Consider the following 181603-nt stretch of genomic DNA (forward strand, 5'->3'; position numbering starts at 1 on the left):
AATGCCTTGCTGAATGGCGATCCGCTCCAGGATTACCGACATCTCATCCACAGGACGCGAGTTAGGGTCAACCGCGTACAGAACATCCACCGACGAAGCGGCTACCGCAACGATCGCCGCAATCACTGTCACTACGGCTGTTGTAGCGGACCCGAACCTATGCCACCAACTCTCACCCTTGTCGTTCTCCTTGGAGATACTCCTGACAGCAGATGCTTCCGCCGCATCGACCATCTCTAGCCACCCGTCTCGACACAAGCGTCCTGTGTGGCTGAACGAGCCGCTGAGGCAAAAGGTTTCAAGCACGTCTTCTGCGACAATTGTTGCCATGCCGGAGGTGCATGAGGCATGACATGCATGCCCAAATGAGAAATTTCGGCCGTGTGTCACCTCGCAGTAGGCTCGCCTGCCATTGGCGCGGGCGGTGAGCACGGGGAGAACTCCTGTGGCCCTCGCCGTTGCTGGTGTAGAGGATCACGGGCCTGGGGTCCGTATAGACGCCGACCAAGCCGGTGATCTCGCACAGCACGCCGGTATCTTCGCGGGTTTCTCTCACCGCGGCTTGCGGAGGGACTCGTCAAGGTCGACCGCGCCACCGGGGACGGCCAAGGTGCCGTTGTCGCTACGGCGCGTCATGAGATCGGTCTCGTGGGTCACGACGACGTTTAGAAGTCGATCCGTCGCGCCATGGTCACGACACTACTGATGCAGGCGCCACCCGACCGCTCATGCTGTCCACGTAGACGCTGGTCGCGTCCCCGCTGGCTCATCCGTAAGCCTGGCGCATACTCTCGGCGGAACAGCCCGCGACCTGCGGAAACGCCGCCAAGATCATTGCGCGTATATTGCGCGACCCGCGACAGACGGCCGCTCAGGATGGCGTATGGCTGCACAGGCGGGAAAGCAGAAGAGGCCCCGGAGGGCCTCTGAGCTGGGAAAATCCCTGGTGGCAGGTGCAAGGTTCGAACTTGCGTAGGCTGAGCCGACGGTTTTACAGACCGCTCCCTTTGGCCACTCGGGCAACCTGCCGTGTCTTCCGCTTACCGCGGCGACAGGTAGAAGAATAGCGGACTTCCACGGTGTCTGTGACACCGGTTTGTCCTGGGACGGCTACGCGGCCGGGAGGCCGTCTCCCTCGGCTGTCGGACCTACAGGTCATAGTGGAACGGTGATCCGATGGGCCGAGGCCGACGACCTGACGGCGCTGGCGAAGATCGAGCTGGCGGCTGACGAGATGTTCGCTCCACTGGGCATCGTCTTTCCTCCGGGCACGACCATGATCGAGGAGTGCGGCGATCCCACACGGGTGATCGTCGCGGGCCGGCCACCGGTGGGGTTCGCTCTGCTTGGGTTCGTCGACGGGGAGGTGCATCTCGAGCAGCTCGCCGTACATCCCGATCACGGCGGCCGGGGCATCGGGACCGGGCTGCTCAACGCCGTGTGCGATACGGCGGCCGCGCAAGCGAAGGCGGTCACGCTGACGACGTTTCGCCACGTCCCCTGGAACGCCCCCTGGTATGCGCGCCGCGGCTTCGCCGTACTGCCTCCTGAGGAGCGGGGGCCGGAACTGGCCGCGCTGGCGGAACATGAGCGGGCTCTCGGCATCGAGTTGGCACCCCGTGTTGTCATGCGCAAAGACCCCTGATCACGCGCGGGCCACTAATCTCGGAGTCAACAAGGAGAGGACACGGACACCGATGGCCGACAGCAGTTTTGACGTGGTCAGCAAGATCGACCGGCAGGAGGTCGACAACGCCCTGAATCAGACGGTCAAAGAGGTCGGGCACCGCTTCGACTTCAAGGGCACCGGGGCGGCGATCTCCTGGTCGGGCCAGAACGACATCGAGATCAAGGCGAACAGCGAGGAGCGGACGGAAGCCGTCCTCGACGTTTTCAAGGAGAAGCTGGTCAGGCGCGGCCTCTCGCTGAAGGTCCTCGACGCGAGTGAGCCGAAGCTGTCCGGCAAGGAATATCGGCTGATGATCTCCCTCAAGGAGGGCATCGACCAGGACAACGCGAAGAAGATCTCCAAGCTCATCCGCGACGAGGGGCCGAAGGGCGTCAAGGCGCAGATCCAGGGCGACGAGCTCAGGGTCAGCTCCAAGAAGAAGGACGACCTCCAGGAGGTCATCTCCCTGCTGAAGGGGAAGGACCTCGACATCGCCCTTCAGTTCACGAACTACCGATAACGGGCGGCCCCACCTGCCGTATGGGGCACGCCTGAGGCGCATCCGGGGCACACGGCCGAGGGCGCCCGCCCTGTGCGCCGGTGCCTCGGGGCCACTTTTTGCCCCCATGCGGCATCTGCCCCGCAGTCAGGGGCATGCGCCCCAGGCCACAGCCCGCACACCGCCATGGCTGAGCCCGCCATAACCGCCCGAAATGGGCGCGGCTCCGGGACAAGACGCGATGTGACCGATATGTCCGCTGTGTTCCCTGTTTCATGCGAGACATACGACCGACAAAGATCTTTACTCGCGGAAACAAAAGTCTCTCAATGTGGCTCTAAACTCGCGTACCAAGACGTACGGCTAGGCACCACATTGAGGAGGCCCGCGTGGCTCCCTGGTCCACTTATCGGCAAGCAGCCGCCATCGGCGCGACGGCGCTTGCCACGGCGCTCATGGTCTCGGCCTGCGGTGGGGGGTCCACCGGCACGACGTCGGCCGCCCCGAACGCGGCCGGCGGAGTCCAGCTCGTCAACGCGGGCAAGCTCACGACCTGCACCAACATCCCTTACGAGCCCTTCCAGTTCAACAAGGACGGCAAGGTCGTCGGCTTCGACGTGGACATCGTCGATCTCGTCGCCAAGAAGCTGGGCGTGACGCAGGACATCGTCGATATCGACTTCGCGGCCATCAAGAGCGGCGCGGCGCTCAACGCCCGCAAGTGCGACGTCGCAGCGGCCGGCATGACGATCACCGACGAGCGCAAGCAGCACATCGACTTCTCCGAGCCCTACTTCAACGCCACCCAGGCGCTCATGACAAAGAAGGGCAGCGGGGTCACCTCGCTCGACGACGTCAAGGCCAAGAACCTCAAGCTGGGCGCCCAGGCGTCCACGACCGGTCTCGACTACGTCAAGAGCAAGGGCCTGAGCCCCGTCGAGTTCGCCGACTCGCCGAAGGAGCTGCTCGGCCTCCAGACCGGCCAGGTGGACGTGATCGTGCAGGACCTTCCGGTCGTGCTGACCTGGCTGAAGAAGCCGGAGATCGGCGCGAAGTTCGAGGAGGCGGCCAGCCTGGAGACCGGTGAGCAGTACGGAATCGGCATGAAGAAGGGCAACACCGCGCTGGCCAAGGTGATCAATGAGGTGATCACGGCCGCGAAGTCGGATGGCGCCTACAACGCCATCTACAAGAAGTGGTTCGGCGTGGAGCCGAGCCCGGCCTCGTGACCTCCGTGTCGGACCAGCAGACCGCCCTCCCCAGCCGGGGAGGGCTCAGCCCTCGCAAGAGGCAGCGGATCAGTCGCGGCATTCAGTACGGCCTGCTGCTCGTCATCGTGGTCGTGCTGGCCTCGCTGGCCGACTGGGGAGCGATCCGCGAGTCGTTCCTCAACGCCACTGTGGCGGGCAAGAGCCTGCCCACGCTGTTCACCGTGGCGCTGAGGAACACGGTGATCTACACGCTCACCGGATATGTCCTCGGCTTCGCCGTCGGCATGCTGCTGGCGCTGATGCGGCAGTCGTCCGTGGCTCCCTACAGGTGGATCGCCGCCGGCTATGTCGAGGTGTTCCGCGGGCTTCCCGCGCTGGTCATCTTCCTCATGATCGGAAGCCTGCCGCTGGCGTTCCCGGGGCTCCAAGTTCCCGGTCAGGTGTACGGCCAGGCGGCGCTGGGGCTCGGCCTCGTCTCGGCCGCGTACATGGCCGAGACCTTCCGGGCGGGTCTGCAGGCCGTTCCCAAGGGTCAGATGGAGGCGGCACGATCGCTGGGCATGCCGTACATGCGGGCGATGGTGTCGATCGTCATCCCGCAGGCCGTCCGCATCGTCATCCCGCCGCTCACGAACGAGCTCGTGCTCCTTTTCAAGGACTCGTCGCTGGTGCTGTTCCTCGGCGTCACCGCAGAGCAGGTTGAGCTGGCGAAATTCGGCAACGACCAGTCGTCGACCTTCGCCAACCCCACCCCCATCCTCGTGTCCGGCCTGACCTACCTGCTCATCACGATCCCGCTGGGATACGCGGCGCGGCGGCTGGAAGCCCGTCAGGGAGCGGCCAGATGAGCACTGTCGAGATCAGGAAGCTGCACAAGTCGTTCGGGAAGCTCGAAGTGCTCAAGGGCATCGACTTCACCGTGGAGAGCGGCCAGGTCGTCTGCGTGATCGGGCCGTCCGGGTCCGGCAAGTCGACGCTCCTGCGGTGCGTGAACCTCCTGGAGCAGCCGACCTCGGGACAGGTCATCGTCGACGGAACCGAGCTCACCGACCCCGACGTGGACATCGACGCCGCGAGGCGACGGCTCGGCATGGTGTTCCAGCAGTTCAACCTGTTCCCGCATCTCACCGTGCTGCGCAACGTCACGATCGCGCAGGAGCGGGTGCTGAAGCGGGGCCGGGCGGAAGCCGTACGGGTCGCCCGGGAGAACCTGGAAAGGGTCGGCCTCATCGAGAAGGCGGACTCCTACCCGGCGCAGCTTTCCGGCGGCCAGCAGCAGCGCGTGGCGATCGCCCGCGCCCTGGCCATGAACCCGTCGCTGATGCTCTTCGACGAGCCGACTTCGGCGCTGGACCCGGAGCTCGTCGGAGACGTGCTGTCCGTCATGCGGCAGCTCGCCGAGGACGGCATGACCATGCTGGTCGTCACTCACGAGATGAGCTTCGCCCGCGAGGTGGCGGACCGGGTGGTGTTCATGGACAAGGGCGTCATCGTGGAGGACGGCCCGCCCGAGCAGGTCATCGCGGATCCGCAGCACAACCGGACACGGGAGTTTCTGCATCGGGTGCTGCATCCCGGGGTCTGATCTAATGCCGCATTTCGCGGGGCCGGACTCAGCCGGACCGCGTGAATTCGGCAGGTCCTGTCGTGGCCTATTCGTAATGCAACCTTTCGTCAAGGCGCCGCATCTATCCAGGTGACGAAAGGAAATGATATGAAGAAGCTCGCCATTCTGGCCCTGGCGGCAGCGGCCACTACCGCGTTCGCGGGCGCCGGGCAGGCCGAGGCGCGGACGGGAGCCGCCTCGGCCACCACGAAGACCGGGACCGCCACCGCCGCCTCCACGGCCCAGGTGCGGTACGCCTGGGTGAAGTCCTGCCGCAAGAAGGACTACACCGTTCCCTGCGGGCCGTGGATCCTGTCCCTCGGGAGCGGCAAGACCCTCGCGCTCACCGACGCCCGGGTCTTCCCGGTGACCTACGAGGGCAAGGTCGACAAGGAGTCGGCCACGTCGATCGCCGTCAGCGGCAACGGGCGGAAAGTGGCCTACTTCCGCAAGTCGGACGGCAGGCTGGTCGTCCGGGATCTCGCGTCCGGCAAGGTCAACGCGCTGCCGGGTAAGGCCGCGAGGCTGCCCAAGGGCGTGGGGATGAGCGACCTCGATATCTTCCTGTCCCCTGCCGGCGACGCCGCGGTGATCGACTACTTCGACCAGGACGCGAAGGCGCCCTCCCTCATCGTCGACCTGAAGAGCGGGAAGATCCGCAAGCTCGCGGCGCACTCCGTCGTGCAGGGCTTCAGCCCGGACGGCACGCGCGTGCTGGTCACCGACGCCACCGCCGAGAACACGACCGAGTTCGCGGTCTACGACGAGACCGGGCACAAGACGAACAGCCAGATCGTCCCGCAGGTCGTGGCCAACAACACGCCCATCGCGCTGGGTGACGACGGGACGTCAGTGGCGCTGATCATCACGACTCCGGCGGGCAAGCAGCGGCTCCGCGTCTACGATCTGGCGAGCGACACGGTCGGCGACGCGGTGAACGTCAAGGTGCCCGCGAGCGAGACCGCGAACCGGCTCGAATGGGCCTCCAACGACAGCCTGACGCTCTGGGAGTTGCGGAACGACTCCGATGGCAACGCGGTCGGCGCGACCGCCCGGCATCTGGACCCAAGCTCCGGCAGCACCTCGAAAATCGACTCTTTCAAGATCAAGTCCAAGGCTTGGGCGTGGTGGTTGCCCGGCGAGTGACCCGGGAAATGTTCAGGATATGGGCAAGGTTTATGAAAGGCTCACGGACCGGTTGCGCGAGTTCATTTCCGCGCAGCCGGTCTATTTCATCGCAACGGCCCCGGAGCACGGTGGCCATGTCAACGTCTCCCCCAAGGGATACGCCGACACGTTCGCCGTCATCGACGACACCACGGTCGCCTATCTCGATCTCGATGGAAGCGGCGTCGAGACCATCTCCCACATCCGCGACAACGGCCGCGTGACCTTGATGTTCGTCGCCTTCGGCGGTCCGCCCAACATCGTCCGCCTGTACGGCACCGGCCGCGTGGTCACTCCTCACGATCCCGGCTTCGATAACCTGATCACGCTGTTCGGACCGCACCCCGGGGTGCGCTCGATCATCGTCGTGAGCTGTGACCGGATCTCCGACTCGTGTGGTTTCGGAGTGCCGTTCATGTCGTTCGACCGGGACAGGCCGCTTCTCGACGAGTGGGCCGGCCGGAAGGACGTCCAGGAGAAGCGCGCCTACCGGGCCAAGAACAACCGCGAAAGCATCGACGGCCTCCCGGCCCTGAGAGCCAACGAGACGGATCCCGCCACACACCATTCGTGACCGCCGGCTCGTGACCGCCCGCTCGTGGATGGCCCGCTCGTGATGGCCGGCGACGTCAGCGGCGGTAGCCGGCCATCCGCTCCAGGCGTGAGATCCGCTCGGCGATCGGCGGGTGCGTGGAGAACAGTTTGCCTATCCCCGCGCCCCGGAACGGGTTGGCGATCATCATGTGGCTCGCCGAGGCCAGCCGCCCGTTCTCCATGAGCGGCAACTGCCGGACGCCCATCTCGATCTTCCGTAGGGCCGAGGCCAGCGCAAGGGGGTCCCCGGTCAGCCGGGCACCCGTCTCGTCCGCGGCGAACTCGCGCGAGCGGGAGATCGCCATCTGGATCATCGACGCGGCGACCGGTCCGAGGATCATGACGAGAAGAGCGCTGAGGAACCCTGGCCCCTCGTCGTCATCCGACCCGAAGAACAACCCGATGTACCCGAAATAGGTGATCATCGTGGCCAGGGCTCCGGCGATCGAGGAGATCAGGATGTCGCGGTTGTAGACGTGCGCCAACTCGTGCCCGATCACGCCCTTGAGCTCGCGCTCGTCGAGCAGACCGAGGGTGCCGTGGGTCACGCAGACGGCCGCGTTGCGGGGGTTGCGTCCCGTGGCGAACGCGTTGGGCTGCATGGTCGGCGACACGTAGAGCCGGGGCATCGGCTGGCGGGCGTCGTAGGACAGTTCCCGCACGATCCGATAAAGAACCGGCTGCTCCACCTCGGCGACGGGCCGCGCCCGCATGGCCGAAAGCGCGATCCGATCGGAGAAGAAGTAGGAGACCCCACTCGTCGCCAGCGCGATCACAAAAGCGATCCGCAGCCCCGAGCCACCCCCGAGCCAGGCCCCCACCACCAGGATGAATGCGGAAAGAGCCCCCAGAAGGATCGCGGTTCGCAGACCGTTGTGGTGCACGCCTCCTCCTCACGGTTGGGTTCGCTCAGCCTTACCAACGCATATGGCCTGGTCGAACGTTCCCCGGCGTAGGAAGGCACCGGCTCAGCCCACGGCGGACAGCACCACCTGCGGAGCGACGGAGAAGACGACGGTGATCAGGATCGCCACACCGATGGCCACCACGACAGGCCCTGATCTCGTACGGCTCTCGCCCCCGGGTAAAGGAGTGAACAGCTTGGCCGTCCAGGCGATGTAGTAATAGAGCCCGATGACGGTGTTGACCGCCATCACGACGGCGAGCCAGCCGAGCCCTCCATCGACGATCTCCCGGAAGACCACGACCTTCGCGAAGAGCCCGGAGAGCCCGGGCGGGAGCCCCGCCAGGCAGATGAGCGAGAAGGCCAGGGCCAGCGCCGCACCCGGACTCCGGAACGCCAGCCCTCGGTAGTCGTCCACCTCGTTCCGCTGCCGCTCCCGCGAGATCAGCATGACGACGGCGAACGCCGCGAGGTTCATCGCCGCGTAGAAGACGAGATACGCGATGGACGCGTTGGCGACGGGGCCGATCGCCACCCCGGCTGTCCGGGAAAGCTCGACGTTCGTCGCCCTCACCAAGGGCCCGGCGTCGGCGGGGAGCAGTGAGACCGCCGGTCGGGCGACAGACCGCGAGACGTTCAGGACCGCTTCGCGAGCCGTCTCAACCTGGTGCTCGACCACCACGCGGGCGTGTGCCCGCTGGACCACGTTGGCGAAGACGGCCAGAGGGGCGAGGATGTAGCCGGACTGGGCGACGGACGACCAGGCGAGCAGCCGTACTGCGTTGCGTTGCCGCATCGCGAGGACGTTGCCGACGGTCATGGTCAGCGCCGCGATGACGGCGACGACAGGGGCCCACACACCGGCCTGACTCGGCAACGCCGTCGTAAGGATCAGGATGAGCCCAGCGAAGCCCGCCGCCTTCGAGATCACCGACAGCAGCGCCGCCACCGGTATGGGCGCGCCCTGGTAGACGTCACCCGCCCAGAAGTGGAACGGCACCGCAGCGATCTTGAAGGCGAAGCCGGCCAGCACGAGCACGACGGCGACGGTCGTGACGGCCGATCCGGGCGACGAGGCCGCGCCGGCGAACGAGATGTCGAGCGTGGACGTGTAGGCCCCCGCGGCGCCGCCGAATGTCAGCCCTCGCCCGGCCTCGTAGGACTCCGCGATGCGGTCGAGGTGCACGGATCCGGTGATGCCGTAGAGCAGGGAGACGCCGAACAGCATGATCGCGGTGGAGACCACGGACACAAGGAACAGCTTGAGTGCCGCCTCCGACGCCCGGCCGTCGTAGCGTTTCAACGCGGTCAGCGCGAAAACGGGGAGAGACACCAACTCCAGGGACACGACCAGCATGATCAGGTCGCGGGAGGCCGCCAGCAGGATCGCCCCGACGAGCGTGCTGAGCAGCAGGAAGTACCACTCCCCGACCGGGATCCGCCCACCGGCCAGCTCCCCCATCGACAGCAGCACCACAATGGCGCCGGCCACGAGCACCAGCGCGGCGAAGATCAGCGTGAACCGGTCGACGACGAACGAGCATGACGCGGACGCCGAGCCGGAAGCCAGGACAGGACCCGGAACCCGCCCGGACAGCCCGCCAGTAAGCGCCGGGCCGCCCGCCAGTGCCCGGCCGCCTTCTAGCGTCCGGCCGCCTTCTAGCGAGGCCGGAACGCAGAACGTGCGCCGCTCGACGCCTGCCACGGCCTGCGCCGCCAGGACGGCCAGCGCGGCCAGAACGCCGCCGAGCGTGACGAGCCCGAGGAGCCGCCCACCACCGGGACGATCCGGCAGGAAGGCGTCGAGCACCAGGACCAGCCCGGCCAGCAGAGTGAGGATCAGTGGCACGGCCAGAGCGGCGTAATCGATCGACTGGATCATGACGTCACCCCGAAGATCGCCTGAACGGCGGGGGTGGTGACGGCCAGCAGAGCCTTTGGCCAGACGCCGAAAAGGATGGTGAGCGCCACCAGCGGCACCCATGCGGCCAGCTCGTAGACGGTCACATCGACCAGGCGGCCCCCGCCCGGCACATCACCGGTCGGCGCTTCTTCGGCCGCCTCCTCAACGGCGGCTCCGGTGGCCACGGGCTCCACCGGTTCGTCCGGGCCGAGGAACTCGCGGACCTCCTCGGCCGAGGCCATGAGCGGCCCGGCAGGCACCGTGTCGATCGGCCGCCCGTGGGTCACCCGCGACAGCATGACCAGGAAGTACGCGGCGGTCAGCGCAGTGCCGACACCTCCGACCGCCATGAACGTCACGAAGAGCGGCCGGGACAGCACGGCGGCCGGTTTGTACGCCCCCAGCAGGGCGAGCATCTCGCCCCAGAACCCGGCGAGCCCCGGCAGGCCGAGCGACGCGATGCAGGCGAAGGTCAGCAGGGAACCGATGTACGGCAGGCGGCGCAGCATGCCGCCCCCGAGCCGGGCCATGTCGGCCGTGCCGTACCGCTCCTTGATGGCACCGGCGATGAAGAACAGGAGGCCGGTGATGAGGCCGTGGGCGACGTTGCCGAACAGGGCGGCGTTCATGCCCACGGGCGTGAGGGTCGCGAAGCCCAGCAGCACGAAGCCCATGTGGCCGACGGAGGAGTACGCGATCATGCGCTTGAGATCCCGCTGGGCGAGGCAGGCCAGCGAGCCGTAGACGATCCCGACCACGGCGAACGCCCCGAGCCAGGGGGCCAGCGCCGCCGCGCCCTCCGGCAGCACCGGGATCGCGATCCGGGCGAAGCCGTACGAACCCATCTTGAGCAGCACGCCGGCCAGCAGCACGGAGCCGACGGTCGGCGCCTCGGTGTGGGCGTCGGGCAGCCAGGTGTGCAGCGGCCACATGGGCGTCTTGACCGCCAGGCCGACCCCGATGGCGAGGAACGCCACGATCTGGGCCGATCGGGGAATGCCGGACCCGTGCCGCGCGGCCAGGTCCACCATGTCGAGCGTCCCGGCCTGCGCCCAGACGGCCAGCAGGCCGAGCAGGAGGACGGCCGAGCCGAGCAGCGTGTAGAGGATGAACTTGACCGCCGCCCGCCGCCGGTCCCGGCCGCCCCAGACGGCGATCACGAAGTACATCGGGATCAGCACAACCTCGAAGAACACAAAGAACAGCAGCAGGTCGAGGGCGAGGAAGGTGCCGATCATCCCGACTTCGAGGACCAGCAAAGTGAACACCAGGGCCCGTTGCCGCCCGCCCTCCGGCCGATGCCTGGCCAGGTAGACGAAGCACAGGAACGTGAGCAGCGCGGTCAGCACGGCGAGCGGCAGCGAGATGCCGTCCAGTCCGAGGTGGAACCGGAGGTCGAGCCCGGGGATCCATGGCCGGTTCGTCTGGAGCTGCATCCGGCCGGGATGACCGTAGTCGAAGGCCACCGCCACGGCGACCGCGACGGCCAGGGTCACCCCGGACACGGCGATGCCGTACGCGCTGACTCTCCCGAGCGCAGGCGCGATCAGAAGAACGGCGGCACCGATCAGAGGCACCGCCAGCAGGGCGATCAGGAGCCAGCTCATCCGAAGACCACCGCCGCCACCGCGATCAGCAGCACCCCGGCCAGGAGGCCGGTGACGTAGAGCTGGGCGTTGCCGTTCTGGGCCAGCCGTACCAGCCCGGACAGGCCGACGGTCAGCCTGCCGGAGCCGCGCACGGCGCCGTCGACCACCTTCTCGTCGGTCCGGACGACGCCGCGGGCCAGCCGGAACACCGGCCGGGCGAACAGCGCGGCGTACACGGCGTCCACGTAGAACGCCCGCTCGCAGGGCACGCGGAACGGGCCGAGCAGCCGCGCCGGGTCGATGTGTGGCGAGCTCCGCCACAGCGCGTAGACGATTCCGGCGCCCAGCAGCGCGACGACCAGGCTCACCACTGCCGACGACCAGTCGACGTCCCCGAGCCCGGCGATCCCGAGCCCGGCGATTCCCAGCAGCAGGGCCAGCACGGCGAGCAGCCCGATCGGCCAGAGCATCGACCTCGGCGCCTCCCGGCCGTCGAAGACGTGCGCCGTGCCCGGTGGCGGCTCCGGCAGCGCTTCGACCCGGGCCGGGCCGAAGAAGGTCCGCAGCCAGGCGCGGGCGGCGTAGGCCCCGGTCACCCCCACCGTGAGCAGCGCCGAGCCGTACAGGAACGGCTGCGCCGGGCCGTGGGAGTGCTCGATGGCGGCGATCACGGCGTCCTTGCTGAAGAAACCGCTGGCGGGAGGCAGGCCCATCAGCGCCGCGAAGCCGATCGTCATCCCCGCGAACGTCACGGGAAGCCCGGCGCGCAGCCCGCCCATGTGGCTCATCAGGTTGGACCCCACGTGATGGATCACCGCGCCCGCGCAGAGGAACAGCAGCGCCTTGAACGCGCCGTGCGTCAGCAAATGGAAGATCGCGGCCTTGTCCGACCCGGCGGCGAGCGCCCCGGCCATGTAGGCGAGCTGGCTGATCGTGGAGTAGGCCAGCACGCGTTTGAGATCGTCCTGGGCCAGCGCCGCGAGCGCCGCGCCCAGCATGCCGATGGCGGCGATCACCGCCAGCACGTCGAGCGTCGGCTGGGCGCCGAGAAAGAGCGGGTAGAGCCGGGCGACGATGAAGATGCCCGCCGCCACCATCGTCGCCGCGTGGATGAGCGCGCTGATGGGAGTCGGGCCCGCCATCGCATCCGGCAGCCACGTCTGCAGCGGGACCTGGGCGCTCTTGCCCGCGACCCCGGCGAGCAGCAGCAGAGTCGCCGTGATCAGCGTGCTTCTCGGGAGGTCGGCACTGAGGACGTCGTCGATCCGGAAGCTCCCCGCCGCGACCCCCAGCGTGAAGATCCCGAAAAGGAAGCCGACGTCACCCAGCCGCGTGACCAGGAACGCCTTTACCGCCGCCCGCGAGTTCGCCCGGTCCTCCCACCAGTGCCCGATCAGCAGGTAGGAGCACAGGCCCATGATCTCCCAGCCCACGTAGAGGACGATCAGATCCCCCGCGTAGACCACGAGCAGCATCGCGCTGGTGAACAGGCTGATGAAGGCGCTGTACGACGGGTAGCGGGGATCGCCCCGCATGTACCCCACCGAGTAGACCTGCACCGCCAGCGCCACCACGACGACAAGGATGCCGACCAGCATCGACAATCCGTCGGCCCGCAGCGTCACGGAGATCGGCACCGATCCCGTCTCGATCAGCGTGAGCGTCCCCTCGGCTTTCCCCGGAAGGACACCGCCCCAGAACGGCCCGCCAGGAGCCCCGGCCCGGCCGCTCGACAGCTCGTACGCGAGCCACACCGTCAGCAGCAGCGACCCGGTTCCCGCCACGATCGCGAACCACGCCGCCCTTCGCGAGGCGAACGCGTTGTCCCGTTCTGTACGGCTTGCGCCACGTGGCCAGCGGGATCCGAGCAGTCCGGCCGCTGCGGCGGCCAACGGCAGCAGCACGATGAGGGTGGTCACCGCGATCACGGCCGGACCTCCTCGGGATCGGCTTCCGTGAGGTCTTCCGAGAGGTCACGGAGACGATCGACGTCGATGGTCTTCCGGTTGCGGAAGACGGCCAGCACGATGGCCAGGCCCAGGCCGACCTCGGCGGCGGCGATCACGATGACGAAGAGGGTGAGCACCTGCCCGCCGTGCAGCCGGTCCCGGAGCCACACGTCGAAGGCGACCAGGTTGAGGTTGACCGCGTTGAGCATCAGCTCGACCGACATCAACACCAGGATCGCGTTGCGCCGGGCCAGCACGCCGTACACGCCGATCGAGAACAGCAGGGCGGAAACCACGACGGGATAGACGATGTGCACGTCAGCTCACCGCCAGGCGCCTGTACGGCATGCGGTTGTGGTGTGTCATTTCCGCCCCTGGATATCGGTGCGGGACAGGACGATGGCACCGACCAGGGCGGCGAGCAGGAGCACGGACAGGGCTTCGAAGGGGAGCACCCACGTTCTGAAGATGCTGGACCCCAGCGGCTTGGCCGCGCCCTGGCCCGGGTCCAGCGGGGCGTAAGCCGTACGGAACCCGGAGACCACCACGGTGACCAGCACGGCGGCGGTGGCCAGGGCGACGAGGGCGGCGGCCCAGCGGTTGCCGGAGTCCAGGTCGGCCGAGCGGCCGATGGGCGCGCGGGTCAGCATGATGCCGAACAGCAGCAGCACCACGACCGCCCCGACGTAGATCAGCACCTGCACCCAGGCGACGAACTCGGCCGTCAGCACGAGATAGCCCCCGGCCAGCGCGCCGAAGCAGACCACCAGCCAGAGCGCGGCATGGACGAGCTGACGGGTCGTGACGACCAGCAGCGCGGAGCCGAGCGCGACGACGCCGAGCAGCAGGAAGACGATCTCCGGCCCGGTAGGCGGCCAGAAACCCGGCGCCTGCAACGTCACGCTTCCTCCTCTGGCCCGTCCTTCGTCGTGGGCTTCCGAGGGAGCGACCCCGGAGGCCGGATGGACCGGATGTCCCGCATGGGCCTCGGCGGCTCGCGGCGGGGCGCCTTCTCCTCCGGCGGCGCGCCGGCCGTGGCCGCGTCCGGAGTGGCCTGAGGCGGAGTGGTCTCGTCCGGAGTGGCCTGGTCGCTCCCGGTGGTGGAGCGCGGAGTGGCTTGGGATGAAGCTCCCTGGGGTGGGCCGGCCTGAGACGGACTGGCTTGAGACGGACCGGCCTGGGGCGGAGTTGCTTGGGATGGAGTTGCTTGGGATGGAGTGGCCTGGGCCGGCCCTGCCGTACGGGCCGGGCGGGCGGGCCGCGAGGCGGCGGACAGCTCCTTGGGCGGCTCGGCGCCGACCTCGTGCGGCGGAGGCGGAGGCACGGTCCCCGCCCACTCTCCGAGCCGGTCCTTTTCGTGAATGAGGTCCCGGATGTCGTATTCGGAATATTCGAACTCGGGCGACCAGAACAGCGCGTCGAACGGGCAGACCTCGATGCAGATGCCGCAGTACATGCAGAGGGAGAAGTCGATCGCGAACCGGTCGAGCACGTTGCGCGCACGTGGCCGACCACCCTCGGGCGCCGGAAGCGTCTCCTTGTGCGAGTCAATGTAGATGCACCAGTCGGGGCATTCGCGGGCGCACAGCATGCAGACGGTGCAGTTCTCCTCGACCAGCGCGATCACGCCGCGGCTGCGTGGAGGCAGGTCGGGATGGACCTCGGGGTACTGCTGCGTCTCCGATTTGCGCAGCATGTGCCGCAGGGTGACTGCCAGCCCCTTGGCCAGTCCTTCTCCTGGTATGCGCGCCACATTGACATCATGACGCACTATGGCCGACAGGTGAATGCGGTGGCCCCCACCGTTGGTTTTCCACAGTGTCCACAGGCTTGTCCACCGGTTGTCCACAGTGGCTGAAGGGGGAACCCCGCCCTACTCTTTGCGCTATGACATCCACAGGAGACCAGCCGGGGTTCACGCCGGGAACTCCCTCCGGTTCTCCCCCCGGTCCTCCGCCTGGATTCCCCGGACCCCCGCCCGGGTCAGGGCCTGGATCAGCGCCCGGGTTTCCTGGGTCCCTGCCCGGGTTTCCGCCCCCGCCGAACCCGCCTCGGACGGCCTCGGTGGTCGGCAGCGTCCTGTGGGCTCTCGCCCCCCTTCTGACCTGCGGTTTCGCTGCGCCTTTCACCGTGGGCTACGCGGCGGCGCGGCTCCGGAGCAAGGTCAACGCAGCGGCGGCCGTCCTCTACGCCGGCTGCCTGGTGGTGTGGGTGGGGTTCGACCTTTCGGACTCCAAGCACGTCACGTTCCGGGACGGATTGATCATGCTCGCGGCGATCGCGCCCTGGCTGGGCGCGACGATCCATTCGCTCCTCATCCGCACCCAGGTCTTCTCCCCGCGGCCGTTCGCTCCCGCGCCATTCGCCCCCACGGCCAACGAGGCGGCCATACGCATGGCGGAGCAGCGGCGCGGGCTGCGCAGGGAGGCCCGCGATCTCGCGCAGCGCGACCCGGCGCTCGCCTTCGAGCTCCGGATCGGACGGCCCGACCTCCCCCGGCATTACGACGATGGCGGCCTGATCGACATGAACCACGCCCCCGCCGAGGTGATCGCCACAGTGCCCGGAATGCGGCCGGAACTGGTCGAACGGATTATCCAGGCCCGCGAGGCAGTCGGCGTCTTCGCCTCCGCCGACGAGATGTCGATCACGGCGAACCTCCCCATTGACCTGAGCGACGAACTCGCCGAATACACCGTCTATCTCCCCTAGCAATCAGGTAATCCTGATTGTCGACAGGCGTATCCCTGGCTGATCGCCTCACGCTTCCCTAGGCTTTTACAGGGCGTCAACCGCATCGCTGGAGGGGCGACACATGGCACCGTCCGAACTCGTCGCATGCAAAGCGGACATGGTTGAGGCGGCGAGGGCGGTGGACGAGATCCTTCGTGCGCTTGGCGCCGTTCCTCCGATGTTCGGAGACAAGACCTGGCAAGGTTTGGCGGCCGATGGCTGGGCTGCGAGCTGGAACGCTCGAAAGACGCAGCTCACCACACTGCTGAACGCCGTTCTCGCCGAGCAGCCGCACCTGGTCGCGCAGGTGGAGGAGGCAGAGCGCCGAAAAGTCGCCTCGTAGGTCGCCACAACGGAAGAGGGATGCCGTGGGGGAATTCGTCGGAGTCGATCCCGCCAACCTTCGAGAGCTGACGCATCGGCTGCAGGCGCTACAGGAGACGCTGTCCAAGCATGGCCCGGCAATGCAGCAGAAAATGCAGAAATGGGGCAGCAACGTCAGCTTCGCCGTACTGCCCCGTTTGATCGACGAGGCGCTGAACGACGCCCGCGACATGGACGCCCGCACGTCCAGGGCGTACGACCTCGCCGCGGAGCAAGGGTGGAATCCATTCGGAGTCAAGCCGACCGGTGGGAGCCCCTATCGCGATGTTCCGCCTCCCGCTCCGATCGTCCGACTCGACTGGGCGACCACCGGGCAGAGCGGCTACCAGGCGCAGCGGGACGCGGCCGAGCTTTCCGGCCTCCTGGCCCATACCGACCCGGCCACACTCATGGCGATGTACGGCAGGGACAAAGGAGTCATTCGCGGCCTCCTCGCCCCCCTTGCCGAGAGGCTGCGCGGCCATCTCAACGACAAGGACTACCTCGGCGTCTTCTGGCAGTCCGTCGGGCCGCTCGCCGCGCGCCTCGCCAAGACCTTGCACGACAACGGTTCCTCCACCGACCCCTTGCTCACCAAGGAGGACACGGCGATCCTCGCCGCCTTCGGCGCCGCCCTCGCCGCAGCGACCCGCCTCCGGACCTCCTCAGGCTCCGGCGACAGCAAAGCGCTGCTGCCCGACTCGGCCAAAGCGGCCCTCAGGGCCGGCGACCCCTGGTCAATCGGCATGCTCCTCAAGTACGGCCCGCACGGCACGGCCTGGGACACCGATTTCCTGACCGACATCACCCGCTTCATGCTCGACGCCCGCAAAGCCGGAAAGATCGACTGGCCGTCCTCTCATCAGCAGCTCACGACGGACATGGACGCCAATCACCATCAACGGGCCCTCGCCGAGTTCGACGCGATGGGTGCGGTCCTGGACCGTGCCGCCGAGAACGGCAAGGCCGCCCGGCACGTGCTCGGTAACCCCACCACCGGCCTCGCGTACACCCGCATGCTGGTGAACGATTCCTGGCACACCCCCGGCTACGATCCCGCGGCGTACTTCAGCAAGTATGTCGATGCCACGAGCAGAAGTGCCGATCCCGACTACCTCCCGGATCCGGGAAAGATCAACCTGTCCTCTCACACCGCTGCTTTCCTGCAAGCCGCAGTTTCCGCCGGTCGCGGCACCACACTCGATGCCAAGGAATCGGCGTGGTCCGTTGTCAATATTGTCCAGTCGACCTCCGAGTTCTCCAAGGTCCACCCTGGCACCGTCCTCCCTCACGAAATCCGCAAAGCCCTTATCTTCACCGCCGACCGCTATCTCCCCGACTTCGCCGCTTCGGTGAATCACGATTTCACGTCTGCTGCCATGCAGAAAGCGAACGACACCTCCAACCCTTGGACACCCGTAACTAAGGCCAGTGAGCTTGAGGCATTCTTCAACCAAGCCCTACAAGACCCGGAAGAGTTCGGCGCCTTCAAGGGAATGATGGACGGCCGGATTAGCATAGCCGTAGCTGCGACGATCAAGGACCCCTCCGATGAGAACTATCTGGTGGAGATGGGGAGCCTTTATGGCCTGATCGAACGACTCAAAGGTCAACGTCACTTCGCGACCGAGCAACTGGCAGACGAGGATGCGGCACGGCGGCAAACGGCACTATCAATAGTCACCGGAGGTTTCGGCGCACTAAGCTTCAACAAGGCCCTTGGGATAGGAACGATCAGCCAGATTATTGTCGCCCTCGCCACACCGCCGGCCAGTGGCATGTTCGACACAGGACACGCCCTGCAAGCACTGAGGGAGAACGCAGACGCCTTCCGTACACAAGTTCTCCACGTGGAAGTTCCTGTGATACAAGGGCTAATAACCGCGGGAGCAGTGCGTCCGCCGGCGAATGCAAGCTGGATAAGCAACGGTGTGGTCACCCCTGACGCGGCCCTGGCCGACTGGATCAGCCAGCACGCCGAAACCGAATATTCGGGAAAGACGCTTACAGAGTGGATTAGGGATGCCCAGGACGCCATGAGGTTGCAGCAGTGAGCAAGCGTAATTTGGCGGGTACCATGATCTTGGCTGGACTTGCCCTTACATTGGTTGGATGCACAGATGAAAGGCCGCCATCGATCCAAGATGAAGCCAGGCGTCGGGATGCCGCTCTCGTCGCCATCGTGCAGTGTTTTATTGACCGCGGCGCTATATCAGCAGCGGAAGTGAAAAGCCAGCCATGGCTGCAGAACGGTAAAGTCCAGCCCAGCGCAGAACTCCTCACCTGGGCGAACGGTCACGAGGAGACCGTGTACCGCGGAAAGACACTCATCGGCTGGGAAGATGATGCGACAGCGGTGTGGCCGAACTGGAAGTGTCCGCTGTGATGTCCGCCGTTGGGCGCGCTGGAGGATCATCTCGGCATCTCCTGCTCTTGGAGGAGCTCAACGAGCGTCGGTAGGTCCTCCGCGACCACCGTCTGGTGGATTCCCAACTTGAGCTGCTCGCTAGTGAGCGTCACGCCACGCCTGGTCGCATAGAGGGTGCCTTCGTCGCTACGGAAAACCGCCCACGCGGGAAACTCTGCACGAAGCTCGTCGAGACGGCTCTCCCTTGGAGTTGTCACATCACGCAGCGTACTTCGGTCCATGCCATGGCAGACCATGGCCTGGTTGATGGTGGCTGGACATGGATTCATACAGTTGCGACGTGATGGAGTTCGAGCCGGATCGCTACGTGTGGGTTCAGGTCGCCGAGCGACTCCGAAGTCGCATCGTCGATGGCACATATCGCCCCAAATATCTCTTGTCTGAGGTACAGCTCATGCAGGAGTTCGGCGTGGCACGGGGCACGCTCCGCAAGGCGATGAAGAAGCTCAGGGAGGAAGGACTCCTCTATACGGTCCCCAACCTGGGCAGCTTTGTCAGTGCGCCGGGGGGTCGGATGGAGGAAGAGGGTGCCGAAGCGATCGGCTCGGAGCCCGATCCCGCATAGAGCGCTCGTCCCACGACTCGGCCTCCGGGCCAGCAAGTCGATCCGGCGACAACATGGGCGCCCCCGATGGCGGTCCGGCGTCCGAACTGTCAGTGGTAGCCCTGCTTTAGGGTGAGGCGTCGCGGGTGGCGTTGGCGAGGGTGGCGTACTCGGGGCGGGTCAGGTCGCGGACCTCGTACGTGATGCCGTGCCGTACGGCGAAGCGGTTCACGTCCGCGGGGGCCCATCGACCGGGGAAGTGGTATAGCGGCACGCCAGCCCTATCGAGGATTAACAGGCCCTTCAGGTCCTCACAGCGGTAGAGCAGCATCCTGATGTGGTCGATCCGGTGGTTCCTCAGCCGGATGGCCTGGCGGTCCGGGCCGAGGCCGCCGATCTCGAGCCTCTCTCCGTTGACGGCGATACGCGGCCCCGAAGACCGGTCGACGGCGGCGAGGGCCTGGCCACGCCCGATCCTTCTTCCGAGCAGCGCCCGATCGATCCGCCGGAACGCCGGGGCGATCACCGCCCCGAGCGGGCTCACCATGAGGGCCAGCCACTTGAGCTCCAGGACGTCGGCCACGCTCATGACGGCCGATCGGATCCAGCGCCAGGTGTGCGGGGGCAGCAGGTGGATCGCATAGGCGGCGCACACGACCCCCGCGATCATGAGGGCCCACCGGGCGATCCGCTGCCGCCGGGTCGGAGGCGGGCGGACGGGCAGCCCGCGGAGGATCCCCCATCCGGGCGCCCGCCGGGAGAGGAACTGGCGCGCCTGGATCGGCGTGAAGTCCCACGCGTGGAACTTGAGCCCGTTCCGTGCCGCGAACTCATATCCGAGGCCGGTCGGCCACTCGCCGGGCAGATCGGCGAGCACGAGCCCATCCGCGTCCACCACGGCAAGGCCGTGAACGGCCTTTCTGCCCTTCTTCTTGGCTTCCTTGGACGGGTCCCGCGTGAACCGGTAGCAGATCAGCGTCCGAGGAGCTCCGGGCGGAAGCCGTACGGAACGTCCCGAGGCGGCATCTGAGGCCACCAGTTGGCCGTTGTCCCAGGACAGACGGGTGGCCGGGCACGGTCCCGACCCTGGAACGGCGCCGGCGCGGGGCGCGAGACCGCCGACCGACGAGGACCCCGGCTCACCAACCGGCATCGGGATGCCCCCAGGCGGCAGCTCCGGCCCGGGGGCCGTGCCGCGCCGGGGCGCCCAGTCGCCGGGTGGAGGATCGGCGGTCACGTGATGAGGACTTTGACGACCCCCGTCAACGCGAGCTGCAGCAGAGCCAGTGGCACGAGGCCGATCCAGGCGAGCTTCTGGAGCTGGTCCTCACGGAGCCGGGGGTAGCTCACGCGAACCCAGATCACCACGAACGCCAGGACGAAGATCTTGACCAACGTCCACACCAGCCCGGGTAGGAGCGGGCCGTGCCAGCCGCCCAGGAACAACACGGTCGTCAGCGCGGAGAGCACGACGATCCCGGCGTACTCCGCGAGCATGAACAGGGCGAACCTGATCCCGGCATACTCGGTCATCGGGCCCATAATGATCTCCGAGTCGGCGATCGGCATGTCGAACGGCGGCCTGCGCAGCTCCGCCAGCCCCGCCACGAAGAACACCACGGCACCGATGGCCTGCCACGGCAGCCACCACCATCGCCACTGCTCGACTATGCCCTGCAACGACAGCGTGCCCGCCGCCATCGCCACGCTGGACGCCGCCAGGACCAGCGGCAGCTCGTACGACATGAGCTGGGCCGCCGCCCGGATGCCGCCGAGCACGCTGTACTTGTTGGCCGACGCCCATCCGGCCATGATCGCGCCCAGCACGCCGACGCCCATCACGGCCAGCACGAAGAACAGCCCCGCGTCGAGGTCCACACCCACCAGGCCCGGGGCCACGGGGATGACGATCAGCACCACGAGGTACGGCACGAGCGCCACGGCCGGGGCGATGGCGAAGACCCGGCGATCGGCGGCGGCCGGGATCACGTCCTCCTTCTGGGCGAACTTCACGCCGTCGGCGATGAGTTGCGCCCAGCCGTGGAAGCCGCCGGCGTACATCGGCCCGAGCCGGGACTGCATGTGGGCCATGGCCTTGTGCTCCATCTGCCCGACGATCAGCGGCAACACCAGGAACGCCGCCACGATGGCGATCAGCCGGACCGCGATGTCGAGCACGTCAGCCATCGCCCTCCTCCTGTACGGCCGGCCCGCCCGCCCAGTCGGCGGGGACGCCGGGAGGCAGCATCTTGCGGCGGCTCGGGGAGCCGTGGTCCGACTCGCCGGGCTCCTTGGCGCCCGGCCACCCTTTGGCCACCCGGGCGGCGAGCACGAAGTCCTTGCGCAGCGGATGGCCTTCGAATCCGTCGGGCAGCAGCAGCGGGCGCAGGTCGGGATGGCCGTCGAAGATCACGCCGAACATCTCGAACGTCTCCCGCTCGTGCCAGTCGGCTCCGCGGAAGACGCCGGTCGCGGTCGGCAGCCGGGGGTCGGCGCGCGGCACGCGGGTCCGGAGAAGCAGGTGGGCTGTCTTGATCGGGTCGAAGACGTGGGCCACGACCGAGAAGCCGTCCGGCGGCTCGTCGACCCCCGTCAGCCAGTCGAAGAACTCGTACCCCTCCGACCGGGCGAAGGACAGCACGTCGATCCAGTCGGCCGGCCCCACGTCGACCACGATCTCGCCGAACGAGTCGGAGATCTCGGCGCGCGAGCCGTACCGGTCCTGGATCGCGATGGCGACGGCGGCGCTCACGAGGGCCGCTCCCCCGGCTCGCCGACCCCCTGCTCACCGCGCACCCGGCGTCCCCCCAGCTCGCCGACCCCCGGCTCGCTGGCGTAACGATCGCTCAGTGTCTCGCCCGCGATCTTCTCCTGGAGCTTCATGATCCCGTGGAGCAGCGCCTCCGGGCGGGGCGGGCAGCCGGGCACGTAGACGTCGACGGGGATGATCTGGTCGACGCCCTTGGTCACGCAGTAGGAGTCCCAGTACGGCCCGCCGGAGTTGGAGCAGGCTCCGAACGAGATGACGTACTTGGGATCGGGCATCTGCTCGTAGAGCCGCTTGACAGCCGGGGCCATCTTGTCGGTCACCGTGCCCGAGACGATCATGAGGTCGGCCTGCCGCGGCCCGTTGGCGAACGGGATCACGCCGAACCGGATGAAGTCGTGCCTGCTCATCGAGGTCGCGATGAACTCGATCGCGCAGCAGGCCAGCCCGAAGTTGAACACCCAGAGCGAGTAGCGCCGGCCCCAGTTCAGCACGAACTTCATCGGCTTGGGCGCCAGCCGGGACGCCGGCCCAACCGTGGGCATCGGGAGATCGCTCACCGCCATGAAGCCATTCTCCTCCCGTCGCCGCCTCCAGGCGAGCGGCCGTCGCCTCCAAGCAAACAGCCGTCGCCTCCAAGCAAACAGCCGTCGCGTCCACAAACGGCCGTCACGTCCAGGTGGGCGGTCTTCAGGTCCAGGCGAGCACCCGCTTGCGCCAGGCATAGAGGATGCCCAGGGCGATGAAGGCCAGGAAGACGAACATCTCGACCAGTGTGGTCATGCCGTACCCGGGAGCGGCGAAGATCGTCGCCCACGGGAAGAGGAAGACGGCGTCCACCGCGAAGACGACGTAGAGATAGGTGAAGACGTAGTAGCGGATCTGGGACTGGGCCCAGCCCTCGCCGACGGGGTCGACGCCGCACTCGTAGGTCATCAGCTTCTCGGGCGTCGGCCGGTTCGGCCGGAGCAGCCGGTTGGCGAACAGGCCCCCGGCGAAGATCCCCAGGCCGATGAGGAGGAGAACCACGACAACGGCATAAGATCCGAAATATTCGTTCATCTCCGCGCCTCCTCTCCCGATCATAAGCCGCGCTCCCATCGCATCCCAGACACCGGCGGCGACCTGGGAAGATGAACCGTGCGCGAGCCACGATCTCACCAGCCGGTCAGGTGACGGCCGGAGGGCGGCCGCCAGCATATAGTTGAGGATCGTGACCCGAAACATGCTCTTCGCTCGCTTGCACGTCGACCTGTGCCGGCTCGCGGCGGGGCTGTGTCGTCCGGGCCGTTCACGAGCGTGATGACGCCGTCGCCCCGGCGGCCGTCGACCCCCAGCTCGTCTCCCCGCGTACGCGGCGAGCAACGGTAATTTCGCACGTCAATAACTCGCACGACAAGACAAGAGCGTGGCCCCGAGGGATCTAGCATGGAAATAAGAACGTGCCAGCGCAGACGCCTGAGCGCGTCGAGGAGGACTGAGCAGCTGTGACCAAGCAGGTTCAGCAACTCGACCGCGTGATCATCCGGTTCGCCGGTGACTCCGGCGACGGCATGCAACTCACCGGCGACCGGTTCACCGCGGAGACGGCGCAGTTCGGCAACGACCTGTCGACGCTCCCCAACTTCCCGGCGGAGATCCGCGCCCCCGCGGGCACTCTGCCCGGAGTGTCCAGCTTCCAGCTGCACTTCGCCGACCACGACATCCTGACCCCCGGCGACGCGCCCAACGTCCTGGTCGCCATGAACCCCGCCGCGCTGAAGGCCAATCTCGGCGACCTGCCCCGGGGCGCCGACATCATCGCCAACACCGACGAGTTCACCAAGCGCAACCTGCAGAAGGTCGGCTACGACGGCAACCCTCTGGAGGACGACTCGCTCGCCGAGTGGCGGGTCCATTCGGTGCCGCTGACCTCGCTGACCGTGCGGGCGCTGGAGGGCTTCGAGATCTCCAAGAAGGACGCCGAGCGGGCGAAGAACATGTTCGCCCTCGGGCTGCTGTCCTGGCTCTACCACCGGCCGACGGAGGCCACGGTCGCCTTCCTGGAGGCGAAGTTCGCCAAGAAGCCCGACATCGCCAAGGCCAACATCGCGGCCTTCCAGGCCGGGTGGAACTACGGCGAGACCACCGAGTCGTTCTCGGTGTCTTATGAGATCAAGCCGGCGACCCTGCCGCCGGGGGTGTACCGGAACATTTCGGGCAACCAGGCGCTGGCGTACGGCCTGATCGCGGCCTCCGTGCAGTCGGGGCTGCCGCTGTTCCTGGGGTCCTACCCGATCACCCCGGCCTCCGACATCCTGCACGAGCTGTCCAAGCACAAGCGGTTCGGGGTGCGGACGTTCCAGGCCGAGGACGAGATCGCGGGGGTGGGCGCCGCGCTGGGGGCGGCCTTCGGCGGCGCGCTGGGGGTGACCACCACGTCTGGGCCGGGGGTCGCGCTGAAGGCCGAGACGGTCGGCCTGGCGGTGACGACGGAGCTGCCGCTGATCGTTGTGGACGTGCAGCGGGCCGGGCCGTCGACCGGTATGCCGACCAAGACCGAGCAGACCGACCTGCTGATGGCCCTGTACGGCCGTAACGGCGAGTCGCCGGTCCCGGTCGTGGCTCCGGCCACGCCGTCCGACTGTTTCGACGCGGCGATCGAGGCGGCGCGGATCGCCCTGCGGTACCGGACGCCGGTCATGCTGCTGTCGGACGGCTATCTGGCCAACGGCTCGGAGCCGTGGCGGGTCCCGGAGATCGACGATCTGCCGGACATCTCGGTGGAGTTCACCACCGAGCCCAACGGCGACGGCGGGGCGTATCTGCCGTTCAAGCGTGACCCGCAGACGCTGGCCCGCCCGTGGGCGGTGCCAGGCACGGCGGGGCTGGAGCACCGTATCGGCGGTATCGAGAAGGCCGACGGCACGGGCAACATCTCCTACGACCCCGACAACCACGACAAGATGGTGCGGCTGCGCCAGGCCAAGATCGACGGGATCGAGGTCCCGGATCTGGACGTGGACGACCCGGACGGCGACGCCCGCGTTCTGGTGCTCGGCTGGGGCTCGACCTACGGCCCGATCGCGGCGGCCGTGCGGCGGGTCCGTAAGGCCGGGGGCAAGGTCGCCCAGGCCCACCTCCGTCACCTCAACCCGTTGCCCGCCAACACCGGCGACGTGCTGGGTTCCTACGACAAGGTGCTGCTGCCCGAGATCAACCTCGGCCAGTTGGCACTGCTGCTGCGCGCCCGCTTCCTGGTCGATGTGATCGGCTACAACCGCGTGCGCGGGCTTCCGTTCAAGGCCGAGGAACTCGCCGCCGTCATCCAGGACGTGATCGACAGTGACTAGCACCGAATCGCTCAACGGCAAGGGCCTGGCCCTGGTCCCCCGGACGGACACCGCGCAGACCCTCAAGGACTTCAAGTCCGACCAGGAGGTGCGCTGGTGCCCCGGCTGCGGCGACTACGCCATCTTGGCCGCGGTCCAGAGTTTCCTGCCCGAGCTGGGCCTGCGCCGGGAGAACATCGTGTTCGTCTCGGGCATCGGCTGCTCCTCGCGGTTCCCGTACTACCTGAACACCTACGGGTTCCACTCGATCCACGGCCGGGCGCCGGCGATCGCGACCGGGCTGGCCTCCTCCCGGCCCGACCTGTCGGTGTGGGTGATCACCGGTGACGGCGACGCGCTGTCGATCGGTGGCAACCACCTAATCCACGCGTTGCGCCGCAACGTCAACCTGAACATCCTGCTGTTCAACAACAGGATCTACGGTCTGACCAAGGGGCAGTACTCGCCGACGTCAGAGGTCGGGAAGATCACGAAGTCGACGCCGATGGGGTCGCTGGACAAGCCGTTCAACCCGATCTCGCTGGCGCTGGGCGCCGAGGCCGGGTTCGTCGCCCGGACCATCGACTCCGACCGCAAGCACCTGCAGAGCGTGCTGCGGGAGGCCGCGGCGCACCGGGGCACGTCGCTGGTGGAGATCTACCAGAACTGCAACATCTTCAACGACAACGCCTTCGAGGCGCTGAAGGACCCGGCCACCCGCGACGACATCACCGTCAAGCTGGAGCACGGCCGCCCGATCGTCTTCGGCACCGGCGACAACGAGAAGGCGGTACGGCTCTCGCCGTACGGCGGCGTCGAGGTCGTGCGCCGCTCGGAGGTGGCCGACAGCGAGATCCTCGTCCACGACGCGCACAACCCGGACCCGTCGCTGGCGTTCGCGCTGTCGCGGCTGGACGACCCGGCGTTCGAGCACGTGCCCATCGGGATCTTCCGCTCGATCGACCGCCCGGCCTACGACCAGCTGATGCGGGAGCAAATGGAGGCCGCCACCGCCGACAAGGGCAAGGGCGACCTTCGCGACCTCCTCCTCGCCGGAGACACCTGGCGAATCGGCTGAAAGCGCCCGAAAGCGCGTGAAAACGGCCCGCGGCCCCGGCACTTCCCTGTGCCGGGGCCGCGGCCGTTCCCCGGAGCGCCGAGCGGAAGCGTCCCCATACAGCCCCATTTATGGGGGCATCGATGGCATACTCGAACCGCGCCGCACGGCGGTGAGCTGGGTCGGACGAGCGTGAACGCTGCGAAGGGGATCTCTCAGTGGACCTGTACCGCCGCGCACCCGAGACAGGGCTGCGTTATCTGGGGCATGCCGGGTTCATCGCGGAGCACAGGGGCGTGCGGCTGCTCATGGACCCCTGGTTCTATCCGGCGTTCCTCCACTCGTGGTTTCCCTACCCCGACAACCGGCGCCTTCTGGACGTGGTGAGCGGCGAGCGGTTCGACTACCTCTACATCTCGCACGCGCACGAGGACCACTACGACGAGCGTCTGCTGCGCACTCTGGACAGGTCGATCACGGTGATCGTCCCTCGGTATCGCTCGAAGATCATGGTGAAGCGGTTCGCGGCGCTGGGGTACGAGAACGTCATCGCGCTGGGCCACAAGGAGTCCTACGAGCTGGCTCCCGGCTTCACCGTCACCATGTACCTCGACACGAGCCACAAGGAGGACAGCGGGCTGCTGCTCGACCTCGACGGCTTCCGCTTCCTCGACCTGAACGACTGCAACACCCCGATGTCCGAACTGCCCGGCGACGTCGATCTGCTCGCCGCGCAGTTCTCAGGCGCCATGTGGTACCCGAACTGCTACGACTACCCGCCCGACGTGATGCGGAAGAAGGTCGAGGCCGTCCGGGGCGACCTGCTGGACACGCTCTACCGCAAGGTGCGCATCACCGGGGCCTCGGCCTACCTGCCGTCGGCGGGCCCGGCCTGCTTCCTCGACCCGGTCCTCGAGGCGTACAACGACCGCGAGGCGACGATCTTCCCGCAATGGGAGGACGTGTCCGGCCAGTTCGCCGATGCCTGCCCCGGCGTCGAGGTGCTGCGCCTGTTCCCCGGCGACGCCGTACGGCTCGGCGAGGCGGACGGCGGCGGGCACGGCGGCCCGGTCGTGGAACGTGACACCGACGCGCCAGCCTCGGAGGACCGTGCTTCCGAGGACCTGGCCGCCTACCGGGAGCGCCGCCGCGACGAGTGGAGCGCGTTCTACGACGAGCCGGCCGAGCCGGTTACCGGCGAGGAGATCGAGGCGTACTTCGCCAAGCTCCAGAGCTGGAACAAGCGCTTCCTGAGCGACTTCGCCAAGGACGTCCGCCTGGTGGCCGACGGCCGCATGTGGGACGTGCGGCTGGGCCGGCTCGCCGAGCGGTTCGTGATCGAGGGCGAGGAGCCGTACGACCCCGAATACACGCTGCTGCTGTGCCCCCGGACCATGAGGGCCGTCATCGAGGAGCGGACCGGCTGGGAGGAGGCCCTGCTGTCCATGCGGGTGGGCCTGCACCGCGAGCCCGACGTGTTCGATCTGACCTTCATGAGCCTGCTGCGGTACGGCAACCAGCCGGTGCAGACGATGCAGATGCTGCGGGAGCGGCAGAACACCGAGACGATCGAGCGGGACGGCCTGCGGATGCAGCGGTTCTGCCCGCACGCTGGCGAGGACCTCACCCATGCCACCGTCTGCGGCGGCATCATCGAATGCCCTCGGCACCACTGGAAGTGGGAGGCGGCCACGGGCAGGTGCGTCGACGGCGGCACGCTGCCCCTCCGGGTGGAGCCGCTGCCCTAGAGAGCCGGTCAGGTAACCCCGTCGCCGTGATCATGCAGGGCTTCTCAGGAAGCTCGGGGACGTGGGGCTCCCGTGGGGCTCCGCGGATCGTGATCATGCACCGATTCCGCCGTACGCGGCCTGATCAGGGCCGACACCGTTTGTGATCATGCGGTGTCTGTCCGCCGGGCGCACCCTCGTCATGCATGATCATGCTGCAAAAACGTCAGGCAGAATGGCGGGTGCGGGAACATGTGCATGATCACGCTACACAAAGCGCCAGTTAGGACGGTGCACGCGGGAACATGTGCATGATCACGACCGGAGTTGTCGCAGGCTACTGGCATCCCTCGGGAAAGTGCGCATGATCACGCGCGGGATGTCCGCACCTCGATCAGGCACGCAAGGAAGTCGTACATGATCATTAACTAGGGGGAGCGGAGCTTGTCGTAGTAGGCGAGGCATTCCTGGTAGTCGGGCAGGATGCCGCCGGAGAGCGCCTCGGAGAGCGTGGGGGCGGCGGCGTCCTTCGGTGACAGGACCGGTTCGACGCCGCTCGGCCAGGCGATCCCCAGCTCGGGGTCGAGCGGGTGAACCTCGTGCTCACGCCCCGGCGCGTACGGCTCCGAGCACAGGTAGACGATCGTCGCCTGCTCGCTGGTCGCCATGAAGGCGTGCCCGAGCCCCTCGGCGATGTAGACGCCCCGCCTCGTCACGTCGTCGAGCTCGACAGCCTCCCAGTGGCCGAACGTGGGCGACCCGACCCGGAGGTCGACGACGACGTCGACGACGGAGCCGGCCACACAGGTGACGTACTTGGCCTGCCCGACCGGCACGTCGGCGAAGTGGACGCCTCTGAGCACGCCGCGGCGGGAGACCGAGCAGTTGGCCTGGGCCAGGCCGAGGGGATGCCCCATCACCTCGGTGAACCGCTCGGCCTTGAACCACTCCAGGAACGTGCCCCGGTCGTCACCGTGAAGGACGGGGGTGAAGACGTAGGCCCCGCCGATGGACATCTCCTCCACGTCAGGGCTCGATCGTCGTGTGGGTGCCCTGCCACACGTTGTTCTGCCAGACGTTGCCCGGCCCCTTCACGTCGAAGTAGGCCACCGGTCCGTACGTGCCGCACTTGGAGAAGATCGACCGGCTGAACACGTTGTCGCGGACGACCACGTTCCTGCTCGACCCTGCCTTGTCGCCGCCGCCGTAGAAGCAGTACCCGCCGCCGCCGATCAGATTGCCCTGGATGAGGACGTTGGTGACGGGACCGAGGCTGGTGGCCAGCATGATCGCGCTCGTCTGGTCGACGGGGTTGAGGATCGTGTTGTTCTTGATCACCAACGGCTGGGTGCCCGAGGAGCCCTCGGTCTGGATGCCGTCCACGTGGTCTCCCGAGAACGCGCGCAGATCGTGGATGTAATTGCCCTCGATGGTCCCACGTCCGGTGTTGATCGCGTCGGTCGCATCGTGGATGTCGTTGCCGCGGATCGTGATGTCGCCGTCGCCGATGTTCTTGACGGCCACGGCGAGCTGGTGCCGCCCGTCGCCGGCGATCTCGCAGTGGTCCACGACGAGGTTGGTGTGCCCGTTCCTGAGCTGGACGCCCCACTCACCTGAAGCGACGATCTTGCAGTTGCGGATCGTCACATTGTCCGCGTAGATGTCGAGCCCCTCGGTCAGCTCGACGCCGTCGAGGACCGCGCCGTTCTGGCGCAGCTCGCCGCCCTTGTAGCTCTTGAAGACCGTCCCGCTCGGCGGCCCGGCGCTCCCCTCGTCAGGGAAACCGCCGACCGGCGGCGTCGACGACGAGGGCTGGGCCGTGGCAGGGGAAGTCGGCGTGACCTTGGGGGTCGGAGTTGGGGTGGGGGTGGGGGTGGGGGTGACCGTCGCCGCCGGCGTCTCCGACGCCGTGTCCGTAGGGCTCACAGAAGGATCGGCGGAAGCGCTGGCCGTGGGGTTCGGCGTCGGAGTGCCGGCCGGGACCTCCGAAGGCGCCGGGCTCGCCAGGACGGGCGGGTCAGACTGGGTGGCCGTCGCCGATGGGGCGGGCCGCACCGTGGCGTAGCGGAAGACGACGTCGACGAAGTAGTTGTAGCCCGCGGAATTGGAGCGCGTGGGGAAAGCCGGCCGGCCGTAGGAGAAGACGCCATTGCGCTCCCCGGGCGCGGTCAGCGGCCCGACCTTCAGCGGGCCGCCGGCGAAGGCTCCGCGCTGGGCGACATATCCCCCGCGGCTGCTGTTGTAGGAAACCGTGTAGGTCTGCCCGGCCTTCAGGGCCACCGGGGACGACAGGCGGGCCTGCTGCCAGCCGGAGCGCGTCTCGGATCCGAACGTCACGCGGCCGAGCAGCGCGCCGGAGTCGCTCCACAGGCTCCCGACGTGTCGGCCGCGATCGCCGTACGCCTTGAAGAAGCGCAGCGCGACGACCTGGCCCGCGCGGTCGGGGACGAACCGCATGCCGACTTCCACCGGCACCCGGTCGGAGCGGGTCCTGGCGGACACCGCACCCTTCGGCTTCCAGAAGCTGGCCTGCAGGATCTGCTCGTCGGCGACGGGAGCGGTCTTGCCGAGAGACGGGCTGGCCGAGTGGTGGGTGAGCGCCACGGTGACCGTGACCCCGCCGACGGCACAGGCGACGAGCAGCGAGGCCAGGCCCAGCAGACGTGGCCTCCGCCGCGGGCCGGGCGCCCTGTCCGCGTGCCGAGGGGTACGTGCCATCGTCCTGCCTCCGACCTCCGCGCTCAGCAGAGCGCCTGGTTCGACATCGAGTCAGCCATCCTCATGCGCGGCCATTGTTGCGGTTGAGACACCACGGAACAACACGAATGGACTAGTTCGACCATTGTTCATCGCATGGCCAAAATGCCCGAAATATCCAGCGAGAGACGCTGTTGGGCGAATAAATAGCGGCAAATAGGCATCAATCGCCCAGTGGCGAGCGAGCTGTCATGCATTTCCGGTAAAGCGGCCGGCCGTTTGGGACGGCCCTTATGGCTCGACCGGCTTGCCCGAGTCGGCCCAGACGTTGTTCCGCCACTCGTTGCCCTTGCCGCTTGCCTCCCACCCGACCACCGGACCCCACCTTCCGCCCTTGGGGAACAGGTCGCGGGTCCACACGTTCCCGATGATCCTGATGTCGCTGGTCGCGCGCTTGTCCTGGGCTCCGCGTCCGGCGTAGACGGTGTAGCCACCGCCCCCGAGCAGGTTGTTCTCGATGAGGACGTCGTGCGGGGCGCCGAAGTCCTGGAAAAGGCCCACCGCCGAGGTCTGCTCCTGCTGATTGAGCAGGGTGTTGTTCCTGATGACCAGCTTCAGCCCGGCCGCCGGGCCGCTCCCCGCCTGGATGAGGTCGACGTGGTCGTCCTTGCCCGCCGACGGGTCGTGGATGAAGTTGGCCTCGATGAGGCCGTGCGGGGTGACGACGCCGTCGGCGGTGCCGGAGATCTCCGTCTTGCGGACGGTCAGCATGCCGCCGAAGTTGAGCACCCCCTGGTCGATCTTGTGCGTCGGCGTGCTGACGATCTCACTGTTCTCGATTACCAGCCCTCCGGCGCCCTCGCGCTGGATGATCCCCCAGCCCTGGTGGGAGTCGCTGACAACCCGGGTGTTGCGGATGACGACGTTGTCCGCCTCCACGCTGATGTCGCCGTGCACCTCGTATCCGTCGATCACCTCTCCCGGGCGGGTCACCCTCAGGCCGGGGTTGGGGACCAACGCGGCCTTGTCAGGCGGTCCCGAGGTCTTGGCGCTGGGCCACGGCGACACATCGACGGCCCCCGTGGGCCGCACGGCCCCCGCGGCGGGCGTGATCTCCGCCACGCCGCGCAGACTCTCCTGAGCCGCGGGCCCCGGCACGGCCACCACCCACACGACGCCCGCGCCCACGACCGCGCCCGCACAGAAGACGGCCGCCGGCCTCACCCAGCCTGCCAGTTCCACCCGGTTTCCCTTCACGATGACGAGACGGCCGAGGGCGCCCTGCGCAGCCGGGTCCAGCTCCGCAAGGAGGCCAGCACCCGGTCCGCGACGACGGCGCTCTTGACCACGGCCACGACGGTCAGCAGAGCCAGGATGACCAGTGCCTGCTTGGTGTGCCTGGGCACCTCGGCGGCTTGCTTGGTGCCGTCCACCGTCTTCAGCCTGAGAATGTAGTAGTCGTCGGTGGCTCCGGCGGACATCTGCCAGGAGGCCAGCCTGACCCGCATAGCCCGGACCAGCACGGCCATGGACCCGTCCGCCTCCGCCACACTCGGAGCGAAGGTGTCGAGCACGACCCAGGGCTGGTCCCGAATCGGCACCTCCTCGCTGCCCTGGTTGGCCATCGCCACGAGGTAGTCCGGCCGTCCGCCGGCCTGGGCCACCTGCTCCCGTGTGTCCTCGTCGTCGAAGGACCTCGCGAGCAGGTCGGCCGTACCGACCGTGCTGGCCGTGAAGATCGTCTCCTCGCCCTGGCGCACCACGGCGACGACCGTGTGCGCCCGGTAGGACGGAGGGGAGAGCTTCGTCAAGTAGTACCCCGTGCCCCCGATCGCACCCGCGACGATCAACACCACCAGGGGATGCCGGATCATCGCTCGGAAGATGTGACGAATTGTCACGGAACGCTCCAACTTCGGTGCGAGGATGGGCTTGACGTGTCATTGTGGCACTCTGCCGATCAGGGCGCATGCCCCTTGTCGCAGCTAGCGGAATCCCGCCCCTTAGGGGACACTTTGTAGGGTCCGCGGCTCTGGCATGGTCTCGTCAGTGGCACCTGTCGCGAAAGCACACCGGCATCATGACTATTCACGCGGGGTGGGAGTTGTTGGAGGTCCGGTGGATCTGATGGAAGCCGTGTTCGTCCTCGCGCGCAGGTGGACGATCACTGTGCCGTTGCTGCTGCTCACGATAGGAGCCGTCACGGCGGCGTACTTCGTGCTGCCCTGGACCTACGAGTCCTCGGGCACGATCGTGTTTCTCACCTCCAAGCAGATCGCGGACAAGAACACCGGCGGCAACCCCTACCTGTCCTTCGACGGCTCCCTGTCGATCACGGCCGAGCTGGTCGGCCGCGCGGTCAACGACGAGTTGACCGCGCAGAAGCTCGCGGAGCAGGGCCTGACCGGTGAGTACGAGACGCAGATCCCCCCGGACAGCCGCGCTCCCCTGCTCAAGGTGACCGTGACCGACAGCGACCCCCGCATCGCGCAGGCGACGATGGAAGCGATCATCAAGAGGATCCCCTCCACGCTCAACGACCTGCAGAAGACCAACACCTCCATCTCACAGGTCCGGCAGTCGGTGCTGACCAAGAGCACGGCGCCGGACCGCAAGGCGACGTCGAAGATCCGCTCACTGGTCGGGATCCTCGCCGTCGGCATGCTGCTGACCGCGGGTGTGCCGCTGGTGACCGAGTCCGTGAAGAACCCTCGCCGGCCGATTCAGCCGAAGCGCGTGGCCCAGGCGGCCCAGGCGACCCTGGCCGAGCCTGCCATGGAGCCCCCTCTTGAGCGGAGGCGGATGGAGGACGACGCGCCCACGGCCGTCCACGTGTGGCCGCCGGCGGCCACGGCCACGGGCCGCCCGCCGGGTGAGCCGTGGCCGGACGCCAACACGGGCAGGGGCCCGGGCCAGCGGACGGCTAGGAGCACCGGCAGGAACACGGGACGGACCAGGAGCACGCGCAGAAGCACCGACGTGGACGCGAACAGGGCGGAGACAGACCGCCCCGACGCCCCGGCATGGCGGAACGGGACGAGCGACGGCACCCCGCCGAGAAGGCCCCTCTAGGCGTCCGGCGGCAGGCAGGCTCAAACGGCAGGGTCAAACGGCATGGTCAACGGCACGCACATCGGCACGGGCACAGGGACAGGCACGGGCGCAGGCACGGGCCTGGACATGTCCGGCCTCTCCTCGTACCCGTTCCCCGAGGACGAGGGCCGGCGCGGCAGGAAGTTCCCGGGCATCGACGCGGTCACAGTCCTCAGCCTCCTCGTGGTGGCGCTCGTGCTGATCCCGTCGCGGTACGTCGTCGGCCCCCTGGGCGGCTCCGGCACGCCCGCCAACCTCATCGCCGTGCTGGCGTTCATCTGGTACTGCGCCTCGATGTCGACGGAGAGGTCCACCCCGCTCAAGGGGCGGCAGCCGATCAGGACGTCGATTCTCATCTACGTGTGCGCCATCCTGGCCAGCTACATCGGCGCCATGAACCGGCCGATCTCCGGCGAAGAGATGCAGGCCGCCAACATGGCCCTGCTGCCCGTTATCGGCTGGTGCGGCATCGCCCTGCTCGCGGCCGACGGAATCACCACCAAAGACCGGCTCGACAAGCTGATCCGCAGGTTCGTCATCGGGGCCACATTCGTGGGCATCGTGGGGATCATCCAGTTCGCCACGGCGTTCGACCTCTCCCAGTACCTGGCCTTTCCGGGGCTGAAGGTCAACGGGACGTTCATCTCGCTCTACAACCGCGACGGCTTCAACCGGCCGACGTCCACGACGATCCACCCGATCGAGTTCTCCGCGACCCTCGCCATGGCGCTGCCGCTCGCCATCCACAACCTGTTGTACGGCCGGGCGGGACGGCGCTGGGTCAAGCGCGTGTGCGTGGCCGTGCTCGCGACGGCCGTGCCGCTGACCGTGTCGAGGACAGCGGTGCTCGGCATGGCGGTCTGCTTCATCGTCCTCATGCCGACCTGGCCCCGGGCCTGGCGCCACACCGCGTACGTCGCGCTACTGATGTTCACCGGCGCGATGAGCGTGGCGGTGCCGGGCCTGCTGGGAACGTTCAAACGGATGTTCTTCGGGATGGGCGACGACTCCAGCGCGACGGCCCGTACGGACGACTACGCCGCGGTTGCCCGCTACTTCTCCGAGCACCCTCTGTTCGGGCGGGGCGTGGGGACCTTCCTGCCGCACACCTACCGCATCCTCGACAACCAGTACCTCGCGACGCTGGTGGAGACGGGGGCCTTCGGGCTCGGCGCCGTGCTGCTGATCTTCCTCTCCGGGTGGGTCGTGGCGCGCCGCTCACGGCGCAAGTCAGACGACCCCGAGACGCGGCACCTCGGCCAGGCTCTCGCGGCGAGCATCGCCGTCTTCGCCGTGACCTGCGGGACATTCGACGCGTTCTCGTTCCCCGTCGCCGTCAGCGTCGCCTTCCTTCTGATCGGCTGCGCAGGCGCGCTGTGGCGGATCACCGACCCCCATGGAGGGGCGTATGTCGCCGTATCCCCGCGTTGGATTCGCCTGTTTATGGGACGAGGATCCGCGCAAGACATGGTCGTACACCCCGTGGCATCTCCGCGAAGCCCTGAGGGAGCGGGCCGACGTCGTTGACGTCGGCGTCGAGATCCCCTCGAAGGTCCGCGCGGCGCTGCGCGCCATGCACGTACGGCCTCGCCACGGCAGGCTGGCCACGACGTGGAAGTACTCCAGGGTCACCGACGAGTACTGCCGGCGCGCGCTGCTGCGCTCCATCGCCGAGTCCGGGTGCGACGCGGTGCTGCAGATCCAGGACATCGCGCCGCTGCCGGTGCCGTTCTTCCTCTACCAGGACCTGAGCTACGACGCGCTGCTGAGCGTGCACGATCCGGACAACGAGCGGGCCGTGCTGCCGAACATCTCGGTCGGCATGATGCACCGCAGGCGGGAGCGTCAGCTCGCCATCTACGCGCGGGCGACGGGCGTGCTGGCGATGAGCGAGTGGTTCGCCCGGACGCTCGTCGAGGTGACCGGGCTGCCGGCCGAGAAGGTCCACGTCGTACATCCCGGGATCACGTCGGCGGCCGACCCGGCACGCCCGATCCCGGAGCGGGCGGGGCCCCGGCGGCGGCTGCTGTTCGTGGGCGGGGACTTCCGGCGGAAGGGAGGGGCGCTGGTCGTCGCGGCGACGGAGCTCCTGCGCCGCGACTTCGACCCCGCCATCACCCTGACCGTGGCGGGCCCTCCGGCCTGGCCGTTGCCCGGGGAGCCCCCGGAGGGGGTGCGGTTCCTCGGCCAGCTTCCCCCCGCCGAGGTCGCGGCGCTCTGGGACACCCACGACCTGTTCGTCATGCCGTCACATCTGGAAGCCTTCGGGATCGTCTTCGCCGAGGCGCTCGCCCGTGGGGTGCCGTGCGTGGGACGCGACGCCTTCGCCATGCCCGAGATCATCCGCCCCGGGCAGAACGGCGGCCTCGTGCGCGGCGACGACCCCGCCGAGCTGGCCGAGACGATCGTCAAGATTCTTGAGGACGACGCGCTCTACGCCGGCTGCCGGGACGGGGCCGCCGCGACCGCCGAGTGGTTCAGCTGGGACCGCGCCGCCCGGCAGTCGCTCGAAGCCATGAGAGCACTCTGATCAGTAGTTCAACCGGGCGCAGCACGGCGGATGCATGATCACGAGAGGAGTCCGTGCTGATCAGGCGCCATCCACAGGAAGGTGTGCATGATCACGAGCAGAGTCCGTGCTGATCACAGCGCTTTGCGGAGCGCCTCGACCACCTGCTCCTGCTGCCCGGGGGTGATGTGCGGGAAGATCGGCAGGGAAAGGATCTCACCCGCCGCCCGCTCGGCCACGGGGAAGTCGCCCTCCCGGTAGCCGAGATCCGCGAAGGCCGGCTGGAGGTGCACCGGCACCGGGTAGTGAATCTGGGCCTGCACCCCGAGCTCGTGCAGCCCGGCCAGGACGCGGTCGCGGTCGGGCACGCGGACCACATAGAGGTGCCAGACGTGGTCGGGGCGCAGCGATTCCTCCGGCGACGCGGGCGGCGTCACCCCGGCCCCGGCTAGGTCCGCGAGCAGTTCCCCGTAGCGCGCGGCGGCCTCCCGCCGCCGGTCGTTCCACTCCCCGAGCCTCCGCAGCTTGGCGCGGAGCACGACGGCCTGGAGCGTGTCGAGGCGCGAGTTGAAGCCCAGCGTCTCATGGCGGTACTTCACCTCGCTGCCGTGGTTGGACAGCAGGCGGACCTTCCTCGCCAGCTCGGCCGAGCCCGTGGTGACCGCTCCCGCGTCGCCGTACGCGCCGAGGTTCTTGCCGGGGTAGAAGCTCGTGGCCGCGAGCGCGCCGAAGGCGCCGGAGACCGTGCCGCCGCGGGCCGCGCCCTGCGACTGGGCCGCGTCCTCGACCACGGGGACGCCCCCGGCGATCTCAGTGATCCGGTCCATCGGTGCGAGCCGGCCGTACAGGTGCACCGGGATGACGGCGGCGGTGCGCGAGGTGACGGCGGCGGCGAGCCCATCAGGGTCCATGAGCAGGTGCGCGGGATCGGCGTCGACGAGAACCGGCCGCGCGCCCACGCGGAGCACAGCCTCGGCGGTGGCCACGAACGTGTTGGCGGGAAGGATCACCTCGGAACCGGCGCCCACCCCCAGCGCCCGGAGCGCCAGCTCGATGGCGTCGGTGCCGTTCCCGACGCCGACACAGTGCGCGACGCCGCTGAACGCCGCGAACTCCTCCTCGAACGCGGCGACGTCGGGCCCCTGCATGAAGGCGGTCGAGCCGAGCACTCGGGCGAAGCCGGCGTCGATCTCCTCCGCCACCTCCTCGTGGGCGGCGCGCAGGTCGACAAAGGGGATCACGGAAGCTCCTTCGATGGATTTGCGGTTGCCGGGCGGAGGAACCGGGCGGGAGCGCCTACCCATACCTCTCCGGCGGGGACGTCCCTGGTCACGACTGATCCCATGCCGACGAGCGACCAGGCCCCGACGGTACGGCTCTCGCGGACCAGCGCCCCCGCCCCCAGGTAGGCGCCACGGCCGACCCGGACGCCCCCTGCCAGCCGCACACCCGAGGCGATCGTGGCGAAGTCCTCCACCACGTCGTCGTGGGTGAGCGTGACGTGGGGCATCACGGCGACGTGCGCGCCCACCTCGACCGAGGCGGTCAGCACGCACTGGGCGTGGATCACCGATCCCGGCCCCACCCGCGAGGAGGCGGAGACGACGGCCGAGGGATGGATGAGCGTCGCGTAGCGGTCGGCGGGCAGGCCGAGCCGCTCGACGATGCGGAGGCGGCTGGTGTAGTTGTCCGGCCGCCCGGTGCAGACGACCACCCGGGCCTGTTCCGGCAGCGCCGCGAGGCCGCCGAGGACCGGCAGCCCGTCGACGAGGTCGCCATGGCGGGCCGGGTCGTCGTCAAGGAAGCCGAGCAGCCGCCACCGGCCGGGCGACGTGAGCGCGAGCTGCGCCGTCTCCCTGGCGAAGCCCCCGGCTCCCACGAGGACGAGGTCCGTGGGCTTCATGTCACGGCCTCCGCGACACCGGCTCCCGCGCCCCGCAGCCCACGCAGCGCGCTCCTCTTCAGGTAGATGAGCGCGGCGACCACCGCCATCGTGGCCGATCCGGCGGCGAGCAGCGCCACCAGGTCGGCGGCGATCAGCCAGGCGATCAGCGCGGCGGCCAGCCCGGCGAGCAGGCCGCCCGCGAGACCCGGCGCGACGCTCGCCGCGAGGTCGCGCGCCCGGATCCCGACCCGTCCCAGCTCGCGCAGGTAGATGGGCAGGATCACCAGCACCGCGACGGCCACGTGGGCGATGCCGCCACCCGCGAAGCCGTACGCCCTGACCGCGAAGACGAGCGCGGGGGCGAGCAGGACCAGCCAGATCACCTGGACGGTGAACACGACGCGGGAATGCGCGAGCACCACGAAGTAGTCGTAGACCAGCTCGAACGCGATGCGCAGCGCGCCGAAGACGGCGAGCCAGACCAGCGCGGAGGCAGCCGGCTCCCAGACCGGGCCGTAGACGAACCGGACGAGCGGCGCGGCCGCCCCGGCCAGCAGGAGGCACACGGGCACGGTCACCGCCACGAGAAGCCCGGCGGTGGAGGTGAAGGCCCCGCGGAGCGCCCGGGGGTCGTGCTGGAGCCGGGCGAACGCCGCGGGCGCGACGCTCCGCACGGGCTGGGAGAACACGCTGACCGGCCAGTTGGACAGGTTGAACGCCAGCACGTAGAAGCCGAGGGCCGTGGCCCCGAGCACGTGCCCGACGACGAACTGGTCCAGGTTGCCGACCAGGAAGACGACGATGCTGGAACCGGCCAGCGGCAGCCCGAACCGCAGCAGCCTGCGGGCCACCGCCCGGTCGAACCCCAGCCGCAGCTTGCCCGGCGCGAAGCCGATGTAGAGCACGGCCGACCCGGCCGCTCCCACGAGACGCCCCACGGCGAGGCTCATGGCCCCCCATCCCGCGACGGCGAGGGCGATCGACACGAGCGTGCCCAGCCAGCTGTTGACCTGGTCGGCGATGGCCTTCCTGTCCTGGCGGAAGTGCCGCTGGAGCATGGCGGCCGGGGCCGCCACGACTCCGCTGACGAGCACGTTCAGGGCGAGCAGCCGGACGACCGGCGCGGCCTGCGGGTTGCCCATCGCCTCGGCGAAGGAAGGCGCCCCGAGGAAGCAGGCGATGTAAATCAGACAGCTCGACGCGACGGAGATGGTGGCGACCGTCGGAGCGATCTCCTTGGGGTCTCCGGGCCAGCGGACGATCGCGAGGCTCACCCCGAGCTCGTTGAAGCTCAGCACGGCGAGCAGCGCGACCATGGCCACGGCGAACGTGCCGAACTCGACGGGCCCGAGGAGCCGGGCGAGCACGATGCCGATGGCGAGCGTGCTCAGCCGGCCCACGATGGTGTTGACCAGGCTCCAGCCGAGCGCCCGGGACGCCTGGCCGAACAGCGAGTCGCCGTCTTTGACCCAGATGCTGCGGAACAGCCTCATTTCCCCACCGCGTTCTTCCCCGCCACGTTCTTCGCGACGGCGTTCTTCGCGACGGCGTTCTTGGCCACGGCGTTGAAGTCGTCGGCGGGAGCCCTGCCTCTCGCGCGGGCGTACTTGCGGCGCACCTTGTAGCCGAACACGGCGGCCGACGAGGCGGCGGCGGAGCGCAAGGAGGCGCGCGAACCCGCGCGGTCCAGCGCGTCGCGGTAGATGCCCTCCTGGACGCGGGCGGCTCGCTCCAGGCTGAAGCGCTCGACGACCAGCGAGCGCCCGAACGCGCCCAGCTCGGCCCGGAGCTTCGCGTCGGTGAGCAGCGGGCGCAGGGCCTCCTCCAGCCGGCGGGCGCCCTCGGCCGGGCCGTTCCCCAGGCCGTACCACCCGCCCGTGAGGAAGCGGTCCACGGTCTCCGGGGTCAGCAGCTCGAAGAAGCCCGCCTCGCCCTGGACGACGAGCGGGCAGCCGAAGGCCAGGGCGCGCAGCGCCGAGCCGCCCATGCCGATCGCGACCGCGCCGGACGCGTACGCGGGACGCGGGTCGAACAGCTCGCCGGTCAGCACGACGACGCGCTCTCCGGCCCGGGCGTTGGCCTCGGCGGCCCGGCTCTCCACCTGGTCGCGGGCGGCGCCGTCTCCGACGACCACCAGCCGGACGGGCAGCTCGGCCGCCAGGCGGCCCACCACCTCGACGGCCGTCAGCAGGCCCTCCAGCTTCAGCTCGGGCACCAGGCGGCAGACGACGACGATGTCGAGCCGGTCGTCACCGAGGCCGAACCGCTTACGGAACTCCTCGCTGGGATGGCCCGGCGCGTTGGCGACGACGTCCACCGGCGGTTCGATGAGGCGCACGTCGTCGCGGCGCGCGGCCTCCCGCGCTCTGAGCTCCTCGGTGCCCACGATGAGCGGCAGCTCCCGGGGCAGGAACGGCGCTACCCCCGAGGACATCACCGTGCAGACGGCCGCGGCGGGTGACCTGCCGAAGGTCGCGAAGTACGCCTCGAGGCCGGGCGGCCATTCGTAGCCGTGGACGACGTCGATCCCGCGCTCGGCGACGAGCCGCCTGAGCAGCCGCACGGTCGCGGGGTCGGGCCGCCGCCTGGCCGTGTCGAGCTCGACGTGCTCCAGCCCCGCGGCCTTGACCCGCTCGACGAGCGGGCCCGGGTCGCTGACCAGCATGACCTCATGCCCGAGGTCGCGCACGGCCTCCGCCAGCTCGATGGCGTTGAGCTGGCTGCCCCCGACCTCCATGGTGTGGGGATAGACCAGGATCCTCATGTCCCGCTCGCAGCCCGGATGACGGCCACCACCGCGTCCTGCTCCTCCTCCGTGAGCGTGTGGTAGAGCGGCAGGATGAGCGAGTTGTGGCTGAGGCGCTCGGTGACCGGCAGGTCGGCGTCCGCGCCGGCGTAGGCGGGCTCCAGGTGGGCCGCCATGATGCCGCGCCGCGCCGAGATACCGGCGTCGCTGAGCCGCCGCAGCAGCTCGTCGCGCCCCACGGGGAAGTCGTCGGGAAGCAGGATCCAGAAGCTCTGGTAGTTGGTCTCGCCGTACTCCGGGTCCCTGATCGCGTACAGGCCCGGGATGTCGCCGAGCAGCGCGTGGTAGCGCCCGGCCAGCGACCTGCGCCGGGCGATCATCTCGTCGAGCTTGGCGAGCTGGACCAGCCCCAGGGCGGCCTGGATATCCGTCATGCGGTAGTTGAAGCCGGTCTCCAGATACTGCTCGATGATGACCTTCCCGGCGCTGGCGTGCCGTTCGGCGGCGCTGACGCTCATGCCGTGCTCGCGCAGCCTCCTGGCCCGGACGGCCCACTCCTCGGACTCGGTCGTGAGCATCCCGCCCTCGCCGGTCGTGAGGAGCTTGCGCGGGTGGAACGACCACGCCGCGAGGAGTGCCCCCGCCCCGGCGGGCCTGCCCTTGTAGACGGAGCCCGCGGCGCAGGCGGCGTCCTCGATGACGGCGATCCCGCGCGGGTCGCACACCGCGCGGACGGCGTCCACATCGGCCGGCGTGCCGCCCTGGTGCACGAGGATCACCGCGCGGGTGCGGCCGGTGATCGCCGTCTCCACGGTCTTCGCGGTGAGGTTGGCGGTCGCGGCGTCGACGTCCGCGAAGACCGGCACGGCACGCACGTAGCGGACGGCGTTGGCCGTCGCGATGAAGGAGAGCGATGGCACGATCACCTCGTCACCCTCCTCCACCCCGGCCAGCAGCAACGCCAGGTGGAGGCCCGTCGTGCACGAGGACACGGCCACGCCGTGCGCCGCGTTGATCCGGGCCGCGAACGCGGTCTCGAACTCAGCGACCCTGGGGCCCTGGGCCACCCAGCCGGACTCGACGGCCGCCGCGACGGCGGCCGCCTCCTCCGGGCCGAACCACGGCTTCATCACGGGGATCATGCCCGTGACACCTCCCTCATCTCGATGTCGAGCAGCCCGGCCAGTGCCAGCGCCCGCTGCGACCAGTCATGACGTGCGGCGAACGCCCTGCGGCGGGCGATCAGGTCATCGGTGCGCGGCTCCCGCGCCGCCTCCGCGACCGCCTTGACGAACCCCTCGGGCGACCCGGCCACCCGGATCAGCTCCCGGCCGTCGTCCTCGTCCCGCAGGAGCGCGGTGGCGGGTAGTTCGGACGAGACGACCGCCCGGCCCGCCGCGAGGTATTCCAGCGTCTTCAGGGGGAAGCTCGCCCGGTTGAAGGCCGTGTCGGCGTACGGCGTGAGCCCCACGTCGATCAGCCGGAGGTACGGCGGGAGCTCCTCGAACGCCTTGTGCCCGACCCAGTGGACGTTGGGCAGGCCGACCAGCGCCTCGAATCTGCCGGGCGCGAAGTCCGGATGCCGGGGCCCCACGAGAAGCAGCGGTCCGTTGGCGGCCACCGCTTCGAGGACCGCGATGTCGATGCGCTGGTTGATGTTGCCGACGAACCCCGCCACCGGCCCGTCGCCGGCGGTGAAGGCGACGTCTGGAGGCGGCGGAGCGCTGTCCACCTCCGCGTAGGCGGCCACGTCGCAGCCGTTCGGCACGAGCTCCGCCCGCCTGCCGAGCGCGTCGAACCGGTCCCGGAGCGCCGGGGACACCACCGCGACGATGTCCGCCTTGCGGAGCTGCCGCGCCTCAGCCCTGATCATGGTCCGCACGGGCAGCCCCATCATCCGGGCCCCGGCCACGATGTCGTCGGTGGCGTAGAACAAGGTGCGGGCGTTTTTGATCGTTCCAAGCACGTTGTCGTAGTTGGCCACGATGACCGCGTCCACGGGGCGGCGCATTTGCCGCAGCGCCCGCCGTACGGCACGGCGGGTCAGCGCCACGCTGAGCTGGTAGACGCCCGGCCTGCTGCGCGCGGGAGGGACCCGGAAGGTCAGCAGGGTCAGCCTCGGGCCGACCCTGTCCAGCGGCGGCCGTTCCCTCGTCGCGGCCAGGTCGGGCCTGGGCCTGCGCCCGGCCACCGCCACCGGCGGGTTGACGTAGAGCACGTCGTGTTCCGCCGCGAGACGGTCGGCCACGTGGCGGTCCGTGCCCGCGACCGAACCGTCGTAGTAACTCCCCGCGAAGTAGACGAGAAGCCCACCGCTCACGAGGTCGTGACCCCCGCGCTGTCACGCCACCAGGCCACCAGGCGCGTGAGGCCCTCCTCAAGGCCGATCTCGGGCTTCCAGCCGAGCCGGTCGGCCGCGCGGGAGATGTCGGCCAGCCGCCGGGTGACGTTGTTGGCCCGCCTGGCCGGGCCGTATTCGGGGGACAGGTCGCTGCCCATCACGGACAGCAGGGCCTCCGCGAGCTCGGTCAGGCTCGTCTCGACGCCGCCGGCGATGTTGAAGACCTCGTCGGTCGCGTCGGACGCCGCGGCGGCCAGGTTGGCCCTGGCGATGTCCTCGGTGTAGACGAAGTCCATCGTCTGGGTGCCGTCGCCGAGGATCAGCGGCGGCTCGCCGCTCGCGATGCGCTCCATCCACCGGATGAGCACCTCCGTGTAGAGTCCGTGGATGTCCATCCGCGGGCCGTACACGTTGAAGTAGCGGAGCGCCACGTAGTCGAGGCCGCGCATCGCGTGGAAGCTCCTGAGCAGGCCCTCGTTGTACGCCTTGGCCGCCCCGTAGATCGTGTCGTTGTCGTAGGGGTGCTGGGTCTCGGGCGTCGGGAAAACCTCGGCCAGGCCGTACACGGAGGCGGACGAGGAGGCGACGACCTTGCGCACCCCGGCCTCGGCCGCCGCCTCGACGACGTTGAAGGTGCCGTTGACCAGCACGTCGTTGGCGAGCCGCGGCTCCTCCACGCACTGGGTGATGCGGATCGCCGCCAGGTGGAAGACGTAGTCCTTGCCCTCGGTCAGGGTCCGGACGAGGTCGCGGTCCAGGATGTCGCCCTCGACGAGGCGCACGGCGTCACCGGCCTGCTCCAGGTTGGCCTTCCGGCCGCGGACGAGGTTGTCCAGGACGACGATCTCGCCGGCGCCGGCCTGGGCGAGCTGGTCGGCGATCGTCGACCCGATCGTCCCCGCACCTCCCGTGATCAGGCACCGGCTTCCGGTCACTCCCGGGTAAGCGCGAGTCATTGACTCCTCATTCATTAGGTCGTTGGTTGGGTGGAGGAAAGGGGAAGCTCACAGTTCGACCCGTACGCCACCATTGTCGAGGCTGCGGGACGCCGCTTCCAGCAAACGCAGAACTCGCAGACCAGAACGTCCGTCGGTCAGCGGGGCGCGGCTCTCGGTGATGGCGGCCGCGAACTCGGCCATCACCCCGCGCAGCGCCTCTCCCTCCGGAAGGGCGGGCACGCGGATGTCACCGAGCCGGTAGGAGATCAGGGCCTGGCGGCGCTCGTCGAGCCCCAGTTCCCCGGCCTGACGGTCCACGCCGCGGTCGTACACCCCGATCCGCTGGGAGGGGTTGAGGTCGTCCCAAACGATGGTGCGTCGAGACCCGCCGAGCACCATCGTGCGGATCTTCGTGGGGCTCAGCCAGTTGACGTGGATGTGGGCGATGACGCCGGTGGACAGCCAGACGGTCAGGTAGGCCACGCAGGACCGGCCCGCACCGATCGGGTCGGAGCCGTGCGCGGCCACCGCGACCGGAGTGACGTTCTCAGGGAGGACGAAGTCGAGGATGGACAGGTCGTGGGGCGCGAGGTCCCACAGGACGTCCACGTCGGGCTGGACCAGCCCGAGGTTGATCCGGACAGAGTCGACGAACTGGACGTCACCGATCTCACCGCCGCGCACCAGCTCACGGATGTGCCGTACGGCGGCGGTGTAGCAGTAGGTGTGGTCGAGCATGAGGGTCAAGCCCGACCGCTCGGCCAGCTCGACCAGCTTGGCCGCGTCGTCCGCGGACGGCGTGATCGGCTTCTCTACCAGCACGTGCTTGCCGGCCTCCAGCGCGGCCCGGACGATCTCGAAGTGGGTGGCGGCCGGTGTCGCGACCGCGACGGCCGCGACCGCCGGGTCCGCCAGCACCTGCTCGACCGATGTGGTCGCCCGCACCGTGGAGTAAGCCCCCAGCACCGACTGGGCACGCTGGAGATCCAGATCGCAGAGCCACTCCAGCCGTAGCGCGGGCGTGGCCTGCGCGTTGCGCACCAGGTTGGGGCCCCAGTAACCGGCCCCGATGACCGCCAGCCCGATTGGTGAAGTCACTGCTTTCCCCTCTTGTCACGGTGGGCATGCGGCGGGCCATGCCCCGGTGCCGAGGCATGGCCCGCCGTCATCTCTAGGGTTGGAAGACGACGTCGACCCAGTAGTTGGCGCCGTTGTAGGTGTTGTTCGGGAACTGCGAGGAACTGCCGTAGGCGTACACGCCGTTGCCGGCCGCGCCGCCGCCGTTGGCGAGCGCCGTCAGGTGGCCGTTGGTGGCCGGTCCGGTGTTGAAGTACGCGCTGTCGGCCGAGTAGTGGCCGTTCGGCGCGTAGTAGGAGGCGACGTACGTCGTGTTCGCGGAGATCGACACCGGTGAGGTGAACGTCAGCGTCTGCCACCCGCCGGACGTCTCGCCGCTGAACGTGCCGGAGGCCAGGGGGGTGCCGTCGGCCGCCCACAGGTTGCCGATGTGGGTCCCGGTGTTCCCCGGCCCCTTGTAGAAGCGGATCCCGGTGATCTGCCCGGCCGTGTCCGAGCTGAACTTGACGCCCAGTTCGATCCCCGAGCCGTCGTTCTCGGCCGCGACGCCGGGCACGGTGTCGCTCTCCCAGATCGAGCAGGGGCAGGAGCCCGTCGTGGTGAAGGACCACGGCGTCGAGGACATGGTGTTGCCCGCGTCGTCCTTGGCCCCGCTGACCGTGACCGTGTACAGGGTGCCGGCCGTCAGCGCGGCGCCCGGGGTGAAGGTCAGGACCTTCCTGGTCGAGTCGAGCGACGCGGTGCCGCTCACCGTGGTGTTGCCCGGCCCCTCAACCGTGATCACCGGAGTGCCCGTCTGGACCGGCTCGCTGAAGGTCGCCTTGACGACGGCCGACGTGGAGACGCCGGTCGCCGCGTCGCTCGGGAGCTTGCCCTGGACGGTGGGGGCGGTGGTGTCCGGCGGCACCGAGAACACCACGTCCACCCAGTAGTTCGACGCCCCCCACGTGCCCGTGGGGAACCGCCGCGCGCCGTACGCGTAGAGGCCGTTGCCCCCGTCCGCGCCGTCGGCCAGCGCGGTCAGCGGACCGTAAGTGACGGCGGACGACAGCCCGGAGTTGTCGACCGAGTAGTAGCCGGTCGTGGTGTGGTACGACGCGACGTAGGTCGTCCCGGCCGTGACCGCCACGGGCGAGGAGAACGTCACCTGCTGCCAGCCGAGGGTCGACTCGTTGGAGAAGGTGGCCGACGCCAGGGCCGTGCCGCCGGCCGACCACAGCGTGCCGATGTGGGGGCCGGTGTTCGACGCCCCCTTGTAGAACCGGATGCCCGTGATGTAACCGTCGACGGAAGCGCGGAACTTCACGCCCAGCTCCAGCTCGTTCGGGTCGTTGGCGCTGACCGTCCCGGGGACCGTGAGGTCGTTCCAGATCGAGCAGGGGCACTGGCCCGGCGGCAGCGTCGCCTTGGCCGTCGTGAACGTGTAGCTGTACGTGCCGGACATGGTGTTGCCCGGCACGTCCTTGGCCCCGCTGACGGACACGGTGTACTTGACGTCGGCGGCGAGCGGGTTCGCCGGGGTGAAGGTGATCTTCGTGGCCGCGCCGTCCAGTGAGACGTTGCCCGCGACGGTGTTGTTGGCCGCGTCCTTCACGGTGACGTTCGCCGTGCCGCTCTGGATTGGCTCGTTGAAGGTGATCGTCGGCGCGACGCTCACCGGGACGCTCGACGAGCCGGCGAACGGCGTCGAGCTGTTGACGCCGGGCGGGAAGGTGTCCTGCGTGGCGAACACCACGTCGACGCCGTAGTTGCCGCCGTTGTAGGTGCTGTCAGGGAATCCCGCCCCCACCCGGTAGACGCCGTTGCCGCCGTCGTCACCGGCCTTGAGAGCGGTCAGCGGCGCACGCTTGTACGCCTGGCCCCAGAAGCCGCCCGGCGTGGACGCGTAGTGCCCGGCCGGGGCGTAGTAGGACGCGATGTAGGTGGTGTTGGCCGACACCGTGACGGCGTTGGGGAAGGTCAGCGTCTGCCATCCGGTGGAGGTCTCGCCCGAGAAGGTTCCCGTGGCGAGCAGCGTGCCGTCGGCCTTCCACAGCGAGCCCGTGTGCGTGCCGGTGTTGCCCGTTCCCTTGTAGAACCTGACGCCGGTGACCCAGCCGTTCTGGGCGGCGCGGAACTTCACGCCCAGCTCGACGGCCGAGGAGTCGTTCTCTGCGGCCTTCACGGGGGTGAAGGAGTTCGGGAAGATGGTGCATGGGCAGTTCACGGTGACGTTGCGGCCCGCACCGGGCGTCTCCAGGTTGGAGCTGTCGTCCACCGCCCGGGTCTTGATGTTCACCGTGCCCGACCCGGTTGCGGTCCAGGAGTAGGTCCAGGTCTCCCGTCCCGTCGCCGGATGCCAGGTGGCGCCGCCGTCGGTGGAGACCTCGACGCCGCCGACCTTGCCGCCGCCGCTGTCCAACGCGGTGCCGCTGATGGTGACCGTGGTCCCGCTGTTCAGCGAGGTGTTGGCGACCGGGCTGACGATCGTGGAGGTCGGCGCCGTGTGGTCGGACGACGCGGTGGCCGAGTTCAGGCCGGACATCAGCGACTTGGGCTGCACGCCCATGTCGGCGAAGAGGTTCACCGTGGCCTGCTGCATGCTGGCGTCGACCGCCGGGGTGTCGCCGTCGTGGTTGTCGTCCAGACCCCAGGACCACTGGACGGTGCCCGCGCCGAAGACCAGCGCCCCGCTGGGCGCGCGGTACATCGTGAGGCTGTGCGTGGCGGTGTCCGCCGCGACGTTCGACCCCCAGTCCTGGACCTTCGCCGGGACGCTCACCGTCGTGGACGACATGTGGAAGAGACCGGCGGGACGCGAGCCGTTGTCCACGTCCTCGTCCCACTCGTATCCGAGAGTGCCGTCGGGCAGCGTCGTGGACAGGCCCAAGGTGGCCCGGCTGGCGAGGTTGCTGTTGCGCCAGAGCCGCATCTTGCCGTCCGCCGACGGGACCGTCATCGCGTACGTGCAGCAGTTGACCGTCCACAGCGTGCCGGTCAGGCTGTTCTCCGGCCTGCCGCCGTCGGCGGGCGGGCTGAACCGCGGGTCGCGCCAGGTGCCCGTCCAGGCGGCGTTCGGGTCGGTCTTCGCGTTGTCGTGGGTCTCCTTGTAGGTCACCAGCGTGCGGTACGGCGCGCCGTTCGCGCCGTTCTCCCACCGGGTCTTCCAGAAGACCTCGTTGCCGCTGAAGAAGGCCAGGTTGACCCCGGCGTCCCTGGCCGCCTCGAAATTGGCCCGCTCGGTGGCCGACCAGTACTCGTCGTGGCCGACGGAGAGCAGGGTCTTGTGGTTCAGCAGCGCCGCGCCGTCACGGCCGGCGTCGAGGCTGCCGATGTAGCTCACGTCGTAGCCGTTGCGCTCCAGGAAGCGCACCATCGGGTACTCGGAGTTGAAGAAGAAGTCGCGGCCCGTCGTGCCGACCCGGGTGTGGAACGGGCGGTTGTAGCTCAGCTTGACCGCGCGGCCCGTGGCCGTGTTGGCGGTGCCGCTGTAGAAGCTGTTGCCACCCCAGTCGTTGTACGCCTGCCAGGTGGTGTCCGAGGTCTTGAAGAGAAGGTCGCTGGTGCTGGAGTCGTTCCGCACCACGAACACGATCTTGTTGCCGTCGGTCGTGCCGTCCGTGCGCACGAGGTGCGCGAAATAGACGCCGGAGATCTGGCCGGACGGGACCGCCCAACTGGCGGCCGTATTCCAGGAGCACTCGGTCAGACCGGTCGTGTCGTTTGTGGGACACGTTGCCGGGTTGGCCCGGGCGACGGAGACGTTGGGTGTCAGGTCCGTGATGAACCGGGCGCCGTTCCCCTGGTAGTAGCCGACCCGGTAGACCTTCACCGTGAAGGCCGTGGCGCTGGTCCGGATCTTGAAGTTGATCGTCGTGCCGGGTGCCACGCTGAACTGGTCGGAGTATCCCTCGATGGTCTCTCCGTCTGAGACCTCGTACTCCGAGTCCCACTCCTCCGGGGACGTGCCCGGGTTGTTGTTCTCACAAGTAATCGCGTTTCCGCCGGAATCGCAGGGTCCCGCCGCCTGCGCCGGAACGGGTATCGCGAACACAGCGGCGAATAACGCGCTGAAGACGGCGATCCGAACTTTCATTTCTGTGCCTTACGGGGAGCGGTGCCACTGGCGCACCAAGCGCCAATCGTTCACCAGGAGAAACCCAAATAAACGACGTCACCTGCCAGCCGATGGTTTACCGCCGTCGGCCGCAAACTGGAGCGATCCAGCAATCTCACTCACTCTCAGCTCACTCTCAGCTCACCGCCACGGGAGACCGGGCGTCACGCGCCAGAAGACGGGGCGTTCCGGAGCCGTCCGCGGGCACCGTCCACACGTCCGTGGTGTTCTCTCCGCGGATCCGGGCGTACATCACATCGGCGTCGTCCAGCCACGCCGCCTGGTCGTCGACGCTCGCGGGCTCGGCCAACTCGACGTCACGGCCGCTCGCGAGGTCGAGCACGTGGAGCCGCCAGGGACCGCCGACGGCGTTCTGGACCTTCTTCTTGTAGACGAGACGGGTGCCGTCCGGGGAGAGGGACGGGCACTCGACGTTCTCCCGGAGCGTCTCCATGCGGCGCTTGGCGTAGTCGCCCCGCACGAGATAGGTGCCGCCCCCGGTCGAGACCGTGGCGTAGAAGCGGTTGTCGTCCTTCGCGAACGTGACGCCCCAGTAGTTGACGTCCGACGCGCGGTGGACGCGGCCCTTCAAGTAGAGCGTGAAGTCCTCCAGGGTGTTCACCACGGCGCCGGTCCTGGTGTCGAGGATGCCGGTGCGCGTGGAGAACCCCCCGCCGACGTAGGAGTCCCCGTTGACGAACACGGTCCACGAGACCATGCGGCCGCTGGCCGACACCCGGGCCCGGCTGGGCGCGCCCGGAAGCTCGATCCGCCGCGTCTCGCGCAGCCGGTCGTCGACCGTGACCGCGTAGAACCTCGCCACCGCCGCGCGGACCGCGGTGAGGCACACGCCCGTTCCGGACGCCGCGTAGAAGCGCACGCACTCCAGCCCCGACACGCTGCGCGGGCCGTCCGGCGAGGACCTGCCGGCCGAGGCCACCCGGCCGCCCCCCGCACCCGCCGTCACGACGAGCAGCGTGCCCGGCTGCTTCAGATCGATCTGGGCGGAGGGCGCGGCGGCCCTCTCGGCCGTCCGCGATCCCTGGCGCACCTCGTCGGCGGCCCGGGCCGCGTAGACCGCCGCCACGACCGCCAGCAGGGCGGCCACGACCGCCAGGACCACCAGCCGGGTCCGCGTGCTCATCTCGCTTACTCCGTCCGATATCAGGCGGGGACGAGCAGGTGCCCGTCCTCCATGTACTTCTCGCCCGTCTCGGGACAGGTCCACAGGCCGTCGCCCGACTCGGCGAGCGGCCGCCCGGCCCGGCCGACCCACCCGATCCGCCGCGCGGGATTGCCCGCGACCAGGGCGAAGTCCGGCACGTCCCGGGTGACGACCGCACCGGCCCCGACCAGCGCGTAGCGGCCGATCGTCTTCCCGGCCACGATCACCGCGCGGGCTCCGATCGCCGCCCCCTCACGGACCACGACTCCGAGGGCCTCCCAGTCGCCGTCGCGCTTCAGCCGCCCGTCGACGTCGGCGGAGCGCGGGTAGGTGTCGTTGGTCAGCACGGCCGCCGGGCCGACGAAGACGCCGTCCTCCAGCACCGCCGGCTCGTAGACCAGCGCGTAGTTCTGCAGCTTCACGTTGTCGCCCAGCACGACGCCGGGGCCGACGTAGGCGCCCCGTCCCAGGATGCAGCCCGTCCCGAGCTTCGCCTTCTCCCGGACCTGTGCCAGGTGCCAGACGGTCGTCCCCCGGCCGATCTCCGCGCTCGGATCGACATCCGCGGAGGGGGCGATTCTGCGTTCTTCGGTAGTCATGCCACTCTCCCGTGAATAATCCGTTCCATGCCGACTTCTGCGATGCCGACTGCTGCGATGAGCGTTATCATCCCCGCCCACAACGAGGCGACGGTGATCGGGCGGCTCCTGTCGGGCCTGCTCACGGACGCCGAGCCGGGCGAGATCGACGTCGTGGTGGTCGCCAACGGCTGCTCGGACGGCACCGCCGACGTCGCGCGGAGCTTCCCGGGAGTCCGCGTGCTGGAGACGCCCGTGCCGTCCAAGCGCGAGGCGCTCCGCATGGGCGCGGCCGCGGCGGCCGCCTTCCCGGTGCTCTACGTGGACGCGGACGTGGAGCTCGGCACCGCCGACGCGAGGGCGCTGTGCGCGACGCTCGCGCGGGACGGGATCCTCGCCACGGCGCCGGAGCGCAGGCTTCCGCTGGCCGACCGGCCCTGGCTCGTCCGGTCCTACTACGCCGTGTGGACCCGCCTGCCGGAGGTGCGGGCGGGCCTGTTCGGCCGGGGCGTCATCGCCGTGAGCGAGAAGGGACAGGCGCGGCTCGACGCCCTGCCTCCCGTGATGGCAGACGACCTGGCGGCCTCCCTCGCGTTCGAGCCGGGCGAGCGGGCCGTCACCGAGACGGCCTCGGTCGTGGTCCACCCGCCGCGCACGATGGGCGACCTGATGCGCCGTCGCGTCCGAGCGGTGACCAGCGTGGCGGAGCTCGGCGAGAAGACCGGCCAGCCAGGGGGACAGGCCCGGACGAGCGTGCGCGACCTCCTCGGCATGGCCCGCGCGCCGCGTCTGATCCCCCACCTCGCCGTCTTCCTCGCGGTGACCGTGCTCGCCCGGGCCCGCGCCCGCAAGGCCGTACGGCGAGGTGACTTCTCCACCTGGCTTCGCGACGAGAGCAGCCGTTAGCGACGTCACGAAGAAGACCGGGGCGGCCACCCTCGGCTCCACCTGGACCGGGCGCCCCACAGCGCGCGCCAGTCGTCGCGCTGGGAGGTGGGACGGCCCTGCCGCTCGGCGTCGGGAGGGCTCATCCACCGGCTCGCGACGGCTCGCAGCAGCACCCCGGCCTTCAGCAGCAGGACTCCCGCCCAGCGCGTCCCCGGCGGGAAGTGCCGCCTGATCAGGGTCACCTTGCCCGTGTGGAGCATGACCTGCTTGCGCAGGCTGCTCGACGACAGGCCGCCCGGATGGACGAACGACGCCGCGGCCGTGACCATCGGCCGGTAGCCGATCCTCGCCGCCCGCAGGCACAGGTCGGCGTCCTCGCCGTACATGAAGAAGGCGCGGTCGAGCCCACCCAGTTCGTCCCAGGCGTGCCGGTCCACCAGCATCATCGCGCCCGTGACGATGGGCACGCCGAATTCCTCCGCGACGTCTCCAGTCCAGGGCCGCGGCGTCTCCGGGTCGAGGAGCCTGTGGCCGGGGAACACCGTGGTCAGGCCGAGCCCGAAGCACAGCGCCGACCAGAGCGTGGGCCTGCCCCACCACGAGCGCGGGTCGCTCTCCCCGCTCTCGGTGACGCACCGTCCGCCGATGATCCCGGCGCGCGGGTTCCTCCGCGCCGCGTCGAGCAGGGCGGCCACCGCGCCGGGGTCCAGCTCGGCGTCGGGGTTGACGAACAGCAGGTGCCTGCCCCTGGCGACCCGCGCGCCCGCGTGGCAGCCTCCGGCGAAGCCGTCGTTGTCCTCACGCGCGACGATCCGGGCGCCGGGCGACGCCTCCCTCGCGACCTCCACCGTGTCGTCGCCCGACGCGTTGTCGACGACGACGAGCTCCCCGGTCAGGCCCGCGCCGCTCAGCTCCTCGAGCGCCCGGTCCACGGCTTTCAGGCAGCCGGTGACGTATCCGGCGCTGCGGTAGGTGACCACGATGACGGAGACGTCGAGCTCGGTCCGCGCGGGGGGCGGCACGGCGGGGCGTCCGCCCTTGAGGCGCTCCAGCGCGGTCATCCGTACGAACGCGCCGTTGGTCGCGAGGTAGCGGGGGCCGAGCCGCCTCGGCTCCTGGAGCAACCGGTAGAGCCACTCCAGCCCGGCCTTCTGCCAGGCGACGGGCGCCCGCTTGACCACTCCGGCGAGCACGTCGAAGGAGCCGCCCACGCCGTGGACGACGCAGGCCCCGGTGTGCTCGCCCCACGTCTCGACGAAGATCTCCTTCTTGGGCGACGACATGCCGAGGAAGAGCATGTCCGTCCCGGCGGCGCGGATCTCCTCGGCCACCGATCGGGCCTCGTCGTCGGAGAAGTAGCCGTCCCGGGCGCCCGCGACCACCAGAGCGGGATGCCGCCTGCGGATCTCCGCGAGCATGTCGCCGAGCACCTCGCGGGTCGCCCCGAGGAAGAACACCCGGTGGCCGCGCCGCTCGCTTTCCGCCAGGAGCGACGTGAACAGGTCGATGCCCGCGACGCGCTCCGGGAGCGGGTGGCCGAGCAGCCGCGACGCCCACACCACGGCCTGCCCGTCGGCGAGGATCATGTCGCACTGGGCGACGGACCGCCGCAGGCCGGGGTCGGTGCGCATGTGCACCAGCTTGGCGGCGTTCACCACTCCGATCGACAGCAGGGAGCGCGCCTCGACGGCTGCGACGCACCGCTCGACGGCTCCATCCCCGGTGAGAGGGTCGATCCGGATCCCGAAGACGACCGCGTCGGCCCGCGGGGGCGCGCTCACCCCGCCAGCCCCTCGAACAGCCAGGCGTAGAGGAGCCACCCCAGCTCGTACGGCCGGCACTCGTGGTCCACGGCGACGGGCGGGTACATCTTGTCGAGCACCGCGACCCGCGCGCCCCGGTTGATCGCGGTGGACATCGCCCGTACGCCTCTGACGACCTTCTTCGGATCGTCGCGGGCGGCCTTGCGCCAGGTGAGGTCCAGTTCCTCGACGATCAGCTCCTCGCCGGTCTCCGGCCGCGAGGTCATCCAGCCGAGCCCCAGCGCGATCGCGTCCATGTACGGCGTGCCGCCCGCGTCGGCCAGGTCGAGCAGCGCCATCGGCGCCATGGAGAGCTGGTGGACGCTGTAGACCGGGTAGCCCTCGACCACCCCTCCGGTGCGGGCGTCGTAGTGCCACCACCACTGGCCCTCGGGCCCCTGGGCGGCGCAGATGCCTTCGGCGATCCGTTCGGCGGCGGCGAGCGCCTCGGAGTCGCCGCCGGCCGCCGCGTGCAGCCGGGCCAGGGCTTGCAGGGGGTAGACCTGGTCGGCGAAGCAGCCCACGTGGGCGCGGTACCACGGCGCGGAGCCGATGACGTGGCGGTAGAGCCGGTCGTCCCCGAGGCCCGTGAGCAGGCGGTCCCGGGAGCGCTCCAGGCGGCCGTCGATGCCTGGCGCGCCTCCGGCGGTCCTGACGGCGGCGAGTGCGGCAAGCGCCCAGGCGGCCTCGACCGTGTAGACCGCCCCCGTCGTCGCGTCCTCGATCTCGGCCAGCCTGGCGAGCGCCGCCCCCAGGTCGGAGTGCCCCGTCTCGGCGGCGGCCCAGCAGATCAGCGCGGTGTCGCCGAGACCGGTGATGTCCGGCAGGCGCTTGATCAGGTTGCCGGTGAGGTCGAGAGCGGTGTCGCCCGCGAGCGCGGCGCGCTGCGTCTTCTCCGGCAGCGTCGCGACGCCGAGCGCCACGATCGCGCTGTAGCGGACGCTGCGGCCCTCCGGAACGGCCGTCCAGCGGCCGTCGGGTCCGCGGTGCCCGCGACGGGTGAACACGAACTCCCCGTCGGCGTAGCCGGGCGGAAGTCCCCGGACCGACAGGTCGACCATCCGGTCGACGAGATCAGCGGCGTCCGGGCCCACCGAGCGGAGCCTGGTCAGACGGGTCACCGCTCCACCCCCCGGCAGACGCACGACATGCCGTGATTTCTACGTTCCACCGGTAACCCCATTCAGGTTCTGACGAGACTTGCCACTGCGGAAATCGCCACTGCGTAAAAGGAAGACGGCGAGCGCGAGGGCGGCCGCGAGCGCGGCGGCCATGACGCCGACGGCGCCCTCCGGCCCGAGCGCGGACCACAGCACGCCGAAGGACCAGGAGGCGGCCATCGCCGCGAGTGCCTGCCCGGTCTGCACGACGGCGAGGCCGGTGGCCCGCTGCTCCTCGGGGAGCAGCGGCCCGGCGAGCGCGCTCACCACCCCGTCCGTCGCCGCGTAGCCGAGCCCGCGCAGCAGGAGCACGGCCACCAGGAAGGCCGGATGGTGTCCGACGATCACCAGGACATAACAGGCCAGCAGCGCGCCGTACCCGCCGATGACGACCGGTGTCCGGCCGATCCGGTCGGCGAGCCGCCCGAACGGCACGGCCGCGAGGAGGTAGGCGGCCGACATCGCGACGGGGAGCAGCGGCAGCCAGCTCGCCGCGATGTCGAGCCGCTTCAGCAGGAGCAGGTAGAGGAACGCGTCGCTGATCGTGGCGAGCGACAGCGGCACGACCGCGAGGAGCACCCGGCGGAACGGCCCCGGCCCGAGCAGCCGGGCGGCCTGCCGCAGCGAGACCGCGCGGTGCGCCACCTCCCCGGCCGGCTCGCGGACGAACAGCACGAGCACGAGCACGCCGAGCACGGCGACGCAGAAGCTGGTCACGAAGACCGCGTCGTACGTCCCGAGGGCCAGCGACAGCACTCCGAACGCGGCGAGCGGGCCGATGAGCGCCCCGGCGGTGTCGAGCGCCCGGTGGACGCCGAAGGCGCGCCCCTGCGCCTCCGGCGGCACGCTGAGCGAGATCATCGCGTCGCGCGGGGCCGTCCGGAGTCCCTTGCCCGCGCGGTCCACGCCGATGACCAGCCCGAGCAGCGGCACCGACCGCCCGGCGGCGAGGAAGCCCAGCTTGGTGACCGCCGAGAGGCCGTAGCCCGTGCCGGCCACGGCCTTGCGCCACCGGAACCGGTCCGCGACATGCCCGCCGACCAGGCGCAGCACGGCCGTCGCGCCCGTGTAGACGCCGTCGAGCACGCCGAACTGGACGGTGCTCATCCCCAGGCCGAAGACGAGATAGAGCGGCAGGATGGCGGTGACCATCTCGGACGAGATGTCGGTCAGCAGGCTGACCATTCCGAGGGCCAGGACGTTGCCGGCGACGACCCGGACACGCGCGGATCCCCCGGTCGTGTCGGCGGGCCGGTCCCCCGCGCGCGCGTCGGACAGGTACATCAGGCCGCCAGCGAGGGCCAGGCGGCGTGGAGCGCGTCCCGCCAGTCCCGGATCGGGGGCAGCCCGGCGTCCGCCCAGCGGCCGTGGCCGAGCACGCTGCCGGCCGGGCGAGGGGCGGGTCTGGGGAAGGCCGTCGAGGCGACCGGGCGGACCCGGTCCGGATCGGCGCCCAGCAGGGCGAAGACCTCACGGGCCAGGCCGTGCCAGGTGGTGCTCCCCGAGCTGGTGCCGTGGTAGGTCCCCGCGGGCGCGCCCGCCTCGACCAGCGCGACGATCTGCCGGGCGAGGTCGGCCGTCCAGGTGGGCTGCCCGTGCTGGTCGTTCACCACGTCGACCGTCTCGCGCTCCCCGGCGAGCCTGATCATCGTCCGGACGAAGCTCGAGCCGGCCGCGCCGTACAGCCACGCGGTGCGGACCACGTAGCCGGTCTCCGGCAGGGTCTTGACGACCGCGTGCTCTCCGGCCAGCTTCGTGCGGCCGTAGGCGTTGAGCGGCATGGTCGGCGCGTCCTCGGCGTACGGCTCGCGCCCGGCGCCGTCGAAGACGTAGTCGGTGGAGGGCTGCACCAGCCGCGCGCCGGCGTCGAGACATGCCTCGGCGAGCACCTGTACGGCGGAGCCGTTGACGGCCAGCGCCTCGTCCTCACGCGTCTCGGCGTCGTCCACGGCGGTCCAGGCGGCGCAGTTGACCACCACGCCGGGCCGGAGCTCACGGACGGCCCGGCGGACGGCCTCAGCGTCGCGAAGGTCGAGCGCGGCCCGGTCCAGGGGCGTGACGTCGTGCCGCCCGGCCCGCAGCACGGCCACGAGGTCGGTGCCGAGCATGCCACCGGCTCCGGTGATCAGCCATCGGGTCATCGCTTCGCTCTCGGGGGGTCGGAGAGGTACGGAGGTCAGGCGTGCGAGGTCAGGCGTGCGCGGCCTTGAGGGGCCGCCACCAGTCGGCGTTGCCGGCGTACCAGCGGACGGTGGCCGCGAGGCCCTCGTCGAACGGCACACCGGGCTGGAAGCCCAGGGCCCTGAGCTTGGCGTCGTCGAGCGAGTAGCGACGGTCGTGACCCTTGCGGTCGGGAACCCGCTCCACCATGTCCCAGCCCGCGCCGAGAGCGTCGAGCAGTCTCCCGGTCAGCTCCACGTTGGTCAGCTCCGCCGTACCGGCGATGTGGTAGACCTCGCCCGGCTCGCCGGCCTCCGCGACGAGCCGGATCCCACGGCAGTGGTCGTCGACGTGGATCCAGTCCCTTACGTTGCCGCCGTCACCATACAACGGGACTTTTCGTCCTTCGAGGAGATTGGTGATGAATAGCGGAACAACCTTTTCGGGGTACTGATACGGCCCGTAGTTGTTGCCGCACCGCGTGATCGACACCGGGAGCCCGTAGGTGATCGCGTAGGATCGCGCGATCATGTCTCCGCCCGCCTTGGCCGCCGAGTACGGCGAGCGCGGGGCCAGCGAGGCGGACTCGTCCCACGACCCCGACTCGATCGACCCGTAGACCTCGTCGGTCGAGACCTGCACCACCTTGGGGACGCCCGCGTCGAGACATGCCTGCATGAGCGTCTGCGTCCCGAGGACGTTGGTGCGCACGAACGCCGCCGCGCCCTCGATCGACCGGTCGACGTGGGACTCGGCCGCGAAGTTGATGACGAGGTCGTGGCCGGGGACCACGTGCGCCAGCAGGTCGGCGTCGCAGATGTCGCCGTGGACGAAGTCGTACGCCCCGGAGACCGGCTCCAGGTTGGCGAGGTTGCCCGCGTACGTGAGCCCGTCCAGCACGGTGATCTTGTCGTCCGTCTCCGCGACGGCCGTGCGCACGTAGTGGGAGCCGATGAACCCGGCGCCGCCGGTGACGAGCACTCTCATTGGGAGATCTGCACCTTACTGTGATCGCCGAGCACGAGCCGGTGCGCCCGCGGCGTGTTGGGGGCGGGGGTGACCTCCACATCATGGCCGATCAACGAGGCCTCGATCCGGCGCACCCCCTCGATGGACGAGCGGGCCAGCACGATCGAGTACTCGATCTCGCTGCCGCTCACGCGGCAGTCCATGGCGACCGACGTGAAGGGGCCGATGTAGGAGTCCTCGATCACGGTTCCGGAGCCGATGACGACGGGGCCGACGATCCGGGATCCGCGCACCGACGCGCCGGCCTCGACGGCCACGCGGCCGATGAGCTCGGAGTCGCTGACGTCGCCCTCCACGCGGGGCTCCAGCGACTCGAGCACGAGGCGGTTGACCTCCAGCATGTCGGCGACGTTGCCGGTGTCCTTCCAGTAGCCCGTGATGAGGGTGGACTGGACGGCGCGGCCCGAGTCGATGAGCCACTGGATCGCGTCGGTGATCTCCAGCTCTCCCCGCCACGACGGCTTGAGCTCGGCCACGGCCTCGTGGACCGCCGGGGTGAAGAGATAGACGCCGACCATGGCGAGGTCGCTCTTGGGCTCGCGCGGCTTCTCCTCCAGGCCGACGACCCGGCCGTCCGCGTCCAGCTCGGCCACGCCGAACTGCCTCGGGTCCGGGACCCTCGTCAGCATGATCTGGGCGCTGGGCCGCTCGGCGCGGAAGCGTTCGACCAGCGCGTCGATTCCGCCGACGATGAAGTTGTCGCCGAGGTACATCACGAAGTCGTCGCCGCCCAGATAATCGCGGGCGATCAGGACGGCGTGCGCCAGCCCGAGAGGTGCCTCCTGGCGCAGGTAGGTGACCTCCAGGCCGAACGCCGAGCCGTCGCCCACGGCCGCCTCGATCTCGGCCTGGGTGTCCCCCACGACGATCCCGACGTCGCGGATCCCGGCGGACGCGATGGACTCCAGGCCGTAGAACAGGACCGGCTTGTTGGCGACCGGCACGAGCTGCTTCGCCTGGGTGTGCGTGATGGGCCGCAGCCGGGTGCCGGAGCCGCCGGCGAGCACGAGAGCCTTCATGGGGGCCTTCACGTCAGTAGGCCCCGTCGCCGCGGGTGACGGCCGACCAGGTCTTCCACAGCACCTGGAGGTCCAGCATGAGGGACCAGTTCTCGACGTAACGCAGGTCGAGCCGGACCGACTCCTCCCACGACAGGTCGGACCGGCCGCTGACCTGCCACAGGCCGGTCATCCCCGGCTTGACGACCAGGCGGCGGCGGACGTCCGTGCCGTACTGCTCGACCTCGGCGGGCAGCGGCGGGCGCGGGCCGACGAGCGACATCTCCCCGCGCACCACGTTGAGCAGTTGCGGCAGCTCGTCCAGGGAGTAGCGGCGGAGGAACCCGCCGACCTTGGTGATCCTTGGATCGTTCCTAATCTTGAACAGCACTCCGTCTGACTCGTTCTCGTCAAGCAGGACCTGCTTGAGCCGCTCGGCGTCGGCCACCATCGTGCGGAACTTCAGAACCTGGAACTCTCGGCCGTGCCTGCCGACCCGCGTCTGACGGAACAGCGCCGGACCGGGGCTGGTCGCCCGGATGATCAGGGCGATGGCCAGCATGGGCATGGCCAGGACGACCAGCGCGAGGGCCGCCACGAACTTGTCGAACGCGCTCTTCACGAACTGGCGCATGCCGGCGATGTCGGGGTGCTCCACGTGCAGCAGCGGCATGCCGGCGACGGGCCGGACGCTGATCCGCGGGCCGGCGACGTCCATGAGGGCCGGGGCGACGAACAGGTCGGCGCCTCTCGACTCGATCCCCCAGGCGAGGCGGCGCAGGGCCGTGCCGTCCAGTTCGGGGCAGGCGAGCACCGCCACCGCGTCGGCCGCGACCTTGTCCACCACGGCCGGGACGTCGCCGAAGTCGCCGAGCACCGGCACGCCGTCGACGTCGAACCGCTGGTTCTGGTACTGCCGGTCGGGCAGGCATACCGCGACGACCCGCATGCCGTGGTACGGCTGCCGCCTGAACTGCATGACGAGGTCCATGACGGACGCACGGTGTCCCACGGCCACGACCCGCCGCATGTGCTGCCCCTTGGCGCGTAACCGGTGCAGCCGCTTGCGCGTCCGGTGGCGGAACATCAGCGTGAGAACCGTGGCGAGGGGAAGCATCGCCATGACGTAGCTCCGGGCCACCATGGCCTGCGTCACGTAGGCCCCGATGGCGATCACGGCGATCAGTCCCGCGCCGCCCTCGGCGACGGCGCGGAACTCGTCCGTGCCCTCTCCGTGGGCCCGCCTGCGATATCCGCCCGCCATCCCCATGATCGCCGGCCAGAGGAGCGTCAGGGCCAGCCCGAACAGGAGGTCGTACGTGGGGATGAACGCGCCCAGCCTGAGCCGGGTCAGCTCGACGCCGGCGAAGGCGAGCATGGCGCACAGCAGGTCTCCCACCTTGAGGACCCTGAAATACGACCGTGTCGACATGCTGGCCGGAATCCGCACGTCAACGTCACTGGGGAGCACCCGCATCTCGGGCAGCCCCAATCGCGTTTCCATCTACCACGCCCCTACTCGCTGGACTGTGCAGGAGATTGACGCATATGGAGCCACCGTGGTTCACATGAAACCCATGCGTTTCAAAGGCGTCTCGCCCAGGTCGATCCTAGAGAGTGACTGATGGGTAGGGAACGCAGGTCACTGTCCACAATCGGTCGCGGTGAAGCTATCGGAAGCGCTTGACGGAACGGTCCAAAGATGTCCGGCTTACCGGGGCCGATGGGCTGGGTTTTGGCGCTGTTCGCCCATTAGCCCAGATCATTTTCTTGCGGGACACCCACGTGGGCTACGGTCTGTGGATCGGCCCGCCCTCCCCCCAAGGTGACTCGTGACGACCTCAGATGAAACCTCCGGCGACGTCGAGCCGCCCCGGCGATCCAACCGGCGGCGCAAGGTCCTGATCATCGTGACCCTCATCGTGCTTCTGCCGATCGCCGCCGCGTTCGCGCTGGTCATGCAGCGGCAGTGGGTCTACGACAGCAACATCCAGCGCGTCCAGCAGGTCTTCCCCGAGGAGGGCGACCGGCCGGCCAAGGTGGGGGATGCCCAGAACTGGCTGGTGATCGGGGCCGACCGGCGTCCCGGCGAGGCCGGTTTCCAGCGGTCGGACAGCATCATGATCGCGCACATCCCGGCCGACAGGAGGAAGGTCTTCGTCATCGGGGTCCCGAGGGACTCCTACGTCACCATCCCCGGCCACGGCAAGAACAAGATCAACGCGGCGTACGCCTTCGGTGGCCCACGGCTGCTGATCGAGACCGTCGAGAAGCTGACCGGCGTGCGGATCGACCATTTCGCCGCGCTCGACTTCAACGGGTTCGTCACGATGAGCAAGGCGCTCGGCGGGGTCGACATCTACGTGGAGCGCGAGGTCCACGACCCGATGAACCACGTGACCTGGCCACAGGGAAATGTTCACCTCGAAGGCGAGCGCGCCCTGCTTTTCGTACGGCAGCGCTACAACCTTCCGGGCGGGGATTTCGACCGCATGAAACGGCAGCAGGCCTTCCTCAGGGCGATGGGGGAAAAGGCGATAAGTAAGGGAACTCTGACCGACCCGATCGCCCTCGACGCCTTTCTTCAGGCTTTGACGAAATCCATAACGGTCGATTCGGGCGTGACGATCGGGACACTGCGCGACCTGGCGCTCGAACTGCGGGATGTCCGGGGCGGCGACCTGACGTCCACCACGGTCCCCGTCAAGGGCACCGGCATGGTGAAGGGCGCCAGCATCGTGCGGCTCGACCCGGCCGCCTGCTCGGCCCTGTTCGCCGCGATCAGGAACGACACCCTCGAAACCCACCTGGCGGACTCCGGTGGCGAGAACGACACCTCCCTCGTGAGGTAAGGCGCGGTGGCCTTCTAGATTCGGACCATGTCCGTACGCATCGACCGGCGCGGCCCGGTCACGACCGTGATCCTGCACCGGCCCGAGGTCCGCAACGCGGTCGACGGGCCCACGGCGGCGGCCCTGGCCGGGGCGTTCCGCGAGTTCGACGCCGACGAGAGCGCCTCGGTGGCCGTGCTGTGGGGCGAGGGCGGCACGTTCTGCTCGGGCGCCGACCTCCACGCGATCGGCACCGAGCGCGGCAACCAGGTCGAGCCGGACGGCGACGGCCCCATGGGGCCGACCAGGATGCGCCTGTCCAAGCCCGTCATCGCGGCCGTCGAGGGCTACGCCGTCGCGGGCGGCCTGGAGCTCGCCCTCTGGTGCGATCTCCGCGTAGCCGCCGAGGACGCCACCTTCGGAGTGTTCTGCCGCAGGTGGGGAGTCCCCCTCATCGACGGCGGCACGGTACGGCTGCCGCGCCTCATCGGGACGGGCCGGGCGCTCGACCTCATCCTGACCGGCCGTGCCGTACCGGCGCGGGAGGCTCTGGAGATCGGGCTCGTCAACCGGGTGGTCCCGGCCGGGACGTCGAGGGAGGAAGCGGAGGAACTGGCCGCTCACCTGGCCGCGCTGCCGCAGGCGTGCATGCGGGGCGACCGGCTCTCCGCTCTGGAGCAGGAGGGGCTGCCGGAGGAGGGGGCCCTGGCCGCCGAGTTCCGGTACGGCCTGGCGTCGCTGCGGGCGGACACATTCGCGGGCGTCGAGCGTTTCCGCGCCGGAGCCGGACGGCACGGCGCCTGACCGATGCCGGGTCAGTCGTATTCGAGGTCGGGTAAGGGCGACGGCGGGTCGGGGCTCCGCCATACGACGACATATCCGTCGTTGGCGCTCTCGAAGGCCGTGCTCAGCCGGTCGAGGTCGAAATCAGGCAGATACCGGAGCCGCGCCAGGAAAGTCGCGTCGGTCGCCGACCTGGGCACCACGCAGCCCTCACCGTCACGGTCGAGCAGGACTATCAGGACGTCGGCCCGTCCGTCGGCCGGCGCCAGGCCGCCGACCCGGACCTCGACGACGTCCTCCCACGCGAGAGCTTCGACGCTGCCGTCGGCGTAATGACGGGTGACGCCTTCCTCGGTGACGTAGACATAGGTATCCGGCACTGGGTTGCCGTGCATGGGCGCGATTGTGACCACTCGGGGGCGTCCCGTGCAAGAGAACCCCGTAGAAGAAGATTCAGGATTCGCGCCACCGCAGATGGTCCCTGACGGCCTGTTTCGCCGCGTCGGCCGGGCCCCGGGCGATCACTTCGAGCAGCTCGCGGTGCTCGGCCGCCAGCTCGTGCCGGTCCTCGTAGGCGTCGCGGAGCCCGACGAGACCGAGACGGGTCTCCGCGGCGAGGGCGCCGTAGAGGCGGCCCAGGCGGGGGCTGCCGACGGCCACGATCAGCGCCTCGTGCAGGGCCATGTGCCCGGCCACCACCGCGGCCCAGGGAGCGTCGGGTGGCAGGCCGTCGAGGCGGTCCAGCGCGGCCTCGGCCTCGGCCACCCGGCGCCCGGCGAGTGCCTCCGCCATCAGCTCCTCCAGGGGTCGCCTGACGTACATCAGGTCGGCGAGGTCCTCGGCCGTGACCTCCGGGACGTACGCGCTGCGGTTGCGCTCCCGCCGGAGCAGCCCCTCGTGGACGAGGACGGCCAGCGCCTCCCGGACCGTGGGCCTCGCCACGCCGTACCGGGCGGAGAGCTCCTGCTCGGGCAGGGCCGCACCGGGGACGATCTCCCCGGACAGCACACGCTCCCTTAGAGCGGCGGCGAGCGCCTCGACGGTGGAGACGGGCCTGAGCGTGGTCACGCCGCCGAGCTTAGACGCGCGGGCGCGGGTTTCCGCTCGGGGCCGGCCCTGCCGGGAACGGCCACGACGGCCAGGCTGAGCGCGAGAAGCACGAGACCTCCCCACGAGACCGCCGGCAGGTGCTCGTGCAGCACGATGAGGCCGAGCAGCGCCGCGACGGCGGGCTCGGCCAGGGCGAGCGTGGCCGCCGTCGCCACCGGCGTCGTGCGCAGGCCTCTGCCGTACAGGAGGTAGGCCAGCGCCGTCGTCGCACAGCCCAGGTAGAGCGCGGTCAGCAGGCCGCGCGGCTCGGCCAGCCAGCCGGGGCCGGTCATGACCAGGACGGGCAGCATGATGACGGCCGCGCCGCCGAACAGGACGCCCATGACGGCGGCGGAGTCCATGCCCTCGCCTATGGCCCGGGCGGCGATGATGGCGTAGAGGGCGTAGAGCAGCCCGCCGAGCAGGGCGAGCCCCATCCCCCCGGCGTCCGCGCCGCCCGCGCCCCCACCGGTGATCAGAAGGGCGCACCCGGCGATGGCGGCCGCCGTGGCGAGGGCCCAGCGGCGGCTCGGTGGCCTCTGGTCGGTGAGCCAGGACAGCAGGCCGGTGAAGACGGGTCCGCTGCCGATGGCCACCACTGTCCCGATGGCGACCCCCGTCCGGCCGACGGCGGCGAAGAAACACAGCTGGTACGCCGCCACGGCCACCGCCCCCACGACCAGGACGATGGTGATGATCACGCGCCGCCTCCCGCGCCCACCATCGCCGTGATCATGCACAGATTCCCGCGCACCCACCCCCATCTGCGGTTTCGCGGTTCGTGATCGTGCGAGTACGGCGACCACAGCGAGCACCGCTCCCCCGATCACGAGGCGGGCGGCCGCCAGCGAGACGGAGCCGACGGCGGCCACGGCCCCGGCGGTGCCGGCCGTACCCCAGAGGACGGCGGCGGCCACGACGGTGAGCGGGCCGGAGGATCGCAGAGTCATGCCAGAATTGTCAGACAACCAGACACCCATGCGCAAGCGCGACGAATCGCCGGGCGGAGTGACGGGAGGACACGGCCACGCCGCCAACGGGAGGACAGGGCGGAGACGGCGAACAGAAGACACGGCGAACGGGGGACGGAGCCGCCGAGGCGTCAAATACAACGGGGATAACAGCGCGCCGAAGGCGTCAAGCGACTCTGGCACTGAAGTTGTTACTGCAGATCCTTGGTTCGACTGCCAGGCAATTGCTAGGGTTTCGCCACAATTAACACAGTGGCATCGGACGGGCAGGTCTCATGGCTGGCCGGAAACGCTCTATTCGTTTCAAGATTTTCGCGATCCTGCTGGTCCCGGTGACCGCTCTCGTGGTGATCTGGGGGTTCGCCGCCACGCTCACGATCCAGGGTGGCCTCGAGCTGCTCAGGATCCAGACGATCTACAACGACGTCGTCATCCCGACGAGGGACCTGCTGGCGGAGTTGCAGAACGAACGGCTGATGTCCGCTACCTACCTCGGCACGAACACCACGCTGCACACCGAGCTCGACGCCCAGCGCCACCGGACCGACTCGGCGACCGACAACCTGATCCGCGTGTCGCGGCAGGCGCGGGACGACACGCCCGGACCCATGTGGGACCGCCTCCAGGAGCTCATCCGGCAGATGGGCAAGATCCAGGACCTGCGCCGCCAGGTCGACGATCGCGGCCTGTCGCGGCTGAACGCCATCGAACGGTACAGCGACCTCGCGGAGGTCGGCTTCCAGACCTACGACCGGTTGATGATCTCGCCCAACCTCGATCTCGTCGAGCAGACCAAGGCCATCATCCTCATCACCCGCAGCCGCGAGATCGTGAGCCAGCAGTCGGCGCTGATCACGGGCGCCCTCGCCGCCGGGCGGATGACGCGGAGCGAGCACGACGCCTTCTCGGCCATGGTCGGCAAGCGCCGGCTGCTCTACCAGCTCGGCACGAGCCTGCTCGACGCCGAGCTGATCAAGCCGTACGAGCGCCTGAGCGCCACGCCGTCCTACACCTCGTTCGTGGCGATGGAGGACAGCATCGTCACCCAGGTGCAGCCCGACAGGCCGCTGCCGGCGAGCGCGGCTCCCTGGCACAGGACCGCCGAGATGTGGATCATCAACCTCGCCGGGGTCAACGCGAGCAAGACGATCGCGGATCGCGCCATGCCGCTCGCCAAGGGCGTGCTCTTCCGCATCGGGATCGCGGGCGTCCTCGGCCTGATCGCGGTGGCCGCCACCGCGTTGATCTCCCTGCGGTTCGCCCGGAGCCTCACGGCCGAGCTCGTCGAGCTCCAGAGGGCGGCGCTCGAACTGGCCGACCGCCGGCTCCCGGCGATCGTCGACCGCCTGCGGCGCGGGGAGGACGTCGACGTCGCGGCCGAAACGCCGCCCATGCTCTCCGGCGGAGACACGGCGGAGGTGGAGAACGTCGGGAACGCCTTCACCTCCGTGCAGCACACCGCCATCGAGGCCGCCGTCGGACAGGCCGAGCTGCGCAAGGGCGTCAACAGCGTCTTCCTCAACCTGGCCCGCCGCAGCCAGTCCCTGCTGCAGCGGCAGCTCTCCATGCTCGACGGGCTGGAACGGCAGGTCACCGATCCCGACGTGCTGGAGCAGCTGTTCGGCATCGACCACCTGACCACCCGCATGCGCCGCCACGCCGAGGGCCTCATCACGCTGTCCGGGGCCGCCCCCGGCCGCGGCTGGCGCAACCCGGTCAGCCTCTTCGACGTGGTCCGCGCGGCTGTCGAGGAGGTCGAGGACTACCTGCGGGTCAGCGTCGACGTGGCGCACGGACCCGCGCTCGTCGGCGGCGCGGTCACCGACCTGGTCCACCTCCTGGCCGAGCTGGTCGAGAACGCGACGATCTACTCGCCGCCGCACACGCAGATCTTCGTCCACGGCGAGCTCGTCGCCCGGGGCTTCGCGCTCGAAATCGAAGACCGCGGCCTCGGGATCGCCGCCGAGGAGATGGCCCAGTTCAACGAGCGGCTCGCCGACCCGCCCGAGTTCAACCTGGCCGACAGCGACCGGCTCGGCCTGTTCGTCGTCGGGCTGCTGGCCAAGCGGCACGGCATCCGCGTCTCCCTGCGGACTTCCCCGTACGGTGGCACGAGCGCGATCGTGCTCCTCCCGCAGGAGCTCGTGGTCGAGAACGCCGCGGGCGACTACTCCGTCGAGTCGCTGGTTCCGCCGCAGCCCACGCCCCCGCCCGCCCTCACGCTGACGCCGCTCCCCGAGGACATCCCGGCCGTGCCGGTCGCACAGGTCGCCGAACCCCTGGAGGCCGCCGAGCTCGCCACGCTGGCCGGGCTCCCCGACCTCACCGGCCCGACCGGCGGCATGACGGGCATCGCCGACATCGCCGACATCGGCGACATCCCTGACATCGACGCCGAGGACTCCCTGCCCCGGCGCGTACGGCAGGCGAACCTGGCACCGCAGCTCCGCGAGGAGCGGCGCGATGTCTTCTCCTCGTTCCAGGCAGGGTGGCAACGCGCGCAGGAGGAGTCATGACAGAAGAGGACTTCGGCCCCTTACTCCGCCCCTACACGCTGACCCGCGGGCGCACCCGTCCTACCGGCCCGGAGTTCGACCTGATGACCATCATCAGGACGGCGCCGTCAGCCTACGGACGTACGGCCGGGCTCGCGCCCGAGCATCTCCGGATCCTGCACATCTGCCAGAGCCCGGCCTCGGTGGCCGACCTGACGTCGGACATCGGCCTGTCGCTCAACGTCGTCCGCATCCTCCTCGGCGATCTGCGCGAGCAGGGGCTGATCACGGCCCGGCCGCAGGCCACGGTGGCCCAGCTTCCCGAGGAGCGCATCCTCCGCGAGGTCATCCAGGGCCTCAGGGCGCTGTAACCGGTCACGAGCGGCGAATCACGAGCCCCCGAAGGCTTCGATGAGCGAGCCGACGTGCCCGCGGGCCGGAGCGGTCAACTCGTCGACGTAGTGGTCCAGCAGGGCCACGAACCGGCCGACGTCGTCCGTCTCGACCGGGGGAAGGTCGAGCCGGCTCTCCTCGTCGTCCAGCACGAGATCGCCCGTGATCGTGAACACGTCGTCACCGACGCGGACGCGCACCTCGAAGACGAGCTCGTGACCGGGCAGCGTGAGCTCCATGCCCAGCCGTACGGCACGGCCCGCCAGGTCGGCGATGGGCTCGGTGCGGACGTGGGGGAAGTAGTCCTGGGCGACGGACCGGCCCGCCTCCGCGAAGCGCGCCGCCGTACGCATCAGCGCTCGCAGGAGTTCGGCGGCAACCTGACTGTTGGCGTCCACCCCGGCAGGGTAGATCACGCAAAGGAGTCGATGAGGCGAATCATCGAGGTGGACGCGGATTCTTCGGGAAAAGCGCAGGAAGGCATGGTTGGGACCAGAGCGTGGATCACTGGAAGGCGTAGCACTCCACCTCGGCCCGGCGATAGGTCAGCCCGCTCTCCACGGAGTCCTCGACACAGGCCCGCTGCCTGGGGCTGAGCGTCAACTCTCCGCACACGGTGACGCTGGAGTAGGTACGGCAGTCGAGCTCAGGGTTCGGCGCGCCGATGAAGTACTTCCGCTCGACCTCCGACCGGCACTGCTCCCGGGCGCCGGGCGTGTCCGCGTAGCGGCACTGGTTCATCAGGATGTGGTATTGAGCCTCGCTGACCTCTTGCTGCTGACCACCCTCGCCTCCGGCAGCGACCGTCCCGAGCATGGTCATCGCAGCGAGCGCGGCGACAGCGACGATCTTCTTCATAGCGTTCCCCCCACTACGTAAGTACCCGCCATGCCGAAATTCCGACCCTTGTCACATACCGGACATATCTCGCGTTATCCGCTTACTCGGGTATTGGCAGCGCGGCGTTCCGTCATAAGAAAGTCGACGTCGTTGCTACTTTCGGCAAATAAGCGATTACGCAGTGTGACTGAAAATGATCAGGGGTACGTGTGGTTGCGGATCCGACCGCGTGGGCCCGCGTGGCGGCCGAAACACAAAACGGGCCCGAATCAGGTCACTTCTACATCAAACGGAGCTATTTCGTGCGATTTGTACACGCAATCACGACAGGTGCGCTCGTTCTCGCCGGCGTGGCGGGCACGGGCCTGGCCGCGCAGGCGGACAGCGACCCCCACCTGCCGCCCTCAGCGGTCAAGTCCTTCGACGGGTACCAGCTCGTCCAGCTTCCCAACGCCAACGTCCCGAACTTCACCCGGCGCACCGTCTACTGCCCGAGCGGCAAGCGCGTCGTCGGTGGCGGCGGTGAGGCCCAGGGCAACGACGCCATCCTCGTAGGAAGCTTCCCCACGTCCGACGGCACCGGCTGGATCGCCCTCGGCCGCCAGAACAACTACAGCACGGTCGGCATCAGCGTCTACGCGATCTGCGCCAACGCGAGCTGATCCCCTAAATCGACGGCCGTGGGGGTCGCGGGCCCGCCCGCAACCCCCACGGCTTTCGCCGCCGGATCAGGACCGTAGGGTCCATGCCTTCTGTGCGGTTCGACGACGATGAGCTCACGGGAGTTGGCAACGGTTCGACGGCGGCGTGGCGCGAGAGCCGCCTCGCGCTCGTGACGGATCCTTTCCCCGGGCCGAGTTGACAGTGCCGTCCGGGGCGGGAAACGCTCGAAGTGTCCGCGCCTCATCATGAAGGGCGGCATGCCGATGACGAGGAACGCCCATCCCTTGCCGGGCGACACCCGGGTGGCGGCGGTGACTCAGGCCCGGCTCACCCGGAAGCCGCCACGGCACGCCACCTCCGGCCGGCGCATGCTGTACACCGATGACCGGCTCACTGTCTGGTCGGCCACGGTGCGCTGGGTCCGGCTCAGCGGGGAGATCGACCTCACCAACAGCGAGGCGGTCGCGCTGGTGCTCGCCGACGCCCAGCAGGGCGACGACCTGGTGCTCGTCGATGTCGGCCAGGTGACGTTCATCGACCTGTCCGGCCTGCGGGCGCTGGCCCTCCTGCCCGGCACGCCGCCCCGCCGCGGGATTCGGCTGGTGAACAAGCCGCCGTTCATGAGACGGCTGCTGCGGACGCTCGGTGGCCGGCCGGGTCAGCCGGCGGGCTGAACGGGCACGGGCCGTGGCTCCTGGGCGGCCCTGAGGTCATACGTCTCGCGAGCGGCCAGGATCTCGGTCACGTGCTCCTCCGACCAGTGCTTGATGCCCTCCATCAGCGAGACCACGCTGCCGCCCAGCTCGCTGAGCGAATACTCCACACGGGGCGGAATCGTCGGATAGACCGTGCGGATGACGACCCCGTCGCGCTCCAGGTTCCGCAGGGTCTGGGTGAGGCTCTTCTGAGTGATCCCGTCGAGCCGGCGGCGGAGCACGCCGAACCGGATCGGGCCGTCCCGCAGGGCGTCGACCAGCAGGCATGTCCATCTGTTGGCGATGGCGTCCAGCACAGTCCGCGAAGCGCAATCCCTCAGGTACGCGTTGGCGGAGAACTTTCTCGGGATGGTTTCCACAAGGTACCTATATACCGCAAAAGTGCCTTCTTTCGTTTGGATACCGGTACGCCGACGATTGGTCTCGCACATTCCGTCGCGAATGAGGAGATCACAATGCGTTCCGTCACCCAGTCCGCTTTCGGCGACCCGTCCGTGCTGGAGATCGCCACGGTGGATCGCCCCTCACCTGGGCCTGGAGAGGTCCTGATCAAGGTCGGTGCCATCGGGGTCAACCCCGTCGACGCCGCCGTCCGGGCCGGCTTCTACCCGTTGCTCGGCGACCCGCCTTTCACCGTGGGGTGGGATGTCGCGGGCGTGGTGGAGACGCCGGGGCCGGGCGTGTCCGCGTTCGCACCCGGCGACGTAGTGCTGGGCCTGCTCGCGTTCCCCGGCCCCGGCAATACCTACGCCGACTACGTGACCGCCTCGGCGAACGAGATCATCCGCAAGCCCGCCGGGCTCGGCACGGAGGAGGCGGCCGCGCTCCCCCTGGCCGGTCTGACCGCGTGGCAGGCTCTGGTCGGAATCGCGCGGATCGCTCCCGGCCAGCGGGTGCTCATCCACGCCGCCGCGGGCGGTGTCGGGCACCTCGCCGTCCAGATCGCCAAGGCGCGCGGAGCCCACGTCATCGGTACGGCCGGCGCCGGCAAGCACGCGTTCCTCCGCGAGCTCGGGGCGGACGAGCTGATCGACTACACCTCGGCGGATTTCACTCAGGAGGCCGGGCCCGTCGACGTGGTGTTCGACCTGATCGGCGGAGAGTACGGCGAGCGGTCCGCCACCATCCTGAAGCCCGGCGGCGTGCTCGTCGGGGCACTCGGCGCCAACCTCGGCCTCACCCCCGAAGGCGCGGCCGAACGCGGAGTGCGGCTCAGCGCGGTCTCGGTCCGCCCCTCCCCGGCCGACCTGGCGCAGCTGCTCGCGCTGGTGGAGTCCGGGCAGCTCAAGGTGCACGTCGACCACGTGTTCCCCCTCGCCGAGGCGGCCAAGGCCCACGAGCTCATCTCGGCCCGCCGTACCACCGGGAAGATCGTCCTGGTCCCCTGACGTTCGCAACGAAGACTCGTCGTAATCCGGCCGGAAGGGGCTCTCTCGTGCGCGCGGTATGGCTTAAGGAATTCGGTGGCCCTGAGGTGCTCGTCGCGGGAGAGGCCTCCGATCCGGTGCCCGGACCGGGGCAGGCGCTGATCGAGGTGGCGTTCGCCAACATCACGTTCGTGGAGACCCTGTTCCGCGCGAGCGGGTTCGGCCCCTTCAAACCGGAGCTTCCGGTGATCCCCGGTAACGGCGTCGGCGGAGTCGTCACCTCGGTCGGCGAGGGAGCCGACAGGGGACTGATCGGCAGACGGGTGGTCAGCGTCACGGGCGGGTCTGGTGGTTACGCCGAACTGGCCGCGGTCGACGCCGCCGGACTCATCGAGGTGCCGGACGGCGTGGAGCTCGACACCGCGGTGGCACTACTGGCCGACGGCCGTACGGCGACGGCCCTCATCAGGGCGGCCGGACCACGCCCTGGGGAGAGGGTGCTGGTCGAAGCGGCGGCGGGCGGTGTCGGCACGCTGCTGGTCCAGCTCGCGCGGGCTGCCGGGGCGACGGTCGTCGCGGCGGCAGGCGGCGCCCGGAAGGCCGAGGTGGCACGCGACCTGGGCGCCCAGGTGGTGGCCGACTACCGCGAGCCCGGCTGGACGGACGTGGTCCGCGAGGCCGTCGGCGGCGTGGACGTCGTATTCGACGGCGTCGGCGGACCCATCGGCCGCTCGGCTTTCGAACTGCTCGACCGTGGCGGGCGGATGCTGAGCTATGGGCTGGCCAGCGGCGAATGGGCGGACATCTCCGACGGCGCCGCCGCGGCCCGGGGGGTGACGCTCGTGCGCGGGCCGTCGGTGAAACCCGAGGAGATGAGCGCGCTCACCGCGAGCGCGCTGGCCGAGGCGGCGGCGGGCCGGCTGCGCGCGGTCATCGGGCAGCGGTTCCCGCTGGAGCGGGCGGCCGACGCCCACGCCGCCATCGAGTCACGCGCGACCGTGGGCAAGACCCTTCTTCACGTGCGGTAAGCGGCGACTGCGGGCGAACCGGCACCGCCGGCTGTTCGGAAAACCGTTTGGCCGGAGGGCGTGGCGGCTGCGAGCCTCGCGTCATGACGACGAAGCGGACGTTCGAGGATTTGGTCGCCGAGGCGAACGCCGTCTCAGTCGAGGGCTGGGACTTCTCCTGGCTTGACGGCCGAGCGACGGAAGAGCGGCCCTCGTGGAGATATTCACGGCTTCTGGCCGAACGGATGGCACGCGCGACGGCCGCGTTGGACCTCCAGACCGGTGGCGGCGAGGTGCTGGCGGGCGTTCCGCGGCTCCCCGCTGTGGCGGTGGCCACGGAATCCTGGCCGCCGAACATCGCCCGTGCGACCGCGAGGCTGCGCCCGCGCGGGGTCGCGGTCGTCGCCGACGATGACGAGCCGCGGCTGCCGTTCGGTGACGGGGTCTTCGACCTGGTGACGAGCCGCCATCCGGTGACCACGTGGTGGGCGGAGATCGCCCGCGTGCTGCGGCCCGGCGGGACGTACCTCTCCCAGCAGGTCGGCCCCCGCAGCGTCGTGGAGCTGACAGAGCACTTCATGGGGCCGCAGCCGTACGGCTCGGCACGGGATCCGGAACGGGCGAGAGCGGCGGCGGAGGCCGTGGGTCTCGAGGTGGTCGACCTCCGGCTGGAGGCCCTGCGCACCGAGTTCTCCGACATCGGCGCCGTGATCTACTTCCTGCGGAAGGTGATCTGGATCGTCCCCGGGTTCACCGTCGACCGCTACCACACCGAACTGCGGGCCCTCCACGACCTCATCCAGGCCGAGGGGCCGTTCGTCGCCCACGCGACGCGGTTCCTCATCGAGGCCCGGAAGCCGTCCCTCCGGGCGGTGAGCGGTTAGCCGTACCTCCCTGAGCCGGCCGGCCGTACGCTGATCTCCATGCCGGGATGGGACGCCACAGTTCGCCTGTTCGCCGCGATCTCGATCACGAGCGCCGTGGGTTGCACCGCCGCGCCGTCACCGCCGTCGGTTTCGTCGGCTCCGTCGGTGCCGTCGGTGCCGTCGGTGCCGCGGGAGAGCCCCCCGGCGGCCCAGCCGTACGGCGCTGACAGCGTCGTACGGATGACCGCCTTCGCGAGCGCCTGCGACCGGAAGATGGAAGCGACGGGCTTCGTCTACGCCGCCGAGCGAGTGATGCTGACTGCCCACTCCGTGGCCGGGGCGGACCGGGATCTGAAGGTCGTCCTCGACGGACGGCCCTTCGCCGCGGAGGTGGTGCTCTTCGATCCCCGGGTAGACGTCGCGGTGCTGCGGGTCCCTCATCTCCCCGCGAAGCCGTTGCACCTGAACACGAAAAGGCAGAGCTCAGGCGTGGTGATCGGCTACCCCAGGGGCAACACCACGCCGGTCGCCGTGCCGTCCGAAGTGGGCTGGAAGACAGAGGCCCTGTCCTACGACATCTACAACCGGGACCGCACCACCCGGGAGGTCTACAGCTTCACCGGCCCGCACATCACGCCGGGCATGTCAGGGGCGCCGCTGATCTCCAAGGCGGGCCAGGTGCTGGGCATGGTGTTCGCCACCGACACGGATCGTGACGACAAGGGCTACGCGCTCACGGCCAAGGAGATGGCCGCGGCGGCGGACACCGGAAGGCGTGCGGCCGGCGTGGCATCCACGCAGGAGTGCAACTGATCACCTGCGGAGACCGGCATGCTCCTGCCTCAGGACCACCGTTCGCCGAGCCGGCTTCTCAGCCAGGGCAGTGCCGTACGGCCCTGCGCGCCCTGGAACGCCCGAAGGGTCGGCAGTCCGGGCGGCGCGGGCTGCCTGGCCTGGCGGACGAAGTAGCCGGCCATCGCGGCGAGCACGGCGGTGACCGCGTCCGGGTCGGCCTCGGCGTCGCGGGCCGCGACGAGCCGGCGCCATCCCTGGAACATGTCCCCGTACCGGTCGGCGACCGCGGGCGCCTCGATGGGACAAGGGGTGAGCGTGGCGGAGAGGTCGTTCACCATGGCGAGCACCCGCGCCAACTCGTCCGGGCGCCACGGCTCGGCGGGAAGGCGGCCGTCGACATGCTCGAAGAGCAGGACCACCCAGCCGTCCTGTTCGAACGTGGTGATCAGGCGAGGGACCGGCGCGGTATGCGGAAGCGCCGCCGCGATCCGCGCCTCAGCCCGGTAGATTTCCACCGTCTCGGAATTGCCCTCGGGGTCGGCCGCTTTGACGAACGCCCGGCGTCCGCCGGCCAACGTGAGCGCCGCCGCGACCGCCGGGGAGAAGCCCGTGACGGCGCTGACCGCTTCGACGACATCCCCGCCGAGGATGTGTCCTCCACTCGACGCCGTACCAGCTCTGGGACCGATGCCCAGGCGATGCGGACTCCTCGTGCGGGCGGCGCGGTCTGCTCATCAGGGGTCCGAGTCATCGCCACATTTTCCCAACGCCCCACCGACCAGCGCGAACGGTTTTCACCTGCTCATCTCGTACCTGGCGGCCAGGTCGCAGACGAGGGCGATGCAGGCGCGGAGAGCGTCGTCCGCCTCTCCTCGAACTTCGACCGACACCTCGGAGCCCCCGACCGCCTGGGCGAGCGTGACTTCCAGCGTGCCTTTCGTCCCAATCAGGGGGTAGCTGTACCAGAGCTCTGCCCGCTCGTCATCGGTGTTCGGCAGCGCGGTACCGACCGCTTGCCAGTCAAGGTCGTCGAACTCGTAACCGACGAGCGACGCGAGGATCTCGCAGAAGACCCACGCGTTCGCGTCCCAAATCCATCCCGCATGGATCAGACCTGGTTGATCAGGCACCCGAGAAGCGCTCCGGATCAATACACCGCGGCGCCGACCCGTTTCCACGGCCGTGTCCTGCTTCGAGGCCACAGCCGGAACTTCCTCATCAGACACCCACGCGATTATGGGCGATCTATCGGCTATGTCGTCAAGCGGTGGTGGCTTCCCAAGGCGTCAGCCGAGCTCTCGGATCGGGTCCTCCGAGTCTGAGGAGCTCCTGATCGGTGAGCGTCAGGCCGGCCGCGGCGGCGGAGTCCTGGATCGACGACGCGGGGACCGGGGTACTGACGTCGTGCGGCTCCCGCGCCCTCCTGGCGGGAGCCGTACATCACGAAGTGCCCTCACGCTCGACGACGACCAGCGGGATCTCCCGGCCGGCGCGGGACTGGTACGTGTCGTAGAGCGGAAAGATCGCTGTCATCCGTTCCCACAGTCGCGGCTTCTCCTCCGCGGTGGCGGTACGGGCGCGGGCGGTGAACCGGTCACTGCCCACCTGAACGGTGACCTGAGGGTTCGCGACCAGATTGAGGTACCACGCGGGGTGGTGTGACGACCCGCCGTTCGAGCCCACCAGCAGGTAGCGATCGCCGTCCTGCCCGTAGATCAAGGCGGTGCGCCGGAGCTTTCCCGATTTCCGGCCCCGGGTGGTGAGCAGCAGCGTCGGCCAGCCCTGGTACATGTGTCCGCTCTCGCCGTTGGTCTCGACGTAGGCGCGGACGTGCTTGGCCACCCACTTCGTTGGGCTGTCGAGCACTTCGTCCGATGGAGGTGCGGAAAGGCTGCGCAGCAAGTGGTATCGCCGGAATCCGCCACTTCTGACCCCGGGGAAGGCGAGGACCCGCCGCCACTCGGGCGACGAGCCCACCGTTCCCTGGCCGGACCTTTCGATGGCGTCGCGATGCGCCTGCTCATCGGTCCACTCCGCGTAGTTGACCACCCTGGTGCCATCCGTGCTCACGTGGAAGTGGCCGGAGATCCCGCCGGGAGGCGGCTCGGTCTCGGCCGCCAGCGCCTCGAAGACCGTGTCGACCCAGCTCCGCTGCCGCTCATGATCGGGTCCGTCGAACTCGACGCTGACGGCGACGACGCATCCCGGGACAGATGGCTCGTCTTGCACCCTGCTGCGGTACAGCGAATACTCGATCGGCTCGGCGTCGGTGAGTCCGGCCAGGAACTCCCGGTCGGCTTCGCCGTACGTCCACTGCGTGTAGGTCAGCACCGTCTCGCCGTCAGTGCTGAGGAACGCGCTGTAGGAGAGCAGCCCCTTCGGCCAGAGCACCTGCTCCAACTCGGCGATCTTCACCTGGTCTACGGGCGATTCGACGATCAGGACGGTGCCCGCACCGGGCAGGGTGATGTCGGGGAACGTGTTCTGGCTGACTGTCATGTCTCTCCTCTGCGGCTCATCACGGATCCGGCGGCATATGGCGCTCAGCGGCAGCGCGGTGCCGCACCGGAAGTGTCGAACCTGAACAAAGGTTCAAGTCAAGCTAGTGTGATCCGTATGTCATCGCTCCCGGTAGAGGCCAAGGAGCTCACGATCGGCGAACTGGCCGGCCGCAGCGGAGTCCCCGCCTCGGCCCTGCGCTTCTACGAGCGCCAAGGGCTCATCCGAAGCCGGCGCACCGCCGGGAACCAGCGCCGCTACGGCCGCGAGACCCTTCGTCAGGTCGCCTTCGTCCGTGCCTCGCACCACCTTGGCATCCCCCTCACGGCGATCCGTGACGTACTCGCCCTGCTGCCTGAGGGAGCAGCCCCGACCCGCGAGTTCTGGGTCAGGGCGTCCGAGTGCTGGAACGCCGAGCTCAACGCACGCATCGAGCGGCTGGAACGGATGCGGGATCGATTCACCGAGTGCATCGGCTGCGGCTGCCTGTCGTTCGAGCAGTGCGCGCTGGTCAACCCGGGCGACAAGCTCGGCCAAGAAGGCCCGGGCCCGCGTCGCCTGTTCAGCTCCTAGGGGACTGCCGGGCCGCTGCCATCGCATTGGGGAACGTGAATGACAGGTCCGTGGCTCCGAGAAACGGCAGCATGCGTTCGGCTTCCTCCGTCACCGCGGTCAGGTCGGCCGCCGCCAGTGGCCTGAACGGGGTGAGACATAGGCTGGCGCCCTTGACCGACCAGCTTCCGTGTACGAACCCGTCCACGAGGAAGGTCGGCAGCACCATCGCTCCGCCTGGCATCACCCGCTTGCGGTCAGGATCGCCGATCACCCGGGTCCGGTCGGCGTGGCCGAGCAGCAGGTTTTTCGAAAGCGGGCAGGAACCGCACCGGGGTCGGGATCGGGCAGCTCCGGCGACGACTCCAGATCGAACAGCTCCCTGCCCTCGGTGTCGTGGTAACAGCGCAGCTCACCACCCATGGCGTCAACCACCGTCGAGACCCGCGCTCACCTTGGCGAAGTACGGCGAGCGGGCCGTACGGTCGAGAACCGGTTGGAGCGCCGGCCGTAGCCGCCGGAAGTCGTCGGCCACGGCGAGGTGCTGGGTGCTGCGCAGCAGCGCCAATCGGACCAGACCACCAGCCGCTTCTCCAGCAGGACGCCCAGGTGGGCCTGTGCGAACCCGTCGATCCTGCTCCACAGCCCGACATAGGGCCAGTTGGGCTCCTGGGCCTGCATGGCGACGAGGTGCCCGATGACCTCCAGCGGAGTGCGGCCGGTGCGCTCCACGAGGAACTGCCGGTGCAGCAGTGCCCGGTTGAGCGCGCGCCGCGAGAGCCGGCCCACGCCAGCCGCACCGTGATGCCTTCCGGCGTCAGGCCGCGATGGTCGGTCCACCAGCCGGTTCTCGCGAGTGATCATTCCCTGTTCCGTTCTCGGGGGGCTGCGAGATCCACGCTAGAGAGGCTTCCGGTCACCTTCTGACCGGAATGCCGGTCAGCGTGACCTCACGTTCCTGAAGGCCGACCGCGCCCGCAGGTAGCCGGCAGCTCGATGGTCACGTCGAGTGCTCCGCTCCGGCCGAACAGGGAGCGCTTCACCATTGATGTGCCATGTCCGCGCAGGCGCCTTCAGGTGCCGGTCAGGGGCCGGTAAGGCGACGCTCGCCTCGGGTGGTGATGACGAACACCTGCCAGTTGTAGTAGCCGTAGTAATTCCTGATGTCCCGCTTCATCTGCCGAGCGTGTAGCAGCACCGCGTCGACGTACGCCTTGGAGTGGTTGTAGGCGTACAGCGCCCGCCGGTAGTCGCGCGGCGCTCCCGACGCGTGCAGATAGTTGGCCGCGGCGAGCAGCGCGTCCTTCGTGTCATGGACGTCACCACCCATCCCATAGGCGGCCCAGGTGCCCGGCATGAACTGCATGGGGCCCTGCGCGCCGGTATAGCTCGGCGACCTCACACGGCCGAACTTGGTCTCGACGAACATCACCGCCGCCAGCACCTCCCATTCGACGCCGAACCGGCGCTCGGCACGCCGGAAGTCATCGAGCAGGACATTGGCGGGCTCGGGCGGCCGGACGCGGAACTTCACCGGTCCGCTCACGGGCCGGGCGAGGGAGAGCAGGTTCCGGACGGCCGTCACGTTGTCTCGCGCCCGCCCGGCCAGGTCTTTCGGCAACCTGTCGTAGGTGCGGGACGCGACCTGCGGATTGCGGGCCAGATACCGGTAGATGCGCTGCTCGTGCAGTGCCAGCAGGACCACCGGCTCTGGGGGGTCCGCCTTGGTGGGGCCCCCGTCGCGCACCCAGTCATCGATGGCACGTCGGAGCTGCGCGGCTGTGCCGGTCAGGGAGTCGGCCAGCCGCGACGGGTCCTTGGGGATCGCCGCGTCCGGGGCGGGCAGGCCGGGCGCCTGATGGGAGGGCTCCTTGGCCGAGGGAACCGCCGAGGGCGTCGCCGACGGCTCCGGCCCCGGTCGCGTCGCGGTCTGGTGGAGCGCACCCGGTGAGGCAGCGCCCCCTGAGCCGGCACAGCCCGAAATCAGGACAGTGAGACCGACGAGCGAGGCGGCCAGATGTCTCCCCGGCCGCCCGCCCGGCCGGTGGCGTTGTCCCGACCATGCGACCCCGGCATGCATATCCTTCATCGGTCCCAAACGTATGCCCAGCGGCGAGCTCTCAGGCTGCTTTCTCACTTCTCGCCGCAGTCCCTTCAGCTCCTGAAGGTCATCGGCACCCAGCGCATGGCCGTCGACAGCTGGCCGTACGCCACTTGATCCTTTCGCCCCCGGCAAGGCACGGACAGCCGTCATACCGGAGTTCTGTCGGTGCCGGCGGGCACAATCAGCGGATGGAGAAACCGGAGATCGTCACAGCCGAAGAGTGGCAGCGGGCCCGCGACGAGCTGCTCAAGGCCGAGAAGGAAACCACCCGCGCGCTCGACGTGGTCGCCGCGCGACGCCGCCGCCTGCCGATGGTCAAGTTCGACAACGGGTACGTCTTCGACACCCCGGCTGGCCCCAAGACCCTGCTCGAGCTGTTCGAGGATCGGGGACAACTGGTCGTCTACCAGTTCATGGACAACGGACCCGACCACTACTGCCCGGGCTGCACCTCGTTCACCAACAGCGTTCCCCCGGCCGGGCTGGCCCTGCTCGCCGACCGCGGGGTCACATGGGTGACCGTGTCCAACATGCCGCTCGCCCAGATCGAGGCGTACAAGGCTCGGATGGGCTGGACACTGCCGTTCGTGTCATCGCACGGCACCTCGTTCGCGGACGACTGCGGCGCCGGGGGCGGCTTCATGCTCAGTGTGTTCCTGCGCGACGGCGAAGACGTCTACCGTACGTACAACACCACCTCCCGCGGCGTTGACCGGCTCGTCTTCGTCAACAGCATCCTCGACCTGACCCCGTACGGCAGGCAGGAGGACTGGGAGGACTCCCCACCCGGCTGGCCCCAGCACCCCACCTACGGATAGGTCAGACGCGTGCGGCGGATTCGCGTAGCACACGTCGCCCTAAGGCTCGGGCGATCATCCCGGAGCGGCGGCCCCGCCGGAAAGGCCCTCGATCGCCGCCGGGCTGTGCCGGGCGACCGAGGGCCAAGGGTTAGGCAATTACGGCAGGTCAGGCCTCGCCGGCAGTGAGCCCGACCAGGCAGGTGACGCCGGTTCGCCTATGCCGCAGTAGCCGTTGGGACCCTGTAGAGGTACCGGTAGACCTTCGCGCGAGGCAATAAATCATGCTCGCGTATGAAGACGTTGGATGTGATCGCTGGACGCCCTCGTCGCGGCATGTTCGATGGCGTAGCCGCTATCTCGTTGACGTGGCGGCGTGCGGGTCGATGAGCGCGGAGCCGAAGACCCACGGGGAGGTCTGGATGATGAAGTCGCTTGGGAACCCGAGTGTGAAGTCCGTGGCCTGTTCCAGGCGGGTGACGCTTTCGACCGGGAGGGTGAGGTCGACGGCGGCGAGGTTGTCGTGGAGCTGGTCGACGTGGCGTGCCCCGACGATGGGGTGAACGGCGCGAGAGCGGCTCATCGTCCACGCGATTGCCACCTGTGAGGGCGTGACACCGAGGTCATCGGCGACGTCCTGCACGACTCGGGCGACGGCATGATCGCGGGCCGAGAGCGACTCGGCGTTCAGCCTGCTACCGGATGCGGGCGTCTCCGGGCGGGTGTACTTGCCGGACAACACCCCACCACCCAGCGGGCTCCACGCGGTGACGCCCAGCCCGAGCGACTCGGCCATCGGCAGCAGCTCGCGTTCGATGTCCCGCTGGAGCAGGCTATAGGGGACCTGCAGGCCGATGAACGGACTCCAGCCGTGCCACTGCGCCAGCGTATTGGCGCGGGACACGACCCAGGCCGGGGCGTCGGAGATCCCCACGTACAGCACCTTGCCGGCCTGGACGGCGTCGTCCAGTGCGCGCATGGTCTCCTCGATCGGCGTGTCACGGTCCCACATGTGCACCCAATACAGGTCCAGGTAGTCCGTGCGCAGGCGGCGCAGGCTGGTCTCCAGTGACGCCCGCAGATTCTTACGGTGATTCCCGGCGGCGTTGGGGTCGGTGCGGTCGCGGGACACGGTGTACTTCGTGCCGAGCACGAACGATTCTCGCCGACCCTGCAGCAACTCTCCGAGGATCTCCTCGCTGGCTCCATCGCGGTAGTTGATGGCGGTGTCGATCATGTTGCCGCCGGCCTCGGCGTACAAGTCCAACATCCGTCGGCACTCTGCAAGCGGCGCGCCGACGCCGCCCTGCTCACCGAAGGTCATCGCGCCCAGGATCAGCTCGGGGACCCGCAGGCCGCTCGTGCCCAAAGTGCGATACCTCATGCCGTCGCCGATCCGCTGAACAGCTCTGCGGCCCGAGCTTCGATCTCGTCGCGTGGCACGTCACGCACATGCTCGTCCAGGGCCCAACGGTGCCCGTACGGATCCAGGAACTGGCCGGTGCGGTCACCCCAGAACGCATCGTGTATCTGCTCGAAGACCGTGGCTCCTGTCAGCGTGCGCGCGTCGGGAAGCGTGACACGGTTCGTCTCCCGTGCGCCCAAAGCATCGGCGTACCAGGTGGCGGCCACGTCCGGGTCGGCGACGACCAAGTGGATCGCTATCTGAGTCATGGGCGTGACCATACATCATGTATGGACAACATGTACATACACGATGTTCGCACTCGTTATGATGGGTCGCATGCCTTCCAAGCCGACTGCGCGCTCTCCCCGGAGATCCGGACCGGCACCGGCGCCTGCCGACCTACGGGAGCGAATCCTGTCCGCGATGCGTGAACTGCTGCAGCAGCACCGCTTCGACGCTCTCAGCGTGGCCGACATTCTGACCGCCGCCGGGGTCTCTCGGGCAAGTTTCTACTTCTACTTCCCGAGTAAACAGGCCGTGCTCGGCGAACTGGTGCGCGAGGCCGTCGCCCAGGGGCAGCAGGCGGCGCGACCTTGGATCGACGGGCAGCAGGATCCGGTCACCGCACTACGGGCAGGCGTGAGCGACGGTGCCCGGCTATGGCGCGACAACGCCGGCGTGCTCATGGCGATCGTGGAGAACTGGGCATCGGACGAGGGCTTGCGAGCCCTTTGGCTCGAGCAGATGAACCTGTTCACCGACGCCGCCGCGGCACGAATCCACGCAGACCTGCACGTCCGCCGACGACTCGGTTCCATGGACGTGCGCGCCGCAGCCGCCTCGCTGACCTGGCTGGGAGAACGTCTCTACTACCTCGCGGCAGCCGCAGTACCTCCGTTCAACAACGAGGAAGTCCTCGTCGACACCCTCACCAACGCGTGGACTTCGATCCTCTACGGCGACGCCGTGACCCACCCAGACCCCGCCCGGGGGCCGGCGAGCGCACCACAGAGGCAATCATCGGAAAGCGTGCCGCCTACGCCGCCAACAGAGTGAAAGCGGCGCCTTCAAGGGGTGGCATGCCTCGGGGTGGTCGGTGAGGAAGGCTCTTCTTGTGCACCCTTCGCACGGCATCGGGCCGATCGCCGAAGGTCATCGACGGCGGGCGCCGTGAAGCGACGTCGGACACGCCTGCCCTCCCACAGATCCGGATATGCGTCGTCCCCGAACACCGTGGTCTGCGGGCGTAGCACCGCGGCATGCAGTTGGCGCAGCCCGGCGAGACCGTCCGAGCGAAGCGAGGGCCATTTCGGGGCGAGTCCGCCGGCCAGGTGGGGCGGCCCCGCGTCAGCTTCGGGGCGAGTCCGCCGGCCACGTGGGGCGGCCCCGCGTCAGCCGATCTGTTCGGCCAGGGCGACGATGATGCCCGAGGGGCCGCGAAGGTAGCAGAGCAGGAACATGTTCTCGAACTGCGCCACCTCGCCGAGGAGTTCGGCACCGTGGGGGCGCAGCCGGGCGATGGTGTCGTTGATGTCGTCGACGGCGAACATGACGCGATGCAGCCCCCGCGTGTTGGGCGGCGGGTTCTCCGGCCCGGCGCCGACCGCCGCCGGGGTGTGGTACTTCGTCAGCTCCAGCTTGCTGTGGCCATCCGGGGTCCGCATCATCGCGATCTCGGTCTGGATGCCGTCGAGTCCGACGGTACGGTCCGCCCAAAGGCCTTCGATATCCCCCTTGCCTTCCAGCTCCATGCCGAGCTCGGTGAAGAACGCGACGGCCGCGTCCAGGTCGTCGACGACGATGGCGACGTTGTCCATCCGCTGAATGGTCATGTCTGCGAGCATATGGCCAGATCAGCTGCGGGACCCTGCCTGTGCAGGGCTGCCTGGACCAGAGAGACCCCCCGCTAGCATCTCAAGAGAGCCCGACCTCGCCGTTAGCAGCTGGCGCCCACTGTCTGTGTCCGGCAGACGCACCCGCTGTCCCCGCTGATCGTGGAGATGACTTGTCGCCGTCGTTACTCGTCGTGACGGTCTTCCAGCGTCGCCCTGCCCAGGATGAGGTCGTTGATCCGCACTGCTCGGGCCCCGAATGCTCGCGCCTGTCGACCACGAACGCGCCTGAGGACCCAGCGCAGATCACGGGCGCACGAACTCGGCGAGATGCGATAGACGGTCCAACCCTCACGCGGCCCCGCTCCCCTCGGGCGGGGCCGCACCTGTGTCTGCGCCCCGCGCCACTCCTCCCCCGCCCCCGATAGCTGCCAACATCAGTGGCCCGACCGAGGTGTCAATGCCGTCTTCGCGTGTCCGTCCACTAACGACGTACACCACAACCCGGACCCAACCCGCACAGACGGCGTTGACACCGACCAAGGGCCACGAACAATCGAGCAGCGGGGGCTGGCTCTGACAGCAGTTCCAGTCTGTTTTCGCTTTCAACTGGCAACGGTGCTGTCAGCCGATGACGTGGGTCGTCCAGTCATGCTCGTCCATGCCAAGCAGAGTGATGCGGTCAAGCAATCCTCGCGTGCCACCAATCGCAAGGAGTGAGGTCGGCATTGCGCCGTCAATCTGGACGCACAAGTCAAGACCTGTCGCCGTCACGCACGAATCTCTCTGCGACTTCGAACGATTCATCTTCGGTCTAACATCGATAGAAATCCGGGAACCGCTTGCCGAGTAGAACATCTGAAGTTCCCACGCTCCGGTTCCTTGCAGCGGCGGCCGCCATAGCTCGACTTCGCTTATCTTGAAGTCAGCAGGCAGGTTTTCTATCTGAAGGGGAAGGGGTATGGCGCGGTCCCCGATCGTCACGTCAGCGGCGATACGGAGTAAGACACTTTGCGGATCGGCGACGTTCAAATAGTAGGAGTGCAGCTCTGCCCATTGGCCACTTGTGGTTTGCCAGCGTAGATAGGTGTCCCCCTCATTAAGAGGGTCCGAATCGTCGCGAGTGACCCAGCGAGCGGGACGACCCTTGACCGGTTGTGCCGGGATCTCGATCTGCTCACGGCCATCCGCAAAATTCCCCAGCCTTGGCTCATGCTCAGCGGGATACAAGCTGAGGATGATCCGTGCACCAAAGTCACCGGCGCCACGCGCCAGCACTTGGTCCCCGTGTGCACCCACTTGGTAGCTGACTCCGACAATCGATTCAGGCAGCCAGCCAAACGAGGCGCGGGCAATCAAAGGATTAGAACCGGCTGACAGCATTGCAGCCGAGACAGTTGTCGGCGCTTTGGCAGTGATCGGACTAACGGTCAAGCCGATTGCCAGCGCGATAGCGACAGCACCGCCGACCATCGAAAATCTACGATAATTCAACCGCTTGCGCCCCGCCTTGCGCGCATACGCGATATCGAGGCTCATCGGCGGCGCGGGCGAATCCGCCAGTTTTTGGAGTTCTGCGGCCAGGTTCACGATATCGCCGGTCATGCTTTATACTCCTCTGGCGAAGCGGCGTAACTGCTCTGGAGAAGGCGGCGTAGTGTGGTGATACCCCGCGCGGTCTGACTCTTGACGTTGCCCGACGAACAGCCCATCGTTTGAGCTGTTTCATCGACCGAAAGGTCGCAAAAGTAGCGCAAAACAACCGTGGCTCGCTGGCGCGAAGGAAGGGCGGCAAGAGCTACTCGCAGGTCCAGCGCCGCATCGATGTCACCTTCTCTAACCGCTAATTGGTCCTGCGCATTACGGAGCACGACCCACCGTGTCCAGGGTGACCGCTGCTCGGCCAAGAAGGTGTTAACGAGAATCGTCCGCGCATAGCCGTCGATATTCTGAGCTTTGCTCGCATGGTGCCATTTCGTGTAGAGCTTGGTTATAGCGTTTTGAACGAGATCGTCCGCAGCATGCCAATCCCCACAAAGAAGGAAGGCGACCTTTCGTAGCCACAAAGCCTTCGCTGTCACGTACTCGGTGAACTCGGCGTCGCGCACCGGACTAGCCACCATGTGCGTCTACCCTCCTTCCCCTGCCTGCGCGTGGTGCTCTCCCCTCTGATGCGCGCGTGCCCCGGGAGGTTGCATGCCAAGGCCGAGTTCGTTCTCATCTGGCCTTCGCCATGTCCGCTGACGGCGCAGGGCGGCGCGGGCCGGGACCGGCCGGAGAGCCGCACGCCCGGTCCGCTGGCCGCCCGGCGCGCCGCGAGCCGCCGCAGGCGGCTCGCCTTGACCCTGTAGTGAAGGTTCTCGCCGAAAACGGCTCTGGCCCTCGATCGACACCGGGCTTGCCGGGCGACCAAGGGCCAGAATCAGTCAGTTACCGCAGGTCAGGCCTCGCCGGACGTGAGGCCGACCGGGCACGAGACGCCCGTGCCACCGAGCGTGTATCTATGTGACCCATGCGGAAAGCTGCGATCTACTGCCGGATCAGCCAGGACCGAGCCGGTGCTGGGCTCGGCGTCGCCCGCCAGGAAGCCGACTGCCGGGCGCTGGTCGAGCGTCGAGGCTGGCAGGTCACTGACGTGTACTCGGACAACGACGTCAGCGCGTACTCGGGGAGCCCGCGCCCTGCATGGCAGCGACTTCTCGGCGACATCGAGGCCGGGACTGTCGACGCGATCGTGTGCTGGCACGTGGACAGGCTGACACGATCCCCACGCGAGTTGGAAGACGTCATCGACCTGGCCGACCGGCGCGGCGTCGAATTGGCCACCGTAACCGGAGAGATCGACCTGGGCACCCCGACCGGGCGTCTGATCGCGCGGATGCTCGGGGCCGCCGCCCGGCACGAGGCAGAGCACAAGGCCGAACGGCAAAAGCGGCAGCGACGCCAGAACGCGGAAGCGGGCAAGGTCTCCGGGGGCGGGATGCGTCCGTACGGCTACGCCGAGGACCGCATAACGATCGTTGAGGAAGAGGCCGAGGTCATCCGCGAGGCCGCCCGCCGCGTGCTGGCCGGCGAATCCCTGACGAGCGTGTGCCGAGACTTCGAGCAGCGGGACGTGAAGACCCCCTCAGGACGCCACTGGATTCCGACCACCTTGCGCCGTCTGCTCGCCTCAGCCCGGATCAGCGGGCGCAGGGAGCACACGCCGCGCAGTACCTTCCAGACCACCCGCCCTCTGCTGGGCGAGATCGTCGCCGACGCCGTCTGGCCGGCGATCATCAGCCCAGTCGACTCCGACCGGCTACGCGCACTACTCAGCGATCCCGCCCGCGACTACCGCCGCCAGGCCGCTACCGGACGCTCCTACCTCCTGTCCGGGATCCTGCGCTGCGGCAGATGCGGGCACCGGATGAACGGCCGACCCCGGCAAGGAATCCCCCGGTATGTGTGCCCGAACGTGCCCGGAAGCGGCTCATGCGGCGGCGTCGCCACCAACGCCGCCCGCACCGACGACCACGTCCGCGACATGCTGCTGACCGCGCTCGACTCCCCCGCCCTCGCCGAACGCATCCGTCACGACGGCGGCGACGATGACAACCTCGCCGAGGCCGTCCGCGCCGACGAGGAACTTCTCGAAGAACTCGCCCAGGCCTGGGCCAGCCGCGAGATCAGCCGCAAGGAATGGATGGCCGCACGTACCCCCATCGATCTTCGACTGGACAAGAACCGCGCTCAACTTGCCAGCCTCTCCCGCACCTCGCCTCTGATCCCCTTCATCGGCACCGCCCAGGAGATGCTCACACGATGGGATGCCATGAACGTCTCCCAGCGACGCGCCATCGTCGCCGCGGTCATCCGCACCATCACCGTCGCACCCGCCAACCCGCGCAAGAAGTGGGACCCCGACCGCTTCACCTTCGACTGGATCGCCTAAGCGGCAGCATCCAAGCGCTCCGGCTCGTCCCCGCCGACGAGCCGAAACACCGACGCCACCCGCTCCAACACCGCCAAATCCTCAACCACCGGCGGAAGCCCCTGTGCCGCCCGAGATGCCGCCACCCGCGCCCGCACCTCATCATTCACCCACACCGACCAGTGAGCGACAGCCCGCACTCGCCACCCGCCACACGGCACGGCCCTACCGGGTTCTCTCCTCGCTGCATAAAGGCCTCCCTTCGCGCTCCCTCCTCTCAACCGACGAGACAAGAGTGCGACGAACAGGCCCATCCGGGGCACCACCCAGCGGGACGCCTTCAAGACGTCCCGGGTATGCCTGTGAGACCAGACGTCTCAAGCCGTCCCTACACGTCACCGGCCGCCGACATCGAGAGCCGACGCCACGCGAAGGCCGGGACCAGCCAAACGCACCGCGAACCAGCCACGGGCGAAGATCGAAAGCTACTTTTCTTCACGTCATCAAGCCGCCGCCCTGCCGGGCGGCGGTGGCGCGGTGCGTCCGGTTCGCGGCCGGGCATGCGGCCTCTCCGGGCCGACCCGGCCTCGCCGGCCAGCCGCGCCCGCCCAGGCAACGAACAACCCCCCAGGAGCAGGACCAGGCCGAGGAGCAGGAGCGCACGCAGTACGGCAAGACGCAAGGCGGCTGCCTCAGGATCGTTGGTTAACGACCAGGCCTTCTCATGCTGATCGCACCGATAGGATCGAGCTTATGATCACGGGTGACTTGAAGAGCAAGGTTGACCGGATTTGGGATGCCTTTTGGTCCGGCGGCATCTCGAATCCTCTGGAGGTGATCGAGCAGATCACCTACCTGCTCTTCATCCGGCGCCTCGACGAAATCCACACACGAGAAGAGAGCAAGTCCCGGCTCCTGAACAAGCCGATCGAGCGCCCTATCTTCCCCCACGGCGCGGATGAGAAGAATCGCAAGTACGACGATCTTCGCTGGTCTCGGTTCAAAGACTTCGAGCCCGGCGAGATGTACACGATTGTTAGTGAGCATGTCTTCCCGTTCCTCCGCACCCTTGGCGGCGACGGCACGACCTACTCGCACCACATGAAGGATGCGCGCTTCACCATCCCGACAGCTGCCCTCCTGGCACGCGTGGTTGACATGATCGACAAGCTGCCGATGGAGGACCGCGACACGAAGGGCGATCTGTACGAATATCTGCTCAGCCAGATCGCATCTGCTGGAACGAACGGACAGTTCCGTACGCCGCGGCACATTATCCAGCTCATGGTCGAGATGACCGCGCCCACTCCGAAGGACGAGATCTGCGACCCTGCCTGCGGCACCGCTGGATTCCTCGTTGCGGCGGGCGAGTACATCCGGCGCGTGCACGAGAACGCGCTACACAATGCCGAGCAGTCGAAGCACTTCCATCACAGTATGTTTCACGGCTTCGACTTTGATAGCACTATGCTCCGCATCGGCAGCATGAACATGCTGCTGCATGGAGTTGAAAACCCAGACATCCGCTATCGGGATTCTCTGGCGGAGAACGTCAGCAGCGACGCCGATATGTACTCACTGATCTTGGCCAACCCACCCTTCGCTGGGAGTCTTGACTATGAGAGCACCTCAAAGGATCTGCAGAGGGTAGTCAAGACAAAGAGCACGGAACTTTTGTTCTTGGCGCTCTTCCTTCGGCTGCTAAAGCCCGGTGGTCGTGCGGCGGTGGTAGTACCGGACGGTGTACTAACCGGGTCCGGAAAGGCCCACAGAGTGATCCGCCGCCTGCTCGTGGAGGAGCACAAACTCGATGGCGTCGTCAAGCTTCCTGGTGGTGTCTTCAGGCCCTATGCCGGGGTCTCAACAGCGATCCTCTTTTTTACCAGGACCAACAGCGGTGGCACAGATCACGTATGGTTTTATGAGGTTAACGCTGACGGCTGGAGTTTGGATGACAAGCGAGCTCCTCTTCTGAGCCAGGAAAAGCTCGGCCCGCGGCCTACAGGCAACTTGACCATGGCCGACCATGGAAAGAACAATCTGCCGGATGTGTTGGCACGCTGGGCGTTACGAGAGGACAGTGAGCGCAGCCGAAAGCGAACTGAGCAGAGCTTCTGCATTCCAAGGGCCGAGATCGCCGCACAAGGTTACGACCTGAGCATGAGCCGTTACAAGGAAGTAGTACTTCAAGACATCAAGGATCGATCGCCCGCGGAGATAATGAACGATCTGGCGCGTTTGGAGGCGGAAATTCAGGAGGGTATGTCTGAGCTCAAGGTGATCCTCGGATGACCGTCTTCGGTACCACGCTAGGCGAGCTCATTAAGCCAGCTCCCACCAAACGGGCAGGTAGCGTCGAGTATCCGATTCTGTCGATGACTATGCACAATGGTCTTGTCGATCAAGAATCGAAATTCAGGAAACGTGTAGCGAGTGCGGACATATCTCAGTACAAGGTGGTTTCTAAAGGCCAGCTAGTGGTTGGCTTCCCTATCGACGAGGGGGTTCTTTCCTTTCAGAATCTCTATCCGCATGCCATCGTCAGTCCGGCGTACCATATATGGGATCTGGCCGATTCATTTGAAGTGGATACGGGTTATCTCCAAAGATTTCTGCGGTCTCCAGATGCCCTCGCATACTACGCGTCGAAGCTCAGAGGAACTACGGCTAGGCGCCGGACTCTACCAAATGATCTTTTTTTGGCGCTCCCGGTTCCATTGCCGGCGATTAGTGAGCAGCGCAGGATCGCACAAGTGCTGGATAGCGTCGATGTGCTGCGGGCCAAACGTCGGGAAACCATCAATTACCTGGATGACGTCACTCGATCCATTTTTGTGGCGATGTTTGGGGACCCGGCACAAAATCCCGAAGGGTGGCCTCGTGCTCCCTTGGGGACGTTGCTGAGCCGTATCGATAGTGGCCACAGTCCACAGTGTATGGACCGCCCCGCCAGGGGCGGTGAATGGGGCGTTCTAAAGCTTAGCTCAATCACTTCTTGTGAATTCAATCCACTAGAAAATAAGGCACTTCCAGAAACTGCATCTCCACGTCAAGAGAATGAAGTTCGTCCGGGTGACTTACTTTTTTCTCGAAAGAACACAAAAGCTCTTGTTGCCGCATGTGCTCTTGTGAGGCAAACGCCTCGGCGGCTGCTTATGCCAGATCTCATCTTCCGTCTCGAACCCGACCCCACAGCTCAGATCGATTTAACCTTCTTGCATCAATTGCTTATTTTTCCGTCCAGGCGTCGCCAGATTCAAGAGCTTGCAACGGGGAGCTCTGCTTCCATGTCGAATATCTCCAAAGCCAAATTGGCCTCGGTCGAGATTGAAATTCCACCTCTCTCTCGGCAGCAAGCATTTGCGGAACGCGTCGCAGTCGTTGACAGGATTAGGTCCTCTCAACGCAGTCACCTGTCTGAGCTTGATGCGCTGTTCACGTCAATGCAGCACCGCGCGTTTCGGGGCGAACTGTGACATGATCGTGGCAGGAATGCTCCGCATGGCGTGAAGGGTGCTTGATGAGCAACTTTAGATTCCTGGACGCTGAGTGGCCGGAGTTGTACGACGAGGCACTGCGCGCGGAGCGGAGTGTCTTCGCCGACCCGCGGACGTCATGTTTCTACGCCCGGCGGTCCCTCGAGCTGGCCCTTACTTGGCTCTTTGATGCGGAAAGCGTCCTACATCTGCCGTACAAGAAGGATCTCGGCGGGATGCTCTTCGAGCCGACCCTACGTACACTCGTCGGCTCCGGCATCCACACGAAGATGGACCTCATCCGTCGACAGGGCAACACCGCTGTGCACAAGACGATGAGAGTCCCGCCCCAGGCCGCGCTGGCGACTGTCCGTGAGCTGTTCCAGGTGCTTTTCTGGGTGGCCCGCCAATACTCCCGTGATCCAGAGCACCTTCCGGCAGACTCGCTGGTGTTCGACGAGACTTTGATCCCCCGGCCGGTGCCGGCGGGTGTCCGGCTGAAGACTCAGAGGGAGCTGAAGGAACTCAGCGACAAGCTTGCCAGGCAAGATGCTGCCCTCGCCGAGGCCCGAAAGAATAATGCTGCACTCGACGCCGAGATCGCCGGGCTCCGAGCACAGATCGCCGTCGCCAAGGCAGCCAACCAGTCCCGGGTCGATCACCACGACTACAACGAGCAGGAAACCCGGGACCTCTTCATCGATATGCTACTCAAAGAGGCTGGCTGGCCGCTCGATCAGGAGCGAGACCGCGAGTTCAAAGTCACGGGGATGCCCGGAGGGGGCGACGGATACGTCGATTATGTGCTGTGGGGAGACGACGGCACTCCATTCGGCATCGTCGAGGCCAAGCGTGCCCGTAAGGACCCGATGGCGGGCCAGCAGCAAGCCAAACTTTATGCCGACCGCCTTCAGAATATGTACGGCCAGCGGCCCATCATCTTCTACACCAACGGCTACGAGACCTGGCTGTGGGACGACGCCTTCTACCCGCCGCGTCCGGTCCAGGGTTTTTACACGAAAGACCAGCTTCAACTGCTTCGCGCCCGCCGTACGAGCCGTAAGCCGCTCGCAGAGGTGCCTATCGACAAGACCATTGTCGAACGGCACTACCAGCAGCGGGCGATCTGCCGCATTGGTGAGACTTTGGAGCAGGATCGGCAGCGGAAAGCCCTAATCGTCATGGCCACCGGTGCAGGTAAGACCCGTATGGTGATCGCGTTGGCGGACCAGCTGATGCGGGCCAACTGGGTGAAGCGGGTCCTGTTTCTAGCTGACCGGAAAGCCCTCGTCACCCAGGCGACCAACGCCTTCAAGACGCATCTGCCGTCGACCACAACAATTAATCTCCTGGAGGAGAAGAGCGACGAAGGCCGGGTCTACGTCTCGACGTATCCGACAATGATGGGGCTGATCGACGAGATGGCCGACGGCGAACGTCGTTTCGGCCCCGGATACTTCGATCTCATCGTCATCGACGAGGCGCATCGGTCCGTCTACCAGAAGTACAAGGCGATCTTCTCCTACTTCGACGCCCTGCTCGTGGGACTCACCGCCACCCCAAAGGGGGAGGTCGATCGCAACACCTACCGGCTGTTCGGCCTGGAAGAGGGTGTGCCCACCGACGTCTACAACCTCGACGAAGCCGTTCGTGAAGGATTTCTCGTCCCGCCCCGGGCAGTCTCTGTTCCGTTGAAGTTTCAGCGCGAGGGCATCCGGTACGACCAGCTGAGCGAGGAAGAGAAAGATCAATGGGACTCCCTGGAGTGGGAGGACGGCGACATCCCCGACAGCGTGGATTCCGAAGCGGTCAGCAAGTGGCTGTTCAACATCAAGACCGTCGATCTCGCTCTTGAGACGCTGATGAGATACGGCCACAAGGTGGTCGGTGGGGATCGACTCGGCAAGACCATTATTTTTGCAAAGAATAATGATCACGCGAAGTTCATAGCTGAGCGCTTCGACGCGAACTACCCCCAGTACGAGGGCCAGTTCGCACGCGTCATCACTTATCAGACCGAGTACGCACAGAGCCTCATCGACGACTTCTCCACCAAGGACAACGCGCCCCATATCGCGATCTCGGTGGACATGCTCGATACCGGCATCGACGTGCCCGAAGTCGTCAATCTGATGTTCTTCAAGGTTGTCCGGTCGTCGTCGAAATTCTGGCAGATGATCGGCCGCGGCACACGGCTCTGCAAGAACCTGTATCGGCCTGGCCTGCACAAGCAGGACTTCCTGGTCTTCGACTTGTGTCAGAACTTCGAGTTCTTCAACCAGAACCCCGAGACCACCGAGGGCTCGACGGTCAAGTCCCTCTCTGAGCGGCTGTTCGCCGCTCGGGCCGAGTTGGTCTACCAACTGGACCAGCGTCTCGGGGAGACCGCGCAACCAGAGCGGGACGGGACCAAGAGTGAGCTCGGCCTCCGTTGGGATCTCGCATATGAACTGCACAAAGAGGTCGCGGGGATGAGGTTAGAGAACTTCCTGGTCCGTCCCCAGCGGCGCTGGGTCGAAGAATACGCAGATTTCAAGAACTGGCAGCGGCTGACCCCGGAGGCGGCCAACGACCTCATCGGCCATGTAGCCGGCCTGCCCTCGTCTGTCCGCGACGATGACGAGAAGGCCAAGGAGTTCGACATGCTCCTGCTTCAGCTCCAGCTGTGCTTGGTCAATGGCGAACCCGGTTTCGACCGGCTCCGCCATAAGGTACAGGACATCGCCTCGCTCCTGCTGGAGCAGACCAATATCCCGAAGATCCGCGAACGGCAGCAGGTCCTCGACGAGGTCGCGGGTGACGAGTGGTGGAACGACGTCACTATGCCGATGCTGGAACTCGTCCGCCTGCGTGTCCGCGAGCTGGTGAAGCTGATCGAAAGGTCCAAGCAGCCTCCTATCTACACCGACTTCGAGGACGAGATCGGAGAGGTGTCGGAAATCCAGCTCCGGAACGTCCCGAGCGGCACAGACCGGGATCGGTTCCAGGCCAAGGTGCGGACCTACCTGAAGAACTATGAGGATCATGTTGCTCTGCAGAAGCTGCGTAGGAACAAGCAGCTTTCACCCTCGGATCTGTCCGAGTTGGAGCGAATGCTTATTGAGAACGGCGTTGGCACGCCGGCTGATATAGCCCATGCCAGCGAATCAGCTGGCGGGTTGGGGTTGTTCGTCCGCTCGCTGGTCGGTCTGGACCGGGCAGCGGCCCGTGAGCCGTTCTCCAGGTTCCTCGAGGACAAGACGCTAAGTGCGAACCAACTCCACTTCCTCGACATGATGATCAACCACCTCGCCGAGAATGGCGTGATGGATCCAGCTCGTCTCTTCGAGCCTCCTTTCAGCGAGCTCGCTCCGAGAGGTCCTGACGTCCTCTTCCCGGGCGCGCAACTCGGAGAGCTGATAACGATCATTAGCTCCGTGCGCACCACTGCGGTCTCGGCCGAGGAGGTGGCATAGCGGCGTGGCGTGCCTCTATATGCAGGCTTTGGGATCATGTCCCACATTGACCGGGTGGGCTTCGCTCCCGTTACTCCCGAGAGGATGCCTGCCGTACAGGCCGGATGGAGGATAGGTAGCCCGGGACGACCGCAGAGGGCTCGCGGCTGATATCCCTGAGCTCGTCTGCGAGCAGGCCGGCGTCGGAGGCGCTGATTTCTAGGAGGGGGCGCCGGAGGCGGATAGACCAGTTATCGTCCGGGAAGGCGTCCAGCCTTGGAATGAGCGGCGCCAGGTCAACACCCGTACGGTACGGCGCGAGCGCCCGCAGGCTTATGCCGCAGCCGCGGGTGAAGTCCCGGCCCGCGAGGGTGACGGGTTGCTCGTACGCGACCACCTCCGAAACGACCGTGGCTATTCCGATCACCCTGGTGCGGTCGCGTGTTGGGTTGTGCCAGCATCCCCGGGTGGTCAAGACGAAGAGATCGTCTCCGACTTTGAGCCGGTTCACCTCGCTGCGGCTAGTTGGCGGAAAGGCCATCCGGGACTCCCGCAGCACCCACGCCACGGCCTCCCGCTCGCCGAGGATCAACAGGTACGCAGTCACGATCGGCACGCTATCCGATGCTGCGGATCACACCATGGTCTCCTTCGGGGCCGTGACATGGTCGTCGAAACTTGAAGGTCCGGCGGCCCCGACGCCGCCGCTACCACACTCGCGGGTCTCGGTAGTGACCCATCACTAGCGGGCGCTCCGGTTCAAGAAGGTCGCCTCATTAGGGTGGCGTGAGGCCGAGCATCGCCCGGCCGAGGATCAACGCTGGGCGCTAGCAGGATTCACGGTCTTAATAGCTGAGGTGTTCGGGGTGCGCGATACCCACGCGGGTGGCGTACGTGCGATTCGCGGTCACCCCAGGTGCCCATGCACTGGTCCGCCGAACGTGATGAGGAGGTTGCCACCTGAGCGACCTGATGGGCCAGAGCCGTTCTCGCCTACGGAGCGAGTGGCCTTACGCCCAGGGCATAAGTCCCCTCTGTCCTACTCGTTCTGGTAGATGAGCAGAAGCTGGAGCCTTACGGTAAGCAACTGGTCGACACGCTGGGCGCGTGGCAGACTCACGCGGGCGAAGGCTGTTCCGGAGGCGGGGATGAGCACGAAACAGCAAAGTGGTTCAAAGTCTCCGATTCAGATACAGCATATGCGCACGGCTCTGCTGCGGAACTACTCCGGTCTGATCTACGAGGAGGATCTGCGCGGTTACGATCAGGCAGCCCGGGACCAGCGGTTTCTCTCACGGGCCCTGGCGGCCGATGCCGTGCGGATCGTAACTGGCTGCGACCACGAGGCCGCCGGTCGAGCCGTGATCGACGGTGACAGGGACCAGGGGATCGATGCCATCGCGGTAGGGGAGGGCTCTCCCGAGGTTTGGCTTGTCCAGGCGAAATCGAGTGACGCGGGTACGGCCAAGTTGTCCAGAGATGACGCCCTGGCGTTCGCAGACGGTGTGCGACTGGTAGACGGTCGGAATTTCGATCCGTTCAATGACCGCATGCAGCCGTTCCTCCCTCGGCTCGACGCCGCGATGGGGGACTCCCGGCTCCGGATCACCCTGGTGGTCGCTCTAATGGGACCGGCCACCCTCTCCGACGCCGCGACCGGCGTCATGGAACGGCTCCTTGAGGACGCTAACAACAACGGACCGTTGCTGCGATATGAGGTGCTGGGCTCCGCCGACTTCTACCAGCGCTTGCGTCAGGACATCGCGCCGGACCCAGTGAACGTCACCGCCACCATGCGGAACTGGCTGCGGAGGGACGTCCCGTTCGAAGCCTGGCAGGGCACGGTGGCGGTCAGGGACCTCGCCGGATGGTACGAGCAGCACCGCGACGCCCTGTACGAGCAAAACGTCCGCAAGTCGCTTGGCCTCACCCGGATCAACTCCGGCATCAAGGAGACCCTGCTCAAGGAGCCGGAAAACTTCTGGTACTTCAACAACGGCATTACGGTGTTGTGTGACCGCATCGAGCCGCATTACCTCGGTCGCCGCCGAGGGGATGAGTCGGTGAGGCTCACCCTAGAGGGCGTCAGTGTCGTCAATGGTGCGCAAACCGTCACGGCGATTCATGAGGCGATGGAGCTGGACCCGGACGCTGTGGACGATGCCGATGTCACGGTACGTGCCTTTTCCCTCGGGCCTGAGCGAGAGCTCTATGCCACGCGGATCACCGAAACCACCAACACCCAGAACGACGTGTCGCAGCGGGACTTCATCGCCCTGGACCCGGCGCAGGCCGAGATCCGTGAGGACTTTCTGTTGTCGGGGTTGGGCAAGACCTACACCTACAAGCGCGGAGAGCCAGACCCAGCACCGGAAGCGGGCTGTTCGGTAGAGCATGCTGCGGTCGCGCTGGCATGTGCCTACCACAGCCCCGAGTTGGCGGTGCGCGCCAGCAAGAACGTCGACTTGCTGTGGGAACGCGGCACCCGTGGCGCGTACCCGCGCCTCTTCAGTGAGGTGCCCAGCGCCTACCGCTTGTGGCGGTCAGTGCAGGTCCGTAGCGCGGTTGGCGCAGCGCTCGAACTCGAACGCAGGAGACTGCACGGACGCGCCGCCGATATGGCACGACGGGGGGATCTGCTTATCACGCATCTGGTCTTCCAACTCATTGACCAAGACGGGATGGACGACCCGAACCTCGACTGGCAGCCCATCCTTCACAAGGTGCCAACGTTGACCTCCCTGGTCCTGTCATGGATGATCTTCCACCTGGACGCCGAATTCGGCCGGAACTCCTTCCTCAGCAGTACTTTTAGCGATGAGACTCGCTGCAAGACACTAGCCAAGCTAGTGCTGGACGATGCTCGCCGAGGCGCGACCGCCCCCGCGCTGCCGGAGGACTACCAGACACAGGCGATGCGTCCGCGCAAGCCCCGCCGGCCCAACGCCGTGCCCACACTGGTCAGCGCCGGCCTTCTCGTAGATGGCACCCCGCTGACTTACCGGCCGCAGAGCGATCCCGAGAGGGCCGCTGTCAAGAGCTGGCTCGCGGAGGACCCACGGCGGGATAAGGCGACCTGGGTGAACGATCGTGTGAAATGTCTGCTGTGGACGTACGACGGGAAGCAGTACTCGGCCACCGGTCTCGTTCAGCGAATCTGGGACCTGGCCGGGTATGAGGACGCACCTGTATCGGTGCAGGGGCCAGGCCGGTGGACGTTGGAGAACGGCCTGTCTCTATGGGACTTTGCGGTCCAGTTGTTCGAAAAGGAGGCCGAGGAGGACTAATGGCCATGGGCGGTGTTCAGCTCGTCGGCAACTGTTGAGTTCGACTCGCTTTGGCAGACATCCGAGATCACGGGCTCATAGGTCTGGGGGCGCTCCCGCGCAGCCTAAAAATGTGATCGGTGCCCTATGCAATATGCGTGAATGATCTCGGCGGCGGGACCCGTGCGAGAGTGCTGCGCCGCAGGTCAGAAGCTACACGGAACTGAGAAAGGTCACCGCTGTAAATCGTCGGCTTAAAACTCCTAACGCAATGATCAGCGGGCGAGGCGTCGCCAGCAGATGATGGCGGCGGCCAGTGTCATGAAGGCCTCGTGCATGTCGTCGCGGACCTCCCAGCGGACGCGCAGGCGACGGAACCAGCGCAGTAGCGCGATCGTCTGCTCGATCCCAGTGGTGGGCGTCGAGCCCGGATCCGTGCGAGGTGCCCCGCCGGGCGATGAGGGGTTTCACTCCCTTAGCCCAGACCAGGCGGCGGTCCATCCCCTGTCACCATCAGCTGAAACGGCCCTTGACTGCTGAAACGCGGCCGGGGTCGTCGTATGAGCTGTCCGGATGTGTCCGGCCGGGACCGGGCCTCTACGGGGAGCCCCGGAGAATACGCGGAGAAGTTTCAGCGGGGCCGCTCGGCTACGTCCGGTCATCGCTGCCAGGGGGAGTACGGCCTGACCGCAACCGCCGTGGGCCAATTCGTTGGCTTGGCACCCATGATGCGGTGGACACTGGCCCGGTGAGACTGTTCGACGAGGGGGTCTCCTTCCAGGAAGTGCTGGGGCACCCACGGCACCGGGCTGCCCAGACATCGCTGGCGGAGCTGATCGGGGAGTTGCGTGCGTGCGCGAATATGAAGGACGCTTATGAGTTCCAGCAGGCGCTGCTGTCGCACGTACTGGCGGTGGAGGCCGATCGCAATGCCTTCAGCAAGGCGGCCAAGCGAATACGGGACGGCAAGTCGCCGCAGGCGGATGCACCCGAACCTCAGTCCGGGCACGATCCCTCGCTCGTGGAGACCTGGCAGCTTGAGCTGGATGTGTGCGAGCGGGCCGCGCGGCAATACCGGTGCGTCGGCGACGCACTGGCCTGGCGCGTGTTCGGGTTCCAGCGCCGGTACATCCTCGCACTGTGCCGGAATCAGCCGCCCGGGGTGATGGCCGGAAAGGCGGGGCTGGCGGCCGAACGAGCGCGTGTCGAACAGGCCTGGAAGGAAGACGGCCAGCTCGCGATCATGCACGATCTGACTAACTGCCTGCGGATCGGGGACCTGACCGTGTTCGGGGACGGCTCGCCGGAGATACTCGAGATCAAGAGCGACCCGCAACGGCGCAGTTCGGCACAGAACCGCCGGATCAAGGCCGCCCGCCTGGCACTAGACGGCGCGGGTCCACTTCCCGGTGACGACCCCGAAGAGCGCCTGTATGACCTGAATCTGCCCTTCAAGACGCACCTGGAACTGCTGGCGGCCGGAGCCGAACGGGCTGCCCGGGAGGGGATCTTCGCTGCCAAGGTGCCCGGCGATCGCGCGCTGCTGGTGACCGACCTTTACGGCTGCCAGGCGCAAGGCTGGACCGAGGAAGACTTCGTCGAGCGGCTGGAACGTCGGTTCACAGCAGCGCTGCGCCGGGCGGGCCTCGGCCCGCGGCAAGCGTCCAATATCCACGCCACCAGCCTGGACAGCGTCTCACGTGATCCGCTGCGTGTGCCGTTCGCCGCCTATCCGCTGCACCCCATTACCTGCGCCCGGCTGATCGGCGACATCGTGGCCTTCACCGTGGAAACCTCCGGCCCCGCACTCGCTGAGGCGCTCCGCGCGGCAGGCATCAATACCAGATGGGTTCGGACGGGAACCGGTGACCTGGTGCCCGGGGAAGTCATCATGGAGATGGCCACGAAGGACAGCACCCCACTGCGAGGCGGCCTGGTCTTGGAACTGTCGCGGACTCTGCAGATGCGCCGGTCCGAACTGGAGAGGTACCTGATCGAGCTGATCGAGCAGCGCACCTGGATCGAAGGCATCAGGTTCCTGCTGGCCGACCACAGCACAACCGGGCGCCCCTGGCCCTGCTACCGCGATGAGCATCGCGTATGGAACTAGACCGAATCCAGAGTTCACCCCTGCGCGAAGACCGATCCGGCAAGGGTGCACGTCGTCGATCGGCCAGCCGTGACGATCGCTCACTTTGCTGTTGCTGTACGGGATGGGGGATTTGCTACGCCTGAAGATCGGACGGTCATGCTGCCGCGCCGCTTCCTGTGCTCGGGCCTGGCGGCCCTGCGCTCCGGGTCGGCTTGCCACCGGGTGACCCTGGCCGAGCGCCGATCTTGCTAACGCTGGTGCTAACAACGGCTCTGGATGAGCCTGGACGACAGTGGATCCAACGGCCCTGTGGAGGGCTCTTGACCTGGCCGTTCTGACATCAGGGGACGGTTGTGGACAGGTCTGATTCGGCTTGTAAACAGATGGCCAGGCGTTCAGCGGGCGGAGCCCATCAGGATTCGCATCCACCAATGGCGTGCTTCGTCGTTTCTCCAGCCGCCGGTGTAAGCGTGCTCGGGCGGGTCTGACTGGATCACCTTGTGGACCTGGTAAATGCCGCCCACACAGATCAGCTCGTAGAAGACGGCCTGGCAGCAACAGGTGTGCTCAACAACGCGGTAACGGCCGCGCGGCTGGTCCTGCCAGTTCAGACGTTCCCGGTTCCGCAGTGCTCTCCCCGGATGGACGGAGATGCCCGGACAGTCCCATTCCGGAGGCTCTACAAGATCGCGAGCCAGTGGACGTAGCTCTCCGTCGACCGCCGTCATTGCGCCATCGGCCGATCAGTCTGCTGGTCGAGCACGTGCCCGAGTTCGTCCAAAGTGGGGGCGGCCACGGTCATGCAGACGCCGGCCACGACCTCCGCCTGACTGATCCTGTGGCCCCGTCGAGTCGCGTACCAGTCCCCCGGCCTGTCCCCGGCCCGGCTCCGCCAGATCGACCAACCGGGGAAGCGCGCTACCAGTTCCTCAAGCTCCGTCACGTACGGCACGTTACAGAGCCTAAATATACCTGTCTATAGCTATGAGCTTCTATGGCTGACCGGGAGCCACTACCTACAGTTGCGGCGTGATCGACTACGACCCGACGCGACCCAAGTGGGTGCAGATCTACGAGGTCGTACGCGCACGTATCGAGGCGGGCGAGTACCCGCCCCGCTATCTCATCTCCGAGGTACAGCTTGAGTCGGAGTTCAGCGTGGCCCGTGTGACGATCCGCAAGGTGACCGCCAAGCTCCGTGAAGACGGCCTCATCATCACCACTCCGGGCATGGGCTCCTTCGTGGCCCAGAAGACGAACGAGACCTCCGAACAGGCCTGACGCCGCCCGGAGGTCTCAGCAATCCGCCTACTCCTCCGTAGAGGTCGTCAGCCCTGTCGGGCACCAGGCAGAAGGGTCACCTGCGTTGACACCGGTGCCACCTATGCCGCAGTAGCCGTTGGGGACCTTGAAAAGGTACTGCTGGTGATAGTCCTCCGCAAAGTAGAACTCACCGGCCGGGGCGATCTCGGTGGTGATCTCGCCGTACCCCGCCTTGGTCAGCACGTCCTGGTACGCCTCCTTGGACGTCAGGGCGGCCTTCTCCTGCTGCGGCCCGTGGGTGTAGATGGCCGAGCGATACTGCGTGCCGACGTCGTTGCCCTGCCGCATGCCCTGCGTGGGGTCGTGCGCCTCCCAGAAGACCTTGAGGAGCTCCTCATAGGACACCTGAGTCGGGTCGAACACGACCCGGACGGCCTCGGTGTGCCCGGTCATGCCCGTACACACCTCCTCGTACGTCGGGTTGGGGGTGTACCCGCCCGCGTAGCCGACCGCCGTGGACACGACGCCCGGCGTCTGCCAGAACTTTCGCTCGGCTCCCCAGAAGCAGCCCAGCCCGAAGTCGGCGATCTCCGTCCCCTCGGGGTACGGCGGCGCCAGCGGCGCCCCAAGGACCATGTGGCGGGTGGCCACCGGCATCACCTCGGAACGGCCCGGCAGCGCCTCCGAGGGGTCCACCATCGATGTCTTGTTCCGGCCGAAGAGCCAGCCCATCTCGAACCTCCATCCGCTCTGACAGACCCAACCAGATGCCGAGGCTCGTTGTTCCTTCAAGTGTGCCTTCCGTAAGATTCTCTTAACATCCGGGCCAAGCACTACTTATTTGAGTTAAACACCGGTAAGCAGTCACAATAAGCTTCATGCCTGAAACGCGCCGTGGAGTCCTGTACGGCATCGCCGCCTACACCATGTGGGGCCTGTTCCCCCTCTACTGGCCGTTGCTCAAGCCGTCCGGCGCGGTGGAGATCCTCGCCCATCGGATGGTGTGGTCGCTCGTCGCCGTCGTCGCGATCCTGGCCTTCAGGCGCCACTGGTCGTGGTTTCGCACGCTGACCCGTCGCCAACTGCTCCTTCTCACCCTCGCGGCGATCACCGTCTCGCTCAACTGGGGCACCTACATCTACGCGGTCAACAGCGACCAGGTCGTGGAGAGCGCGCTGGGCTACTTCATCAACCCGCTGGTCAGCGTGCTCTTCGGCGTCGTCATTCTCCGTGAGCGGCTGCGCCCGTGGCAGTGGGTCGCCGTCGGCCTCGGCGCGGTGGCCGTGCTCATCCTGACCCTCGACTACGGCCGTCTCCCCTGGATCGCCCTCGTCCTGGCGTTCAGCTTCGGGACTTACGGCCTGGTCAAGAAGACGGCGCAGGTCGGCAGCGCCGAGAGCCTCACCGTGGAGACCCTGGTGCTCCTGGTGCCCGCGCTGGCCTACCTCCTCGCCATCCAGGCGAACGACACGGCGACCTTCGGCCACCACGGCGTGGGACACGCCCTGCTGCTGGCCGGCTCCGGGATCGTGACCGCCGTTCCACTGCTGTGCTTCACCGCGTCGGCGCTCCGGGTGCCGCTCACGATCATCGGCCTGCTCCAGTACATCGCCCCGACCCTGCAATTCCTCTGCGGTCTGCTGATCTTCCACGAGACCATGCCGGCGAGCAGGTGGATCGGCTTCGCGGTCGTCTGGCTCGCGCTCAGCGTCTTCACCTACGACAGCATGCGCGCCGCGCACACCTCCCGCCGCGAGGCCCGCAGGGCTCCCACCCTCGAAGCCGCCTAGAAACGTCTACTCCCCCGGGAGTACGGCTTTCGCCGCCCCGGGACCGACGACTGCCGTGCCGTACGAGGCGAGGATCGGCGGCATGACAAAGCATTTTCGTTTCGGGATCGTGGCGGCGCTCGCACCGGACGCCGGAGCGTGGGCGGCCCTGGCGCGGCGGACCGAGGACCTGGGCTACTCGACCCTGCTGGTCCCGGACACGCTCGGCACGCTTCCGCCGCTTCTCGCCCTCACCGCGGCGGCGACCGCGACGACCCGTCTGCGCCTCGGTACGTTCGTGCTGGCCGCGCCCTACCGAAACCCGCGGCAGCTCGCCTGGGAGCTCGCGGGCCTCGACTTCCTTTCCGGCGGACGGCTGGAGGTGGGCGTCGGCGCGGGCCGCCCCGACGCCCGCGAGGACGCCGCAGCCCTCGGCATGCCGTACGGCACGGCGGGCGAGCGCATCGCGCAGGTGGAGGCGGTGATCGCTGAGACCAGGGCGGCGTTCGGCGAGGCAAGGGCGGCGTTCGGCCAGGCAGGGGCGGCGTCCAGCGAGACCACGGCTGCGTCCAGCAAGTCCGGGCGGTTCAGCCAGGTCGTGCAGCGGCAGGGGCCGCCGATCCTCGTCGCGGGGGCGGGCGAGCGAATGATGGCGGTGGCCGCGAAGGAGGCCGACATCGTGACCCTGGCCCTCCCGCCGGACAGCACGGACGACGACCTGCGGCGGCCGATCGACGCTCTGAGAGGCATGGCGGGGGCGCGGTTCGACCAGATCGAGCTGAGTGTGAACCTCCTTCAGGTCGGCCCCCGGCCCGCGCCCTGGCTGCCGGCGGGATACCAGGGGCCCCCTCCGGGCGCGGTGGCCGTGCTCGACGGCTCGCCGCGGGAGATGGCCGACGTGCTGCTGCGCCGTCGCGACGAGCTGGGCGTCTCCTACGTCACCGTCAACGGCTTCTACGCCGAGACGCTCGCGCCCGTGGTGGAACTCCTGACCGGCCGGTGACGGCTCACCCCATGGCGCGGTCGAGCCGCTCGGTCAGCCGGAACGCTCGACCACGTAGTCGCACAGGGCCGACAGAGCGGTCCTGGCCGGGATGTCCGGAAGGGTGGCGAGGGCGGCCTTGGCGCGGTCGATCCACCTGGTCAGCTCCTGCCGAGCCTGGACCATCGCCTGGTTGGCCCGGAGGAGGGACAGCGTCTCCTCGACGTCCTCCTCGGCCACCGGGCCGGACAGCAGCGTGCGCAGGCGACCGTCCTCCGGGTCCTGGGAGGCGAGGGCGTAGAGAACGGGCAGCGTGCGGACGCCTTCCCGGAGGTCGGTTCCGGGCGTCTTGCCCGACTCGCCCGTCACCGCGGCCACGTCGATGAGGTCGTCGCTGAGCTGCCAGGCGACGCCGATGGCCTCGCAGGCGTCGGTCAGCCGGTCGACGATCTCGGGCGGCGCGCCGGCGAGCATCGCGCCGAACCGGCCGGAGGTGGCGATGAGCGAGCCCGTCTTGTCCGCGAGCACCTGGATGTAGTGCGCGACGGCGTCGGCGCCGTCGGCAGGTCCGACGGTCTCCCTGATCTGCCCGCGCGCCAGCCGGGAGAACGTGCGGGCCTGAATCCGGATGAGCTCGGCCCCGAGGTCGGCCAGCAGCTCAGACGCCTGGGCGAAGAGGTAGTCGCCGGTCAGGATGGCCACGGTGTTGTCCCACCGGGCGTTGGCCGAAGGGGAGCCGCGGCGCACGGGCGCCTCGTCCATCACGTCGTCGTGGTAAAGCGTCGCCAGGTGGGTCAGCTCGATGACGACGGCCCCGGGCACGATGCCCGGGGCGTCGGGGTTGCCGAACTGCGCGGCCAGGAGCACGAGCATCGCCCGGAAGCGCTTGCCGCCGGCCTCGATGAGGTGCCTGGACGCCTGCGTGACGAAGGCGTCCTCACTCTCGACGGACGAGCGGAGCAGCTTCTCCACCGCCGCCAAGCCGTTCGCCAGGTCCTCGGCCAGCTGCTCGTCGACGAGAGGAATGTCCACAACGGGCGGCGCGGCCATAAGGCGAGGCTCCTAACGAACGAACAGCGATTGAGCAGCCGAGTGCGCCAGATCAAGCACGGGCTGCGGGTAAACACCCAGGACTACCGTAGCCAATACGGCCAAACCGACCACAGCTGCGGTCCCCCGGGAGGGGAGCACGATCGACGGGCCGTCCGCCGCGGGGTCGCTGAAGAACATCAGCACGATGACCCGGACATAGAAGAACGCCGCCACGGCGGAGGCCACCACACCGACGATGACCAGCGGCAGCGCGCCCCCGGACACGGCGGCCTGGAACACCGCGTACTTCCCGAAGAAGCCGCTGGTCAGCGGGATTCCGGCGAACGCCAGCAGGAAGAACGCGAAGATGCCGGCGAGGAGCGGCGAGCGCTTGCCGAGCCCGGCCCAGCGGGACAGGTGCCACGCCTCGCCGCCCGCGTCGCGGACCATCGTCACGACGGCGAACGCGCCCACCGTGGTGAAGCCGTAGGCCACGAGGTAGAACAGGATCCCCGACAGCGCCGACGCGTTCTGCGCCGCCGCCTTGCCGGTCGCGATGACGCCGACCAGCAGGAATCCGCCGTGGGCGATCGAGGAGTAGGCCAGCATCCGCTTGATGTCGGTCTGCGTGATGGCGAGGACCGCGCCGACCACCATCGTAAGAATCGCCACACCGTACAGAACCGGGCGCCAGTCCCAGTCGAGGCCGCCCAGCCCGACCCAGAACACCCGGACGAGCGCCCCGAAGGCGGCGACCAGGGTTCCGGACGCCATCAGCGCCGTGATCGGGGTCGGAGCGCCCTGGTAGACGTCGGGCTTCCAGGCCTGGAACGGCGCGGCGCCGATCTTGAAGAGCAGGCCGACGCCGAGCATCGCCGCGCCGATGTAGAGCAGCGTGTCCTGGCCGCCGACCGAGCCGACCGCCGTGCTGATCTTCGCCAGGTCGATCGACCCGGCGTAGCCGTACAGCAGCGCCGTGCCGTACAGGAAGAAGGCGGAGGAGAAGGCGCCGAGCAGGAAGTACTTGACGGCGGCCTCCTGCGAGAGGAGACGGCGGCGGCGGGCCAGGCCGCACAGCAGGTAGAGCGGCAGCGACATGACCTCGAGGGCCACGAACGCGACCAGCAGGTCGTTGGCGGCCGGGAACAGCAGCATGCCGCCGACGGCGAACAGCACGAGCGGGTAGATCTCGCTGTGCGCGGCCCCCTCGTGCAGGGCCTGCTCCTCCTCGGCCGATCCCGGTACGGCTGACGCCGCGGCCACGAAGTGGTCCTCGCCCTTGATGAGCAGGACGCTCACGAACGCGAGCACGAGGATGGTGCCCCAGATGAACAGCGCCGGCCCGTCCACGGCGACGGCGCCCATGGCTGCCGCCTTGGTCGGGATGCCCTTGGCCGCCGCCTGCCAGATGGTCAGCGCGAACGCGCCGGCCAGGGACAGGAGGGTGAGCGGCACGTGGATCGCCGAGCGCAGGTAGCGCGGGGCGAAGGCCTCCACGAGCACGCCCACGATCGCCGCGCCGAAGACGACCAGCATCGGCGCCAGCAGAGCGTACTCAATGGTCGGCGCTTGAATGGTGCCGTTCACTGGCCCTCCTTGGCAACGGGTACGGCGGGCGCCGGGTCGGTGACGGAGACGCTGGACAACGTGTCCTTCACGGCGGGATGGATGACGTCGAGCAGCGGCTTGGGATAGAAGCCGAAGACGAGGAGCAGCGCGATCAGCGGCGTGACGACCCACTTCTCACGGGCGTTGAGGTCGGGCAGGGTCTTCACCGATTCGGCGGTCGGCCCGTTCATGGTCCGCTGGTACATCCACAGGATGTAGATGGCCGCCAGGATGACGCCGGTCGCGGCGATGACGGCGAACACGAGGTGCTTCTCGTAGGTGCCGGCCAGGACCATGAACTCGCTCACGAACGTGCTGAGCCCGGGGAGCGAGAGGCTGGACAGGCCCGCGACCAGGAACGTCCCGGCGAGCACGGGGGCGACCTTCTGGACGCCGCCGTAGTCGGCGATGTACTGCGAGCCGCGGCGGTTGATCAGGAAGCCGGCGATCAGGAACAGCGCGCCGGTCGAGAAGCCGTGGTTGACCATGTAGAGCGTCGCCCCGGCGCCGGCGTTCGTCGTCATGGCGAACACGCCCATCGCGATGAACCCGAAGTGCGAGACCGACGTGTAGGCGATGAGCCGCTTCATGTCGGTCTGCCCGATGGCCACGATCGCGCCGTAGACGATGCCGATCACCGACAGTGTGATGACCAGCGGCGTGAAGAACTTCGCGGCCTCGGGGAAGAGCTCCAGGCAGAAGCGCAGCATGCCGTAGGTGCCGACCTTGTCGAGGACGCCCACCAGCAGTACGGCGGCGCCGGCCGGGGCCTGGGCCGCCGCGTCGGGCAGCCAGGTGTGGAACGGCCACAGCGGAGCCTTGATCGCGAAGGCGATGAAGAAGCCGAGGAACAGCCACTTCTGCGTCGTCACGTCCTGGATGGTCCCGACGAGGTCGGAGAACATGAACGTGCCCTTGCCGGCGATCGAGTAGAGCGCGATCACGGCCACGAGCATGAGAAGCCCGCCGAACAGCGAGTACAGCAGGAACTTGACGGCCGCGTAGGACCGCTGGGCCCCGCCGTACGACCCGATCATGAAGTACATCGGGATCAGCATGGCTTCGAAGAAGACATAGAAGAGGAAGACGTCGGTCGCCGCGAAGACGCCGATCATCATCGCCTCGAGCACCAGGATCAGCGAGAAGTACGTCCGGACGGACCGCTTGCCGGCCTCGGCGTCATGCCAGGAGGCCAGCACGACGATCGGCACGAGCACGGCCGACAGCAGGATCAGCACCAGCGCGATGCCGTCGACGGCCACGCCGTAGTGGACTCCGAACGCGGGGATCCAGTTGTAGGTCTCCGCGAACTGGAACTTGTCGCCGTTCGGGCTGAACTGGACCGCCATCGCGACGGTCAGCGCCAGCACCACCAGCGACACCGCGAGGGTGAACTGCTTGGCGAGCTTGTCGTTCCGCACGAGGGTCACGCCCAGCGCGCCCAGTACGGACACGCCGATCAGGGTGGAAAGCCAGGGCATCACAGGTTCCCTACGACGAACCAGGCACCGACCAGGAGGGCGGCGCCGACGAATATCGACAGCGCGTACGAGCGGACGAATCCGGTCTGGATCCTGCGCAACCGGCCGGACGAGCCACCGATGCCCGCGGCGAGGCCGTTGACCACGCCGTCGATCCCGCGGTTGTCGAAGAACACCGCGAGCCGGGTGAGCCACTGGCCGGGCCGCATGAACAGGGCCTCGTTGAGCGCGTCGCCGTACAGGTCACGGCGGGCGAACGCGGTGAGGAACGAGCCGCGCGGGGCGACCGCGGGCACCTCGGCCGCGCCGTACCTGAACCAGGCGAACACCGCCCCGACCGCGACGAGCGCGAGCGTGACGAGACCGGTGAGGCTGACCGGGTTGAACTCCGGCAGATGCTCCGGGAGCCCGACGGCGGGCGACAGGAAGGTCATGAACCGGTTGCCCACGATCAGGAACCCGCCCAGGAAGATGGCGCCGGCCGACAGGATGATCAGGGGCCAGGTCATGACGGCCGGAGACTCGTGCGGGTGGGCGTCACCCTCCCAGCGCTTCGCGCCGAAGAAGGTCATGAACACCAGGCGCGACATGTAGAAGCCGGTGATGCCCGCGCCCAGGACGGCGAGCCAGCCCAGGATGGCGTTGTGCTCCATCGCGGTCTCGATGATGCCGTCCTTGGTGAAGTAACCGGACAGCAGCGGGAACCCGATGATCGCCAGGTAGCCGATGAGGAAGGTGGCGAACGTGACCGGCATGGCCTTCCGGAGCGCGCCGTACTTCCGCATGTTCACCTCGTCGTTCATGGCGTGCATGACCGATCCGGCGCCGAGGAAGAGGTCGGCCTTGAAGAAGCCGTGGGTGATGAGGTGGGCGATCGCGAAGGCGTACCCGGCCGGGCCGATGCCCGCCGCCAGCACCATGTAGCCGATCTGCGACATCGTGGACCCGGCGAGGGCCTTCTTGATGTCGTCCTTGGCGGTACCGATGATCGCACCGGCGAGCAGCGTGGCCACGCCGACGATCGTCACGACCAGCTGGGCCGTCTCGGCGGCCTGGAAGATGACGCCGGACCGGACGATGAGGTAGACACCGGCGGTGACCATGGTCGCGGCGTGGATGAGGGCCGAGACCGGAGTCGGGCCCTCCATCGCGTCCAGGAGCCAGGACTGCAGCGGAAGCTGGGCCGACTTGCCGCAGGCGCCGACGAGCAGCAGCAGCCCGATCGCCGTCAGCGTGCCCTGCGACGCGCCGTGCGCGGCGGGGAACACCTCGGCGAACTTCAGCGAGTGGAACGTCGCGAAGATCGTGAAGATGCCGATCAGCAGGCCGAAGTCGCCGACCCGGTTGACGATGAACGCCTTCTTGGCCGCCGTCGCCGCCGAGGGCTTGTGCTGCCAGAACCCGATCAGCAGGTAGGACGCGAGGCCGACGCCCTCCCAGCCGACGAACAGCGCGACGTAGTTGTCGGCCAGCACCAGCAGGAGCATGGCCGCCACGAACAGGTTCAGGTAGGCGAAGAACCGCCGCCTGCCCGGGTCGTGGGCCATGTAGCCGATCGAGTAGATGTGGATCAGCGACCCGACACCGGTGATCAACAGGCAGAACGAGATCGACAGCGGGTCGACCAGCAGCCCCACCTTGGTAGCCATGCCGGGAATGAAGTCGTAGAGCGCGATCCCTCTACGGCGCTCGCCCGGCGCGAAGCCCAGCAACTGGACGAAGGCGAGGACGGCCACGACGAAGGACGCGAGCGCCGTGACGACGCCCAGCAGGTGGCCGAACCTGTCGGTCCTCCTCCCGCCCAGCAGGAGGACCGCCGCCCCCACGAGGGGGAGGGCGATCATCAGCCAGGCGACCCCGATCGCTCCACCGGAGTGAGTTATGAACTCAGCGGGTTCCACGGCCACCTCTTAGTACTTCAGCAGGCTGGCGTCGTCGACAGACGCTGACCTGCGGGTTCGGAAGATCGTCACGATGATGGCCAGGCCGATGACGACCTCGGCGGCGGCCACGATCATCACGAAGAACGCGATGACCTGGCCGTCGAGGTTGCCGTTCTGCCGGGCGAAGGTGACGAACGCCAGGTTGCAGGCGTTGAGCATGAGCTCGACGCACATGAAGACCACGATGGCGTTGCGCCGTACCAGCACGCCGACGCCGCCGATCGCGAACAGCAGCGCGGAAAGAACGAGGTAGTGGGTGGTCACTTGCCCTCCTCCTCCTGCTGGAGGATCTGCGCGACCTCGGGGGCCAGCGTCCCCTCCTCGGCCTCGTGCCTGGCGATGACCCGGTTGACCGACAGCGGCGAGACCGTGCCGTCCGGGAGCAGCGCGGGCATGTCGATGGCGTTGTGCCGGGCGTAGGTGCCGGGGCCGGGCAGCGGGGCCGGGTTCTTGCCGTGCCGGCCGAACTCGACGAAGCGGGCCCGGGACAGGTCCCTCTGGGTCGGCTTGGGCTCGGTGCGCTCGCGGTGCGCCAGCACCATCGCGCCGAGCGCGGCGGTGATCAGCAGCGCCGAGGTGACCTCGAAGGCGAAGACGTGCCGCGTGAAGATCAGCTCCGCGAGCGAGGGCACGTTGCCGTTCTGGTTGGCCACCGCCAGCCCCTTGGGAGCCGCGATCAGCGTGTTGCCGATGCCGAGGCCGAGCAGGGCGGCGAAGCCGAGCCCGGCCACGATGGCCCAGAACCGCTGTCCCCTGATGGTCTCGACGAGCGAGTCCGAGGAGTCCACGCCCACGAGCATGAGCACGAACAGGAACAGCATCATGACGGCGCCGGTGTAGACGATGATCTGCACGGCCGCCAGGAACGGAGCGTCCTGCACGGCGTACAGCACCGCCAGCGAGAGCATGACGACGCCCAGCATCAGGGCCGAGTAGACCGCCCTGCGGCTGAACACGAGCCCGAGCGCGGCGATCACGGACACGACCGCCAGCACCCAGAACGTGATGGACTCACCCATTGCTGCGACCCAACCGGTAGTAGTCCTCCTCGGTGTCGCCGAGGCGCATCTGGTGGGGCGGCTGTTCCATGCCCGGCCCGAGCGGCGCGAGGAGCATCTCCTTGGTGAAGATCAGCGATTCGCGGCTGGAGTCGGCCAGCTCGTACTCGTTCGTCATCGTGAGCGCCCGCGTGGGGCACGCCTCGATGCACAGGCCGCACAGGATGCACCGCAGATAGTTGATCTGGTAGGTGCGGCCGTACCGCTCACCGGGCGAGAATCGCTCGGTCTCGGTGTTGTCCGCGCCCTCGACGTAGATGGCGTCAGCGGGACAGGCCCAGGCGCACAGCTCGCAGCCGACGCACTTCTCCAGGCCGTCCGGCCACCGGTTCAGCTGGTGCCGCCCGTGGAACCGCGGCGCCGTGGGCCGCTTCTCCTCCGGGTAGTTGACCGTCACCGGCTTCTTGAACATGTGGTGGAAGGTGACGCCGAATCCCTTGATCGGGTTCAGCCAATCAGTTGCTCCCACTGGTCACCTCCTCTTTAGGGGCACGCGCCGACGGAACGACTCCGTGGTAGTGCGGAAGGTCGAGCGGCGGCACCGGGAACCCGCCCGCCGCCGGCTCCTCGCGGAGCTGCTCGAACTCCTCCTCGACCTCGGCGGCCCTGGCCTCCCTGCGGCGCTGGTTGACCGTGTCGAAACGGAGCCAGATGCCGAGGCCGGCGATGACGACCACCGCGCCGAACGCCAGGATGCCGTTCCGGTTGGACTCCGGAAGGCGGAGCGCCTGCAGCGTCGCGGCGAGCAGGATCCAGCCCAGGTTGAGCGGAATGAGCACCTTCCACCCGAACGCCATGAGCTGGTCGTAACGGACCCGGGGCAGCGAGGCGCGGACCCACACGAAGAACGCGAAGGCCAGGGCGAGCTTGGCGAAGAACCAGAGCATCGGCCACCAGCCGGTGTTGGCCCCGTCCCACAGCGAGATCGGCCAGGGCGCCCGCCAGCCGCCGAGGAACAGCGTGATGGCCATCGCCGACACCGTGAACACGTTCACGTACTCGGCGAGCATGAACATCGCGAACTTCAGCGACGAGGAGTATTCGGTGTGGAAGCCGCCCACCAGCTCGCCCTCGCCCTCCGGCAGGTCGAACGGTACGCGGTTCGTCTCGCCCAGCATCGTGACCGCGTAGATGAGGAACGACGGGATGAGCGAGAAGACGTACCAGGACGGCGTCGGGATGTGCATGCCGAAGATGTCCCAGGTGCCGCCGCCGGCCTGCTTGGCCACGATCTCCGAGGTGGACAGCGTGCCGGCCTTGAGGAACACCGCGACGAAGGACAGGCCCATCGCGATCTCGTAGGACACCACCTGGGCGCTGGAGCGCAGACCGCCCAGGATGGCGTACGGCGAGCGCGAGCCCCAGCCCGCGAGCACGATGCCGTAGACGCCGATCGAGGCCGTGGCCAGGACGAGCAGCACCGCGACCGGGAGGTCGGTGAGCTGCAGCGGGGTCTTGTGCCCGAACATCCAGACCATCGGCCCGAACGGGATGACCGAGAAGGCCAGGAACGCCGGCACGGCGATCACGACCGGGGCCAGGAAGTAGATGACCTTGTCCACCGTGCGGGGCATGAGGTCTTCCTTGAGGCCCATCTTCAGGCCGTCGGCCACCGACTGGAGCAGGCCGAACTTGCCCGCCCGGTTGGGGCCGTAGCGGTGCTGCATGCGCGAGATGAGCTTGCGCTCGGTCCACACGCCGAACAGCACGCCCAGCATGAGGAACACGAAGATCGCGACGGCCTTGATGATCGAGATCCACAGGGGATCGTGGCCGAAGTCGCTCAGCGTGGGTCCGGGGTTGTTCACGAGACACTCCCGATGGTTACGACGTCGCCCGCCACGGCGCGCAGGTCGCGGGTGACGGACAGTCCGGCCGAGTTCGACGGCACCCAGACCACCCGGTCGGGCAGGTCCGCGATCCGCACCGGCAGGACCACGCCGTCTCCGATGGTGATCTTCCCGCCGTCGACCGCGCCGATCTCCGCCGCCGTGGCCTCGGAGAGCAGCGCCGCCGCCGAGCGGGCGGTCCCGGACAGGTACGGCTCGCCGTCCTGGAGGCGGCCGTCGTCGAGCAGCAGGTGCCAGGTGGCCAGCACGGCCTCACCGGTCCGCGGCTCCCGCACCCCGCCGCCGACGACGCTCGGCGCGGCCGGGCGGGAGCCCCGCCAGGCGCCGAGCCCGGCGAGCTCGCGGCGCGCGGCGGCCGCGTCGGGCAGACCCAGGTGCACGTCCATCTGGTCGGCGATCGAGGTGATGGCCCGCAGGTCGCTCATCACGCCGGGGACGGCCGTGGCCACCTCGAACGAGCGGCCCCTGCCCTCCCAGTTGACGAACGTGCCGGCCTTCTCCGCGACGGCGGCGACCGGGAGGACCACGTCGGCCCGGTCGGTGACCGCGCTGGCCCGGATCTCCAGGCTGACGATGAACGGCGTGTTCTCCAGCGCGGCGAGCGCCTTGCCGGGGTCGGGCAGGTCGTACGGGTCGACGCCCGCGACGACCAGCGCGTCGAGCTCGTCGTTCAGCGCCGCCTCGAGGATCCCGGCGGTGTCCCGGCCGGGCGCGTCGGGCAGGGCCGCGACGTTCCAGGCCCTGGCGACCTCGCCGCGGGCGCTCTCGTCGGCGACCGGGCGGCCGATCGGCAGCAGGCCCGGCAGGGCGCCCGCCTCGATGGCCCCGCGCTCACCGGCCCGCCGCGGCACCCAGGCCAGCCGCGCGCCGGTGACCTGCGAGAGCCGTACGAGCGCGGAGAGGGCGCCACGGGTGGTGGCGAGCCGCTCGCCGGCGAGGATGATCGACCCGGCGGGCAGGATGTCGCCCGCGGAGCCGACCAGGTCGCCGAGCGCCTCGGCCTCGCCGCCGGGACGCGTCCGGATGAGCGTGCCGCTCACCTTGGCCAGGCCCGGCGTGGCGAACGGCGCCAGCGCGTAGACCTTCAGGCCCTTCTTCCGCGCGGCCTTGCGGAGGCGCAGGAAGACGATCGGCGACTCCTCCTCGGGCTCGAAGCCCGCGAGGAGCACGGCCGGGGCCTTCTCCAGGTCGGCGTAGGAGACCTCGATGCCCTTGCCCGCGATGGCGTAGGCGAGGAACCTCGCCTCCTCCTCCGAATGCGGCCGGGCCCGGAAGTCGATGTCGTTGGTGCCGAGGGCGATCCTGGCGAACTTGCTGTAGGCGTAGGCGTCCTCGACCGTGAGACGGCCGCCGACCAGCACGCCGGCCTTGCCGCGCGCGGCGGCGAGGCCCCTGGCCGCGACCGCGAGCGCCTCGGGCCAGGAGGCCGGGACGAGCCTGCCCTCCTCATCACGGATCAGCGGCGACCTGAGCCGGTCGGGCTGTGTGGCGTAGGCGAAGGCCCAGCGGCCCTTGTCGCAGTTCCACTCCTCGTTGACCTGCGGGTCGTCCCCGGCCAGGCGGCGGGTGACCTTGCCGCGCCGGTGGTCCGTACGGAGCGAGCAGCCGGAGGCGCAGTGCTCGCAGGCGCTCGGCGTCGAGACCAGGTCGAACGGCCGGGACTGGAACCGGTAGGCCGCGCCGGTGAGGGCGCCCACCGGGCAGATCTGGACGGTGTTGCCCGAGAAGTAGGACTGGAAGGGCTCGCCGTCGGCGACGCCCACCTGCTCCTTGGCCCCGCGCTCGAAGAAGTCGATGAACGGGTCACCGGCGATCTCGTCGGAGAAGCGGATGCAGCGCGCGCACTGGACGCACCGCTCGCGGTCGAGCAGCACCTCCGTGGACAGCGCGATCGGCTTCTCAAACGTGCGCTTCTGCTCCTGGAACCGGCTCTCGCCCTGGCCGTTGGACATCGCCTGGTTCTGCAGGGGGCACTCACCGCCCTTGTCGCAGACCGGGCAGTCCAGCGGGTGGTTAAGCAGCAGCATCTCCATGATGCCGCGCTGCGCCTTCTCCGCTACCGGGGAGGTGAGCTGGGTCTGGACGACCATGCCCTCGGCGACCTCGATGGCGCAGGAGGGCTGCGGCTTCGGGAAGCCCCGGCCGTTCCCGGCGTCCGTGATGTCGACCAGGCACTGGCGGCAGTTGGCCGCCGGTTCGAGCAGCGGGTGGTCGCAGAACCGCGGGATCTGGATGCCCAGCAGCTCGGCGGCCCTGATGATCACCGTCCCCTTCGGGACGCTGACCTGGAAGCCGTCGATGGTGAGGGTCACCATGTCCACGGGCTGCTCGACCGCTCCCGCCGAGGTGGTCTGTACCGTCATGCCTTACCCCACACAGTTGACGCGGCGCGATCGAACGGGCAGCCGCCGATCTCGAAGTGCTTGAGGTATTCCTCGCGGAAGTACTTGACCGACGAGTAGACCGGGCTCACCGCGCCGTCCGCCAGGGCGCAGAACGAGCGGCCCAGGATGTTGTCGGAGACGTCGATGATGGTGGCCAGGTCCTCCTCGGTGCCCTGCCCCTTGTCCAGCCGCTTGAGCACCTGCTTGAGCCAGTAGGTGCCCTCCCGGCAGGGAGTGCACTTCCCGCAGGACTCGTGCGCGTAGAACTCCATCCAGCGCAGCACGGCCCGCACGACGCAGGTCGTCTCGTCGAAGATCTGCAGGGCGCGGGTGCCGAGCATCGACCCCTTGGCGCCGACCGACTCGAAGTCGAGCGGCACGTCCAGGTGCTCGGCGGTGAAGATCGGCGTCGAGGATCCCCCCGGCGTCCAGAACTTCAGCTCGTGGCCCTCGCGGATCCCGCCCGCCATGTCGATGAGCTCGCGCAGCGTGATGCCGAGCGGCGCCTCGTACTGGCCCGGCCGGGTCACGTGGCCGGACAGCGAGAAGATGCCGAAGCCCTTCGACTTCTCGGTGCCCATGCCCGCGAACCAGTCAGCGCCGTTGGTGACGATGCTCGGCACGCTGGCGATGGACTCGACGTTGTTGACCACGGTCGGGCAGGCGTACAGGCCCGCGACGGCCGGGAACGGCGGCTTGAGCCTCGGCTGGCCGCGGTAGCCCTCCAGCGAGTCCAGCAGCGCCGTCTCCTCGCCGCAGATGTACGCCCCGGCCCCGCTGTGCACGACGACTTCGAGGTCGTAGCCCGAGCCGAAGACGTTCGTCCCGAGGTAGCCCTTCTCGTACGCCTCCCGGACCGCGGCCTGCACCCGGCGGATGACGTGGAGGACCTCGCCGCGCACGTAGATGAAGGCGTAGTTGGCCCTGATGGCGTAGGACGTGATGATGACGCCCTCGACCAGCGCGTGCGGGTTGGCCAGCATCAGCGGGATGTCCTTGCACGTCCCGGGCTCGGACTCGTCCGCGTTGACGACGAGGTAGTGCGGCTTGCCGTCGTTCTGCGGGATGAAGCCCCACTTCATGCCGGTCGGGAAGCCCGCGCCGCCACGGCCCCGGAGGCCCGAGTCCTTGACCATCTGGATGATGGCGTCCGGGTCCATGGTCAGGGCCTGCTTGGCCGCCGCGTACTCGCCGTACCCGTCGAGGGTGAACGAGTTCGGCAGGTCCCAGTTCTTCGTCAGAACCGGCGTGAGCTGTGTCATCGGTCGCTCACCGGTGCCTCCCAGCCATTGGCCTTGGCGATCTTCAAGCCTTGGAGCGACGGGCCGGACGCGGCGGGGCCCTCACCGGCCAGGCCGTCGGGGAAGCCCGCGAGCACCCGCGAGGCCTCCTTGAAGGTGCACAGCCTGCCCGGGCCCCGGGTCGGCGCGACCTCCTTGCCGGCCCTCAGGTCCTCGACGAGCTGCTTGGCCGACTCGGGGTTCTGGTTGTCGAAGAACTCCCAGTTGACCATCATCACGGGCGCGAAGTCGCAGGCGGCGTTGCACTCCAGCCGCTCCAGCGTGATCTTGCCGTCCGTGGTCGTCTCGTCGTGGCCGACGCCGACGTGCTCGGTCAGCTCGTCCCAGATCTGGTCGCCGCCCATGATCGCGCACAGCGAGTTGATGCAGACGCCGACGTTGTACTCGCCCGACGGCTTCCGCTTGTACATCGTGTAGAAGGTCGCGACGCCGACGACCTCGGCCTTGGAAAGGCCAAGCATCTCCGCGCAGAACTCCTGCCCGTCGTCGGAGACGTAGCCGTCCTCCGACTGCACCAGGTGCAGCAGCGGCAGCAGCGCCGACCGGGGCCGGGGGTAGCGGCCGATGATCTCCTTGGCGTCCGTCTCCAGACGCTCGCGGACCTCAGGTGAATACGTCACTGCGCCCTCCTCGCCTTCGGCTCGTCGGCGCATGCCGTAAACGTGCTGTGTTTCCTGGTTCGCTCGCTGCGCTCACTCACCTGTCCACACCTCCCATGACGGGGTCGATCGAGGCGACCGCCGAGATGACGTCGGCGATCATTCCGCCCTCGCACATCGCGGGCACCGCCTGCAGGTTCGTGAAGGACGGGTCGCGGAAGTGCACGCGGTAGGGGCGCGTGCCGCCGTCGCTCACCACGTGCGCGCCGAGCTCGCCGCGCGGCGACTCGACGGCGGCGTAGACCTGGCCCGCCGGCACCCGGAAGCCCTCGGTGACCAGCTTGAAGTGGTGGATCAGGGCTTCCATCGAGCTGCTCATGATGTGCGCGATGTGGTCGGGCGAGTTGCCGAGGCCGTCGGGGCCGAGCGCGAGCTGGGCCGGCCAGCCGATCTTCTTGTCCTCGATCATCACCGCGCCGCCCTTGAGCGGCCCGGACAGGCGGTCGAGCGCCTGCTCGATGATCTTCAGTGACTCCTCCATCTCGGCCATCCGGACGAGATAGCGGCCGTACACGTCGCACGTGTTCTGCGTCGGGACGTCGAACTCGTAGGTCTCGTAGCCGGAGTAGGGCTGCGACTTGCGCAGGTCCCACGGCAGACCCGCGGCCCGCAGGATCGGCCCGGAGATCCCGAGCGCCATGCACCCGGTCAGGTCGAGGTAGGCGACGTCCTTGGTGCGGCGGGTGTAGACCGGGTTCGCGTCGAGGAGCTTGCGCATCTCCTTGATCCGCCCCGGCATGACCTTGAGGAACTCACCGATCTTGTCGACCGCCCCGGCGGGCAGGTCGACGCTCACGCCGCCCGGCCGCACGTAGGCCATGTTCATCCGGAGGCCGGTGATGTACTCGAACAGGTCGAGCACCATCTCCCGCTCGCGGAAGCCGAACAGCATCGGCGTGGTCGCGCCCAGCTCCAGGCCGAAGGTCGCGATGGCCACCAGGTGCGAGGAGATCCGGTTGAGCTCCATCATCATGACCCGGATGGCCTGCGCGCGCTCCGGGATCCTGTCGGTGATCCCGAGGAGCTTCTCGACGCCCATGCAGTACGCCGTCTCGTTGAAGATCGGCGACAGGTAGTCCATGCGGGTGACGAACGTGACCCCCTGGGTCCACGTCCGGAACTCCATGTTCTTCTCGATGCCGGTATGCAGGTAGCCGATGACCGTGCGGGCCTCGTTCACCGTCTCACCGTCGAGCGTCAGCACGAGGCGGAGCACGCCGTGGGTCGACGGGTGCTGCGGCCCCATGTTGATGACCAGGTGCTCCTCGGCCGAGTCGGTGACGGTCTCGACCAGCTCGTCCCAGTCCTGGCCGGCGACGTCGTAGACGCGGCCTTCGGCCTCAGTCGTACTCATGAGTAGGACCTCCTCTGGTCCGGCGCGGGGATCTCGGCGCCGCGGTACTCGACCGGGATTCCGCCGAGGGGATAGTCCTTGCGCTGGGGGTGACCCTCCCAGTCGTCGGGCATCTCGATCCGGGTCAGCGCCGGGTGACCGTCGAAGACGATGCCGAAGAAGTCGTACGTCTCCCGCTCGTGCCAGTCGTGCGTGGGGTAGACAGAAACGGTGGACGGGATGTGCCGGTCGGCGTCGGGGCAGGAGACCTCGACCCGGATCCGCCGGTTGTGCGTGATCGAGCACAGGTGGTAGACCGCGCGCAGCTCGCTGCCGGTCTCCTGCGGGTAGTGCGCGCCGGAGACGCCGAGCGACAGCTCGAACCGCAGCGCCGGATCGTCGCGCAGGTGCCGCATGACGTCCACCAGGCGCTCCCGCGCGATGTGGAACGTGGCCTCGCCGCGGTCCACGACCACCCGCTCGATCGCGTCGCCGAACGACGGCTCCAGAGCGTCGGCCACCTCGTCGAAGTACGACCCGTACGGCCTGGCGGTGAAGATCGTCGGCCGGCGCCGTACGACCAGCCGGCCGTAACCGGAGGTGTCGCCGGTGCCGCCGGCGCCGAACATGCCCCTGCGGACGACCGGCTCCTCCGGCACGCCGGGAAGGTTGCCAGGGAGGTTGTCGGTGCTCACTTCTGGGCCCCCTGGTCGATCAGCGGCAGCGTCCGCAGCGCCTGGAGCTCGAGCTCGTCGATCTGCTTGGCCCGGTGCGCGCCGAACTTCATGTTCTGGATCTTGTCGTGCAGCTTCACGATGGCGTCGATCAGCATCTCCGGGCGCGGCGGGCAGCCGGGGAGGTAGATGTCGACGGGCACCACGTGGTCCACGCCCTGCACGATGGCGTAGTTGTTGAACATGCCGCCACTGGACGCGCAGACGCCCATCGCGATGACCCACTTGGGCTCGGCCATCTGGTCGTAGATCTGGCGGAGCACGGGCGCCATCTTCTGCGACAACCGGCCGGCCACGATCATCAGGTCGGCCTGCCGGGGCGACGCCGAGGCCCGCTCCATGCCGAACCGCGCCAGGTCGTGGGTCGGACCGCCCGTCGCCATCAGCTCGATCGCGCAGCACGCGAGACCGAACGTCGCGGGCCAGACGGAGTTCTTCCGGGCCCAGCCCGCCACCTGTTCGACGGTGGTGAGGACGAACCCGCTCGGGAGTTTCTCTTCAAGACCCATGGCTAATCCCAATCGAGGCCGCGACGGCGCCAGACGTAGGCGTACGCCACGAGGACGGTGACGATGAACAGCACCATCTCGACCAGCCCGAACACGCCGAGTTTGTCGAAGGCCACCGCCCACGGATAAAGGAAGATGATCTCGATGTCGAACACGATGAACAGCATCGCTGTGATCATGTACTTCAGCGGGAAGCGCCCGCCGCCGACCGGCTGCGGAGTGGGCTCGATGCCGCACTCGTAGGCATCCAGCTTGGCGCGGTTCCAGCGCTTCGGCCCGGTGAAGGGCGCGATGCCCACGGAGAACACGGCGAACCCCGCCGCGAGGACCGCGAGCACCAGAATCGGCACATACAGCTCCATGGCTACATGTCCTCGCTTGGTCGGTAGGAAGAGACAGTCATGCGGGCGGCGCCACCTTGGAAAGCGCGTTGATGATGCGGTCGGAGGCGTCGCCTCGCCGATCTGTGAGATTAGCCAGGAGTTTCAGCGCGAATCTCATCAGGGTCGGGTGCGGAAGGCCGTGCCGCGTGGCGAAGCTCATCACCCCGGGCCGTCCGATCGCCTCCACGAACAGCCGCCCGAGAGTGAAGTATCCCCCATAGGTTTCCTTGAGGATACGCGGATACTGGAGCAGCACCCGCTCACGCTGGGCGGGGGTGGCGCGCGACAGCGCCTGCACGACGACTTCGGCGGCGATCCGCCCGGTCTCCATGGCGTAGGCGATGCCCTCGCCGTTGAAGGGGTTGATCGAACCGCCCGCGTCGCCGACGAGCACCAGGCCCCGGGTGTAGTGCGGCTGCCGGTTGAAGGCCATCGGCAGCGCCGCGCCCCTGATCGGGCCGGTCATGTTCTCGTCCGTGTAGCCCCACTCGGCGGGCATGTTCTTCACCCAGCGCCTGAGCAGGTCGCGGTAGTCGATGTTCTTGAACGCCTCGCTGGTGTTCAGCAGCCCGAGGCCGACGTTGGAGGTGCCGTCGCCGACGCCGAAGATCCAGCCGTAGCCGGGGAGCAGCCGGTCGCCGTCCCAGAGCTCCAGCCACGACTCCAGGTAGTCGTCGTCGTGCCGGGGGCTCGTGTAGTAGGTCCGCACGGCGACGCCCATCGGGCGGTCCTCCCGCTTGTGCAGGCCCATCGCGAGGGAAAGCCGGGAGGAGTTGCCGTCGGCGGCGAGCACGAGCCGGGCCCCGTAGGTGACGTCCTCACCGTCGCGCCGGGCGGTGACGCCCACGATGTGACCGCTGCGCTCGTCGAGCACCGGCCCGGTGACGGTGACCTCCTGGAGCAGGGTGACGCCGCCGCTGCGCGCCGCGTGCTCTGCGACGATCTCGTCGAAGTCCATCCGGGTGCGGACGAGCCCGAAGTCCGGGAAACTGTGCAGATCGGGCCAGTCGAGCTCCAGGCGCAGGCCCCCGCCCATGACGCGCAGGCCCTTGTTCCTGATCCAGCCGGGGCCGTCGATGTCGACGCCCATCCCGATGAGCTCCTTGACGGCCCGGGGCGTGAGCCCGTCGCCGCACACCTTCTCGCGCGGGAACCGGGTCTTCTCCAGCAGCAGCACGTCAAGCCCGGCACGGGCGAGGTAAAAGGCGGCAGTCGACCCGGCGGGGCCGGCGCCGACGACGATGACGTCGGCCTCAGCTGCTCTCCGCTGTCCGCGGCCTTGCTCGCTCACGGGGGACCCTGCCTGTCACCTTCGTGCCTTTGTGAACCACTTCACAATCTGTCGCGCCGCAGTCTAACCCTTATTCCCCGCACAATGTCAGAGGGGGTGCGCTAAGGATTCCCGGCCTCCGGCTTGACGGCTCGATGAAGGGCCACTATGCCGAACGAGAGGTTCCGCCAGGCGACCTTCTCCCAGCCCGCCCGCTGGATGATCGCCGCGAGCGCGGCCTGATCGGGCCACGCCCTGATCGACTCGGCGAGATATTCGTAGGAGTCGGGGTTGGAGCTGACCGCCCGGGCCACCTGGGGCAGCAGCCTCATGAGGTACTGCGAGTAGACCAGGTCGAACGACTTGACGACGGGCCGGGAGAACTCGCAGATCACGAGCCTGCCGCCCGGTCTGGCGACCCGGAGCATCTCGCGCAGCGCCTGCTCGGTGTCCGCCACGTTGCGCAGCCCGAACGAGATCGTCACCGCGTCGAAGACGTCGTCGGCGAACGGCAGGTGAAGGGCGTCGCCCGCGATGAAGCTCACGCCCCGGACGCCCCCGCCGTACAGGCCGGAACCGCCGCGCCGCGCCACGCCGGTCCGCAGCATGCCGAGGGAGAAGTCGCAGGCGATCGCCCGCGCGCCCAGCATGGTGAAGGCGTCCGTCGAGGTGCCGGTGCCCGCGGCGAGGTCCAGCACGAGCTCGCCGGGCCCCGCGTCGATCGCGGCGGCGGTCGCCCTGCGCCAAAGCCGGTCCTGCCCGAGCGAGAGGACGTCGTTGACCAGGTCGTACCGCTCGGCCGTGCGATCGAACATCGCGGCGACCTCGTGCGGCTGCTTGTCCAGCGATGCGCGCGTCATGGTGGCAAGCCTAGGCGGCGGCCCGGGAAGTGCCTCACCACCATCACTGGATGCGCGCAACGTAGTTTGTTGATTACGCTCCGTCTGCTAGAACTTGGGGAATGCTCGCCAGAACCGCACTGATCGCAGTGGCAACGCTCGCGGCCCTGCCCGTGGTTGGAGATATGGGGCGCCCGGCCGGCGCCGGCGTGAGCCAGCCCCACGTGGTGTCGGAGAACCCGGTCGACACGACGCCGCACGTTCTCGACGGCATCGTGAACGCGCTGGCGCTCGTCGGCGACACGGTGGTGGTCGGCGGCGAGTTCAGCGCCGTGCGCGACGCCGGCAGCACGCGGGAACTCCCCCGCGCCAACATCTTCGCCTTCGACCTGCGCACCGGCCGGGTCCTGAGCGGCTTCGCGCCCGACCTCGACGGGCCGGTGTCCGCCCTGGCGGCGGGGCCCGGCGGCACCGTCTACGCCGGCGGCTCCTTCAACGGCCCCTTCGACCGTGCTCTGGTCCGGCTGCGCGTCGGCGACGGCTCGGCCGTGCCGTCGTTCTCGGCGCCCGTCTACGGAGGGAACGTCTCCAGTCTCGTACGGCAGGGCGCGGACCTCTTAGTCGGCGGCGACTTCAGCAGGATCGGCCACAGCGCCCGTACGGCTCTCGCCCGCGTGGACGCCGAAACCGGGGCCGTCGATCCCAGCTTCACGGTCACGCCGGGTGACAGCCGGGGAGGCGACGTCAGGATCTACGCGATGGCCGCGACCGGGGGCACGCTCGCGGTCGACGGGTCCTTCATGACCCTCGACGGCCTGCGCCGCCCCCAGCTCGGGCTGATCGACCTGGCGAGCGGGCGGGTCCTCGACTGGCACACCGAGGCGTACGCGGCCAGTTGCCGGGCGAGCTTCCCCTCCTACGTCCGCGGGCTCGACTTCTCCCCGGACGGGCGATATTTCGTGGTCGTCACCACGGGCGGTCCCGCGCCACGCACCTCGAAGCTGTGCGACTCGGCCGCCCGGTTCGAGACGTACGCCCGAGGTGATCGAATCCGTCCTACCTGGGTGAACCTGACCGGCGGTGACTCCCTCTACGCGGTGGCCGTCACCGGGTCGGCCGTCTACGTGGGCGGCCACCAGCGCTGGCTGGACAACCCCCTGGGCTCGGACACCGCCGGGCCGGGGGCCGTCAGCCGGCCGGGCATCGGGGCGATCAACCCCGTGACCGGCAAGGCGCAAAGTTGGAACCCCACGCGAGAAAGGGGAATCGGGGTAAAGGCGTTCCTGACAGTAAAGAAGGGGCTTTTGGTGGGAAGCGACACGACGAGGCTCGGGCATGAGTACCATGCCCGGGTCGGCATGTTCCCGGCGACCTAGTTCTCCCCCGCTCCCCGGCGATTCCTGGCGATCCGCTCGCTGACCGCGTCCCGCTGTTTCGACAGCAGAACGTAGCTGGCCACGCCACTGATCAGGAACGCCAGAGCGAACAGCACGTAGGCGTTGCGGACGCCGACGAGATAGAGGACTGCGAGGGCGACGGCGAACAGGCCGAGACGCGAAAGCGTGTAAACGACTACCGGATGCACAGCGTCGAGGTTACGTCACCCTCACGAGATGTCGGTCTGTCTTCGCATCTGGTGCGAGCACTGCTAGTGTTCACAACAAGGCGCTTTAGTAAAGAAACACCCATGAGCGCCCCAAAGAGGCTCTATCATATAACAATCGGGCATTGAGCCGGTAACAACCCGTGATCTTCTATGAAAACCACGGATAAATCAGGCTTCGCTCGGCACACTGGTTACCTGTCCGCCCGCTGCAGGACGCGGGACGCGAGGGGGAGAGATTGTGGAGAGTAGCAGCGAGCGACTGCTGACCCCTGGAGAGGTTGCCGCCCTCTTCCGGGTCGACCCGAAGACCGTGACACGCTGGGCCGCGGCGGGGCGAATCAGCAGCATCCGTACCCCCGGAGGGCACAGGCGGTTCCGCGAGTCGGAAGTGCACGCCCTTCTTCGCGGAGAGGACGTCCTTACGGCCGACCGGCCGAACGGCGACTCACCGCGAGTCTGACGCACGTACCAGCACCAGGTGATCCTGCGCGCTACCCCGATAGCGCAGGGTCACCCGAGTCAGCCCCGAGTCTGAACACGCCCGAGTTCAGTCCTGCTCGGCCTTGAAGGCCAGGAACTCGCGCTCCAGCTCGTCGTTCTCCTCGCGCCACCGGCGCCGCCGCTCGGCCTCCTCCTCTTCGGTGATCGACTCAGCCGCCCAGCGGTCGTAGTCCGGCTCACCGGGGGCGATCTCCATGTACGCGTTGCCGATCAGGCGCCCGTCATCGCTGGTCAGTGATTGGGGCACGCGGAGTGTCCCGTCACCGAGCCGGATCACGTACATCCAGACCACCTAGATTCCGTAGCGCCGGTTGAAGAACAGCATGACGTTCAGCGCCGTCCGCGTGTCCCCGCCCAGCATGTCGACCAGTGCCGGACGCTGCCGGGACGCGATCGCCGCGAACGCGTCGGCGAAGAACTCCTTGCGCCCGAGGCCGCCGGGCTGCCGGTGGAACGCCGAGACGAACAGCGGCCGGCATTCCTCGTAGAGCGCGGCGAACTCGGGAGAGTCCGACACCCACTCTCCCGGACTCGCGTCCACGTCGTCCAGCGCATGTCCGACTTCGTGCATCATCACGTCCGGCGTCGGAGAGGGGCGGTCCCCCACCACGATCTTGCGGTCGCCGTACGCGCCGGCGCAGATGTCCCAGGTCGCGCGTCCCGACGGCAGCGGCGCTCCGCGCAGGTAGCCCATGTCGTCCAGGTCGGGGACGCCCCCGCGGCCGATATAGATGCCGTCGAGCCCGATGGCCAGCTTGGCCTTGAGCTTCTCGGGCAACCTGGCGAGGCTGTCCACCGCGCGCACCGCGTCGGCCGAAGGAGGACCGTCCATCGCGTCCCACTGGCGGTAGAGGACCCGCTCAAGCGGCCCGCAGTGCCTGCGTCCGTCTCGCAGGTCGGGCACGTCCGGCCGGTGCGGCTCCGCCCGCGCGGGCTGGTCGTCCAGCTCGAAATCCCGCCACGTGTACTGCGGCCGGTCGTCCACCACTGGCGCGGTCACCGCGTGCACCCGCTCCACGGACCGCTCGGGCCACCGCTCTTCCGTTTCGCGATGCGACGAGACGTACGGCCCGCGCTGCCACCACCGCGACCCTCGCCGGTGGCGGCCCCTGTCGCCCGGCTCCGCCATCGCACCCCTCATGCCCTCGCGCCTGAGTTTCTACCGGTCCACCGTACGTTGCCCGCCTGGCCGCGTCACCCGGAATCATGTACGGCTATCACCCCGCAAACACGATCACAAGGAGATATGGCTTACCGTGTGGGCATGCCTAGCGTGATTCTCGGTCTGGCGCTGCTGGCCTTCTGGCTTTACTGCCTGTTCGACGTGATCACGACCCCGGATCCGGTGATCCGGAACCTCCCGAAGCTGCTGTGGATCCTCATCGTGGTGTTCCTCGCCGCCATCGGAGGCGTGTTCTGGTTCCTCTTCGGCCGCCCCCGGGCCCCTGGGTCCACGGCCGGGCCGTACGGCCCGCAGGGGGCGTTTGGAACGCGGCAAGACGCCCCCCGGGGCGGCGTCCCCCGGGGGCCCGACGACGACCCCGAGTTCCTCCGCCACCTGGAGCGCCGCCTCCGCGACGACGACTAACCCCTCCCCCCTCCCCCTCGGCGTGATCATGCAGAGATTCCCAGGGACGCGCTCGGAGCTGGCACCCTCTTGTGCGTGATCATGCACGGATTCCTTGAGTGCGGCACTGAACAGGGAGAACCTCATCAGCGATCATGCAGCTCGCCCGCGCCGTACGCCCTGACGGCCCTGCATGATCACGGACATCGTTCACGCTCTTCAGAGTCCTTCCACAGGAACCTGTGCATGATCACGATCAGTGTTGTGGCAGGAGAGAGCCGAACGCGGGAACCTGTGCATGATCACGCCGGGGAGGGGTGGGGGGGTGATCACCCGGGGGTGGGGTTAGTGAGGGACGTCGGCGTAGGAGTGGAGACCGCTGATGAAGACGTTCACACCGATCAGGTTGAAGAGCAGGCAGCCGAACGCGACCAGCGACACGATGATGGCGGCCTTGCCGCGCCATCCGGCGGTGGCCCGCGCGTGGAGGTAGGCGGCGTACGCGACCCAGGTCACGAAGGCCCAGACCTCCTTCGGGTCCCAGCCCCAGTAGCGGCCCCACGCGCGGTCGGCCCACAGGGCTCCGGCGATGACGGCGAACGTCCAGATCGGGAAGGAGATCACGATCGCCCGGTGCGCGATGCGCTCCAGGTCGGCGCGTGACGGCAGGACCGACGGCCGCCCGTCCTTCCTGATCAGGTAGAGGATGGCGCAGACGCCGGCCAGGATGAACAGCCCGCTGGAGACGATGGCGGCCGTCACGTGGATGGCGATCCAATAGGAGTGCAGCGCGGGCATCACCGGACCGGCCTGGACGTGCAGGAAGAGCACCGCGAAGCCCAGCCCCAGGGCGGCCGTCAGGGTGACGAACGCGCCGAGGAAGCGGATCGGCTGCCGGGTCAGCAGCACGAGGAAGGCGGTGGCGGCGGCGAAGCAGATCGCCACCACGAACTCGTACATGTTGCCCCACGGCCACCGGTCCACCGCGAGGCCGCGGGTGAGGATGCCGGCGAGGTTGCCCGCCCACGCGATCCACGAGAGGACGACCGCGACGCCCCCGGCCTTGACCGCCCACGGCGCCGGCCCCGCCTCCGGCTCGGTGCGGCTCTCCGGAAGGACGTCCCCCCCGCCGGCGCCGACGGAGACCAGCTCCCGCTTGGGGGCGGCGGCCGCCGTACGGACCCGGCCGAAGGCCAGCTCCAGCGCATAACCGATCATGGCGGCGAGATAGAGCAGGACGGTCGCCAGGATGAGCTGGTCGCTCAGCGTGGCGAGTCCCTCGTTGACCTGGGCAGGCATCCCTACTCCTCGTCCGGGCGAAGCGTGGTGACGATCTCGGAGAACTCCTCGGAGAAGCTCTCGCCGCCGCCCTCCGTGCGGGTCAATCCTCCCACCGTGACCTGCCGGTCCTTTATCCGGACCCAGACCCTGCGGCGGCGGATGGTCAGGGACAGCACGAGGCCGATCACCGCCGCGGCCGCCGCGAGCAGGGCGGGCAACCGGCCGGGGTCGTAGGTCGTCTGGAGGCTGATCCACTCCTTGACGCCGGTGAACTGGATCTTCCCCGCGCCGTCGGCAAGCTCGCGGGTGTCGCCCACGTTGAGCGGTGCGGGCTGGGCCGACATCGTGCCGAGCGGCTTCAGGTGGTCGGTGTTGAGCTGGTAGACCGACTGCGGCCGCCCGTTCTTCAGGCCGAGATCGCCGGAGAACGGGAAGACCTGGACCGTCGGGTTGACCGCGCCGGGGAAGACGGACACCCAGGCGCCGCCGTTCGGGACCGTGGTGGGCAGGAAGCGCGCGAGGAACCCGAGCTGCACCGGCTGCGCGTCGGGCACCTTGATCACGCATTCGGAGGTGTAGGTCGCCTGGTCGTTGGCGAGGCAGGGCACCGGCCCGTCGAAGGCCACCTGCCCCTTGCCGTCGATGACCTTGAACGTCGGAGCGTACCCGTGGCCGATGAGGTAGGTCAGCGTGCCGTTCACGTCGAGCGGGTCGTTGACCTTGAGGTCGAAGTCGCGCGGGGCGGACGTGGGCGAGTCCTGGACCGTGAGTTTGGCGCTGTAGTCGAGCGGCTGGCCCTGCTTGGCCCCGGCGGCGACATAGGTGGCACGGAAGTCCTCGAGCGTGAACGAGAACGGCTCGAGCGACTCGGCCGTCACCCGCTGGCCCGGCATGAACCGGTCGTACGCGGCGACGGCGTTGGCGAAGCCGTCCCCTTCGACCACGAGCACGTTGCCGCGGTAGCCGTACAGGCCGCCGGCGCCGACCGCGAAGAGCAGCACGAGGAGCGCGATGTGGAAGAGCAGGTTGCCGGTCTCCCGCAGGTAGCCCTTCTCGGCGGCGACCCAGTCCGGCCCCGTGACGACGCGGAACCGCCTCTTCCGGAGCTTCGCCGCCGCCTCCTCGACCGTGAGGCCGCTCTCGAACGACTCGCCGTGCGGCAGACGCAGGAGGTTGCGCGGCGCGGCCGGCGGGTCGCGGCGGATCTCCTTGAGGTGGACGAGCGCCCGGGGCAGCACGCATCCCGCCAGCGAGACGAACAGCAGCAGGTAGATGGCCGCGAACCAGGGCGACGTGAACACGTCGAACAGCCAGAACCGGTCCAGCCACTTGGCCTCGGTGGGGCTGTTGGCGTAATACTGCGCGACCCTGGCCGGGTCGACGCCGCGCTGCGGGTAGAGCGAGCCCGGCACCGAGCCGAGCGCGAACAGGAACAGCAGGATCAGCGCCGTCCGCATCGAGGTCAGTGTCCGCCAGGCCCACCGCAGCCAGCCCACGGGCCCGAGCCCCGCCGGGCGCACGGGATCCGGAGCGACCTCGACGGTGTCGTGGGGCGCCGTCATCAGATCACCGGCTCGAATCCGCCGACCCAGCCCTGCAGCCCGGCGATCAGATCGCCCCAGAGCCCGGTCACGAGCAGCAGGCCCACGCCGACGAGCATGGCGCCGCCGACGCGGGTGACGAGCGGGGTGTGGCGGCGCACCGCGGCGAACGCGTGGAGCGCCTTCCGGTAGGCCAGCCCGGCGAGCACGAACGGCAGGCCGAGGCCGAGGGCGTACGCGAAGGCGAGGACGGCCCCGCGGGCGGCGCTGCCCTGGTCGACCGAGAGTGTGAGGACGACGGCCAGCGTGGGGCCGATGCAGGGCGTCCAGCCGAGCCCGAAGACCACCCCGAGCAGCGGCGCGCCCGCGAGCCCCGCCGCCGGGAGCCGGTGGAACCGCACGTCACGCTGGAGGCCGGGGATGAGGCCGATGAACGCGAGGCCGAGGACGATCGTGACGACCCCCAGCACGCGGGTGATCATGCCGGCGTTGCCGAGCAGGACGCCTCCGAGGCCGCCGAACAGCGCTCCGCCCAGCACGAACACGGCGGCGAAACCGAGGACGAACAGGGCGCTGCCCAGGATCATCCGGCCGCGCTTCGGATCGCCGCTCATGCCCGTCACGTACGACAGGTAGCCCGGCACCAGCGGGAGCACGCAGGGAGACAGGAACGACACCAGCCCGGCCGCCAGCGCGATCGGGAGGGCGACCAGCAGCGATCCGGTCGCGACCGTGGCGCCGAGGTCACTCATCGCTCACCTTGGTGACCGCGTCGAGAAGGTCGTTGTACTTGACCTCACCCAGCGCGCGGGCGGCGATCCGGCCCCGATCGTCGATGATCAGCGTGGAGGGGATGGCCGCCGGAGGGACGGTCCCCTGGAACGCGAGCAGGACCTTGCCGGTCTTGTCGTAGATGCTCGGGTAGCCCGGCTGGACCGTGCGGTCGAAGGCCTGGGCGGACGCCTGGAGGTCCTTGAAGTTGACGCCGACGAACTCGACGCCCTTTGCGCGGGTCTTGGCCGCGATGTCCTTGAGCACCGGGGCCTCGGCCCGGCAGGGGGCGCACCACGAAGCCCAGAAGTTGAGCACGTAGACCTTGCCGGAGGCAAGCTTGGCCGTGCCGCCGTCGAGGGTCGCGCCCTCGATCGCGGGCGCCTTCTGGCGGGCGCCGGCCCCGAAGAGCTCGACCCTGCCGTCCCCCGGCACGAACCTCGTGTCGCCGGATCGGGGCTGGGACGCCTGACCGCCCGCGCAGCCCGCGAGGGCTGTCACGGCCAGAGCGACGATCACGGACAGGCTCTTGGCGGACACGGGAGGAGGATCTCCTTGTACTACAACCGGTAGAGCTGTAAGCCTACCGAGCACGCGGGGTGCCCCGGCCAGCGGGTCATGCCCCGGGAACGGGATTGCCCTTGAGGAGCGCGCCGGCCGGCTCGCTGTAGCCGACGCTGCTGAGGCGGTCGCCCTCGAACGTGAAGCTGGTGAGGCTGGCCAGCGCGCACTGGCGGCGGCGCGGGTCGTGCCACAGGCGCCTGCCCTCGGCCGCCAGGCGGAGAACCCAGATGGGCAGCTGGTGGCTGACCAGCAGTGCCTCGTGACCGCGCGCCCGCTCCCGCGCGTCGTCCACGACCGACTTCATGCGGGCGACGACCTCGGTGTACGGCTCGCCCCAGGACGGCCGGAACGGGTTCCTGAAGTGCCGGTAGTAGCGGGGGTCGCGGAACACGCCGTCGCCGGCGACCCGCATGCCCTCGAAGACGTTGGACGCCTCCATCAGCCGCTCGTCGAGCGTGACCTCCAGGTTCAGCGCCTGGGCGGACGGCGCGGCCGTCTCCTGCGCCCGCTCCATCGGTGAGCTCCAGACGGCGACGATGTCCCTGCCCCCGATGGCCTTGGCGACCACCTCGGCCATCTGCCTGCCGTTTTCGGACAGGTGGTAGCCCGGCAGCCTGCCGTACAGGATCCCGGAGGGGTTGTGGACCTCACCGTGGCGGAGGAGGTGGACGACGGTCGTCTCAGTCATGGCCTCGACAGCCTACCCGGCGTCCAGGCCCTCGCACGCGGTCCGCAACGCGTCGACGGCGGCGCGAATCGCGGGACGGCGGGCGGCGTCGGTCCGCCAGACGGCGTAGAGCCGCCGCACGGGCGGAGGCTCGATGGGCACCGCGTCGACGCCCTCGGGCAGCGGTCCCCGGCCGAGTCGAGGGACGAGCGCGCATCCGTGGCCGGCCGCGACCAGAGCGAGGTGGGTCGGATACTCGTCCGCCATGCAGACGATCTCCGGCTCCTTCTCGACCGAGCGGAGCAGGAACAGTAGAAAGTCGTTGCACACGGTGCCCGGCGTCGAGGCGATCCAGCTGTCACCGGGGAGGTCGGCGAGCTCGACCTTCTCCCGGCCCGCCAGCGGGTGGCCGACCGGCACGATGACGTCGGCTATGTCGTCCAGCAGCGCCACGCGGGAGAGGCCGTCGGGCAGTGCCATGGGCCGGTTCAGCCAGTCCTGCACCACGGCGAGGTCGATCTCCCCCCGGGACACCTCGCGGAGCTGCCGTTCCGGCTCGCGCTCGTAGATCAGTAGATCGAGGTCGGGATGGTGCTTCTTCAGCACCGAAAGCGCCTGGGGCAGGATGCCGCGCGCCGCCGTCGGGAAGGCCGCCATGGTGAGCCTGCCCACCACGGCGCCCCGCAGCGCCTCGAAGTCGGCCTCCGCGGTCTCGACCAGCGCGAGGATCTTCTCCGCGTGCTCGGCGAGCAGCCCCGCCGCGTCGGTGAGCTTCACCCCCCGGCCGTTGCGCTCGACCAGGACTGTGCCCGTCTCGCGTTCGAGCTTGGCGAGCTGCTGGGAGATGGCGGACGGGGTGACCATCAGTGCCTCGGCGGCCGCGCCCACGGATCCGTAGACGGCCACCGCGTGCAGTGCCTTCAGCCGGTGGAGATCCAACATGTAAGCCAGTTTAAACCGTGCAGCTTAGAAAATCTTGCTTGTCCTCAACTGTTAAGCAGTGAAACGATATGGGCATGCGAATCCTGAACAAGCTCTTCACTAAGCCCACCCGTCCGTCCTACCTCGAGGCGCTCGCAGCCGACGCCCGCCAGAGACGAAACAGGCAGAGCACCTCCTCCCGCTGATGCGACCCCGCCACCTCGCCCTGAGCATCGGCCTCGCCGCCGTCTGGGGCTTCAACTTCGTCGTCATGCAGGCGGGGCTGAAGCACTATCCGCCGCTGATGTACGCGGCGCTCCGGTTCCTCGTGGCCGCCTTCCCCGCGGTGCTCGTCATCGGATCGCCGCGCGTGCCGTGGCGGTGGGTGCTCGCCACCGGCGCGTCGCTCGGCGTGGCGCAGTTTGGCCTGCTCCTCGTGGGCATGCGCGCCGGCATGCCGGCCGGGCTGTCCTCACTGGTGATCCAGGTCCAGGCGGTCTTCACCGCCCTCTTCGCGATCCCACTGCTGCGCGAGCGCCTCAGCCGCCGCCGTGTGGCGGGCATGGCCCTCGCGTTCGGCGGTCTCGGGGTGATCGCCATCGGCGTGGTAGCACGCTCGAGCGCGATCCCGTTCGGCGCGTTCCTGCTCTGCGTCGGCGCGGCGGCCGGGTGGGGCCTCGGCAACATCGCCATGCGGAAGGCGGCGCCGCCCGACGCGCTGCGCTTCATGGTCTGGGTGAGCGCCGTGTCGTCGGTCCCGCTCCTGGGGCTGGCACTGGTCGCCGACGGGCCGTCGTCGCTGGCCGTGTTCAGCGCCGAGGGCGTGGGCGCCGTGCTGTTCACCGGCCTCGTCTCCACCCTGGGCGGATACGGCGTGTGGGGCTGGCTGCTCACCCGCTACGACGCCTCCGTTGTCGCGCCGTACGCCCTGCTGGTGCCGGTCTTCGGCCTGTCGTCGGCTGCCCTGGTGGCGGGCGAGCGGATCTCCTGGCTCACCGTCGCCGCCGGCGCCCTCATCCTGTCCGGTCTGCTGTACGCCAACTCACGTCCTCGTACGGCTCTCGCCCCGGCCGCCGAGCCGGGCTACCTCCGGACGCTGGCCGTACAGGCCCGAGCCCGCCGCGCCCTCCGGCAGCCCGGCGACCTTCCCGTCCTCGTGAGAGAGAACGGACAAAGCGCCCCGAGGTGAGCGGGATGGCCACGGAGAGTAGCGGGGACGATGCCGCGGTGAGCGACGTGAGCAGCGCGCTGGAGTACTGGCCGGCCCTGCTCGGTTAGCCCGGCCGCGTTTTTAACTGGCTTGGGCGGCGGCTTTGGCGGCGAGAGGGAGCGCCTCGGCGACGCGGGTGAGCGCCTCGTCGTCGTGGGCCGACGACAGGAACCACGCCTCGTAGGCCGACGGCGGCAGGTAGACCCCCTGGTCGAGCATGCTGTGGAAGAACGCCCGGTAGGCGCCGGTGTTCTGGGTCTGCGCCGAGGTGAAATCGGTGACCGGCCCATCCGTGAAGAAGATCGAGAAGAGGCTCCCGGCCCGCTGGAGCCGGTGGGGGACGCCCGCGGCGGCCAGCGCGTCGGAGGCGGCCCGGCCGATCACCAGCGCCGCCGCGTCCACCCTGTCGTACACGTCGTCGTCGCAGGCCCGCAGCGTGGCCAGCCCGGCCGCGCAGGCCAGCGGGTTCCCGGACAGCGTGCCGGCCTGGTAGACGGGCCCTTCCGGCGCGAGGGCGGCCATCACGTCGGCCCGGCCGCCGAACGCTGCGGCGGGCAGCCCGCCGCCCATGACCTTGCCGAAGGTCATCAGGTCGGCCTCGACGGGGTCGATGCCGTACCAGCCCTCCGCGGACACCCGGAAGCCCGTCAGCACCTCGTCCATGATCAGCAGAGCGCCGTTCTCCGTGCACAGCTCGCGCAGGCGCTGGTTGAAGCCCTCGGCCGGGGGCACCACGCCCATGTTCGCCGGGCAGGCCTCCGTGATCACGCAGGCGATCTCGAACGACCGGAACGCCTCCTCGACCGCCTCGACCGAGTTGTACGGCAGGACGATCGTGTCGGCGGCGGACGCCCCAGTGACTCCGGGGGTGTCCGGCAGGCCGAACGTGACCACTCCCGAGCCCGCGGAGGCGAGCAGCGCGTCCACGTGCCCGTGGTAGCAGCCGGCGAACTTCACGATCTTCGACCGGCCGGTGAAGCCGCGGGCCAGCCGTACGGCCGACATCGTGGCCTCGGTGCCGGAGCTGACCAGGCGGACCTTCTCCACCGGCTCGACCCGGGAGACGATCTCCTCGGCGAGCAGGACCTCGCCCTCGGTCGCGGTGCCGAACGAGAACCCGCGGGAGACGGCCTCCTCCACGGCCGCCACGACGGCGGGGTGGCGGTGGCCGAGGATCATCGGGCCCCATGAGCACACCAGGTCCACGTACCGGTTTCCGTCGACGTCCGTGACGTACGGCCCGTCGCCGGAGGCCATGAACCGGGGCGTGCCGCCCACGGCGCCGAAGGCGCGCACCGGCGAGTTGACGCCGCCCGGAACGATCTCACGGGCGCGGGCGAACAGGTCCTCGGAGGTCTGCGTACGAGTCACGTCCCCAGATTACGGGCCCGGGGGTGCGGCAGCCGTACCGGATCTGGTGGGCGGGGTCTGGTGGGGGCGGGGTCTGGTGGGGGCGGGATCACTCGCAGAAGTCGGCCAGCAGGTCGAGGACGCGGAGCGGGTCGGGCAGCGGGCGGCCGTCCGGCGGGCGGAGCCAGCTCACGGCGCCGCCGGTGGCCAGCGTGGACGGCGGCGCCAGGACGTAGCTCTCGCGGCAGTGCCAGCGCAGGCCGGGCGTCTCGTCGATGGTCTCGGGGCCGGCGTCGAGGTGGCAGGACCACCACTCGTCCTCGTCCTCCGGCGCGCCCCGCGTGGCGACATAAAAAAGGACCCGGTCGCCGTTCACGGCGACCGGGCCCGTTTCGAAGCCTGCTGCGTCCATCGCGGCCAGCGCGGGCGTCCCCGCGGAGGCTTGTACGTCGAACACGTCGAACACCCTGCCGGTGGGCAGGATCACGTTGGCGTCGGGCTCCTGCTCCCACCACCGCGTCAGGAGGGCCGAGTCCGTCGTGGCCTGCATCTGCCAGGCGGGCGAGACCGGGTGCATTCCCGGCTCCGGACACCCGACCCGGTCGCAGGAGCACGCGCGCCCTCCCTCGGCCAGCGGATGGGCGCCCATACAGCTCGCCCACCCGAGCTGGGCGTACTCCAGCACCGAAGAGATCTTCCGTGGCGCCGCCCGGTGCGCACGCCGTTTCGTGCGACGGGCCAGCGGTACCCCGACCATGGTGCTCCTCCCCACAAGGAACGTGCCTAGCGATGCCTCCCGCGATGCCTCCGCGATGAATGGTCAGGATAGTCGGCGGGCGACCTCCGTGGCCCAGTAGGTCAGGATCATGTCGGCCCCGGCGCGGCGGATGGCGATGAGTGACTCCATGATGACCCGCTCCCGGTCGATCCAGCCGTTCGCCGCGGCCGCCTCGACCATCGCGTACTCGCCGCTCACCTGGTAGGCCGCGACCGGCACCTCGACCAGGTCGCGGACCTGGCGGAGGATGTCCAGATAGGCCAGGGCGGGCTTGACCATCACGGCGTCCGCGCCCTCGGCCAGGTCGAGCCGCACCTCGCGCAGCGCCTCGCCGACCGGCCCGGCCGGGTCCTGCTGGTACGCGTTGCGGTCGCCGAACTGCGGCGCGCACTCGGCGGCCTCGCGGAAGGGCCCGTAGAACCCGGAGGCGTACTTCGCCGAGTAGGCCAGGATCGGGATCTCGGCGAAGCCGCCGGCGTCCAGCGCCTGGCGGATCGCCCCGACCTGGCCGTCCATCATGCCGCTGGGCGCGATGACCTGCGATCCGGCCGCCGCCTGGGCGACGGCCGCCGAGGCGTACCGCTCCAGGGTGGCGTCGTTGTCCACCTCGCCGGTGTCGGTCAGAAGACCGCAGTGGCCGTGGTCGGTGTACTCGTCCAGGCAGGTGTCGGACATCACGACCAGGGAGTCGCCCACGTCCGAGGCGAGGTCCCGCAGGGCGACCTGCACGATCCCCTCGGGGTCGTCGGCGGCGGACCCCCGGGCGTCCTTGTGGGCCGGCACCCCGAACAGGATGACGCCGCCCACTCCCGCCTCGGCCGCCTCGTGGGCGGCCTTGCGCAGCGAGTCCCGCGTGTGCTGGACGACGCCGGGCATCGACCCGACCGGCTGCGGCTCGGCGATGCCCTCCTTGACGAACATCGGCAGGATCAGCTCGGCCGGATGCAGCCGCGTCCCCGCGACCATCCGGCGCAGCGGGGCCGTACGGCGCAGCCTGCGCGGCCGTGCCGCCGGAAACTCCGCGATCGTCACTGTGGTCTCCATCCGGCGTCACTTGACACGGCGGCGGGCACCTCTGCGGGTCTGCGAGGGCCTTCGGGGCACCTCACCGGCCGAAAGGGCCGCCTGCCGCTGCTTGGCACCATAGTCCGCCAGGGCGGCGGCCAGGGCCGAAGCTGACGGCTTGTCGGCCATCACGTCAACCCGCAGGCCGAACTCCTCGGCCGTCTTGGCCGTCTGCGGGCCGATGACCGCGATGACCGTGACGTTGTGCGGCTTGCCGGCGATGCCGACGAGGTTCCTCACGGTCGACGACGAGGTGAACAGCACCGCGTCGAAGCCGCCGCTCTTGATCGCCTCCCGGATCGGGGCGGGCGGGGGCGCCGCCCGGACCGTCCGGTAGGCCGTGACGTCGTCGCACTCCCAGCCGAGCTGCGTGAGCCCCGCGACCAGCGTCTCGGTCGCGATATCCGCCCGAGGCAGCAGGACGCGGTTGATCGGGTCGAGCATCGAGTCGTACGGAGGCCACTCGGCCAGCAGGCCCTCCGACGACTGCTCGCCGGTCGGCATGAGGTCGGGCTTCACACCGAACTCGACGAGCGCGCGTGACGTGGCCTCGCCCACCGCGGCGACCTTGAGCCCGGCGAACGCCCGCGCGTCCAGTCCGTACTCCTCGAACTTCTCGCGCACGGCCTTGACCGCGTTCGCGCTGGTGAAGGCGACCCACTCGTAGCGGCCGGTGACCAGGCCCTTGATGGCGCGGTCCATCTGCTGCGGGGTCCGCGGTGGCTCGACCGAGATGGTCGGCACCTCCTCCGGCACGGCGCCGTAGGAGCGGAGCTGCTCCGACAGGCCCTGAGCCTGCTCCTTCGTGCGCGGCACCAGGACCCGCCAGCCGAACAGCGACTTGGTCTCGAACCAGGAGAGCCGGTCGCGCATGCCGACGGCCTCGCCCACGACGATGACGGCCGGCTCGGTCATGCCCGCGTGCTTCAGGTCGGGGCCGAGCCGGCCCAGCGTGGAGACCACGGTGTACTGCTCGGTCGTGGTGCCGTCGCTCGTGACGGCCACCGGCGTCGAGTCGGGCTTGCCCGCCGCGATCAGCGCCTTGGAGATCGGCACGGCGTCCGCGACGCCGTTGTAGATGACCAGGGTGCCCTGGCAGGCGGCGTGCGGCGCCCAGTCCTCCACCTGCGCCGCGTCCACGATCCGGAACTCCGGCACGGCCACCGCCGGCGGGATGCCCGCGTAGGTCAGCACGGCCGTCGCGGGCGGGACGCCCGGCACGATCTCGAAGTCGACGTCGGCCTTGGCGCACGCCGTCACCTCGTCGGTGACCGAGGAGAAGAACGACGGGTCGCCGGGGCACAGCCGCACGACGGTCCGCCCGGCCTTCGCCTCCTGGATGGTCCGCAGCGAGACGGAGTTCTCCGCCGCGTCGGCGGAGACGTCGACGACCTCCACGCCCTGGCGGCAGTGGCGCAGCAGCGAGCCGTACGCCTCCCGGTCGAGGACGACGACATCGGCCCTGCTCAGCAGGTCGGCGCCACGCAATGTGAGCAGGTTCTCGTCACCCGGCCCGGCGCCGACGAATGCGACGAACCCGGTACAGGCGTGTGGACTGTGATTCACGGAGCTCAATGGGCCTGCTCCCCCATCAACGTGCCGGCCCCTTCGGCGATCATGGCGGCCGCGAGCTCGCGGCCCAGGTCCATGGCCGCCGGAGAAGGTCCGGAGGTGGACTTGCGCACCGACCGGACCCCGTCGACGGCGACGACGGTTGCGGTCAGATTCAGAATGTGCCCGTCACCGGACGCGAAAGCACCTACCGGCGCCGCGCACCCGGCCTCGAGGGCGGCGAGGACCGAGCGCTCAGCGGTCACCGCGGCCCGCGTGCGCGGATCGTCGACGGCGCTCAGCAGCTCGATCAGGTCCGTCCGGGCGGCCAGGCACTCGAGGGCGAGCGCTCCCTGCCCCGGGGCGGGAAGCATCTCGTCGACCTCGAAGACCTGCGAGATGTCACCGTCACGGCCGAGCCTGCCGAGCCCGGCGGCGGCCAGGACGACCCCGTCGAGCTCACCAGAGGTTACCTTGCCGATACGAGTGTCCGCGTTGCCCCTGATCGGGACATAGTCGAGGTCAGGCCTGATCATGCGGAGCTGGGCGACCCGGCGGGGCGACCCGGTCCCGATCCGCGCGCCGGACGGAAGATCGGAGAGCTTCGCCGCGCTCACGAGCGCGTCACGGGGATCGTCCCGGGGCGGGATGGCCGCGATCAGGATCCGCTCGTCCGGCGTCGTGGGGAGATCCTTCAGCGAGTGGACCGCGAAGTCGATCTCGCCCTCGATCAGCTTGTTCCGCAACTCGCTGACGAAGACGCCGGTCCCGCCGAGCTGGGTGAGATTGGCCTTCGTCACGTCGCCGAAGGTCGTCACGCCGACGAGCCGCACCTCACGCCCCGTGAGGGCGGTCAGCCGGTCGGCCACGATCTGCGACTGGGTCGTCGCCATCAGGCTCTTGCGCGTGCCGAGACGCAGAGGATCGCTCACTGGTCCATCTCCATCCGGGAGACGGCGTCCGGCGCCTTGGGATCGAGGTCGAAGAGCTCACGGAGCGCCTCGGCGTAGTGGTCGCCCGCCGGGGAGGCGGCCAGCCGCTTCACCCGCACGGTCGGCTCGTGGAGCAGCTTGTCCACGACCCTCCTGACGGTCTGGGTGACCTCGTCGCGCATCCGGCCGTCCAGCTCGGGAAGCCGTGACATGAGCCGGCCGATCTCGGACTCGACCACTCCGGCCGCCTTGGTCCGCAGCGCGATCACCGTCGGCGTCACCTTGCCCGCCCGCTCCGCTTCCAGGTAGGCCGTGACCTCCTCGGCGACGATCCGCCTGACCGCGGCGATCGCCTCGGCCCGGCCGCCGTCGGCCGTGTCGCTTCCCAGCCCGGCCTGCTGCATCGACTCCAGATCGACCAGCGTCACGCCTGGGAGCGCCCGGACCCCCGGATCGACGTCGTGCGGGAGCGCCAGGTCGAGCAGGAAGAGCCCGGTCCTGCCGTTCATCGCGGTCGCCACCATCTCGGCGGTGATCGCTCGGTTCCCCGCGCCGATGCAGGAGATCACCAGGTCGGCCTCGGCCAGCTCCGCGGGGACGTCCGCCAGCTCGGCGGCCCGCCCGCCCACGGTCTCGGCCAGCCGTACGGCACGCTCGTGGGTGCGGTTGGCGATCACGATGTCCGTCACGCCCGCGCGGGAGAGGGTCGCGGCCGACAGCGCGCTCATCGAGCCCGCCCCGACGACCAGGGCCCGCTTCCCGGCGATCGGGCCCATCACCCGCTCGGCCAGCGTCAGGCCCTCACCCACCAGCGACGCCCCGGCCCGGTCGATGTCGGTGTCGGCGTGCGCCCGCTTGCCGACCCGGAGGGCGTGCTGGGCCAGCTCGTTGAGCGCCGTCCCGGCCGTGCCCTCGTCCTGGGCCAGACGCAGCGCCGTCCGGATCTGCCCGAGGATCTGGCCCTCGCCGACGACCATCGAGTCGAGGCCGCAGGCCACCGCGAACAGGTGCTCGACCGCGCGGTCCTCGTAGTGCACGTACAGGTGCCGGGCCAGCTGCTCCTGCGGCATGCCGGAGTGCGCGCTCAGGAGACCGGTGACTGCCGTCACGCCGCCGTGGAAGCGGTCGACGTCGGCGTAGACCTCTACCCGGTTGCAGGTGGAGACGACCAGCGCCTCGGAGACGTGCTCGTCCTGCCACACGTCGTGCAGCAGCTTGGCGAGCGCGTCACCGGTGACCGTGACGCGTTCGAGCAGCGCCACCGGCGCGGTGCGGTGGCTGAGGCCGACGACGAGGAGGCTCATGATCACACTCCGCTCGCTCGCTCACTCACATGACCACCCCGTCCGGCCACTCCTCGGCCATGATGGGCCCTCCACTAGCCTTGCGCTGCTCGTGGAACGCAAGAATCTGCAGCTCGATGGATAAATCGACTTTACGGACATCTACTCCGTCAGGCACAGCCAGAACGACGGGAGCGAAGTTCAAAATACTCGTGACACCGGCCGCGATGACCCGGTCGCACACATGCTGCGCCGCCGTCGCGGGCGTCGCGATCACCACGATGGAGACCCCGCGCTCGGTGATCACGGATTCCAGCTCGTCGGTGTGTTCCACGACCAGACCGGCGATCCGGTCGCCGACGACTTCCGGATCGGCGTCCAGCAGGCCCGCCACCCGGAATCCCCTGGACACGAATCCTCCGTAGTTGGCCAGGGCTCGCCCGAGGTTGCCGACGCCGACGATGGCGACCGCCCAATCCTGGGTGAGACCAAGCTCACGCGATATTTGGTATATCAAGTACTGAACGTCGTAACCCACTCCCCGCGTGCCGTACGACCCGAGGTGGGACAGATCCTTGCGCAGCTTCGCCGAGTTGACCCCGGCGGCCAGCGCGAGATCCTCCGAGCTCACCGTCGGCGTGCCCCGCTCCGCCAGCCCGTTCAGCGCACGCAAGTAGAGCGGCAGTCGCGCGACGGTCGCGTCGGGAATGCCGCGTTCGCGGGCCTGTGGGATGCGGCGGATCACGTGCCGGTGCTCCAGGGGGACGGACGGCCGGTGCGCCCCCGGCCGCACGAGCGGATGCGACGGATGTCGTAGACATCTAGGTTAGTGCCTTTGTGAAGCCATGCACAAAGTGAGTGCCCGTTAACTGTCCCAGGACGGCGCCCCGGTGGCGAATCCGCCCCGCACACCCCGCAATAGGCTGAGGTCATGGCCCCTCGTGATCACCGCATCACCCTCCTCGGCAAGCCCGGGTGTCACCTCTGCGACGACGCCCGCGCGATCATCGAGCGCGTCGCGGAGGAGCTCGGCGTGCCCTGGGAGGAGCGGGACATCACCGCCGACCCCCAGGACCAGGCCGAATACTGGGAGATGATCCCCGTCGTCCTGATAGACGGCGCCCAACACGACTACTGGCGCGTCAACGAAGCCCGCCTCCGCACCGCACTGACGGCGTGATCATGCACACGTTCCCACATGCACCGTTTCATCTGGCGTTTCGCGTGACGTGATCATGCACGTGTTCCCGTAGGCGCTGTTCTAACTGGTGCTTTGCGCGGCGTGATCATGCACTGTGCGGCACGCCCGCAGGACGGGCACATCGCATGATCACGAAGCGTCGTGGCGCTGATCGGACTGCGCGCGGCGGAATCCCTGCATGATCACAACCTGAGAAACCGTACGTCGCGGAGCTTCCGGGGAGACCGTGCATGATCACGGCGACTTCGGGTTGTACGCCTCAGACGAAGGTGGTGGGGAGGGGGACCACCTTGGCGGCGTTGACGGTGAGTTCGATCACGTTGGTGGCGAGGACGAGCGGCTGGCGTTCGGTGGCGAAGCGCTCCATGTGGGGCTGGCGCTGGTGCTCGGAGAAGCCGACCTCGTCGCGGTAGAGCTCGTAGACGATGCGCTGGAGAGGCGCGGACTTCACGCCGTGGCAGACGAAGACCAGCGTGTCGGGCTCGTTGCGCTGCACCGCCTCAACGGTCTCCTCCGCGAGCTTGTCGAACGCCTCGCCCGAGCCGTCCAGCAGCGTGAAGACCGTGAGCAGGCCGTAGATGGACGGGGACGGCTTGACCGACCCGCCTCGTGGGGCCGGCGCGGGGCTCTGCCGGGACGCCGAGCCGAAGCCCACCCCGAAGCTGGCGGCGACCTCCGGCGGAATCTCGGCCCCCGGGAAGACGGCACCCGTGGCCGGCATGCCCTGCGGCTCCGCCTTCGCGGGAGCCGGCATGCCGTACACGTCGGCGGCCATGAGCTGGCCCGTCGCGGGGCCGCCGAAGTCGTCGAGCGGCTGCATGCGGGCGGCGTAGTCGACCTCCTCGCCGGCGCGGTACTCGGCCACGAGGTCACCGAGTCCGGAACGGCGGGGCGGAGCCTGGGCGGGCGGGGAAGGCGGTGAGGGCTGTGACGGCTGTGAGGGCTGTGACGACGGTGAGGGCGGCGAGACCGGCGGCGCGGGCGGGGCCTCCCGGCGGTCGGCTACGCGGCGGCGACCGCTTTCCTCCCACTCGTCGTCCTCATCCTCGTCCTCCTCGTACGGCGCGAGCGGTTTGGCCACCGCGTACCAGATCCCACCGGCGGTGACGGCGAGGAGCGCCACGATGACGATCCCGGGGAGCGTGAGCTCCAGCGCTCCCACAAGCGCCATGCCGGCCGGGGCGAGCACCACGGTCGCGTTCATGTTGTCGGCGTCGTAGTCGTCCCCGTCGCGCCAGCTCAGCAGGGCCACGGCCAGGGAGATCAGCAACATGACGATCACCAGCACGTGGATGCCCCGCAGCAGCCACTCCGGCCAGATGTCCCAGTGGACCGGGGCGTCCGGGAGCTGCTTGGTGAACCCGCCGGCGACCGGGTCGAGCAGCATGATGACGACGCCGACGACCGTGAGGGCGATGCCCAGCAGCCACCCGCCGAAGCGGGCCGACGCCTTCTCCGCGAGGAGTTGCAGGACGCCGACCGCGAGCCAGAGCGGCGCCAGCAGCGAGCCGGTGATCTCGAACGCCCGGAAGGTGACGGACCCGAATCCGGTCAGGTGGCCGACCGCGATCGCGCCGAGCGAGAGGGCGAGCGCACCCGTGGTGACGCTCCACGCGATCAACCAGCCGGTGGGCTCGTCACGGAGGCGCCCGATGAGGACGCCGGTGGTGATCCCGGCAAGCAGGGCGCCGGCGAACGCGAGGAGAGCGACAAGGACTTCCATGGTGGACCCCATGCTGCCGGACATTGCCTTCCGACCGGTAGCCGGTTCCCCAGAGCGGCCCGCGGACCGGAATCACCGTTACGCGAATTGATTACTGTGCTCAGACGGATTGTGTTATTTCCCGATGATTTCTAGAGTGTTCGAGCACGCCGACTCCCCTTCCCCCATGGGATACCGGATGCCGAACACGTGGCCGTTGGCCGGGCTGTCCCCTCCAGCCGGAGCAGCGCTACCCGCGCGCGCCGTCGATCCCGTCGCCGGCGAGAACGACGAGATGCGAACGCTGGTGTTGCGCGCCAAGACCGGCGACACCGAGGCGTTCGGCATGCTGTACGACCGCTATCTGGAGCTGGTGTACCGCTACGTCTACTTCCGGGTGGGCGCGCACGCCCTCGCGGAGGACCTGACGAGCGAGACGTTCCTGCGGGCGCTGCGCGGGATCTCCGACTTCACCTGGCAGGGCCGCGACTTCGGCGCCTGGCTGGTGACGATCTCCCGCAACCTCGTGACCGACCACTTCAAGTCAGGCAGGAACCGGCTGGAGGTGGTCACGGCCGAGGTCCTGGACACGCCCCTGGACGGGCCGCACATCCCCGAGAACGCCGTGGTCACGAACATGGTCAACGAGCGGGTGATGCAGGCGATCAAACAGCTCGGCCCGGAGCAGCAGGAGTGCGTGATCCTGCGCTTCCTCCACGGAATGTCGCTCGCCGAGACCGCCATGGTCATGGGCAAGAAGAGCGGCGCGATCAAGGCCCTGCAGTTCCGTGCCATCAAGGCACTCGCTCGCGCGCTACCCAAGGATCTCTAGCCCGTAACCCATACCGCCGTCCCGTCGTTGGGAATGTGGCAGGGGCAGGAGCATCAAGCGGGGATGGCGGGAGCGTTCATGGGCTGGTGGCGACCCTCGCGCCGGCTGTGCGACTGGTGGGCCACCCGCACGACCGGCCATGTCACCGCGCGCCTGCGCACCCTGGGAGGCAGCCCCAGCCCCGAGTTCCGCGCCAGGCTCCGCGAGGAGCTGCTGCGCGCGCACGCCGCCGAGCGGGTCCCCGCCGGGGAGCCGCCCGCCCGGCGGCCGGAGATCCGCCGCCGGTCCCTTCTCGTACGGCTCCGCCCGGCCATCGTGTTCGCCGTCCTGCTGGCCGGGATGTACGCCACGGGCATCAGGACCTACCATTCCGTGCCCGGTGACGTGCTGTATCCGCTCAAGCGGACGGCCGAGTCGACGTTGCTGTCCCTGGCGACCGACGACCAGGAGCGGGCCGAGCGGGAGATGATCGCGGCACGGCTGCGGGCGGCGGAGACCGCCTCACTGGTGGGCTACCCGGCGCCGGATCGCGACCGGCTGATCGAGCAGACGCTCGACGACATGGAGACGACGACCCGGGCGGCCCTGAGCCGCGTGCAACACCATGGCCAGATCAACAGGGCGGCCCGCAGCTTCGCCCAGCAGCAGCGCACGATGGTGGAGCCCCTGCTGCCGAAGCTCGACGACGAGAACCGTGACAAAGCCAACAAGTACCTGAGCTATATCGACACGTTCACGGCTTCCGGCCATTGACGTACGGCTCACCGCTGACGTACGGCTCACCGCGCACATGGGCGATTAAGCTGATGTGCCATGAGGCGGCTATTGCGACGGCGGGAGGCGGCGGAGATCGCGGGTGAGGTGGCGGCCGCGGCCGCGGTCTCGGCCCCGGCGGTCGTCCCGGATCCCAGCGCGGCGGCGTTCTTCGATGTCGACAACACCATGATGCGCGGCGCCTCGATCTACCACTTCGCCCGCGGGCTCGCCTCGCGGGGCCTGTTCACCACCAACGACCTGCTGAAGTTCGCGTTGGGCCAGGCGTGGTTCCGGGTCCGCGGCAACGAGAACCCGGAGCACATCGCGCGGGCCAAGGAGATGGCGCTCGCCTTCGTCGCCGGGCTCAGGGTCGACGACGTCGTGCGCCTCGGCGAGGAGATCTACGACGAGGTCATGGCCGACCGCGTCTGGGCCGGCACCCGGGCCCTGGCCCAGGCCCATCTCGACGCCGGCCAGCGGGTGTGGCTGGTCACCGCCACCCCGGTCGAGCTGGCCCGGGTGATCGCGCAGCGCCTCGGGCTGACCGGCGCGCTCGGCACGGTCGCGGAGACGGCCGATGGGACCTACACCGGCAGGCTGGTCGGCGACCTGCTCCACGGGCCGGCCAAGGCGGAGGCGATCCGGGCGCTGGCCCGCCGCGAGGGGCTCGACCTGTCCCGCTGCTCGGCCTACAGCGACTCGGCCAACGACCTGCCGATGCTCTCGCTGGTCGGCCACGCGTACGCGATCAACCCCGACAGCGAGCTCCGCGAGCACGCCCGGGAGGAGGACTGGGAGATCCGCGACTTCCGGACCGGCCGGAAGGCCACGATGATCGGCCTGCCGATCGCGGCCACGGCGGGCGCCATCGCGGGCGGCATCGCCGCCGGGATCGCGCTGCGCCGGCACTATCGCTCGGTCGTCTGAAGGCGCTCGGTCGTCTGAAAGGCGCTCGATCGTCTGAAATGCCTAGAAGAGCGGCGGGAACGCGTGGCCGCGCCGCAGCCGCAGGGCGTTGAGCCGCTGCTGGATGGTCTCGCGGACCTGGTCGGTGAGGTTGAAGACCAGCATAGGGTCGTCCGCCTCATCGGGATCGAACTCGTCTGTCCGGATCGGCTCGCCGAACTCGATGAGCCATTTCGACGGCAGCGGGATCAGCCCTAACAGCCCCAGCCAGGGAAAGAACGGCGTGATCGGCAGGTACGGCACCCCGAGAAGCCGGGCGAGCGTCTGGAAGTCCCCGACCTTGGGGTAGATCTCCTCGGCCCCGACGATGGCACAGGGCACGATCGGCACCCCGGCCCGGATGGCCGACGCCACGAAGCCGCCCCGGCCGAACCGCTGGAGCTTGTAGCGCTCGGAGAACGGCTTGCCCACGCCCTTGAAGCCCTCGGGGAAGACCCCCACGAGCTCGCCCTTGCGGAGCAGGCGGTCGGCGTCCTCCGGGGTGGCCAAGGTGTGCCCCGTCTTGCGGGCGAGATGCCCGAGCACGGGAAGCTGGTAGACGAGGTGGGCCCCCAGCAGCCGCACCGGCCGCTTGGCCTCGTCGTGCAGCGCGACCTGCATCATCAGCGCGTCCACCGGCAGCGTGCCGGAGTGGTTGGCCACCACCAGAGCTCCGGAATCGGCCGGGACGTTCTCCAGGCCCAGCGTCTCGACCCGGAACCAGTGGTGGTAGAGCGGCCGGATGAGCTCCAGCAGGACCTTGTCGTTGAGCTCGGGGTCGAAGCCGAACTCGTCGACCTCGTACTCCCCCGAGACCCTGCGCCGCAGGAAGGCGAACAGCTCGGCGAGCCGCTCGTCCGACGGGCCGGGCGGAGGAGCGCCGCGTGCCGCCGAGATCGGGATGACCCGCGCGCCGTCCGCGCCGGAAGCCGGCATCTCGCTCACCACCTCGTCGCCAGGCCGGACAGCCAGTCCACCATGGCCACCTGCAGGTCTCCGCCGATCCCACGGGATCGGAGGAAGTCGTCGAACGCGGCGGCCGTGCTGTACTTGGGCTTCCAGCCAAGCTCGGCGGACAGCCGGGTGGTGTCCACGGCACGGCCGTGGAGCAACAGCACGATCTGCTCCGGGGAGAAGTCGACCAGACCCGCGTTCCGCGCCAGCCCTCCGAGCACGCGGAAGGCCGGAGACGGCACCGGGACCGCCGGACGGCCCGCCCGCCGCGCGCACTGCGACAGCAGCAGCACGCCGTCTCCGGCGACGTTGAACACGCCTGGGTGGTCCTCGACCGCCATGCGGCGCAGCACCTCGACCGCGTCGTCCTCGTGGACGAACTGCAGCCGGGGGTCGAACCCGAAGACGGTCGTCAGCACGGGCTGCGAGAAGTACCGCGTCAGCGGGGAGTCGATGCCCGCGCCCATGAAGTTGGCGAACCGCAGGGTCGAGGTCGCCACGTCAGGACGCCGCCTGGCGAAGCCCCTGGCGTATCCCTCGATCTCGTGGGCGTCCTTGGCGTAGCCCGAATGGGACACGTCGACCGGCTCGGTGTCCTCGGTGAACACCGCGGGAGCGTGCGGCGACGAGCCGTACACGGCCGTGGTCGATCGCACCACCACCCTGCGCACCGTCGCCGACCGCTGGCAGGCCGCCAGCAGCTGCATGGTGCCGATGACGTTGTGCTCCTTCATGGCCGAGCGGCTCTGGGCGGGGCCGCTGACCAGGCTCATGTGCACAACGGTGTCGACGTCCGCCGCCGCGATGACCTGCGCGATGTCGGGGCTGCGCAGATCGACGCGGACGAACTCGGTGCGGCCGAGCGGCGCGCCGCCGTCTCTCGCCGGAGAGGGGGGTGGCACCGTATCGACGCCGATGACCCGGTCGATGCCCGGGTCCGCCGCGAGAGCAGTCGCCAGCCGAGCACCGATGTGACGAGAGACCCCGGTGACAAGCACGGTATGGGTCATCGCCGCCTCGCTGGGGTGTCCGTGTTCACGGTCGCCCGGCCCCTCGGGGACCGGTGCGCGCTCCGTCTCGACTACTTCTTGTTACGCCGCTGGATGCGGGTCTTCTTGAGCAGCTTGCGGTGCTTCTTCTTCGCCATACGCTTACGGCGCTTCTTGATCACAGAGCCCACGGGACCCCCAGGTGAAGGTAGTGAATGTCAAACCGGCGCGCGAGCGCACACCGGCTCAACAGCCTACCGGCGATCCACGGTAGATCGCCCCCCAGGGGACCCCGCGTGGCCCGCGGGGCCGCTTCATCCAGCTTCGATGAAGGCATCCCTCAGGTAGTCGTGTACCGCCTGCTCGGGCACTCTGAAGGATCGGCCGACCCGGATGGCCGGCAACTCACCCGAGTGCACGAGCCGGTACACCGTCATCTTGGACACCCGCATGACAGTGGCCACTTCGGCCACCGTCAGGAACTTCACCTCGCTGAGAGGTCTTTCGCCTGCACCCATCGGACGCCTCTTCCGCACGTGTTTCCGGGTTATCCCCACTGGTGCCATCGCTCACGCACGTGTACTGCCGTCAGCGTAAGTCCGGACTCCGAGTAGGCAAACCCCCCATTTCATCAGTCACCGGAGCCTTGTGCCGTCAAAATCGAGAAAATCGCTGGCAGCAGCCGGGCCGTGCCCCTCGCCTCAATCTTGGAACGGACCAACTTCTCTCACATTAGAGTCGCCCAGGAACACCAAAAAGTTGGCAAACGGTCGACACACCGGCCCAAAAGTGGGCCTGAAATGCCCGGTTTGGGGCGACCCGGAAAGTCCGGATCCGATTTCAGAGCGCTTGGGCGATCCGGTCGATGAGGTAGGTCGTCAGCGGCCGGTAATACCGGGGCAACACGTTGTCATCCAGCGGCACGGTCACCGCGATCTTGCCCTCGGCCTCCCCAGCGAAGAGGGCGGGGTCGTTGCTGTCCGCGAACCCGACGGTCTCGATCCCGGCCTCTCCGGCCGCACCCGCCCAACCGTGGTCGGCGATCACCAGATCCGGCCGCTCCTCGGCCAGCATCGCCCGCATCGGCGCGGGGTCGTGCGTGTGGACGAGCGTTCCGCCGTCGGACAGCATGGCCACGTCGTCCAGGTAGCGGATCTTCCTCCGGCGGCCCAGGCCGCCGCTGACGTAGCTCCAGTCCTCGGCGGGCGAGAGCAGGGTCGCGCCGCGCGCCTCGAGGAACCTGGCCAGCGCCAGGTGGATGGTGAGCAGGCCGGTCGGGTGTCCCGTGGCGACGATGACGCGGGTGCCGCCCGGGCGCAGCGCCTCGGCGACGCGGTCGCCCATCGCCTCAACGGCGTCGATCGTCCGCTCGGGATCGATGGTGTCCTGTCCCTGGCGGTGCGCCGGGTCGGCGATCACGCCGGCCTTCTTCGCCATGAGCTCCAGCACGTCGGCGTATGTCCACTCCTCGGAGAACGTGAGGCCGAACATGTAGTGCGGGTCGCGCAGCGCCAGCGACCGATAGTGGTCGAGGTTGTTCTCCCGGGTGGTCGCGATGTCCCCGGCGATTCCCGTCCTGACGAGGTGGTCCCGCAGCTCGGCGCGCGACGGAACGGCCGAGGCGGTGGCGAAGGCGGCGTGCGGAGGAAGGGTCACAGGGGGTACAGCGCTCCTCGTCTCGTCATGATTCCGTCAGGGCATCGGATCCAGCCCGTGGAGGGGGAAGACCGCGTTCCTGCTCGCCATGATCGCCCGATCGATGTCGTCGGCTGGATCGTACCCTTCGGAAAAGTCACGATAATCCGGGTGGCGCCCGTCGGTCATGGTGAGCGGGGGCGTCTCGCCCGTCCGTTCGCGGACCAGGGTCCGCCAGCTCTCCGGCGTCTGCGTCTCCGGATCCACGGGAGCGCCCGCCGCCTCGGCGATGAGATGCGTCCAGGCTCGGGGCACGACCTGGACCAGCTCGTAACCCCCGCCGCCGGTGGCGATCCACCGGCCCCCCGCGGTCTCGTGAGCCAGCCGGTGCAGCTCCGCGTAGGCCGTACGCTGCCCGTCGACGCTCAGCATGAGATGGGCGAGGGGGTCGAGCGCATGGCTGTCGCAGCCGTGCTGTGTGACGAGGATCTCCGGCGCGAACTCCCTCAGCAGCGGCGGGACGACCGCGTGGAAGGCCCGCAGCCAGCCACTGTCGCCGCACCCGGCGGGAAGCGCCACGTTGACCGAGGTCCCGTCCGCGCCCGTCTCCTGGGGGAAGCCCGTGCCCGGGAAGAGCGTGCGCGGGCTCTCGTGCAGGCTGATCGTGAGCACTCGCGGATCGTCGTAGAACACGGCCTGCACGCCGTCGCCGTGATGGACGTCGACGTCGACGTAGGCGACCCGGGAGGCGCCCTGGGAGAGCAGCCAGGCGATCGCGATGGCCGGGTCGTTGTAGACGCAGAAGCCGCTGGCCACGGAGGGCATCGCGTGGTGCAGGCCCCCGGCGACGTTGACGGCGTGCTCGGCCTCGCCGTTCCACACCGCCTTCGCGGCCTCCAGCGTGGCCCCGGCGATCAGCGCCGACGCCTCGTGGACTCCGGCGAAGGCGGGGTTGTCGGGGGTGCCCAGCCCTCGGCTCAGATCGGGGCGGCCGGTCCTGGAGACCTCCTTCACCCCGTCGATGTAGTCCCGCTTGTGGACCAGCGCCAGCTCGTCGTCGGTCGCGGCGGCGCAGCCGGTCATCTCCACGCCGTCGAGCACCCGCAGGTCCCGGGCGAGCGCCATGGTGAGCTCGACCCGCACCGGCGCCAGCGGATGCTCGGGACCGAAGTCGTAAGAAATCAGCTCGTCGTCCCAGACGACCCGCACCGCCTGACTCATGACCGCGACGGTACCGTTACTCGGTGCGGAGGGCGACGACCGGGTCCAGCCTTCCGGCCCGCCGCGCCGGGGCGACGCCGAAGAAGACGCCGACGGCGACCGACACCCCGAACGCGAGGGCGATCGACCACCAGGTGATCGCCGCGGGCACCGGCGAGACGGCCTGGATCAGCAGCGCCCCGCCGACGCCGAGCAGGATGCCGATCAGCCCGCCGATGGTCGTCAGCAGCACGGCCTCGATGAGGAACTGCCCGAGGATGTCGCGCTGACGGGCGCCGAGGGCCTTGCGCAGGCCGATCTCCTTGGTCCGCTCCCTCACGCTGACCAGCATGATGTTGGACACGCCGACGCCGCCGACCAGCAGCGAGATGCCCGCGATGGCGGCGAGCACGCCCGTGAGCATGCTGAGGACCGTACCGATGGTCCCGAGGAGCTGCGTCTGCGTCACGGCGGAGAACTTCTCGTCGGGATAGCGGGCGTCGAGCGCGGCGACGACGCGGCGTTGCAGCGGCTCGATCTCGTCGGGGCCGGACGCGCCGACCGCGATGCCGTTGATCCTGGGCAGCCCGATCAGTCGCTGGGCCGTGGTGACCGGGATGTGGACCTCCTGGTCACGCGCCACGCCGAACGTCGAGCCCACCGTCTCGTAGACCCCGATCACCCGGAACCGGACGCCCGCGATCGTGACCTGGCGGCCGATGGGGTCGACGTCGCCGAACAGCTTCCCCGCCACCTCGGCCCCGAGAATGGCCACCCGGCGGCGGGTGTCGACGTCGGTCGCGCTGAGATAGCGGCCGCGGCGTAGCGGCCGGTCGAAGATGTTGGGCAGGTTCTCGTCGGTGCCGGTGAGCGTGGCGAACACCTCGGTCCGCCCGACCCGCACCGACTCGCCGGAGTTGACCGCGACGGTCACCTTGGACGGATCCCCGACGACGCGGCGCACGTAGGCGACGTCGGACAGGTCGAGCCGGCTCTGCGTCGGGGCGGCGCCGAGGCCCACCTGGCCGGGAACCACGAGGATGATGTTGCTGCCGAGTCCGGCGATCTCCTTCTCCACCGCGTTCTTGGCCCCGGTCCCGATGGCGACCAGGATCACCACCGCCAGCACACCGATGATCACACCGAGCATGGTCAGCGTGCTGCGCAGCCGGTTGACCCGCAGGGCCTCCAGCGCCATCCGCAGCGCCTCCGCCGTCCTCATCGGGTGTCCCCCTCGATTCGGGTGTCCCGCTCGATGAGGCCGTCGCGGACGTGGACCTGACGGCGGGCGCGGGCCGCGACCTCGGGCTCGTGCGTCACCAGGACGACGGCCACGCCGCTGTCGGCGTTCAGGCGCTCCAGCAGGTTCATGACCTCATCGCCGTTCCGCGTGTCGAGGTTGCCGGTGGGCTCGTCCGCGAGGACGACCTTGGGGTCGCCCACGAGGGCGCGGGCGATCGCGACCCGCTGCTGCTCGCCGCCGGACATCTGGGACGGCCGGTGCCCGAGCCGGTGTCCCAGCCCGACCGCCTCCAGGGCCTCCCTGGCCCTCACCCGCCGTTCCGTCCCCGAGACGCCCCGGTAGACCAGCGGAAGAGCCACGTTGTCGATCGCCGACGTACGGGCCAGCAGGTGGAAGGACTGGAAGACGAAGCCGATCATCTGGTTGCGCAACTCGGCCAGCTTGGTGTCGTCCAGGGTCGAGACGTCCACGCCGCCCACCCGCAGGATGCCGGATGTGGGCCGGTCGAGGCAGCCGAGCAGGTGCATGAGCGTCGACTTGCCCGAACCCGACGGGCCCAGGATGGCCACGAACTCCCCCTGGTCGATGCGCAGGTCGACGCCGCGCAGGGCGTCCACCGACACGCTTTCGAGGAGGTAGGAGCGCGTGAGCCCCACAGCTTCGAACGCCGGCTCACTCACCGCACGCCACCCCGCTTCCCCTGTGCATGATCACGTGCGGGCTTCGAGCAGGTCGCCGGCCCTCTTGGTGCACGTGCGCATGATCACGCAGCGAGTGGGGGCCGGTCATTGGGCCTCCCCGGGAACCTGTGCATGATCACGGCGGGTCATGGGAGGGGCTGGGCTTGGCGGACGGTGTCGGCGCCCTTGACGACGACCTGCTCGCCCGGTGAGACGCCGCTGAGGACCTCCACCGCGGCGTCGCCCTGCGCCCCCAGCTTGACGACCCGCCGCTCGGCCCTGCCACCGCGGACCGCCCAGACGATCGTCTCCCGCCCGCTCGTCACGATCGCCGAGGCCGGTACCGCTGTCGCGTCCGGAGACTCCCTCACGGTGAGGCGGACGACGGCGCTCATCCCGGGTTTGGGCCACGGGGCCGCACTCTGGTCGTCGTAGACCCCCTTGCCGAGCCTGAGCCGTACGGGATAGCTCACGCCCCCGGTGGCGCCTTCCTTGGGGGTGACCCCGATGCCCGTCACCGTGGCGGCGTAGGTCGCACCGGTGACCGCGTCGAGTTCGACATGGGCGGGCGTCCCCTCTTTCACCAGCAGCACGTCGGTCTCGTCCACGTCGGCGGAGAGGGTGAGCGTGGACACGTCGGTCACCGTGGCGATGGTGTCGCCCGCCGCCACCGGGACGCCGGTCGCGATCACGCCTCCGGACCGGCCACTGGGTGCGGCGGCCGCCGCCCCGGCCTGGCCCGCGAGCCCCGCGGGGAGCTGGCTGAGGAGGCCGCTCAGGCCGGCCGTACCGCCACCGGAAGAGGGACCCCCGAGCGTGACGACCCCGCCGAACGGCGCCTTGACGACGAGGCCGTCCACGGTCCGCTGGGCGGCCTTGACCGCGACCCTGGCCTGGGACCTCGACGCGGCCTGGAGGGACGACATGGAGGCCGTCAGCCCGCTCAGGCCCGCCCCGAGCCGGCCGGTCACCTGGCTGATCGACTGGTTGAGCCCGGTGACGATCTGGCTGAGCGCGCGCTGCTGGGCCCTCTGCTGGGCCTCGGCCGTGTCGACGGCGGACAGCAACTGGGCTCTGATGGCGGGATCCTTGATCTTCTTCGCCGCTCTCCTGGCCTGCGCGAAACAGCGGGCCACGTCAGGCGATCCGGGCAGCTTGAGCGGCGGAAGGCGCACGGAGGTCGCGCCGCCGCCGAGCGAGACGGGCCGGGAGGCCTGCCTGTCGGCCTTGCGGGCCTGGTCGAGCTGGTCCTTGGCCTGGGGAGAGCTGATCTTCGCGAGGATCTGGCCCTTCTCGACGGTGTCGCCGTCCTGGACGTAGAGCTTGGCGACGGTACCGGAGGCCGGAGCGGTCAGGGCGGCGGTGGCGCGGGCGCCGACCGTCGCGGGCGCCTCGACGACCTCACTGACCGGCGCGCGGGTCACCCGCGCGAGCTGGACCTTCGCGGGTTCGGACCCGGAGCAGCCCGCGACGAGGAGGACGGCGAGGAGCGGGAGGATTCCGCCACGAAACGTCACCCGGCCAATCGTAAAGGGGGGGTCACACGGTCCCCTCAGACGCGCCTCAGATTCCTGATGGCGGGCACACTCAGCAGGCAGACGACGCCGATCAGGCCGACCACGAAGCCGAACATCAGGACGTGCTCGGCCCCGACCCGCGCGGCGACGGGCCCGGAGAGGGCCTGCCCGATCGGGATGCTGAGCACCGAGCCCGCGACCTCGTAGGCCGTCACCCGGTTGAGGACGTCCTGGGTGACCTGGGTCTGCACGCTGGTGGCCCACATGACCGACCAGAACGCCCAGGCCGCGCCGCTGACGGAGAACGAGGCGGCGACCACAGGGCCCGGCAGGTGGAGGGCGATGACCAGTGGCTCCAGGAAGTACAGGATCATGCCGACGGCACCCGCGGCCAGCGGCCGGGCCGGCTTGACCCACATCGCGAGCACCCCGCCAACGATCGTGCCGGCCCCGGCGGCCGACATGATCCAGCCGACGGCCGCCTTGCCGAGGGTCTCGCTGACGACCGCCACGCCGAGCGGCATGAGCGGGCCGAAGACGAGCACGCCGTAGACGGACCAGACGATGATGACTCCCCACATCCAGGTGCGCGAGCGGAACTCGTCCCAGCCCTCCCGCAGGTTGCGGAGAAAGGACGAGCCGCGGGCCAGCGTGGCCACCGGGCGCACGCGGAGCGCGAGGAGACAGACGGCGCTCACGGCGAACGTCCCGGCGTTGACGCCGTACACGACGCCGGCGCCTCCGAGGAGGATCAGCGAGCCGGACAGGGCGGGGCCGAGGAGCTGCGCCATGGCATCGGCGACCCTGAGCGTGGCGTTCGCCCGCTGCACGTCCTGGGAGATCTGCGGCACCATGCTGCTGACGCCGGGCTGGAACATGGCCGCGGCGGCCCCGCTGAGCGCCGACAGCACGATGAGCAGCGGGAGCGCGGGCGTGCCGGTGAGGAAGGCCGCCGCGATGACCGACTGGGTGACGACGCGGACCAGGTCCGCGCCGATCATCATGCGGCGGGCGGTGAACCGGTCCGCGAAGACGCCGCCGAACAGGATGAGGCCGCCGAAGGGGGCCATCCAGGCGGCGAGGACGTAACCGACACCCGTGGCCCCGTATCCGGCCCCGAGCACGCCGAGGGAGACGGCCACGGGCAGCATGGCGTCTCCGAGGATCGAGATCGCCCGTCCGACGAAGTAGAGCGCGAAGTCACGTGTCCAGAGGGCTCCCCGCCGGGTCCGTCCCTCAACCTGTACGGCTTGCGCCACTTCGTCCCCTCTCATTTGTCCGGACATATCATGCCGTCACAAAGGGAGGTTTCCGAAACGGTTTAGCCGCAGGCGAGCTGCCGGCTGCGGTCGCGAGCGGCCTCGATGGCGTCGAGGAACGCCGCCCTGACCTTGTGGCGCTCCAGCTCGGCGATGGCGGAGATCGTCGTGCCGCCGGGCGAGGTCACGGCCTCCCGCAGGATCACAGGGTGCTCCCCTGAGTCCCGCAGCATGATCGCCGCGCCGACGATCGACTGGGTCACCATGTCGAGCGCGGCGGCGCGGGGCATGCCGAGCAGGATCCCCGCGTCGACCATGGCCTCGACGAGGTAGAAGAAGTAGGCCGGGCCGCTGCCGGACAGCGCGGTCGCGGCGTCCTGCTGGGACTCGGGGATGCGCAGGACCTTTCCGACCGGGCTCAGCAGGTCCTCGGTGCGCTTCAGGTGTTCCTCCGAGGCGTGCGCCCCCGCCGAGATGACGCTCATGGCCTCGTCGACGATCACCGGGGTGTTCGACATGACCCGGACCACCGGAACGTCGTCGCCCAGCCGCGACTCGACGAACGCCGTCGTGATGCCCGCCGCCACGGAGATGACGAGCCGGCCGGCCGGGACGTACGGCGCGATCTCGGCCAGCAGGCCTGCCATGTCCTGCGGCTTCACCGCGAGGATGAGGGTGTCTGCGCCCTTGGCCGCCTCGGCGTTGCCGGCGACGCGCACGCCGTACCTCTCGCGGAGCGCCTCGGCCCGCTCGGGACGCCGGGCGGTCGCCATGATCTCGCTCGGGCGGAGCCCGGCGCGCACCAGCCCGGACAGCAGGGCCTCGCCCATCTTTCCGGTTCCCAAAATCGCGATCATGTCACTCCTACATACACTCGGACCTGGGCGCCCCGCTCCGCGAGCCTCCGCCGCTCGGCGGGGCGCACGCCGTACGGGATCTGGAACTCGAAGCCGTCGGGCTCGCGGTCGTTCAGGGCGGCCAGCGCGAAGGCGACGTCGATGAGCCGCCGGTCGTGCGTGGCGATCACCGGGTGTCCGGGACCGGCCAGCAGGATCTTGAGGCACCGCACGTACGACAGGTCCGCCTCGTGAGCCGTCTCATGGGCCACGGCGGGAGGAGCGTCGTAGCCGCCCTTGCGCAGCCGTACCCTAGCGGAGGCCAGGGACCGGCAGTCGTCCTCGGCGCGCCGCAGGGACGACTGGACCACGACGCCGAGCGTGGGGTGCTCGTCGCGCAGCGCCGCGTGTACGGCGAGCGTGGCGTCTGTTTCGGTGTGGTCCTCCGTGTCGAGGGTCATCGTGGCCCCGGCGTCCCTCGCGGCCTCACAGAGCCGCCCGACGCTCTCGCGGTCGAGCTTCCGGGGCCTCACCGTCAGGTCCGCCCCCCGCGCGAGCCCCCGCCGGGCGAGGGCGTCGAGCAGCGTGAGGAAGTCCTCCTCGTCGTTCTCCCCGAGATGACCGACACTCACCGGAAAACCGTCGGCCGCGAGGCCGGCCACGGCCAGGCAGGCGTCCTCGACTGTGGCTCCCACGTCTCCCGCCACGCGCCGCGCCGGCCAACGCCACGCGGCATCCAGAATCGCACGCATCACTCCACCACCTCCTGGATCCCAGCCTAAGAGTCCGTGGGCGCCGATCACCGGAGCGCGGCCTTCATGTTGCGGTTTCACAACCTCCCGCGACAAACGTCGCCTTTATCCGCATGATCTACCGGATGGTGTCATAAGTCGGTTCCAACGCCGGAACCGCTGGCGTCGAAGGGGTATACGTGAAGAAGATCCTTATAGCGCTGGCCACCGCCGGCCTGGGTCTGAGTGGAGCTCTGGTCGCGGGACCCGCGACAGCCAGTGCTCCGCAGGCTCCCGATTACACGCCGCCCGCTCCCCAGTGGGCACAGTGCGACGGCCTGCCCGCGGGGATCGAGTGCGCGCTGGTCGAGGTCCCGCTCGACCACGACCGGCCGTCGGGCAAGAAGATCAAGATCGCGGTGTCGCGCAAGAAGGCCACGGACACGGCCCACTACCAGGGCGCCATGCTGTTCAACCCGGGCGGTCCCGGAGGCAGCGGCCTGGCCTATCCCGCGGTGATGGAGGCCCGGCTCGGCTCCGCCCTGGCCGCGCAGTACGACCTGGTCGGCTTCGACCCGCGCGGCGTCGGCTCCAGCGAGCCCGCGCTCCGCTGCGACCCGCACTTCTTCGACCCGGTGCGGCCCGACTACGTCCCGGCGAACCGGGCCGAGGAGGCGACCTGGGTGAAGAAGGTCCGGGCCTACTCCAAGGCCTGCGACGACACCTACGGTGACCTGCTCCAGCACATGACCACGGTCGACGCGGCCAAGGACATCGACCTGATCCGCAAGGCCCTCGGGCAGAACCAGATCAGCTACGTGGGCTACTCCTACGGCACCTACCTGGGCGCGACCTACGCGACCCTCTTCCCGGCCAGGCTCCACCGCCTGGTGCTGGACAGCATCGTCAACCCCGACCGGGTGTGGTACGACGCCAACCTCGACCAGAACCACGCCTTCGAGGTCCGCGCGAAGGACTTCTTCGCGTGGATCGCCAAGTACGACGCCACCTACCACCTCGGCACGGCCGGCGCCGACGTGGAGAAGGCCTTCTACGCGGCCCGCGCCAAGCTGAAGGCGACCCCCGCCGAGGGCACGGTCGGCCCGGACGAGCTCGACGACACCTACCTGGCGGGCGGCTACCTCAAGAGCCGCTGGCCGCGCCTCGCCAACGCGCTGTCCAAGTACGTCACGGCGAACGACACCGCTCCGCTGATCCAGGCGTTCGGCCTGTACGGCGACTACGCCAGCGACGACAACACCTTCGCGGTCTACTCGGCGGTGGAGTGCTCCGACGTCCGCTGGCCGCGCAACTGGGCCAAGTGGCACCACGACTGGTGGCAGTCCTACCAGACCGCTCCGTTCCTGACCTGGGGCAACGCCTGGTTCAACGCGCAGTGCGCCTCGTGGCCGGTCCGTGCCCAGAACGAGCAGCGCATCAGCGGCCGGTGGGTCAAGGACGCGCTGTTCTTCCAGGACACCAAGGACGCCGCCACGCCGTACCAGGGCGGCGTCGAGATGCACAAGCTGTTCCCGGCCTCGCGCCTGGTGGTCATGGACGGCGGCGGCAACCACGGCCTCACCGGTCGCGGGAACGCCTGCATCGACGACATCTGGAAGGCGTACCTGACCGACGGCACGCTGCCCGCGAGCCTGCCCGGTCCCGACGTCCACTGCGCGCCGTTCGCGGACCCGGTCCCGCCGGCGGCGGCCGCGCGTGCGGCGGCCCAGGACGACTGGGTGCCCGGCGAGCGCTGACGCCCCTCCCCCGGGGGGCCCCGAGCCCCCGGCGTGATCATGCACAGCTTCCCGGGCTTACCTGGTGACCAGCGCACCAGCCGTACGTGATCATGCATGACCCCCACGAGCCCCTGACCTCCGGGTCAGGGGCTCTTTCTCGTCATGGAGTGCGGCGGCGCAGGGTGGCCGCGCCCAGTACGAGCGCCAGCAGGGCGGATCCCGCGACGACGACCACGTCGCGCCAGAAGTCCCCGCCCAGGTCGCCGCCCATGACCGCGTCCTTCATCGCCTCAATGGCGTACGACATCGGCAGCACGTTGGAGACCCACTCCAGGACCGGCGCCATCTGGTCGCGCGGCACGAGGATCCCGCCGAGGAGGAGCTGGGGGATCATGACCAGCGGCATGAACTGCACAGCCTGGAACTCGGTGCGCGCGAAGGCGCTGCAGAACAGCCCGAGCGCCGTGCCCAGCAGCGCGTTGAGCAGTGCCACCAGCACCAGCGGCCACAGCGAGCCGGAGATGTCCAGGCCGAGCCAGGTGAGGGAGACGGTCAGCGCCAGCGCCACCTGGAGGCAGGCCATCACGCCGAACGCGACGCCGTACCCGAGGAGGAGGTCGAGCTTGCCCAGCGGCGTGGCCATCAGCCGCTCCAGCGTGCCGGACGTGCGCTCGCGCAGCGTGCCGATCGAGGTGACGAGGAACATCACCAGGAAGGGGAAGACGCACAGCAGGATCGGCGCCCACTGGTCGAACGAGCGCTGGTCGTCCATCACGTAGTAGAGCAGCACGATCACCAGGGTCGGGACGAGCACCATCAGTGCGACCGTGCGGTGGTCGTGGCGGAGCTGCGTCATGATCCGGCGCGCGGTGGCGAAGGTGATCGCGAGGTTCATGCCGCCGCCCTCTCCTCGATGAGGCGCAGGAACGCCTCTTCCAGATCCGTGGTCCGGGTGTGCTCCCGCAGGCCGTCGGGCGTGTCGTCGGCGAATATCTCCCCGTCCCGCATCACGATCAGCCGCTGACACCGGGCGGCCTCGTCCATCACGTGGCTGGAGACCACGAGCGTCACGCCGCGGCCGGCCAGGCTTTGGAAGAGACGCCAGAGCTCCTGGCGCAGGACGGGGTCGAGGCCGACGGTCGGCTCGTCGAGCACCACCAGCTCCGGGCTGCCGAGCAGGGCCACGGCGAGGCTCGCCCGGTTGAGCTGGCCTCCCGAGAGGGCGCCGCCGAGCTGGTCGCCCGCCCCGGCGAGGCCGACCTCCTCCAGCACCCGGTCGGCGTCTCCCCTGGGCGCGCCCAGCACGGCCGCGAAGTAGCGGAGGTTCTCCCGCACAGACAGGTCCCGGTAGACCGCCGGGTTCTGCGTGGAGTAGCCGATCTTGCGCCGCAGGGCCGGGCTCCCGGCGGGCTCCCCGAGCACGGTCACCTCCCCGCCGGTGACGACCTGAACTCCGACGATCGACCGCATCAGCGTCGTCTTGCCGCAGCCGCTCGGGCCCAGCAGGCCCGTCACCTGGCCTCTCGGCACCTCGAACGTGAGCCCGTGCAGCACCTCGCGGCCGCCTCGGGACACCCGCAGATCCCGTACGGAGATCGCGGGGCTGGGTAAATTCATCATGCGTTGAATTTAATCCTCCGGCATGCCGGCGTCAACAGGTCGCTGAACCGCGCGGGCGGCCCATCCGTCAAAGGGGTATGCGAAAGCTCTGGCTCGTGGCAGTCGTGTTCATGGCCGTGTCCTGCGGGGAGACGCCTGCACCGCAACCCGACAGGGCCGTCGGCGTCCCGGCCAGTTCGGGGGCGCCCAGCGCGGAGCCCTCCCTGGCAACGCCCGTGGGGAACACGCTGAAGGCGCACAAGGTGCCGTGGATCAGCGCGACCCCCACAGACTCCTCGCTGAACGTGGTCTGGTGGTCCGGCGTGGAGCCGTGTTACGTGCTCGACCGCGTGGAGGTCGCGGAGACCGCGGACGCGGTGACGGTCACCCTCTGGGAGGGCCACGACCGGCGCAAACCCGACGCCGTCTGCATCGAGATCGCGATCCAGAAGCAGACCGCGGTGAAGCTCTCCGCCCCCCTCGGGAAGCGGAAGGTCATAGACGGCGCGAAATGATGCCCGTTCTGACCGCTTGGTGAACCGGCCGCCGCGCGGTGCCGTCAAAGGGTCATGCGGACGACACGACGTATCGCGGCGATCGCCGCGACTGTCCTGACCCTTACCGTCAGCGCGCCTGCCCTCGCCGTGACCGGCGCCTCGGATCCCGTGCCGGTGAAGCCGCAGGGCGGCACCCTCGATCCCCACAAGGTCCGGTGGGAGTCGGCGAAGCCGATCAGGCATGGCCGCTACCTGCGGATCACCTGGACCTCCGGCATCGCGCCCTGCTGGGTCCTCGACAGGGTGCGCGTCAAGGAGACGTCCCGGAAGGTGACGGTGACGCTCTACGAAGGTCACACCAAGGACGCCGGGATGTGCGTCCTGATCGCCGTACGGAAGACCACGACGGTCCGACTCAAGACGCCGCTGGGCCACCGCCACGTCGTGGACGGCGCCCGCCGCTGAAAGCACGGCTCGCGGAAGCCGAGGGTACGGCTCGCGGAAGCCGAGGGTACAGCCGCGCCCGGGAATGATTTCGCCGCGCGGAGGGTTGAGCCCCGTAGACTCAAGACGTTTGACAAAGCCCTCGGGTGGGTTCAATATCTGAGTCGAACCGACTCAACTTTGACTACAAGGACGTACTCATGGCACGTGCGGTAGGTATCGACCTGGGGACGACCAACTCCGTCGTCTCGATCCTCGAGGGCGGTGAGCCCACCGTCATCGCCAACGCGCAGGGCTCGCGGACCACGCCGTCCGTGGTCGCCTTCGCGAAGAACGGTGAGGTTCTCGTCGGCGAGGTCGCCAAGCGGCAGGCCGTGACCAACGTCGACCGGACGATTCGCTCGGTCAAGCGCGAGATGGGCACCAACTGGACCGTCGAGATCGACGGCAAGAAGTTCACCCCGCAGCAGATCAGCGCCTTCGTCCTGCAGAAGCTGAAGCAGGACGCGGAGGCCTACCTGGGCGAGAAGATCACCGACGCGGTGATCACCGTCCCGGCGTACTTCAACGACGCCCAGCGGCAGGCCACCAAGGAGGCCGGCACCATCGCCGGCCTGAACGTGCTGCGCATCATCAACGAGCCCACCTCCGCGGCGCTGGCCTACGGCCTCGACAAGGAGAAGGACCAGACCATCCTGGTCTTCGACCTCGGCGGCGGCACCTTCGACGTGTCCCTGCTCGACGTCGGCCAGGAGGACGGCCACGGCTTCGTCGAGGTGAAGGCCACCAGCGGCGACAATCACCTGGGCGGCGACGACTGGGACCAGCGCGTCGTCGACGAGCTGGCGACCCGGTTCAAGAACGCCCACGGCGTGGACCTCTCCAAGGACAAGATGGCCCTCCAGCGCCTGCGCGAGGCCGCGGAGAAGGCCAAGATCGAGCTGTCCAGCCAGACCGAGACCTCGATCAACCTCCCCTACATCACCGCTTCCGCCGAGGGCCCCCTTCACCTCGAGGAGAAGCTGACCCGGTCGGAGTTCCAGCGGATCACGGCCGACCTGCTCGAGCGATGCAAGGGCCCGTTCCACCAGGTCATCAAGGACGCCGGGATCAAGGTCGCGGACATCGCCCACGTCGTGCTGGTCGGCGGCTCGACCCGCATGCCGGCCGTGTCGGACCTGGTCAAGGAGCTGACCGGCGGCAAGGAGCCCAACAAGGGCGTCAACCCGGACGAGGTCGTGGCGATCGGCGCCGCGCTCCAGGCCGGTGTGCTCAAGGGTGAGGTCAAGGACGTCCTGCTGCTGGACGTGACCCCGCTCAGTTTGGGTATCGAGACCAAGGGTGGCATCTTCACCAAGATCATCGAGCGCAACACCACGATCCCGACCAAGCGGTCGGAGGTCTTCACGACGGCCGAGGACAACCAGCCGTCGGTGCAGATCCAGGTCTATCAGGGTGAGCGTGAGATCGCGGCCTACAACAAGAAGCTGGCCACGTTCGAGCTGACCGGCATCGCCCCGGCGCCGCGCAACATCCCGCAGATCGAGGTCACCTTCGACATCGACGCGAACGGCATCGTCAACGTCTCGGCCAAGGACCTCGGCACCGGCAAGGAGCAGTCGATGACGATCACCGGCGGCTCCGCGCTGGCGAAGGAGGACATCGAGCGCATGATGCGCGAGGCGGAGTCCTATGCCGAGGAGGACAAGAACCGCCGCGAGGAGGCCGAGGTCCGCAACAACGCGGACGCGCTGGCCTACCAGACGGAGAAGTTCCTCGGGGAGAACGACGACAAGGTTCCGGCTGACGTCAAGACCGAGGTCAACGACGCGCTCGCCGAGCTGAAGAAGGCTCTGGAGGGCACCGACACGCCGGCCATCCGCGCCTCCGCGGAGAAGCTGGCGACCGTCAGCCAGAAGATGGGTTCGGCCATCTACGCCCAGTCCCAGGCCGCGCCCGGCGGCGAGGACGGCGCGGAGGCCGCCGGAGCGCAGCAGGCCAAGGCCGATGACGACGTCGTTGAGGCGGAGATCATCGACGATGAGCCGAAGCAGGAGGGCGGCAACAAGTGACCCCGCGCGAGAACGGTTCCGAGCAGGAGCCGGTGATCCGCGACAACCGCAAGATCGACCCGGAGACGGGCGCGGCCCGGGAGACCGCCGAGAAGGCGGAGGAGGCGGCGGACGAGGCGGCGGACCTCCTCGCGGAGCGCACGGCCGACCTCCAGCGCCTTCAGGCTGAGTTCAGCAACTACCGGAAGCGGGTCGAGCGGGACCGGATCACCGTCAAGGAGCACGCGGTCGCCAACGTCCTGTCCGAGCTCCTGCCCGTGCTCGACGACATCGGCCGGGCCCGTGACCACGGTGAGCTCACCGGCGGCTTCGCCAAGGTGAGCGAGTCGCTGGAGGCGGCCGTGGGCAAGCTCGGCCTCACCACCTACGGCGCGAAGGGCGACCAGTTCGACCCGACCGTGCACGAGGCCCTCCTGCACAGCTACTCGGCAGACGTGACCGAGCCGACGTGCATCGAGATCCTCCAGCCGGGCTACCGCATCGGCGACCGCATCCTGCGCCCGGCGCGCGTGGCGGTGGCGGAGCCAGGAGAGGACGAGACTCCGGAGGAGTCGACCGGCGAGACCGGCGGGACCGGCGAGACCGACGACTCCGGAGACAACTGAGACACCCGGGAGCCTCTCCCCGTCCGGGAGAGGCGACCCTTTCTTACGAAGGAAGCGATAGATGAGCACCAAGGACTACTTGGAGAAGGACTACTACGCCGTCCTTGGTGTGCCCAAGACCGCGACCCCTGAGGAGATCAAGAAGGCGTACCGCAAGCTCGCCAGGCAGTATCACCCCGACGCCAACCGTGGGGACACGCAGACCGAGGAGAAGTTCAAGGAAGTCTCCGAGGCCTACGACGTGCTCTCCGACGTCAAGCGCCGCAAGGAGTACGACGACGCCCGCACCCTGTTCGCCGGTGGCTACGCCGGGGCGGGCGGCCCCCGCGGCGGCTTCAACTTCGACTTCGGAGACCTGTTCTCGGGAAGCGGCGCCGGGCACACCGGCACGGGTGACCGGTTCGGCGACCTGCTCGGCGGCCTGTTCAACCGCGGCGGCGGCGGTACGCGCACGACCACCACGACCAGGCCGCGACGCGGTCAGGACATCGAGTCCGAGGTCACGCTCGCCTTCGGCGAGGCCGTGGACGGCACCACGGTGTCGCTCCGGCTGACGAGCTCGTCGGCCTGCGCCGCCTGCGCCGGCACCGGGGCGAAGGCGGGCACCACGCCAAGGGTCTGCCCGACATGTGAGGGCACCGGGGCGGCGAGCCGCAATCTCGGCAACTTCGCCTTCTCGGAGCCGTGCCGCGACTGCCGCGGCCGCGGCCTCCTGGTCGACGACCCGTGCCCGGTCTGCGAGGGCAGCGGGCGTGGCAAGAGCACCCGCACCATCCAGGCCCGGATCCCGGCGGGAGTCGGCGACGGCCAGCGCATCCGCCTCAAGGGCAAGGGCGCGCCAGGCGAGAACGGCGGCCCCGCGGGCGACCTCTACGTGCAGGTCCACGTCAAGCCGCACCCGGTCTTCGGCCGCAGCGGGGAGAACCTGACGGTGAACGTTCCGGTCACCTTCCCGGAGGCGGCGCTCGGCACCGAGATCAAGGTGCCGACGCTGCGCGGCATGCCGGTCACGCTCCGCATCCCGGAGGGCACGCCCAACGGACGGACGTTCCGGGTCCGCGGCCGCGGCGCCGCCCGCAAGGACGGCACCAAGGGTGACCTGCTGGTCACCGTGCAGGTAACGGTCCCGCAGCACCTCGACGACAAGGCCCGCGCGGCACTCGAGGAGTTCCGGGACGCCACCGAGGGCGCGGACCTTCGAGAAGAGCTGATCAAGCAGGCCAGAAGCGAGTGAGCCGATGGATGCCAACTTCTTCGATCTGTCCGATGACACTCCTGTTTACGTCATCTCGGTAGCCGCCCAGCTCTCCGGGCTGCACCCGCAGACCCTCCGCCAGTACGACCGGCTCGGGCTCGTCAGCCCGGGCCGTACGGCGGGGCGCGGGCGGCTCTACTCGACCCGCGACATCGTGCTTCTGCGCGAGGTCCAGCGGCTCTCTCAGGAGGACGGGATCAACCTCGCGGGCATCAAGCGAATTCTCCAACTGGAGACCGAGAACCTGCGCCTGCGCGACGAGGTCGCCCGGCTGCGCGGAGAGGTCACCATGATGCGGGCGCTCGTCCGGTACGAACTGCCGCCTGCCTGAAAGCGAGGCATCGACCCCGATGGATTACAAGCTGACGCAGAAGAGCCAGGAGGCGTTGTCCGGGGCGGTCCGCCGTGCGGCCGCCGAGGGCAATCCGGAGGTCGCCCCGGCCCATCTGCTCACGACCATGCTCGCCCAGACGGGCGGCACCGCCGTACCGCTCCTGGAGGCGGCGGGCGCCGACTGGAAGCTGCTGCGCACGCAGGCGGAGGAGCTGCTGGCCAGGCTGCCCAAGGCGCAGGGCTCCACTGTGAGCGCGCCGTCGAGCTCGCGGCAGCTGCTGACCGTGGTCAACACGGCGGCCCAGCGGGCCAAGCAACTCGAGGACGAGTACGTCTCCACCGAGCACCTGCTCGTCGGGCTGGCGACGGACGGCGGCCAGGTCGCCGAGCTGCTGAAGGCTCAGGGCGCCACCCCGAGCGTCCTGCTCGACACGTTCGAGAAGGTCCGGGGGCACTCCCGGGTCACCAGCGAGACGCCCGAGGACACCTACCAGGCGCTGGAGAAGTACGGCGTCGACCTCACCGAGCAGGCGAGGGCGGGCAAGCTCGACCCGGTGATCGGCCGGGACACCGAGATCCGCCGGGTCGTCCAGGTGCTGTCCCGCCGCACCAAGAACAACCCCGTCCTCATCGGCGAGCCCGGCGTGGGCAAGACCGCCGTGGTCGAGGGCCTGGCCCAGCGGATGATCGCCGGTGACGTGCCGGAAAGCCTGCGGAACAAGCGGCTCGTCGCGCTCGACCTCGGCGCGATGGTCGCGGGCGCGAAGTACCGCGGCGAGTTCGAGGAGCGGCTCAAGGCCGTGCTTACCGAGATCAAGGAGAGCAACGGCCAGATCGTCACCTTCATCGACGAGCTGCACACCATGGTCGGCGCCGGTAAGGCCGAGGGCGCGATGGACGCGGGCAACATGCTCAAGCCCATGCTGGCCCGCGGCGAGCTGCGGATGATCGGCGCGACGACCCTCGACGAATATCGCGAGCGCATCGAGAAGGACCCCGCGCTGGAGCGGCGCTTCCAGCAGGTCTACGTCGGCGAGCCCTCGGTCGAGGACACCATCGCGATTTTGCGCGGGCTCAAGGGCCGTTACGAGGCGCATCACCAGGTGCAGATCTCCGACAGCGCGCTCGTCGCGGCGGCGACGCTGTCCGACCGCTACATCACCGCCCGGTTCCTCCCCGACAAGGCCATCGACCTGGTGGACGAGTCGATGTCCCGGCTCCGCATGGAGATCGACTCCAGGCCCGTGGAGATCGACGAGCTGCAGCGCGGTGTCGACCGCATGAAGATGGAGGAGCTCGCGCTCGCCAAGGAGACCGACGAGGCCAGCCGCCAGCGCCTGGAGAAGCTCCGCGAGGAGCTGGCCAACCGCCAGGAGGACCTCAACGCCCTGGTCGGCCGCTGGGAGCGGGAGAAGGCCGGGCTGAACAAGGTCGGCGAGCTGAAGAAGCAGCTCGACGAGGCGCGGAGCGCTGCCGAGCGGGCCCAGCGCGACGGTTCCTTCGAGGAGGCGTCCCGGCTGATGTACGCCGAGGTGCCCCGGCTGGAGAAGGAGCTGGCCGAGGCCACCAAGGTCGCAGAGGAGGCCGAGTCCGAGCCCATGGTCAAGGAGGAGGTCGGCCCCGACGACATCGCCGAGGTGATCTCGTCCTGGACCGGGATCCCCGCCGGCCGGCTGCTGGAGGGCGAGACCGCCAAGCTCCTCCGCATGGAGGACGAGCTCGGCAGGCGCCTCATCGGCCAGCGCCAGGCCGTACAGGCCGTCTCGGACGCGGTGCGGCGGGCCCGCGCGGGCATCGCCGACCCCGAACGCCCCACCGGCTCGTTCCTGTTCCTCGGCCCGACCGGCGTCGGCAAGACCGAGCTGGCCAAGGCGCTCGCCGAGTTCCTGTTCGACGACGAGCGGGCGATGACGCGCATCGACATGAGCGAGTACGGCGAGAAGCACAGCGTGGCCCGGCTGGTCGGAGCCCCGCCCGGATATGTCGGTTATGAGGAGGGCGGTCAGCTCACTGAGGCCGTCCGCCGCAGGCCGTACACCGTGGTGCTGCTCGACGAGATCGAGAAGGCCCACCCGGAGGTCTTCGACATCCTGCTCCAGGTCCTCGACGACGGCAGGCTCACCGACGGGCAGGGCCGTACAGTCGACTTCCGCAACACAATCTTGATCCTGACCTCCAACATCGGCTCGCAGTTTTTGGTCGATCCGAAGCTGGAGAGCGGCGCCAAGCGCGAGGCCGTGCTCACGGCGGTGCGGAACGCGTTCAAGCCGGAGTTCCTCAACCGGCTCGACGACGTCATCGTGTTCGACGCGCTCGGCACCGAGGAGCTGTCCCAGATCGTGGATCTCCAGGTCTCGCGCCTCGGCAGGAGGCTCGCGGACCGGCGGCTCAGGCTGACCGTGACGCCGGCCGCGCGGGACTGGCTCGCCCTGACGGGCTTCGACCCGCTGTACGGCGCGCGCCCGCTGCGAAGGCTGATCCAGTCCGCCATCGGCGACCGGCTCGCGAAGGAGCTGCTGTCGGGAGAGGTCCGCGACGGCGACGAGGTAATGGTGGACCTTGACGATGCTGGGGACACCCTAAGCATCGGCCCCGCTCGGTAAGGTCTTCCCCACCATTCAGGCAAGCGGGCCCCGCCCTTTTCCCTCACTGCTACGTTCGGCGTTCGTCGGACTACCGTAAGCAATCAGGGGGACGTGGATGTCCACGACATCACGAAGTATTCGAGGGCGGTACGTCGCACTGGCGGCGGTCACCATCGGCGTCAGCTGGCTCGCGACCGGTCAGGCGATGGCGGGGGCCGCCGCGACCATGACCACCACCTGCGAGCCGCAGAACAAGAGCGCGGCCGCACTGCACAGCCTCGCCCCGGCGACCGGTGTGCTCAGCATCACCGACGCCGCCGGGGCGGCGGCCGGGCAGGGCGTCCCGGCGCTGCCCGGCAGGCCGGGCGCGGTCCCGCCCGCGGCCAGGCTCATCCCGGCGGCGCAGCCCAAGGCGGTCCCGGCCGCCGTTCCGGCCGGCGTCCCGGCCGCGCCGAAGGGCGTTCTCCCGGCGCCGAAGCTGCCGGCGGTGCCGCTCCTCGCGGTCGCTCCCGCACGGCCCAACCTGTCCAGCCCGGCGTGCGTGCCGGCCGCGCCGGTGGTCACCGAGCCCATCGCGGAAAAGCCCCGTCACAAGCACCCGCGCAAGCACCACAAGCCGGCAGCCCAGCCGAAGGTCGCGAACGGCGCCCAGCAGCGCACGCAGTCACAGCCCCCCGCCAACGGGGAGGCCTTCGTGCCGCTGCCTCACCACGGCAAGCGCCACCACAAGCACCCCGTCCGTCAAGGGGCCCGTCAGGGGGGCCGTCACGCCCACCGCCACCACGACGCTCCGGTGACGTCGGCCGCCCCGGCGGCTCAGGCGACTCCGGCGGCCCCGGCCGCGCCCGCCACCCCGGCCGCCGGCCCGCGGGCGGCGCACCGGGAGGGCCGGGTGCACCCGAAGGCGGCGGCGCCGGTCCCCACGGCCGGTGACATCGCCGACATAAGCAAGCTCCTGCCATAACCAGCCAAAGCCGTAAAGGGGCCGTGGATCAGTCGTGATCACGGCCCCTTTATCGCGTCCAGCAACGCGTCGAGATCGTCTTCGGGCAGGCCCAGGTCGATCCGGATCCGGTAGCGGGTGCGCAGGAGCGACTCGCGGAGCGCGGTGCCGGGCACGCAGGCGCGGACCCCTTCGGTGGCCCACTCGTGGGCGCCGTCCAGATCGCCGTAGGCCGCCAGGGTCTCCGCGATGGTGAGCGCCGTGGCTGCGTTCCAACCGTCGGCCTTGATGGCCGCGATGACGTCCCCGGCCTCGTCGGGACGGTCGAGCTCGAACAGCGTGTCGGCGATTCCGGACCGGGGGTCGACCAGCACCTCCCCGCCGTCGTCGACCGCGCTCTGGAAGCGGTCGAGGGCGGTCGCGGGCTGACCCGCCTGACGCCACTCCTCGGCGGCCAGCACGAGGATCGCCGCCCTCGACACCTCGCCGGACTCGTAGCCGTGAGCCAACGCGTCAAGCTGACGGGCGAGGGCACCGTGGTCGTCAAGCAGCAGTGCCTGTTCGAGCAGCCGGTCCAGCTGCTCATGTGTCACATGTGCCACAGAGCCGAGGCTACCGACCCGGGCCTGTCTTTGTGCAGGCATTCGGGAAGCAACGATTAGTACACCTTCGTGTACGAACCGTGTCCCTCTACTGCTCACCGGGCATATTGCCCCCGCTGTGCTAATCGGAGCTGGCGGAGGAGCGATAGGCCATGTCAAAGCGGGTGATCTTGACTCTCGCTTCCGCGACGGTGTTGTCCGCCGTGGTCCCCGGCGTCGCCGGGTACGTGACGGCGCAGTTCCAGGCGCTGGACGAGGCGCGCAGGGAGCTCGCCCGGCTCCAGTCCCAGCTCCGCATGGTCGAGCTGACCGTGGAGCCGGCCGCCGCCGTGCCGTGCGGTCCGCCCCGCGTCGCCGGAGACGACGAGCGAGAACTCCAGTTCCCCCGGCGTACCCACATCAGGCCCTGGCACAACACGGCGTATGTGCGGGTCATGGCGCCCACCATCTGGACCTCGCTGGAGGTCCCCGCCCGCCACATGGCGCCGGCTAAGCCCTGAGCTGGCGGGAGAGGTAGCCGCGGACCAGGTGCTTCGCCTCCGCGACGATGTCGGGCGCGCCGTTCGGGTCGTGCCGGAAGGCGAGCTTCAGCACGGCGTCCCCCGCCTCGACGGCGACGAGGATGGCACGGTCCATCTCCTCGCTGTCCGCGAGCCCGAACTCGGCGAGCAGCAGCGCCCGCAGGCGTCCGGCGATCACGGTGTTGTTGTCCGCCACCGAGTCGAGGAGGTTGAGATCGACCACGTCGCCGAAGTGGAGTGAACGGAAGCCCGGCACGGTGCGGTGCATGTCGACGTACTCGTCGATGATCGCGTCGACCGCGTCCCACCACCCCTCGTAGTCCTCGGTGATGAAGCGGCGACCGACCCTGGCGACGAACAGCTCGACGTTCCGCCTGGTCACGGCCTGGCTGAGGGCCCGCTTGTCGGGGAAGAACTGGTAGACCGAGCCGATCGCCACACCGGCGCGCTCCGCGACGCGGGTGGTCGAGAGCTCCTCGTACCCCCCCTCGTCCAGCAACGCGGCGCACGCGTCGAGCATCCGCTCCACCCTGCGGGCGCTCCGCCGCTGCGAGGGCCGTCGGCGCAGCGGTGTTGAGTCTTGCACTGGCTGGCTGGACACACGACCATCTTGCCCGCTGAACGCGGCGGAGGTCAGGCCTAACCCATCATTCATTGCGCCGACAGGCCGGTGCAGCCCCGGAGAGCCTTGTAGTTGGCCAGCGCCTGCTGCCGTGCCGCACCGGTCACGGGGATCGGCACGCCCCCGTTGATCCGGGCGGGCGTCCACTGGTCCTTGAGCACCTCGCGGCCCTCGATCTTCAACGTGAGCACGCCGGTCGTGCCGGTGTCCGGCCCCCAGTTGTAGAAGGCGAAGTTGCCCAGGCCGTACTGCACGTAGGCCTGCCCGGAGTAGCCGCCGCCGAGCAGGATGTGCGCGTGGCTGCCCACCACCACGTCAGCGCCGGCGTCCACGAGCTTGGCCGCCAGGTCGCGCTGGACGGGTGTGGGGCATTTCACCAGCTCGGTACCCCAGTGCAGGAACACGATCACCGTGTCGGAGTTCTTGCGGGCCTGCCGTACGGCCTGGACGAGGCGCGGCTCGTTCTTGGCGGAGGCGAGGCCGCCCTTGTCGGCCGTCGCCGTCCAGGACTGGATGAACTGCGAGTCGAGCACCTGGGTCGCCCCGATGACGGCCACCCGGTTGCCCTTGACCGTCGCCCTGAACGGGCGGTAGGCCTGGGCCTCGTCCTTGCCGATGCCGATCACCGGGAACCTGGCCTGCTTGATCGCGGCGAGGGTGTCCCGGAGGCCGGTCTCCATGTAGTCCATGCCGTGGTTGTTCGCCATGTTGACGACGTCGACCCCGGCGGCCTTGAGCGCCGCGAACGCCGCCGGTGGCGCCCGGAACGTGAACTGCTTGCCGGGAGCGGGTGAGCCGCCCGTCGTGATGGCGGTCTCCAGGTTGAGAACCGTGAGATCGGACCGGCGCAGCACGCTCGCGATCGGCCCGAGCGCAGTGCGGGGATCACTGTTGAGACGGCCCCGCAGCACGCCCTCGAAGTGCACGTCCCCCGCGAAGGAAATCGTGTACGGCCGGCGTTCCGGGGTGGGGGACGGCGTGGCGGTCGCCACGTCCTCCGGCGCCGCGGTGGGGACGCGCGCCCCCTGGGCGGCGGAGCACCCGGCGACGAGGAGGGCGGCGACGGCACAGACCAGGGAGGCACCTCTCACGGCACCCGAGCATGCCATAGATTTCGGCCAAAAACCTGGGACAGTTCCTTTACTTGAATCGTTCAGGTTTGATGCTAGCCTGGGGCACGTGGGAGACACCATCCGACTTCGCCAGGCAGGCCTGCGGGTCACCGCGGCCCGGCTGGCGATCATGGAGACCGTACGGCTGGGCGAACACCTCGACGTGGACGCCATACACCGCGGTGTCTGCGAACGGGTCGGCCAGGTGTCCCTGCAAGCCGTCTATGACTCCCTGAGCGCTCTCCAGCGCGGCGGGCTCCTCCGCCGAATCGAACCGGCGGGAAGCCCCACCCGGTACGAGACACGTGTGGGCGACAACCACCACCATCTCGTCTGCCGGCAATGCGGAAAGGTCACAGACGTCGATTGCGCGGTCGGACACGCTCCGTGCCTTGATCCGGTCTCCGACGCCGGGTTCCTGGTCGACGAGGCGGATGTCATCTACTGGGGGCTCTGCCCCGACTGCCGCGTTCTCGCCGAAGGATTCGTGCCCACCCCGAGCGCGCTCCCCGCCCCCTGAATTCGTGCCCCTTTGAACCCCGGAGGACTACTGCGATGACGAGCAGGCCGATCAGCACCACGGACGTGGGCATTCCCGCCCCCAGCGACGATCACTCGCTGTCCGTCGGTCCCAACGGTCCCCTGTTGCTGCAGGATCACTACGTGATCCAGAAGATGGCGCACTTCAACCGCGAGCGGGTTCCCGAGCGGGTAGTGCACGCCAAGGGCGGCGGCGCTCACGGGTTCTTGCAGATCACCGAGGACGTGAGTCAGTACACCAAGGCCAAGCTGTTCCAGAAGGGCAAGGAGACCCCGCTCTTCCTGCGCTTCTCCTCGGTGGCCGGCGAGCTGGGCAGCCCGGACACGCAGCGTGACCCCCGCGGATTCGCCATCAAGTTCTACACCGAGGACGGCAACTACGACATCGTCGGCAACAACACGCCGATCTTCTTCATCCGGGACCCCTCGAAGTTCTCCGACTTCATCCACAGCCAGAAGCGGCGGGCGGACAACCACCTGCGCGACCACAACATGCAGTGGGACTTCTGGACGCTCCAGCCCGAATCCGCGCACCAGGTGACGTTCCTGATGACCGACCGCGGCACGCCCGCCTCGTGGCGGCACATGCACGGCTTCGGCTCGCACACGTTCCTCTGGTACAACGCGGCCGGTGAGAAGTTCTGGGTGAAGTACCACTTCAAGACCGACCAGGGCATCAAGAACTTCACCGACGCCGAGGCGGGCGCGATCATCGCCCAGGACGCGGATTACCACATCCGGGACCTCCACACCGCCATCAGGAACGGCGACCACCCGTCCTGGACGGTCAACGTCCAGATCATGCCGTTCGAGGACGCGGCGGACTACCGGTTCAACCCGTTCGACCTGACCAAGGTGTGGCCGCACAGCGACTACCCCGAGATCACGATCGGCAAGTTCACGCTGAACCGGAACCCGGAGAATTACTTCGCCGAGGTCGAGCAGTCCGGCTTCGAGCCCGCGAACCTGGTGCCCGGCATCGGCCCGTCCCCGGACAAGATGCTCCAGGGGCGCCTGTTCTCCTACCCGGACGCCCACCGCTACCGCATCGGCGCGAACTACCAGCAGCTGCCGATCAACGCGGCGAGGACGGCCGTCCACAGCTACAACCGCGACGGCCAGATGCGGTTCGACAACCCGGGTGACCCGGTCTACGCACCGAACTCCTTCAACGGGCCGGCCGCCGACCCGTCGCTGTACGAGGGCGAGCACTACCACGTCAGCGGCGAGATCATCCGGTCCGCCTACATCAAGCACCGTGAGGACGACGACTTCGTCCAGCCGCGGGCGCTGTGGGAGAACGTGCTGTCGGAGACCGACCGCGGGCACCTGGTGAGCAACATCGTCGGCCACGCCTCGGCTCCCGAGGTCACCACCGACATGAAGAAGCGGGTCGTCGACTACTGGACCAGCGTCCACAAGGACCTCGGCCAGGGCGTCGCCCAGGGTCTCGGTCTCGCCTGACCCCTCTGCCTGACCCCTCTGCCTGACCCCTCTGCCTGACCCCTCTGCCTGACCCCTCTGCCTGACCCTCCCCGAACAGCGTACGGCTTGTGCTCCGGCACAAGCCGTACGCCTGTTTCTAGAGGTCGAACTCGCCGTCCTTGACGCCGCCGATGAAGGCGTCCCACTCAACGGGAGTGAAGACGAGAACGGGACCCTCCTGGTTCTTGCTGTCGCGGACCCCTACCTCGCCGCCAGGCAGGACGGCGATTTCTACGCAGGCACAGTTGTTCGCGCTCCGGCTGCTCTTCCACCAGGCGGCACCGGACAGGTCAGTTGAGTACATGGATGGTTATCTCTCCCCACCGGCTACCGCCAGCGGTTGATAGTTCTCGCTATGAGGTCGCGGGAGGCTTCCACGTCCAGCGCCTTTGTCTCCAGGTAGTCGAAGGCGACCTCGTAGCGGTAGACGATGGTCTCGTCCTCCACGAGGCGTCCGCCCAGGAGGGCCTCGAGATATACGACGTCATGGAAATTTGGCAGCTTGAGGTGGCAGAACGACCCGGTGTTTATCGGATGCTCGGCATCCATGGGGAGGACCCGTAACTGGACGTTGGGAAGCTCCGAGACCTCGACCAGACGTCCGAGTTGTTCGCGCATGACCTCGTCGTCGCCGAATCGGCGAAGCAGCACGGACTCCTCCAGGACGACCGAGAGCGCCAACGGGCTCTCCGCCATGAGGATGGCCTCCTGGCGGGCCATCCGGACCTCGATCCGGCTCCGGACACCGCCTGGCGCTTCGAGAGTGCTCCGCTGTCCGCTCTCCATCATGGCTCGGACATATGCCTCTGTCTGGAACAGACCCGGCACAACCTGGGGTTCCCAGTCGCGTGCCGCCGTGGCCTCGGCCTCAAGCCCCAGGAAAGTGGTGTATTCCTTGGGCAGCGAGTCGCGGTAGTCCTCCCACCAGCCCTTCCGGGCGGCGTCCCGATGAAGGGACAGCAGCTCTTGGCGCTGGTCCGAATCTACCATGTAGATCACGAGCAGCGCCTCGACGTCGGCTCCGCGTGGCGCGGTTCTTGCCGTTTCTATACGGCTGACCTTGGCCGCCGACCAGCCGAGCCGGGACGCGACCTGCTCACCCGTGAGATCGGCGCGTTCTCTCAACCGCCGGAGCTCCTGCCCGAGCCTTCGCCGGCGGACGGTGGGACTGCCATGGTCCGGCACCCCGCCCGACCCCCTCGCACAAGTAGAAGGCCGCAGAGAGGTGCAATTTGCACCGATTCATGCGGCGCACGCCGAAAAGATTGTTGCAAGTTTCCTTTCGTCAAGTATTGCAGGGATATCTGTCCTGGGTCACGATCGGTGAGGGAAGGTTCCCGGAGCACGGGGGGCGCCGATGCGCGTACGGCGAAACGCTCCTTGGGAACAGCCGGGCCGCGAGGCTGCCACCTGACGACCCGGCGAAAACCCACGAGAACTCCATCCGAATAGGAGTCTCTTATGCATCCCCACGGTACCAACTGGTTATTTCTAATCAAGACCCACGTCAGCATGGCGGACAGCGCTCTGTGCGCGGATCAGGACCGGTGGGCGCGTCAGCTACGGTGGACCGTCAGCCGCACCGGCTTCGGAGCGCGCCACTACCGCGACCCCCGCTTCGACCTGGTGCGCGAACTGGAAGAAGTCGGACGTCTCTTCAGCGCGTAGCGTCCCAGGGAGGTCGTACATGGAGACCGCGTACCGGACGTGTCCGCTGTGCGAAGCCGTCTGCGGACTGGCGATCACCATTGACGGGCGCGTGACCGACGTGCGCGGCGACCGGGACGATCCCTTCAGCAAGGGCTACATCTGCCCCAAGGGGGCCACGCTCGGCCGCCTCGACGAGGACCCGGACCGCCTCCAGGCGCCGCTGGTCCGCAGGGACGGCGAGTGGCACACGGTCTCCTGGCCGGAGGCCTTCGCGGCCGTCGAGGAAGGCCTCTCCCGGATCCCCGGTCCGGAGCGGGCCGTCTACCTCGGCAACCCGAACGCCCACACCATGGCCGGCGCGCTCTACGGCGCGCCGCTCATCCGCGCGCTCGGCACCCGCAACGTCTTCTCCGCCAGCACCGCCGACCAGATGCCCAAGCACGTGGCCTGCGGACTGATGTTCGGCCATCCGCTGACGATCCCGGTGCCCGACCTCGACCGCACCGGCTACCTGCTCATGCTGGGGGCCAACCCTCTGGAGTCGAACGGCTCGCTGTGCACGGCGCCCGACTTCCCCGGGCGTCTCAAGGCGCTGCGCCGGCGCGGCGGCCGCTTCGTCGTCGTCGACCCGCGCCACACCCGGACCGCCGCTCTGGCCGACGAGCACGTCTTCATCCGGCCGGGCGCCGACGCCTACCTGCTCGCCGGGATCGTCCACACGCTCCTCGCCGAGGACCTCGTCACGGTCACCGTGCCCGCGAACGGCCTGACCGAGGTGGCCGAGGCCATCGGGCCCTTCTCCCCCGACGCCTGCGCGAGCGTCTGCGGCGTGCCCGCCGAGGTGATCGTACGGCTCGCGCGGGAGCTGGCCGCGGCTCCCACGGCGGCCGTGTACGCCCGCATCGGCACGTGCACGGCCGAGTTCGGAACGCTGGCCCAGTGGCTGGTCGACGTGGTCAACGTCCTCACCGGCAACCTCGACCGTCCCGGCGGCGCGATGTTCCCCCGGCCCGCCACCGAGGCGCCGCGGAGGCGCAAGCCGTACCGGACCGGGCGCTGGCACAGCCGCGTCCGCGGCCTGCCGGAGGCGAACGGCGAGCTGCCGGTGGCGACTCTCGCCGACGAGATCGAGACTCCGGGGGACGGCCGGGTCAGGGCGCTCATCACGGTCGCGGGCAACCCCGTGCTGTCCACACCGAACGGGACGCGGCTGGACCGGGCGCTCGGCGAGCTCGAGTTCATGGTCAGTGTCGACCCCTACCTGAACGAGACGACCCGCCACGCCGACGTGATCCTGCCGCCGCCGCGGATCCTGCAGTCGGGGCACTACGACTTCGCTCTGCTGGCCTTCGCCGTACGGAACTACGCGCGCTACTCCCCGCCCGTGCTGCCGCTCGACGGGAGCCCGTCGGAGGCCGAGATCCTCGCCCGGCTCGCCATGATCGCCTCCGGCCAGGGCGCGGACGCCGATCCGGCGCTGCTCGACGAGCTGGTCCTCGACCAGATGCTCCGCGAACATGGACGGCCGGACCTGCGGGCGTCGCTGGAGGGAGCCAACGGCGCGGAGCTGCGGCTGGACGCGATGCTCCGGCTCGGCCCCTACGGCGAGTGGAACGGCGGCGACCTCTCCCTGCCCATGCTGCTCCGGCACCCGCACGGGATCGACCTCGGGCCTCTGGAGCCGCGCCTGCCCGGCAACCTGAGCACCGCCTCCGGGCTCGTGGAGCTCGCCCCCGCACCCCTCCTCGACGATCTCGTACGGCTCCGCGACGGCCTCGAACGGCGGACGCCCGACTTCGTGCTCATCGGGCGGCGTCACCTGCGGTCCAACAACAGCTGGCTGCACAACATGGGCCCGCTGGTCGGCGGCAGCAACCGCTGCACGCTGCAGATCAACCCCGCTGACGTCGCCCGGCTGGGGCTGGGCGACAAGGCGCTGGTGCGGTCCGTGGCGGGCGAGCTGGCCGTACCCCTCGAACCCACGGACTCGATCATGCCCGGCGTCGTGAGCCTGCCCCACGGGTGGGGCCACGACGGCACGCCGCAGGCCGTGGCGGCCAGGAACGCCGGGGTCAACGTGAACGCCCTCACGGACGAGACGGTCGTCGATCCACTGTCGGGCAACGCGGTCTTCAACGGCGTCCCGGTAATCATCACGCCCGTGTGAAATGTTCGCCGCCGTGGCGCGGGGGTACGTGATCCGTGGTAAGGGGGCGAAAGATGGAGAAGACGACCAGGACACGGCGGGCAGGCCGGTTGCCGAGGATTCCGTCGCCGGAGATGCTCGACGGGCTGGAGCGGACCACCGCCCTCGACCGGCCCATAGCCGCCATCTCCAAGACGGTGCGGCGCAAGCTCGGGCCCGGCACGCTGCGTGACGTGCTCCACGGAGTGCCCATCGGGCACCCCCTCCATCCCGCGCTGGCGATGGTGACCGTGGGCTGCTGGATCGCGACAGCCGTACTCGACGTGACCAAGGCGGACTCCCGGGCGTCACGGACGCTGATCGCGACCGGGCTGGGCATGGCCCTACCCACCGCGACCGCCGGACTGACCGACTGGTCGACGCTGCACCGCGAGCAGCAGCGGGTGGGCTTCGTGCACGCCATGACCAACATCGCGGCGGCCGGGCTGTACACGGGCTCGCTGCTCATGCGGCTGGGCGGGCGGGAGCGCGCCGGGCGGGCGCTGGCCTTCGCCGGGCTCGCGGCGGCCGGCACGGGCGCCTACCTGGGCGGCCACATGGCCTACCGGCAGGCCGCGGGGGCGAACCACGCCGAGCAGGTCAGCCACCTGGTGCCGCTCGGCTGGCACGACCTGTGCACGCTGAAGGACCTGCCCAACGGACGTCCGGTCAGGCTGCGGCTGGGCTACATCGAGCTGTTCGTGCTCCGCCTCGGCGACGGGGTGAGCGTGCTGGCGGACGGCTGCTCACACCTCGCCGGGCCCCTCCATCAGGGCCGCATCACCGTCGAGGACGGCGAACCCTGCGTCGTGTGCCCGTGGCACGGCAGCGTCTTCCGCATCGCGGACGGCGCGGTGGTGCACGGCCCGGCGACCTCACGGCAGCCGGCGTTCCAGACGCGGTTACGACACGACGGCGTGGTTCAGGTCCGCCCCGCGGAGTGATCGTCCGCGGGATGCTCGACCAGGGCGAGGATCCGGCTCGACATGAAGCGTGCCGTACGGACCGGCGTGCCGGTCCTGGTCACCTCGCTGACCTCGATGATGCCCCTGCCGGTGGTGATCTCGACGCGACGCCCGGCCTTCGTCGCGATCACTTCGTAGGTGCGCGGGGTGCCGCCCGCGTCGATGACGATCTCCACTCGGTCGCCCTTCACACTCTCACGATAAGAGCTTCACTATCGCGACGACACCGACGCAGACGATGAATCCACGCAAAAGGGGTGCGGGGAGCCTGCGTCCCACCCGCGCGCCGAGGAACCCTCCCGCCGCCGACCCGAGCGCCACCAGCAGCGCGACCCACCAGTCGACGTGCGCGATCAGCGCGAACAGCACGGCGGCGGTCGTGTTGACCAGCAGCGACAGCAGGTTCTTGGCCGCGTTGACGCGCTGCAACTCCTCCTCCAGGAAGATGCCGAGCAGCCCGATGAGGACGATGCCCTGAGCGGCGCCGAAGTATCCGCCGTAGACGCCCGCCCCGAGGACCCCGAGCCACAGCCACGGCCCTCCGTGCGGGTGTGTCCGCCGCCCGGCCAGCCAGCCGTTCAGCTTGGGCTGGACGATGACGAGGACGCAGGCCAGCGCGATGAGGACCGGCACGATGACCTGGAAAGCCTTCGCCGGGAGCTGGAGGAGCAGCACGCCGCCGAGGACCGACCCCAGGATGGAGGCGAGACCGAGCCGGATCAGCCGTTCCCGCTGGCCTTTGAGCTCGGCGCGGTAGCCGAGGACGCCAGTGAGGCCGCCCGGCACCAGCCCCACGTTGTTGGAGACGTTCGCGACGATCGGCGGGAACCCGAGGGCCAGCAGCGTCGGGAAGGTGATGAGCGACCCCGACCCGACCACGGCGTTGATGCCCCCCGCCCCCACACCGGCCGCGAAAACGGCGGCCGCCTCCAACGGCGTCACGATCGCTGCCCCTCTCGCCCTGCTCCCCCTCGTACGGTTAACGCCCGATCGTAGGCGGCGGGCCGTACGTCACAGGAGGCGGGATCAGGCGGACGGGCGGGTGACGTCCGGTTCCTTGGGCGGCGACTGGGGCGGCGACTGGGGCGGCGACTGGGGCGGGGAGAAGAGGCCGCCGAGGTTCTCCAGGGCCTTGCCCATCTCCGATGGCACGATCCAGACCTTGTTCGCGTCGCCCTTGGCGATCTCGGGCAGGGCCTGGAGGTAGAGGTAGGCGAGGAGCCGCTGGTCGGGCCTGCCCTCATGGATCGCGCGGAACACCATCGCGATCGCGTCGGCCTGGCCCTTGGCCCGCATGGCCTGGGCCTCCGCGTCGGCCTGCGCCCCCAGGACCACGGCCTCCGCCTCGCCCCTGGCCTTGAGCACGGCCGCCTCCCGCTGGCCCTGCGCGGTCAGGATGGCCGCCTGCTTCTGGCCCTCGGCGGTGAGGATGGCGGCCCGCTTGTCACGGTCCGCCCGCATCTGCTTCTCCATCGAGTCCTGGATGGAGGCCGGCGGATCGATCGCCTTGAGCTCCACCCGGTTGACCCGGATGCCCCACTTGCCGGTGGCGTCGTCGAGGACGCCGCGCAGCTCCGTGTTTATCTCCTCGCGGGAGGTCAGCGTGCGCTCCAGGTCCATGCCGCCGACCACGTTGCGCAGCGTCGTCACCGTGAGCTGCTCGACGGCCGTGATGAAGCTGGCGATCTCGTACGTCGCGGCCTTGGGGTCGGTGACCTGGAAGTAGATCACCGTGTCGATCGAGACCACCAGGTTGTCCGAGGTGATCACCGGTTGGGGCGGGAAGGTGACGACCTGCTCGCGGAGGTCGACCTCGACCTTGATCCGGTCGATGAACGGGACCACGATGTTGAGGCCCGCGTTCAGCGTGCGGTGGTAGCGGCCGAAGCGCTCGACGATGCGCGCGGTCGCCTGCGGCACGATACGGATCGTCCGGGCGAGGGCGAATCCCGCGACTGCCACGACGACCACGGCGGCGATGAGCTGACCCATCCGGCTCTCCAGTCTGTAAGCCTGACTGGAGGATATTTGGTTTTGTCTTTACGCGCCGATTAAGTGCGCATGTCAGAACGGCCTGGCGTACCAGCGGCCCTCCGCGCTGCGGTCGAGCGCCAGCGGCACGCCGAAGGTCTTGGAGAGGTTGTCCGCGTTCATCACCGACTCGATGGGACCCTGAGCCACCGCGGAGCCGTGGCGCAGCAGCATCACGTGCGTGAACCCGGCCGGGATCTCCTCGACGTGATGGGTGACCAGCACCATCGTCGGAGCCTTCGGGTCCCGCGCCAGCGCGCCGAGACGGCGGACCAGGTCCTCCCGGCCCGCCACGTCGAGCCCCGCCGCAGGCTCGTCGAGCAGGAGCAACTCGGGGTCCGGCATCAGCGCCCGCGCGATCTGCACGCGTTTGCGCTCCCCCTCGGACAGGGTGGAGAAACGCCGCCGGATCAGGTGGGCGCAGCCGAGCTGGTCGATCAGCTCGACCGCCCGGGTCACGTCATGGGAGTCGTACTCCTCCGTCCACCGCCCGAGAATCGCGTAGGACGCCGTGAGCACGAGGTCGATGACCTTCTCGTCCGGCGGCACCCGCTCGGCCAGCGCGGAGCTCGCCAGCCCGATCCTGGGTCGCAGCTCGAAGACGTCGGTCTGACCGAGCCGCTCGCCGAGGATCTCCACGGAACCCTCGGTCGGGAAGAGCAGCGCGCCCGCCACCTGCAGCAGCGTGGTCTTGCCCGCGCCGTTGGGACCGATGACGACCCAGCGCTCGTCTTCCCGGACGCTCCAGTCGATCCCGCGCAGGAGCGCGGCGCCGTCCCTGCGGACGGCCACGTCCTGGAACTCGAGCACCTGACCGCCCATCGATGGTCCCCCTCCCGTTGTTTTGCTAGATAAAACTATGTCAGTCCGAGCGCATATCGTGGATCGGGTGCGCATCGATTCACCGATCTCCGCCGCCCTCGTCTCCTGGGGCAACGCCTGGCTGACCGGGCACGTGGGCCTGGACGAAGCCGTGGACCGCGTCGAGCGCGTCGCGGGCCCCCAGGTGGTGGAGGTAGGCGACCCCCCGGCCGAGACCACGCTCCGCGCCTTCCTGGTGGACCAGCGGATCGAGGGGCTCAGCTCGTTCCGGCTGGCTCTGCCGATCCCCGGCGACCCCCTCGGGCTGACGGGACCTCCCGCTTTCAACGGCGGGGCCATCGACGCCGGTCAGGCCGCGATAGCCGTACTGCCGGGAAGGTGTGTCGGGCTGGTGCCTTCTCCCGACAGACGGGGTTCCTCTTATTCGGGCATCCGCTGGACGGCGACCGAAGCGTCGGCGACCGTTCCCGACCTTCCCTCGCTGGCCGAGGCGGAGCATATGCTGACGGCCGCCATACGGTCCGCCACCGAGGCACTCCTCGCGGTCGACGGCCCGGCGCAGGGCTTCCCTTCGCTCGACGACACCGAGGACACCCTCGCCCCGGGCTATCCCGGCCGCGCCCACCGGGTCGGGGCCCTCGCCGCCCGCCTCTCCCTCGCCCTGCGCCTCGCCGACGAGCGCGGCCTGACGTCCGGGCAGCTCGGGACCCGCAGCGAGGCGCTGCGCGAGCTGGACCGCGCCGTACGGCGGGCCCGCGTGGCCGCCCACCACGCCATCGTCGAGTCCGGCCAGCCGCAGATCTGACGCCCGCGCGGTCGTCCTGGCCGTACCACCCTGGTCTTGTCGCCGCCCGCTGGCGCTGATTGATGTGGAGACTCCAACTAGTTCATGTCGCGGGCGGCGATTGGTGCCCTTATTGCGGGATATCGGGGATTCGAGTCGTTCGCATGTTCGAGTGTGCTGGTGGACACTTGGCGTGGCCGGGAGGGGGTGAAGGGTGATCCAGCAGACGGCAGACCGCCAGGGAGAGCAGCGCGAACACGGGCGGCGCCAGGACCAGGAGCCCCGTGGCGGGCGGCGTGAGGACCAGGAGCCCCGTGGCGGGCAGCGTGAGGACCTGGAGTGGTGGTGGGTCGACCCTTCCTCGGTGCCGCCGC

180 protein-coding genes, 1 tRNA gene and 1 pseudogene (1 of these 182 running past the window's edge) are annotated in these 181603 nt (G+C 68.9%); 66 read left to right on the forward strand and 116 right to left on the reverse strand.

The genetic code is table 11. The annotated features are described in order from the left end of the window. Positions 1 to 330 carry the start of a hypothetical protein gene (locus N5079_RS17190; protein ID WP_261584847.1) on the reverse strand. 480 nt of this gene lie to the left of the window's left edge, so 330 of the gene's 810 nt are visible here — the first part of the coding sequence; it begins with the start codon at positions 328 to 330; the stop codon falls past the left edge of the window. 614 nt (positions 331 to 944) lie between these two features. After that, positions 945 to 1029 (reverse strand) — tRNA-Tyr (locus tag N5079_RS17200). A 139-nt stretch (positions 1030 to 1168) separates the two neighbouring features. Here N5079_RS17200 and N5079_RS17205 point away from each other — a divergent pair. The 7 genes from N5079_RS17205 to N5079_RS17235 all read left to right on the forward strand — a co-directional run bounded on the left by N5079_RS17205 (position 1169) and on the right by N5079_RS17235 (position 6726). Next, positions 1169 to 1645: a GNAT family N-acetyltransferase gene (locus N5079_RS17205; RefSeq protein WP_261584848.1), complete on the forward strand. Its 477-nt coding sequence runs from the start codon at positions 1169 to 1171 to the stop codon at positions 1643 to 1645. Between the two features lie 52 nt (positions 1646 to 1697). Next, complete coding sequence (locus tag N5079_RS17210) at positions 1698 to 2189, forward strand: YajQ family cyclic di-GMP-binding protein (RefSeq protein WP_261584849.1); 492 nt, start codon at positions 1698 to 1700, stop codon at positions 2187 to 2189. Positions 2190 to 2557: 368 nt separating this feature from the next. Next, the gene (locus tag N5079_RS17215) at positions 2558 to 3397 is read left to right on the forward strand and encodes an ABC transporter substrate-binding protein (protein WP_261584850.1); all 840 of its coding nucleotides are present in this window, start codon (positions 2558 to 2560) and stop codon (positions 3395 to 3397) included. Next, positions 3394 to 4227 carry an amino acid ABC transporter permease gene (locus tag N5079_RS17220; protein WP_261584852.1) on the forward strand — a complete coding sequence of 278 codons (834 nt, stop codon included), beginning with the start codon at positions 3394 to 3396 and terminating at the stop codon, positions 4225 to 4227. Before N5079_RS17215 ends, N5079_RS17220 begins: the two co-directional genes overlap by 4 nt. Beyond that, a complete protein-coding gene (locus N5079_RS17225; RefSeq protein ID WP_261584853.1) occupies positions 4224 to 4964 on the forward strand; it encodes an amino acid ABC transporter ATP-binding protein in 741 nt (246 codons plus the stop codon). The genes N5079_RS17220 and N5079_RS17225 overlap by 4 nt, the downstream gene beginning before the upstream one ends. A gap of 129 nt (positions 4965 to 5093) precedes the next feature. Continuing rightward, positions 5094 to 6131: a hypothetical protein gene (locus tag N5079_RS17230; protein WP_261584854.1), complete on the forward strand. Its 1038-nt coding sequence runs from the start codon at positions 5094 to 5096 to the stop codon at positions 6129 to 6131. A gap of 19 nt (positions 6132 to 6150) precedes the next feature. Continuing rightward, positions 6151 to 6726, forward strand: coding sequence for a pyridoxamine 5'-phosphate oxidase family protein (locus N5079_RS17235; RefSeq protein ID WP_261584856.1), 576 nt, complete (start codon positions 6151 to 6153; stop codon positions 6724 to 6726). 55 nt (positions 6727 to 6781) lie between these two features. Here the strand turns inward: N5079_RS17235 and htpX are convergent, their stop codons facing one another. The 7 genes from htpX to N5079_RS17270 all read right to left on the reverse strand — a co-directional run bounded on the left by htpX (position 6782) and on the right by N5079_RS17270 (position 14787). Further along, entirely contained in the window at positions 6782 to 7630 is an 849-nt protein-coding gene (gene htpX, locus N5079_RS17240; protein WP_261584857.1) for a zinc metalloprotease HtpX, read from the reverse strand. Between the two features lie 84 nt (positions 7631 to 7714). Beyond that, positions 7715 to 9532, reverse strand: coding sequence for an NADH-quinone oxidoreductase subunit N (locus N5079_RS17245; RefSeq protein WP_261584858.1), 1818 nt, complete (start codon positions 9530 to 9532; stop codon positions 7715 to 7717). After that, positions 9529 to 11160 carry a NuoM family protein gene (locus N5079_RS17250; protein WP_261584859.1) on the reverse strand — a complete coding sequence of 544 codons (1632 nt, stop codon included), beginning with the start codon at positions 11158 to 11160 and terminating at the stop codon, positions 9529 to 9531. Before N5079_RS17250 ends, N5079_RS17245 begins: the two co-directional genes overlap by 4 nt. Continuing rightward, entirely contained in the window at positions 11157 to 13070 is a 1914-nt protein-coding gene (locus tag N5079_RS17255; protein WP_261584860.1) for an NADH-quinone oxidoreductase subunit L, read from the reverse strand. The genes N5079_RS17250 and N5079_RS17255 overlap by 4 nt, the downstream gene beginning before the upstream one ends. Then, the gene (gene nuoK / locus N5079_RS17260; protein WP_261584861.1) at positions 13067 to 13408 is read right to left on the reverse strand and encodes an NADH-quinone oxidoreductase subunit NuoK; all 342 of its coding nucleotides are present in this window, start codon (positions 13406 to 13408) and stop codon (positions 13067 to 13069) included. The genes N5079_RS17255 and nuoK (N5079_RS17260) overlap by 4 nt, the downstream gene beginning before the upstream one ends. A 45-nt stretch (positions 13409 to 13453) precedes the next feature. Beyond that, the gene (locus N5079_RS17265) at positions 13454 to 13993 is read right to left on the reverse strand and encodes an NADH-quinone oxidoreductase subunit J (RefSeq protein ID WP_261584862.1); all 540 of its coding nucleotides are present in this window, start codon (positions 13991 to 13993) and stop codon (positions 13454 to 13456) included. Continuing rightward, the gene (locus tag N5079_RS17270; protein ID WP_261584864.1) at positions 13990 to 14787 is read right to left on the reverse strand and encodes a NuoI/complex I 23 kDa subunit family protein; all 798 of its coding nucleotides are present in this window, start codon (positions 14785 to 14787) and stop codon (positions 13990 to 13992) included. Before N5079_RS17270 ends, N5079_RS17265 begins: the two co-directional genes overlap by 4 nt. A gap of 368 nt (positions 14788 to 15155) precedes the next feature. Between N5079_RS17270 and N5079_RS17275 the strand changes: the two genes are divergently transcribed. The 5 genes from N5079_RS17275 (at position 15156) to N5079_RS17295 (ending at position 19180) form a co-directional block, all read left to right on the forward strand. After that, on the forward strand, positions 15156 to 15803 hold the full coding sequence (locus tag N5079_RS17275; protein ID WP_261584865.1) for a ComEA family DNA-binding protein: 648 nt from the start codon (positions 15156 to 15158) through the stop codon (positions 15801 to 15803). A 103-nt stretch (positions 15804 to 15906) separates the two neighbouring features. Further along, the gene (locus tag N5079_RS17280) at positions 15907 to 16167 is read left to right on the forward strand and encodes a hypothetical protein (protein ID WP_261584866.1); all 261 of its coding nucleotides are present in this window, start codon (positions 15907 to 15909) and stop codon (positions 16165 to 16167) included. Between the two features lie 25 nt (positions 16168 to 16192). Next, on the forward strand, positions 16193 to 18241 hold the full coding sequence (locus tag N5079_RS17285) for a hypothetical protein (RefSeq protein ID WP_261584869.1): 2049 nt from the start codon (positions 16193 to 16195) through the stop codon (positions 18239 to 18241). Beyond that, the gene (locus N5079_RS17290; RefSeq protein ID WP_261584870.1) at positions 18238 to 18573 is read left to right on the forward strand and encodes a hypothetical protein; all 336 of its coding nucleotides are present in this window, start codon (positions 18238 to 18240) and stop codon (positions 18571 to 18573) included. Before N5079_RS17285 ends, N5079_RS17290 begins: the two co-directional genes overlap by 4 nt. 325 nt (positions 18574 to 18898) lie before the next feature. Then, positions 18899 to 19180, forward strand: a complete 282-nt coding sequence (locus tag N5079_RS17295; protein ID WP_261585077.1) for a winged helix-turn-helix domain-containing protein — start codon at positions 18899 to 18901, stop codon at positions 19178 to 19180. Between the two features lie 106 nt (positions 19181 to 19286). Here the strand turns inward: N5079_RS17295 and N5079_RS17300 are convergent, their stop codons facing one another. The 5 genes from N5079_RS17300 to N5079_RS17320 form a co-directional block, all read right to left on the reverse strand. Next, positions 19287 to 20396 carry a hypothetical protein gene (locus tag N5079_RS17300; RefSeq protein WP_261584871.1) on the reverse strand — a complete coding sequence of 370 codons (1110 nt, stop codon included), beginning with the start codon at positions 20394 to 20396 and terminating at the stop codon, positions 19287 to 19289. Further along, the gene (gene nuoH / locus N5079_RS17305) at positions 20393 to 21346 is read right to left on the reverse strand and encodes an NADH-quinone oxidoreductase subunit NuoH (protein WP_261584872.1); all 954 of its coding nucleotides are present in this window, start codon (positions 21344 to 21346) and stop codon (positions 20393 to 20395) included. The genes N5079_RS17300 and nuoH (N5079_RS17305) overlap by 4 nt, the downstream gene beginning before the upstream one ends. Next, on the reverse strand, positions 21339 to 21911 hold the full coding sequence (locus N5079_RS17310) for an NADH-quinone oxidoreductase subunit C (protein WP_261584873.1): 573 nt from the start codon (positions 21909 to 21911) through the stop codon (positions 21339 to 21341). Before N5079_RS17310 ends, nuoH (N5079_RS17305) begins: the two co-directional genes overlap by 8 nt. Next, complete coding sequence (locus tag N5079_RS17315) at positions 21908 to 22471, reverse strand: NADH-quinone oxidoreductase subunit B (protein WP_410007803.1); 564 nt, start codon at positions 22469 to 22471, stop codon at positions 21908 to 21910. The genes N5079_RS17310 and N5079_RS17315 overlap by 4 nt, the downstream gene beginning before the upstream one ends. Positions 22472 to 22616: 145 nt before the next feature. Further along, positions 22617 to 22988: an NADH-quinone oxidoreductase subunit A gene (locus N5079_RS17320; RefSeq protein ID WP_261584874.1), complete on the reverse strand. Its 372-nt coding sequence runs from the start codon at positions 22986 to 22988 to the stop codon at positions 22617 to 22619. 163 nt (positions 22989 to 23151) lie between these two features. Here N5079_RS17320 and N5079_RS35555 point away from each other — a divergent pair, with 163 nt between their 5' ends. The 4 genes from N5079_RS35555 (at position 23152) to N5079_RS17335 (ending at position 28042) form a co-directional block, all read left to right on the forward strand. Beyond that, complete coding sequence (locus N5079_RS35555; RefSeq protein WP_370018401.1) at positions 23152 to 23229, forward strand: putative leader peptide; 78 nt, start codon at positions 23152 to 23154, stop codon at positions 23227 to 23229. Between the two features lie 184 nt (positions 23230 to 23413). Further along, positions 23414 to 25258: a 2-oxoacid:acceptor oxidoreductase subunit alpha gene (locus tag N5079_RS17325; protein ID WP_261584875.1), complete on the forward strand. Its 1845-nt coding sequence runs from the start codon at positions 23414 to 23416 to the stop codon at positions 25256 to 25258. After that, positions 25251 to 26315 carry a 2-oxoacid:ferredoxin oxidoreductase subunit beta gene (locus N5079_RS17330; RefSeq protein WP_261584876.1) on the forward strand — a complete coding sequence of 355 codons (1065 nt, stop codon included), beginning with the start codon at positions 25251 to 25253 and terminating at the stop codon, positions 26313 to 26315. The genes N5079_RS17325 and N5079_RS17330 overlap by 8 nt, the downstream gene beginning before the upstream one ends. Before the next feature lie 197 nt (positions 26316 to 26512). Further along, positions 26513 to 28042, forward strand: a complete 1530-nt coding sequence (locus N5079_RS17335; protein ID WP_261584877.1) for an MBL fold metallo-hydrolase — start codon at positions 26513 to 26515, stop codon at positions 28040 to 28042. Positions 28043 to 28449: 407 nt separating this feature from the next. Here N5079_RS17335 and N5079_RS17340 read toward each other — a convergent pair whose 3' ends face one another. From N5079_RS17340 to N5079_RS17355, 4 genes are all read right to left on the reverse strand, one after another. Next, on the reverse strand, positions 28450 to 29037 hold the full coding sequence (locus N5079_RS17340) for a dTDP-4-dehydrorhamnose 3,5-epimerase family protein (protein WP_261585078.1): 588 nt from the start codon (positions 29035 to 29037) through the stop codon (positions 28450 to 28452). A 10-nt stretch (positions 29038 to 29047) separates the two neighbouring features. Beyond that, the gene (locus N5079_RS17345; protein WP_261584878.1) at positions 29048 to 30739 is read right to left on the reverse strand and encodes a DUF4082 domain-containing protein; all 1692 of its coding nucleotides are present in this window, start codon (positions 30737 to 30739) and stop codon (positions 29048 to 29050) included. 270 nt (positions 30740 to 31009) lie between these two features. Next, entirely contained in the window at positions 31010 to 31960 is a 951-nt protein-coding gene (locus N5079_RS17350) for a hypothetical protein (protein WP_261584879.1), read from the reverse strand. Positions 31961 to 31971: 11 nt separating this feature from the next. Further along, a complete protein-coding gene (locus N5079_RS17355) occupies positions 31972 to 32592 on the reverse strand; it encodes a hypothetical protein (RefSeq protein WP_261584880.1) in 621 nt (206 codons plus the stop codon). A 244-nt stretch (positions 32593 to 32836) separates the two neighbouring features. Between N5079_RS17355 and N5079_RS17360 the strand changes: the two genes are divergently transcribed. From N5079_RS17360 to N5079_RS17370, 3 genes are read left to right on the forward strand one after another with little or no spacing between them, the layout of a single operon-like run. Then, entirely contained in the window at positions 32837 to 33790 is a 954-nt protein-coding gene (locus N5079_RS17360; RefSeq protein WP_261584881.1) for a hypothetical protein, read from the forward strand. A gap of 42 nt (positions 33791 to 33832) precedes the next feature. Continuing rightward, the gene (locus tag N5079_RS17365; RefSeq protein WP_261584882.1) at positions 33833 to 35338 is read left to right on the forward strand and encodes an O-antigen ligase family protein; all 1506 of its coding nucleotides are present in this window, start codon (positions 33833 to 33835) and stop codon (positions 35336 to 35338) included. Between the two features lie 46 nt (positions 35339 to 35384). Continuing rightward, the gene (locus N5079_RS17370) at positions 35385 to 36341 is read left to right on the forward strand and encodes a glycosyltransferase family 4 protein (RefSeq protein ID WP_410007799.1); all 957 of its coding nucleotides are present in this window, start codon (positions 35385 to 35387) and stop codon (positions 36339 to 36341) included. A gap of 113 nt (positions 36342 to 36454) precedes the next feature. Here the strand turns inward: N5079_RS17370 and N5079_RS17375 are convergent, their stop codons facing one another. The 11 genes from N5079_RS17375 to N5079_RS17425 all read right to left on the reverse strand — a co-directional run bounded on the left by N5079_RS17375 (position 36455) and on the right by N5079_RS17425 (position 51167). After that, positions 36455 to 37561, reverse strand: coding sequence for a DegT/DnrJ/EryC1/StrS family aminotransferase (locus tag N5079_RS17375; RefSeq protein ID WP_261584884.1), 1107 nt, complete (start codon positions 37559 to 37561; stop codon positions 36455 to 36457). Then, entirely contained in the window at positions 37558 to 38223 is a 666-nt protein-coding gene (locus tag N5079_RS17380) for an acetyltransferase (RefSeq protein WP_261584886.1), read from the reverse strand. The genes N5079_RS17375 and N5079_RS17380 overlap by 4 nt, the downstream gene beginning before the upstream one ends. Beyond that, positions 38220 to 39698, reverse strand: a complete 1479-nt coding sequence (locus N5079_RS17385) for a lipopolysaccharide biosynthesis protein (RefSeq protein WP_261584887.1) — start codon at positions 39696 to 39698, stop codon at positions 38220 to 38222. The genes N5079_RS17380 and N5079_RS17385 overlap by 4 nt, the downstream gene beginning before the upstream one ends. Beyond that, the gene (locus N5079_RS17390) at positions 39695 to 40969 is read right to left on the reverse strand and encodes a glycosyltransferase family 4 protein (RefSeq protein ID WP_261584889.1); all 1275 of its coding nucleotides are present in this window, start codon (positions 40967 to 40969) and stop codon (positions 39695 to 39697) included. Before N5079_RS17390 ends, N5079_RS17385 begins: the two co-directional genes overlap by 4 nt. Beyond that, positions 40966 to 42093 carry a DegT/DnrJ/EryC1/StrS family aminotransferase gene (locus tag N5079_RS17395; protein WP_261584890.1) on the reverse strand — a complete coding sequence of 376 codons (1128 nt, stop codon included), beginning with the start codon at positions 42091 to 42093 and terminating at the stop codon, positions 40966 to 40968. Before N5079_RS17395 ends, N5079_RS17390 begins: the two co-directional genes overlap by 4 nt. After that, positions 42090 to 43271, reverse strand: a complete 1182-nt coding sequence (locus tag N5079_RS17400) for a glycosyltransferase (protein ID WP_261584893.1) — start codon at positions 43269 to 43271, stop codon at positions 42090 to 42092. Before N5079_RS17400 ends, N5079_RS17395 begins: the two co-directional genes overlap by 4 nt. Next, positions 43268 to 44248 carry an NAD-dependent epimerase/dehydratase family protein gene (locus N5079_RS17405; RefSeq protein WP_261584894.1) on the reverse strand — a complete coding sequence of 327 codons (981 nt, stop codon included), beginning with the start codon at positions 44246 to 44248 and terminating at the stop codon, positions 43268 to 43270. Before N5079_RS17405 ends, N5079_RS17400 begins: the two co-directional genes overlap by 4 nt. A 48-nt stretch (positions 44249 to 44296) precedes the next feature. After that, on the reverse strand, positions 44297 to 45328 hold the full coding sequence (locus N5079_RS17410; protein ID WP_261584895.1) for a Gfo/Idh/MocA family protein: 1032 nt from the start codon (positions 45326 to 45328) through the stop codon (positions 44297 to 44299). 73 nt (positions 45329 to 45401) lie between these two features. Continuing rightward, positions 45402 to 49382 carry a DUF4082 domain-containing protein gene (locus tag N5079_RS17415; protein WP_261584896.1) on the reverse strand — a complete coding sequence of 1327 codons (3981 nt, stop codon included), beginning with the start codon at positions 49380 to 49382 and terminating at the stop codon, positions 45402 to 45404. Between the two features lie 157 nt (positions 49383 to 49539). Further along, positions 49540 to 50547, reverse strand: a complete 1008-nt coding sequence (locus N5079_RS17420; protein WP_261584898.1) for a TolB family protein — start codon at positions 50545 to 50547, stop codon at positions 49540 to 49542. Positions 50548 to 50567: 20 nt separating this feature from the next. After that, complete coding sequence (locus N5079_RS17425; protein ID WP_261584899.1) at positions 50568 to 51167, reverse strand: acyltransferase; 600 nt, start codon at positions 51165 to 51167, stop codon at positions 50568 to 50570. Positions 51168 to 51224: 57 nt separating this feature from the next. Here N5079_RS17425 and N5079_RS17430 point away from each other — a divergent pair, with 57 nt between their 5' ends. Continuing rightward, positions 51225 to 52052 (forward strand): glycosyltransferase, encoded by an 828-nt coding sequence (locus N5079_RS17430; RefSeq protein WP_261584900.1) that lies wholly within the window; start codon positions 51225 to 51227, stop codon positions 52050 to 52052. A gap of 5 nt (positions 52053 to 52057) precedes the next feature. On the opposite strand, the gene N5079_RS17435 is transcribed toward N5079_RS17430, so the two are convergent. Genes N5079_RS17435 through N5079_RS17465 form a run of 7 tightly spaced genes read right to left on the reverse strand, consistent with a single transcriptional unit; the run spans position 52058 to position 60687 of the window. Beyond that, positions 52058 to 53815 carry a WecB/TagA/CpsF family glycosyltransferase gene (locus N5079_RS17435; protein WP_261584902.1) on the reverse strand — a complete coding sequence of 586 codons (1758 nt, stop codon included), beginning with the start codon at positions 53813 to 53815 and terminating at the stop codon, positions 52058 to 52060. Beyond that, positions 53812 to 54957, reverse strand: coding sequence for a hypothetical protein (locus tag N5079_RS17440; protein ID WP_261584903.1), 1146 nt, complete (start codon positions 54955 to 54957; stop codon positions 53812 to 53814). Before N5079_RS17440 ends, N5079_RS17435 begins: the two co-directional genes overlap by 4 nt. Positions 54958 to 54996: 39 nt before the next feature. Next, entirely contained in the window at positions 54997 to 56280 is a 1284-nt protein-coding gene (locus N5079_RS17445; RefSeq protein WP_261584904.1) for an MFS transporter, read from the reverse strand. Continuing rightward, positions 56280 to 57137 carry a dTDP-4-dehydrorhamnose reductase gene (gene rfbD / locus N5079_RS17450; RefSeq protein ID WP_261584907.1) on the reverse strand — a complete coding sequence of 286 codons (858 nt, stop codon included), beginning with the start codon at positions 57135 to 57137 and terminating at the stop codon, positions 56280 to 56282. Before rfbD ends, N5079_RS17445 begins: the two co-directional genes overlap by 1 nt. A 49-nt stretch (positions 57138 to 57186) precedes the next feature. After that, entirely contained in the window at positions 57187 to 58143 is a 957-nt protein-coding gene (gene rfbB / locus N5079_RS17455; RefSeq protein WP_261584908.1) for a dTDP-glucose 4,6-dehydratase, read from the reverse strand. Continuing rightward, positions 58140 to 59204 (reverse strand): glucose-1-phosphate thymidylyltransferase, encoded by a 1065-nt coding sequence (locus N5079_RS17460; protein WP_261584911.1) that lies wholly within the window; start codon positions 59202 to 59204, stop codon positions 58140 to 58142. Before N5079_RS17460 ends, rfbB begins: the two co-directional genes overlap by 4 nt. 13 nt (positions 59205 to 59217) lie before the next feature. Continuing rightward, the gene (locus N5079_RS17465) at positions 59218 to 60687 is read right to left on the reverse strand and encodes a sugar transferase (protein ID WP_261584912.1); all 1470 of its coding nucleotides are present in this window, start codon (positions 60685 to 60687) and stop codon (positions 59218 to 59220) included. Positions 60688 to 61015: 328 nt separating this feature from the next. Between N5079_RS17465 and N5079_RS17470 the strand changes: the two genes are divergently transcribed. Both N5079_RS17470 and N5079_RS17475 read left to right on the forward strand, forming a co-directional pair. Beyond that, the gene (locus tag N5079_RS17470) at positions 61016 to 62035 is read left to right on the forward strand and encodes an LCP family protein (RefSeq protein WP_261584913.1); all 1020 of its coding nucleotides are present in this window, start codon (positions 61016 to 61018) and stop codon (positions 62033 to 62035) included. Positions 62036 to 62062: 27 nt separating this feature from the next. Further along, entirely contained in the window at positions 62063 to 62818 is a 756-nt protein-coding gene (locus N5079_RS17475) for a crotonase/enoyl-CoA hydratase family protein (protein ID WP_261584915.1), read from the forward strand. 11 nt (positions 62819 to 62829) lie between these two features. On the opposite strand, the gene N5079_RS17480 is transcribed toward N5079_RS17475, so the two are convergent. Genes N5079_RS17480 through N5079_RS17490 form a run of 3 tightly spaced genes read right to left on the reverse strand, consistent with a single transcriptional unit; the run spans position 62830 to position 64836 of the window. Continuing rightward, a complete protein-coding gene (locus N5079_RS17480) occupies positions 62830 to 63192 on the reverse strand; it encodes a hypothetical protein (RefSeq protein WP_261584916.1) in 363 nt (120 codons plus the stop codon). A gap of 58 nt (positions 63193 to 63250) precedes the next feature. Then, positions 63251 to 63865: a GntR family transcriptional regulator gene (locus N5079_RS17485; RefSeq protein WP_261584917.1), complete on the reverse strand. Its 615-nt coding sequence runs from the start codon at positions 63863 to 63865 to the stop codon at positions 63251 to 63253. Further along, a complete protein-coding gene (locus tag N5079_RS17490; protein ID WP_261584918.1) occupies positions 63862 to 64836 on the reverse strand; it encodes a DMT family transporter in 975 nt (324 codons plus the stop codon). The genes N5079_RS17485 and N5079_RS17490 overlap by 4 nt, the downstream gene beginning before the upstream one ends. A gap of 353 nt (positions 64837 to 65189) precedes the next feature. On the opposite strand from N5079_RS17490, the gene N5079_RS17495 reads away from it, so the two are divergent. Then, entirely contained in the window at positions 65190 to 67373 is a 2184-nt protein-coding gene (locus N5079_RS17495) for a nitrate- and nitrite sensing domain-containing protein (RefSeq protein ID WP_261584919.1), read from the forward strand. Further along, complete coding sequence (locus tag N5079_RS17500; RefSeq protein WP_261584921.1) at positions 67370 to 67723, forward strand: DUF742 domain-containing protein; 354 nt, start codon at positions 67370 to 67372, stop codon at positions 67721 to 67723. Before N5079_RS17495 ends, N5079_RS17500 begins: the two co-directional genes overlap by 4 nt. 18 nt (positions 67724 to 67741) lie before the next feature. On the opposite strand, the gene N5079_RS17505 is transcribed toward N5079_RS17500, so the two are convergent. Further along, positions 67742 to 68143, reverse strand: coding sequence for a hypothetical protein (locus tag N5079_RS17505; protein ID WP_261584922.1), 402 nt, complete (start codon positions 68141 to 68143; stop codon positions 67742 to 67744). A 106-nt stretch (positions 68144 to 68249) separates the two neighbouring features. Then, positions 68250 to 68603 (reverse strand): hypothetical protein, encoded by a 354-nt coding sequence (locus N5079_RS17510; RefSeq protein WP_261584923.1) that lies wholly within the window; start codon positions 68601 to 68603, stop codon positions 68250 to 68252. Between the two features lie 284 nt (positions 68604 to 68887). Between N5079_RS17510 and N5079_RS17515 the strand changes: the two genes are divergently transcribed. Further along, positions 68888 to 69247, forward strand: a complete 360-nt coding sequence (locus N5079_RS17515) for a hypothetical protein (protein WP_261584924.1) — start codon at positions 68888 to 68890, stop codon at positions 69245 to 69247. Positions 69248 to 69505: 258 nt separating this feature from the next. Further along, positions 69506 to 69922, forward strand: coding sequence for an STAS domain-containing protein (locus N5079_RS17520; protein ID WP_261584925.1), 417 nt, complete (start codon positions 69506 to 69508; stop codon positions 69920 to 69922). Here N5079_RS17520 and N5079_RS17525 read toward each other — a convergent pair. Continuing rightward, positions 69907 to 70323 (reverse strand): winged helix-turn-helix transcriptional regulator, encoded by a 417-nt coding sequence (locus N5079_RS17525; protein WP_261584926.1) that lies wholly within the window; start codon positions 70321 to 70323, stop codon positions 69907 to 69909. The two genes, N5079_RS17520 and N5079_RS17525, sit on opposite strands and share 16 nt — an antisense overlap. 96 nt (positions 70324 to 70419) lie before the next feature. On the opposite strand from N5079_RS17525, the gene N5079_RS17530 reads away from it, so the two are divergent. The 4 genes from N5079_RS17530 to N5079_RS17545 all read left to right on the forward strand — a co-directional run bounded on the left by N5079_RS17530 (position 70420) and on the right by N5079_RS17545 (position 74017). Next, positions 70420 to 71352 (forward strand): NADP-dependent oxidoreductase, encoded by a 933-nt coding sequence (locus N5079_RS17530; protein WP_261584927.1) that lies wholly within the window; start codon positions 70420 to 70422, stop codon positions 71350 to 71352. 47 nt (positions 71353 to 71399) lie between these two features. Continuing rightward, the gene (locus tag N5079_RS17535) at positions 71400 to 72359 is read left to right on the forward strand and encodes a zinc-binding dehydrogenase (RefSeq protein ID WP_261584928.1); all 960 of its coding nucleotides are present in this window, start codon (positions 71400 to 71402) and stop codon (positions 72357 to 72359) included. An 83-nt stretch (positions 72360 to 72442) separates the two neighbouring features. Further along, complete coding sequence (locus tag N5079_RS17540; RefSeq protein ID WP_261584929.1) at positions 72443 to 73222, forward strand: class I SAM-dependent methyltransferase; 780 nt, start codon at positions 72443 to 72445, stop codon at positions 73220 to 73222. Positions 73223 to 73261: 39 nt separating this feature from the next. Then, positions 73262 to 74017 (forward strand): trypsin-like peptidase domain-containing protein, encoded by a 756-nt coding sequence (locus tag N5079_RS17545; protein WP_261584931.1) that lies wholly within the window; start codon positions 73262 to 73264, stop codon positions 74015 to 74017. A 29-nt stretch (positions 74018 to 74046) separates the two neighbouring features. Here N5079_RS17545 and N5079_RS17550 read toward each other — a convergent pair whose 3' ends face one another. The 3 genes from N5079_RS17550 to N5079_RS35370 all read right to left on the reverse strand — a co-directional run bounded on the left by N5079_RS17550 (position 74047) and on the right by N5079_RS35370 (position 76498). Beyond that, a complete protein-coding gene (locus N5079_RS17550) occupies positions 74047 to 74574 on the reverse strand; it encodes an aminoglycoside phosphotransferase family protein (protein WP_261584932.1) in 528 nt (175 codons plus the stop codon). Positions 74575 to 74793: 219 nt separating this feature from the next. Then, a complete protein-coding gene (locus tag N5079_RS17555; RefSeq protein ID WP_261584934.1) occupies positions 74794 to 75225 on the reverse strand; it encodes a hypothetical protein in 432 nt (143 codons plus the stop codon). A gap of 214 nt (positions 75226 to 75439) precedes the next feature. Next, positions 75440 to 76498 (reverse strand): nitroreductase family deazaflavin-dependent oxidoreductase, encoded by a 1059-nt coding sequence (locus tag N5079_RS35370; protein WP_315967857.1) that lies wholly within the window; start codon positions 76496 to 76498, stop codon positions 75440 to 75442. Between the two features lie 117 nt (positions 76499 to 76615). On the opposite strand from N5079_RS35370, the gene soxR reads away from it, so the two are divergent. After that, entirely contained in the window at positions 76616 to 77071 is a 456-nt protein-coding gene (soxR, locus tag N5079_RS17570; RefSeq protein WP_261584935.1) for a redox-sensitive transcriptional activator SoxR, read from the forward strand. Here soxR and N5079_RS17575 read toward each other — a convergent pair. The 5 genes and pseudogenes from N5079_RS17575 to N5079_RS17590 form a co-directional block, all read right to left on the reverse strand. Next, entirely contained in the window at positions 77061 to 77324 is a 264-nt protein-coding gene (locus N5079_RS17575; protein ID WP_261584936.1) for a winged helix DNA-binding domain-containing protein, read from the reverse strand. The genes soxR and N5079_RS17575 overlap by 11 nt on opposite strands. Next, on the reverse strand, positions 77321 to 77473 hold the full coding sequence (locus N5079_RS17580; protein WP_261584937.1) for a hypothetical protein: 153 nt from the start codon (positions 77471 to 77473) through the stop codon (positions 77321 to 77323). Before N5079_RS17580 ends, N5079_RS17575 begins: the two co-directional genes overlap by 4 nt. Positions 77474 to 77477: 4 nt before the next feature. After that, a complete protein-coding gene (locus N5079_RS35560) occupies positions 77478 to 77693 on the reverse strand; it encodes a DNA glycosylase AlkZ-like family protein (protein ID WP_410007800.1) in 216 nt (71 codons plus the stop codon). Beyond that, positions 77684 to 77914 (reverse strand): annotated as a pseudogene (locus N5079_RS35565) (hypothetical protein); the annotation flags it as partial. The gene N5079_RS35560 and the pseudogene N5079_RS35565, both read right to left, overlap by 10 nt. Positions 77915 to 78134: 220 nt before the next feature. Further along, positions 78135 to 79139, reverse strand: a complete 1005-nt coding sequence (locus N5079_RS17590) for a lytic murein transglycosylase (RefSeq protein WP_261584940.1) — start codon at positions 79137 to 79139, stop codon at positions 78135 to 78137. Between the two features lie 203 nt (positions 79140 to 79342). On the opposite strand from N5079_RS17590, the gene N5079_RS17595 reads away from it, so the two are divergent. Further along, the gene (locus N5079_RS17595; protein ID WP_261584942.1) at positions 79343 to 79972 is read left to right on the forward strand and encodes a DUF899 domain-containing protein; all 630 of its coding nucleotides are present in this window, start codon (positions 79343 to 79345) and stop codon (positions 79970 to 79972) included. A gap of 334 nt (positions 79973 to 80306) precedes the next feature. On the opposite strand, the gene N5079_RS17600 is transcribed toward N5079_RS17595, so the two are convergent. Both N5079_RS17600 and N5079_RS17605 read right to left on the reverse strand, forming a co-directional pair. Then, positions 80307 to 81335, reverse strand: coding sequence for an aldo/keto reductase (locus tag N5079_RS17600; protein WP_261584943.1), 1029 nt, complete (start codon positions 81333 to 81335; stop codon positions 80307 to 80309). After that, the gene (locus N5079_RS17605; protein WP_261584944.1) at positions 81332 to 81625 is read right to left on the reverse strand and encodes a VOC family protein; all 294 of its coding nucleotides are present in this window, start codon (positions 81623 to 81625) and stop codon (positions 81332 to 81334) included. Before N5079_RS17605 ends, N5079_RS17600 begins: the two co-directional genes overlap by 4 nt. Positions 81626 to 81782: 157 nt before the next feature. On the opposite strand from N5079_RS17605, the gene N5079_RS17610 reads away from it, so the two are divergent. Next, the gene (locus N5079_RS17610; protein ID WP_261584945.1) at positions 81783 to 82415 is read left to right on the forward strand and encodes a TetR/AcrR family transcriptional regulator; all 633 of its coding nucleotides are present in this window, start codon (positions 81783 to 81785) and stop codon (positions 82413 to 82415) included. A gap of 335 nt (positions 82416 to 82750) precedes the next feature. Here the strand turns inward: N5079_RS17610 and N5079_RS17615 are convergent, their stop codons facing one another. From N5079_RS17615 to N5079_RS17625, 3 genes are all read right to left on the reverse strand, one after another. Continuing rightward, entirely contained in the window at positions 82751 to 83176 is a 426-nt protein-coding gene (locus N5079_RS17615; protein WP_261585080.1) for a VOC family protein, read from the reverse strand. Between the two features lie 639 nt (positions 83177 to 83815). Beyond that, the gene (locus tag N5079_RS17620) at positions 83816 to 84796 is read right to left on the reverse strand and encodes a hypothetical protein (RefSeq protein WP_261584947.1); all 981 of its coding nucleotides are present in this window, start codon (positions 84794 to 84796) and stop codon (positions 83816 to 83818) included. Further along, the gene (locus N5079_RS17625; RefSeq protein WP_261584948.1) at positions 84793 to 85299 is read right to left on the reverse strand and encodes a SigE family RNA polymerase sigma factor; all 507 of its coding nucleotides are present in this window, start codon (positions 85297 to 85299) and stop codon (positions 84793 to 84795) included. The genes N5079_RS17620 and N5079_RS17625 overlap by 4 nt, the downstream gene beginning before the upstream one ends. Before the next feature lie 404 nt (positions 85300 to 85703). Here N5079_RS17625 and N5079_RS17630 point away from each other — a divergent pair, with 404 nt between their 5' ends. From N5079_RS17630 to N5079_RS17645, 4 genes are all read left to right on the forward strand, one after another. Beyond that, positions 85704 to 87125: a recombinase family protein gene (locus N5079_RS17630; protein WP_261584950.1), complete on the forward strand. Its 1422-nt coding sequence runs from the start codon at positions 85704 to 85706 to the stop codon at positions 87123 to 87125. A gap of 732 nt (positions 87126 to 87857) precedes the next feature. After that, positions 87858 to 89396 carry a class I SAM-dependent DNA methyltransferase gene (locus N5079_RS17635; RefSeq protein WP_261584951.1) on the forward strand — a complete coding sequence of 513 codons (1539 nt, stop codon included), beginning with the start codon at positions 87858 to 87860 and terminating at the stop codon, positions 89394 to 89396. Next, positions 89393 to 90580 (forward strand): hypothetical protein, encoded by a 1188-nt coding sequence (locus N5079_RS17640; protein WP_261584952.1) that lies wholly within the window; start codon positions 89393 to 89395, stop codon positions 90578 to 90580. The genes N5079_RS17635 and N5079_RS17640 overlap by 4 nt, the downstream gene beginning before the upstream one ends. 44 nt (positions 90581 to 90624) lie before the next feature. Continuing rightward, positions 90625 to 94035 (forward strand): DEAD/DEAH box helicase family protein, encoded by a 3411-nt coding sequence (locus N5079_RS17645; RefSeq protein ID WP_261584953.1) that lies wholly within the window; start codon positions 90625 to 90627, stop codon positions 94033 to 94035. 70 nt (positions 94036 to 94105) lie between these two features. Here N5079_RS17645 and N5079_RS17650 read toward each other — a convergent pair whose 3' ends face one another. Continuing rightward, on the reverse strand, positions 94106 to 94621 hold the full coding sequence (locus N5079_RS17650; protein ID WP_261584954.1) for a hypothetical protein: 516 nt from the start codon (positions 94619 to 94621) through the stop codon (positions 94106 to 94108). A gap of 592 nt (positions 94622 to 95213) precedes the next feature. On the opposite strand from N5079_RS17650, the gene N5079_RS17655 reads away from it, so the two are divergent. Together N5079_RS17655 and N5079_RS17660 are read left to right on the forward strand one after the other, a co-directional pair. Continuing rightward, positions 95214 to 97301, forward strand: coding sequence for an AIPR family protein (locus tag N5079_RS17655; RefSeq protein WP_261584955.1), 2088 nt, complete (start codon positions 95214 to 95216; stop codon positions 97299 to 97301). Positions 97302 to 98028: 727 nt separating this feature from the next. After that, positions 98029 to 99390, forward strand: a complete 1362-nt coding sequence (locus N5079_RS17660) for a hypothetical protein (RefSeq protein WP_261584956.1) — start codon at positions 98029 to 98031, stop codon at positions 99388 to 99390. A gap of 377 nt (positions 99391 to 99767) precedes the next feature. On the opposite strand, the gene N5079_RS17665 is transcribed toward N5079_RS17660, so the two are convergent. Both N5079_RS17665 and N5079_RS17670 read right to left on the reverse strand, forming a co-directional pair. Continuing rightward, the gene (locus tag N5079_RS17665) at positions 99768 to 100100 is read right to left on the reverse strand and encodes a hypothetical protein (protein ID WP_261584957.1); all 333 of its coding nucleotides are present in this window, start codon (positions 100098 to 100100) and stop codon (positions 99768 to 99770) included. Beyond that, positions 100097 to 100315 (reverse strand): hypothetical protein, encoded by a 219-nt coding sequence (locus tag N5079_RS17670; RefSeq protein ID WP_261584958.1) that lies wholly within the window; start codon positions 100313 to 100315, stop codon positions 100097 to 100099. The genes N5079_RS17665 and N5079_RS17670 overlap by 4 nt, the downstream gene beginning before the upstream one ends. A gap of 86 nt (positions 100316 to 100401) precedes the next feature. Between N5079_RS17670 and N5079_RS17675 the strand changes: the two genes are divergently transcribed. Beyond that, positions 100402 to 100653, forward strand: a complete 252-nt coding sequence (locus tag N5079_RS17675) for a GntR family transcriptional regulator (protein ID WP_261584960.1) — start codon at positions 100402 to 100404, stop codon at positions 100651 to 100653. Between the two features lie 27 nt (positions 100654 to 100680). Here N5079_RS17675 and msrA read toward each other — a convergent pair whose 3' ends face one another. After that, a complete protein-coding gene (gene msrA, locus N5079_RS17680) occupies positions 100681 to 101367 on the reverse strand; it encodes a peptide-methionine (S)-S-oxide reductase MsrA (protein ID WP_261584962.1) in 687 nt (228 codons plus the stop codon). A 146-nt stretch (positions 101368 to 101513) separates the two neighbouring features. Here msrA and rarD point away from each other — a divergent pair, with 146 nt between their 5' ends. Further along, entirely contained in the window at positions 101514 to 102425 is a 912-nt protein-coding gene (rarD, locus tag N5079_RS17685) for an EamA family transporter RarD (RefSeq protein ID WP_261584963.1), read from the forward strand. 82 nt (positions 102426 to 102507) lie between these two features. Beyond that, positions 102508 to 103407 (forward strand): LLM class flavin-dependent oxidoreductase, encoded by a 900-nt coding sequence (locus N5079_RS17690; RefSeq protein WP_261584965.1) that lies wholly within the window; start codon positions 102508 to 102510, stop codon positions 103405 to 103407. A gap of 33 nt (positions 103408 to 103440) precedes the next feature. Here the strand turns inward: N5079_RS17690 and N5079_RS17695 are convergent, their stop codons facing one another. The 17 genes from N5079_RS17695 to N5079_RS17775 all read right to left on the reverse strand — a co-directional run bounded on the left by N5079_RS17695 (position 103441) and on the right by N5079_RS17775 (position 121791). Continuing rightward, positions 103441 to 104436 (reverse strand): polyprenyl synthetase family protein, encoded by a 996-nt coding sequence (locus N5079_RS17695; protein WP_261584966.1) that lies wholly within the window; start codon positions 104434 to 104436, stop codon positions 103441 to 103443. 12 nt (positions 104437 to 104448) lie between these two features. After that, complete coding sequence (gene nuoN, locus N5079_RS17700; RefSeq protein WP_261584967.1) at positions 104449 to 106005, reverse strand: NADH-quinone oxidoreductase subunit NuoN; 1557 nt, start codon at positions 106003 to 106005, stop codon at positions 104449 to 104451. Continuing rightward, on the reverse strand, positions 106002 to 107507 hold the full coding sequence (locus N5079_RS17705) for an NADH-quinone oxidoreductase subunit M (protein ID WP_261584968.1): 1506 nt from the start codon (positions 107505 to 107507) through the stop codon (positions 106002 to 106004). Before N5079_RS17705 ends, nuoN begins: the two co-directional genes overlap by 4 nt. Next, positions 107507 to 109351: an NADH-quinone oxidoreductase subunit L gene (nuoL, locus tag N5079_RS17710; protein ID WP_261585081.1), complete on the reverse strand. Its 1845-nt coding sequence runs from the start codon at positions 109349 to 109351 to the stop codon at positions 107507 to 107509. Before nuoL ends, N5079_RS17705 begins: the two co-directional genes overlap by 1 nt. 66 nt (positions 109352 to 109417) lie before the next feature. Further along, on the reverse strand, positions 109418 to 109714 hold the full coding sequence (nuoK, locus tag N5079_RS17715) for an NADH-quinone oxidoreductase subunit NuoK (protein ID WP_036325326.1): 297 nt from the start codon (positions 109712 to 109714) through the stop codon (positions 109418 to 109420). Then, on the reverse strand, positions 109711 to 110469 hold the full coding sequence (locus tag N5079_RS17720; protein WP_261584969.1) for an NADH-quinone oxidoreductase subunit J: 759 nt from the start codon (positions 110467 to 110469) through the stop codon (positions 109711 to 109713). The genes nuoK (N5079_RS17715) and N5079_RS17720 overlap by 4 nt, the downstream gene beginning before the upstream one ends. Further along, complete coding sequence (gene nuoI / locus N5079_RS17725) at positions 110462 to 110977, reverse strand: NADH-quinone oxidoreductase subunit NuoI (RefSeq protein WP_261584970.1); 516 nt, start codon at positions 110975 to 110977, stop codon at positions 110462 to 110464. The genes N5079_RS17720 and nuoI overlap by 8 nt, the downstream gene beginning before the upstream one ends. Next, on the reverse strand, positions 110964 to 112316 hold the full coding sequence (gene nuoH / locus N5079_RS17730; RefSeq protein ID WP_261584971.1) for an NADH-quinone oxidoreductase subunit NuoH: 1353 nt from the start codon (positions 112314 to 112316) through the stop codon (positions 110964 to 110966). Before nuoH (N5079_RS17730) ends, nuoI begins: the two co-directional genes overlap by 14 nt. Continuing rightward, positions 112313 to 114721: an NADH-quinone oxidoreductase subunit G gene (locus N5079_RS17735; RefSeq protein ID WP_261584972.1), complete on the reverse strand. Its 2409-nt coding sequence runs from the start codon at positions 114719 to 114721 to the stop codon at positions 112313 to 112315. The genes nuoH (N5079_RS17730) and N5079_RS17735 overlap by 4 nt, the downstream gene beginning before the upstream one ends. Continuing rightward, the gene (gene nuoF, locus N5079_RS17740) at positions 114718 to 116004 is read right to left on the reverse strand and encodes an NADH-quinone oxidoreductase subunit NuoF (protein ID WP_261584974.1); all 1287 of its coding nucleotides are present in this window, start codon (positions 116002 to 116004) and stop codon (positions 114718 to 114720) included. Before nuoF ends, N5079_RS17735 begins: the two co-directional genes overlap by 4 nt. Further along, positions 116001 to 116696, reverse strand: a complete 696-nt coding sequence (gene nuoE / locus N5079_RS17745; protein WP_261584975.1) for an NADH-quinone oxidoreductase subunit NuoE — start codon at positions 116694 to 116696, stop codon at positions 116001 to 116003. Before nuoE ends, nuoF begins: the two co-directional genes overlap by 4 nt. Before the next feature lie 43 nt (positions 116697 to 116739). Continuing rightward, positions 116740 to 118056 (reverse strand): NADH-quinone oxidoreductase subunit D, encoded by a 1317-nt coding sequence (locus N5079_RS17750; RefSeq protein ID WP_261584976.1) that lies wholly within the window; start codon positions 118054 to 118056, stop codon positions 116740 to 116742. Further along, on the reverse strand, positions 118053 to 118730 hold the full coding sequence (locus tag N5079_RS17755) for an NADH-quinone oxidoreductase subunit C (RefSeq protein WP_261584977.1): 678 nt from the start codon (positions 118728 to 118730) through the stop codon (positions 118053 to 118055). The genes N5079_RS17750 and N5079_RS17755 overlap by 4 nt, the downstream gene beginning before the upstream one ends. Further along, entirely contained in the window at positions 118727 to 119278 is a 552-nt protein-coding gene (locus N5079_RS17760) for a NuoB/complex I 20 kDa subunit family protein (RefSeq protein WP_261584978.1), read from the reverse strand. The genes N5079_RS17755 and N5079_RS17760 overlap by 4 nt, the downstream gene beginning before the upstream one ends. Before the next feature lie 2 nt (positions 119279 to 119280). Further along, complete coding sequence (locus N5079_RS17765) at positions 119281 to 119640, reverse strand: NADH-quinone oxidoreductase subunit A (RefSeq protein ID WP_036325316.1); 360 nt, start codon at positions 119638 to 119640, stop codon at positions 119281 to 119283. Between the two features lie 37 nt (positions 119641 to 119677). Next, complete coding sequence (locus N5079_RS17770) at positions 119678 to 120952, reverse strand: geranylgeranyl reductase family protein (protein WP_261584980.1); 1275 nt, start codon at positions 120950 to 120952, stop codon at positions 119678 to 119680. Between the two features lie 101 nt (positions 120953 to 121053). Further along, positions 121054 to 121791 carry a demethylmenaquinone methyltransferase gene (locus tag N5079_RS17775; protein WP_261584981.1) on the reverse strand — a complete coding sequence of 246 codons (738 nt, stop codon included), beginning with the start codon at positions 121789 to 121791 and terminating at the stop codon, positions 121054 to 121056. 188 nt (positions 121792 to 121979) lie between these two features. Here N5079_RS17775 and N5079_RS17780 point away from each other — a divergent pair, with 188 nt between their 5' ends. Further along, positions 121980 to 123146 carry a hypothetical protein gene (locus N5079_RS17780; RefSeq protein WP_261584983.1) on the forward strand — a complete coding sequence of 389 codons (1167 nt, stop codon included), beginning with the start codon at positions 121980 to 121982 and terminating at the stop codon, positions 123144 to 123146. Here N5079_RS17780 and N5079_RS17785 read toward each other — a convergent pair. Next, positions 123143 to 123355, reverse strand: coding sequence for a DUF4229 domain-containing protein (locus N5079_RS17785; RefSeq protein WP_261584984.1), 213 nt, complete (start codon positions 123353 to 123355; stop codon positions 123143 to 123145). The genes N5079_RS17780 and N5079_RS17785 overlap by 4 nt on opposite strands. 259 nt (positions 123356 to 123614) lie before the next feature. On the opposite strand from N5079_RS17785, the gene N5079_RS17790 reads away from it, so the two are divergent. Further along, positions 123615 to 123836, forward strand: coding sequence for a BldC family transcriptional regulator (locus N5079_RS17790; protein ID WP_036325312.1), 222 nt, complete (start codon positions 123615 to 123617; stop codon positions 123834 to 123836). A gap of 87 nt (positions 123837 to 123923) precedes the next feature. Here the strand turns inward: N5079_RS17790 and N5079_RS17795 are convergent, their stop codons facing one another. Together N5079_RS17795 and N5079_RS17800 are read right to left on the reverse strand one after the other, a co-directional pair. Beyond that, positions 123924 to 124160 carry a hypothetical protein gene (locus N5079_RS17795; protein WP_261584986.1) on the reverse strand — a complete coding sequence of 79 codons (237 nt, stop codon included), beginning with the start codon at positions 124158 to 124160 and terminating at the stop codon, positions 123924 to 123926. 9 nt (positions 124161 to 124169) lie between these two features. After that, positions 124170 to 125018, reverse strand: coding sequence for a hypothetical protein (locus N5079_RS17800; protein WP_261584988.1), 849 nt, complete (start codon positions 125016 to 125018; stop codon positions 124170 to 124172). Between the two features lie 123 nt (positions 125019 to 125141). Between N5079_RS17800 and N5079_RS17805 the strand changes: the two genes are divergently transcribed. Continuing rightward, positions 125142 to 125465: a PLD nuclease N-terminal domain-containing protein gene (locus N5079_RS17805; protein WP_261584991.1), complete on the forward strand. Its 324-nt coding sequence runs from the start codon at positions 125142 to 125144 to the stop codon at positions 125463 to 125465. A 324-nt stretch (positions 125466 to 125789) separates the two neighbouring features. On the opposite strand, the gene ccsB is transcribed toward N5079_RS17805, so the two are convergent. The 6 genes from ccsB to N5079_RS17835 form a co-directional block, all read right to left on the reverse strand. After that, positions 125790 to 126743, reverse strand: a complete 954-nt coding sequence (gene ccsB, locus N5079_RS17810; RefSeq protein WP_261584992.1) for a c-type cytochrome biogenesis protein CcsB — start codon at positions 126741 to 126743, stop codon at positions 125790 to 125792. Between the two features lie 2 nt (positions 126744 to 126745). Further along, entirely contained in the window at positions 126746 to 128287 is a 1542-nt protein-coding gene (locus N5079_RS17815; protein ID WP_261584993.1) for a cytochrome c biogenesis protein ResB, read from the reverse strand. Beyond that, on the reverse strand, positions 128287 to 129018 hold the full coding sequence (locus N5079_RS17820; RefSeq protein ID WP_261584996.1) for a cytochrome c biogenesis CcdA family protein: 732 nt from the start codon (positions 129016 to 129018) through the stop codon (positions 128287 to 128289). The genes N5079_RS17815 and N5079_RS17820 overlap by 1 nt, the downstream gene beginning before the upstream one ends. Continuing rightward, a complete protein-coding gene (locus N5079_RS17825; protein WP_261584997.1) occupies positions 129011 to 129577 on the reverse strand; it encodes a TlpA family protein disulfide reductase in 567 nt (188 codons plus the stop codon). The genes N5079_RS17820 and N5079_RS17825 overlap by 8 nt, the downstream gene beginning before the upstream one ends. 76 nt (positions 129578 to 129653) lie before the next feature. After that, positions 129654 to 130289 carry a histidine phosphatase family protein gene (locus N5079_RS17830; RefSeq protein WP_261584998.1) on the reverse strand — a complete coding sequence of 212 codons (636 nt, stop codon included), beginning with the start codon at positions 130287 to 130289 and terminating at the stop codon, positions 129654 to 129656. Positions 130290 to 130301: 12 nt separating this feature from the next. After that, positions 130302 to 131210 carry a LysR family transcriptional regulator gene (locus N5079_RS17835; protein WP_261585000.1) on the reverse strand — a complete coding sequence of 303 codons (909 nt, stop codon included), beginning with the start codon at positions 131208 to 131210 and terminating at the stop codon, positions 130302 to 130304. A 184-nt stretch (positions 131211 to 131394) separates the two neighbouring features. Between N5079_RS17835 and N5079_RS17840 the strand changes: the two genes are divergently transcribed. Next, positions 131395 to 132378 (forward strand): EamA family transporter, encoded by a 984-nt coding sequence (locus N5079_RS17840; protein WP_261585003.1) that lies wholly within the window; start codon positions 131395 to 131397, stop codon positions 132376 to 132378. A gap of 102 nt (positions 132379 to 132480) precedes the next feature. On the opposite strand, the gene hemL is transcribed toward N5079_RS17840, so the two are convergent. The 7 genes from hemL to N5079_RS17875 form a co-directional block, all read right to left on the reverse strand. Continuing rightward, a complete protein-coding gene (hemL, locus tag N5079_RS17845) occupies positions 132481 to 133770 on the reverse strand; it encodes a glutamate-1-semialdehyde 2,1-aminomutase (protein ID WP_261585004.1) in 1290 nt (429 codons plus the stop codon). An 88-nt stretch (positions 133771 to 133858) separates the two neighbouring features. Beyond that, positions 133859 to 134506 (reverse strand): bifunctional DNA primase/polymerase, encoded by a 648-nt coding sequence (locus N5079_RS17850; protein WP_261585005.1) that lies wholly within the window; start codon positions 134504 to 134506, stop codon positions 133859 to 133861. Positions 134507 to 134569: 63 nt separating this feature from the next. Further along, a complete protein-coding gene (gene hemB, locus N5079_RS17855; RefSeq protein ID WP_261585007.1) occupies positions 134570 to 135559 on the reverse strand; it encodes a porphobilinogen synthase in 990 nt (329 codons plus the stop codon). Positions 135560 to 135577: 18 nt separating this feature from the next. Then, positions 135578 to 137167, reverse strand: coding sequence for a uroporphyrinogen-III synthase (locus N5079_RS17860; protein WP_261585009.1), 1590 nt, complete (start codon positions 137165 to 137167; stop codon positions 135578 to 135580). After that, complete coding sequence (hemC, locus tag N5079_RS17865) at positions 137164 to 138075, reverse strand: hydroxymethylbilane synthase (RefSeq protein WP_261585012.1); 912 nt, start codon at positions 138073 to 138075, stop codon at positions 137164 to 137166. Before hemC ends, N5079_RS17860 begins: the two co-directional genes overlap by 4 nt. Then, positions 138072 to 139379, reverse strand: coding sequence for a glutamyl-tRNA reductase (locus N5079_RS17870; RefSeq protein ID WP_261585015.1), 1308 nt, complete (start codon positions 139377 to 139379; stop codon positions 138072 to 138074). The genes hemC and N5079_RS17870 overlap by 4 nt, the downstream gene beginning before the upstream one ends. Positions 139380 to 139404: 25 nt before the next feature. Beyond that, the gene (locus N5079_RS17875) at positions 139405 to 140103 is read right to left on the reverse strand and encodes a redox-sensing transcriptional repressor Rex (protein WP_261585082.1); all 699 of its coding nucleotides are present in this window, start codon (positions 140101 to 140103) and stop codon (positions 139405 to 139407) included. A gap of 186 nt (positions 140104 to 140289) precedes the next feature. Here N5079_RS17875 and N5079_RS17880 point away from each other — a divergent pair, with 186 nt between their 5' ends. Next, entirely contained in the window at positions 140290 to 140538 is a 249-nt protein-coding gene (locus tag N5079_RS17880) for a glutaredoxin family protein (protein ID WP_261585016.1), read from the forward strand. A 280-nt stretch (positions 140539 to 140818) separates the two neighbouring features. Here N5079_RS17880 and N5079_RS17885 read toward each other — a convergent pair whose 3' ends face one another. Next, the gene (locus N5079_RS17885; protein WP_261585018.1) at positions 140819 to 142282 is read right to left on the reverse strand and encodes a putative quinol monooxygenase; all 1464 of its coding nucleotides are present in this window, start codon (positions 142280 to 142282) and stop codon (positions 140819 to 140821) included. Between the two features lie 124 nt (positions 142283 to 142406). Between N5079_RS17885 and N5079_RS17890 the strand changes: the two genes are divergently transcribed. The 3 genes from N5079_RS17890 (at position 142407) to N5079_RS17900 (ending at position 144776) form a co-directional block, all read left to right on the forward strand. Then, a complete protein-coding gene (locus N5079_RS17890; protein ID WP_261585020.1) occupies positions 142407 to 143093 on the forward strand; it encodes a sigma-70 family RNA polymerase sigma factor in 687 nt (228 codons plus the stop codon). A gap of 78 nt (positions 143094 to 143171) precedes the next feature. After that, entirely contained in the window at positions 143172 to 143846 is a 675-nt protein-coding gene (locus N5079_RS17895) for a DUF5667 domain-containing protein (RefSeq protein WP_261585022.1), read from the forward strand. Between the two features lie 60 nt (positions 143847 to 143906). Then, a complete protein-coding gene (locus N5079_RS17900; protein ID WP_261585024.1) occupies positions 143907 to 144776 on the forward strand; it encodes an HAD family hydrolase in 870 nt (289 codons plus the stop codon). A 42-nt stretch (positions 144777 to 144818) separates the two neighbouring features. Here N5079_RS17900 and N5079_RS17905 read toward each other — a convergent pair whose 3' ends face one another. The 12 genes from N5079_RS17905 to N5079_RS17960 form a co-directional block, all read right to left on the reverse strand. Then, positions 144819 to 145730, reverse strand: a complete 912-nt coding sequence (locus tag N5079_RS17905; RefSeq protein WP_261585084.1) for a lysophospholipid acyltransferase family protein — start codon at positions 145728 to 145730, stop codon at positions 144819 to 144821. Between the two features lie 5 nt (positions 145731 to 145735). After that, positions 145736 to 146758: an NAD-dependent epimerase/dehydratase family protein gene (locus tag N5079_RS17910; RefSeq protein ID WP_261585027.1), complete on the reverse strand. Its 1023-nt coding sequence runs from the start codon at positions 146756 to 146758 to the stop codon at positions 145736 to 145738. Positions 146759 to 146829: 71 nt separating this feature from the next. Continuing rightward, on the reverse strand, positions 146830 to 146928 hold the full coding sequence (locus tag N5079_RS17915) for a 30S ribosomal protein bS22 (protein WP_018654693.1): 99 nt from the start codon (positions 146926 to 146928) through the stop codon (positions 146830 to 146832). A 123-nt stretch (positions 146929 to 147051) separates the two neighbouring features. Further along, complete coding sequence (locus N5079_RS17920) at positions 147052 to 147255, reverse strand: helix-turn-helix domain-containing protein (protein WP_030456159.1); 204 nt, start codon at positions 147253 to 147255, stop codon at positions 147052 to 147054. 322 nt (positions 147256 to 147577) lie between these two features. Then, positions 147578 to 148393 carry a phosphatase gene (locus N5079_RS17925; RefSeq protein WP_261585030.1) on the reverse strand — a complete coding sequence of 272 codons (816 nt, stop codon included), beginning with the start codon at positions 148391 to 148393 and terminating at the stop codon, positions 147578 to 147580. A 36-nt stretch (positions 148394 to 148429) separates the two neighbouring features. Continuing rightward, entirely contained in the window at positions 148430 to 149593 is a 1164-nt protein-coding gene (locus tag N5079_RS17930; RefSeq protein WP_261585031.1) for an acetoin utilization protein AcuC, read from the reverse strand. A gap of 16 nt (positions 149594 to 149609) precedes the next feature. Further along, a complete protein-coding gene (locus N5079_RS17935) occupies positions 149610 to 150794 on the reverse strand; it encodes an ABC transporter permease (protein ID WP_261585033.1) in 1185 nt (394 codons plus the stop codon). Continuing rightward, positions 150791 to 151495, reverse strand: a complete 705-nt coding sequence (locus N5079_RS17940) for an ABC transporter ATP-binding protein (protein ID WP_261585034.1) — start codon at positions 151493 to 151495, stop codon at positions 150791 to 150793. The genes N5079_RS17935 and N5079_RS17940 overlap by 4 nt, the downstream gene beginning before the upstream one ends. A 146-nt stretch (positions 151496 to 151641) precedes the next feature. Next, complete coding sequence (locus N5079_RS17945; protein WP_261585038.1) at positions 151642 to 153012, reverse strand: efflux RND transporter periplasmic adaptor subunit; 1371 nt, start codon at positions 153010 to 153012, stop codon at positions 151642 to 151644. Positions 153013 to 153047: 35 nt separating this feature from the next. Beyond that, entirely contained in the window at positions 153048 to 154286 is a 1239-nt protein-coding gene (locus N5079_RS17950; RefSeq protein ID WP_261585040.1) for an MFS transporter, read from the reverse strand. 47 nt (positions 154287 to 154333) lie between these two features. Then, positions 154334 to 155128, reverse strand: coding sequence for a pyrroline-5-carboxylate reductase (gene proC / locus N5079_RS17955; protein WP_261585041.1), 795 nt, complete (start codon positions 155126 to 155128; stop codon positions 154334 to 154336). Further along, complete coding sequence (locus tag N5079_RS17960; protein WP_261585043.1) at positions 155125 to 155859, reverse strand: proline dehydrogenase family protein; 735 nt, start codon at positions 155857 to 155859, stop codon at positions 155125 to 155127. Before N5079_RS17960 ends, proC begins: the two co-directional genes overlap by 4 nt. Before the next feature lie 179 nt (positions 155860 to 156038). Between N5079_RS17960 and N5079_RS17965 the strand changes: the two genes are divergently transcribed. Continuing rightward, positions 156039 to 157595 (forward strand): alpha/beta hydrolase, encoded by a 1557-nt coding sequence (locus N5079_RS17965; RefSeq protein ID WP_261585045.1) that lies wholly within the window; start codon positions 156039 to 156041, stop codon positions 157593 to 157595. 142 nt (positions 157596 to 157737) lie between these two features. Here N5079_RS17965 and N5079_RS17970 read toward each other — a convergent pair whose 3' ends face one another. Further along, on the reverse strand, positions 157738 to 158472 hold the full coding sequence (locus tag N5079_RS17970; RefSeq protein WP_261585047.1) for an ABC transporter permease: 735 nt from the start codon (positions 158470 to 158472) through the stop codon (positions 157738 to 157740). Further along, positions 158469 to 159197, reverse strand: coding sequence for an ABC transporter ATP-binding protein (locus N5079_RS17975; protein WP_261585048.1), 729 nt, complete (start codon positions 159195 to 159197; stop codon positions 158469 to 158471). The genes N5079_RS17970 and N5079_RS17975 overlap by 4 nt, the downstream gene beginning before the upstream one ends. 77 nt (positions 159198 to 159274) lie before the next feature. Here N5079_RS17975 and N5079_RS17980 point away from each other — a divergent pair, with 77 nt between their 5' ends. From N5079_RS17980 to N5079_RS18015, 8 genes are all read left to right on the forward strand, one after another. After that, complete coding sequence (locus N5079_RS17980) at positions 159275 to 159691, forward strand: hypothetical protein (RefSeq protein WP_261585049.1); 417 nt, start codon at positions 159275 to 159277, stop codon at positions 159689 to 159691. A 54-nt stretch (positions 159692 to 159745) separates the two neighbouring features. Next, complete coding sequence (locus tag N5079_RS17985; protein ID WP_261585050.1) at positions 159746 to 160138, forward strand: hypothetical protein; 393 nt, start codon at positions 159746 to 159748, stop codon at positions 160136 to 160138. Positions 160139 to 160317: 179 nt separating this feature from the next. Further along, complete coding sequence (gene dnaK / locus N5079_RS17990) at positions 160318 to 162189, forward strand: molecular chaperone DnaK (protein WP_261585051.1); 1872 nt, start codon at positions 160318 to 160320, stop codon at positions 162187 to 162189. Continuing rightward, entirely contained in the window at positions 162186 to 162794 is a 609-nt protein-coding gene (gene grpE / locus N5079_RS17995) for a nucleotide exchange factor GrpE (protein ID WP_261585053.1), read from the forward strand. Before dnaK ends, grpE begins: the two co-directional genes overlap by 4 nt. A gap of 61 nt (positions 162795 to 162855) precedes the next feature. Further along, entirely contained in the window at positions 162856 to 164028 is a 1173-nt protein-coding gene (gene dnaJ / locus N5079_RS18000; protein WP_261585055.1) for a molecular chaperone DnaJ, read from the forward strand. Between the two features lie 4 nt (positions 164029 to 164032). Then, positions 164033 to 164380 (forward strand): heat shock protein transcriptional repressor HspR, encoded by a 348-nt coding sequence (locus tag N5079_RS18005; RefSeq protein WP_261585056.1) that lies wholly within the window; start codon positions 164033 to 164035, stop codon positions 164378 to 164380. A 19-nt stretch (positions 164381 to 164399) separates the two neighbouring features. Next, positions 164400 to 166985: an ATP-dependent chaperone ClpB gene (gene clpB, locus N5079_RS18010; RefSeq protein WP_261585057.1), complete on the forward strand. Its 2586-nt coding sequence runs from the start codon at positions 164400 to 164402 to the stop codon at positions 166983 to 166985. Between the two features lie 97 nt (positions 166986 to 167082). Continuing rightward, complete coding sequence (locus N5079_RS18015; RefSeq protein WP_261585058.1) at positions 167083 to 167931, forward strand: hypothetical protein; 849 nt, start codon at positions 167083 to 167085, stop codon at positions 167929 to 167931. Between the two features lie 38 nt (positions 167932 to 167969). Here the strand turns inward: N5079_RS18015 and N5079_RS18020 are convergent, their stop codons facing one another. Beyond that, on the reverse strand, positions 167970 to 168512 hold the full coding sequence (locus N5079_RS18020) for a hypothetical protein (RefSeq protein WP_261585059.1): 543 nt from the start codon (positions 168510 to 168512) through the stop codon (positions 167970 to 167972). Positions 168513 to 168664: 152 nt separating this feature from the next. On the opposite strand from N5079_RS18020, the gene N5079_RS18025 reads away from it, so the two are divergent. Further along, a complete protein-coding gene (locus N5079_RS18025; protein WP_261585060.1) occupies positions 168665 to 169012 on the forward strand; it encodes a hypothetical protein in 348 nt (115 codons plus the stop codon). Here N5079_RS18025 and N5079_RS18030 read toward each other — a convergent pair. Both N5079_RS18030 and N5079_RS18035 read right to left on the reverse strand, forming a co-directional pair. Further along, positions 169002 to 169553: a TetR/AcrR family transcriptional regulator gene (locus N5079_RS18030; RefSeq protein WP_410007801.1), complete on the reverse strand. Its 552-nt coding sequence runs from the start codon at positions 169551 to 169553 to the stop codon at positions 169002 to 169004. The two genes, N5079_RS18025 and N5079_RS18030, sit on opposite strands and share 11 nt — an antisense overlap. A 131-nt stretch (positions 169554 to 169684) precedes the next feature. After that, the gene (locus N5079_RS18035; protein WP_261585062.1) at positions 169685 to 170764 is read right to left on the reverse strand and encodes a CapA family protein; all 1080 of its coding nucleotides are present in this window, start codon (positions 170762 to 170764) and stop codon (positions 169685 to 169687) included. A 70-nt stretch (positions 170765 to 170834) separates the two neighbouring features. Here N5079_RS18035 and N5079_RS18040 point away from each other — a divergent pair, with 70 nt between their 5' ends. Further along, entirely contained in the window at positions 170835 to 171287 is a 453-nt protein-coding gene (locus N5079_RS18040; RefSeq protein ID WP_410007802.1) for a Fur family transcriptional regulator, read from the forward strand. Between the two features lie 35 nt (positions 171288 to 171322). After that, entirely contained in the window at positions 171323 to 172771 is a 1449-nt protein-coding gene (locus N5079_RS18045) for a catalase (RefSeq protein ID WP_261585063.1), read from the forward strand. A gap of 118 nt (positions 172772 to 172889) precedes the next feature. On the opposite strand, the gene N5079_RS18050 is transcribed toward N5079_RS18045, so the two are convergent. Both N5079_RS18050 and N5079_RS18055 read right to left on the reverse strand, forming a co-directional pair. Continuing rightward, a complete protein-coding gene (locus N5079_RS18050; RefSeq protein WP_261585064.1) occupies positions 172890 to 173096 on the reverse strand; it encodes a DUF397 domain-containing protein in 207 nt (68 codons plus the stop codon). Between the two features lie 23 nt (positions 173097 to 173119). Beyond that, the gene (locus N5079_RS18055) at positions 173120 to 173977 is read right to left on the reverse strand and encodes a helix-turn-helix domain-containing protein (RefSeq protein WP_261585065.1); all 858 of its coding nucleotides are present in this window, start codon (positions 173975 to 173977) and stop codon (positions 173120 to 173122) included. Between the two features lie 327 nt (positions 173978 to 174304). Between N5079_RS18055 and N5079_RS18060 the strand changes: the two genes are divergently transcribed. The 3 genes from N5079_RS18060 to N5079_RS18070 are packed head-to-tail and all read left to right on the forward strand — an operon-like array spanning position 174305 to position 177571. Next, entirely contained in the window at positions 174305 to 174460 is a 156-nt protein-coding gene (locus tag N5079_RS18060) for a hypothetical protein (RefSeq protein ID WP_261585066.1), read from the forward strand. Positions 174461 to 174479: 19 nt separating this feature from the next. Further along, positions 174480 to 176609, forward strand: a complete 2130-nt coding sequence (locus N5079_RS18065; protein ID WP_261585067.1) for a molybdopterin-dependent oxidoreductase — start codon at positions 174480 to 174482, stop codon at positions 176607 to 176609. 53 nt (positions 176610 to 176662) lie between these two features. Continuing rightward, the gene (locus N5079_RS18070; RefSeq protein ID WP_261585068.1) at positions 176663 to 177571 is read left to right on the forward strand and encodes a Rieske (2Fe-2S) protein; all 909 of its coding nucleotides are present in this window, start codon (positions 176663 to 176665) and stop codon (positions 177569 to 177571) included. On the opposite strand, the gene N5079_RS18075 is transcribed toward N5079_RS18070, so the two are convergent. The 4 genes from N5079_RS18075 to N5079_RS18090 form a co-directional block, all read right to left on the reverse strand. After that, positions 177550 to 177783, reverse strand: a complete 234-nt coding sequence (locus N5079_RS18075; protein WP_261585069.1) for a hypothetical protein — start codon at positions 177781 to 177783, stop codon at positions 177550 to 177552. The two genes, N5079_RS18070 and N5079_RS18075, sit on opposite strands and share 22 nt — an antisense overlap. Positions 177784 to 177787: 4 nt before the next feature. Beyond that, on the reverse strand, positions 177788 to 178534 hold the full coding sequence (locus tag N5079_RS18080; protein ID WP_261585070.1) for a sulfite exporter TauE/SafE family protein: 747 nt from the start codon (positions 178532 to 178534) through the stop codon (positions 177788 to 177790). A gap of 84 nt (positions 178535 to 178618) precedes the next feature. Next, positions 178619 to 179584 (reverse strand): SPFH domain-containing protein, encoded by a 966-nt coding sequence (locus tag N5079_RS18085; protein ID WP_261585071.1) that lies wholly within the window; start codon positions 179582 to 179584, stop codon positions 178619 to 178621. A gap of 72 nt (positions 179585 to 179656) precedes the next feature. After that, complete coding sequence (locus tag N5079_RS18090; RefSeq protein WP_261585072.1) at positions 179657 to 180445, reverse strand: ABC transporter ATP-binding protein; 789 nt, start codon at positions 180443 to 180445, stop codon at positions 179657 to 179659. Between the two features lie 73 nt (positions 180446 to 180518). On the opposite strand from N5079_RS18090, the gene N5079_RS18095 reads away from it, so the two are divergent. Next, positions 180519 to 181250, forward strand: coding sequence for a hypothetical protein (locus tag N5079_RS18095; RefSeq protein WP_410007804.1), 732 nt, complete (start codon positions 180519 to 180521; stop codon positions 181248 to 181250). The last annotated feature ends 353 nt before the right edge of the window (positions 181251 to 181603 follow it).

This window comes from Planotetraspora sp. A-T 1434 (assembly GCF_025420585.1).
Classification (GTDB): domain Bacteria; phylum Actinomycetota; class Actinomycetes; order Streptosporangiales; family Streptosporangiaceae; genus JAOEGB01.

Excerpts from the sequence above, each read along its gene's own strand:
- N5079_RS17545 (WP_261584931.1), top strand. The coding sequence starts at position 73,262 with ATGCCGGGATGGGACGCCACAGTTCGCCTGTTCGCCGCGATCTCGATC.
- N5079_RS17395 (WP_261584890.1), bottom strand. The coding sequence starts at position 42,093 with ATGATCCCCGTGATGAAGCCGTGGTTCGGCCCGGAGGAGGCGGCCGCC.
- dnaJ (WP_261585055.1), top strand. The coding sequence starts at position 162,856 with ATGAGCACCAAGGACTACTTGGAGAAGGACTACTACGCCGTCCTTGGT.
- N5079_RS17665 (WP_261584957.1), bottom strand. The coding sequence starts at position 100,100 with ATGACGGCGGTCGACGGAGAGCTACGTCCACTGGCTCGCGATCTTGTA.
- N5079_RS17720 (WP_261584969.1), bottom strand. The coding sequence starts at position 110,469 with ATGGGTGAGTCCATCACGTTCTGGGTGCTGGCGGTCGTGTCCGTGATC.
- N5079_RS17635 (WP_261584951.1), top strand. The coding sequence starts at position 87,858 with ATGATCACGGGTGACTTGAAGAGCAAGGTTGACCGGATTTGGGATGCC.
- soxR (WP_261584935.1), top strand. The coding sequence starts at position 76,616 with ATGTCATCGCTCCCGGTAGAGGCCAAGGAGCTCACGATCGGCGAACTG.
- N5079_RS35555 (WP_370018401.1), top strand. The coding sequence starts at position 23,152 with ATGCTCTTCGCTCGCTTGCACGTCGACCTGTGCCGGCTCGCGGCGGGG.
- N5079_RS17595 (WP_261584942.1), top strand. The coding sequence starts at position 79,343 with ATGGAGAAACCGGAGATCGTCACAGCCGAAGAGTGGCAGCGGGCCCGC.
- N5079_RS17430 (WP_261584900.1), top strand. The coding sequence starts at position 51,225 with ATGAGCGTTATCATCCCCGCCCACAACGAGGCGACGGTGATCGGGCGG.
- N5079_RS17445 (WP_261584904.1), bottom strand. The coding sequence starts at position 56,280 with ATGTACCTGTCCGACGCGCGCGCGGGGGACCGGCCCGCCGACACGACC.
- N5079_RS17880 (WP_261585016.1), top strand. The coding sequence starts at position 140,290 with ATGGCCCCTCGTGATCACCGCATCACCCTCCTCGGCAAGCCCGGGTGT.
- N5079_RS17610 (WP_261584945.1), top strand. The coding sequence starts at position 81,783 with ATGCGTGAACTGCTGCAGCAGCACCGCTTCGACGCTCTCAGCGTGGCC.
- N5079_RS17480 (WP_261584916.1), bottom strand. The coding sequence starts at position 63,192 with ATGCACGGCAACCCAGTGCCGGATACCTATGTCTACGTCACCGAGGAA.
- N5079_RS17415 (WP_261584896.1), bottom strand. The coding sequence starts at position 49,382 with ATGAAAGTTCGGATCGCCGTCTTCAGCGCGTTATTCGCCGCTGTGTTC.
- N5079_RS17280 (WP_261584866.1), top strand. The coding sequence starts at position 15,907 with ATGGCACCGTCCGAACTCGTCGCATGCAAAGCGGACATGGTTGAGGCG.
- N5079_RS17475 (WP_261584915.1), top strand. The coding sequence starts at position 62,063 with ATGTCCGTACGCATCGACCGGCGCGGCCCGGTCACGACCGTGATCCTG.
- N5079_RS17420 (WP_261584898.1), bottom strand. The coding sequence starts at position 50,547 with ATGAGCACGCGGACCCGGCTGGTGGTCCTGGCGGTCGTGGCCGCCCTG.
- N5079_RS17345 (WP_261584878.1), bottom strand. The coding sequence starts at position 30,739 with ATGGCACGTACCCCTCGGCACGCGGACAGGGCGCCCGGCCCGCGGCGG.
- N5079_RS17615 (WP_261585080.1), bottom strand. The coding sequence starts at position 83,176 with ATGGACAACGTCGCCATCGTCGTCGACGACCTGGACGCGGCCGTCGCG.
- N5079_RS18085 (WP_261585071.1), bottom strand. The coding sequence starts at position 179,584 with ATGGGTCAGCTCATCGCCGCCGTGGTCGTCGTGGCAGTCGCGGGATTC.
- N5079_RS18005 (WP_261585056.1), top strand. The coding sequence starts at position 164,033 with ATGGATGCCAACTTCTTCGATCTGTCCGATGACACTCCTGTTTACGTC.
- N5079_RS17365 (WP_261584882.1), top strand. The coding sequence starts at position 33,833 with ATGGTCAACGGCACGCACATCGGCACGGGCACAGGGACAGGCACGGGC.
- N5079_RS18045 (WP_261585063.1), top strand. The coding sequence starts at position 171,323 with ATGACGAGCAGGCCGATCAGCACCACGGACGTGGGCATTCCCGCCCCC.
- N5079_RS17425 (WP_261584899.1), bottom strand. The coding sequence starts at position 51,167 with ATGACTACCGAAGAACGCAGAATCGCCCCCTCCGCGGATGTCGATCCG.
- N5079_RS18070 (WP_261585068.1), top strand. The coding sequence starts at position 176,663 with ATGGAGAAGACGACCAGGACACGGCGGGCAGGCCGGTTGCCGAGGATT.
- rarD (WP_261584963.1), top strand. The coding sequence starts at position 101,514 with ATGCCTGAAACGCGCCGTGGAGTCCTGTACGGCATCGCCGCCTACACC.
- N5079_RS17390 (WP_261584889.1), bottom strand. The coding sequence starts at position 40,969 with ATGAGGATCCTGGTCTATCCCCACACCATGGAGGTCGGGGGCAGCCAG.
- N5079_RS17520 (WP_261584925.1), top strand. The coding sequence starts at position 69,506 with ATGCCGATGACGAGGAACGCCCATCCCTTGCCGGGCGACACCCGGGTG.
- N5079_RS17210 (WP_261584849.1), top strand. The coding sequence starts at position 1,698 with ATGGCCGACAGCAGTTTTGACGTGGTCAGCAAGATCGACCGGCAGGAG.
- N5079_RS17900 (WP_261585024.1), top strand. The coding sequence starts at position 143,907 with ATGAGGCGGCTATTGCGACGGCGGGAGGCGGCGGAGATCGCGGGTGAG.
- N5079_RS17530 (WP_261584927.1), top strand. The coding sequence starts at position 70,420 with ATGCGTTCCGTCACCCAGTCCGCTTTCGGCGACCCGTCCGTGCTGGAG.
- N5079_RS17775 (WP_261584981.1), bottom strand. The coding sequence starts at position 121,791 with ATGACGCGCGCATCGCTGGACAAGCAGCCGCACGAGGTCGCCGCGATG.
- N5079_RS17885 (WP_261585018.1), bottom strand. The coding sequence starts at position 142,282 with ATGGAAGTCCTTGTCGCTCTCCTCGCGTTCGCCGGCGCCCTGCTTGCC.
- N5079_RS17835 (WP_261585000.1), bottom strand. The coding sequence starts at position 131,210 with ATGTTGGATCTCCACCGGCTGAAGGCACTGCACGCGGTGGCCGTCTAC.
- N5079_RS17580 (WP_261584937.1), bottom strand. The coding sequence starts at position 77,473 with ATGGGTGGTGAGCTGCGCTGTTACCACGACACCGAGGGCAGGGAGCTG.
- N5079_RS17830 (WP_261584998.1), bottom strand. The coding sequence starts at position 130,289 with ATGACTGAGACGACCGTCGTCCACCTCCTCCGCCACGGTGAGGTCCAC.
- N5079_RS18035 (WP_261585062.1), bottom strand. The coding sequence starts at position 170,764 with ATGGCATGCTCGGGTGCCGTGAGAGGTGCCTCCCTGGTCTGTGCCGTC.
- N5079_RS17370 (WP_410007799.1), top strand. The coding sequence starts at position 35,385 with ATGCACGTACGGCCTCGCCACGGCAGGCTGGCCACGACGTGGAAGTAC.
- N5079_RS18025 (WP_261585060.1), top strand. The coding sequence starts at position 168,665 with ATGTCAAAGCGGGTGATCTTGACTCTCGCTTCCGCGACGGTGTTGTCC.
- N5079_RS17235 (WP_261584856.1), top strand. The coding sequence starts at position 6,151 with ATGGGCAAGGTTTATGAAAGGCTCACGGACCGGTTGCGCGAGTTCATT.
- N5079_RS17655 (WP_261584955.1), top strand. The coding sequence starts at position 95,214 with ATGCGCACGGCTCTGCTGCGGAACTACTCCGGTCTGATCTACGAGGAG.
- N5079_RS17630 (WP_261584950.1), top strand. The coding sequence starts at position 85,704 with ATGCGGAAAGCTGCGATCTACTGCCGGATCAGCCAGGACCGAGCCGGT.
- N5079_RS17245 (WP_261584858.1), bottom strand. The coding sequence starts at position 9,532 with ATGATCCAGTCGATCGATTACGCCGCTCTGGCCGTGCCACTGATCCTC.
- dnaK (WP_261585051.1), top strand. The coding sequence starts at position 160,318 with ATGGCACGTGCGGTAGGTATCGACCTGGGGACGACCAACTCCGTCGTC.
- N5079_RS17935 (WP_261585033.1), bottom strand. The coding sequence starts at position 150,794 with ATGAGGACGGCGGAGGCGCTGCGGATGGCGCTGGAGGCCCTGCGGGTC.
- N5079_RS17270 (WP_261584864.1), bottom strand. The coding sequence starts at position 14,787 with ATGCTGCGCAAATCGGAGACGCAGCAGTACCCCGAGGTCCATCCCGAC.
- N5079_RS17980 (WP_261585049.1), top strand. The coding sequence starts at position 159,275 with ATGCGAAAGCTCTGGCTCGTGGCAGTCGTGTTCATGGCCGTGTCCTGC.
- rfbB (WP_261584908.1), bottom strand. The coding sequence starts at position 58,143 with ATGAGAGTGCTCGTCACCGGCGGCGCCGGGTTCATCGGCTCCCACTAC.
- N5079_RS17910 (WP_261585027.1), bottom strand. The coding sequence starts at position 146,758 with ATGACCCATACCGTGCTTGTCACCGGGGTCTCTCGTCACATCGGTGCT.
- rfbD (WP_261584907.1), bottom strand. The coding sequence starts at position 57,137 with ATGACCCGATGGCTGATCACCGGAGCCGGTGGCATGCTCGGCACCGAC.
- N5079_RS17230 (WP_261584854.1), top strand. The coding sequence starts at position 5,094 with ATGAAGAAGCTCGCCATTCTGGCCCTGGCGGCAGCGGCCACTACCGCG.
- N5079_RS17705 (WP_261584968.1), bottom strand. The coding sequence starts at position 107,507 with ATGCCCTGGCTTTCCACCCTGATCGGCGTGTCCGTACTGGGCGCGCTG.
- N5079_RS17540 (WP_261584929.1), top strand. The coding sequence starts at position 72,443 with ATGACGACGAAGCGGACGTTCGAGGATTTGGTCGCCGAGGCGAACGCC.
- nuoE (WP_261584975.1), bottom strand. The coding sequence starts at position 116,696 with ATGCGCCGACGAGCCGAAGGCGAGGAGGGCGCAGTGACGTATTCACCT.
- msrA (WP_261584962.1), bottom strand. The coding sequence starts at position 101,367 with ATGGGCTGGCTCTTCGGCCGGAACAAGACATCGATGGTGGACCCCTCG.
- N5079_RS18060 (WP_261585066.1), top strand. The coding sequence starts at position 174,305 with ATGGCGGACAGCGCTCTGTGCGCGGATCAGGACCGGTGGGCGCGTCAG.
- N5079_RS17805 (WP_261584991.1), top strand. The coding sequence starts at position 125,142 with ATGCCTAGCGTGATTCTCGGTCTGGCGCTGCTGGCCTTCTGGCTTTAC.
- N5079_RS17815 (WP_261584993.1), bottom strand. The coding sequence starts at position 128,287 with ATGACGGCGCCCCACGACACCGTCGAGGTCGCTCCGGATCCCGTGCGC.
- N5079_RS17225 (WP_261584853.1), top strand. The coding sequence starts at position 4,224 with ATGAGCACTGTCGAGATCAGGAAGCTGCACAAGTCGTTCGGGAAGCTC.
- N5079_RS18050 (WP_261585064.1), bottom strand. The coding sequence starts at position 173,096 with ATGTACTCAACTGACCTGTCCGGTGCCGCCTGGTGGAAGAGCAGCCGG.
- N5079_RS17690 (WP_261584965.1), top strand. The coding sequence starts at position 102,508 with ATGACAAAGCATTTTCGTTTCGGGATCGTGGCGGCGCTCGCACCGGAC.
- N5079_RS17735 (WP_261584972.1), bottom strand. The coding sequence starts at position 114,721 with ATGACGGTACAGACCACCTCGGCGGGAGCGGTCGAGCAGCCCGTGGAC.
- N5079_RS17405 (WP_261584894.1), bottom strand. The coding sequence starts at position 44,248 with ATGACTCGCGCTTACCCGGGAGTGACCGGAAGCCGGTGCCTGATCACG.
- N5079_RS17500 (WP_261584921.1), top strand. The coding sequence starts at position 67,370 with ATGACAGAAGAGGACTTCGGCCCCTTACTCCGCCCCTACACGCTGACC.
- N5079_RS17250 (WP_261584859.1), bottom strand. The coding sequence starts at position 11,160 with ATGAGCTGGCTCCTGATCGCCCTGCTGGCGGTGCCTCTGATCGGTGCC.
- N5079_RS17465 (WP_261584912.1), bottom strand. The coding sequence starts at position 60,687 with ATGGAAACGCGATTGGGGCTGCCCGAGATGCGGGTGCTCCCCAGTGAC.
- N5079_RS17960 (WP_261585043.1), bottom strand. The coding sequence starts at position 155,859 with ATGCGTGCGATTCTGGATGCCGCGTGGCGTTGGCCGGCGCGGCGCGTG.
- N5079_RS17850 (WP_261585005.1), bottom strand. The coding sequence starts at position 134,506 with ATGGTCGGGGTACCGCTGGCCCGTCGCACGAAACGGCGTGCGCACCGG.
- proC (WP_261585041.1), bottom strand. The coding sequence starts at position 155,128 with ATGATCGCGATTTTGGGAACCGGAAAGATGGGCGAGGCCCTGCTGTCC.
- N5079_RS17605 (WP_261584944.1), bottom strand. The coding sequence starts at position 81,625 with ATGACTCAGATAGCGATCCACTTGGTCGTCGCCGACCCGGACGTGGCC.
- N5079_RS17600 (WP_261584943.1), bottom strand. The coding sequence starts at position 81,335 with ATGAGGTATCGCACTTTGGGCACGAGCGGCCTGCGGGTCCCCGAGCTG.
- N5079_RS17320 (WP_261584874.1), bottom strand. The coding sequence starts at position 22,988 with ATGAACGAATATTTCGGATCTTATGCCGTTGTCGTGGTTCTCCTCCTC.
- N5079_RS17640 (WP_261584952.1), top strand. The coding sequence starts at position 89,393 with ATGACCGTCTTCGGTACCACGCTAGGCGAGCTCATTAAGCCAGCTCCC.
- N5079_RS17750 (WP_261584976.1), bottom strand. The coding sequence starts at position 118,056 with ATGAGTACGACTGAGGCCGAAGGCCGCGTCTACGACGTCGCCGGCCAG.
- N5079_RS17930 (WP_261585031.1), bottom strand. The coding sequence starts at position 149,593 with ATGAGTCAGGCGGTGCGGGTCGTCTGGGACGACGAGCTGATTTCTTAC.
- N5079_RS17840 (WP_261585003.1), top strand. The coding sequence starts at position 131,395 with ATGCGACCCCGCCACCTCGCCCTGAGCATCGGCCTCGCCGCCGTCTGG.
- N5079_RS17975 (WP_261585048.1), bottom strand. The coding sequence starts at position 159,197 with ATGATGAATTTACCCAGCCCCGCGATCTCCGTACGGGATCTGCGGGTG.
- N5079_RS18090 (WP_261585072.1), bottom strand. The coding sequence starts at position 180,445 with ATGGGCGGTCAGGTGCTCGAGTTCCAGGACGTGGCCGTCCGCAGGGAC.
- N5079_RS17620 (WP_261584947.1), bottom strand. The coding sequence starts at position 84,796 with ATGACCGGCGATATCGTGAACCTGGCCGCAGAACTCCAAAAACTGGCG.
- ccsB (WP_261584992.1), bottom strand. The coding sequence starts at position 126,743 with ATGCCTGCCCAGGTCAACGAGGGACTCGCCACGCTGAGCGACCAGCTC.
- N5079_RS35370 (WP_315967857.1), bottom strand. The coding sequence starts at position 76,498 with ATGACAGTCAGCCAGAACACGTTCCCCGACATCACCCTGCCCGGTGCG.
- N5079_RS17870 (WP_261585015.1), bottom strand. The coding sequence starts at position 139,379 with ATGAGCCTCCTCGTCGTCGGCCTCAGCCACCGCACCGCGCCGGTGGCG.
- N5079_RS17795 (WP_261584986.1), bottom strand. The coding sequence starts at position 124,160 with ATGTACGTGATCCGGCTCGGTGACGGGACACTCCGCGTGCCCCAATCA.
- N5079_RS17920 (WP_030456159.1), bottom strand. The coding sequence starts at position 147,255 with ATGGGTGCAGGCGAAAGACCTCTCAGCGAGGTGAAGTTCCTGACGGTG.
- N5079_RS17895 (WP_261585022.1), top strand. The coding sequence starts at position 143,172 with ATGGGCTGGTGGCGACCCTCGCGCCGGCTGTGCGACTGGTGGGCCACC.
- N5079_RS17985 (WP_261585050.1), top strand. The coding sequence starts at position 159,746 with ATGCGGACGACACGACGTATCGCGGCGATCGCCGCGACTGTCCTGACC.
- N5079_RS17295 (WP_261585077.1), top strand. The coding sequence starts at position 18,899 with ATGGAGTTCGAGCCGGATCGCTACGTGTGGGTTCAGGTCGCCGAGCGA.
- N5079_RS17590 (WP_261584940.1), bottom strand. The coding sequence starts at position 79,139 with ATGAAGGATATGCATGCCGGGGTCGCATGGTCGGGACAACGCCACCGG.
- N5079_RS17460 (WP_261584911.1), bottom strand. The coding sequence starts at position 59,204 with ATGAAGGCTCTCGTGCTCGCCGGCGGCTCCGGCACCCGGCTGCGGCCC.
- nuoF (WP_261584974.1), bottom strand. The coding sequence starts at position 116,004 with ATGACACAGCTCACGCCGGTTCTGACGAAGAACTGGGACCTGCCGAAC.
- nuoL (WP_261585081.1), bottom strand. The coding sequence starts at position 109,351 with ATGATCGCCCTCCCCCTCGTGGGGGCGGCGGTCCTCCTGCTGGGCGGG.
- N5079_RS17950 (WP_261585040.1), bottom strand. The coding sequence starts at position 154,286 with ATGAGAGGGGACGAAGTGGCGCAAGCCGTACAGGTTGAGGGACGGACC.
- N5079_RS17315 (WP_410007803.1), bottom strand. The coding sequence starts at position 22,471 with ATGCCCACGGTTGGGCCGGCGTCCCGGCTGGCGCCCAAGCCGATGAAG.
- N5079_RS18065 (WP_261585067.1), top strand. The coding sequence starts at position 174,480 with ATGGAGACCGCGTACCGGACGTGTCCGCTGTGCGAAGCCGTCTGCGGA.
- N5079_RS17800 (WP_261584988.1), bottom strand. The coding sequence starts at position 125,018 with ATGAGGGGTGCGATGGCGGAGCCGGGCGACAGGGGCCGCCACCGGCGA.
- N5079_RS17645 (WP_261584953.1), top strand. The coding sequence starts at position 90,625 with ATGAGCAACTTTAGATTCCTGGACGCTGAGTGGCCGGAGTTGTACGAC.
- N5079_RS17970 (WP_261585047.1), bottom strand. The coding sequence starts at position 158,472 with ATGAACCTCGCGATCACCTTCGCCACCGCGCGCCGGATCATGACGCAG.
- N5079_RS17760 (WP_261584978.1), bottom strand. The coding sequence starts at position 119,278 with ATGGGTCTTGAAGAGAAACTCCCGAGCGGGTTCGTCCTCACCACCGTC.
- N5079_RS17820 (WP_261584996.1), bottom strand. The coding sequence starts at position 129,018 with ATGAGTGACCTCGGCGCCACGGTCGCGACCGGATCGCTGCTGGTCGCC.
- N5079_RS18015 (WP_261585058.1), top strand. The coding sequence starts at position 167,083 with ATGTCCACGACATCACGAAGTATTCGAGGGCGGTACGTCGCACTGGCG.
- N5079_RS17355 (WP_261584880.1), bottom strand. The coding sequence starts at position 32,592 with ATGATCCGGCATCCCCTGGTGGTGTTGATCGTCGCGGGTGCGATCGGG.
- nuoH (WP_261584872.1), bottom strand. The coding sequence starts at position 21,346 with ATGGCTGACGTGCTCGACATCGCGGTCCGGCTGATCGCCATCGTGGCG.
- N5079_RS17765 (WP_036325316.1), bottom strand. The coding sequence starts at position 119,640 with ATGGAGCTGTATGTGCCGATTCTGGTGCTCGCGGTCCTCGCGGCGGGG.
- N5079_RS18030 (WP_410007801.1), bottom strand. The coding sequence starts at position 169,553 with ATGCTCGACGCGTGCGCCGCGTTGCTGGACGAGGGGGGGTACGAGGAG.
- N5079_RS17890 (WP_261585020.1), top strand. The coding sequence starts at position 142,407 with ATGATTTCTAGAGTGTTCGAGCACGCCGACTCCCCTTCCCCCATGGGA.
- N5079_RS17385 (WP_261584887.1), bottom strand. The coding sequence starts at position 39,698 with ATGAGGCTGTTCCGCAGCATCTGGGTCAAAGACGGCGACTCGCTGTTC.
- clpB (WP_261585057.1), top strand. The coding sequence starts at position 164,400 with ATGGATTACAAGCTGACGCAGAAGAGCCAGGAGGCGTTGTCCGGGGCG.
- N5079_RS17510 (WP_261584923.1), bottom strand. The coding sequence starts at position 68,603 with ATGAAGAAGATCGTCGCTGTCGCCGCGCTCGCTGCGATGACCATGCTC.
- N5079_RS17340 (WP_261585078.1), bottom strand. The coding sequence starts at position 29,037 with ATGTCCATCGGCGGGGCCTACGTCTTCACCCCCGTCCTTCACGGTGAC.
- N5079_RS17380 (WP_261584886.1), bottom strand. The coding sequence starts at position 38,223 with ATGAAGCCCACGGACCTCGTCCTCGTGGGAGCCGGGGGCTTCGCCAGG.
- N5079_RS17695 (WP_261584966.1), bottom strand. The coding sequence starts at position 104,436 with ATGGCCGCGCCGCCCGTTGTGGACATTCCTCTCGTCGACGAGCAGCTG.
- N5079_RS17905 (WP_261585084.1), bottom strand. The coding sequence starts at position 145,730 with ATGCCGGCTTCCGGCGCGGACGGCGCGCGGGTCATCCCGATCTCGGCG.
- N5079_RS17490 (WP_261584918.1), bottom strand. The coding sequence starts at position 64,836 with ATGACTCTGCGATCCTCCGGCCCGCTCACCGTCGTGGCCGCCGCCGTC.